Annotated in this window: 209 protein-coding genes, 1 tRNA gene, 1 other RNA gene and 3 pseudogenes (2 of these 214 running past the window's edge); 94 read left to right on the forward strand and 120 right to left on the reverse strand. The window is 56.5% G+C overall.

Annotated elements, in window-relative coordinates; all coding sequences use genetic code 11:
* Positions 1-543: the start of a DUF2778 domain-containing protein gene (locus tag EKM04_RS14790; RefSeq protein WP_174153493.1), read on the reverse strand. Its footprint begins 726 nt before the window's first position; the window shows 543 of its 1,269 coding nt (coding positions 1-543); it begins with the start codon at positions 541-543; its stop codon lies off the left edge, out of view.
* Positions 544-980: 437 nt separating this feature from the next.
* Between EKM04_RS14790 and pncA the strand changes: the two genes are divergently transcribed.
* Positions 981-1,607 (forward strand): bifunctional nicotinamidase/pyrazinamidase, encoded by a 627-nt coding sequence (gene pncA / locus EKM04_RS14795; RefSeq protein ID WP_183895511.1) that lies wholly within the window; start codon positions 981-983, stop codon positions 1,605-1,607.
* A 156-nt stretch (positions 1,608-1,763) separates the two neighbouring features.
* Here pncA and EKM04_RS14800 read toward each other — a convergent pair whose 3' ends face one another.
* Positions 1,764-2,015 carry a DUF2164 domain-containing protein gene (locus EKM04_RS14800; protein WP_183895509.1) on the reverse strand — a complete coding sequence of 84 codons (252 nt, stop codon included), beginning with the start codon at positions 2,013-2,015 and terminating at the stop codon, positions 1,764-1,766.
* Positions 2,016-2,144: 129 nt separating this feature from the next.
* Between EKM04_RS14800 and EKM04_RS14805 the strand changes: the two genes are divergently transcribed.
* Both EKM04_RS14805 and EKM04_RS14810 read left to right on the forward strand, forming a co-directional pair.
* Positions 2,145-2,867: an AzlC family ABC transporter permease gene (locus tag EKM04_RS14805; RefSeq protein WP_183895507.1), complete on the forward strand. Its 723-nt coding sequence runs from the start codon at positions 2,145-2,147 to the stop codon at positions 2,865-2,867.
* Positions 2,864-3,178, forward strand: coding sequence for an AzlD family protein (locus EKM04_RS14810; RefSeq protein ID WP_183895506.1), 315 nt, complete (start codon positions 2,864-2,866; stop codon positions 3,176-3,178). The genes EKM04_RS14805 and EKM04_RS14810 overlap by 4 nt, the downstream gene beginning before the upstream one ends.
* Here the strand turns inward: EKM04_RS14810 and EKM04_RS14815 are convergent.
* The 4 genes from EKM04_RS14815 to EKM04_RS14830 all read right to left on the reverse strand — a co-directional run bounded on the left by EKM04_RS14815 (position 3,168) and on the right by EKM04_RS14830 (position 6,950).
* Positions 3,168-5,003 carry an aminopeptidase P family protein gene (locus tag EKM04_RS14815; protein ID WP_183895505.1) on the reverse strand — a complete coding sequence of 612 codons (1,836 nt, stop codon included), beginning with the start codon at positions 5,001-5,003 and terminating at the stop codon, positions 3,168-3,170. The two genes, EKM04_RS14810 and EKM04_RS14815, sit on opposite strands and share 11 nt — an antisense overlap.
* 88 nt (positions 5,004-5,091) lie before the next feature.
* Complete coding sequence (locus tag EKM04_RS14820; RefSeq protein ID WP_174153499.1) at positions 5,092-5,970, reverse strand: 50S ribosomal protein L11 methyltransferase; 879 nt, start codon at positions 5,968-5,970, stop codon at positions 5,092-5,094.
* A 95-nt stretch (positions 5,971-6,065) separates the two neighbouring features.
* Positions 6,066-6,665, reverse strand: coding sequence for an SCO family protein (locus EKM04_RS14825; RefSeq protein ID WP_183895504.1), 600 nt, complete (start codon positions 6,663-6,665; stop codon positions 6,066-6,068).
* A gap of 126 nt (positions 6,666-6,791) precedes the next feature.
* On the reverse strand, positions 6,792-6,950 hold the full coding sequence (locus tag EKM04_RS14830; protein ID WP_183895503.1) for a hypothetical protein: 159 nt from the start codon (positions 6,948-6,950) through the stop codon (positions 6,792-6,794).
* 226 nt (positions 6,951-7,176) lie between these two features.
* Between EKM04_RS14830 and EKM04_RS14835 the strand changes: the two genes are divergently transcribed.
* A complete protein-coding gene (locus EKM04_RS14835; protein WP_174153501.1) occupies positions 7,177-7,644 on the forward strand; it encodes a chemotaxis protein CheW in 468 nt (155 codons plus the stop codon).
* Positions 7,645-7,763: 119 nt separating this feature from the next.
* On the opposite strand, the gene EKM04_RS14840 is transcribed toward EKM04_RS14835, so the two are convergent.
* Together EKM04_RS14840 and EKM04_RS14845 are read right to left on the reverse strand one after the other, a co-directional pair.
* The gene (locus tag EKM04_RS14840) at positions 7,764-8,249 is read right to left on the reverse strand and encodes a CreA family protein (protein WP_183895502.1); all 486 of its coding nucleotides are present in this window, start codon (positions 8,247-8,249) and stop codon (positions 7,764-7,766) included.
* 66 nt (positions 8,250-8,315) lie between these two features.
* The gene (locus EKM04_RS14845) at positions 8,316-8,906 is read right to left on the reverse strand and encodes a 3'-5' exonuclease (protein ID WP_174153503.1); all 591 of its coding nucleotides are present in this window, start codon (positions 8,904-8,906) and stop codon (positions 8,316-8,318) included.
* A 136-nt stretch (positions 8,907-9,042) separates the two neighbouring features.
* Between EKM04_RS14845 and EKM04_RS14850 the strand changes: the two genes are divergently transcribed.
* Positions 9,043-9,957, forward strand: a complete 915-nt coding sequence (locus tag EKM04_RS14850; protein WP_183895501.1) for a DMT family transporter — start codon at positions 9,043-9,045, stop codon at positions 9,955-9,957.
* 112 nt (positions 9,958-10,069) lie between these two features.
* Positions 10,070-11,014: a bile acid:sodium symporter family protein gene (locus EKM04_RS14855; protein ID WP_183895499.1), complete on the forward strand. Its 945-nt coding sequence runs from the start codon at positions 10,070-10,072 to the stop codon at positions 11,012-11,014.
* 86 nt (positions 11,015-11,100) lie between these two features.
* On the opposite strand, the gene ligA is transcribed toward EKM04_RS14855, so the two are convergent.
* Positions 11,101-13,275, reverse strand: coding sequence for an NAD-dependent DNA ligase LigA (ligA, locus tag EKM04_RS14860; protein ID WP_183895497.1), 2,175 nt, complete (start codon positions 13,273-13,275; stop codon positions 11,101-11,103).
* 114 nt (positions 13,276-13,389) lie between these two features.
* Here ligA and EKM04_RS14865 point away from each other — a divergent pair, with 114 nt between their 5' ends.
* The gene (locus tag EKM04_RS14865; RefSeq protein WP_183895495.1) at positions 13,390-14,004 is read left to right on the forward strand and encodes a LysE family translocator; all 615 of its coding nucleotides are present in this window, start codon (positions 13,390-13,392) and stop codon (positions 14,002-14,004) included.
* On the opposite strand, the gene recN is transcribed toward EKM04_RS14865, so the two are convergent.
* The 7 genes from recN to EKM04_RS14900 form a co-directional block, all read right to left on the reverse strand.
* Positions 14,001-15,674, reverse strand: coding sequence for a DNA repair protein RecN (recN, locus tag EKM04_RS14870; RefSeq protein WP_183895493.1), 1,674 nt, complete (start codon positions 15,672-15,674; stop codon positions 14,001-14,003). The genes EKM04_RS14865 and recN overlap by 4 nt on opposite strands.
* A gap of 16 nt (positions 15,675-15,690) precedes the next feature.
* Complete coding sequence (locus tag EKM04_RS14875; protein WP_174153509.1) at positions 15,691-16,557, reverse strand: outer membrane protein assembly factor BamD; 867 nt, start codon at positions 16,555-16,557, stop codon at positions 15,691-15,693.
* Between the two features lie 234 nt (positions 16,558-16,791).
* The gene (gene lpxC, locus EKM04_RS14880; protein ID WP_174153510.1) at positions 16,792-17,751 is read right to left on the reverse strand and encodes a UDP-3-O-acyl-N-acetylglucosamine deacetylase; all 960 of its coding nucleotides are present in this window, start codon (positions 17,749-17,751) and stop codon (positions 16,792-16,794) included.
* Between the two features lie 266 nt (positions 17,752-18,017).
* The gene (gene ftsZ, locus EKM04_RS14885; protein WP_174153511.1) at positions 18,018-19,760 is read right to left on the reverse strand and encodes a cell division protein FtsZ; all 1,743 of its coding nucleotides are present in this window, start codon (positions 19,758-19,760) and stop codon (positions 18,018-18,020) included.
* Between the two features lie 91 nt (positions 19,761-19,851).
* Complete coding sequence (gene ftsA / locus EKM04_RS14890; RefSeq protein WP_174153512.1) at positions 19,852-21,183, reverse strand: cell division protein FtsA; 1,332 nt, start codon at positions 21,181-21,183, stop codon at positions 19,852-19,854.
* Positions 21,180-22,109 (reverse strand): cell division protein FtsQ/DivIB, encoded by a 930-nt coding sequence (locus tag EKM04_RS14895; RefSeq protein ID WP_174153513.1) that lies wholly within the window; start codon positions 22,107-22,109, stop codon positions 21,180-21,182. The genes ftsA and EKM04_RS14895 overlap by 4 nt, the downstream gene beginning before the upstream one ends.
* Positions 22,097-23,023 carry a D-alanine--D-alanine ligase gene (locus EKM04_RS14900; RefSeq protein ID WP_183895491.1) on the reverse strand — a complete coding sequence of 309 codons (927 nt, stop codon included), beginning with the start codon at positions 23,021-23,023 and terminating at the stop codon, positions 22,097-22,099. The genes EKM04_RS14895 and EKM04_RS14900 overlap by 13 nt, the downstream gene beginning before the upstream one ends.
* 684 nt (positions 23,024-23,707) lie before the next feature.
* Here EKM04_RS14900 and EKM04_RS14905 point away from each other — a divergent pair.
* Positions 23,708-25,012, forward strand: coding sequence for an MFS transporter (locus tag EKM04_RS14905; protein WP_183895489.1), 1,305 nt, complete (start codon positions 23,708-23,710; stop codon positions 25,010-25,012).
* An 87-nt stretch (positions 25,013-25,099) separates the two neighbouring features.
* On the opposite strand, the gene EKM04_RS14910 is transcribed toward EKM04_RS14905, so the two are convergent.
* The 19 genes from EKM04_RS14910 to EKM04_RS15000 form a co-directional block, all read right to left on the reverse strand.
* Positions 25,100-27,091 (reverse strand): glycosyltransferase family 2 protein, encoded by a 1,992-nt coding sequence (locus EKM04_RS14910; RefSeq protein WP_183895487.1) that lies wholly within the window; start codon positions 27,089-27,091, stop codon positions 25,100-25,102.
* A 261-nt stretch (positions 27,092-27,352) separates the two neighbouring features.
* On the reverse strand, positions 27,353-28,318 hold the full coding sequence (murB, locus tag EKM04_RS14915) for a UDP-N-acetylmuramate dehydrogenase (RefSeq protein ID WP_183895485.1): 966 nt from the start codon (positions 28,316-28,318) through the stop codon (positions 27,353-27,355).
* Complete coding sequence (murC, locus tag EKM04_RS14920; protein WP_183895483.1) at positions 28,315-29,730, reverse strand: UDP-N-acetylmuramate--L-alanine ligase; 1,416 nt, start codon at positions 29,728-29,730, stop codon at positions 28,315-28,317. The genes murB and murC overlap by 4 nt, the downstream gene beginning before the upstream one ends.
* Positions 29,727-30,866, reverse strand: coding sequence for an undecaprenyldiphospho-muramoylpentapeptide beta-N-acetylglucosaminyltransferase (gene murG, locus EKM04_RS14925; protein WP_183895481.1), 1,140 nt, complete (start codon positions 30,864-30,866; stop codon positions 29,727-29,729). The genes murC and murG overlap by 4 nt, the downstream gene beginning before the upstream one ends.
* A 4-nt stretch (positions 30,867-30,870) precedes the next feature.
* The gene (gene ftsW, locus EKM04_RS14930; RefSeq protein WP_174153521.1) at positions 30,871-32,025 is read right to left on the reverse strand and encodes a putative lipid II flippase FtsW; all 1,155 of its coding nucleotides are present in this window, start codon (positions 32,023-32,025) and stop codon (positions 30,871-30,873) included.
* A gap of 4 nt (positions 32,026-32,029) precedes the next feature.
* Positions 32,030-33,439: a UDP-N-acetylmuramoyl-L-alanine--D-glutamate ligase gene (gene murD / locus EKM04_RS14935; RefSeq protein WP_183895479.1), complete on the reverse strand. Its 1,410-nt coding sequence runs from the start codon at positions 33,437-33,439 to the stop codon at positions 32,030-32,032.
* 4 nt (positions 33,440-33,443) lie between these two features.
* On the reverse strand, positions 33,444-34,544 hold the full coding sequence (gene mraY, locus EKM04_RS14940) for a phospho-N-acetylmuramoyl-pentapeptide-transferase (protein WP_183895477.1): 1,101 nt from the start codon (positions 34,542-34,544) through the stop codon (positions 33,444-33,446).
* A 122-nt stretch (positions 34,545-34,666) separates the two neighbouring features.
* Complete coding sequence (locus EKM04_RS14945; RefSeq protein ID WP_183895475.1) at positions 34,667-36,100, reverse strand: UDP-N-acetylmuramoylalanyl-D-glutamyl-2,6-diaminopimelate--D-alanyl-D-alanine ligase; 1,434 nt, start codon at positions 36,098-36,100, stop codon at positions 34,667-34,669.
* Complete coding sequence (locus tag EKM04_RS14950; protein WP_183895473.1) at positions 36,097-37,557, reverse strand: UDP-N-acetylmuramoyl-L-alanyl-D-glutamate--2,6-diaminopimelate ligase; 1,461 nt, start codon at positions 37,555-37,557, stop codon at positions 36,097-36,099. Before EKM04_RS14950 ends, EKM04_RS14945 begins: the two co-directional genes overlap by 4 nt.
* Before the next feature lie 58 nt (positions 37,558-37,615).
* Positions 37,616-39,355, reverse strand: coding sequence for a peptidoglycan D,D-transpeptidase FtsI family protein (locus tag EKM04_RS14955; RefSeq protein ID WP_183895471.1), 1,740 nt, complete (start codon positions 39,353-39,355; stop codon positions 37,616-37,618).
* Positions 39,355-39,909 (reverse strand): cell division protein FtsL, encoded by a 555-nt coding sequence (ftsL, locus tag EKM04_RS14960; protein ID WP_183895469.1) that lies wholly within the window; start codon positions 39,907-39,909, stop codon positions 39,355-39,357. The genes EKM04_RS14955 and ftsL overlap by 1 nt, the downstream gene beginning before the upstream one ends.
* A gap of 1 nt (position 39,910) precedes the next feature.
* Entirely contained in the window at positions 39,911-40,936 is a 1,026-nt protein-coding gene (rsmH, locus tag EKM04_RS14965) for a 16S rRNA (cytosine(1402)-N(4))-methyltransferase RsmH (RefSeq protein ID WP_183895467.1), read from the reverse strand.
* A 14-nt stretch (positions 40,937-40,950) separates the two neighbouring features.
* Positions 40,951-41,391 carry a division/cell wall cluster transcriptional repressor MraZ gene (gene mraZ, locus EKM04_RS14970; RefSeq protein WP_183895465.1) on the reverse strand — a complete coding sequence of 147 codons (441 nt, stop codon included), beginning with the start codon at positions 41,389-41,391 and terminating at the stop codon, positions 40,951-40,953.
* 398 nt (positions 41,392-41,789) lie between these two features.
* Positions 41,790-42,192, reverse strand: an RNA gene (gene rnpB, locus EKM04_RS14975) — RNase P RNA component class A.
* Positions 42,193-42,251: 59 nt separating this feature from the next.
* On the reverse strand, positions 42,252-43,445 hold the full coding sequence (locus tag EKM04_RS14980; RefSeq protein ID WP_183895463.1) for an NAD(P)/FAD-dependent oxidoreductase: 1,194 nt from the start codon (positions 43,443-43,445) through the stop codon (positions 42,252-42,254).
* A gap of 112 nt (positions 43,446-43,557) precedes the next feature.
* A complete protein-coding gene (locus EKM04_RS14985; protein ID WP_183895461.1) occupies positions 43,558-44,745 on the reverse strand; it encodes an FAD-dependent oxidoreductase in 1,188 nt (395 codons plus the stop codon).
* A gap of 84 nt (positions 44,746-44,829) precedes the next feature.
* Positions 44,830-45,366, reverse strand: a complete 537-nt coding sequence (locus tag EKM04_RS14990) for a lytic transglycosylase domain-containing protein (protein WP_183895459.1) — start codon at positions 45,364-45,366, stop codon at positions 44,830-44,832.
* Between the two features lie 245 nt (positions 45,367-45,611).
* On the reverse strand, positions 45,612-46,379 hold the full coding sequence (locus tag EKM04_RS14995) for an N-acetylmuramoyl-L-alanine amidase (protein ID WP_183895458.1): 768 nt from the start codon (positions 46,377-46,379) through the stop codon (positions 45,612-45,614).
* On the reverse strand, positions 46,376-47,116 hold the full coding sequence (locus tag EKM04_RS15000) for a J domain-containing protein (RefSeq protein ID WP_183895689.1): 741 nt from the start codon (positions 47,114-47,116) through the stop codon (positions 46,376-46,378). The genes EKM04_RS14995 and EKM04_RS15000 overlap by 4 nt, the downstream gene beginning before the upstream one ends.
* Before the next feature lie 311 nt (positions 47,117-47,427).
* On the opposite strand from EKM04_RS15000, the gene EKM04_RS15005 reads away from it, so the two are divergent.
* The 7 genes from EKM04_RS15005 (at position 47,428) to EKM04_RS15035 (ending at position 55,076) form a co-directional block, all read left to right on the forward strand.
* Positions 47,428-48,639 carry a pyrophosphate--fructose-6-phosphate 1-phosphotransferase gene (locus EKM04_RS15005; RefSeq protein ID WP_183895457.1) on the forward strand — a complete coding sequence of 404 codons (1,212 nt, stop codon included), beginning with the start codon at positions 47,428-47,430 and terminating at the stop codon, positions 48,637-48,639.
* A gap of 170 nt (positions 48,640-48,809) precedes the next feature.
* Positions 48,810-49,445: a LysE family translocator gene (locus tag EKM04_RS15010; protein ID WP_183895456.1), complete on the forward strand. Its 636-nt coding sequence runs from the start codon at positions 48,810-48,812 to the stop codon at positions 49,443-49,445.
* Between the two features lie 123 nt (positions 49,446-49,568).
* A complete protein-coding gene (locus tag EKM04_RS15015) occupies positions 49,569-50,603 on the forward strand; it encodes a lytic transglycosylase domain-containing protein (protein WP_183895455.1) in 1,035 nt (344 codons plus the stop codon).
* Positions 50,604-50,816: 213 nt separating this feature from the next.
* Positions 50,817-52,067, forward strand: coding sequence for a BtaA family protein (locus EKM04_RS15020; RefSeq protein ID WP_183895454.1), 1,251 nt, complete (start codon positions 50,817-50,819; stop codon positions 52,065-52,067).
* Positions 52,064-52,741 (forward strand): class I SAM-dependent methyltransferase, encoded by a 678-nt coding sequence (locus EKM04_RS15025; RefSeq protein ID WP_183895453.1) that lies wholly within the window; start codon positions 52,064-52,066, stop codon positions 52,739-52,741. The genes EKM04_RS15020 and EKM04_RS15025 overlap by 4 nt, the downstream gene beginning before the upstream one ends.
* A 147-nt stretch (positions 52,742-52,888) precedes the next feature.
* Positions 52,889-53,680 (forward strand): glycoside hydrolase family 25 protein, encoded by a 792-nt coding sequence (locus EKM04_RS15030; protein WP_174153538.1) that lies wholly within the window; start codon positions 52,889-52,891, stop codon positions 53,678-53,680.
* 169 nt (positions 53,681-53,849) lie between these two features.
* Positions 53,850-55,076, forward strand: coding sequence for a lytic murein transglycosylase (locus tag EKM04_RS15035; protein ID WP_183895452.1), 1,227 nt, complete (start codon positions 53,850-53,852; stop codon positions 55,074-55,076).
* Between the two features lie 430 nt (positions 55,077-55,506).
* On the opposite strand, the gene metF is transcribed toward EKM04_RS15035, so the two are convergent.
* The 3 genes from metF to soxR form a co-directional block, all read right to left on the reverse strand.
* Positions 55,507-56,403, reverse strand: a complete 897-nt coding sequence (metF, locus tag EKM04_RS15040) for a methylenetetrahydrofolate reductase [NAD(P)H] (protein WP_174153540.1) — start codon at positions 56,401-56,403, stop codon at positions 55,507-55,509.
* 1 nt (position 56,404) lies between these two features.
* Positions 56,405-57,418, reverse strand: coding sequence for an ArsR/SmtB family transcription factor (locus tag EKM04_RS15045; protein WP_183895451.1), 1,014 nt, complete (start codon positions 57,416-57,418; stop codon positions 56,405-56,407).
* 149 nt (positions 57,419-57,567) lie between these two features.
* Positions 57,568-58,017: a redox-sensitive transcriptional activator SoxR gene (soxR, locus tag EKM04_RS15050; RefSeq protein WP_183895450.1), complete on the reverse strand. Its 450-nt coding sequence runs from the start codon at positions 58,015-58,017 to the stop codon at positions 57,568-57,570.
* Positions 58,018-58,114: 97 nt separating this feature from the next.
* Here soxR and EKM04_RS15055 point away from each other — a divergent pair, with 97 nt between their 5' ends.
* Positions 58,115-58,579 (forward strand): VOC family protein, encoded by a 465-nt coding sequence (locus EKM04_RS15055; protein ID WP_183895446.1) that lies wholly within the window; start codon positions 58,115-58,117, stop codon positions 58,577-58,579.
* 86 nt (positions 58,580-58,665) lie between these two features.
* Here the strand turns inward: EKM04_RS15055 and EKM04_RS15060 are convergent, their stop codons facing one another.
* Both EKM04_RS15060 and ettA read right to left on the reverse strand, forming a co-directional pair.
* Positions 58,666-60,999: a methyl-accepting chemotaxis protein gene (locus EKM04_RS15060; RefSeq protein ID WP_183895444.1), complete on the reverse strand. Its 2,334-nt coding sequence runs from the start codon at positions 60,997-60,999 to the stop codon at positions 58,666-58,668.
* A 187-nt stretch (positions 61,000-61,186) separates the two neighbouring features.
* A complete protein-coding gene (gene ettA / locus EKM04_RS15065) occupies positions 61,187-62,836 on the reverse strand; it encodes an energy-dependent translational throttle protein EttA (RefSeq protein ID WP_183895443.1) in 1,650 nt (549 codons plus the stop codon).
* Positions 62,837-62,955: 119 nt separating this feature from the next.
* Between ettA and EKM04_RS15070 the strand changes: the two genes are divergently transcribed.
* The 4 genes from EKM04_RS15070 (at position 62,956) to EKM04_RS15085 (ending at position 67,680) form a co-directional block, all read left to right on the forward strand.
* Positions 62,956-63,897 carry an alpha/beta fold hydrolase gene (locus EKM04_RS15070; RefSeq protein ID WP_183895441.1) on the forward strand — a complete coding sequence of 314 codons (942 nt, stop codon included), beginning with the start codon at positions 62,956-62,958 and terminating at the stop codon, positions 63,895-63,897.
* A 93-nt stretch (positions 63,898-63,990) separates the two neighbouring features.
* Positions 63,991-65,196, forward strand: a complete 1,206-nt coding sequence (caiB, locus tag EKM04_RS15075) for a succinate--glutarate CoA-transferase (RefSeq protein WP_183895438.1) — start codon at positions 63,991-63,993, stop codon at positions 65,194-65,196.
* Positions 65,193-66,845: a thiamine pyrophosphate-binding protein gene (locus EKM04_RS15080; protein ID WP_183895434.1), complete on the forward strand. Its 1,653-nt coding sequence runs from the start codon at positions 65,193-65,195 to the stop codon at positions 66,843-66,845. The genes caiB and EKM04_RS15080 overlap by 4 nt, the downstream gene beginning before the upstream one ends.
* A 61-nt stretch (positions 66,846-66,906) precedes the next feature.
* Entirely contained in the window at positions 66,907-67,680 is a 774-nt protein-coding gene (locus EKM04_RS15085; RefSeq protein ID WP_183895431.1) for a HugZ family pyridoxamine 5'-phosphate oxidase, read from the forward strand.
* Between the two features lie 195 nt (positions 67,681-67,875).
* Here the strand turns inward: EKM04_RS15085 and EKM04_RS15090 are convergent, their stop codons facing one another.
* The 3 genes from EKM04_RS15090 to EKM04_RS15100 form a co-directional block, all read right to left on the reverse strand.
* Positions 67,876-68,217: a RidA family protein gene (locus EKM04_RS15090; protein WP_183895429.1), complete on the reverse strand. Its 342-nt coding sequence runs from the start codon at positions 68,215-68,217 to the stop codon at positions 67,876-67,878.
* Between the two features lie 42 nt (positions 68,218-68,259).
* The gene (locus EKM04_RS15095) at positions 68,260-68,598 is read right to left on the reverse strand and encodes a protein tyrosine phosphatase family protein (RefSeq protein ID WP_183895426.1); all 339 of its coding nucleotides are present in this window, start codon (positions 68,596-68,598) and stop codon (positions 68,260-68,262) included.
* 125 nt (positions 68,599-68,723) lie between these two features.
* The gene (locus EKM04_RS15100; protein WP_183895423.1) at positions 68,724-69,554 is read right to left on the reverse strand and encodes an aldose 1-epimerase family protein; all 831 of its coding nucleotides are present in this window, start codon (positions 69,552-69,554) and stop codon (positions 68,724-68,726) included.
* Positions 69,555-69,732: 178 nt separating this feature from the next.
* On the opposite strand from EKM04_RS15100, the gene EKM04_RS15105 reads away from it, so the two are divergent.
* Entirely contained in the window at positions 69,733-71,100 is a 1,368-nt protein-coding gene (locus tag EKM04_RS15105) for a L,D-transpeptidase (RefSeq protein WP_183895687.1), read from the forward strand.
* A gap of 57 nt (positions 71,101-71,157) precedes the next feature.
* On the opposite strand, the gene EKM04_RS15110 is transcribed toward EKM04_RS15105, so the two are convergent.
* The 12 genes from EKM04_RS15110 to EKM04_RS15165 all read right to left on the reverse strand — a co-directional run bounded on the left by EKM04_RS15110 (position 71,158) and on the right by EKM04_RS15165 (position 85,728).
* Entirely contained in the window at positions 71,158-72,387 is a 1,230-nt protein-coding gene (locus EKM04_RS15110; protein WP_183895421.1) for an MFS transporter, read from the reverse strand.
* 47 nt (positions 72,388-72,434) lie between these two features.
* Complete coding sequence (locus tag EKM04_RS15115; protein ID WP_183895419.1) at positions 72,435-73,073, reverse strand: TetR/AcrR family transcriptional regulator; 639 nt, start codon at positions 73,071-73,073, stop codon at positions 72,435-72,437.
* A 65-nt stretch (positions 73,074-73,138) separates the two neighbouring features.
* Positions 73,139-73,852: a ParA family protein gene (locus EKM04_RS15120; RefSeq protein WP_183895417.1), complete on the reverse strand. Its 714-nt coding sequence runs from the start codon at positions 73,850-73,852 to the stop codon at positions 73,139-73,141.
* A 165-nt stretch (positions 73,853-74,017) separates the two neighbouring features.
* Positions 74,018-75,859: a glycosyltransferase family 2 protein gene (locus EKM04_RS15125; protein WP_183895415.1), complete on the reverse strand. Its 1,842-nt coding sequence runs from the start codon at positions 75,857-75,859 to the stop codon at positions 74,018-74,020.
* A gap of 34 nt (positions 75,860-75,893) precedes the next feature.
* Positions 75,894-77,114 (reverse strand): DUF1501 domain-containing protein, encoded by a 1,221-nt coding sequence (locus tag EKM04_RS15130; RefSeq protein WP_183895413.1) that lies wholly within the window; start codon positions 77,112-77,114, stop codon positions 75,894-75,896.
* Between the two features lie 18 nt (positions 77,115-77,132).
* Positions 77,133-79,067 (reverse strand): DUF1800 domain-containing protein, encoded by a 1,935-nt coding sequence (locus tag EKM04_RS15135; RefSeq protein ID WP_268842302.1) that lies wholly within the window; start codon positions 79,065-79,067, stop codon positions 77,133-77,135.
* Positions 78,973-79,290 carry a hypothetical protein gene (locus EKM04_RS15140; RefSeq protein ID WP_183895409.1) on the reverse strand — a complete coding sequence of 106 codons (318 nt, stop codon included), beginning with the start codon at positions 79,288-79,290 and terminating at the stop codon, positions 78,973-78,975. Before EKM04_RS15140 ends, EKM04_RS15135 begins: the two co-directional genes overlap by 95 nt.
* A 30-nt stretch (positions 79,291-79,320) precedes the next feature.
* The gene (locus EKM04_RS15145) at positions 79,321-80,466 is read right to left on the reverse strand and encodes an iron-containing alcohol dehydrogenase (RefSeq protein ID WP_183895406.1); all 1,146 of its coding nucleotides are present in this window, start codon (positions 80,464-80,466) and stop codon (positions 79,321-79,323) included.
* A complete protein-coding gene (locus EKM04_RS15150; protein WP_183895404.1) occupies positions 80,463-81,851 on the reverse strand; it encodes an aldehyde dehydrogenase family protein in 1,389 nt (462 codons plus the stop codon). Before EKM04_RS15150 ends, EKM04_RS15145 begins: the two co-directional genes overlap by 4 nt.
* Before the next feature lie 18 nt (positions 81,852-81,869).
* Entirely contained in the window at positions 81,870-83,237 is a 1,368-nt protein-coding gene (locus EKM04_RS15155) for a glutamine synthetase family protein (protein WP_183895402.1), read from the reverse strand.
* Positions 83,238-83,293: 56 nt separating this feature from the next.
* The gene (locus EKM04_RS15160) at positions 83,294-84,808 is read right to left on the reverse strand and encodes an amino acid permease (RefSeq protein WP_183895400.1); all 1,515 of its coding nucleotides are present in this window, start codon (positions 84,806-84,808) and stop codon (positions 83,294-83,296) included.
* Positions 84,809-84,966: 158 nt separating this feature from the next.
* Entirely contained in the window at positions 84,967-85,728 is a 762-nt protein-coding gene (locus tag EKM04_RS15165; protein WP_183895398.1) for an N-formylglutamate amidohydrolase, read from the reverse strand.
* Positions 85,729-85,904: 176 nt separating this feature from the next.
* Between EKM04_RS15165 and EKM04_RS15170 the strand changes: the two genes are divergently transcribed.
* From EKM04_RS15170 to EKM04_RS15195, 6 genes are all read left to right on the forward strand, one after another.
* On the forward strand, positions 85,905-86,789 hold the full coding sequence (locus EKM04_RS15170) for a MurR/RpiR family transcriptional regulator (RefSeq protein ID WP_174153564.1): 885 nt from the start codon (positions 85,905-85,907) through the stop codon (positions 86,787-86,789).
* A gap of 208 nt (positions 86,790-86,997) precedes the next feature.
* A complete protein-coding gene (locus tag EKM04_RS15175) occupies positions 86,998-88,104 on the forward strand; it encodes an ABC transporter substrate-binding protein (RefSeq protein ID WP_183895396.1) in 1,107 nt (368 codons plus the stop codon).
* Between the two features lie 96 nt (positions 88,105-88,200).
* Positions 88,201-89,091, forward strand: coding sequence for an ABC transporter permease (locus tag EKM04_RS15180; protein WP_183895394.1), 891 nt, complete (start codon positions 88,201-88,203; stop codon positions 89,089-89,091).
* Positions 89,088-89,870, forward strand: a complete 783-nt coding sequence (locus EKM04_RS15185; RefSeq protein ID WP_183895392.1) for an ABC transporter permease — start codon at positions 89,088-89,090, stop codon at positions 89,868-89,870. Before EKM04_RS15180 ends, EKM04_RS15185 begins: the two co-directional genes overlap by 4 nt.
* 11 nt (positions 89,871-89,881) lie before the next feature.
* The gene (locus EKM04_RS15190; RefSeq protein WP_183895390.1) at positions 89,882-90,940 is read left to right on the forward strand and encodes an ABC transporter ATP-binding protein; all 1,059 of its coding nucleotides are present in this window, start codon (positions 89,882-89,884) and stop codon (positions 90,938-90,940) included.
* Between the two features lie 56 nt (positions 90,941-90,996).
* Positions 90,997-92,040: a zinc-dependent alcohol dehydrogenase family protein gene (locus EKM04_RS15195; protein WP_183895388.1), complete on the forward strand. Its 1,044-nt coding sequence runs from the start codon at positions 90,997-90,999 to the stop codon at positions 92,038-92,040.
* 73 nt (positions 92,041-92,113) lie between these two features.
* On the opposite strand, the gene EKM04_RS15200 is transcribed toward EKM04_RS15195, so the two are convergent.
* Both EKM04_RS15200 and metH read right to left on the reverse strand, forming a co-directional pair.
* A complete protein-coding gene (locus tag EKM04_RS15200; protein ID WP_174153570.1) occupies positions 92,114-92,563 on the reverse strand; it encodes a hypothetical protein in 450 nt (149 codons plus the stop codon).
* Positions 92,564-92,614: 51 nt separating this feature from the next.
* Complete coding sequence (gene metH / locus EKM04_RS15205; RefSeq protein WP_183895386.1) at positions 92,615-96,391, reverse strand: methionine synthase; 3,777 nt, start codon at positions 96,389-96,391, stop codon at positions 92,615-92,617.
* 169 nt (positions 96,392-96,560) lie between these two features.
* Between metH and EKM04_RS15210 the strand changes: the two genes are divergently transcribed.
* On the forward strand, positions 96,561-97,820 hold the full coding sequence (locus EKM04_RS15210; RefSeq protein ID WP_183895383.1) for an AGE family epimerase/isomerase: 1,260 nt from the start codon (positions 96,561-96,563) through the stop codon (positions 97,818-97,820).
* Between the two features lie 183 nt (positions 97,821-98,003).
* On the opposite strand, the gene EKM04_RS15215 is transcribed toward EKM04_RS15210, so the two are convergent.
* From EKM04_RS15215 to EKM04_RS15225, 3 genes are all read right to left on the reverse strand, one after another.
* Positions 98,004-98,528: a dual specificity protein phosphatase family protein gene (locus tag EKM04_RS15215; protein WP_234900309.1), complete on the reverse strand. Its 525-nt coding sequence runs from the start codon at positions 98,526-98,528 to the stop codon at positions 98,004-98,006.
* Between the two features lie 263 nt (positions 98,529-98,791).
* On the reverse strand, positions 98,792-99,244 hold the full coding sequence (locus tag EKM04_RS15220; RefSeq protein ID WP_183895381.1) for a hypothetical protein: 453 nt from the start codon (positions 99,242-99,244) through the stop codon (positions 98,792-98,794).
* Positions 99,245-99,428: 184 nt separating this feature from the next.
* Positions 99,429-100,496: a hypothetical protein gene (locus tag EKM04_RS15225; RefSeq protein WP_183895379.1), complete on the reverse strand. Its 1,068-nt coding sequence runs from the start codon at positions 100,494-100,496 to the stop codon at positions 99,429-99,431.
* 751 nt (positions 100,497-101,247) lie between these two features.
* Here EKM04_RS15225 and EKM04_RS15230 point away from each other — a divergent pair.
* The 6 genes and pseudogenes from EKM04_RS15230 to EKM04_RS15255 form a co-directional block, all read left to right on the forward strand.
* Positions 101,248-101,387 (forward strand): annotated as a pseudogene (locus EKM04_RS15230) (IS3 family transposase); the annotation flags it as partial.
* A gap of 208 nt (positions 101,388-101,595) precedes the next feature.
* Positions 101,596-102,333: a phosphoribosyltransferase-like protein gene (locus EKM04_RS15235; RefSeq protein WP_183895377.1), complete on the forward strand. Its 738-nt coding sequence runs from the start codon at positions 101,596-101,598 to the stop codon at positions 102,331-102,333.
* Positions 102,334-102,430: 97 nt separating this feature from the next.
* Positions 102,431-102,799 carry a hypothetical protein gene (locus EKM04_RS15240; protein ID WP_252094077.1) on the forward strand — a complete coding sequence of 123 codons (369 nt, stop codon included), beginning with the start codon at positions 102,431-102,433 and terminating at the stop codon, positions 102,797-102,799.
* A 237-nt stretch (positions 102,800-103,036) separates the two neighbouring features.
* Positions 103,037-104,083 (forward strand): reverse transcriptase family protein, encoded by a 1,047-nt coding sequence (locus tag EKM04_RS15245; protein ID WP_183895375.1) that lies wholly within the window; start codon positions 103,037-103,039, stop codon positions 104,081-104,083.
* A 324-nt stretch (positions 104,084-104,407) separates the two neighbouring features.
* Positions 104,408-105,166, forward strand: coding sequence for a hypothetical protein (locus EKM04_RS15250; protein ID WP_183895373.1), 759 nt, complete (start codon positions 104,408-104,410; stop codon positions 105,164-105,166).
* Between the two features lie 149 nt (positions 105,167-105,315).
* On the forward strand, positions 105,316-105,585 hold the full coding sequence (locus EKM04_RS15255; RefSeq protein ID WP_183895371.1) for a hypothetical protein: 270 nt from the start codon (positions 105,316-105,318) through the stop codon (positions 105,583-105,585).
* A gap of 40 nt (positions 105,586-105,625) precedes the next feature.
* Here EKM04_RS15255 and EKM04_RS15260 read toward each other — a convergent pair whose 3' ends face one another.
* Complete coding sequence (locus EKM04_RS15260; RefSeq protein ID WP_183895369.1) at positions 105,626-106,414, reverse strand: hypothetical protein; 789 nt, start codon at positions 106,412-106,414, stop codon at positions 105,626-105,628.
* Positions 106,415-106,615: 201 nt separating this feature from the next.
* Between EKM04_RS15260 and EKM04_RS15265 the strand changes: the two genes are divergently transcribed.
* Positions 106,616-106,816, forward strand: coding sequence for a hypothetical protein (locus EKM04_RS15265; protein WP_183895367.1), 201 nt, complete (start codon positions 106,616-106,618; stop codon positions 106,814-106,816).
* A gap of 64 nt (positions 106,817-106,880) precedes the next feature.
* Here the strand turns inward: EKM04_RS15265 and EKM04_RS15270 are convergent, their stop codons facing one another.
* The 4 genes from EKM04_RS15270 to EKM04_RS15285 all read right to left on the reverse strand — a co-directional run bounded on the left by EKM04_RS15270 (position 106,881) and on the right by EKM04_RS15285 (position 110,083).
* The gene (locus tag EKM04_RS15270; RefSeq protein ID WP_210290062.1) at positions 106,881-107,201 is read right to left on the reverse strand and encodes a hypothetical protein; all 321 of its coding nucleotides are present in this window, start codon (positions 107,199-107,201) and stop codon (positions 106,881-106,883) included.
* 214 nt (positions 107,202-107,415) lie between these two features.
* Positions 107,416-109,026 carry a hypothetical protein gene (locus tag EKM04_RS15275; protein WP_210290061.1) on the reverse strand — a complete coding sequence of 537 codons (1,611 nt, stop codon included), beginning with the start codon at positions 109,024-109,026 and terminating at the stop codon, positions 107,416-107,418.
* Between the two features lie 419 nt (positions 109,027-109,445).
* A complete protein-coding gene (locus tag EKM04_RS15280; RefSeq protein WP_183895363.1) occupies positions 109,446-109,730 on the reverse strand; it encodes a hypothetical protein in 285 nt (94 codons plus the stop codon).
* Complete coding sequence (locus tag EKM04_RS15285; protein ID WP_210290060.1) at positions 109,727-110,083, reverse strand: hypothetical protein; 357 nt, start codon at positions 110,081-110,083, stop codon at positions 109,727-109,729. Before EKM04_RS15285 ends, EKM04_RS15280 begins: the two co-directional genes overlap by 4 nt.
* Positions 110,084-111,131: 1,048 nt before the next feature.
* On the opposite strand from EKM04_RS15285, the gene EKM04_RS15290 reads away from it, so the two are divergent.
* Together EKM04_RS15290 and EKM04_RS15295 are read left to right on the forward strand one after the other, a co-directional pair.
* Positions 111,132-111,368: a hypothetical protein gene (locus EKM04_RS15290; RefSeq protein ID WP_183895359.1), complete on the forward strand. Its 237-nt coding sequence runs from the start codon at positions 111,132-111,134 to the stop codon at positions 111,366-111,368.
* Positions 111,369-111,522: 154 nt separating this feature from the next.
* Complete coding sequence (locus EKM04_RS15295; protein ID WP_183895357.1) at positions 111,523-111,801, forward strand: hypothetical protein; 279 nt, start codon at positions 111,523-111,525, stop codon at positions 111,799-111,801.
* Positions 111,802-111,804: 3 nt separating this feature from the next.
* Here EKM04_RS15295 and EKM04_RS15300 read toward each other — a convergent pair whose 3' ends face one another.
* The 3 genes from EKM04_RS15300 to EKM04_RS15310 form a co-directional block, all read right to left on the reverse strand.
* Entirely contained in the window at positions 111,805-112,842 is a 1,038-nt protein-coding gene (locus tag EKM04_RS15300; RefSeq protein WP_183895355.1) for a site-specific integrase, read from the reverse strand.
* Positions 112,843-112,912: 70 nt separating this feature from the next.
* Complete coding sequence (locus tag EKM04_RS15305; protein WP_183895353.1) at positions 112,913-113,482, reverse strand: hypothetical protein; 570 nt, start codon at positions 113,480-113,482, stop codon at positions 112,913-112,915.
* Positions 113,483-113,591: 109 nt separating this feature from the next.
* Positions 113,592-113,667 (reverse strand) — tRNA-Ile (locus tag EKM04_RS15310).
* Between the two features lie 185 nt (positions 113,668-113,852).
* Between EKM04_RS15310 and EKM04_RS15315 the strand changes: the two genes are divergently transcribed.
* Positions 113,853-114,590, forward strand: a complete 738-nt coding sequence (locus EKM04_RS15315) for an SIMPL domain-containing protein (RefSeq protein WP_183895351.1) — start codon at positions 113,853-113,855, stop codon at positions 114,588-114,590.
* Between the two features lie 132 nt (positions 114,591-114,722).
* Here the strand turns inward: EKM04_RS15315 and EKM04_RS15320 are convergent, their stop codons facing one another.
* On the reverse strand, positions 114,723-115,058 hold the full coding sequence (locus tag EKM04_RS15320) for a hypothetical protein (RefSeq protein ID WP_183895349.1): 336 nt from the start codon (positions 115,056-115,058) through the stop codon (positions 114,723-114,725).
* A gap of 138 nt (positions 115,059-115,196) precedes the next feature.
* On the reverse strand, positions 115,197-115,619 hold the full coding sequence (locus tag EKM04_RS15325) for a secondary thiamine-phosphate synthase enzyme YjbQ (RefSeq protein ID WP_183895347.1): 423 nt from the start codon (positions 115,617-115,619) through the stop codon (positions 115,197-115,199).
* Between the two features lie 277 nt (positions 115,620-115,896).
* Here EKM04_RS15325 and EKM04_RS15330 point away from each other — a divergent pair, with 277 nt between their 5' ends.
* Positions 115,897-118,449 (forward strand): HWE histidine kinase domain-containing protein, encoded by a 2,553-nt coding sequence (locus EKM04_RS15330; RefSeq protein WP_183895345.1) that lies wholly within the window; start codon positions 115,897-115,899, stop codon positions 118,447-118,449.
* A gap of 71 nt (positions 118,450-118,520) precedes the next feature.
* Here EKM04_RS15330 and EKM04_RS15335 read toward each other — a convergent pair whose 3' ends face one another.
* The 3 genes from EKM04_RS15335 to dnaG form a co-directional block, all read right to left on the reverse strand.
* A complete protein-coding gene (locus EKM04_RS15335) occupies positions 118,521-119,552 on the reverse strand; it encodes a DUF930 domain-containing protein (RefSeq protein WP_183895326.1) in 1,032 nt (343 codons plus the stop codon).
* A 65-nt stretch (positions 119,553-119,617) separates the two neighbouring features.
* Complete coding sequence (rpoD, locus tag EKM04_RS15340; protein ID WP_174153580.1) at positions 119,618-121,672, reverse strand: RNA polymerase sigma factor RpoD; 2,055 nt, start codon at positions 121,670-121,672, stop codon at positions 119,618-119,620.
* Positions 121,673-122,064: 392 nt separating this feature from the next.
* On the reverse strand, positions 122,065-124,044 hold the full coding sequence (gene dnaG / locus EKM04_RS15345) for a DNA primase (protein WP_183895324.1): 1,980 nt from the start codon (positions 124,042-124,044) through the stop codon (positions 122,065-122,067).
* A 112-nt stretch (positions 124,045-124,156) separates the two neighbouring features.
* Here dnaG and EKM04_RS22950 point away from each other — a divergent pair, with 112 nt between their 5' ends.
* The gene (locus EKM04_RS22950) at positions 124,157-124,285 is read left to right on the forward strand and encodes a hypothetical protein (RefSeq protein ID WP_268842301.1); all 129 of its coding nucleotides are present in this window, start codon (positions 124,157-124,159) and stop codon (positions 124,283-124,285) included.
* A 51-nt stretch (positions 124,286-124,336) separates the two neighbouring features.
* On the opposite strand, the gene EKM04_RS15350 is transcribed toward EKM04_RS22950, so the two are convergent.
* Positions 124,337-124,789 carry a GatB/YqeY domain-containing protein gene (locus tag EKM04_RS15350; RefSeq protein WP_183895322.1) on the reverse strand — a complete coding sequence of 151 codons (453 nt, stop codon included), beginning with the start codon at positions 124,787-124,789 and terminating at the stop codon, positions 124,337-124,339.
* A gap of 324 nt (positions 124,790-125,113) precedes the next feature.
* Here EKM04_RS15350 and carA point away from each other — a divergent pair, with 324 nt between their 5' ends.
* Positions 125,114-126,319: a glutamine-hydrolyzing carbamoyl-phosphate synthase small subunit gene (gene carA / locus EKM04_RS15355; RefSeq protein WP_183895320.1), complete on the forward strand. Its 1,206-nt coding sequence runs from the start codon at positions 125,114-125,116 to the stop codon at positions 126,317-126,319.
* A 632-nt stretch (positions 126,320-126,951) separates the two neighbouring features.
* Here carA and EKM04_RS15360 read toward each other — a convergent pair.
* The 3 genes from EKM04_RS15360 to EKM04_RS15370 form a co-directional block, all read right to left on the reverse strand.
* On the reverse strand, positions 126,952-127,158 hold the full coding sequence (locus EKM04_RS15360; protein ID WP_174153584.1) for a hypothetical protein: 207 nt from the start codon (positions 127,156-127,158) through the stop codon (positions 126,952-126,954).
* Positions 127,159-127,662: 504 nt separating this feature from the next.
* Positions 127,663-127,869, reverse strand: a complete 207-nt coding sequence (locus EKM04_RS15365; RefSeq protein WP_174153585.1) for a hypothetical protein — start codon at positions 127,867-127,869, stop codon at positions 127,663-127,665.
* 115 nt (positions 127,870-127,984) lie between these two features.
* Complete coding sequence (locus EKM04_RS15370; RefSeq protein WP_183895318.1) at positions 127,985-129,382, reverse strand: MATE family efflux transporter; 1,398 nt, start codon at positions 129,380-129,382, stop codon at positions 127,985-127,987.
* 318 nt (positions 129,383-129,700) lie between these two features.
* Here EKM04_RS15370 and mcpU point away from each other — a divergent pair, with 318 nt between their 5' ends.
* Entirely contained in the window at positions 129,701-131,791 is a 2,091-nt protein-coding gene (gene mcpU, locus EKM04_RS15375; RefSeq protein WP_183895684.1) for a methyl-accepting chemotaxis protein McpU, read from the forward strand.
* 139 nt (positions 131,792-131,930) lie between these two features.
* On the forward strand, positions 131,931-132,410 hold the full coding sequence (locus EKM04_RS15380) for a DUF2938 domain-containing protein (protein WP_183895682.1): 480 nt from the start codon (positions 131,931-131,933) through the stop codon (positions 132,408-132,410).
* Between the two features lie 4 nt (positions 132,411-132,414).
* On the opposite strand, the gene ypfJ is transcribed toward EKM04_RS15380, so the two are convergent.
* Together ypfJ and EKM04_RS15390 are read right to left on the reverse strand one after the other, a co-directional pair.
* Positions 132,415-133,308: a KPN_02809 family neutral zinc metallopeptidase gene (gene ypfJ, locus EKM04_RS15385; RefSeq protein ID WP_174153587.1), complete on the reverse strand. Its 894-nt coding sequence runs from the start codon at positions 133,306-133,308 to the stop codon at positions 132,415-132,417.
* Between the two features lie 59 nt (positions 133,309-133,367).
* Complete coding sequence (locus tag EKM04_RS15390; RefSeq protein WP_183895317.1) at positions 133,368-134,036, reverse strand: glutathione S-transferase family protein; 669 nt, start codon at positions 134,034-134,036, stop codon at positions 133,368-133,370.
* Positions 134,037-134,295: 259 nt separating this feature from the next.
* Between EKM04_RS15390 and carB the strand changes: the two genes are divergently transcribed.
* Positions 134,296-137,784 (forward strand): carbamoyl-phosphate synthase large subunit, encoded by a 3,489-nt coding sequence (gene carB, locus EKM04_RS15395; RefSeq protein ID WP_183895315.1) that lies wholly within the window; start codon positions 134,296-134,298, stop codon positions 137,782-137,784.
* Between the two features lie 68 nt (positions 137,785-137,852).
* Here carB and EKM04_RS15400 read toward each other — a convergent pair whose 3' ends face one another.
* Positions 137,853-138,734: an aldo/keto reductase family oxidoreductase gene (locus tag EKM04_RS15400; RefSeq protein WP_183895313.1), complete on the reverse strand. Its 882-nt coding sequence runs from the start codon at positions 138,732-138,734 to the stop codon at positions 137,853-137,855.
* A gap of 94 nt (positions 138,735-138,828) precedes the next feature.
* Here EKM04_RS15400 and EKM04_RS23170 point away from each other — a divergent pair, with 94 nt between their 5' ends.
* Complete coding sequence (locus tag EKM04_RS23170) at positions 138,829-139,200, forward strand: helix-turn-helix domain-containing protein (RefSeq protein WP_412762964.1); 372 nt, start codon at positions 138,829-138,831, stop codon at positions 139,198-139,200.
* Between the two features lie 46 nt (positions 139,201-139,246).
* Positions 139,247-140,050, forward strand: a pseudogene (locus tag EKM04_RS15410) (LysR substrate-binding domain-containing protein); the annotation flags it as partial.
* Here the strand turns inward: EKM04_RS15410 and EKM04_RS15415 are convergent.
* Positions 140,031-141,521 (reverse strand): UdgX family uracil-DNA binding protein, encoded by a 1,491-nt coding sequence (locus EKM04_RS15415; protein ID WP_183895311.1) that lies wholly within the window; start codon positions 141,519-141,521, stop codon positions 140,031-140,033. The pseudogene EKM04_RS15410 and the gene EKM04_RS15415 overlap by 20 nt on opposite strands.
* Positions 141,521-142,753 (reverse strand): putative DNA modification/repair radical SAM protein, encoded by a 1,233-nt coding sequence (locus EKM04_RS15420; protein ID WP_183895309.1) that lies wholly within the window; start codon positions 142,751-142,753, stop codon positions 141,521-141,523. Before EKM04_RS15420 ends, EKM04_RS15415 begins: the two co-directional genes overlap by 1 nt.
* A gap of 222 nt (positions 142,754-142,975) precedes the next feature.
* On the opposite strand from EKM04_RS15420, the gene greA reads away from it, so the two are divergent.
* Together greA and EKM04_RS15430 are read left to right on the forward strand one after the other, a co-directional pair.
* Complete coding sequence (greA, locus tag EKM04_RS15425) at positions 142,976-143,452, forward strand: transcription elongation factor GreA (RefSeq protein WP_174154076.1); 477 nt, start codon at positions 142,976-142,978, stop codon at positions 143,450-143,452.
* Positions 143,453-143,482: 30 nt separating this feature from the next.
* Positions 143,483-144,541, forward strand: a complete 1,059-nt coding sequence (locus EKM04_RS15430; protein WP_183895307.1) for a glycosyltransferase family 4 protein — start codon at positions 143,483-143,485, stop codon at positions 144,539-144,541.
* Here EKM04_RS15430 and EKM04_RS15435 read toward each other — a convergent pair.
* Genes EKM04_RS15435 through EKM04_RS15450 form a run of 4 tightly spaced genes read right to left on the reverse strand, consistent with a single transcriptional unit; the run spans position 144,525 to position 148,180 of the window.
* Positions 144,525-145,547, reverse strand: a complete 1,023-nt coding sequence (locus tag EKM04_RS15435) for a glycosyltransferase (protein ID WP_183895305.1) — start codon at positions 145,545-145,547, stop codon at positions 144,525-144,527. The two genes, EKM04_RS15430 and EKM04_RS15435, sit on opposite strands and share 17 nt — an antisense overlap.
* On the reverse strand, positions 145,544-146,572 hold the full coding sequence (locus tag EKM04_RS15440; protein WP_183895303.1) for a glycosyltransferase: 1,029 nt from the start codon (positions 146,570-146,572) through the stop codon (positions 145,544-145,546). The genes EKM04_RS15435 and EKM04_RS15440 overlap by 4 nt, the downstream gene beginning before the upstream one ends.
* On the reverse strand, positions 146,569-147,393 hold the full coding sequence (locus EKM04_RS15445) for a glycosyltransferase family 2 protein (RefSeq protein WP_183895680.1): 825 nt from the start codon (positions 147,391-147,393) through the stop codon (positions 146,569-146,571). Before EKM04_RS15445 ends, EKM04_RS15440 begins: the two co-directional genes overlap by 4 nt.
* A complete protein-coding gene (locus EKM04_RS15450; RefSeq protein ID WP_183895301.1) occupies positions 147,386-148,180 on the reverse strand; it encodes an FkbM family methyltransferase in 795 nt (264 codons plus the stop codon). The genes EKM04_RS15445 and EKM04_RS15450 overlap by 8 nt, the downstream gene beginning before the upstream one ends.
* A 312-nt stretch (positions 148,181-148,492) precedes the next feature.
* Between EKM04_RS15450 and EKM04_RS15455 the strand changes: the two genes are divergently transcribed.
* On the forward strand, positions 148,493-149,449 hold the full coding sequence (locus tag EKM04_RS15455) for a glycosyltransferase family 2 protein (protein ID WP_183895678.1): 957 nt from the start codon (positions 148,493-148,495) through the stop codon (positions 149,447-149,449).
* Positions 149,450-149,459: 10 nt separating this feature from the next.
* Here the strand turns inward: EKM04_RS15455 and EKM04_RS15460 are convergent, their stop codons facing one another.
* The gene (locus EKM04_RS15460; RefSeq protein ID WP_174153604.1) at positions 149,460-149,927 is read right to left on the reverse strand and encodes an Lrp/AsnC family transcriptional regulator; all 468 of its coding nucleotides are present in this window, start codon (positions 149,925-149,927) and stop codon (positions 149,460-149,462) included.
* Positions 149,928-150,171: 244 nt separating this feature from the next.
* On the opposite strand from EKM04_RS15460, the gene trxB reads away from it, so the two are divergent.
* The 4 genes from trxB to EKM04_RS15480 all read left to right on the forward strand — a co-directional run bounded on the left by trxB (position 150,172) and on the right by EKM04_RS15480 (position 154,102).
* Positions 150,172-151,146 (forward strand): thioredoxin-disulfide reductase, encoded by a 975-nt coding sequence (gene trxB, locus EKM04_RS15465; protein WP_174153605.1) that lies wholly within the window; start codon positions 150,172-150,174, stop codon positions 151,144-151,146.
* 22 nt (positions 151,147-151,168) lie between these two features.
* Positions 151,169-152,065, forward strand: a complete 897-nt coding sequence (locus EKM04_RS15470) for a LysR family transcriptional regulator VtlR (protein ID WP_045228700.1) — start codon at positions 151,169-151,171, stop codon at positions 152,063-152,065.
* A gap of 586 nt (positions 152,066-152,651) precedes the next feature.
* Positions 152,652-152,942, forward strand: coding sequence for an ArsR/SmtB family transcription factor (locus tag EKM04_RS15475; protein ID WP_174153606.1), 291 nt, complete (start codon positions 152,652-152,654; stop codon positions 152,940-152,942).
* 47 nt (positions 152,943-152,989) lie between these two features.
* Positions 152,990-154,102 carry an alkene reductase gene (locus EKM04_RS15480; RefSeq protein WP_183895299.1) on the forward strand — a complete coding sequence of 371 codons (1,113 nt, stop codon included), beginning with the start codon at positions 152,990-152,992 and terminating at the stop codon, positions 154,100-154,102.
* A gap of 64 nt (positions 154,103-154,166) precedes the next feature.
* On the opposite strand, the gene EKM04_RS15485 is transcribed toward EKM04_RS15480, so the two are convergent.
* Positions 154,167-154,415: a DUF2188 domain-containing protein gene (locus EKM04_RS15485; RefSeq protein ID WP_183895298.1), complete on the reverse strand. Its 249-nt coding sequence runs from the start codon at positions 154,413-154,415 to the stop codon at positions 154,167-154,169.
* A gap of 184 nt (positions 154,416-154,599) precedes the next feature.
* Between EKM04_RS15485 and EKM04_RS15490 the strand changes: the two genes are divergently transcribed.
* On the forward strand, positions 154,600-155,715 hold the full coding sequence (locus tag EKM04_RS15490; RefSeq protein ID WP_183895296.1) for a calcium:cation antiporter: 1,116 nt from the start codon (positions 154,600-154,602) through the stop codon (positions 155,713-155,715).
* Positions 155,716-155,766: 51 nt separating this feature from the next.
* Here the strand turns inward: EKM04_RS15490 and EKM04_RS15495 are convergent, their stop codons facing one another.
* A complete protein-coding gene (locus tag EKM04_RS15495) occupies positions 155,767-156,969 on the reverse strand; it encodes a pyridoxal phosphate-dependent aminotransferase (RefSeq protein ID WP_183895294.1) in 1,203 nt (400 codons plus the stop codon).
* Positions 156,970-157,174: 205 nt separating this feature from the next.
* Here EKM04_RS15495 and EKM04_RS15500 point away from each other — a divergent pair, with 205 nt between their 5' ends.
* The 4 genes from EKM04_RS15500 to EKM04_RS15515 all read left to right on the forward strand — a co-directional run bounded on the left by EKM04_RS15500 (position 157,175) and on the right by EKM04_RS15515 (position 160,229).
* The gene (locus tag EKM04_RS15500; protein WP_183895292.1) at positions 157,175-158,074 is read left to right on the forward strand and encodes an EAL domain-containing protein; all 900 of its coding nucleotides are present in this window, start codon (positions 157,175-157,177) and stop codon (positions 158,072-158,074) included.
* A gap of 171 nt (positions 158,075-158,245) precedes the next feature.
* Complete coding sequence (locus tag EKM04_RS15505; protein WP_183895290.1) at positions 158,246-158,554, forward strand: hypothetical protein; 309 nt, start codon at positions 158,246-158,248, stop codon at positions 158,552-158,554.
* A 121-nt stretch (positions 158,555-158,675) separates the two neighbouring features.
* Entirely contained in the window at positions 158,676-159,578 is a 903-nt protein-coding gene (locus EKM04_RS15510; protein ID WP_183895288.1) for a DMT family transporter, read from the forward strand.
* A 435-nt stretch (positions 159,579-160,013) separates the two neighbouring features.
* On the forward strand, positions 160,014-160,229 hold the full coding sequence (locus EKM04_RS15515) for a cold-shock protein (protein WP_042617292.1): 216 nt from the start codon (positions 160,014-160,016) through the stop codon (positions 160,227-160,229).
* Positions 160,230-160,350: 121 nt separating this feature from the next.
* Here EKM04_RS15515 and EKM04_RS15520 read toward each other — a convergent pair whose 3' ends face one another.
* Positions 160,351-161,043, reverse strand: coding sequence for an MBL fold metallo-hydrolase (locus tag EKM04_RS15520; protein WP_183895286.1), 693 nt, complete (start codon positions 161,041-161,043; stop codon positions 160,351-160,353).
* A gap of 196 nt (positions 161,044-161,239) precedes the next feature.
* Between EKM04_RS15520 and EKM04_RS15525 the strand changes: the two genes are divergently transcribed.
* The 4 genes from EKM04_RS15525 (at position 161,240) to EKM04_RS15540 (ending at position 164,770) form a co-directional block, all read left to right on the forward strand.
* Complete coding sequence (locus EKM04_RS15525; RefSeq protein WP_183895284.1) at positions 161,240-161,839, forward strand: DUF1236 domain-containing protein; 600 nt, start codon at positions 161,240-161,242, stop codon at positions 161,837-161,839.
* 289 nt (positions 161,840-162,128) lie between these two features.
* Positions 162,129-162,641 (forward strand): MarR family winged helix-turn-helix transcriptional regulator, encoded by a 513-nt coding sequence (locus EKM04_RS15530; RefSeq protein ID WP_183895676.1) that lies wholly within the window; start codon positions 162,129-162,131, stop codon positions 162,639-162,641.
* 2 nt (positions 162,642-162,643) lie between these two features.
* Positions 162,644-163,357 (forward strand): response regulator, encoded by a 714-nt coding sequence (locus EKM04_RS15535; RefSeq protein WP_174153616.1) that lies wholly within the window; start codon positions 162,644-162,646, stop codon positions 163,355-163,357.
* A gap of 33 nt (positions 163,358-163,390) precedes the next feature.
* Positions 163,391-164,770: an ATP-binding protein gene (locus EKM04_RS15540; RefSeq protein ID WP_174153617.1), complete on the forward strand. Its 1,380-nt coding sequence runs from the start codon at positions 163,391-163,393 to the stop codon at positions 164,768-164,770.
* A gap of 20 nt (positions 164,771-164,790) precedes the next feature.
* On the opposite strand, the gene EKM04_RS15545 is transcribed toward EKM04_RS15540, so the two are convergent.
* From EKM04_RS15545 to EKM04_RS15560, 4 genes are all read right to left on the reverse strand, one after another.
* Positions 164,791-165,132 carry a tRNA-binding protein gene (locus tag EKM04_RS15545; protein ID WP_174153618.1) on the reverse strand — a complete coding sequence of 114 codons (342 nt, stop codon included), beginning with the start codon at positions 165,130-165,132 and terminating at the stop codon, positions 164,791-164,793.
* Positions 165,129-165,947 (reverse strand): pyrroline-5-carboxylate reductase, encoded by an 819-nt coding sequence (gene proC / locus EKM04_RS15550; RefSeq protein ID WP_183895282.1) that lies wholly within the window; start codon positions 165,945-165,947, stop codon positions 165,129-165,131. Before proC ends, EKM04_RS15545 begins: the two co-directional genes overlap by 4 nt.
* Before the next feature lie 4 nt (positions 165,948-165,951).
* Positions 165,952-166,452, reverse strand: a complete 501-nt coding sequence (locus EKM04_RS15555) for a type III secretion system chaperone family protein (RefSeq protein ID WP_174153620.1) — start codon at positions 166,450-166,452, stop codon at positions 165,952-165,954.
* A 450-nt stretch (positions 166,453-166,902) separates the two neighbouring features.
* A complete protein-coding gene (locus EKM04_RS15560) occupies positions 166,903-167,166 on the reverse strand; it encodes an accessory factor UbiK family protein (RefSeq protein ID WP_183895280.1) in 264 nt (87 codons plus the stop codon).
* Positions 167,167-167,473: 307 nt separating this feature from the next.
* Here EKM04_RS15560 and lgt point away from each other — a divergent pair, with 307 nt between their 5' ends.
* From lgt to EKM04_RS15590, 6 genes are all read left to right on the forward strand, one after another.
* Positions 167,474-168,283 carry a prolipoprotein diacylglyceryl transferase gene (gene lgt / locus EKM04_RS15565; protein ID WP_183895674.1) on the forward strand — a complete coding sequence of 270 codons (810 nt, stop codon included), beginning with the start codon at positions 167,474-167,476 and terminating at the stop codon, positions 168,281-168,283.
* Positions 168,284-168,298: 15 nt separating this feature from the next.
* Positions 168,299-169,399: a class I SAM-dependent methyltransferase gene (locus tag EKM04_RS15570; protein ID WP_183895278.1), complete on the forward strand. Its 1,101-nt coding sequence runs from the start codon at positions 168,299-168,301 to the stop codon at positions 169,397-169,399.
* Between the two features lie 148 nt (positions 169,400-169,547).
* Positions 169,548-170,342 carry a peptidoglycan editing factor PgeF gene (pgeF, locus tag EKM04_RS15575; RefSeq protein WP_183895276.1) on the forward strand — a complete coding sequence of 265 codons (795 nt, stop codon included), beginning with the start codon at positions 169,548-169,550 and terminating at the stop codon, positions 170,340-170,342.
* Between the two features lie 2 nt (positions 170,343-170,344).
* Positions 170,345-171,496: a M24 family metallopeptidase gene (locus tag EKM04_RS15580; RefSeq protein WP_183895274.1), complete on the forward strand. Its 1,152-nt coding sequence runs from the start codon at positions 170,345-170,347 to the stop codon at positions 171,494-171,496.
* A gap of 84 nt (positions 171,497-171,580) precedes the next feature.
* Positions 171,581-172,285, forward strand: a complete 705-nt coding sequence (locus EKM04_RS15585; RefSeq protein WP_183895272.1) for a hypothetical protein — start codon at positions 171,581-171,583, stop codon at positions 172,283-172,285.
* 242 nt (positions 172,286-172,527) lie between these two features.
* A complete protein-coding gene (locus EKM04_RS15590; protein WP_174153626.1) occupies positions 172,528-173,460 on the forward strand; it encodes a ribose-phosphate pyrophosphokinase in 933 nt (310 codons plus the stop codon).
* Between the two features lie 121 nt (positions 173,461-173,581).
* Here the strand turns inward: EKM04_RS15590 and exaC are convergent, their stop codons facing one another.
* The 3 genes from exaC to EKM04_RS15605 form a co-directional block, all read right to left on the reverse strand.
* On the reverse strand, positions 173,582-175,099 hold the full coding sequence (gene exaC, locus EKM04_RS15595; protein WP_183895270.1) for an acetaldehyde dehydrogenase ExaC: 1,518 nt from the start codon (positions 175,097-175,099) through the stop codon (positions 173,582-173,584).
* Between the two features lie 149 nt (positions 175,100-175,248).
* Complete coding sequence (locus EKM04_RS15600) at positions 175,249-176,208, reverse strand: helix-turn-helix domain-containing protein (RefSeq protein WP_183895268.1); 960 nt, start codon at positions 176,206-176,208, stop codon at positions 175,249-175,251.
* Positions 176,209-176,292: 84 nt separating this feature from the next.
* A complete protein-coding gene (locus tag EKM04_RS15605) occupies positions 176,293-178,365 on the reverse strand; it encodes a bifunctional diguanylate cyclase/phosphodiesterase (protein ID WP_183895266.1) in 2,073 nt (690 codons plus the stop codon).
* 310 nt (positions 178,366-178,675) lie between these two features.
* On the opposite strand from EKM04_RS15605, the gene EKM04_RS15610 reads away from it, so the two are divergent.
* From EKM04_RS15610 to EKM04_RS15645, 8 genes are all read left to right on the forward strand, one after another.
* On the forward strand, positions 178,676-179,305 hold the full coding sequence (locus tag EKM04_RS15610; RefSeq protein ID WP_174153630.1) for a 50S ribosomal protein L25/general stress protein Ctc: 630 nt from the start codon (positions 178,676-178,678) through the stop codon (positions 179,303-179,305).
* A 308-nt stretch (positions 179,306-179,613) separates the two neighbouring features.
* Positions 179,614-182,004, forward strand: a complete 2,391-nt coding sequence (locus tag EKM04_RS15615) for a putative bifunctional diguanylate cyclase/phosphodiesterase (protein ID WP_183895264.1) — start codon at positions 179,614-179,616, stop codon at positions 182,002-182,004.
* Between the two features lie 18 nt (positions 182,005-182,022).
* A complete protein-coding gene (locus EKM04_RS15620) occupies positions 182,023-182,739 on the forward strand; it encodes a substrate-binding periplasmic protein (RefSeq protein WP_183895262.1) in 717 nt (238 codons plus the stop codon).
* Between the two features lie 89 nt (positions 182,740-182,828).
* Entirely contained in the window at positions 182,829-183,548 is a 720-nt protein-coding gene (pth, locus tag EKM04_RS15625; protein ID WP_183895260.1) for an aminoacyl-tRNA hydrolase, read from the forward strand.
* Positions 183,549-183,664: 116 nt separating this feature from the next.
* On the forward strand, positions 183,665-184,273 hold the full coding sequence (locus EKM04_RS15630) for an exopolysaccharide biosynthesis protein (protein ID WP_183895258.1): 609 nt from the start codon (positions 183,665-183,667) through the stop codon (positions 184,271-184,273).
* Positions 184,274-184,390: 117 nt separating this feature from the next.
* Positions 184,391-185,494, forward strand: a complete 1,104-nt coding sequence (ychF, locus tag EKM04_RS15635) for a redox-regulated ATPase YchF (RefSeq protein WP_174153635.1) — start codon at positions 184,391-184,393, stop codon at positions 185,492-185,494.
* A 154-nt stretch (positions 185,495-185,648) separates the two neighbouring features.
* Positions 185,649-186,107: a MaoC family dehydratase gene (locus EKM04_RS15640; RefSeq protein ID WP_183895256.1), complete on the forward strand. Its 459-nt coding sequence runs from the start codon at positions 185,649-185,651 to the stop codon at positions 186,105-186,107.
* Positions 186,104-186,571, forward strand: a complete 468-nt coding sequence (locus EKM04_RS15645; RefSeq protein WP_183895254.1) for a hotdog family protein — start codon at positions 186,104-186,106, stop codon at positions 186,569-186,571. The genes EKM04_RS15640 and EKM04_RS15645 overlap by 4 nt, the downstream gene beginning before the upstream one ends.
* On the opposite strand, the gene EKM04_RS15650 is transcribed toward EKM04_RS15645, so the two are convergent.
* The 5 genes from EKM04_RS15650 to petA form a co-directional block, all read right to left on the reverse strand.
* Positions 186,568-187,293: a membrane-anchored protein gene (locus tag EKM04_RS15650; protein WP_234910917.1), complete on the reverse strand. Its 726-nt coding sequence runs from the start codon at positions 187,291-187,293 to the stop codon at positions 186,568-186,570. The genes EKM04_RS15645 and EKM04_RS15650 overlap by 4 nt on opposite strands.
* A gap of 93 nt (positions 187,294-187,386) precedes the next feature.
* Positions 187,387-187,929: an adenine phosphoribosyltransferase gene (locus tag EKM04_RS15655; protein WP_174153638.1), complete on the reverse strand. Its 543-nt coding sequence runs from the start codon at positions 187,927-187,929 to the stop codon at positions 187,387-187,389.
* Between the two features lie 195 nt (positions 187,930-188,124).
* Entirely contained in the window at positions 188,125-189,012 is an 888-nt protein-coding gene (locus EKM04_RS15660) for a cytochrome c1 (RefSeq protein ID WP_183895252.1), read from the reverse strand.
* Positions 189,013-189,032: 20 nt separating this feature from the next.
* Positions 189,033-190,316: a cytochrome b gene (locus tag EKM04_RS15665; protein ID WP_174153641.1), complete on the reverse strand. Its 1,284-nt coding sequence runs from the start codon at positions 190,314-190,316 to the stop codon at positions 189,033-189,035.
* A gap of 13 nt (positions 190,317-190,329) precedes the next feature.
* The gene (gene petA, locus EKM04_RS15670; RefSeq protein ID WP_252094079.1) at positions 190,330-190,908 is read right to left on the reverse strand and encodes a ubiquinol-cytochrome c reductase iron-sulfur subunit; all 579 of its coding nucleotides are present in this window, start codon (positions 190,906-190,908) and stop codon (positions 190,330-190,332) included.
* A gap of 304 nt (positions 190,909-191,212) precedes the next feature.
* Here petA and EKM04_RS15675 point away from each other — a divergent pair, with 304 nt between their 5' ends.
* Complete coding sequence (locus EKM04_RS15675; protein WP_183895248.1) at positions 191,213-192,148, forward strand: endonuclease/exonuclease/phosphatase family protein; 936 nt, start codon at positions 191,213-191,215, stop codon at positions 192,146-192,148.
* A gap of 27 nt (positions 192,149-192,175) precedes the next feature.
* On the opposite strand, the gene EKM04_RS15680 is transcribed toward EKM04_RS15675, so the two are convergent.
* The 3 genes and pseudogenes from EKM04_RS15680 to EKM04_RS15695 all read right to left on the reverse strand — a co-directional run bounded on the left by EKM04_RS15680 (position 192,176) and on the right by EKM04_RS15695 (position 197,255).
* Positions 192,176-194,050, reverse strand: coding sequence for an ABC transporter ATP-binding protein (locus EKM04_RS15680; protein WP_183895246.1), 1,875 nt, complete (start codon positions 194,048-194,050; stop codon positions 192,176-192,178).
* 128 nt (positions 194,051-194,178) lie between these two features.
* Positions 194,179-195,132: pseudogene (locus EKM04_RS15685) on the reverse strand (IS110 family RNA-guided transposase).
* Between the two features lie 266 nt (positions 195,133-195,398).
* Positions 195,399-197,255 (reverse strand): ABC transporter ATP-binding protein, encoded by a 1,857-nt coding sequence (locus EKM04_RS15695; protein WP_183895240.1) that lies wholly within the window; start codon positions 197,253-197,255, stop codon positions 195,399-195,401.
* Positions 197,256-197,660: 405 nt separating this feature from the next.
* On the opposite strand from EKM04_RS15695, the gene EKM04_RS15700 reads away from it, so the two are divergent.
* Together EKM04_RS15700 and EKM04_RS15705 are read left to right on the forward strand one after the other, a co-directional pair.
* Positions 197,661-198,122, forward strand: coding sequence for a tRNA (cytidine(34)-2'-O)-methyltransferase (locus EKM04_RS15700; protein WP_183895238.1), 462 nt, complete (start codon positions 197,661-197,663; stop codon positions 198,120-198,122).
* Positions 198,123-198,315: 193 nt separating this feature from the next.
* A complete protein-coding gene (locus EKM04_RS15705; RefSeq protein WP_183895236.1) occupies positions 198,316-199,968 on the forward strand; it encodes a Na/Pi cotransporter family protein in 1,653 nt (550 codons plus the stop codon).
* A gap of 21 nt (positions 199,969-199,989) precedes the next feature.
* Here EKM04_RS15705 and EKM04_RS15710 read toward each other — a convergent pair whose 3' ends face one another.
* Positions 199,990-200,268, reverse strand: coding sequence for a hypothetical protein (locus EKM04_RS15710; RefSeq protein WP_183895234.1), 279 nt, complete (start codon positions 200,266-200,268; stop codon positions 199,990-199,992).
* A gap of 123 nt (positions 200,269-200,391) precedes the next feature.
* Between EKM04_RS15710 and hemF the strand changes: the two genes are divergently transcribed.
* The 3 genes from hemF (at position 200,392) to EKM04_RS15725 (ending at position 202,319) form a co-directional block, all read left to right on the forward strand.
* Positions 200,392-201,303, forward strand: coding sequence for an oxygen-dependent coproporphyrinogen oxidase (hemF, locus tag EKM04_RS15715; protein ID WP_183895232.1), 912 nt, complete (start codon positions 200,392-200,394; stop codon positions 201,301-201,303).
* A 120-nt stretch (positions 201,304-201,423) separates the two neighbouring features.
* A complete protein-coding gene (locus EKM04_RS15720; protein WP_183895230.1) occupies positions 201,424-201,696 on the forward strand; it encodes a hypothetical protein in 273 nt (90 codons plus the stop codon).
* A gap of 170 nt (positions 201,697-201,866) precedes the next feature.
* Positions 201,867-202,319 carry a hypothetical protein gene (locus tag EKM04_RS15725; protein ID WP_174153651.1) on the forward strand — a complete coding sequence of 151 codons (453 nt, stop codon included), beginning with the start codon at positions 201,867-201,869 and terminating at the stop codon, positions 202,317-202,319.
* A gap of 15 nt (positions 202,320-202,334) precedes the next feature.
* Here EKM04_RS15725 and EKM04_RS15730 read toward each other — a convergent pair whose 3' ends face one another.
* From EKM04_RS15730 to EKM04_RS15740, 3 genes are read right to left on the reverse strand one after another with little or no spacing between them, the layout of a single operon-like run.
* The gene (locus EKM04_RS15730; RefSeq protein WP_183895228.1) at positions 202,335-203,597 is read right to left on the reverse strand and encodes a CCA tRNA nucleotidyltransferase; all 1,263 of its coding nucleotides are present in this window, start codon (positions 203,595-203,597) and stop codon (positions 202,335-202,337) included.
* Entirely contained in the window at positions 203,594-204,232 is a 639-nt protein-coding gene (locus tag EKM04_RS15735; RefSeq protein ID WP_183895226.1) for an NUDIX hydrolase, read from the reverse strand. Before EKM04_RS15735 ends, EKM04_RS15730 begins: the two co-directional genes overlap by 4 nt.
* Positions 204,229-204,852, reverse strand: a complete 624-nt coding sequence (locus EKM04_RS15740; RefSeq protein ID WP_183895224.1) for a DUF1285 domain-containing protein — start codon at positions 204,850-204,852, stop codon at positions 204,229-204,231. Before EKM04_RS15740 ends, EKM04_RS15735 begins: the two co-directional genes overlap by 4 nt.
* Positions 204,853-205,032: 180 nt before the next feature.
* Between EKM04_RS15740 and EKM04_RS15745 the strand changes: the two genes are divergently transcribed.
* The 5 genes from EKM04_RS15745 to EKM04_RS15765 are packed head-to-tail and all read left to right on the forward strand — an operon-like array spanning position 205,033 to position 212,304.
* A complete protein-coding gene (locus tag EKM04_RS15745) occupies positions 205,033-206,043 on the forward strand; it encodes an AAA family ATPase (RefSeq protein WP_183895222.1) in 1,011 nt (336 codons plus the stop codon).
* Between the two features lie 25 nt (positions 206,044-206,068).
* The gene (locus tag EKM04_RS15750) at positions 206,069-206,989 is read left to right on the forward strand and encodes a DUF58 domain-containing protein (RefSeq protein ID WP_174153656.1); all 921 of its coding nucleotides are present in this window, start codon (positions 206,069-206,071) and stop codon (positions 206,987-206,989) included.
* A complete protein-coding gene (locus EKM04_RS15755) occupies positions 206,986-209,799 on the forward strand; it encodes a DUF4159 domain-containing protein (RefSeq protein ID WP_183895220.1) in 2,814 nt (937 codons plus the stop codon). Before EKM04_RS15750 ends, EKM04_RS15755 begins: the two co-directional genes overlap by 4 nt.
* 1 nt (position 209,800) lies before the next feature.
* Complete coding sequence (locus EKM04_RS15760; protein ID WP_183895218.1) at positions 209,801-211,882, forward strand: hypothetical protein; 2,082 nt, start codon at positions 209,801-209,803, stop codon at positions 211,880-211,882.
* A complete protein-coding gene (locus tag EKM04_RS15765) occupies positions 211,882-212,304 on the forward strand; it encodes a GNAT family N-acetyltransferase (protein ID WP_183895216.1) in 423 nt (140 codons plus the stop codon). Before EKM04_RS15760 ends, EKM04_RS15765 begins: the two co-directional genes overlap by 1 nt.
* Positions 212,305-212,405: 101 nt before the next feature.
* Here the strand turns inward: EKM04_RS15765 and EKM04_RS15770 are convergent, their stop codons facing one another.
* Positions 212,406-212,963 carry a GNAT family N-acetyltransferase gene (locus tag EKM04_RS15770; protein WP_183895213.1) on the reverse strand — a complete coding sequence of 186 codons (558 nt, stop codon included), beginning with the start codon at positions 212,961-212,963 and terminating at the stop codon, positions 212,406-212,408.
* A 295-nt stretch (positions 212,964-213,258) separates the two neighbouring features.
* Here EKM04_RS15770 and EKM04_RS15775 point away from each other — a divergent pair, with 295 nt between their 5' ends.
* On the forward strand, positions 213,259-214,251 hold the full coding sequence (locus tag EKM04_RS15775) for a glutathione S-transferase family protein (protein ID WP_183895210.1): 993 nt from the start codon (positions 213,259-213,261) through the stop codon (positions 214,249-214,251).
* 1 nt (position 214,252) lies between these two features.
* Here the strand turns inward: EKM04_RS15775 and EKM04_RS15780 are convergent, their stop codons facing one another.
* A complete protein-coding gene (locus tag EKM04_RS15780; protein WP_183895670.1) occupies positions 214,253-214,651 on the reverse strand; it encodes an NUDIX domain-containing protein in 399 nt (132 codons plus the stop codon).
* Between the two features lie 228 nt (positions 214,652-214,879).
* Here EKM04_RS15780 and EKM04_RS15785 point away from each other — a divergent pair, with 228 nt between their 5' ends.
* Positions 214,880-215,845, forward strand: a complete 966-nt coding sequence (locus EKM04_RS15785) for a metallophosphoesterase family protein (RefSeq protein ID WP_174154083.1) — start codon at positions 214,880-214,882, stop codon at positions 215,843-215,845.
* Between the two features lie 106 nt (positions 215,846-215,951).
* On the opposite strand, the gene leuA is transcribed toward EKM04_RS15785, so the two are convergent.
* The gene (gene leuA / locus EKM04_RS15790) at positions 215,952-217,667 is read right to left on the reverse strand and encodes a 2-isopropylmalate synthase (RefSeq protein ID WP_183895208.1); all 1,716 of its coding nucleotides are present in this window, start codon (positions 217,665-217,667) and stop codon (positions 215,952-215,954) included.
* A gap of 302 nt (positions 217,668-217,969) precedes the next feature.
* Positions 217,970-219,181: a benzoate/H(+) symporter BenE family transporter gene (locus tag EKM04_RS15795; protein ID WP_268842299.1), complete on the reverse strand. Its 1,212-nt coding sequence runs from the start codon at positions 219,179-219,181 to the stop codon at positions 217,970-217,972.
* 192 nt (positions 219,182-219,373) lie between these two features.
* On the opposite strand from EKM04_RS15795, the gene EKM04_RS15800 reads away from it, so the two are divergent.
* A complete protein-coding gene (locus EKM04_RS15800) occupies positions 219,374-220,048 on the forward strand; it encodes a spermidine synthase (protein WP_183895204.1) in 675 nt (224 codons plus the stop codon).
* Positions 220,049-220,054: 6 nt separating this feature from the next.
* Here the strand turns inward: EKM04_RS15800 and EKM04_RS15805 are convergent, their stop codons facing one another.
* Entirely contained in the window at positions 220,055-220,432 is a 378-nt protein-coding gene (locus EKM04_RS15805; protein ID WP_183895203.1) for a winged helix-turn-helix transcriptional regulator, read from the reverse strand.
* 97 nt (positions 220,433-220,529) lie between these two features.
* Here EKM04_RS15805 and EKM04_RS15810 point away from each other — a divergent pair, with 97 nt between their 5' ends.
* Together EKM04_RS15810 and EKM04_RS15815 are read left to right on the forward strand one after the other, a co-directional pair.
* Positions 220,530-221,591 carry an SDR family oxidoreductase gene (locus EKM04_RS15810; protein WP_183895201.1) on the forward strand — a complete coding sequence of 354 codons (1,062 nt, stop codon included), beginning with the start codon at positions 220,530-220,532 and terminating at the stop codon, positions 221,589-221,591.
* Between the two features lie 176 nt (positions 221,592-221,767).
* On the forward strand, positions 221,768-223,333 hold the full coding sequence (locus tag EKM04_RS15815; protein WP_183895199.1) for a B12-binding domain-containing radical SAM protein: 1,566 nt from the start codon (positions 221,768-221,770) through the stop codon (positions 223,331-223,333).
* Between the two features lie 55 nt (positions 223,334-223,388).
* Here EKM04_RS15815 and EKM04_RS15820 read toward each other — a convergent pair whose 3' ends face one another.
* The gene (locus EKM04_RS15820; protein WP_174153668.1) at positions 223,389-223,970 is read right to left on the reverse strand and encodes an ATP-dependent Clp protease proteolytic subunit; all 582 of its coding nucleotides are present in this window, start codon (positions 223,968-223,970) and stop codon (positions 223,389-223,391) included.
* Positions 223,971-224,190: 220 nt separating this feature from the next.
* Between EKM04_RS15820 and EKM04_RS15825 the strand changes: the two genes are divergently transcribed.
* Both EKM04_RS15825 and EKM04_RS15830 read left to right on the forward strand, forming a co-directional pair.
* The gene (locus EKM04_RS15825; protein WP_183895197.1) at positions 224,191-224,781 is read left to right on the forward strand and encodes a HupE/UreJ family protein; all 591 of its coding nucleotides are present in this window, start codon (positions 224,191-224,193) and stop codon (positions 224,779-224,781) included.
* Between the two features lie 110 nt (positions 224,782-224,891).
* The gene (locus EKM04_RS15830; RefSeq protein WP_183895195.1) at positions 224,892-225,656 is read left to right on the forward strand and encodes a DUF2076 domain-containing protein; all 765 of its coding nucleotides are present in this window, start codon (positions 224,892-224,894) and stop codon (positions 225,654-225,656) included.
* A gap of 16 nt (positions 225,657-225,672) precedes the next feature.
* On the opposite strand, the gene queF is transcribed toward EKM04_RS15830, so the two are convergent.
* The 5 genes from queF to EKM04_RS15855 form a co-directional block, all read right to left on the reverse strand.
* A complete protein-coding gene (gene queF / locus EKM04_RS15835) occupies positions 225,673-226,137 on the reverse strand; it encodes a preQ(1) synthase (RefSeq protein WP_174153671.1) in 465 nt (154 codons plus the stop codon).
* A gap of 3 nt (positions 226,138-226,140) precedes the next feature.
* Complete coding sequence (locus EKM04_RS15840; protein ID WP_183895193.1) at positions 226,141-227,058, reverse strand: cation diffusion facilitator family transporter; 918 nt, start codon at positions 227,056-227,058, stop codon at positions 226,141-226,143.
* 149 nt (positions 227,059-227,207) lie between these two features.
* Positions 227,208-228,017, reverse strand: a complete 810-nt coding sequence (gene lepB / locus EKM04_RS15845) for a signal peptidase I (RefSeq protein ID WP_183895191.1) — start codon at positions 228,015-228,017, stop codon at positions 227,208-227,210.
* A 103-nt stretch (positions 228,018-228,120) separates the two neighbouring features.
* Positions 228,121-228,831 (reverse strand): TIGR02117 family protein, encoded by a 711-nt coding sequence (locus EKM04_RS15850; RefSeq protein ID WP_183895668.1) that lies wholly within the window; start codon positions 228,829-228,831, stop codon positions 228,121-228,123.
* Positions 228,832-228,891: 60 nt separating this feature from the next.
* Positions 228,892-230,686, reverse strand: partial view of an anthranilate synthase gene (locus tag EKM04_RS15855; protein ID WP_183895189.1) — the 3' portion only. It continues 395 nt past the right edge of the window; only the last 1,795 of its 2,190 coding nucleotides appear in the window; its start codon lies off the right edge, out of view; it ends in the stop codon at positions 228,892-228,894.

A 230,686-nucleotide genomic window follows, 5' to 3' on the forward strand; every position in this document is an offset into this window, starting at 1 on the left:
CTTGCCCAGCGCGACTTCGAATGCCGGGTGTTCCTTCGCCTGCGTTTCCAGCATGGCAAGTTCCGGATTATCCGTTTCGCGGCCAAGTGCCGAATCAACGATGGCGGCTGGGCGAAGTGCAGCCAAGGCCTGTATTGTCGCCTGGCCCTTTGCATTGATGGCGGCTGCGGCACCGAAACGGTCTGCAAACGCCTTGGCACCAATGTGATGCTCGGCTGCAAGACGGGTGCCTTTGAGACTGCTCTGTCCATGATCGGACAGGCGAGAGAATTTGCGAATGTGAACGTTGCGCTCAGCACTATCGAACACGCCGTGTTCCAGGCCGTCCAGATGCGACACCAGCCTTACGTCGAAGGGCTGCGTGCCATGCGACGCTTGTGCCATGCCATGAAGCGAAGCGAATGCCGTCATGGCGCAGACACTTGCGACGACCCCCCCGCTGATCAGAGCGGGAAGCCCACGCAGGCCGGACGCCTTGCGTTTCTTGGTGAGGGAAGCGCGGCCGACGCGCGTCTCATTATAGGCCACGACTGATGACGCCATGATACTCGTTACTCGAACCGTTTACGCAAAACCGGGACATTCCGGCGACAGTGTGTATGCCCAAAAAGCTGTGCGCGATGCGCGACGGCTTTGGTGCGGACAGGTTCGAAGCATGCCGAATTATGGTAACCAAAGTCTTTACAAGTCCCCTGAAAACGCAGTTCTTTGAAGCTTGCATGCTTTTCTCGCACTCTCTGCCGCCAATTGGCCACGCCAAGACGACGCGGAGACTGGTTAAGAGACTGGCGAGACATTTCGATCTGGATATACGTGATTCCCCACCGACACCTGCTCCCCTAAATGCCGACTTGGCCGAAAATTAGCTACAAATACGGCGGGTTTGCGGCAGACCCGGCGCCCGGTCATGGACGTATGGATTTCCACTTGATACCAGCCCCCTAGCTTGGCATCCTTGTTATATCACGTAGGAGAGAAAAATGAAGGCGCTGCTGCTGGTCGACATACAGAACGGGTTCTGCCCCGGAGGACATCTCGCTGTGGCGGATGGAGACAAGATCGTCCCGATTGCCAATGCTCTGATCGACAATGGCGGCTACGACCTCATCGTTGCCTCGCAGGATTGGCACCCCGCAAATCACGGCAGCTTTGCCTCCCAGCACCCCGGCAAACACCCTTTCGAGATGGGTGAACTCTCTGGAAAACCGCAGGTGTTGTGGCCTGACCATTGCGTACAGGAAACGTCAGATGCCGAGTTTCATCCGGACCTGAACACGGACACCTTCGATTACATTCAGCAAAAAGGTGAAAATCCGGCCGTCGATAGCTACTCGGCGTTTCGCGATAACGACCAGTTCGCCACGACAGGTCTTTCTGAATATCTGGAGCGGCAGGGTGTCACTGTGCTCGACGTTTGCGGGCTGGCGACGGACTATTGCGTCAGCTTCTCGGCCCTGGATGCTGTGGAGATGCTACCGGACGTCAAGGTTCGCTTCATCGAAGACGCCAGCCGCGGCATCGACCCTGAAGGAATCAGAAAAGCCATTGCTACGATGCGAGCAAAGGGCGTCTCCATCGTCAACAGCAGCGATCTTCTCAACGACTGAGTTGTATTCCGCAGAATTTTGCCGGACGTTTTGCCGCCAGCCTCCACAATCGGTTCGGCGCGTCGTTGGAGAAATGCGGCAGTAAGCATTGACCATATCCTTAAGGTTACCCCGCAACGACAAGCGGTCTTGCGACCGCAACAATTACGGGATCGGTCAGCGGCTTGGGACCGACCGTTCAAGCAGATCAATATCGGACGCCGCATACTCCATACGCTGTAAAACAGCCTCATGAGCGTCACGTAGGCCTTTGTTGTAGAAGACAGGGCCAATGACATCTGCGAGATGGTCCACCAGCATATCGACCTGAAGGGCGCCGATATCGACATCCAGCTCGTCATTAAGAAAACCGCGAAGGGCTGTGACCATGTCTGCCTTTTGCTGCTTTTCCAGTTTCAGGTCTTTCATCACCACTCCCTCGGTTGCACGGAACCTAGTCGATCGTTCAATCAAATCAATCCAATCTATTCCAGCAATTCGTTTGTCAGATGCCGTCTGCAACGATAGGAGCAGGATAGATTTCGGAGTATCTAACATATGTCAGATTTGACCTTTCGGTCCGGCCTCAAACTTGGCCTGCCGGTTGCCCTCGCCGTATTGCCCTTCGGCGCCCTGTTCGGCGCCGTGGCAATTGATAACGGCATGACCATTTTTGAGGCGACGTTGATGAGCGGCCTCATTTACGCAGGCGCGAGCCAACTTGTGGGCATCGAGCTGTTCAATCAGAACCTGCCCGCATGGCTGGTTGTTCTGTCGATCTTCGCCGTGAATTTTCGCCATGTGCTTTATTCCGCCGCCATGGTGCGCATCGTACCGGAATGGTCGTTCGCCAAGAAAGCATTTGGCTTCTTTTTCCTGGTAGATCCGCAGTTCGCTGAGGCCGTTCGCCTGAAGGAAAAGACAGGAAGCGTCAGCTACGCCTGTTACATAGGCTATGCCGCCATCGTCTATGTGCTGTGGATGATCTCCACCGTTCTCGGCGCATCGCTGGGCAATCTGATCGGTGATCCGAAGGCAGCGGGCTTCGATGTGCTGTTGCCCATCTACTTCATGGGCATGGTTTTAGGATTTCGCAAACGCGCCAGCTTCTACCCGGTCATGCTGGCCAGTGCCGTTGGCGCAATCGCCGCTTTCCATTTCGTCGGCTCTCCATGGCATGTCAGCATCGGCGCCATGGCTGGCATTCTCGTTGCTGTCATTTTTCCGCCCGCTCGCAGCGATGATGAACCGGCCCTGTCGAATGAGGAGGCAGTGCGATGAACGCGTTTTTCGATGCTCAAACCCTGTTCATTATTTTCGCAGGCGCAATCGCCACCTACATCACGCGTGTGGGCGGATATGTGCTGATGACGCGCATGAAGACCATCCCTCCCCGCGTCGAAGCTGGTCTCAACGCCGTGCCCGTGGCCGTTCTCACCACGCTCGTCGCACCCGCCTTTTTTGAAGGCGGATACGAGGTAAAGTTGGCGATGATTTTTGCGCTCATCGTGGGCCTGCGTTTTCCCGGCCTGATCATGCTGGGATCAGGCTGGGCACTCGCGGTGGCGATGCGCCACTTTTCTATCGCGTGAGCGTCTCTGTCGCGGCGGTCAGCCATTGCTGCACCTCAGCGTCGGAAATGAGCGGCATCAGCTTTTCGCGAACCTGCGCATGGTAGGCGTTCAACCAATCGAGTTCCTCATCGGTCAGGAGCGAGACGATGATAAGGCGGCGGTCGACAGGGCACCAGGTCAGTGTTTCGAAGGACAGCATCGGCAGCTCGCCACCCTCGACGGCCTGCGCCTCCCGCGTCCAGACAAGGTTCTCGATACGAATACCGAATGCACCGGGTCGGTAATAGCCCGGCTCGTTCGACAGGATCATGCCTGGAAGAATTTCCTGCTGCGAAACGCGGGAAATACGCTGTGGTCCCTCATGGACGGACAGATAGGAGCCAACGCCATGACCTGTACCGTGGGCGTAATCCGCACCGGCTTTCCAAAGCGCGATGCGCGCCAGGGGATCGAGATCACAGCCGCGCGTGCCAACGGGAAAACGCGCGACGCTGATGGCGATGAAGCCCTTGAGCACCAGCGTAAAGAACCGCTTCTGCTCTTCCGGCACGTTGCCGATGGCGACCGTGCGGGTGATATCGGTCGTGCCGTTGATATATTGCGCGCCGGAATCGACCAGAAACATCTCACCGTCATTCAAGGCCCGGTCGCTATCGGTGGTAACGCGGTAATGCATGATAGCGGCGTTTTCGCCCGCACCTGAAATCGTATCGAAGGAAATGTCCTTGAGCGGGTTCTGCAGCGTCTGACCAACCCTCGCCCGTATGGCCTCAAGTGCTGTTACCGCCTTGATTTCCGTCAGCGTGCCGGGCTGTTGCTGATCCAGCCACGCAAGAAACTCCACCATGGCAGCGCCGTCCTGTATGTGCGCTGCAGCCGAACCGGCGATTTCCGCCTCGTTCTTGCAGGCCCGTGGCAGCTTGACAGGATCGACCGCCTCCACGACCTGCCCACCGGCTTCGGTGATGGACAGCGTCAGCGCGACGGGCGTCACATCCACATCAGTCAGAATACGTCCGGCCGCACTGGCAATGGCATGCAGCCGTGCCTCGATATCGCCAGGTGGCAACAGCGTCGCCAGTGGCGCGAGATAGGCCTTGGCGTCCTCACCAACCTTGCGTTCATCCATAAAAAGATCGGCACTGCCATCGGCATAAATGATGGCGCGGGCCAAAGGATGCGGTGTATGCGGCACATCGTTGCCGCGAATGTTGAATGTCCAGGCGATGGAGGACGGGTCCGTCATCAGAACAGCGTGGGCTTTGCGCGCCGCGACAATCTCACCGATGGTCGTGACCTTCATCTGCGCCGGAATACCTGTTACGGCGTCGGGCTGAATGGTAACCGGCTCCAGCGGCTCGGCCGGGCGATCAGTCCATAGCGAATCCAGCGGATTTTCCGCGAGAAGCACGACCGAACCGCCCTTGTCCGCCAGCGCCTTTTCAAAACGCTTCACTTCGGCGCCGGTATGCAGCCAGGGGTCGATACCCAGACGAAAGCCTTCGGGAGCATTGTCCGCAAGCCATTTTGAAGGCGGTGCGCCCACCAGATCGCCGCCCCGGAAAGCTGCGGGATCGACCTGGGAAACGAGCTGCGTCGTATAGCGGCCATCGACAAAGACGATGGCTTCGAACCGCGTTACGAGTACGACACCCGCAGAGCCGGTAAAGCCTGTCAGCCATGCCAGACGCTCAGCCGATTCAGGCACATATTCGCCCTGATATTCATCGGCCCGTGGCACCAGAAAGCCATCGATTTCGAGCGCGTCGAAGGTCGCCCGCAGGGCGTCTACGCGGGCCTTGCCGAATTGCGGTGTGGATTTGTTTTCGAATGACTGGAACATGAGCTGCTTTCCGAATGCCTGATTTCGCATCGGACCTTATCGCGTCACACTTGCCAACGTCCAGACGAAAGGCGTGTCTTTACAACACTCAGTCCTTACGCAGGTGGATCGTGACCCAGCCATTGCGCCACAACGTGCGGACGTGGCTGAGATGCATGCCATTATAGGCAGACAGCACCTTCCAGCGCTGCGATGCGAGAATGCCTGATAGAATGACCGTACCGCCCGGCGCCAAATGCGTGACCAGTTGCGGCGCCATTTTGATCAGCGGTCGCGCCAGGATATTGGCGATGATGAGATCAAACGGTCCGTGCTTGCGAAAGGCATCCGAGTGGAAACCGGGGGCTGTTTCCAGCGACATTCCCGAGACGATGCCGTTCAGCCGTGCATTTTCCTTCGCCACCTTGATGGCGATGGGGTCGATATCCGTCGCAAGCACAGGCACCGGCCGCATCTTGGCAACGGCGATGGCGAGAACACCACTGCCCGTGCCGAGATCCAAAGCATTGCGAACGGTCCTCGCCCGCAAGACCTGCTCGATCATCTCCAGGCAACCGGCCGTCGTGCCGTGGTGCCCTGTGCCGAAGGCTTGGCCCGCTTCGATTTCGATGGCCAGATCGTTGATGCGGACCTTGTCGCGGTCATGCGAGCCGTGGACAAGGAATCGCCCTGCCCGCACCGGCGTCAGGCCTTCCAGCGATTTGGCGATCCAATCCTCATCTGGAATGACTTCGCGCATGAGTGTCAGATGTGGAAATGCAGACGCCAGCGCCTCGGTCACACGGTCGCGAACCTCGTCCTCATCATTTTCATAGAGATAGACCGAGGTTTCCCAAATGTCGCGCTTCTCATCCACCTCGGTGTTGGCGATGGCTATATCTTCTTCACCAAAGACCTCAGACAGCAAATCGAGAACATCGCCCGATTGAACTTCGGTGGTGGACACATAAAGACGGATTTCGCTCACGGCTGAGACTTTCTAAGCAAATGTTTCAGCTGTCAGCCTTTGCCATAAAAGCGGCAGCAGTCCAATGGACCGCAGGTGCGATTATCAATCAAAGATCAGGTCTTGGTGAGATTTTGCAGCTTCTTGATAGCGACGTCGGAGTTTTCACCATAGGCGATGGTGCCTGCGAAGCGTCCCTTCGCGTCCAGCAGTATAACCGATGCGGTATGATCCATGGTGTAATCGCCGCTCGGGTCCTTGTCATCCACAGGGACCTTCTTGGCATAGATGCGGTAACCCTTCAGCGTTTCGGCAATCTTTTCCGGCGTACCGGTAATACCGATGATGCGTTTGGAAACATTGGGAACATACTGGTTGAGAATTTCGGGCGTATCCCGCTCAGGGTCGACGGATACGAAATAGGCCTGCATCTTGTCGCCTGCCGGGTCAACCTTTTCCATCCAGCCATTCAGTTCGAACAGCGTGGTCGGGCAGACTTCGGGGCAATGGGTAAAGCCGAAGAACAAAGCCGTCGGCTTGCCCTGAAAGGCTTTCTCCGTAATCGGTTGGCCGTTCTGTGCAACCAGCTGGAAGGGAACGCCGTAGACTTCCTCGACCATCTGCTCGCGGCCCTTGGTCAGTTCCATTGTCAGCCAGCCCATGACACCGATCAGAACGACGACAGCACCCCAAAGCGCAATACGAATATTTTTCATGCCATTCCCCGATCAGCAATGAGCCAGCTTTCCTGACATGCTTCTAGACCAGCACCATAAAGGTCTGCAATTCAGGAAATGTCACATTGCGCTCACCGCGCTGTTTTGTCTCAAATGCCGAGGCACTCAAAGGCACCAGGCGATCCCGCTTTGAACGGCAGACAGGAATATATCCGTTCCATGGCGCATCCATCCCTGAAACGTCAAGACAGCCAGAAGCAATGCTGCGCCGGTAGCAACCGCGAAACCAAGCATTTTGAACTGAGACGCGAGTACAGATTTCATGCTTTGTCTATACCGCCAAACAAGCCCGCGTGGAACCGTAAATAACGCACGTCTCCTGGCTCTTTACAGCAGTCCGTTAGGGAAAGTTTAAATTGTTTTCGGGCATGATGCTCGTCAGCGGTCCGCCATAGGCGCAAGACATGATGTCACCGGACGATTTTCCGACACCGCATTACCACCGAAATAGAAACGGCCAGCCAGAGAGCCGTGAGGAAAAGTTCAGACCATGTCAAACGCCATCAAGCAATCCGGCGCATATCTTGAAATCGTTTCCTTCCATCTCGGCGATCAGGAATTCTGCATCGATATCATGGTGATTCGCGAAATTCGCGGCTGGGCACCGGTGACACCGATGCCGCACACGCCACCTTATGTTCTGGGCCTCATCAACCTTCGCGGCGCGGTTATTCCGGTCATCGACATGGCGTGCCGCCTGGGCATGAAGATGACGGAACCATCCGAGCGCTCCGCCATCATCGTCACGGATATCGGCGGCAAGCTGGTCGGCCTTCTGGTCGAACAGGTCTCCGACATGATGACCATCAAATCCGAAGACCTTCAGCCCGCGCCTGAAATCATCCCGGAAGACCAGCGCAATTTCTGCCACGGCATCGTGGCGCTGGAAAAGAGCATGGTCTGCTTCCTCAACCTCGACACCGTCATCGCCGACGAGCTTTCGCGCGAAGCCGCTTGAGGCCAAAGATACACGAAGAACGCAAACGGCGAGCATCACAGCTCGCCGTTTTTGTTTTCAACGCTCTCTCATCGGTCATACCGGGCGTGAGCCGTTACCCTGCTGCGTTGCCGGAAACCTTACGGCTTTCCATTCTTCCATGTTACCGCCTGCCCATAGAGCGGCACGGTCGAAATCGCCATCTTGGCGGAACCGTCGGTCAATTCGCGGGTGTGCACGAGGTATATCAGCGTGTCGTTCGGCTTGTCGTAAATGCGGTTGACGACCATCTTCTTCCAGACCAGAGACATACCCTGCCGGAAGACTTCCTCGCCCTTTGTGCCAAGATCGATGTCGCCCACTTCCACGGGGCCGGTCTGGCTGCATGAAATGGCGTTGTTGGATGGATCTTCGAACCAGTTGCCGTTCTTCAGCCGGTCGATCACACCCCGATCGAAATAGGTCACGTGGCAAGTCACACCCTTGACCTCGGGGTCGGCAATCGCCTCGACGACAATGTCGTTGCCTGTCCAATCGACACCAACTTTTCCCACCACCTGTGCAACAGCGCCGACAGGCAGAAGAACGAGGCCCGCAGCCACAATGGAACGAAACGCTTTAGCCATTACCCTAACCCCTTTGATGCACTGACATAGAGATAGGTCTGCGACGGCGGACAACAAGGCGTGATATCAGCGTTTTCTCATAGTACAGGGTGCATAGCCAGTGGCATGAAGCCGCCCGGTCACCATACCGATCTTTTCCGGTATATGGTGGATATGTTCGACGGCAAGCTCTTTGGCCGCCGCGATCGATGCAGCCGCACAGACGACGGCATCTTCTGCGGCATTGTGGTGTACGAAACGCAGTTGCAGATGGTGGGCAATGATGTTGAGTTTGTGCGACGGCAACGACGGCCAGACGCGCTGTGACATCTTCACGCTGCAGAAATAGGAGAGCTGCGGGTAGCTCTGGCGATATTTGTCGAAACTTGCCCGCATCACGCTGAAATCGAAGGCTGCATTATGGGCAATCATCGTCGCATCGCGGAGATCATCGGCGAACTCGTCCATCACCTCGGGAAACTCCGGCGCGTCTTCCACATCCCGAGGCTTTATGCCGTGAATGGCGACGTTGAACGGCGAAAACCGCATGTCCTTCGGACGGATCAACCGCTCCTCCACCCGCACGATTCGTCCGTTTTCGATCCATGCCAGACCGACAGAGCATGCGCTGCCGCGCTCCTCATTGGCGGTTTCGAAATCGATGGCGATGGTTTTCAAAGGTGATCCTCGGTTGTTCTTTGCACGGCATAAAGCAAACGATCGCGAAAATGAACCGCCCCGCAGGAACCGGGTGGTACCGCGTATGTCAGCGGATTAAACAAGAGCCAGAATCAACGACGAGGGTATATCAAACATGGTCGTGCAGAAACAGATGAACGCGACCGAATGGGCGTTGCTGGTTGCCCTGTCGATCCTGTGGGGTGGATCGTTCTTCTTCGTCGGCATCGCCGTGAAAGAACTGCCACCAGTGACCATCGTTACACTGCGCGTCTCCATCGCTGCGCTGGCCTTGCTCACCGTCTGCGGCATCATGGGCTACCGAATGCCCAGAGCCCCAGGGGTACTGGGCGCCTTCTTCGGCATGGGGCTGCTGAACAACATCATTCCCTTCTGCCTTATCGTCTGGGGCCAGACCCATATCGCCAGCGGCGTCGCCTCCATTTTCAACGCCACCACGCCGCTCTTTACCGTCATCGTCGCACATATGCTGACGAGCGACGAAAAGCTGACCATCAACAAGCTGGCAGGCATCATCATCGGCTTTGCCGGCGTCGCCACCATGGTCGGCCCGGCTGTCCTCACAGGCGAAAGCTCCAGCCTATGGGGGCAACTCGCCATTCTGGGCGCGGCGATTTCCTATGCTTTCGCAGGCATTTTCGGGCGACGCTTCAAGACCATGGGCGTGCCACCGCTGGTTACCGCGACGGGCCAGATTTCCGCGTCCACCATCATGCTCACCCCTCTGGCGCTCATCATCGACCAGCCATGGACCCTCGCCATGCCAAGCGGCGAGGCATTGGCCGCACTCTTGGGTATAGCCCTTCTCTCCACCGCGCTCGCCTACCTCATCTTCTTCCGCATTCTCTCATCAGCCGGCGCCACCAACCTGGCCCTGGTGACATTCCTCATCCCCGTCAGCGCCATTCTGCTGGGCTCCCTGGTGCTGGGCGAACAGCTGGAAACAAAACACCTCATCGGCATGGCGATGATTGCCGGTGGGTTGGCGGCGATCGATGGGAGGGTGTTGCGCGGCAAACATGCCAGCTAAGGATTACGCTGCCTGGATTCGCGTGATGCTGGTCAGATGACGTGCGTCATGACCTTGACAGTCAGGATCGTGCCTTTAGACGTCCCCGTGAACAAGGCGGAGGGAAACGAACGTGAAGACATTGGCGCTGGTATCATCATTTGTTGGCAAAACATTTGCCGCTTGGGTTGTCCTGTTTGCGTTCCTCGGCTTTTTCTTCCCTGAAACGTTTAAGCAAATCGGCCCCTGGATCGTTACGCTCTTGTCCATCATCATGTTCGGCATGGGCCTTACTCTGTCGCTGGATGACTTCCGGGAGGTCGTCAAGCGTCCGTTCGACGTGACAATTGGCGTTATGGGGCAATTTCTGATCATGCCGCTGCTTGCAGTACTTCTGACACGCCTTATCCCCATGCCACCCGAAGTCGCTGCTGGCGTAATCCTGGTTGGCTGCTGCCCAGGTGGCACGTCCTCCAATGTCATGACCTATCTTTCCAAAGGCGACGTCGCGCTTTCTGTTGCCTGTACCTCGGTAACAACCCTCGCCGCGCCCATCATCACGCCATTTCTGGTGTGGATGTTTGCCAGCCAGTATCTGCCAGTGGATGGCTGGGCCATGTTCATGAGCATCATCAAGGTCGTACTCGTGCCACTCGCACTCGGTGCAGCCCTTCAGAAGCTCCTGCCAACCTTCGTCAAGGCTGCAGTCCCAGCCTTGCCACTGGTGAGCGTCATCGGCATCGTGCTGATCGTGTCCGCTGTGGTTGGCGGGTCCAAGGCGGCAATCGTGCAATCCGGGCTGATGATCTTCGCTGTCGTCATCCTTCACAACGGACTTGGTTATCTGCTCGGATTTTTTGCAGCAAAAGCCTGTGGTTTGACCCTTGCAAAGCGCAAGGCCATCGCCATTGAGGTCGGCATGCAGAATTCCGGACTTGGAGCCGCTCTCGCAACGGCATACTTCTCACCGCTTGCAGCAGTACCAAGCGCCATTTTTAGTGTTTGGCACAATATCTCGGGTGCGCTGCTGGCCAATTGGTTTGCCGGGCGTTCAGACGATGTAAAGGCTGATGGTTGAAGCAACAGGCCGGAGCCTGCTCAGCTGAAATGAAGCAGACAGCCCAGACAAACGAGCGCTGCTGCGCCTGAACGCGCGCGAACGCCCTACCCTGCGATCAGCGCCAGCCACTCATCCTCATCCATCGTCTGCACGCCGAGCTCGCGGGCCTTGTCCAGCTTGGAGCCTGCACCCGGACCGGCTACCACGTAGTCGGTCTTCTTGGAGACGGAGCCTGCCACCTTTGCACCCAGGCTTTCGGCGCGGGCCTTTGCCTCGTCACGGGTGAATTTCTCGAGCGAGCCGGTGAAGACGACCGTCTTGCCCGCCACGGGGCTTCCCTCCGTTGTCGGCTTTTCGGCTTCCTTCGGGCGAAGCTCCTTCATCAGTCTGTCGATGACATCGAGATTGCGCGGCTCCTTGTAGAATTCCACGACGGCGCGGGCCACGACTTCGCCGATACCGTCAATGCTGTTGAGCTCGGCCCACGCATCGCCCGTCAGATCAGCAGCAGCTTTCATGGCCTCCTCGAAATACGCGTAGGTGCCATAGGTGCGCGCCAGAAGCTTTCCCGTCGTTTCCCCAACATGGCGAATACCGAGCGCAAAAATCAGCCGGTGGAGATCGATCTCGCGGCGCGCATCGATCGCGTCGAAGAGCTTCTTCACGCTGGTTTTGCCAAAGCCGTCTATGTTTTCCAGCTTGGTGAGATGCGAGTCTTCCTGCCGCTTTTTGAGGGTGAAGATATCTGGCGCGGTCTTGATCGCCAGCGCCGGGTCTTCGCTCTCGAAAAAGAAATCGATCTGCTTGGTGCCAAGCCCTTCGATATCGAAGGCATTGCGCGAAACGAAATGCTTGAGGTGCTCCTTCGCCTGTGCCGAGCAGGCAAACCCGCCCGTGCAGCGAGTGACAGAATCGAGTTTGCCGGTTTTCTCATTGCGTTCGCGCACCGCGTGACTGCCACAAACCGGGCATTGCTTCGGAAATTCATAACGCCTTGAACCGGCCTCGCGCTTTTCCACCAGAACATCAAGCACCTGCGGAATAACATCGCCCGCACGCTGCACAATCACCGTATCGCCCACGCGGATATCGTGATCCTCGGGGCGAATGCGTTCGCCATTGTTGCCGATGCCCTCGATGTAATCGGCATTGTGCAGCGTCGCATTTGTCACCACAACGCCGCCCACGGTAATGGGCGTCAGCCGAGCGACCGGTGTCAGCGCGCCGGTGCGACCCACCTGTATCTCGATCTTTTCGACTGTCGTAAAAGCCTGTTCTGCCGGAAACTTATGCGCGGTTGCCCAGCGCGGGCTGCGAGAGCGAAAGCCAAGGCGCTCCTGCAAATCCAGACGGTCCACCTTGTAGACGACGCCATCGATATCATAATCGAGATCGGGTCGGGCGATGCCGATTTCCTGATAATGTTCAATCAGTTGCTGGCCGGACGTGAATCGCTTCATGAAGGGATTGACCGGAAAGCCCCATTCCCTGAACTTTTGCACGATACCGAACTGGGTGTCGGCAAGACGTGTGGGCTGACCGCCATCGGACACCTCGCCCAAGGCATAGGCAAAGAAGCGCAGCTTGCGTTTTGCCGTCACAGTCGCATCCAGCTGCCGCAGCGAGCCGGACGCGGTGTTGCGCGGGTTGACATAGGTCTGCTTCCCCTCAGCTTCCATCTGCGCGTTCAGGGCCAGAAAATCGCTCTTGGCCATATAGACCTCGCCGCGCACCTCCACCACGTCAGGCACGCCCTTCGGCAATGTGTTGGGGATTTCGGTGATGGTCATGATATTGGCCGTCACGTTCTCACCGGTGGTGCCATCGCCACGGGTCGCGGCGGTCTTCAACTTGCCGCCCTCGTAACGGATCGACATGGAGAGGCCGTCGATCTTCGGTTCCGCGGTGAAGGCAATCGAATCGTCCGGCGGGTTGCCCAGGAAGCGATAGACCGAGGCCACGAAATCCTGGACGTCTTCATCGGAAAACGCGTTACCAAGCGACAGCATGGGGCGCGCATGAACGATGGGCGCGAAGGTGGGCAGCGGCGCGAAGCCCACTTTCCTGGATGGGCTGTCGGCTCGCACAAGATCGGGGAATGCCGCCTCGATCGCGTCATTGCGGCGCTTCAGCGCATCATATTCGGCGTCAGAGATCTCCGGCGCATCATTGCCGTGGTAGAGTGCGTCATGCCGCTCAAGCTCTGCCGCCAGAAAGGCAAGCTCGGCAGAAGCCTCGAGCTCGGACAGTTTTTCCACCGGGGTTTGATCTTCGGACATCGGGCAGGCCTCTTGCGTGAACAGAATTCGTTTTTAACGAAGGTGGGCCACTTTTCAACATCCTGCTTTCCGGTACTCTGAAAATCGGGACTGAATCACAAAGGGAATATCCGCATGGACTTCATGACGTTGGTCGCCTTTGCCGCTGCCTTCCTCGTTTTCGCCGCCAGTCCCGGGCCCGACAATATGACTATCGTGGCGCGCACCATCACTCATGGCGCGGCATCCGGCCTTGCCTATGGCGCGGGCACCGTCGCGGGCATCCTGATTTTCCTGACCCTCGCCGCCTTCGGCCTATCCATCCTGGCTGCAGAAATGGGAACATTGATGACCGTCCTCCGCTCCGCAGGTGCGGCGTACCTGATCTGGATGGGCATCAGATTATGGACGGCAGAACCGGTTGTGTCTGATCTTCACTCTGTCAAAACACGCGGCAGCTTGTTGTCGATCTTCGCGACCGGCATGGCGCTCAATCTCGGCAATCCAAAAATGCCGTTGTTTTATGTGGCGCTGCTGCCAAATGTCGTCGGAGCATCGCTGACGGTCGATCATCTCGCCGTATTGGCCAGCGTCATTCTCTGCGTCGAGGCCATCGTCATCGGTGGCCATGTGGCATTGGCCGTGCGTGCTCGCAGCTTGCTGCGCTCGCCTAAAATCGTGCGGCAGGTCAATCGGACAGCGGGCGGGGTCATGATCGGTTCGGGCGTGGCGGTGGCAGTGAGCCGCTAATCCTTAGCCGCCAGCAAACGCGCGGCCGCCGCCCTCGCCTCATCCGTCACGGAAGCACCGGCCAGCATGCGGGCAATTTCTTCGGTGCGGTGTTCGGGCTGCATGGTCGCAACGCGGGTGGCAATGCGGTCGGTGCCATCGCCGGATGGTCCCTTGGAGATCAGCAAATGTGTGGCTGCGCGCGCGGCCACCTGCGGCGCGTGGGTGACGGACAGAACCTGCACGGTTTTCGACAGGCGTTTCAATCGCTGGCCGATGGCATCTGCCACCGCACCACCGACGCCCGTGTCGATTTCATCGAAGACCAGCGTCGGGGCAGACCCGCGATCTGCCAACGCCACTTTCAATGCCAGCAGGAAGCGCGAAAGTTCACCGCCAGACGCCACTTTCATGATGGGTCCGGGGCGTGTGCCGGGGTTCGTCTGTACGTGGAACTCCACGACATCGATGCCCTCAGCCGTTCCGGAAGATGCATCGCTGGTGACTTCCACGGTGAAGCGCGCACGCTCCAGCTTCAACGCGGGCAGCTCGGCCATGACGGCTTCGGAAAGTGCCGACGCCGCATGATGTCGTTTGTCCGACAATGATTGAGCGGCCCGATCGAAATCGGTTTTCACGACGGCCAGATGCTTTTCAAGCTGGGCCAGCTTTTCCTCGCCCGCATCCAGATCGGCGAGATCAGCCACCATGCGTTCGGCCAAGGCCGGAAGTTCGGTCACAGGCACGGAATATTTGCGGGCGGCGGCGCGCAGACCAAACAGGCGCTCCTCGACGCGCTCCAGCTCACGCGGATCGAATTCGGTGCGGCGCAATGCCGATTCGACTTCCATCTGCGCGTTGGAAAGGTTGTCCAGTGCGGCATCCAGCAGTTGAACGGTTTCTTCCAGCAGGCCCGGTGCTTCATGGCTCTTGCGCTCCAGTCGCCGCATCATGGATGCGATGACGGGCACAGGCGAAGCATTGCCGTTCAGAAAATCGCTCGCCTCGGCGATATCGCCTGCGATGCGCTCCGACTTCTGCATGACGGCGCGGCGTTCGGCCAATTCGTCCTCTTCGCCATCCGTTGGTGCCAGTATTTCGAGCTCCTCGACCGAGGCACGCAGATAATCCGCCTCGCGGGCGGCGGCCTCCACCTTGGCGCGGTGAGCCTTCAGGCCACGCTCGGCATCTTTCCAGGTGCGGTAAAGCCCCTGTACCGACACGACGTCCTCGCTCAATCCGGCAAAGGCATCCAGAAGCGTTCGGTGCGCATTGGTGTCCACCAAGGCGCGGTCGTCGTGCTGACCGTGGATTTCGACCATGTGCTGGCCAAGCTGGCGCATCAGTTGGACGGAAACAGCCTGATCGTTGACATAGGCCTTGGTGCGCCCATCAGCGGACTGGACACGACGGAAAATCAGATCACCGTCATCATCGAGACCGTTGTCCCGCATCATCAGACGGGCGGGATGCTCCATGCCCACTTCGAAGGTGGCCGTGACCTGGCCCTTGTCTTCGCCATGGCGCACAAGACCGCCATCGCCGCGCCCGCCAAGGGCAAGCGACAGACTGTCGAGAAGAATGGATTTGCCCGCGCCCGTTTCGCCGGTCAGCACGGAAAGGCCGGCCTCGAACCCAAGGTCGAGCCGTTCGATCAGAACGATGTCGCGGATCGATAGCTGGACCAACATGAATTATGCTCTGCTCTCAGGCACCCACAAGCTTCTTGCCGGCGCGGGAAATCCACGATTCCTTGTTTTCGCGTGGCTCAAGTCCCTGCCCCTTCAACAGCTTGTAGGAATCGTCATACCACTGGCTGTCGGGGTAGTTGTTGCCAAGAACGGCAGCAGCCGTCTGCGCCTCGTCCGTCAGGCCCATTGCATAATAGGCTTCGGCGATGCGTGCCAGCGCTTCTTCGATCTGGTTGGTGTTCTGGTACTGTTCGATAACGATACGGAACCGGGAAACCGCAGCGAGGTATTCCTTGCGCTCCAGGTAATAACGGCCAACCTGCATTTCACGGCCTGCGAGCTGGTCACGCGCGAAACGGATTTTCGCCTGGGCGTCGGGCACATATTCCGATGTCGGATAATCGTTGACGACCTTGTTCATCGCATCGATGGTGCGCTGCGCGGCGCGCTGGTCCTGTGTTACGTCCGCTATCTGCTTGGAATAGGCAAGACCAATCATATACTGAACGTAGGCGGCATCCTTGGCGCGCGGGTACTGCTTGAGAAAGCGCGAACCCGATGCGATAGCCACTTCGTTCTTGCTCTGGCGCGTCGCGATGAACGTGTTCATCACCAGGGCCTTCTGGCCCCACTCCGTAAATGGATACTGCTTGTCGATGGCGGAGAACTTGCGACCGGCCTCGGTCATGTTGCCAGCATTCATGTTGGCGAGACCCTGCTTGTAGAGCACGTCTGGTGGATCGGTCTCGACACCAAGCTTGGTGATGTCGATATCGGGATCGGATTGGCAAGCCGTTACCAGCGTTCCGGCGCCGATCAGCATCAGCGAAACGAGCACTCCCCGCACCGTTCCATTCATCGCACCAGACACTACACGCTTCATTCGTCAGTTCCCACTTCCTGCGTCACAACAGAACATCGGCTTTCCAGTGGCGTTTCTAGCCATAAAAGCGTCCGCAGGGCAACGCAATGATGACGCAATAACGCATTTTTATGGCACGAGGTCACGCAACTGGTGATTATCTTTACCGTAAAGCCGTCATTTTATTTTGCTTATCAACGTCCAATACAAAAAAGCCGCCCTGATGGACGGCTCTTTGAAAGATGATGGAAGAAATTACGCAGACCACGGTGCAAAGACAGGCTGCTGAACGGCGACGAATTCACGGACACGCACAACAGGCTGACGCACAGCGGGTGCCTCGACAATCTCGTAGGCCGACGGATCGCTCAACAAAGCCTTAAGCGCATTGGCGTTGACCTTGTGGCCACCGCGATAGGACCGATAGCAGCCGATGAACTGCGCACCTGCGAGGGCCAGATCGCCAACCGCATCCAGCGTCTTGTGACGGACAAATTCGTCCTTCTCGTAACGTAGACCTTCCATGTTGATAACAGTGTTGTCATCAGAAATGACCACCGAGTTTTCCAGCGACGAACCCAGCGCGTAACCGGCGGCCCAAAGGCGTTCGACGTCGCGCATGAAACCAAAGGTACGGGCACGGGAAAGTTCGTTCTTGAACGTTTCAGGCGTCAAATCACCCTTCCACACCTGGCGGCCGATCAATGGCGTATCGAAATCGATTTCGACTTCAAAACGGGTGCCGTCATAGGGCCGGAACTCCGCCCATGATGCACCAGCCTCGATGCGCACAGGCTTGGTCACGCGGATGTAAGGACGCTTAACGCCAAGGCTCTTGATACCGGCTGATTCGATGGCGTCGATGAAAGGTGCAGAGCTACCATCCATGATCGGAATTTCAGGGCCATCGACTTCAACGATCAGATTGTCGATACCCATGGCGTAGATACCAGCCATGATGTGCTCGACTGTCGAGACGGACTGCGTGGCCGAGCGGCCGATGACGGTGCAGAGATCGGTGTTACCCACGTTGGACGAAACGGCCTTGATTTCAACTGTGCTGCCATTTTCATACTGACGGCTGAAGACGATGCCCGTACCCGCTTCCGCTGGCAGAAACGTGACGGACGCAGGATTACCGGAATGAACGCCAATGCCTTCAAGCTGAACAGAATTGGCGATAGTTGTCTGGAAACCGAGCAGTCCGATGGTCATGCTATTCAAGTCCTTACGTGTGGATCTGCCTTTCACACAGGCATGATCCCAATTCAACCGAGACAAATAAGCGTCGTTTTATGTCCTCGTCTGCCGTCATACTTAAACCCAGTACCTTGCCATCTCAAATCACTGTTGATTTCGTTTTGTAACAGACCCAAAACATTGAAATTGCTATCAAACCGGCACCATTCTCCGTCGCTTTAAAACAACGATACCCGGGCCTTTCGAGCCCGGGTATCGGTTGGATGCAGAATCACATTGGATCAGTTCGACTGGCGGCGAAGGAAAGCCGGGATTTCGAGCTGATCGTCATCGTGCTGGCTGGCAGACGACGGTGTCTGACGGCCATGATCGTCCAGATTGCCACGGCGCGGTGCGTAGAGGCTGGCTTCCTGAGACAGCGGGCGACGCTGCTGAGTGGCCATGCTTGGCGCGTCCATCATGTCGGATGGAACGGCCTCTTCCTCTTCGCGGCGACCGAGCGAGTTGGTGATGCGCTTCAAAAGACCCATTGGGCCACGCTCTTCCGGAACAGCAGAGGCCGGGTGGGCGCGGTGATCCATCTCGGCTTTGACGACCGGAGGGAAATCCTCGACCTTTGGCATGCGGACCGGCTCAGGCGCACGGGCGACTGGCGCTGGCTCATGGTAAACTGGAGCCGGCGCCTGCATGCGCGGAGCAGGTGCTGCGACCTGTTCTGGAGCATGGTAGGCAGGTGCGGTGTGCACCGGTGCTGCGGGGCGAGCAGCAACCGGTGCTTCCGCTGGAGCAGCTGCGAACAACTTGCTCTGAGGACGGAATTCGGCTTCTGCCTGTGCCTGACGAAGCCGCTGTTCAGCAGCCGCCAGGGCCAGTTCCCGGTCCATCTCGGCTTCGCGAATGGTCTGGGCAATAGGATCGACGTTCGTCTTTGGTGCCTGCATGACTGGGGCAGGCTGAACTGCGGCCGGAGCAGAAGCAACGGCCGCGGAAGGACGGATAAGTGGCTTTGCAGCGGCAGCCTGGCGAAGCTCTTCGGCGTTGCGTTCCATCTGGCCAGGGATGCGGTCGATCCCGGTGGCAACGACGGATACGCGGATGAGGCCTTCCAGCGCTTCGTCGAATGTCGCGCCCAGGATGATGTTTGCGTCCGGATCGACTTCTTCGCGAATGCGGGTCGCCGCTTCGTCGACTTCGAACAGCGTCATGTCGCGACCACCGGTAATGGAGATCAGCAAACCTTGCGCGCCCTTCATCGATGTTTCGTCGAGCAGCGGGTTGGCAATCGCCGCTTCCGCAGCCTGCATGGCACGGCCCTGACCGGAAGCCTCACCTGTACCCATCATCGCACGGCCCATTTCGCGCATGACTGAGCGAACGTCGGCGAAGTCGAGGTTGATGAGACCTTCCTTCACCATAAGATCGGTAATGCAGGCAACGCCGGAGTAGAGAACCTGGTCAGCCATTGCGAAGGCATCGGCAAAGGTCGTCTTGTCGTTGGCAATACGGAAAAGGTTCTGGTTTGGAATGACGATCAGCGTATCGACGGACTTCTGCAGTTCCTCGATGCCCTGTTCGGCCAGACGCATACGGCGACCGCCTTCGAAGTGGAAAGGCTTGGTAACGACACCAACCGTCAGAATGCCCTTGTTGCGGGCAGCCTGCGCGACGACGGGAGCAGCACCGGTACCGGTACCACCACCCATGCCGGCAGTGACGAAGCACATGTGCGTGCCGTTCAGGTGGTCGATGATTTCATCGATGCACTCTTCGGCAGCAGCGCGGCCGACTTCCGGCTGCGAACCGGCGCCCAGACCTTCGGTGACGTTGACGCCGAGCTGAATGACCCGGTCGGCCTTGGTCATCGTCAGAGCCTGCGCATCCGTGTTGGCAACGACGAAGTCGACGCCCTGGAGGCCAGCCGTGATCATGTTGTTGACAGCGTTACCGCCGCCACCGCCGACGCCGAAAACGGTGATGCGCGGCTTCAGCTCGGTGATGTCTGGCTTTTGCAGCTGTATCGTCATTTTAACATTCCTTCTTTCTCTGGCCGCATCGCCCCGCAGGCCAATTCTTAATCAACTTCACTCGGTCCCCTGCCCGATGGGCAGACAGAGGTCAGAAACTTTCTTTCAGCCATTGCCCTACGCGGGCGATCCGGCCACTACCTGTTCCGAACGGCGAGAACATTCCGTTCTGCGCCGCATGGATTTCGATGTCCGCGATTTGCGGATAAATCATCAGCCCGCAGGCTGTGGAAAAGGCCGGGCCTTTGGCCGCGACCGGCAGGCCGGACACGCCCATGGGGCGGCCGATGCGAACGTTGCGGGCAAGAATGCGCCGCGCCGTTTCCGGCAGGCCGGTCAACTGACTGGCACCTCCGGTCAGAACCACGCGCTTACCAACAATCGGGGAGAAACCCGACTTCTGGATGCGGTCGCGGATCAATTCCAATGTCTCTTCAATGCGCGCCCGCACGATACGGCTGACGAGGGCACGCGATACCTGCGAAGGCTGGTCACGATCGTCTTCGCCAATCGGTGGCACAGCGATCATGTCGCGGTCGTCAGAACCGTTGGCCAGCGCCGAACCGTGCACGACCTTCAGGCGCTCCGCATCTTCGATACGGGTCGAAAGACCCCGCGCAAGATCGGTGGTGACGTGGTGTCCACCAAGACCGATGGCATCGGTGTGAACCAGACGGCCCTCGGCAAAAACCGAAATCGTCGTCGTGCCGCCGCCCATGTCGATGGCAGCGCAACCCAGTTCGACTTCGTCATCCACCAGGGCTGCAAGGCCGCTGGCGTAAGGTGTCGCAACAATGCCTTCGACCGAAAGGTGAGCCCGGTTGATGCACAGTTCGAGGTTCTTCAGAGCCGTTCGCTCGGCGGTCACGACATGCATGTCCACGCCCAGCAGATCGCCATACATGGAGAGCGGATCGCGAATGCCGCGTTCGCCATCCAGCGAGTAGCCGGTTGGTAGGGAATGCAGAATGGCGCGGTCCTGACGCAGAGACTGTTGGCTGGCCGCAATCAGAACCTTGCGAAGATCGCCCGATTCCACTTCCTGACCACCCAGATCGATGCTGGCGGTATAGATGTCGCTGGCCAGACGGCCCGCCGAAACGTTGACGATCAAGCTGTCGACGGTCAGACCCGCCATGCGCTCGGCTGCATCGACGGCCAGACGAATGACGCCTTCCAGCGCGTCCAGATCGGCAATCACGCCGGACTTTACGCCGCGTGAACGCTGATGACCGATACCGATGACGTCAACCTTGTGGGTGCGACCCGGCAGCACTTCGGTTTCCTCACGAGGCGTGAGACGACCGATCATGCACACGACCTTGGTCGAACCGATATCGAGCACAGAGACGACATGGCTGCGCTTGGAAGACAGAGGCTTCAAACGCGGGAGACCGAAATGGGCAGAACCGAAAAAGCTCATGTGTTCTTCTCCGCCAACTTGAGCGCCTTGGAGCGAGCTTCGACAGCCTTCACACGACGCTCGGCTGCACCTTCGGTCAATTGCACAGTCGTGCGGTCCGAAAGGCGCAAATCAACCGCGGCCACATCGCGGGAAAGAACCTTGTCTTCCATATCCATGCGTGACAGCAATTGCAGCGCCTTGGGCACATTTTCTTCCGGCAGCTTGACAACGATGCCGTTGTCCAGATGCAGATCCCAGCGGCGACCGGCAACGCGAACATAGGCACGAACGCGGTTGCGGATCTCCGGCCAGTCGGCCAGTTCGTCAACAAAACCCGCCGCGCCGGTTTCAGCATCGCGTCCGACAAACAACGGCAGACCCGCATATTTGTTGTCACGCAGGGGCGCGATGACGCTGCCGCTTTTTTCGATCAGCGAAAGCTCGGTGCCATGCTGCCAGATGCCGAAAGCTTCGCGCTCCCTGAGGCGAACTTCGATGGTCTTGGGATAGATCTTGCGAACATCCACGTCTTCGACCCAAGGCAGTTCGGTCAGCTTCTTGCGCGCAGCATTTACATCAAGCGCGATCAACGACGTTGCACCATCAAGACCCAAAAGCTGGAACACTTCGATTTCAGATGTCTGGATGTTTCCGGAAACCTTAACGTCCTCGATCGCAAAACCAGCCGCAGATGTCGTCGCCTGGGTGACAAGGTTCGTGTGGCCACCAAGCGACATTCCGTAAAGACCGACGCATGAAAAGAATGCAGCTGTTGCCAGCGTGCCTGTATGGGCAGGAACATGAACGCGTCCGGTTACCAGCGAAACGCCGAAACGGAACACCTTTCGCAGCGGGCGCGGCAGAACCATCCGATCATCGACTGACGCCGAAGCGGACTGTTCGCGCTTTTTAACGGACGTTTTTTTGCCTGTTATCGCGAACACGAAGCATCCTCCACCATCCAGCGGACAAACTCACCAAAGGATTGTCCTGCATAAGCTGCCATTTCGGGCACGAGGGAGGTCGGCGTCATGCCCGGCTGAGTGTTTATCTCAAGCCAGATCAATTCACCTTCTTCTGAGAAACGGTCGTCGTAGCGGAAGTCCGAACGGCTCACGCCACGGCAGCCAATCACCTGATGCGCCATGACCGCCAATGATTGGATTTTTTGGTAAATTTTTGGTGAAATTTCCGCAGGAATGACATGCTTTGAGCCACCTTTTGCGTATTTCGCGTCGTAATCGTAAAATCCGTGACCCAACGGTATCACTTCGGTAACGGCCAAAGCCTCACCGTTCATGACACCGCATGTGAACTCGCGACCATGGATGTAGCGCTCGACCATCACGGAATCGCCGTAACGCCATTCACTAGAACCCAGGATTTGCGGCGGGTGCGACTGATCTTCCTTGACCATCACAACGCCAAAGCTCGAACCTTCGCTGACCGGCTTGACGACGTAAGGTGGCGCAAGCGGGTGCTCGTTGCCGATATCGAAGCGGTTCAGAACCTTCTCGACGGCGACAGGAATACCAGCTGCGGCAGCGACCTTCTTGGCTTGCGATTTGTTCATCGCCAGCGAAGACGCCAGAACGCCGGAGTGTGTGTAGGGAATTTCAAGATATTCGAGAACGCCTTGAATGGTGCCGTCTTCGCCATAGGGACCATGGAGCGCGTTAAACGCGACGTCGGGGCGCAGCGCAGACAGCGTTGCGGCGACATTCCGGTCCACGTCGACGCGTGTGACCCGAAAGCCCTCGCCTTCCAGAGCTGTGGCGCAAGCCTCTCCCGACGAGAGGCTGACCGGCCGCTCGGAAGAAAACCCACCCAAAAGAACAGCTACGTGTTTGCCGCTCATGAAAACCTCTGACACCAAAATCACCTGAACGAGATACGCCAACCATCAATCAGTTCGCGCGATTCTCTCGTCCGCTCCGTTGCCAATCACTAAGCGCCATTAAGGTTAATGAAGTGTTTACTTTCGTTAACCGAAGACGCCGATGATATGATTTTTGTTAAAGAATCACTTCAGGCCGGGATTCCTTCCTTGGAATCAGAGAGTTGCGGCCAATGCAAGATTCAGAATTCCAACGGCAGGAAATAAAAACGTTGTGTGGACAGGAGGCCGCAACGGCAAAAGCAAGATCGATTCGTTAAGATTCGCCACCTTTCCCCAGCCGTTTTTGGTCATCACCGATGCCGCCGCGGTCTGTAATCTCATTACAGGACGCTGGAAGAGCGGAGATGCCCAGGATCATTTTGGTGATGAATGTCACGCGAACGGACTCCGTCTTTAAAATCGCATGGTCCGAGAACCGCGACGGAAACGGTCCCATTCCAGCCAAGCATCCCGATTTTCCATGAGCACCAAAAGCGACCGAACCACGTTAAACACATCACAGAACGTTGCTCTGACATCGATTTTTCGTTGGGTTTTTTCCAGAATGTTGCGTTTTAACCGTTTCAAAAGATCGAAAATTACGTTAACGCAGCCTTACCCCGGTAAAGGGTCATAAGTGTTACTTAACAATGGAAAAATCTCATGTCTGACGCGATATTCAAAGTATCGCCGACAGCTGACACGCCGAACGATGTAAAGACAAATTCGCCTGCACGAGTTCTCACTGCCAGCGTGGTCGGCACGACCATCGAATTCTTCGACTTTTACGTTTATGCGACCGCAGCTGTGCTCGTGTTTCCGACGTTGTTCTTCCCTAACAACGACCCGATGACAGCTCTGCTCGCATCTTTCGCAACCTTCTCCATCGCCTTCTTCGCCCGCCCGCTGGGTGCCGTCGTCTTCGGTCACTATGGTGACCGCGTTGGCCGCAAAACCACTTTGGTGGCTGCGCTTTTGACGATGGGGGTGTCAACCGTCATCATCGGCCTCCTGCCGTCTTACGAAACCGCTGGTGTTCTGGCGCCTTTGCTGCTTGCGCTATGCCGCTTTGGTCAGGGCTTCGGCTTGGGTGGCGAATGGGGTGGTGCAGTTCTTCTGGCCACGGAAAACGCGCCTCCCGGTAAGCGCAGCTGGTACGGCATGTTCCCGCAGCTCGGTGCTCCACTCGGTCTTTTCCTGTCGTCCGGCGTCTTCTGGATTTTGCTGCACGTCATGTCGCAGGAACAGCTGCTCAGCTGGGGCTGGCGCATTCCTTTCGTCGCCTCCATCATCCTGATCGCGGTCGGCCTGTGGGTTCGCCTGTCGATCACGGAAACCCCTGCCTTTCAGAAGGCCATCGACAAGGAGGAGCGTGTCGCCGTTCCCGTGGCCGAACTCTTCCGCCATCACAAGCGCAGCCTTTTGCTCGGCACGTTCGTGGCGCTGGCAACCTTCGTGCTGTTCTACATCGGTACCGCCTACCTGTTGTCCTACAACGTCAAGGTTCTGAAGATTCCGTTCCTCGATGCGCTGGAAGTGCAACTCGTGAGCTCGGTCGTTTTCGGTATCTTCATCCCGATCGCGGGAAAACTCGCCGAGCGCTTCGGCCGTCGCGAAGTTCTGATCGCCACCACGGTCCTGATCGGTGCCTTTTCCTTCCTTCTTCCTGGCCTGATGACCGGTGGTGAAGCTTCGATCTTCGTCTTTGCCGCTCTCGCAATGGCACTGATGGGCATGACCTACGGCCTGATCGGCACGGCGCTCGCAGCACCCTTCCCCACGACGGTACGCTATACGGGTTCGTCCATCACCTTCAACATGGCGGGTATCTTCGGTGCATCACTCGCGCCTTACATCGCCACGTCACTGCAGGTAACATACGGCATGGCCTATGTCGGCTATTACCTCTGCTTCGCAGCGGTTGTAACGCTCGCCTGCATCTTGCTGTCGCGCAAGGACGAAGTCTGATCCGGCGGTGTTGGCGGCATGACCGACGCCGCCAACACCAACAAAATTGCAGACGATCCTTCGAAGCGTTTGAACGGACCCTACACCCTACGCTTCGCCAAGCACTTTGGCAGCCGCCGGTATTTCCGCACCGGCCAAACGTAAGACGGGCCTCGCCGTTGCAGGAGGGAGAGGAAGGTATCGCTTGTCACGAAAATGATCAGCCTTTTCCGAACCGCCTCCGAGAGCAAGCAACGCCATGATCGGAGCGGCTGCAAAGGTGACAAGAGGGTAAATCAACGCGGCAATCGAGATCGCGATATCGCTCCATTGGATGAACTGTCCCACGTATATGATCAGCCCGACCACAGGCAACAGCGACATCGCCAACGCAAGTTCCGTGGAAGCGCCACTCAGCGCTGACCACACCGTTTGACGTGACAAAAATTTGGGCGTTCTGCGCCATTCGATTTTCCGCCCGACAGCCGCGTAGACGGACGCAGAGCTCCACACGAATCTCAATGCAAGCGCCGCAAGTTCAGCAGCGAGCATGTTACTGAGTTTATGGCAGCCGCATATCCGGTATTCGGCAACGGACCGGAGGACACCATTTGCGAGGATAAGGCCCATGAAAAAAATGGCCTGAGACGGTATCTGAACACTCGGTAACATGCCTTGCCAGACAAGGACGGGATACGCGGCGGCAAAGACGACATTTCCGACAAGTCCAACAGGTATGATCAAAGCCACCAGAGAGCGGACGACCTCATAGCACTTTCCCCACGCCTTGAGGTTTGGCGAGCCGCCAAGCCACACTGGCAAAAGAAGTCTCCAGTGACGACGGAGCTGTTGCACAGGCCCGTATGTCCAGCGGAAACGCTGCTTTTTCCAGTCTGCAAAATTGTCCGGCATCAGGCCGCGGCCATAGGTATAGGGCAGAAATAGACCGTCATAGCCTGCCGCCCGGATTCTGATGGCAATCTCGGAATCCTCCGTCTGGCACCATTCTGCCCATCGCCCCGCCTCTTCAATGGCGCTCTTGCGAAATACACACATTGTTCCGATCGTGAAGGATGCCTGCATTTCGCTCGCACCGGCATATTCCAGACGGTTCGGAACCATATATTCCCAATAACAGGCGCGGTTGAAAACGTTTGCCTCGTTGCTGCGGTAATCATGCGAGGTCTGTACGAAACCAAAACGCGGTTCATCGAAAAACGGTACGAGATCAGAGAGAAATCCCGGCTCGCAGAGATAGTCTGAGTCTACCAGAGCAATCAGTTCTGCGCTCGGATCCGTATGATCGAGGCATAGGTTGAGAGCCCCGGCCTTTGCGCCCGTCAAGCCTTCGACGTGAAAGAAACGAAAGCGCTTTTCGCCGATCGCGTCGTTAAGCGTTTCGCAATAGGCCTCAACCGGTTTCCACAGCGACCCATCGACGGTGTTGTTATCGCAGACCAAGACCTCGAAATTGTCGTAGTCCAATCTCGCAATGCTTTTAAGGGTTTCGATAACGATATGAGCGGGTTCTGCGTGAACGGGCACATGGATGGAGACCCGCCGCTGGCTCTGGCCGGCAGGATGCGGCGCGACAGGCCGCGACCATTGTTTCCGCACCAGAAGCCCGAATGTGCCGAGCTGGACGTAAATTACGAAAGCAATTCGGAAGATGGATATCACACCAAGCAAGACGATTGCCAGAAGCAAAAACGAGGGATAGCCGTTGGTGTTCAACCATTTATACGCCCAAACAGAACCCGATATGGTCGATAGCGGTCCGGCAATCACGAAGGATAGCCCTGCCGCGCTCAGACGGGGTAGGAACACCGCCAGAAACAGCGAAATGATCACCACAATCGACACTGCCGGCACGAGGTCGCTGATCGGCACCGCGAGAGACGAGAGCGCTGCAGCCGCAATGGCTATACCGTGAACCTGAAGAACATCGTAGCGCGACGCCCATCGCACCCGGTAGACATCCGTTGTCGTGACGACGGTCCAAAGGCCACAGAAAAATGCAAACCAGCATGAGAAAACAAACAACGCTTGCGAGAGGCCAGCACTGTGCGCTTGCCAATATTCGATGAAATATGAGCTCATAAGAAAATCCAAATATAAATTGGCTTAAATAATGAAATTACTTAAAGTAGTATTTATTTTTAATGTATCCTATGATTGCATTTATGCAAGAGTGCACTTCCAAAAAAATCAGTCGGATGTGCAAGGAAGACGCCTGATCCGGAATCAAACACACAGAAAAGCCCGCGAAGTCAGTGGCTTCGCGGGCTTTGTACTGTCTCAGAGAAATCGGCACCCGACGTCACATACGCCGATAAAAGCGCGATCACTTGCCTGATATCATTATGCTCCGAAAAACGGCTCCACCTCACGGCCTGGCATGAACAGCCCGAGCCGCTTGATTTCCCATTCCAGGCGGATGCCCGCATGTTCGAAAACGCGCTTGCGCACGGCTTCTCCCAGATATTCCAAATCGTAGCCTGTCGCGTGGCCCGTGTTGATCATGAAATTGCAGTGCAGCGACGACATCTGTGCACCGCCGATGACCATACCGCGCCCGCCAGCCTCATCGATGAGGCTCCAGGCCGAATGTCCCTCCGGATTCTTGAACGTCGAGCCACCGGTCTGTTCGCGGATCGGCTGAACCGTCTCGCGGTGAAGGCGCACCGCATCCATATCGGCGCGGATTTTTGCTCGATCCTCCGGATACCCCTCGAACAAGGCACCGGTGAAGATCAGATCCTTCGACGCTTCCGAATGGCGGTAGCTGTAACCCATGTCGGCATTGGACAGCACATGACTGTTGCCCTTGCGGTCAACGGCGTAGACCTCCACCACGCGCTCGCGTGTCTCGCCACCATTGGCACCAGCATTCATACGCAGCGCCCCACCGATGGAGCCAGGAATGCCATAGTAAAAATGGAAACCGCCGATACCGTTATCCATCGCCATGGCGGAGATGTGTTTATCGGGGCAGATCGCACCGGCTTTGATGCGGTTTTCGCCCGCAAGTTCCACCTGACCAAATCCCTTGGCGGACAGGCGCACGACGACCCCCGGAATGCCACCATCACGGACCAGCAGGTTGGAACCGACGCCGACGACCGTCAGCGGTACATCTTCCGGCAGAAGCTTTAGAAAAGCAATGAGATCGTCTGTATCGTGGGGCTGAAACATCAGTTCCGCCAGACCACCCGCCCTGAACCACGTCACGCGGTCCATCGGACTATCCGGCGTCAAACGTCCTCTGAGTTCATTCACTCCGTCGCCGAGTCGTCCCAGCAACTTTACCCCATCCACCTGTCTCATGCAGACTTTCCTGAAATGCTATCCAATTCTGAGGGCAGCGCCGCCGCCCATTGCGTGATGTTGCCAGCCCCCAGAAGAACCACGAAATCACCCGGTTTCGCAATCGCTGCGACAGTCTTGGCAAGATCGTCGCGGGAGGAGAGATGGCGAGCATCGCGATGGCCAGCAGCCCTGGTGGCTGAAACAAGCGTCTCGGAGTTCACACCCTCGATTGCATCTTCACCCGCCGCATAGACCGGAGCAAGAAGAATTGTGTCCGCGTCGTTGAAACAATGTGCAAAATCTTCAAACAGGCTGGAAAGACGCGAGTAACGGTGAGGCTGGTGGACAGCAATGATCCGGCCGCCGCAAGCCTCACGCGCTGCCTTCAGTACCGCTTTGATCTCGACCGGGTGGTGGCCGTAATCATCAAACACCTGCACGCCGTTGGATTCGCCCGTCAGCGTGAAGCGACGCTTGACGCCACCGAAAGACGCAAGCCCCTTCTTGATGTCTTCGACGGAAATGCCAAGGCGGTTGGCAACTGCAATCGCCGCCGTAGCATTCGACACGTTGTGGCGACCCGGCATGGGCAAAACGAGATCGGTAAATGTGAAGATCTTGCCCGTGCGACGACGACGGATTTCCACGTCGAAAATCGACTTGGTCCCGTCGATCCGAACATTGGAGAAGCGCACGTCGGCCTGCGGGTTTTCGCCGTAAGTGATGACCTTGCGATCCTCAATCTTGCCCACCAGCGTCTGCACTTCAGGATGGTCGATGCACAGCACGCCGAAACCGTAGAACGGCACATTTTCCACAAACTGGCGGAAGGCCGCGCGCACGGCATCGAAGTTGCCGTAATGGTCCAGATGCTCGGGGTCGATATTGGTGATAACGGCGACATCGGCAGGCAGTTTCAGGAAGGTGCCATCCGATTCGTCGGCCTCCACCACCATCCACTCGCCCTCACCCATGCGCGCATTGGTGCCGTAAGCATTGATGATGCCGCCATTGATGACGGTGGGATCGAGATTGCCGGCTTCCAGCAACGTCGCGACCATGGAGGTTGTCGTCGTCTTGCCATGTGTGCCGCCAATGGCGATCGCATTGCGGAAACGCATCAACTCGGCCAGCATTTCGGCACGGCGAACGATCGGCAGGTGCTTTTCACGCGCTGCGACCAGTTCAGGGTTATTTTTCTTGATGGCCGTCGAAACGACCACGACTTCCGCTTCCCCCAGGCTTTCCGCCGTATGGCCGATGAAAACGTCTATGCCCTTCTCGCGCAGACGCTGCACATTGGCGCTGTCTGCCTGATCGGAGCCCTGTACGCGATGGCCGAGGTTGTGAAGCACTTCGGCAATGCCGCTCATGCCGATGCCGCCAATTCCGATGAAATGGACAAGACCGATCGCTTTCGGCATCTTCATAGATGCACTCCTTCTTTATTTTTTAATTTGAATTCTTGAACGGATTTCCCCGTCGCAATCGCCTCGACCAGATCGGCGAGACGCTGGGCGGCATCCGGCTTGCCGGTCGCTTTCGCAGCCGCCGCCGTTTGCGCCAGACGATCGGGATCGTTCATGGCATCGCTGAGCAGCGATGAAAGCTTTTGCGGAGACAGATCGGATTGCTTGATGACGCTGGCGCCACCCGCTGCCGAAAGGGCTGCGGCATTGGCGGCCTGGTCGTGATCCAGCGCATGCGGGTAAGGCACCAGCACGGATGGACGCCCGATGACGGACAGTTCCGAGACTGTCGAAGCACCCGAACGGCTGATGACGAGATCGGCTTCTGCGATCCGCTCTGCCATGTCGCCGAAGAAGGGGGAGACATCCGCGTTGACTCCAAGCTTCTTGTAGGATGCGATCACGCTTTCCTTGTCTTCGGGCCGCGCCTGCTGTGTCACGGACATACGGGCACGCATCTCGTTGGGCATGAGGCAGATCGCAGCCGGAACCGCGCCGGAAAAAAACTGGGCGCCCTGGCTTCCGCCAAAGACGACAAGCTGAAAAGCCTCGCCCGCATGGGAAGGCGTGTAAGCGACCTCGGCAGCAGCCAGAACTGCGGGGCGAACCGGATTTCCTGTCGCCACGGTCTTTTCGGCATATTCCCCTTGAGTCTCCGGCAGAAAGCCCCCGGCGATTGCTTTCACACGTTTGGCAAGCGCCTTGTTGGCGCGACCCATAACGGCATTTTGCTCGTGGATCAGCGACGGCACACCAAGTCCCGTGGAGGCCAGAAGCGGCGGCACGGTGGGATAACCGCCGAAACCCACCACGGCCACCGGCTTCAGCCTGGTGACGAGACGGCGCGCGGCCCGCAGGCCAGTCCACAGTTTCAGCAAGGCTTTGGCCACGGCAACGGGGTTCTTCGAGCCGATGGTCGCCGATGGCACAACGTGGATTTCGTCCGCCGGAAATGTGCCCGCATAACGTTCCGCGCGGCTGTCGGTCACCAGATGCACGGCATAACCGCGTGCCTTCAACTCGTATGCCAGCGCCTCTGCCGGAAACACATGGCCGCCGGTTCCCCCGGCGGCAAGCAGAACGATGCCTTTGCTCATATTTTTACTCCGCAGGAAGGCCTGCATTGACCCGGAAGAAACTGCGTTCCTGCGCACGTTTTTCAGGGCGGTGGCGGGTGAGCGCCAGCAGGAAACCGGCTGTCACGCAAATCGCCATCATGGAAGAACCGCCATAGGAAATCAGCGGCAGCGTCATGCCCTTGGCAGGCATGAGTTCCAGATTAACGCCGATATTGATCATCGACTGCATGCCAATCTGTAGCACAAGACCAGCAACGGCAAAGCGGACGAAATCATCCTTTTCCTTGAACGCATGGCTCAGGCCTCGCAGCACGATAAAGGCGAAGATCGCCACCAGCAGCATGCAAAACAGAATGCCGAACTCTTCCGCCGCAACGGAGAAGATAAAGTCGGTGTGGCTGTCGGGGATGATGCGCTTGACGATGCCTTCGCCCGGACCCTGGCCAAACCAGTTGCCGCGAATGATGGCTTCGCGAGCGGTATCCACCTGAAACGTGTCGCCCTCGCCCGTCCAGAAACGGTCGATACGGCCGGCAACGTGAGGCAGCATCAGATAAGCGGTGACGATGCCGCCGACACCAAGGCCGCCCAGCATGATGATCCAGAACCAGGGAATACCGGCCATGAAGAACATGCCACCCCACACGACAGACGTGAGAATGGTCTGGCCAAAGTCAGGCTGTGCAATGAGAAGAGCGGCCACGATGCCGAAGGTGATGATGGCGAACAGATTACCTGGAATTTCAGGGTGACGCGCACGTTCGGCAAAAAGCCAGGCGCAGACGATCACAAAGGCTGGCTTCATGAATTCGGAGGGCTGAATGGAGAAGCTGCCGATCGAAATCCAACGGCGCGCGCCCTTCACCTCGATCCCGAAGAACAGCGCAAAGATCATCATCAATAACGCGACGATGAGCATGATGACGGCGACACGTCGCACTTGGCGCGGCGATAGGAAAGACAGGCCCAGCATGATTGCCACCGATGGCACCATGAACATGGCCTGCCGCTCCACGAAGAAGAAGCTGTTGAGGCCGATACGCTCGGCCACGGCAGGCGATGCCGCGAAAGACAGCATCAGTCCAATGCCCATCAGCGCGATGAACGCCGTCAGAAAGAAACGGTCGATGGTCCAGAACCATTCCGCGACCGGTCCCCGGTCTATACGGCTTACCATTTCTTCAGACTCCCTTTTTCAAACCAACCAGCATCGTCACACCATCCAGTGCTGCGACATGGCTGACGAACGAATCACCACGAGTTTCAAAATTCTTGTACTGATCGAAGCTTGCGCAAGCCGGTGATAACATCACGACATTGCCATCGCGACCATCCGCCTGCGCATCTGCTGCTGCATGCTCGATCGCCTTTTCGAGAGTACCAGCGATTTCATAGGGTACGCTGTCACCCAATGTCGCAGCAAATTCAGCAGCTGCCTCGCCGATAAGATATGCCTTTGCAACGTGAGAGAACAGCGGCGAAAGACTGGTGATGCCGCCCGCCTTCGGCAGACCGCCTGCAATCCAGTAGATGCGGTCGTAGCTGGACAGGGCAGGTGCCGCCGCATCCGCATTGGTCGCCTTACTGTCATTGACGAAGGTGACGTTGCCACGGCGGCCAACAGGCTGCATCCGGTGCTTGAGACCGGGGAAGGATTTGAGCCCCGCCGTCACCTCATCCGCAGAAACGCCAACCGCAAGGCAAGCGGCGATCGCTGCTGCCGCGTTTTGTGCATTGTGGCTACCGCGCAATGTAGAGATGCCATCAAGATCGGCCAACAGCGAAGCCGTACCGCCTTGCGCCTTCATGATGCGACTACCCTCGGCATAAAGACCGTCGGCGACGACGCTGCGTTTGGAAATGCGCGCTACCGTAACACCAGCCCGTTCGATGCGGTCTGCGATCAGTGTGCAGTAGCTGTCATCAACACCAATGATCGCCGTATCGCTGCCTGCAACCAGCCGCTCCTTGATATCGGCATAATGCTGCATCGTGCCGTGCCGGTCGAGATGGTCGGGCGTCAGGTTGAGCAGAATGCCTGCAGTCGGGTTCAGCGTCGGTGCCAGATCGATCTGGTAGGACGAGCATTCGACCACATAAAAACGCTGCGCCTTCGGCGGATCGAGGCTGAGGATCGCCGTGCCGATGTTGCCACCCAATTGCGTGTCACGACCAGATTCTGTCAGGATATGCGCAATCAGCGCCGTCGTCGTAGACTTGCCATTGGTGCCGGTGATGGCAATAAATGGGCAATCCGGGGCATGCGCCCGGCGTTCGCGCACGAAAAGTTCGATGTCGCCGATCACATCCACGCCAGCCGCGCGGGCCAGATCGACCGACCAATGTGGCTTTGGATGCGTGAGCGGCACACCGGGCGCCAGAACGAACGCGGCAAGCTTCGACCAGTCCAGTGTGCGAAGATCAGCGGTATGGATGCCCTCGGCTTGCGCTTTGGCAACGCTATCGGGATTATCGTCGAATGCCGTAACCTCGGCACCTCCTGCCACCAGCGCGCGAGCGGTCACGAGCCCAGAGCCACCCAGACCAAAAAGGGCAACATATTGTCCGGCAAATGAGGTGACAGGGATCATTCGATTATCTCAGCTTCAACGTGGCAAGGCCGAGCATCGCAAGACCAACGGAGATGATCCAGAAGCGGATGACGACCTGGCTTTCCGTCCAGCCCTTCTTTTCGAAATGGTGGTGGATCGGTGCCATCAGGAACACGCGTCTGCCGGTGCGCTTGAACCAGAACACCTGAATGATGACGGATAGCGTTTCCATGACGAACAGACCGCCGACGATGATCATGACGATCTCATGCTTGACGGCAACGGCGATGGAGCCAATCAGACCGCCAAGTGCCAGCGAACCGGTGTCACCCATGAAAATAGCGGCAGGCGGCGCATTGAACCAGAGGAAGCCAAGCCCGCCACCAATGACGGCACCGACGATGACGGCAAGCTCGCCCGTTCCAGGTACAAAATTGATCTGAAGATAGTTAGCGAAAATCGCGTTGCCCACGAGATAGGAAATAACACCGAAGGTCGCAGCCGCAATCATGACCGGCACGATGGCAAGACCGTCGAGACCATCCGTCAGATTGACCGCATTGCCTGCACCAACGATGACGAAGGCACCGAACAGCACGAAGAAATAGCCGATATTGACAACAAATTCCTTGAAGAACGGAAAGGCAATCGAGCTTCCAAGCGTCCCGCCATGCGGCGCGGTGGCGAGTGCCACTTCCATCATGAAGAACACGGCGATAGCCGCAATCAGAAATTCGATGCCGAGACGCGCCTTACCGGAAAAGCCCTTGTCGCTCTGCTTGGTAACCTTGAGATAGTCATCGTAAAAACCAATGGCTCCAAAGCCGAGCGTTACCATCAGAACCGAGACAACATAGACGTTGGAGAGATCGCCCCACAGAAGCGAGCCGCCGAGAATGCCTGCAAGGATCATCAAACCGCCCATGGTGGGCGTTCCAGCCTTCTTGAAATGGGTCTGCGGCCCATCGGCGCGTATCGGCTGTCCCTTGCCCTGCCGGATGCGCAGAGAATTGATGATGGCGGGACCAAACAGAAAGACGATGAGGGCAGAGGTAAACAACGCCGCACCGGCCCGGAACGTGATGTACCGGAACAGGTTGAAGATTTGGACGTGGTCCGACAGTTCAACGAGCCAGATCAGCATGTTTGCCCTTTCAAAAGGCCGCTTGGAGAGGCGGGCAGATGAAATGTACCCACGCAGCTCCACGTTTTTGTTTCAGCACCGGATAACCCAAGACCACTTTCGATACTTGGGTTGTCGCTGCTCTAGATTTGGCGTTCCGTCTCGGGGAATGCCGGATACTTGTCAAGAAGAGCCGTAACGATCTTGCCGAAACCGATGCCTAGTGACGATTTTATCATCACCACATCGCCCGGCTGGACCCACTTCAGAACGAATTCATTCAATTCGGCAGTGGTGGGGAACCATGCGACATTGACGCTTTCGGGCAAAGCGTCACGCAACGCAGCCATCGACTCACCCGCAAGCCACACATGCTCGATACCGGCCGACAACAGCGGGCCTGATAGTTCCTCGTGCACCTCGGTTGCGAACTCGCCCATCTCCAGCATATCGCCCAAAACGGCGACGCGTCGTCCATCCCCTTTCACCTCGGCGGTAGCCAGAAGGGCGATGGCGGCACGCATGGAGGCCGGGTTGGCGTTATAGCTCTCATCAATCAACAGGAACGAGCCGTCGCCAACAGAAAGTCGGTGGCGTTGGCCCCTGCCCTTCACCGCCTCCAACGTTCCAAGCGCGGAAAACGCCTTGTCGATATCCGCGCCCAGAACGGCGACCGTACCGATGGCGGCCATGGCGTTTTCGGCAATATGACGACCGGCTACACCGATGTGCAACTCGCTGGTCTCGCCATTGATGATGGCCCAAATGGTGGACCCGTTTGGTGTGCTTTCGAAATCGGCCAGACGGAAATCAGCCTTGGCATGCTGGCCAAACGTCAGCACGTGCTCGATGCCAGCGTCGAATGCCGCCCGTTCCAGCTGCTCGAACTGCGCATTGTCACGGTTAAGGATGACGGCCCCGCCGGGCAGAACGCCGTCGAAAATCTCGGCCTTGGCGGCAGCAATGTCTTCCAGACTGTTGAAATTACCCAGATGTGCCGCAGCAATGGTGGTGATAATAGCCAGATGCGGCTTGACCTGCTTCACCAGCGGGCTGATCTCGCCAGCATGGTTCATACCCACCTCAAAAATACCGAACTCGGAATCGGCAGGCATGCGGGCCAGCGTCAGCGGCACACCCCAGTGGTTGTTGAAGGAAGAGACAGCTGCATGAACACGGCCCGATGGGGCCAGCACCTGCCGCAGCATTTCCTTGGTCGTCGTCTTGCCGACGGAACCGGTGATGGCAACGATACGGGCCGATGTCCGCTCGCGTGCTGCAATACCCAGCTTGACCAGAGCGGCCAGAACATCTTCCACGACGATCATCGGAACGGTCAGTCGGCCCAGCGCGGGAAGTTTCGATTCCGAGACCACCAGAAGACCGGCACCATTGGCAACGGCAAAGCTAGCGTAGTCATGACCATCCACCCGGTCGCCCTTGATAGCGAAGAAGGCCTCACCTTCCTGCACCGAGCGACTATCGATGGAGATGCCCGTGATGCCTTGCGGCAGGTTGCCAACCGGACGGCCTGCCATCACGGCGACCATATCCGGGACTGTCCATAACCAGTTCAAATCTTCAGTCCTTCCAGCGCAGTTCGCACCTGTTCATGGTCCGAAAACGGCAGCGTGACGCTACCAACAATCTGACCTTCCTCATGCCCCTTGCCCGCGACGATCAACGTATCGCCACTGCCCAGCAACGATACGGCATGGCTGATAGCCTCAGCCCTATCTGCAATTTCAAGCGCACCCGTCGCCGCCGCCATGATTTCGGCGCGGATGGTTTGCGGCTCTTCAGAGCGCGGATTATCATCCGTGACGATGACGATGTCGGAAAGCCGGGTCGCGACCTCGCCCATGATCGGCCGCTTGCCCTTGTCCCGGTCTCCACCGCAACCGAACACGGTAATAATGCGACCGGATGTGAACGGGCGCACCGATGTCAGCACATTTTCCAGCGCGTCTGGCTTATGGGCATAATCCACATAGGCCAACGCACCGTTCTTCGTCTGGCCGATCAGTTCGAGGCGACCGGCGGCACCCACCAGCTTTTCCAGGGCCTTCAGCGCCACAGAGGGCTCAACGCCGGTGGAGATTGCAAGTCCTGCGGCCACCAGCGCATTGGCCACCTGAAAATCGCCTGCCAGCGGAATATCGACCTCGTAAATTTTGCCCTGGTGATGCACCTCGATCATCTGCTTGTGGCGGAAATGCTCGACGCGCTTCAACGCCAGATAATCACCTTTGCGACCGACGGTACGCACATCATGACCGGCGTCCATTGCAGCTTTTACAGCGCTTTCCGACCATGCATCGTCAGAGAAAATGACGGCAGGCGAACCCTTCGGTAACAACGTATCGAACAGCCGCATCTTGGCGGCCATGTAGTCTTCAATCGTCGGATGATAATCCATATGATCACGACCGAGATTGGTAAATCCGGCGGCCTTCAGCTTCACGCCATCGAGACGGCGCTGGTCGAGGCCATGGCTGGACGCTTCCATCGCCGCATGGGTGACACCTTCGAAAGCAAGGTCTGCCAGCAGTGCATGCAGGGAAACCGGATCCGGTGTCGTCAGCGAACCATAGTCTTCGCGGCCCGGCGCGATCACACCCGTCGTGCCGATCTGTGCCGCAGCATGACCCGCAAAAGTCCAGATCTGGCGGATGAAAGACGCGACCGAGGTTTTGCCCGCCGTGCCGGTTACGGCGATCATCGTCTCTGGCTGCGTGCGATAGAAGCGGGCAGCGGAAAGAGAGAGATAAAGTCGTGGGTCGGAGACAACGAGAACCGGCACATCGGCATCGATAGCATGGCTGGAAACGACGGCGATAGCGCCGTTCGCCACTGCGTCCTGCACATAGGTGCCGCCATCCGCCTTTGTCCCGGCAACCGCCACGAACAGAGAACCCGGCTGCGCCTTGCGGCTATCAGCCGTAATGCCGGTGATATCCAGCGCTCCGGCATCCGTCCGCAGCAATTCATTCAGTTCCGGGAACTCGGTCCCGGAGAGATCTCGCAAATTCATCGATGTGCCCGTCTTGTCCCCCCGGCGCGATTCGCCGGTTCGTCATAAGCTGTACCAATCAATAAGACACCAGCAAGGCCGAACCGTCCTTGCCGAACTTGGGTTTGACGCCGAGAATAGCGGCCGAGCGCGAGATGATGTCGTGCACCATCGGTGCGGCAGACGTACCAGCCAGTGCGGCACCGTTGCCCTTGTCCGTCTTCGGTTCGTCGATGAAGGACAGAACCACATATTCAGGCTTGTCCATCGGGAATGCTGAGAGGAAGGCGTTGAAGTTCTTGTCGTGAACGTAGCGACCATTGACGACCTTGTCCGCTGTGCCCGTCTTGCCGCCCACATTGAAGCCCTCGACACGCGCATTGCGGCCGGAACCATTGACGCCGTTCCATTCGAACAGGAAGCGCATGTCCTTGCTCGCGCCCGGCTGCAAGACCTGCTTGGCAACCTGATCGGCCTGCGCCACTGTGCGCGGCAGGAACGTTGGCTCGATCAGCTTGCCGCCATTGACCAGCGCTGCACCGGCAATCGCCGTCTGCAAAGGCGTCGTCGACACGCCGTGACCGAAGGAAATGGTCACCGAGTTGATCTTCTTCCAAACGCGCGGCTGGGACGGCATGGCGATTTCCGGTAGTTCTGTCTGCATCTTGGTCAAAAGACCAAGCCGCGTCAGAAACTCCTTGTGACCCTCGATGCCAACGGTATCGGCAATCTTTGCAGTACCGATATTGGACGAATACTGAAAGATCTCAGGGACGGACAGGATACGGCCCTTGCCGTGGAAATCCTTGATGGTGAAGCCACCGATGCGGATCGGCGCGCGCGCATCGAACGTATCGTTGATGTGCACCTTGCCGGAATCCAGACCCATGGCGATGGTGAAGGACTTGAAGGTCGACCCCATCTCGAACGTGCCGTTCGACATGCGGTTCAGCCAGCCTTCTTTGGCACCTTCGGCCGGGTTGTTCGGATCATAATCCGGCAGCGATGCCATGGCGAGAATTTCGCCCGTGTGAACGTTGATCACGACGGCGCCAGCGCCGATTGCCTGAAACTTCTTGATGGCGTCGGCAACCACTTCACGCACGATGGCCTGAACGCGCAGATCAATCGAAAGCTTGACCGGCTCGAGGGGCTGATCGGACGTCATGCCGAGCGCCGTCAGATCGGCAAGACCCTGATTGTCCAGATAGCGCTCCATGCCCGCAACGCCGCGGTTGTCGATATTGACGTGACCGACAACATGCGCAGCGGTGTGACCGCCGGGATAGAAACGGCGCTTCTCAGGGCGGAAACCAATGCCGGGAATGCCAAGCGCCAGAATCTGACTCTGTTGCTTTGGAGTCAACTGGCGTCGCAGCCACTGGAAGCGGGATTCGGATTTCAGTTTCTGATACGTACCGCGCGTATCAAGATCAGGCAGAACGGTCTGCAGTTTTTCGACAGCTTCATCGACATCCACGATGCGGTGCGGCTCTGCAAACAGCGAGACGGTCCGAATGTCGGTCGCCAGCACCTCACCGTTGCGGTCCAGAAGGTCTGGACGCGAAGCCATCAACCGGTCTGCGGGGGCAATGCTGGAAACGGTTTCTGGCTGTGTCATGCCATATTGAATGAGGCGTCCACCGACAACGCCATAGAACACGACAAAACCGACAACCAGCAAACCAACCCGGGTCTTGGCCTGCGTGGCGCGTCGCTTGCGCGCACCCTCGAAGGCCGCATGGTCGGCAAAACCAGTGGTGCTTGCGGAAAAATGAGCCCTGCTTTTCAGAACCATGACGCGAGACAGAAAAGACATCAGTCCACCGATCCAGTTATCGTTTCATCCATATCGCCAGCCTCATCACCCGCCTCAGCACGTACCGCTGGCATCGGCTGCGCAGGCCGCGCCGCGCGCGCGCGCGGTTGCGGTGCGGGTGCGCCACCAGTGGCCACAATCTGTCCGGCAGGTTTGGATTTGGGCTTTGCACCGCCGAGTGTTGCGCCGGGCCTGGAACCATTCATAGCAGCGGCGATCACATCCTCCACGCTCATGCCCTGTGGCTCCGGTGGCTGCGGTAGTTGCGAACGCAGCATCGGCAATTCCTTCGGCTGCGAAAGCTGTGTCGGCTGTGTCGGTGCCAGCGCGAGATCGTCCTGATAAGCATTGACCAAGCGGTGCAGACGGTTCGGCTGCGTCAGCAGCGCCCAGTCGGCGCGCAGAAGATCGATGGTGTCTTTCTCCAGCTTGATTTCCGTCTCCAGCTTTCGCACGGATTCCAATTTCACATCGGCCTGATGCTTGATCGTGTAGGTCACGACAGCAGCAGACACCATCACACCCATCAGAATGAAATCGAGAGTACGCAGCATATCAGCCTCCCATCTTTTCGAGACTTGTGAGATTGGGAAGCTCGAAAATCGACATGTCGGCTGGCCGCACCGGCGCCGTTGTGCGCATGCCAGCGCGCAGTTTGGCAGACCGGGCCCGCGGATTGATATCCGCCTCCTCGTCACTGGCCGCGATCATCGGTTTGCCCAAGGCATCGAAGATCGCTGATTTGGCAGCCAGCATAGGCATGTGGCGCGAGCCTGCTGCACGGTCGGAACGGTCAGCGAAATACTTCTTGACGATACGGTCTTCCAGCGAATGGAATGTGACCACGACGAGCCGACCGCCGGGCTTCAAAGCCCGTTCTGCAGCAAACAGAGCCTGCGCCAGTTCACCGAGCTCATCATTGACGAACACGCGCAGTGCCTGAAAAACGCGCGTTGCAGGGTGGATCTTGTCTTTGGCTTTCCGCGGGGTGACGATTTCGATCAGCCCAGCCAGATCACGCGTCGTACGAAATGGCTCGTCTGCACGCTTCTTTTCGATGGCGCGCGCGATGCGGCCCGACTGCTTTTCCTCGCCCAGAAAACCGAAGATGCGAATGAGATCGCCGACCTTGCAGCGGTTGACGACATCTGCCGCCGAAACGCCCGAAGACGACATACGCATGTCGAGCGGCCCGTTTCTTTGAAAGGAGAAACCGCGTTCGGCCTCATCGATCTGCATGGAGGAAACACCGATATCCAGCACGATACCATCAAGGCCTTCGGCTGGCGCATGCGCTGCAAGATTGGAAAACTGGGACTGGATCAGCGACAGACGACCGCCGCTGGCGCCAACCATGGCTTGCCCATCAGCAATCGCGTTGGGATCACGGTCAAGCGCGATGACATGCGCGCCCTGATCGAGAATGGCCTGAGTGTAGCCGCCAGCACCGAATGTGCCGTCCAGAATGACTTTTCCGGGCGCTGGCTCCAGCGCCTTGAGAACGTCACGGAGAAGGACCGGAATGTGGCGAACCGGTCCGCCGCTGGCTTCAGAAGAGTGTTCGCCAGAATTCGCCGCCATTCGGTGTCCCCGTCCTATACGGGGCGAGCAGCCGTAAAACCGCGCCCCGTTCTTGCCGCCTTCTGCGCCTCGTAAAACGCATCCGGTTGCCACAACTGAAAATGATCCGCTCGACCGACAAAGGTAACCTCGGTCGTTATGTTGGCGAATTCCCGAATGAAATCCGTTACCATCAACCGCCCTTCCGCATCGAGCTTCATGAAAACGCCGCCGCCGTGAACCAGCAGCGACATTGCGTTCGCTTCCGGCGAGAAAGCATCCATGGACGCGATCTGCCGTTCGTATCGCTCCAGCAAGTCCGGACCGCCGACGCTGATGGCCGGAAATGCGAAATCCTGGAGACAATAAAGCTCCTGAATGCTGCGCTCCGTCAGCACCGAACGAAACATTGACGGAACCGAGACGCGCCCCTTGGCGTCGATCCTGTTCGTCACGTTCGATAAAAAGCGACCCATCGCAAAACTCGCCAAAACCACCCGATGCAAAGCAGATAGCCGCATCAACAGGCAACACCTTTACGCATGACAAATCGCTGACCGGCAGGACGTAATGCCCATCGGACCCTTGCAGGCCTCTCCGTTTCAGAGATTGCGGGTCAAAAACACGACCCCTTGTGGTGTGCATTTGGGATACCATGGGACACTTTGGGCGTCAATGGGAGAAGCCAGTGGGATACCGGCTTCGGATCGCATATTCATATCCCGTTAAGTTTAACGAATGGTTTACCGTGTTCATTCAAGCACTTGCGCCACGACAATAAAAAATCGCCTCTAAAATCTTATTTGATTAGCAATAACATGCACTTACGCACACTGCGCTATCGCGCGGCGTAAGGACCATTTATAAAAAGGAATTTGCCAGTTGGCCTGTAAGCCGGGTTCTGTATGGCTCCGGTTTGACCCGGAACGTGGCAGCCATTCATCTAGGACGACATTTACACGCCGCCTCTCGCAACCCACCCGGATGACTCGCCCAAAAACCGGCTGTAGGTCCGCTTTCGCTTGACCCCACGTCATCCCTATTCGGTCTTGCTCCCGGTGGGGTTTACCATGCCACCCCTGTTACCAGCGGCGCGGTGGGCTCTTACCCCACCCTTTCACCCTTACCACCTGAAAGGTGGCGGTCTACTCTCTGCGGCACTTTCCCTAGGGTCGCCCCCGCCGGACGTTATCCGGCACCGTGTTTTCGTGGAGCCCGGACTTTCCTCACCCTACCGTCTTTCGACATTGATAAAGCGCGGCTGCCCGGCCAACTGGCAGGGGCTCCATAGACGGGTTCAGTCATGAAAGCCAACAGAAAATCGGCGGATGGGTAATTAGGCCGAGAAAACCGGCGTGAAATCAGCTCCGTAACCCTCATCGGCAAGAATGCCTTCGGAGAGGAGCTGCGCTCCTAACCGCCCGATTTCATCGGAACTTTTGGCAGCGGCACCGCATCCACCGGTCAGCACCGCGATGCGCGCAGAGGCGGTAAAACCAATGGCTGGAAATCCAGTCGGCGTATAGGACGTCACACAGGCCGCCATGGACACACGCGACGTGTCGATCGACGGGATCAGACTATCGATGATCTCGACGAAATCGTCGCGGACGTTCGCGTTCCCGCCTGAACGGAACCAGTCGCGAATATCCTGATCCGTCTGCAGCGGAACATCCACCGGCTCCCCTCCGATTTTCAGGTAAAACCTGCCATCGGGATAACGCACGGGTGGCAACAGATAGATGTGTTTGCGTGGGTCAGCGGGCTCGTAGATGAGTGACGGCATGCCCGTGTAAAGATTGAGTTCCTCATCGGGGACTTCGAAGAAAGCCACGGTTCTGGCATAGACCGTCATATGAAGCGCTTGCGGCAACAGACCTTGCGCAATGGAAAATCCGCCAGCGGCAACCAGAACCTTCTCCGCCTCGTAGACTTGACCTGATGCTGTCGTCACGATCGCTACGCCATTCTCGTCCTGTACTCTGACAGCGATGTCATCGATCCGCGTCACGCCACGCTTTTCAGCCGAAACGATCTGCGCTCGGACGAGTTCGCGTGGATTGACGTAACCGGCGTTGCTCGCCTCCAACACCCCCTCACAACTGTGCTCGAAAGAGAAATAGGGAAAGCGCTTGGCCAATGCCTCGTCGTCCAACACCTCCGTGGCAACGCCGAGTGTGTCTGCCGCCGCACAGACATTCTCGATATAGGGAAAGCCCGTACCACGCGCCTTGCCGACGATGAGGCAACCGACCTCGCCGTAAAACGTAACACCGCTCTCACGCTCGATCTCGCCGTATCGGGCAATGGAACGATTGGCCATTCGTGCCCAATCGGCATTGCTGTCGATGGTACGGGTGATTCGCGCAGCATCGTAGTGGCTGGCGAAAACACCGGTGTGATGTTTGATATCAGCAGGCTCACCTGGCCCGATCAGAGCGACGCCATCCGTCTTCCCCGCCAGGTGCCGCGCAGCCGCTACCCCCATCATCCCCGCACCAACGACGATATATTTGAACTGTGCTGCCATCATCGCGCTCGCCGATTTTCAGAGTCTATAACAAAGAGGTGTAGCAGTTTGCGGAATCGATGCCAGAGGCTTGGGTTTGATAATGGAGGTGGCAGATGGCATCGGGTGTGGCTTAGGCAAAAACCGGCGCCACACTCCTTGCGAAATCCACCTCTTCCAACTGCCCATCCAGCAACAGGACCGCACCCAGCCGTCCGATCTCGTCGGAGGACTTGGCCGCAACGAAATTACCGCCCGTCAATACGGCGATATTGGAGGACTGCGTGTAGCCGATATAGGGGTAGCCAGTGCGAGTGATGGAGGCGACGCAGGACCCTGACGTGACCGGGCAACCGGTAAGCTCCGGCATCAACTCGACGGCACGTTTGACCAGAAAATCGACCTCGCTTGCTGTCCCATCGGAGTGAAACCACCGCACGGCCTCACTGAGCGTTTCCAGCCGGCCCTTCTCGCTCTCACCACCGATCTTAAGATAGAGCTTGCCATCGGGGTAGCGCACCGGCGGCAAGATGTAGACGATATCTTCGGCATTTTCCGCCAAGACGATGGTTGAAGGCATGCTCGCAAAAGCGCGTTGCTTGTCCGCATCCAGTTCAAAAAATGCAATCGTTCGCCCGGTCGCGGCCATATCCACGTTGACGGGCAGGAGATCAGCCATGTTGGTAAACCCGCCCGCAGCCACGATCACCTTCTCGGCTGTGTAGCGTTGCCCCTCAGCCGTCATCACCTCGACACCGAATGCGGTATCACTGACACGCACCGCCGTTTCACGAATAAGCGTCGCACCCCGACACTCAGCAATCTTGATCTGCGCTTTGACCAATGCGCGCGGATTGACGTAGCCTGCATTGCGTGGCTCAAACCAGCCTTGATGATCACCAGGCAAATGGAACATCGGGAAACGGGCACCCATTTGCGAGGCTGCGAAGGTCTCAACCTCAAGCCCCAGCCTGCCTTGCGCGGACAAGGCGCTGGCGACATAGTCGCCGCCCAGCCCTTTGCCGTTTCCGGCAAACAGGCATCCTGCCTCGTGATAAAATGGAATGCCGCTTTCCGCTTCGATCTGCGCATAGCGCCCGATGGAGCGCTTCGCCAATTCGGCCCACACGGGGTCGCCATCGAAACCACGCGTGATTCGCGCTTCGTCGTAATGGCTGGAAAATACGCCGAGGTGAGTTTTGCGATCCGCAGGTTCGGCAGGCCCGATCAGGGCCACACCATCACCCACGGCCGAAAGGTGTCGCGCCGCAGCGGCACCCATCATGCCGGCGCCGATAACGATAAACCTGAAATCCGCCATCATCGTCTCCCGCTCGCTTCAAGCGCTGACTAGCAAAGTTCAGCGATTTTCAAAAGCTGCAATCCAAGAGTGACTCGAAAGGCATCAACTTTGCAGCAGCGCCTGCACCTTGCCGCAATAGCGCTTCGAGACCGGGTTCATACGCGTGGCCGCATGTCCGGCATTGTAACGCAGAATCGTGCTGCAAACCTGTCCGCCACCGAGCTGATGGGCTGTGGCGAGATATTGCATGCCCCAGCGAATGTTGGTTTCGGGATCATAGAGCGCTTGCGTCGTGCCGCGATAGCCCATCATCCGTGCCGTCGCTGGTTTGATCTGCATCAGCCCCACCTCACCGGCACTGCCGCGCGCCTTCGGGTTGAACTTGCTCTCGACGGACACAATCGCATGCGCCAGATTGGTCGGCACACCATAACGTTTGGCGTATTTCACGATCAGGTCGGAGTACTCGTTTTGCAGTTTCGACGGAAGCGTTCTTTCGGGAATGGGATAGCCGGGCTTGCGGATATAGGTTTCCAACGGCACGGTCGTGATTTTCACCTGATCGTTGGCAACAACAGGGCAACTCTGCGCGGCAAGCAGCACAAGGCAAGCCGAGACAGCAATATATGCTCTTCTCATTGGTATAAAACGTCTCCGGGCACGAAGACTGCGATGTGCGGCGAAAAGGATCAGCCGCTCGGAAAGTTCATCAGAACAATCCTTCGCACGTCTTCATCATTGATACTCACGATCACCGTTTCACATTGAAGCAGATCGCTGGTTTGTGAGACGTATTAAGTGGCCCAATAAGGATATACTGTGGCAAGGCGCAACAAAGGCCCGCTTTCAACTCTTTTTCTGGAACAGATTTTCAATAAAAGCGCTCAGACGCCACGAAATTTCGGCAATGCGGCAATCAGCCGGTGCAGCGTGTCGATAGTTGAAAAATCGGCAATGCCATCGACCAGCGATGGCCTGAAGTGGCGCTGGAAAGCGGCAATGACGCCCTCGGTCTTCTCACAGTAATCACCCGTGATTTCAACAGCGTATCCATAGAGCGACAGCATTGATTGCAGGGCTTCCACGGGTTGCCCGCTATCGCCGCGCTGGAAAAACCTTCCGCCACCGATGGGTGCGGATGGAACCCAGTGACCGACCCCCTGTTGCGACAGGATGTCCCATGGAAATTTTTCGCCCGGATCGATTTTCCTCACAGGTGCGATATCGGAGTGACCGAGCACCCGTTCCGGCGCGATGGACCATCTGGCGCCGCAATCTCGACACAATTCGATCACCGCATCGATCTGTGCTTTCGGAAAGTCAGGAAGACCCGCCGGGTGCCCTGCATTGGCAATCTCGATGCCTATAGAGCGTGAGTTGATATCCGCCAGCCCACCCCAGGAGCTTTTGCCCGCATGCCAAGCACGACGTCGTTCCGGCACAAGCTGCATGATGCGACCGTCTTCAAAGACGAAATAGTGGCTGGAAACCTGGCTTTCGGCATTGCACAGCCATGACAATGCGCTGTCTGCGGTTCCCATTCCCGTGTAATGGAGAATAATCATGTCAGGGCCGTCGACATCGACCCGTTCGCCGTGGTTGGGCGAAGGCACGACGCTGGCACCCGCATAATCCGCAGGGAAATCAATCATGCGACGCGGCGTTCTTTCTCGATGGCCGCATAGGCGGCGTTGAGTGCAGCCATGCGCTCATTCGCAGCGGCGTGCAATTCCATGGGAACGCCGCGCGCAATGAGTTTGTCGGGGTGGTGTTCAGCCACAAGCGAGCGATAACGCTTGCGAATATCGAGAAAATCGTCTGCAGGCGAAACACCAAGCACACGGTAAGGATCCCGTCCCTCCATGTGAACATGTCGTGCCATGATTGTCTCGAAACGATCTTCGGTGATTCGGAAGATGTCCGCGATGCGGCCGAGGAACGCCAATTCCCGCTCGTGGATCAGACCATCAGCCTTGGCGATGTGGAAAAGGCCATCGATAACGCTTTCCAGCATCTCGCAATTCTGCTCTCCGGAACCGCAAAGTCCGGACAGACGCTCGGCATAGGCCTCATAACCGGCCACATCCTGCCGCGCGAGGTTATAAAGTCGCGCAACGTTCTTGGCTTCTTCTTCGGGAAAATCGAATATCTGCCTGAAGGCCTGAACCTCCGCATCATTGACCATACCGTCGGCCTTGGCCATCTTGGCCGACAGGGCAATGATTGCCACCGAGAACGACACCTGACGGCGCGTTTCCGGATCGCCTTCGAACACGGTTCTGACCGCTTCGATAACGCGGCCCAGCACATTGCCCGCCGCATCGCCTATTGCGCCAAGCAGTCGTTCCCACAGCGATGAAAGTTGCAAACAGGCGAAATCATACATCATGGCTTTAAGCATACGGCCCCGCTTGCTGATTGCAATATACATAAAGGTCGCATGGCATTAACTTTTCTTCATCTTGCGATGAGGTTTGGCGGGGTCGTTTCCGTCGCGACGCCACTGGTTTTCCACAGCCTGGAAGCAGTACGAAGTTGGTACGAGCAATTGAAACGATTAGATCAGCCAACTCGTTCAATCGCTTTGAAGATTGGTGCGAAATGCCCGATTTTCTTGAGAAATTCACTTTACATGCTCGTTTCGCTGCCGCATCCATTTGCCCTACGACATCTTTGGAATGAACACGAAGGAGTGCCACGATGGCCAAACAGAAAGTTGCAATGTTGACCGCAGGCGGTCTTGCACCATGCCTCTCCTCTGCCGTGGGTGGCCTGATCGAACGCTACAGCGACATCGCGCCTGACATTGACATCGTTGCCTATCGCTCCGGTTATCAAGGCGTTCTGTTGGGCGACAGCGTTCAAATTACCAAGGATATGCGCGAGAAAGCGCACCTTTTGCACCGCTACGGCGGCTCGCCGATTGGCAACAGCCGTGTGAAGCTGACCAATGCCGCAGACTGCGCCAAGCGCGGGCTCGTCAAGGAAGGTGAAAACCCTTTGGCCGTGGCGGCAGACCGTCTGGCAAAGGATGGCGTCACCATTTTGCACACCATTGGCGGTGATGACACCAACACGACGGCTGCGGACCTTGCGGCCTACCTCGGCGCCAATGGCTATAACCTCACCGTTGTCGGCCTTCCCAAAACCGTCGATAACGACGTCGTGCCTATCAAGCAGTCGCTGGGCGCGTGGACTGCAGCGGAAGTTGGCGCAAACTTCTTCGACAATGTCAGCAACGAACAAAGTGCAGCGCCCAAGACCTTCGTCATTCACGAAGTCATGGGGCGCCACTGCGGCTGGCTGACGGCGGCAACGGCGCGGGCCTATATCCAAAAGACCACTGGCAATGAATATGTCGATGGCCTGTTGATGGGACCACAGCTAAAGAGCATCGATGGTCTGTATCTGCCGGAAATGGCCTTCGATATCCAGGCCGAGGCAGAGCGCCTGAAGAAGACGATGGAAAAGACGGGCTTCGTCACGCTCTTCGTCTCTGAAGGTGCAGGCCTTGATTCGATCGTTGCCGAGCGCGAAGCATCCGGCGAAACCGTCAAGCGTGATGCTTTCGGTCACGTCAAGATCGACACCATCAATGTTGGCGGGTGGTTCCAGAAGCAGTTCGCCAGCCTGATCGGCGCGGAACGCACAATGGTGCAAAAGTCGGGCTATTACGCGCGCTCCGCCCCCGCCAATGGCCAGGACCTGCGGCTCATCCAGGGCATGGTTGATCTGGCCGTGGAAAGCGCACTCAACAAGGTTTCGGGCGTTACCGGCCATGACGAAGACCAAGGCGGCAAGCTGCGCACCATCGAATTTCCGCGCATCAAGGGCGGCAAGCACTTCGACCTATCGACACCGTGGTTTGGCGAGGTCATGAACCACATTGGCCAGCCCTACAAAGCGGCATAGAGCATAAAAGCGCCTCTTTACGCCGCATGATGCTGTGAACCGCAAACTGTGGCGTAAACACACCGCTCTCGACGTTATGAACCTATCACCCCAGAAATGCGTTTCGGTTTCTGGGGTGATACTGTAGGTTACAAAGAAATGACGTGCAGGGAGGGCTAGGAGGAAAGCATATGTCCGCACAAGTCTGGCTGGTGTTCTGCTCGGCCTGCGCTATCCTTTTCGCACTGCCCTCACCCGTGTCCTTCAAAGTCGCGAGCTATACCGCCATACGCGGCAAGCGCGCCATGGTCGCAGCTCTCACTGGCGCGACACTTGGCATCGTCACAACGGTTACCGCCGCCTCCATTATCGTCGTCGGCGCAGAACTCTTGCCCTCCACGCTTGTGGACATCGCACGCTGGGCCGGCACGGCTTGGCTGATGCTGTTTACCCTGTGGACGATTGCGACACCCGCCGCGCGCGAAGCCAATGCCGACAACGATAACCTGCGCGGAAAATCCTTCGGCACCATCTTTTCGGATTGCTTCGTGATGGCAGCTTTGCGTTTGCGTTATTTCGGCTTCTTCGTCGCTTTCCTCATGCAGTTTTTGAACGGCACCCGCGACGTCGTTGAAATGGTCACGCAAATGCAGTCGGTCCTTCTCTTGATTGCGCTCGTATGCCTTGGCCTGCAGGCGGCTTTCGCACGCTTTACGATCACGTCTGTGCGGAGAATGTCGGCTAGCAAAAAAGCAAAGAATTCAAAGCGAAAGAGCTTCATCGCTGGCCGCGCCGTGACCGCCGGATACCGCCGTATCGCTGCATAAGACATTGCTGTTAAGTCGCCGCTTGCCCGAAACCTTACGATAGGTTAATGATCGCCGGATAGGGACTGCCTGCTTCGCTGGAAACGGGGGTATCGAGCGACAGGCGCACTCAAGGGCGGCAGCATGAAATTTTCAGGCAGTTTTGGTCGAAGATCGGCGCTTCTTATGTCGTCCACAGTGGGCCTTGCGCTGTCACTGGCAGGATGCACAAGCGTCGAATATTCGGCCAAGGGCGATCCATCGCACCCGAAGATAGCCTCGGTTACGGCCACATCGGCAGACACAACCACCACCCAGATGGCAAGTGTGACACCTGCAACGGCAGCAGCCGGAGCGACGACGGAAACCGCGGCAGTTGCCACACAAGTCGCTTCCACGGCAACGACCTTACCAACATCAACCGCCCTCAAGGGTGGCCGCGTTGCACTTCCCCCCGCATCCGAAATTGCAGCCGCTGCTGCCATAGACACGCAGTTGCAGCCACAGGCGGCTACTCAGGTCGCTCTTGCAGCACCGGCCGCCACGACACCGGCGGCAGCAGCCTTGGCTCACCAGACGGCGAGTGCCGCGCTTCCGCAGGTCGTTGCGCTCAAGGGAAGCTTTCCGCCAGCACCCGGCGCGCCCGGAACCCCATCAGCGGCAGCCATTCCGCTGACCGAAGAAATGATGAAGCAGCAGAGTGTCATCCCGGTTCCAAAGCCGCAGGGTGCGATGCTTGCCTATGCGTCTGCGCCGCAAAATGCAGCTCTTGCCGCCATCAGCACACGGGAAGCCATCACGCCTTCACTGGATGCGCCATCGATGGTTGGCCGTCAGAAGCTTAGCGGCCTCATCACCAAATACGCCACCATGTACAACGTGCCAGAAGATCTCGTTCACCGCGTCGTGATGCGTGAGAGCCGCTACAATCCAAATGCGGTCAACGGCGGCCATTTCGGCCTTATGCAGATCAAGCACGCCACGGCACGCTCGATGGGCTTCGACGGCCCCGCCTCAGGCCTCTTCGACGCCGAGACCAACCTGAAATACGCCGTGAAATATCTCAGTGGTGCATGGCTGGTGGCCGACAACGATCGTGATAACGCCGTCCGTCTTTACGCCCGCGGCTACTATTACGACGCCAAGCGCAAGGGCATGCTGCACGTTTTGCGCAAGTAGCCTGGCGACACAACCCTCTACCCTCATTGGCTCGAGAACAGTTAAGATCAAGTCCTTGATCGACCTGGCCGTCAAAGACATGCGGACGTATCGCTGCTGGATACAGCCCCCATGCCAATCTAACGGCGACATAAACACCTGACCACCGCCTCGTCATCAAACTGTTGCGTCTCGCGGTTAAACGCCTCTCAACCGAATGAGAGGTGGAATCAGATGACCAGTGTCGCGCCGAAAACCGGTTTCAGCAAAAACGTGAAACTGAAGACAGCGCTGCTCCAACACAAGGCTCTGTCCATCAGCGGCCTGTCGGAGCGCCTGTTCGGTGTTTTGTTTTCCGGTCTGGTCTACCCGCAAATCTGGGAAGACCCTGAGGTCGATATGCAGGCGATGGAGCTGCGCGATGGCCACAGCATCGTCACCATCGGTTCAGGCGGCTGTAACGTCCTTGCCTACCTGTCGCGCAATCCATCTCGCATCGATGTGGTGGATCTCAATCCGCACCACATCGCCCTCAACAAGTTGAAGCTCGCAGCGTTCCGCCACCTGCCGAATCATGGCGACGTCGTGCGCCAGTTCGGTCACGCCAACGTGCGCTCCAACAGCGAAGGCTACGATCGTTTCATTGCCCCAAACCTCGACCCGCAGACACGCGCCTATTGGTCGAAACGCAAGATGACCGGCCGCCGTCGGATTTCTGTGTTCAACGGCAACATCTATCGCACCGGCTTGCTCGGCCGCTTCATTGGCATAGGTCACGTTCTGGCCCGCCTGCACGGTGTGAAGCTTCAGGACATGGCCAATGCCCGTTCGATGGATGAGCAACGTCAGTTCTTCAACGAGAAAGTCGCGCCGCTCTTCGACAAGCCGATGATCCGCTGGCTGACGAAGCGCAAGAGCTCGCTCTTCGGCCTCGGCATTCCACCACGCCAATACGATGAGCTCGCCAGCCTTTCGGACGGCAACACGATTGCTCCGGTTCTTCGCCAGCGTCTTGAAAAGCTCGCCTGTGATTTCCCGCTGAAAGACAATTACTTCGCCTGGCAGGCCTTTGTGCGCCGTTATCCGCAAGCGCAGGAGGGCAACCTTCCCGATTATCTGCGCACCGATTACTATCCCGCCATCCGCAGAAATGCCGCACGCGTTTCCGTACACCACGCCACCTTTACAGAACTGCTGACCTCCAAACCGGCATCTTCTGTCGACCGCTACGTTCTTCTGGACGCGCAGGACTGGATGACGGACACGCAGATCAATGAACTCTGGTCGCAGATCAGCCGTACGGCGGGGCCAGACGCCCGCGTCATTTTCCGCACGGCTGCCGAAAAGAGCGTCATCGAAGGCCGCCTGTCACCCGATATCCGCGCCCAATGGTCCTATCTCGCCGAGCGCTCGCAGGAACTCAACGCGCGTGACCGCTCCGCCATTTATGGTGGCTTCCATATCTATCAGAGGGCGCAGGCATGAAAAGCATCGGTGACAATGTCAGCCTTCGTGATGTCAACCACGCCAACCTGATGGACAAGATGTATCGCAACCAGCGACACATCTATGATCTGACGCGCAAATATTATCTGCTGGGCCGCGACACCACCATCGACAAACTCGATATCCCGCAAGGCGGCAGCTTGCTGGAAATCGGCTGTGGCACCGGCCGCAATCTTCTTCGAGCATCCAAACTTTTCCCGACTGCAAAGATTTACGGCCTTGATATCTCGGCGGAAATGCTGACGACGGCTGCCGAAACCTTCGCCGGGAGGCAGGAAAGGCCTGTGTTGCGCGTCTCAGATGCCACGACCTTCAGGCTCAGCGAATTTGCTCGCAACGATGGTTTTGACCGAATCATGATTTCCTATGCCGTATCGATGATACCGGAATGGGAAAAGGCAGTGGAACGCGCGCTGGCGTCACTTGCGCCCGGTGGTTCCCTGCACATCGTGGATTTCGGGCAACAGGAAGGCCTGCCACGCCCGTTCCGGACTTTGCTACAGGCCTGGTTGACCAAGTTTCACGTCACGCCCCGTGCCAATATGCGATATGTGCTGGAAGCTTTCGCCGGCAGCGCCAACGTTGCGTTGGAATTCCAGCCGATTGCGCGAGGATACGCGTGGCGCGCTGTCATGACCTTGCCAGAGGCCTGAAAACAGCTGCGGTCAACGGTAAAGCATTGAATTTCCCGTCATCCGTCTTGCCATAACGGCTTGTTTACCCTGTTATGGTAAACAGGAGATTACGGCGCCTCTCCGGGGCGACCGGCGCGGACTTTCATTCGTTTCACTGGGATCATCATGCAGCGGCTACTTCCGGCTCTTTTCGTGTCCATCCTCCTGTTGAGCGGCTGCACCTCCACCAGTTATGATTTCCTCGAAACCGCTTCCGTCGGCAAGCCGCGCTTCAAGGATAATGATCCACAGGATTTCGGCGCGCGCTCACCCCACAAGCATGAGGTACACGGTATCGACGTGTCCAAGTGGAATGGGGATATCGACTGGGCAACCGTGCGCAAATCCGGCGTCTCCTTTGCCTTCATCAAGGCAACCGAAGGTACGGACCGTGTCGATGCACGCTTCGACGAATATTGGCGCGAAGCGTCAGCCGCAGGCGTGGCGCACGCGCCCTACCACTTCTATTATTTCTGCGCGACGGCGGATGCCCAGGCAGACTGGTTCATTCGCACCGTGCCCAAAGAGGCGATGAAACTTCCGCCGGTCCTGGACGTCGAATGGAACCCCGCCTCCCCAACCTGCAAGACACGGCCTTCACCAGAGGTGGTCCGTGCCGAGATACAGCAGTTCCTCACCCGCATCGAACGCCACTACGGCAAGCGCCCGATCATCTATACCAGTGTTGATTTCCACCGCGACAATCTGGTCGGCCAGTTCAAGAACTACCCGTTCTGGGTCCGCTCCGTGGCCGCTCACCCCGCCCAGATCTACAGCGACCGCCAATGGGCGTTCTGGCAATATACCGGCACCGGCGTCATTCCCGGCATCAGCACGCCGACAGATATCAATGTCTTCGCCGGCTCGGAAAAGAACTGGCGCACATGGGTGGCATCTGCGAACCAGCCGCGCGGCTAACCCATCGATTTCAACTTGATTTCTGCGGTAATTCCAGCAGATGTGCTGTCGACCGAAGACATGGCGTTGGAAACATCACGTCTGTTGGTGCTTTTCCATCGTCTTGCCCACGCTTCCGCCACAAAGCTTGGCGAACGCATGGTTTAAATCGCACATTTGAGGAATTCTGATGTCCAGCTTTTCGCCACGCAGCCTCGCACTCGCTGCCACCTTTTTTACCTTGTCCTGCGGCTCGGCGCTCGCCATCACTCCCGTGGCGTCTCCGGATGACCCGAAACAGGTGGCCTGCGGCGGTGATCTCAACACCTTCCTACAAGGCGTAAAGACAGAAGCCGTGGGCAAGGGCGTTCCAGCAGAAGCCGTGGACAAGGCGCTGGCTGGCGCGCAGATCGACCAGAAGGTTCTGTCGCGTGACCGCGCTCAGGGCGTGTTCCGCCAGACCTTCCTTGAATTTTCCCAGCGCACTGTCAGCCAGGGCCGCCTCGACATGGGCCGCAAGAAGATTCAGGAGCACTCCGCAGCCTTCAAGCGTGCCGAAGACGAGTATGGCGTGCCTGCAGGTGTGATTGCAGCCTTTTGGGCCATGGAAACGGACTTTGGCGCGGTTCAGGGCGATTTCAACACCCGCAACGCGCTGGTCACGCTGTCGCATGATTGCCGCCGCCCGGAGCTATTCCGCCCGCAACTGATTGCGCTTACCGAAATGGTTCAGCACGGCGATCTCGATCCGGCCACCAACACGGGTGCCTGGGCTGGTGAAATCGGCCAAGTGCAGATGCTGCCCAAGGATATCATCGCATTCGGCGTGGATGGTGATGGCGATGGTCACGTCAACGTCAAGGCGAGCAGCCCGGACGCTATTTTGACGGCTGCCAAATTCATCCAGCATCTTGGCTTCAAGAAGGGCGAGCCCTGGATTCAGGAAGTGTCCGTACCGGAGAACCTGCCTTGGGAAAAATCCGGCCTCGGCGGTACGCTGACAGCAAGCGAATGGTTCAATCTCGGTGTTGCGCCAAAGGATGGCAACAAGAACTTCGGCGCCCTGCCCGCAGCCCTTATCCTGCCACAGGGTCGCAAAGGCCCGGCCTTCATAACCTACCCCAACTTCAACATATACTTGGAATGGAATCAGTCCTTCATCTACACCACCTCGGCCGCCTATTTCGCGACCCGCTTCATGGGCGCACCGGTTTATGCCAAGGGCAATCCTGAGCCCGGCCTTGACGATACCGCGATGAAGGAACTTCAGACCAAGCTCGATGCCAAGACCCATGACGTCGGCAAGATCGATGGCATCCTCGGATCGGGTACACGCATCGCCGTACAGCGTGAACAGCAGCGCCTCGGCCTACCCGCCGATGGATGGCCAACCCGCGCGCTTCTGGATGCTCTTTAAAAACTTTGTATCCGATTCTGACGGATTGCGATGGACGGCTGTGGCATTAACCACGGCCGTTTACTTTTTTTGCAGTTTGCACTGAGTTTTTCAGACCGTAATATAAGTTGTTTTTCAACGCATTGGCTGCAAAGCCTCAGAAATCATTGCCGTTTTCGTGTGCGACGCAATATAGATTTCGCTTTTCAAGAGACACAAAAGGGTCATAATGATTACTGTCAACGTAAAGGAGGCAGAGCATGGGACTTACAAATTCTCTTAATGCCTTAGCAGTGGGTGTGGCGTTCGCGTTTGTTGGAGTGATGTTGTTCATCTGACACGCACCTTGGAGTTATCGGCCACATCAAGCAGTTGATTACAAATTGCCATTAAAAAAACGCAGGTTTTTCGAAACCTGCGTTTTGTTCGTTCTGAAGATGTAACGCCGACTTTACGCTGCGGATTTCCGCATTGGACGATAGCCGACGTTCTCCAGAACCGCGTTCACCAGCGGCGCACGGTTCATGGTGTAGAGGTGGAATTCATTCAGGCCACGCCGTTGTAGATCGAGGATCTGTTCGGCAGCAACATCTGCCGCCACCCTAGCGCGGCCGATCGCATCATCATCGTAACCGGCAAAACGATCGTCCAGAAACGCGGGAACGCTGGTTCCGCAACGACCGGCAAATCGCTTCAACTGCGTCAGGTTCTGGATCGGCATGATACCGGGAACCACGGGAATGCTGATACCGGCTTTGGTCACACGCTCCATGTAACGCTCGAAAATATCATTGTCGAAAAAGAACTGTGTGAGCGCCCGCGTTGCGCCATTGTCGGCCTTGCGTTTCAGCATGTCGATATCGACAGAATCGCTTTCGCTTTCCGGGTGCTTTTCGGGATAGGCCGACACGGAAATCTCGAAATCACCGAGCTCACGCAAGCCCCGTACGAGGGCGGCGGCATTTTCGTACCCGTCCGGGTGTGGCTTGTAAGCCGTGCCTGGACCGGTGGCAGGGTCGCCGCGCAGTGCCACGAAACGCTTGACGCCGATCGCTCGGAGTTCTTCCACCACATCGTGGACCTCCTGCTTGCTGGCATCAACGCATGTCAGATGCGAGGCTGTGGGCAAACCAGCCACCGATATCATGCGATCGACAGCCACCAGTGTCGGTGCCTTCGTCGTGCCACCTGCACCGTAGGTGACGGATACAAAGTCAGGATTCCAGCGGGAAAGCTCCTCGACCGTCTCCCATAGCTGCACGTCCATGTCCGCATTCTTCGGCGGGAAGAACTCGAAGGACAGTTTGAAATTTTCAGTCACGTGGCGGTCTGCCTCAGTCTTCGTCATGTCATGCCCTCCCGGCGGAAAAAAGCGGTGCATTCATCGGCTCCTCGCCGGCCATCAGCAGGCGTGGATCGCGTGCGACCCAGATTGTAACGTCGAGTGACTGGGCAGAGGCATTGCCGGAATGCAGATCAACCGCTTTCTCGGGCGAAAGCCCTGCCTTTTTCAGCCATTCTTCCATGGTTTGATGCGAAAAACCGAGGCGAACATGTGCGTGTTCTTCTCGCAGATATTCGAGTTTGTGGGGCGCCAGATCAATAATCACGAGCCGGCCATTGGGGCGCAACATGCGCGCGGCCTCAGTCAGCGCCATTTCAGGATGGTCCAGGAAGTGCAACACTTGGTGAACCACGACGAGATCGAAATCCTGGCTTTCCAGCGGCAGGTTCAGAATATCGCCGTGGCGCACGGAAGCGTTCGCAACACCAGCCTTGTCGAGATTGGAGCGAGCAACAGCCAGCATATCGCGGCTGGCATCGATGCCAATGGCGCGGCGGTAGATACCGCTACACAACTGAAGAATGCGACCCGTGCCGGTGCCAAGGTCCAGCATGGAATCCACCGGGGTGGTCCCGATGAGTTTCAGAAGCGCAGTTTCCACCGCATCATCACTCACATGCAAACGGCGCAGTTCATCCCAGGCAGACGCATTGCGGCTGAAATAGTCCTGCGCACGCTCCGCCCTCACCCGCTTGACGGAAGACAGGCGCTCAAAGTCGCGCTGGAGGACCGCATCATTGGGAGATGCGACAGAAAGAACCTGTTTAACCATGCCAGCAGCCTTGCCGTCCTGCTTCAAACGGAAGTAAGCCCAGGCACCTTCCTGATAGCGGTCAATCAGATCTTCTTCGGCCAGCAGCTTCAAATGGCGCGAAATACGCGGTTGTGATTGACCGAGTATTTCAGTCAGGTCGGTGACCGTCAGGTCGCCCGCCGACAAAAGCGCAAGCAGCCGAAAGCGTGTCGGCTCGCCTGCCGCTTTCAGTAGCCCTACCAGATTATCAAGCCCCAGAGCCAATACACAAACCTCAATTCAATCAACATATAAAGATATGTTTATACGTTTAGTCGAGATATGCAAGATGGGGAGCGAGCCGCACCTCAGAAAATCTCAATAGATGCCTATGCCACGTTTTTTGAGATATCCTAGGATGGCGCTTCGAACCATCACTCGAGCAAGACGGCGCCGCGTCCCTTACCCGCAAGGATGTCACCGGGATTGCGCAAGGGACAGTCCTTTACGGACAGACAGCCGCAGCCGATGCACCCTTCAAGATCGTCCCTCAATTGCGTCAGCATATCGATACGCTCTTGCAGTTCTGAGCGCCATGCGACGGCCAGACCTTTCCAATCTTCTGCATTCGGCGTTCGCCCATTCGGCAGTGCCGATAAGGCTTGGCGAATATCCGCAAGCGGTATGCCAGCCTGCTGGGCAATTTTAATCACGGCCACACGCCGTAACACCTCGCGTGGATAACGCCTTTGGTTGCCGGCATTGCGAGACGCCGATAGCAGCCCTTTCGCCTCGTAGAAATGAAGGGTCGAAACCGCAATGCCACAGCGCTTGGCCACCTCGCCGACCGATAGTTCCCGATGAACATCCAGTTTCACAACCATGCCTCTTGACCTCAACCATTGTTGAGGTCGTATGAACCCTATCATGGCCTCAATCAAGCGTCTGACAGTCAAGCCAGCGCGATAAAAGGAGATGAACATGATCGCCGTCAACGGTCTCTACGAGACGCATCTGACCGTGTCGGATCTCGAACGCTCGATCGATTTCTACCGCGATGTCGTCGGCCTGGAGCTCGCGCATACCATACCAGACCGAGACGTCACCTTCTTCTGGATCGGCGGGCTCGAGACATCCATGCTGGGCCTCTGGTCGATCCGCAGCTCACCCCTGCAGATGAGGCTCCACGTCGCATTCCGGACGACACTGGATCAGGTGATAGAAGCCCCCGCCTACTTGCGCTCGAAGCGAGTCGTTCCGCGAAGTGGCGCAGGCGTCGAGATCCATGAGCCCAGCGTCTTCCCCTGGATGCCATCCGCCAACGTCTATTTTGACGATCCTGACGGCCACCAGTTGGAATATATCACGATGCTGCCGGGCAAACCTCGGCCAGACATTCCTGGGATGATGACGCTTTCGGAATGGGACGGACTCGCGAAAGGCTAAAGGTACCGCATTCCATCGAAGATCTGAGCCTTACATAGAAAAAGAGGCGGACATCGCCGCCTCTTTCAAGTTCTCGTATCTTGAACTCAGAACTCTTCCCAGTCCGACTTTACCGCCAGTGCGGCATTGCCATGGCTCATCGGAACGCTGCGACGCGCAGGGCCGGCTGCCGGGCGCGCGGGCTGAGGGACTGTGCGTGCCACGGAGGCCTGTCTGCGACCATCCTGCTGACCCAGCTGGAAGTTAGAAAGAAGGTCGTTCAGATTGGCACTTTCCTGCGCAAGCGAGGCACCGGCGGCATTCATCTCTTCCACCATCGCGGCGTTCTGTTGCGTTGCCTGATCCATATGGTTGACCGCTGTGTTCACTTCGGCAAGCCCGACGGACTGCTCTTGAGCCGCTGTAGCGATTGCTTCCATATGAACATTGACCGTCTGCACCAGCTCCGCAATCTCGCCAAGCCCGGCGCCCGTGTCGCTGACCAGACGCACGCCCTCGCCCACCGCCACTGCGGAATTGCCAATCAGTTCCTTGATCTCCTTGGCCGCCTTTGCAGACCGCTGCGCCAACTCACGCACCTCTTGCGCGACGACAGCGAACCCCTTACCCGCTTCGCCGGCCCGCGCCGCTTCAACACCGGCATTCAGCGCCAAAAGGTTGGTCTGGAAGGCGATCTCGTCAATGACGCCGATGATCTGACCGATCTGCTTGGATGAGTCTTCGATCTTCTCCATCGCGGCAACAGCATTGCGAACCACATCGCCGGAATTGCTGGCCTTTTCCTTGGCGGTCCGCACCACGCCACGGGCTTCGGCCGAGCGCTTCGAAGTCGAGGTGACATTGGCGGTAATCTGTTCGAGGGCCGCAGCCGTCTCTTCGAGAGACGCTGCCTGCTGCTCCGTGCGCTTGGCCAGATCGTCAGACGCGGATGATATTTCGTGCGAACCGCTGGTGACTGTCGATACGGACCGGCCGACGCTAGCAAGCGTTTCACGCAACTGGCGCACCGAGCTGTTGAAGTCGACACGCAATGTTTCGAATTGCGATGTCAGCGGTTCGTTCAACTCACAGAGAAGATCGCCGGACGCAAGACGCTTCATGCTGGCGGCGAAGGTGCTGGTTGCCTGAACCAGACGTGCCTCGGTTTCGGCTTCTGCCGCCCGCTGCATCGTCTCACGCTCTTCTTCCGAGCGCTTGCGGTTGACCTCGGCCTCTTCCTCGAGCTGTTTGTTGCGAATGGCCGCCTCGCGAAACACTTCCACGGAGCTGGCCATACCTCCGATTTCGTCCCGACGGTTGGAACCGGGGATCGTGACGTCCAGATTTCCAGCGGCCAGCGAACCCATGCACGCAGTCAAACGGGAGATCGGCCGGACAACGCGACCCATCACGATGTACATGCCGGCCGCAGCGATTGCCAACGTCATGGCAAGCATGCTGCCGTAGATGATCAGGGAAACAAGGGCTGCATCTCTCTGGGCCGTCGCCTGAGAGGTCAACTCATCCATCGCGAGCGATGCCACCGCGGCAACGGTGCCGAGCGCTGCGGTAATTTTCTCGCGCCATTCATCGATGCCGACAGGACTGACTTGCCCGTCGCGCATTTTGCTGACGATATCGGCCCGCCACTTGGAAAGGTCGCCGGAGAAGTAGCCGGTTTCAGCCGTAGCAACAGCATTTTTCAGCGCAGGCGATGTGCCCGGATGATCGACAAGCACCTTGACTGAGCTCCATGCCATGGCCATCGCGGCATCGCTGCCAGCAAGCTTCAAGGTCTCTTCGTTGTTGAACGGTCGTTTGCCAGCGATAGGAACATTCATGACAACAGCAGAGGTACCGCCGTTGGAGCGTGCAGCCCAGGCAAATGCGCGCGTCTGAACCAGTCCGACCATCGTCGGATCCGCGGTCCGAATACCGCTTTCAACGACGACAGACGCCTTTTCAAGCCCTGCCAGAAACTCCGTGCCGAGATCAAAGGACTGAGTGGCAACATCCTTTGGACGAGCGTCAGGCTCAACAGTCAGAGCCGTATCGATTTTCTGGCGCTGGGCCAAAACGCGGTCGTAGATCGCCTTAGTGTTGGCGAAAGCCGCGACGACCTCTGCGGAACCGACGCTGCCCATCGCAGCCGCAGCCGCGGCCATTGCCGTATCGACCTTGGCGCGCGCCGTCTTTACACTTTCGATCGTCGCCGTTGCGGCAGAGCGCGGCAGCTGCAAGGCTGTGCCGGTGTCGCCACGTTCACTTCGGAAAGCCAGAAGTGTGCTGAACAGGGCCTTGTCGACACTCGTCAGGTCGGCAGCCGTCGTTTGGGATTGATAAAGAGAATAAGCGTTGAAAGTCGATTTACCAACAATACCGGCCAGCGCAACACTGACGACGACGAAAGCACCCGTCAAAGCATTTCTAATAGATAACATGTCAGCCCCACCAAACAATGAATGGTCAAATATCTGACATGTCTCCCTTAAAAAAACGGTAAATCGCTCGAAAACATTCCGCAATGATTTTATTTTGTAACAGTTTTTGCGATTTTACTTCGGAGCCTAAACATAAAAAAAGAGAGAAACGATCCGTCCCTCTCCTTCAATGTTTTATATAGTTCGATCAGCGGGTCAAACGCTTGTAAGCTTGGCTGCCGGGGTTGAGTGCATCGGCACCCAAACGGCGGACCTTGTCCTGTTCGTAATCTTCGAAGTTGCCTTCGAACCATTCCACATGCCCGTCGCCCTCGAAGGCGAGGATGTGGGTGGCAAGGCGGTCCAGGAACATTCTATCATGGCTGATGATGATGGCGCAGCCAGCGAAGTTTTCGAGCGCCGTTTCCAGCGCACCGAGCGTTTCCGTGTCAAGGTCGTTGGTCGGTTCGTCGAGGAGGAGAACGTTGCCTCCCGCCTTGAGCATCTTGGCAAGGTGCACGCGGTTGCGCTGACCACCGGAGAGGTTGCCGACCTTCTGCTGCTGGTCGCCCCCCTTGAAGTTGAAGGCGCCACAGTAAGCGCGTGAGTTCATGTCGAACTTGCCAAGCTTGATGACTTCAGCACCGCCGGAAATCTCTTCCCAGACCGTCTTGGAGCCATCCAGCGCATCGCGGCTCTGGTCGACATAACCAAGCTGAACGGTGTCGCCAATGCGGACCGAACCCGCATCCGGCTTTTCCTGGCCGGTGATCATCTTGAACAGTGTCGTCTTACCGGCACCGTTGGGGCCGATGATGCCGACAATACCGCCTGGTGGCAGCTTGATCGACAGGTCTTTGATCAGCGTGCGGCCTTCAAAACCCTTGGTGATGCCTTCCATCTCGATGACGACATTGCCGAGACGCTCGCTGACCGGAATGATGATCTGCGCGTCGCCGGGACGCTGCTTGTCGGCGGCATCCACCAGCTGCTCGTAGGACTTGATACGGGCCTTCGACTTTGCCTGACGGGCCTTCGGGCTGGATGCGATCCACTCCTGCTCGCGCGAGATCGCCTTCTGGCGGCCTGCGTCTTCGCGCGCTTCCTGCTGCATACGCTTGGCCTTCGCCGTCAGGTAAGCAGAGTAGTTGCCTTCGTAAGGAATGCCGCGACCACGGTCGAGCTCGAGAATCCAGCCGGTGACGTTGTCCAGGAAGTATCTGTCGTGGGTAATCATCATCACGGCGCCGGGATAGTCGCGCAGATGCTTTTCCAGCCAGGCGATCGTTTCGGCGTCAAGGTGGTTGGTCGGTTCGTCGAGGAGAAGCAGGTCCGGCTTGGACAAAAGCAGACGGCAAAGCGCGATACGGCGGCGCTCACCACCGGAAAGCGTAGACACGTCGCTGTCCTTGGGCGGGCAGCGCAGGGCTTCCATGGCCATTTCGACCTGCTGTTCCAGATCCCACAGGTTCTGGCTGTCGATGATGTCCTGAAGCTTGGCGCCCTCATCCGCAGTTTCGTCGGAATAGTTCATCATCAGTTCGTTGTAACGCTCGAGCACGGCCGTCTTGTCGGCTACGCCAACCATGACGTTTTCGAACGCGGTCTTGGTCTCGTCCAGATGTGGTTCCTGCTCGAGGTAGCCAACGGTCGCGCCTTCGGCCAACCACGCCTCACCGGTGAATTCCTTGTCCTGACCGGCGATAATGCGCAGCACGGTGGACTTACCCGCGCCGTTGGGGCCGAGAATACCAATCTTGGCATCCGGGTAGAACGACAGATTGACGTTCTCTAGGATCTTCTTGGCGCCGTAAGCCTTGTTCAGCCCCGACATGTGGTAGATGAATTGACGTGCCATTGTAGCGAATGCTCCGCGTCAGATTTGAAAATTCGAATGGGAAATTTGCCGCTATGTAAGTTAAATAGGGCCAAGGGGCAACCTCTTGCCCAACAATAAGCATAGCTGCGGAGAGATGAATGGACGAGACTGCATTCAGTGAAATCAATCGGCTGGCAAGTCCAACAGGCGCATCGCTCGCCTATCGCTACGAACCCGCAGAGGGTCAACCTGTCGGCGTACTCATGATCTGTCACGGCCTCGTCGATCATGCCGGGCGTTATCGCCATTTCGCCCGCGTCATGGCGCAGCAGGGTTTTGAAGTTTATGCCAACGACCATCGCGGCCACGGACGCACCAAGGCAGATGATGCGCCATTGGGACGGTTCGCCTGGAAGGACGGCGTGAGCAAGGTCATCGCCGACGTGATGGCCATGCGCATGCTCGTCTCGGAACGTCATCCTGGCCTGCCCATCATCCTGCTCGGTCATTCCATGGGCGGCCTCATCGCGCTGAACACCGCTGTCAGCCACCCGGACGCCTTCGATGGTCTCTCCATCTGGAACTCCAACCTCAACCCCGGCATCATGGGGCATCTGGCACAGGTCGTTCTGCGTATTGAGAAAATGCTGAAAGGCTCGGACGTCCCCAGCGCCATCCTGCCCAAAGCCACCTTCCGCATCTGGAACAACAAGATGCCGGAAAAGCGCACGTCGGCAGATTGGCTCAGCCATGATAAGGCAGCGGTCGATGCCTATGTCAGCGACACGCTATGCCAGTTCGAAGCGAGTGTCTCGCTGTGGCAGGATGTGTTCGAAATGTCCTATCGCGGCCCCAAACTCATCTCCCGCCTCCCCAAAGACCTGCCGATCCTGCTGGTCAGCGGCGATCAGGATGCTGCCACCAATGACGGCAAGGAAATTGTCTGGCTGGGACGGCAATTCCGGGCGGCAGGCTTCACCGACGTCGAAGACAAAATTTACGCCGGCATGCGCCACGAGACGCTCAATGAAATCGGCTGGGAGGTTCCAGCTTCGGATTTTGCTGCCTGGGCCAGGAATGTCGCCGCCGACAATCGTTGATTTCACTGCTGAAACGGAATGACGCCATGAGATTATTTCACATGCATGCAGAAGTCTGCCCGTCTATAAACTTCTGAAATATGTGGGACAGACATGGCAGAACCTTGCGATAAGAAACAACCGCCCTTGAAGGGCATTCGTGTGATCGAACTCGCCCGCGTTCTGGCAGGCCCATGGGCCGGTCAGATGCTGGCGGATATGGGTGCTGACGTCATCAAGGTCGAAAGCCCTGATGGTGGAGACGATACGCGCGCCTGGGGGCCTCCCTTCGTGGAAAGCAAGGATGGCGACACTCTTTCCGCGGCCTATTATCATTCCACCAATCGCGGCAAACGCTCCATCACGGTCGATCTGAAAACCGACGAGGGACGCGAGACGGTGCGTCGGTTGGTGAAGACCGCGGATGTCGTGATCGAAAACTTCAAGCGCGGCGGGCTGGAGAAATACGGGCTGGATTATCAGTCGCTTCGGGCTTTGAACTCCAAGCTCATATATTGCTCCATCACCGGTTTTGGTCAGACCGGGCCTTATGCGGATTTCGCCGGTTACGATTACATCGTCCAAGGCATGTCCGGCTTCATGTCGATCACCGGAGAGCCGGATGGCCAGCCGATGAAGGCGGGCGTTGCCGTTGCCGATATCTTCACCGGCATTTACTCCGTCACCGCCATTCAGGCAGCGCTTATCCACGCGATGCGCACCGGCCAAGGGCAGCATATCGACATGGCGCTGCTGGATGTCCAATCCGCCGTGCTGGCCAACCAGAACATGAACTATCTCATTTCCGGAAAGCCTCCCGTGCGGCTGGGCAATGCGCATCCCAACATCTCGCCTTACGAGGTGGTGCCAACGGCAGACGGCTTCCTGATTCTCGCCATCGGCAATGACGGACAATTCCGTCGCCTGTGCAAAATCCTAGGAATCGATGCGATCGCGGACGATGAGCGCTACGCGACCAACAAGGCGCGCGTGGCCCATAAGGTCGAGGTCCGCCAGATCGTTTCCACCGAAACGCTGAAATGGACGAAGCGTGATTTGCTGACGGCCTGTGAAGCCAACGCCGTACCTGCCGGGCCGATCAACTCCATAGAGGAAATGTTCGCCGACCCACAGGTTCAGGCGCGCGGTCTGCGCGTCGATCTGGACGCCGCCGATGGGACCGTCATCCCGGGCGTGCGCACGCCCATCATTCTCTCGGAAACACCTCTGCGTTACGAACGTCCAAGCCCGCGCCTGGGAGAACATCAGGTCGAAGTCATGGCTGAGCTGGACGACATCGAAAGGAACCTGGCACCATGAAAAGAACCGGCGGACAATTGATTGTCGAAGCCCTGAAGGCCAACGGCGTTTCACGCGTTTCCTGCGTACCGGGCGAAAGCTATCTGGCGGTGCTGGATGCGCTTTATGAAAGTGGCATCGAAACCGTCATCTGCCGTCAGGAAGGCGGCGCGGCGATGATGGCAGATACCTGGGGACGGCTGACCGGCGAACCCGGCATCTGCATGGTGACGCGCGGCCCCGGTGCCACCAACGCATCTGCCGGTCTGCACATCGCGATGCAGGATTCCATTCCAATGATCCTCTTCATCGGTCAGGTTCAGCGCGATGCGCGCGAACGCGAGGCCTTCCAGGAGGTCGAATACCGCCGTGCGTTCACCGAATTCGCCAAATGGGTGGGCGAGATCGATGACGCGCGCCGCATCCCGGAATTCGTCACCCGTGCCTTTGCCATTGCCACCTCCGGTCGCCCTGGCCCGGTGGTGCTGAGTCTGCCGGAAGACATGCTGGTCGATCTGGTCGACGCGCCGCAAGCCAAGCCCTACATGCGGGTGGAAAGCCATCCCGGCCCGAAGCAGATGGCAAAATTCGCAGAGCTTCTGAGCAGTGCCAAGCGTCCTATGGTCATCGTCGGCGGTACGCGCTGGACGGAAGACAGCGTGGCGAAATTCAAAACATTCGCCGAAAGCTTCAAGTTGCCCGTCGGCTGCTCCTTCCGCCGTCAGGCGCTGTTCGATCACCTGAGCCCATCCTATGCAGGTGATGTCGGCATCGGCGTCAACCCGGCGCTTTCGAAAGAGATCAAGGAGGCCGACCTCATCGTGTTGCTCGGCAGCCGCATGTCAGAGATGCCGTCTTCCGGCTATACTCTGCTCGATATTCCCTACCCCTCGCAAACGCTCGTCCATATCTTCCCGGACGCACAAGAACTTGGCCGCATGTATCGCCCGGATCTTGCCATCTGCGCCTCCACCAGCGATTTCGTGGATGCGCTGGACAGCATTGAGACCCCGCAGAACCCCGTCTGGGCAGACCGCACGGCTGCCATGCATCAAGCCTATCTGACGTGGTCGACACCGCCAAAAACGGGCCCCGGTTTGGTGCAGATGGGGCCGATCATGGACTGGATCGAAGCCAATACGCCTGTTGACACCGTGTTCACCAATGGCGCGGGCAACTACGCCACATGGCTGCATCGCTTCCACCGTTTCCAGCGCTTCAACACACAGTCGGCGCCCACCTCCGGCTCCATGGGCTACGGCCTGCCCGCCGCAGTGGCCGCCAAGCACCTGTTCCCGGAACGGGAAGTCGTTTGTTTCGCGGGTGATGGCTGCTTCATGATGCACGGACAGGAATTCATCACCGCCGTGCGCTATGGCCTGCCGATCATCACGGTGCTGGTCAACAACGGCACCTATGGCACGATCCGCATGCATCAGGAACGCGAGTATCCCGGTCGCGTCAGTGGCACCGATCTCGTCAACCCGGATTTCGTCGCCTTCGCCAAGGCCTATGGCGGGCATGGCGAACTGGTCGAAAAAACCGAAGACTTCGGCCCCGCCTATGAGCGCGCACGCGCGAGCGGCAAGCCTTCGATCATCGAGGTGAAGCTTGACCCGGAGGCCATCACCCCTGCCCGAACGCTGACGCAAATTCGTGAGCGTAGCTGATATCAGCCGCTGGAAATGACACTGCCATGATGTAAACCGTCTTCAACGGACGGAGATCATCATGGCAGATCAGGCAGAAGCAGCAATCACCCCACGCGGCGCAAAAATCGAACCATCATCAGGTGCGCCATTCGAGGCTGTCAGAGCGGCGCGCGACGTGCTGCACACCTGCCGCATTGCAGGCCTTGCCACACTCGACCCGCAAAGCGGCTACCCCTACAATACCGCCACCAATATCGCCATCGAGCCGGATGGAACGCCAGTCTTTTTCGCAGCCCGCCTTGCGCTGCACGCCCGCAACATCGAAGCTGATGCGCGCATCTCGGTCGTTCTGGCTGGTTTCACCAAGGGTGACGCGCTAACGCTGCCAAGACTGACGCTGGTGGGGAAAGCCGGATTGATGGCTGCCGAAGACGTGCCGCTTGCCAAAGCGCGTTACATTGCCCGCTACCCGAAAGCCAAGCTCTACCTGTCCCTGCCCGACACCCAACTTTACCGAGTCAACACCGAGGGCGTGCAGATCAATGGCGGCCCCGCCCGCAATGCCAGCAACATCACCCCTGTAGATCTCCGCACCGATCTATCCGGCGCAGAAGAACTCATGGCAGCAGCGGATACCGAGATCGCCCGCCTCAACGCCATCAAAGGCGAAGCATCCCGGCTTGCGACCCGCGCAGGCAAGAAATCCGGCGCGTGGAAAATCACGTCGATCGATCCAGATGGCCTCAACCTGTCCTCAACCGTCGACCTTGCCCGCCTATGGTTCGATGAGCGCGTGATGAATATGAATCAACTTGGCAAGGCGTTGAATCACGTCGCGAGGCAGAACTCTTAATCCATTAAAAACGAAGGATTTAAAGTATCCTCTCCGTCATCCTCCGGCTTGTCCCGAGGATCTAACCACAGTGCTAAAATTGGGAGTTTGCAGATGCTCGGGACAAGCCCGAGCATGACGAAGGTGCGCGCTATCTGCACACAAACAAAAAAGCCGGCCCCAAGGACCGGCTTTCCCGAAACACTATCAAACCACTTAAATCGCAGCAGTGACGATAAATTCGACCTTGTAATCCGGCGTTGCCAACGGTGCGCCGCTGGTGGCGCGGGCGGGTGGGTTTGCAGGGTCGATCCAGCCTTCCCAGACGGCGTTCATTTCGCCGAAGGTGGACATGTCGGAGAGGTAGATGATCGTCTGGAGGATCTTGGACTTGTCGGAGCCGGCAAGAGCCAGCAGACGGTCGACTTCGGCGAGAGCGGACTTGCTCTGTTCGGTCACGGATGTGCCTTCACCGACCTGACCGGCGAGGTAGACAGTGTTGCCGTGAACGACGGCACCGCTCATACGCTTGCCGGGTTCGATACGCTTGATGCTCATGCTGAAAACTCCTGTTGGTCGTCTTGTATAGATGGCTGAAACTCAGCCACGGATATGATGTGTCTTTTCGTAGATTGCAGTCGAACGCGCACCGGAACGGCAAAATCCAAGCATCGGGCGCTGAAACTCATCCAGCGCATCGACCATGCCGGTCACAGCATCGGCATCCACGCCGAAGCGTCCCACTGGCACATGCGCGATGGCAATGCCCAGTTCTTGTGCCCGTTCGGCAATATCGGCAAAAATGGGCTGGCCGTCTTCTTCACCATCCGGACGATGGCAGACGATAGACTTGAAACCGAGCGCCTTGACCTCGTCGAGATCGGCTACGCTGATCTGACCGGTTACGGAATATTCGTCGTCGATACGCCTGATATCCATTCTCATGTCCTCCGATGACGACGGCAATCCGGTCTTTCTAAAGCCGTGCCGCTCCAAATTTCGCACCCGGTGTAAGGGGTTAAATCCTGTGCGTCAATGATATGGCTTTCCAATTGAAAGGCGATCTAGAGAATGGAAAACCGCAAACCGTAAGAGCGGCTTTCACCGGGTTTCAGCATGTTGAACTCTCCTGCAGCCTCCAGCTCGTCGCGATCCACCCAACGATGCGAAACGGGCTCTATTCCCATGACATGAGCCGGGTCACTCTGGTTGCGCCACATCTGAAGATAGGGCAGTGTGTCGGTGCGGAATGAGACTTTGAGCGTCCGCCCACCGATGGCTGCGATCGGCCCCAGCGTCATGTCCGCCCATCCCTCTCTACCCTCACCCGCCGGCACGCAGAAAACGCCACCCGGCTCTTCCCCGAAGCGCCATCCAAAGCCGCCGCCGTCAAACATCGCGCCTGATAGTTTTACGCCGTCATCGAACAGTCTTGCGCCGACATTCATGTGATACATCTGGAAAACAGGCCGTTCATTGTCACCTGTGTTGGTCACGATATCGTTGAGGCTAATCTCACCACTTGCACCATCGATGCGCCACTCGCGTTCCAAAAGCGCTGTCCCACCATCTGCAAGTCTCACGGGAACCCTTGCCGTTGCCTGTGCATTACCGTCAGAGACCACCCAACTGACAACCTCGGCGGGGTGAGACGAGAACGAGCCGTGCAAAGGATATTTTCCGCCCTTCACCATCGGCTCAGGATGACGAATATGGTCAGGGCCGCAGGTGAACATAAATCCTTCGAGAGAATGGTCGATCCTGGGATCATCATCGTTGGGAATGGCCCTGCCCGGAGCAATATCGACATCGTCCACAATGCAGGAGCCGATATCGAAAACGGACGTCTCATCTAGAAGTATCGTGGGGGATTTTCCGGCTTGCAGCGCGCGCATGGACTGTTCCTTCACTCACTCAACGACATGGCGATCACACAAAAGCGATCACTGCGTCGTGAAATTAAGATTGCGTTAACTTCGAATTCACCTTTTTCACAATAGGGTCAAGATTAACGTGTGTGTATTGGGGATGAACCCAAGGGATCGCAGAATCGTGAAACTTTTAATTAACACAATGTTCTCTCTCGCTCTTGCGGCGACCCCTCTGGTGGCGCCCCATCAGGCCCTTGCCCAGCAACCCATGCTGGTCTCTCCCGATGGCCACGTCCTTGAGTTCATGCCTGACCGTGGCGATATTGTGATCAGCCGCGATAGTATCGGCCGCACGGTTTACTATGACCGCTACGGAAATCTGGTTGCCACCGAAATGCCCAATGGCGCCGCATCTCGTCGTGAACCCATGCGTCAGGATCCGTATTACCCGCAGCAGGACGACAACTATTACCCGCCAGCCCCGGGCCAGATGCGTGAGCCACAACCGCAATACGGCTCGCAGGGTAATCCAAACGTCAGGGACTTCAGGGAATATCGTGGAGACGGTACCGATCCCGACGTTTACACCGGCTCCGTATCGCGGCCTGGGCAGGTCGAAAGCGGTCCTCTGGGTGAGCCCGTTCCCGGCGAAACCAGTACAGCCATGGTCCCGCAGCCAGACCACCTCGTCGAGCGCAACCAGCCGGTAACGGCACCGGTTAATCGCTCTCGTCAGGAAATCGTCGCACTTCAGGTGTTTTTGGACCGCGAGGGCATTTCTCCCGGCGTGATCGACGGAAAGATGGGTGACAACGTCAACAAGGCCATCGCCGCCTGGCAGGATATGACAGGCGACCGCCTGGATCCGAACAACACGGATGATATTCTGGAGCGCCTGCGCAATACCGGCGGTCTCGCTATCGTGGATTATACAATTACCGCCGCCGATGCCGCTGGCCCCTATGTGGCGTCCATTCCCGATGACTACGCGGAAAAGGCACAGCTTCCAGCCATGGCCTACACCTCCACGTCCGAAGCGCTGGCTGAGCGTTTCCACATGGATGAGACCTACTTGAAGGAGCTCAACCCCGGCATCGACTTCACCGTACCTGGTACGATCATAAAGGTCGTCAGCCCCGGCGATACAAAGAAGGGTCAGGTCGCCCGCATCGTGGCCCATAAGGGCATCAAACAGGTCTTCGCCTATGACGAAGGCGGTGTGTTGATTGCCGCCTACCCGGCAACCATCGGTTCTTCGGATACGCCTTCGCCGTCCGGCACGCATACGGTCGAGCGTATCGCTCTCAATCCAGGATACACCTACAATCCGAAGATCAACTTCCAGCAGGGCCAGAATAGCCAGATCCTGCAGATACCACCCGGCCCCAACGGCCCCGTTGGTACAGTGTGGATCGCGCTGTCGAAACCCACATACGGTATTCATGGTACACCGGAACCCTCCAAGATCGGCAAGACCAACAGTCACGGCTGTATCCGCCTGACCAACTGGGATGCAACGGAACTGGCAAAAATGGTCAGACCCGGCGTGGTCGTAGAGTTTGCCGAGTAAGATCCATTTTAAAAGTCTGAATGCCCGGCTCAAATGCCGGGCATTTTTTTGATCCTATTACCCCAGACGTGGCGGTACTTTGTTGTTCCGGCCTTCCGTCAGGAAGAACGCGAACGCCGTGGCGGGCATGGCAAAACCAAGCCAAGATGCGGCTGTCCAGTGTCCATGTGCATAGGCCCATCCGCCCAAAGCGGAACCGGCAGCGCCACCCATGAAGAACGTCGCCATGAAAATGCCGTTGAGGCGGCTGCGAAATTCTGCACCCAGCGTGAAGATGGCGCGCTGTCCAAGCACGAGATTGGTCGTCACCGCAAAATCAAGCACGATGGCCGCTAAAACCAGAAGCGCTAACGAAAGGTGAGAGCCCTCAGGCGCCAGGTGCGTGATGAGAAACGAGGCCATGCCAGCCAGCAGGGCACAAAAGGTTGCCGCCCATGTCCAGCCACGGTCCGCCCAGCGCCCGGCAATCGGGGCTGCAACGGCACCGGCAGCACCGGCCAGCGCAAACAGCGCGATCTCGCTCTGTGACAAGCGGAAGGCTGGGCCGATCAGATAGAGCGGTGTAACTGTCCAGAACAGGCTGAAGGCTGAAAACATTCCCGCCTGATAGATCGCCCTACGTTGTAAAATCGGCGTATTCGCAGCAAGCTTCCCCATGGAGGCAAGAAGCACGCGGTATGGAAGCTTTGCATCCGGCATCCGGCGCGGCAGCAAGCGATAGAGTACCAGCGACAGAACAGCCATGACGCTAGCGGACATCAGGAAAACACCGCGCCATGACACAAACTCGGATAGCACGCTGGAAACAGGCCGCGCCAGCATGATGCCGACCATCAGCCCGCTCATAATGCTCCCGACCACGCGTCCGCGTATCGCATCAGGGGTCATATGAGCGGCCAGAGGCACGATCATCTGCACCGCAACAGAGCTGACGCCAACCAGAAATACAGCTGTCAGAAACTGCACCGCATGTGGTGCGAGGGCCGCTGCAATCAACGCGGCCACCGCCATAAGGACAGTGGTGACGATCAGCTTCCGGTTCTCGATGAGGTCGCCCAGCGGCACAACAAACAGCAAACCCAATCCATAGCCGATCTGGGTCAGCGTTACGATCAACCCCGTTGCAGCGGAAGACAGGCCAAGCTCTGCCCCAATGGGGCCGGCCAGCGGCTGGGCATAGTAGATATTCGCCGCGATCAGCCCACAGGCACTCGCCAATAGAAAAATCATGGCGGAAGAGATCGTTTCTTCCCGTGCGGGCGTGGCGCCAAGCACTCTAGATGTCATTACACGTCTCCAAATTAGGAAATAATCATTTCCAAAATACACAAAACTCAGTCGAAAACCGTCATGGCGATATCGACCACCGAACTCAGCTCGGCCTTCGCCAGCCCGGTCTTGCCGACCACCCGCATACCGTAGACGATGCACAGCGCCGTCTTTGCCAGCGCCGCCGCGTCTTTGGCCGTCGATACCGAACCATCCGCCTGCCCCTCACGCACAAGGCGGATGAGTGTTTTCTCGCGTGCGTCTACGGCACCACGCACGACGCGCGCCGTATCCGCATCAAGCGAGGCCAGATCAGCGGCGGCACCGACGACGAGACAACCCTGCCCGCCTGACATCCCAATGCAGGCATCCGCATAGAAATTCATACCTGCTTCGAGCTTTTCCCGGCCGGTCTTGCCAGTCTGAACCGCGACCTCAAAACGTTGAGACTGAACCGATCTATAGCGCTCTAACGCAGCGATGTAGATGTCCCGCTTATCCTTGAAGGCCTTGTAAAGACTGCCCTGTGTCAATTCCATCGCTTCGCTCAGATCACCCACTGACGTCGCGTGAAAGCCACGTTCCGAGAACACGCGGATGGCTTTGTCGATGGCCAGATCAACATCGAATTCGCGCGGGCGACCGCGTTGGCGCAAAGGGTATGAAACAGTATTTGCCATACGGGCAATATAGGAAATGATCATTTCCAAATCAAGAAGAATTTTGCACCCGGCTTTGCTGCCTGCCGGGCGCATAAAACTTGCCTAATTCAGGCGGCTCTGCGGTTGAAGAATTTTAGATCGCGGTCTGAGCGAATAACGCGTGTCGGCATCAGACGCAGAACCTCGGTGGCGAAACTGCGCACATTCTCCAGCGCCTTATCGACATTGCTGACCTTGCGACAGTCCAGCGAGTCCAGTGTGCCACCACAGTCGAAAACATCGCGAAAGGCTGCGCGCTCGGCAATCGGCGTATTGAGAACGCGAACGTTCTTTTCGGCCAGAAGCGCCTTCACCACCAGCATGGAGCGGGTGCTGATCATGGCATTGACGCGGGTCAACACGACGGAATGCTCTACCTTGACGCCCATCTTGCGATCCAGAAACTCGATATGCTCAATCACTTCGGCGGCACCACGCGCATCCATGGCAGAGCCCTGAACGGGGATCAGAACATGGTCGGAGATACCCAGCGCCATGGTGAGAAGCGGATTTTTGGTACCGGGCAGATCGATGATGAAACAATCCGTATTGGATTTGTTCTCGCGGATATGGGTCTCCAGCGACGCCGTTGTGACATTGGAGATGATAGACAGGTTGCGCATCGGCCCCGACATGTCCGACCAGCGCGAAATCCACAATTGCGGATCGGCATCCAGCACAGTAACCCGGTGACCCATGCGGGCGAGTTCGGTGGCAAGCAGCAGAACGGCCGTGGTCTTGCCGGCGCCGCCCTTGGTGTTTGCAAATGTGATGACTGGCATGAGGCCCCCCGGAATTTAGAGCCTGATTTCATCGCTCTTTAAAGCACCGCGACAATCATGGTGCTTTACACACTCTTAACCAACATGGTTAACAAATCGAAAACATGGCAATTCAAACCTGCGCATGAGGTGCCTTCGAAGCATTGCTTCAAAGCCTTTTGCCAATCAGGCAGGGCTCCTCCGCATGCTGGAAACTGAAAGCGTGGTGAAGGCGGACCCCGATCTTGCCAACAACAAAGCCGAGGCGATGAAAGCGGGGAGATAAAATGTTGCCAGGAAAAGCATCGAAATTATTGATTGTATTTCAGCTGTCTGCAATCCTAAGAACAGGGCAAGACAGGCACTCGCCACAGCCCAGATCGTCAAAATCGCGTCCCGAATACGGCGCCAGCGCAGGTGTTGGCCAGGGTGGGTTCTGCTCTCGCTCAGCCCTTTCGTGCCCCAGCTGACATCGCTGATATTGGCAAAGGCGTAGCTCGTCAGGTAGAGGCTGAAGGCAGGTGCGAGCAGAAGCTGGAAGGGCATCCATCTGTGCCAATAGGATACTATTGATCGGTCCAGCCGAATGAGTGCCGCACTGACCACAAGCACCACGATTCCTAAGAGTGTGACGGCTACCGGCGCAGTCGCGACGGCCACGAAATTGCCGAACGCCGAGACGGCAAGCAGCACATAAAGCCACGCACCCTTCCATTTACCAAACATTCCACCCTCGGCAAGGCCTTGACGCATGGATGCGAGCATCCACGCCCAGCAGAGGAAGAAAGCTGCTCCCGCAGCAAATTCAAGCGCTGGGATGTCGGCGTTGCCTGCAAACTGGCCGGCGACATTGCGGGCGCCCCTTGCGAAGAAGAAGATGCTCATACCTGGCAACACCAGCAGCAACAAGGTCTGGTACATGCCGAACAAAATCGAGAGAACAATCGAGAATTTGCGCCCCCAGCCGAAGACCGAAGACGATAATATATCTGGCAGGCGAGAAGTTGCGGTAAGGCGTGCGGCGACCGTGCTGTTGATCCAGCGGCGTCGCTGCCGTAGCAGTTCATCAAGGGTGGTGCACGGGTCGGTTTTCACAACGGCCGCCGGCATATAATGGATCGCGGCGCCCGTCGCCTCCACTATGGCGAGACCGAGAACGCGATCTTCGGCAAGATAGAGATTGCGCCTCAGCAAGCCGTCATCCTCCGTCGCGCCAAGATAGATGTCGAGGGGATCGGCTGCTGCTCCAGGAGATTGCCGCAGAGCGGACCAGCGCAACATGCAGCACTGCCCTGGCACCACCTCAATATAATCGAGCGCATGACCGATCGGCCAATCCGTTGCCTTGCTCCAGAGGAAATCATTGTGCTGCCAGTTGAGGAGAAGGCTGCTATCGGTTTTTGAGGGCGTCAGAATATGCGTGGCCGCCGCCGCACATTGTGGATGCCTCGACATGTGCTCCAGCAGGGCGCCCATGCATGGGTCGTCCGGAATGGACCCTGCATCGATCTGGACAATAAAATCGGGATCAGCCAATGGCGCAATCGTTCTGAAAAACCAGGCATGGCTATCCAGCTTGCCGCGATTGAGCGGCTTTTTGCACAGCAAAAGACGAATGCGCATGCCATTCCAAGGCATGGCGTGCTGACCCAGCCTGACGAGTAGATCATTGACCGATAAAGACATAGCCGAAATGAGCAACGGCTGTTCATTGCCTTGGAGCGTCCATTGCTGCGCAGAGCCGAAGCACAGATGCTCTAGCAAAGCGGCGGTACTCGGATCAAGGGTCCGGACGCCATCCAGCATAATACAGATGACAAGGCTTGGGGTTTGCGATTGCCTTCGGCGCTTCAGATCAAGCTGGTTTCTGATGAGACCGGACAAGGTCTGTACCAGAGCTTCCGCAGGTTCATTGTAAAGTGTCAGGCAGGCAAGGATCGTGGGGTTTGGCTTGAGGAAAGCGGCAAGCTCTTGCGAGTCCTTGGGCGAGCAAGGCCGCGCTTCATGTGCTTGAAGATGCAAATTCATTATCAAAATCCCGAGTGATTATCGAAAGGCGCGATCACAATTTTATCTGGAACGGCGAGAACCCGGCCTTCACCATGGGATTTTCTGTCATCCCCCAAAATTTTTGGATGATGGCCGAATAGATCTGCCGGAAATCGACGCCAAAACCGAGATTGCCTTCCTCATCAAGCCTCGATAGATCGCTCCTTGCGCCGTAAACCCCGCCTGCCAGTCCTCCACCCGCAAGCAAGACAGGCCCACTGGTGCCGTGATCGGTACCGCCAGAGGCATTTTCTTCCGGGCGCCTGCCGAATTCCGACTGGACGACGATGAGGGTGTCATCCCAGACACCGATATCAATGAGGCCTTGACGCAGATTGAGAACAGTGGACTGGACTGTGCCAAGCAGTTGCTCATGCTGGCCGCGCAGATTTGCATGCATGTCGAAACCGGAAATACTGAGTTTGTACATCGGCGTTTCGACGCCGCTTTCGATCAGCCACAGGAGAAGCGAAACCTGCGCATCAAGTGGCCCAAGATAATTATCTTTTATGAACCACGCGTCGAACCGGTTCTGCCCCTTCAACCGTGCCTGAACGCGTTCGGCGATGGCCTCCTTATCCCGAAGCAGATGTTGCAGATGCGCAAGTGCGCGATGCCCATCCACATCAAGCTTGGGGTTGACCATGCGTGCGCTGTCTTGGAGGAAGGCCTTGCTATCCGTCATCGAAAGGACTTGGAGATTTTCACCCTTAAGCAAATCCTGATCGCCGGAAAGGATGATCCCATCGGCATCCATAACTGGCAGAAGAGCGCGATTTGCCGTCAAAACACGCCCGATCCAGCCGCTTTCGCTGGTGCGCTGGACCTGCCCGTCGGCTGAAGCCCATATCGCGGCGGACCCGAAATGAGAGAGGTTAGGATGCGGGTAACCGACATCCTGAATGATGGCAAGTTCGCCCCTTTCGAACAAGTTGGCGATACCACGAAAGGCGGGATTGAAGCCGACATCATCGTTCAGCCGCAAAACATCATCGCGCGCAATCCCGACGGTAGGACGATAATGCTGATAGAGCGGATCGGCATAGGGTATCAGCGTGTTAAGGGCATCGTTGCCGCCGAACAGTTCCAGAAGAACAAGCCGCTTGCTTTTCGGGGCGGTTTTATCCGGTCCGTTCAGGGCAGCTTTCGCCCAGCCTGGAGCTGAGAATAGGGCCATCGTCCCGGAAATAAGCGCGAGCGTTTCCCGCCGCGAAACACGGTCAAATCTTGTCATCGTCAATATTCCGATTGGTTACTTGAGATTATAGGCGGGGTCGGTCGTGAACATCCGCGCCCGATCCTCGAAAGAGGACGAGGGATTATCCGCATCGCCGTAGATCGCAGATGCCGACATTAGGAACATGCGCAGATCGCCGCTACTTCTGGGCTCTGGACGTAAGGTCAGGAGCGCGCTTGCATCGGCTTCGAAATCGCGCGCGGTGGGAACGTTGCGTGGCGTGTCTTCGCGTTGCAACCTGCCCGTGCCATATTCGATAATCGAATTATGCGGTGCCGAGAGATCGTCCATGACAGCCTGTTGGGGGTCCTTCTGATCGATGGGAAACGACAGTCCGACATCGCAATAGAACATGCCCTTCGGAACGTCCGCCGAGCAGTCGGTCTGCCCGCTCAGATCCCAGGATGCCTGCGCAGGCGAAAACCTGCGTCCGTCCACGGCGACCCAATTCACGAAAAGGCGGGTATCGGGATTTTTCGCGTTCAGACGTATGGTGATTGTCTCGATCTTTTCCGGCAGCAAGTCTCTGGCCACCGAAAATGTTTCCCACATGGGCTTCAAGCCACCTGGTTCGCTGGAGGCTTTTTCCAGGTAGGTATTGGTACCGTGAACCGCGATTGTTTCGGCGACCTTGCGCCCATTGACGTCGATGACAATAGGGGCTGCCGTGTCGAGCTGTTCCGACGAAAAACGAACGAAAAGATCGCGCGATTGAGAGGCAGGTTGCCAGCGCGCATCGTCATAAGCATCCCAAAGGCGTCTGACGATTCTGGCTCGTTCCTCGACCGACTTCATCGTCAGCCACTCCGTGCCACCGCGCCAACCCGCGACCGAAGGTGCCATGAAGGGGCTTTGCCCAAGCTGGCTCAGATAATCGAGTATGACCCCATGGTCTGGAAGCCGAAGCCCGAGGGTGCGCATGAAGCCGACGATAAGCTCAATGGGAGACTTGACCAGCCCTGCCCTGTTACGTTGTGACCAGAAACTGTCGCTCAAGAGAAGCGCGCGCAGAAAAGGCTTCATCTCGAAATCATTGTCCCGCAGCACAGTTGCCAGCCGGTCCACCTCCCGCTCGTCGACATCCAGCGAAACGAACTCTGTGTAGAATTTCGACGCGATGAAACGTGAGACCTGCGGCTGCGCGAGGACGATATCGACGAGTTGATCGATATCGTCATCAGAGCCCGCCGGAATTACGACACCAAGCACAGTCTTGGCATCCCGATCGGTGTTCCTATTATCAAGACTGTAGCGCCAGCCACGGGTACGATCCACACCGTGACCAGCAAGGACCTTGGCAACCTGCTTTATGTCGCTCTCGGAATAATGTCCGATCCCGAGCGTGAACAGTTCCAGCAGTTCCCGGGCAAGGTTCTCGTTGGGAGACGATCGGGTGTTGTGAATATTGTCGAGGCTGGTCAGCATCATCGGATCGCGTAGCATCGCCTTCGTCAGGCGGCGAAAATTCATCGCGTCCGAACCACGAAACAGCATGACCTGGTCGTAGAATGGCGCGCTGATGCGGCCGGGATCGAAACGTGACACGAAGTGATTGTGCCAGAAAAGCGCAAGCTTTTCCGCAAAAGGTTGCTCCGTCTCAATCATCTCCGCGATCCACCAGGCCTGAAGCTGTTTGATCTCCGAAACGCGATAGAGAATAGTGTCGCGACTTTCCCATCCCGGCGCCCAGTAATCTGGCCTCGCTAATCTTACAAAGGGCGGCGGCGCGTCCCGTTGAGGGTTGGGAAGTCCGTCCAGCAGCTTGTCGACCGCCTGTTCGCGACTGAGGATGGAAAAATCGGCGGCGTCCTGAACCGACATGCCGAAACTCGTTCGGTCCAGCAAGTGTCTCGTTTCAGCAAGGGACAGAGCATGAGCCTGCACCGCCGACAATAAAAATAAACACAGCACAGCGCACGGCCTCAAGCCGGTCGTTTGCAAGGAAACCATGAGGAAATTCCAATAATAACAACGCGCCGAAAGCATCGGCTGATAAAATAAATTTAAAAAAATAGAATAAAATATTGCCTCTATGGTTGTATATAATAAGTAATACAATCAAATATGTCAAGTGGTCATGATCGTTCGGAAGGACAGACCAACCAAATGCAGTGAAGCAAAGGTAAATACGAAAGCGCTGCACGCCAACGGTCACGGTTGTCGCGCAGCGCATTTCTGCTGTTTTTCAAGTCCGTTGAAAGGCTTAGAAGCAATCCTCAAACAGCGCCTTGGTGTTTTCAGCCGTCATTTCCACCGGATTGCCGCCGCAGCTTGGATCCTTGATGGCCTCTGCCGTCAACTCATCGATACGATCGGGCGTGATGCCAAGGGCGGTCAGATTTTCCGGCACGCCCAGCTCTCGGCGGAGCTTCAGTACGTAATCATAAAAACCATCGAAGCCACCCTCGATGCCGAGATAGGCCGCCGCACGGGCTATTTTTTCCTCGATAGCCGGGCGGTTGAAGCGCAGGACGGCTGGCATGACGACCGCGTTGGTCATGCCGTGATGGGTGTTGTAAACCGCCCCGATGGGGTGCGAGAGCGCGTGAATGGCGCCAAGCCCCTTCTGGAAGGCCACGGCACCCATGGCAGCGGCGGCCATCATGTTGGAGCGGGCTTCGATATCCGTGCCGTCCTTATGTGCGCGCGGCAGGAATTCCTTGACGAGACGCATGCCCTCAAGCGCGATACCGGCGCTCATCGGGTGATAGAAAGGCGAGGAATAGGCTTCCAGGCAATGGGCAAAGGCATCCATGCCGGTGCCGACGGTGATGGCCTTTGGCATGCCGACTGTCAGTTCCGGATCGCAGATCACGACGCCCGGCAGGAATTTCGGGTGGAAGATGATCTTCTTCACATGCGTTTTGGAATTGGTGATGACGCTGGCGCGTCCCACTTCCGAACCGGTACCTGCTGTGGTCGGTACGGCAACGATGGGCGCGATGCCATCATTGTTTGCGCGGGTCCACCAGTCGCCGATATCCTCGAAATCCCAGATAGGGCGTGTCTGGCCCGCCATGAAGGCGACCGCCTTGCCCAGATCAAGGCCGGAGCCGCCGCCGAACGCGACGACGCCATCATGGCCGCCATCCTTGAACGCCTTCACGCCGGCTTCGAGGTTGATCTCATTGGGGTTGGGGTCCACCTCGGCAAAGATGGCACGGCCAAGGCCCGCCTCTTCCAGAATATCCAGCGCGTGGGCCGTGATCGCCATGCTGGCGAGGCCTCGATCGGTGACGAGCAGCGGCTTTTTGATGCCAAGCGTCTTGCAGGCATCGGCCAGTTCCTTGATGCGCCCGCGTCCCATCTTGATCGGGGTCGGGTAGCTCCAGTTTGCGACGATGTTCATTTCGTGACTTTCTTCAGATGGTAGGATTTTGGGCGGGTCAGGTTCTGGAAACCGATGACCGACAGCGAGCCACCACGGCCCGTGTCCTTCACGCCGGTCCAGCACAGCGCAGGGTCGAGATAATCCGCACGGTTCATAAAGACGGTGCCAGTTTCGATCTCACGACCGATGCGCCCTGCCCGCTCAGCATCCTGCGTCCATAACGATGCGGTGAGGCCATATTTGCTGTCATTCATCAGTTGAATGGCTTCGTCGTCGTTCTTCACCTTCATGATACCGACGGCAGGGCCGAAGGTTTCTTCGGTCATGAATTCCATGGAATGATCCACATTGACGAGGATCTGCGGCGCGACATAGGCGCTTTCGCCATCGTCGGCTGCAAACAGCTTGGGATCGACCAGCGCCTTGGCACCCTTGGAGACGGCATCCGCTACCTGCTGGCGCACAACCTTGGCGAAGCGCTTGTTGGCCATCGGCCCCAGCGTCGTTTCCTCAAGCAGCGGATTGCCGAGCTTGTAGTTGGACACCCAGGCAACGGACTTTTCAACGAAAGCATCAAACAGCATCTCGTTGACATAGATACGCTCGATGCCGCAGCAGCACTGCCCGGAATTGAAGGTCGCGCCGTCCATCAGCGTATCGACCGCCGCATCCAGATCGGCATCTTCCATGACATAGCCGGGGTCCTTACCGCCAAGCTCCAGCCCAAGGCCGGTGAAGGTGCCCGCAGCGGCACGCTCGATGGCACGACCACCTTCAACGGAGCCGGTGAAGTTGACGAAGTTGAACAGGCTTTCAGAAATCAGCGCCGATGTGGTCTGGTGGTCGAGGAAGAGGTTGATGAACACATCCTCCGGCACGCCCGCTTCAACAAAGGCCCGCACCATGCGCTCACCCACAAGAAGCGTCTGCGCGGCGTGTTTGATGACGACCGTGTTGCCCGCCATAAGGGCAGGAGCAATCGTGTTGATCGCCGTCATATAGGGGTAGTTCCACGGCGCAATGACGAAGACGACGCCATGCGCTTCGCGCTCGATGCGGCGCTCGAAATTGCCACTTTCCTCAATGACGAGCGGTGCCAGCGCGTCGGCTGCAATGGAGGCGACGTAGTTGGAGCGCTCGTTAAAGCCCTTGAACTCACCGCCATAGCGCACCGGGCGGCCCATCATATGGGCCAGTTCCGGCACGACGTCGCCAACCATCTCGTTCAGCCGGGCCACGCCTTTCAGCACCAGTTGAACGCGATCTTCCAGCGGGCGACGCGCCCAGGATTTTTGCGCAGCGCGCACTTTCAATACGGCGGTCCGCGCCGCATCCAGCGACATCGCCTCGCGCTCGGCATAGACCGAACCGTCGATCGGCGAGATATTCTGGATCATGACCATAGTTTTTTCCTACTTTGTTTATGCCCGTTCAAACCCGCGTGCGACTTCCCAGTCGGTGACGCGGCGGTCGTATTCTTCCTGCTCCCACTTTGCGGCACGAACATAGTGATCGATCACATCATCGCCGAAAGCGCCGCGCAGCATTTTCGAACCGTTGAGGTGGTCGGTCGCATCGCGAAGCGTTTTGGGGACTTCGCGAATGTCCTTGCCGCCATAGGCATCGCCTTCAAACTGTGGCTCAAGTTCCAGCTTATTTTCAATGCCGTCAATACCTGCCGCAAGCAAGGCCGCCATGGCCAGATGCGGATTGATATCCGACCCGCCAATTCGGCACTCAATGCGGATGCCCTTGCTATCGGCACCGCACAGCCGGTAACCCGCCGTGCGGTTGTCCATGCTCCACACGGCCTTGGTCGGCGCGAATGTGCCCGCCATGTAACGCTTGTAGGAGTTGATATAGGGCGCGAGGAAGTAGGTCGTCTCGCTGGCATGAGCCAGCAGCCCCGCCACGTAATGGCGCATCATATCCGACATGCCGTACTCGCCTTGCTTGTCGAGGAAAACAGGCGTCTTGCCATCCAGGCTCCAAAGCGACTGGTGGATATGCGAGGAGCTACCAGCCGCGTCATAATTCCACTTGGCCAGGAAGGTCACAGCCTTGCCCTTAGACCAGGCGATTTCCTTGCAGGCGTTTTTGATGATCGCGTGGCGGTCTGCCATGGTCAGCGCATCGGCGTAGCGGACATTGAGCTCCACCTGACCGGCAGAGGCCTCACCCTTGGTGTTTTCGATCGGGATCCCAGCGGCTTGCAGATTGTTTCTGATGGCGCGCATCACCTCTTCTTCCTTGGTGGTCTGGAAGATGTGGTAATCCTCATTATAGGGGCTGACGAGGTTGAGATCGCGGTAGCCACTGGCGCGGGCAGTCTCGAAACTTTGGTCGAACAGGAAGAACTCCAGCTCGGTGGCCATGAAGGCCTTGAGGCCCATGGCCTCCAGACGCGCGACCTGCTTTTTCAACAGCGCGCGCGGCGAGTGTGCAACTTCGGCATGGGTATGATGGTCGTAGGCATCGCACAAAACAAGCGCCGTACCTTCAAGCCACGGCACGCGGTGGAGCGTCGAGAGGTCTGGCTTTAAAGTATAATCGCCGTAACCTTTTTCCCAACTGGTGGATTTGTAGCCGGGAACAGTTTCCATTTCCATATCGGTCGCCAGCAGATAATTGCAGCTGTGCGTTTCCTCATAGGCGCTTTCGACAAAAAATTCCGCCTGAAAACGTTTGCCCATCAGACGACCCTGCATATCCACGAGGCATGCCAGAACCGTGTCTATGCGCCCTTCAGCGACATCCTTTTTAAGCGCGTCGAATGTGTAGGTCGTCATGATGTTTCCCTTTGATTCAATGGGGCGACCGTTGCCGGTCGCCCTTTGGAGTTGGTTCAAGCCTTCGAAGCCGCCGCGTTGAGTGCGGCCTGCTTGTGCTCCAGCGCGAATTCCTCTTCCGGTGACAGGATGAGGCGGTGACGGCCGACCAGCGCGAAATAGGCGATCGCAACCGCAAACCACAACGCTACCCAGATGACGCCCTTGGTAAAGTTCGGGTCCTGCACCTGATAGAGCAAGGTTATGACGGCAATGATGATGGTCAGGATAGCGCCGGGAATGCCGAGTGGCGAACGGAAGGGCCGCTCGATGTCCGGCAGATTACGGCGCAGCATGATGAACGAGATCGCCTGCATGATATAGGAGAACATCGCGCCGAACACAGCCATGTTGAGCAGCACGCTGCCGATGATGCTGCCGCCTTCCGTCGCACCCAGCGCGAACCAGATGATCATCATGACGCTGAGGCCCACGATGGCACCCGCGAGCATCGCGACATGCGGTGTCTTGAACTTCGGATGCGTGACGGACAGCACGGTGGGGAAATAACCCGCCCGCGACAGCGAATAGATCTGGCGGCCCTGCGCATAGAGGATTGTGTGGAAGCTGGCGATGAGGCCAGTAAGAGCCACAAAGCCCAGGAGAACCACGCCACCATCACCATAGACGGCCTTGAAGCCGTCCAGCAACGGCTCGAGCGAGGATCCGAGATGGAATGCCCCGATACCGGGAAGCGAGGGATTGAGCAGCACAATCATGAAGGCCGAAATCATCAGCGTGATGATGCCGAGAATGATGCCCTTGGGCATATCGCGCTTGGGATCGACCGACTCTTCGGCGGCCAGCGGCAGTTGCTCGATGGCGAGGAACAGCCAGACGGCAAACGGCAGCGTGGCAAGAACGCCGGAGAATCCGAACGGGAAGAACGAGCCGTTGCCTTCGGGCAGTTCGACCGCAGCACCATCCGGCCCGACGCCGATGTTCAACGCCCAGCGAGAGAAGTCCATGTTGGGGATGGCGCTGACCCAGAAGAAGACGAGAACGGCAAGCGAAATCAGTGTGATCACCAGCGTTACCTTGAACGACAGTTCAAGTCCGAAGACGTTGAGGCATAAGAAGATCACATAGAACAGCACCCAAAGGAGTGGTGAATAGACCGGATCGAGCCCTAGAATGGAGTTCACGTAAGCCGTGATGAAGGTAACGATGACGGCGGGCGTGAGAACATATTCGACGTTCTCACAAAGGCCAGTGATGAAGCCGCCCCATGGGCCTATTGCTGTTCTCGCGAAGGAGTAGGCAGCGCCTGTGTGCGGCAAGGCCGGGCTCATTTCCGCGATGGAGAATGTCAGCCCGAGATACATGACGGCGATGATCATGCCTGCAACCAGCATGCCGCCCCACCCGCCGGTGGCAAAGCCGAAATTCCAGCCGGAAAAATGGCCTGAGATCACCGCGCCGACGCCCAGCGCCCAGAGCGACCAGACGCCCGCATATCGCGAGAGCCCTCTTTTTTCGAAGTAGGATGCGTCCGCTTTTTTATAGCTGACGCCTGATGATGAATTGTCCATGCCGTTCTCTCCTGATCAAGAAAAACAGGCTGTCAGCCAGAATGGCCGATTTTGCCCCAGTCTCGGCGCGGCGGTAAAATCCGGCCACGCCATGCACATCTGCTGTTCCCACATTGCACCAAGGACCTTTCCGGCCTTCTTTGGATATGCAACGGCACTTATGGGCTGTGAGCGGCGATTGCCTTCGTCAAAAGTCCACTCAGAAAATCGGCAGCAGCCCGCTGCCCCTCCTCGTTCTGGATCAGGTCATTTCTGACCTCGATCATGACGTTCAAAAGCCCAATTGGCAGCGCGTGAAGCCGTAGCGTATGCGTCACGCCATCTTCCGGCCCGTAAGGCTGGTTGCGCTCGATCCGGAATTTTCCGTTCTCCACATGGTCCAGCATCGCATCGACCAACCGTGTATCGGCATCGTGCAGAAGACCTATTTCCACCTCGCGGCGCTTGCCGTGATAGACCGGCGTAAAACTGTGCATCGTCACCAGAACCATGTTGTCCCGCGCAGCAACAAGCTCCCTGACGCGATCGTGAAACGGAATGTAAAGCGATGCCGTGCGAACAGAACGTTCTGCTTCGCTGAGATTCGCGTTGCCCGGAATGTCGTAAATCTCGCTGGTGACAGGCATTGCCGAAGGCGACTCCGGCGGGCGATTGCAGTCATAGATCAGCCGGGAATAGTTCTGGTAGATGACGGTGGCATCAAGACTTCTCGACAAGAGACGTGAGACGGCGAGCGCGCCGGGGTCCCACGCGATGTGGCTTGTTCGCACCTCTTCGCTAAGACCCAGCGTGCCGAAACGGGCGGGTAGCGTATGGGAAGCGTGTTCGCAGACCAGCAGCACCCTGCCTTTGCCGAGCGGATTTTCCACGACGACAGGCTTGGCCTCGTCGTTTGTGAAAAACTGTGCTTGCACCGTCATGGTGTACCCCGTTACCGCATCACTGTCCCCCGACAGCTAGAAAAGAATTCTTCACGTACGCCAAAGTGTCAAATGTTTTTTGAAATTTTCTCTTCATTTTTTTGATTGACTCCGCTCCCTCCCCGTATCTTAATCAGCCCTAACAGACCGACAAAAAGATCGGCTAGGGGAAAAATTTGCACAGTTCGGCCGCGACCGTTTCGGACGTTATCCAGGCTCATTACGAGAGCCTGACGCGTGCCGAAAAGCGTCTTGCGGAAAGTCTTCTCGGGAACTACCCGATCTCGGGGCTGGGAAGCATCACGATCGTTGCCGAAAATGCAGGCGTCTCGACGCCCACCGTTGCGCGCATGGTGCAGAAGCTGGGTTTCAAGGGCTATCCCGAGTTTCAGGCGCGGCTGCATCAGGAGCTGGAAGCAACAATTTCCAACCCTATCGCCAAGCATGACCGCTGGGCCAGCAACGCGCCGGGCCTGCATATTCTCAACCGCTTCGCCGATGCCATCACCGGTAATCTGCGCGACACGCTCAGCGATCTCGACACTGCATCCTTCGACAATGCGGCAACCCTTCTGGCCGACAGAAAACGCAGCATCTACTTCGTCGGCGGGCGCATCACCGGGGCGGTTGCCGAATATTTCTTCACTCACATGCAGGTCATCCGGCCCAAGACGTCGCTGATGTCGTCCAACTCCAGCTCATGGCCGCAATATATGCTGAACATGAATGCCGGTGACGTGCTGGTGATCTTCGACATCAGGCGTTACGAGCAGGACATGGTGACGCTGGCGCAGGTGGCGCACGACAACAATGTTCGCATTCTGCTGTTCACCGACCAGTGGACGTCCCCCGTCTCGCGCTTTGCCGAACATACGTTTCGGGTGCGCATCGAAGCGCCATCCGCATGGGACAGCTCGGTGGTGACGCTGTTTGTCGTGGAGGCGCTGATCGAGGCGGTGCAGAACAATGGCTGGGACGAGACCCGCCAGCGGATGAATTCGCTGGAAGGCCTGTTCGAGCAGACACGCCTTTTTCGAAAGCCGGGTAAAGAGGAGACCTGAACAAAGCGCGATTAAAGCAGAATGGCGCAACACGAATTTTTTATGTCGTTTCTCAAATATCATGGCGACGAATGGGCGTAATGATGGCAAGAAAACGGCAGGGACCATGATGAGGGCGGGATGCCGCCTGAAAAATCCGTCACATAACATTCATGCAACCCACGTAGAGCGTCGTCAGACGCATCGGACACACAGAGGAGAACCAACCGTGATCTCGCACAGCCGCCGCCTGCTATCGCTCACCACAGCAATGGTCATCGCATCAACTGCGATTGCCGCTGCAGCGCCCAGCGAAGAACTCATCGCAGCCGCCAAGAAGGAAGGCATGCTAACGACCATCGCCCTGCCCCACGACTGGTGCGGTTACGGCGACGTCATCGCTTCTTTCAAGGCCAAATATCCTGAAATTCAGGTCAACGAGCTGAACCCTGATGCCGGCTCTGCGGATGAAGTCGAGGCCATCAAGGCCAACAAGGACAACAAGGGGCCACAGGCGCCCGACGTGATTGACGTTGGTCTTGCATTCGGTCCTCAGGCCAAGAAGGAAGGTCTTCTCCAGCCGTACAAGGTTTCCACATGGGACGAAATTCCTGACAATGTGAAGGATGCCGAGGGCTACTGGTATGGCGACTATTACGGCGTCATGTCGATGTTCGTGAACAAGGATCTCGTTACCAACACGCCAAAGGATTGGGCCGACCTTCTGAAGCCTGAATATTCCGGCCAGGTCGCTCTTGCTGGCGATCCACGCGCCTCCAACCAGGCTATTCTCGGCGTTCTCGCGGCTGGTCTTGCCAGCGGTGCAAAGGACGGCAAGGCCGCTGGCGAAGCCGGACTGAAGTATTTTGGCGAGCTGAACAAGGCTGGCAACTTCGTGCCGGTTATCGGCAAGGCTGGCACCGTGGCACAAGGCGCGACACCGATCGTCATTGCATGGGACTACAACGCGCTGTCATGGGCCAAGACTTTGAATGGCAACCCACCGACTGAAGTCGTTGTACCATCATCGGGCGTTCTGGCTGGCGTTTACGTGCAGGGTATCTCTGCCTACGCACCGCATCCAAACGCCGCGAAGTTGTGGATGGAACACCTCTACTCCGACGAAGGTCAGCTCGGCTGGTTGAAGGGCTATTGCCACCCGATCCGCTTCAATGCTCTTGCCAAGGCCAACAAGATCCCGAAGGACCTGCTGGACGCCCTGCCACCAGCAGCAGCCTATGAAAAGGCTATCTTCCCGACACTGGAAGACGTGGATGCCAACAAGGCTGCCGTCACCGGCGGCTGGGACAAGGTCGTTGGCGCAAACGTGAAGTAAGCCTCAAAAGAAAAGCCGCCCCGGTCTTTGCAGATGCCGGGGCGGACCATCTAAAAATGAAAAGACCGCGATGATTGCGGCGTTCGGGAACGGGATATGACATCAAACATCAATGGCGCGCCACCGCGACCAGCAGTCGGGCGACGCCTGAAGCTGGAGTGGCTGGGTGTTCTGCCATTTGCCATTTTCATTCTGCTTTTTTTGATCATGCCGACGATGAAGATCGTCCTTGGCGCTTTTCAGACGCCCGAGGGCAGCTTCACCCTTGAAAACATCGCGGGCCTTTTCACCGCGTCCATTCTTTCCGCCTACTGGATTTCCATCAAGATCAGCGTCGCATCCGCGGCCCTGGGCTGTCTGATTGGCTTTGGCGTTGCAACAGCCGTTGTTCTGGGCGGCTTGCCGCAACAAGTCCGCTCTCCACTTTTGACGTTTTCCGGCGTCGCCTCGCAATTTGCAGGCGTGCCACTGGCATTTGCCTTCATCGCCACACTCGGACCCGTCGGTCTCGTCACCGTATTTTTGAAAACCCAGCTGGGCCTCGATCTGCGACTGCTGGGCTTCAACATCCTGTCCTTCTGGGGCCTGACGATTACCTATCTGTTTTTCCAGATACCGCTGATGATCCTCATCATCACACCGGCGCTGGATGGTCTGAAGCGCGAATGGCGCGAGGCGGCGGAAATTCTCGGCGCGAGCGGCTTCCAGTACTGGCGCCTGGTGGCGTTTCCCATTCTGCTGCCCTCCATTCTCGGCACGTTTTCGCTGCTGTTTGCCAATGCCTTCGGTGCCGTCGCAACAGCCATTGCACTCACGGGCTCCTCGCTCAACATCGTGCCGATCCTGCTGTTTGCGCAAATCCGCGGTGACGTGCTGGGCAATCCCCACCTCGGTTATGCGCTCGCCTTCGGAATGATCCTCGTGACCTGCATCGCCAATACGCTCTATATCTGGATGCGCACGCGCAGCGAGAGGTGGCTGAAATGAAGCGGATTTTCGCCTGGGGCGCATTGCTGTTCGGCCTGCTCTATTTTGCCCTGCCGCTGATCGGCATGACCAACTTCTCGCTGAAAATGCGGCGTGGCGAGTATTCCTTAGATGCCTATGGCAGGGTGCTGAGCGATCCAAGATTTCAGGAGACGTTCACCTTCTCGATCATGATGGCGCTGTGCACGATCATTTTTGGCGTCCTGCTCGTGGTACCGACGGCATACTGGGTGCGCCTGAAACTTCCCGCACTTCGCCCCGTCATCGAATTTATCACCCTGCTGCCGCTGGTCATTCCGGCGATCGTCATCGTGTTCGGGTACATCAGGCTCTACAACACCTCAAGTTGGCTGCCGCTGACGGGGACGACATCAGGCACCAACCTGTTGTTGATGTTCGGTTATACGACGCTGGCCCTGCCCTATATGTACCGCGCTGTCGATACCGGGCTTCGCACCATCGACATCAAAACGCTGACCGAAGCCGCACAGAGCCTCGGCGCCGGATGGGCGACGATTCTCGCCCGCATCATCCTGCCAAATGTTCTGGTGGCTGTGCTGTCGGGTGCGTTCCTGACCTTCGCCATCGTCATCGGCGAATTCACGATGGCGGCGCTTTTGAACCGCCCGGCCTTTGGTCCATACATGCAATTGCTGGGTGCCAACCGCGCCTATGAGCCTGCTGCCCTCGCCGTCATTTCCTTCGGCATCACCTGGGGCTGCCTGGGCCTTATTCAACTCGTCTCGCGCTATCAAAAAGGCGCGCCTCCCAAGGCCTGAGGACTTATTTTATGAGCTTTTTGACACTCCATAACATCAGAAAATCCTTTGGTTCGGTTCAGGTCGTCCATGATTTCAACATGACGATTGAACAGGGAGAATTCGTTTCCTTCCTCGGACCATCGGGCTGCGGCAAGACCACCATTTTGCGCATGATCGCCGGGTTCGAGACGCCAAGCGATGGCGCAATCGTCATCAACGGCAAGGACCAGACGACACTCAAACCCAATCAGCGCAATATCGGGATGGTGTTTCAGGCTTATGCGCTGTTTCCCAACATGAACGTCTATGAAAACGTTGCCTTCGGTCTCAAGATCGCGGGAAAGCCGAAGGCTGAAATCGATGCGCGGGTAAAGGAAATGCTTGCGCTGATCCATCTTGACCATCTGGCGGATCGCTATCCCTACCAGATGTCCGGTGGGCAACAGCAGCGCGTGGCGCTGGCGCGCGCTCTGGCGCCCAAGCCGCAGGTTCTGCTATTGGACGAGCCCTTGTCTGCGCTCGATGCCAAAATCCGCGTCTCGCTGCGTGAGGAAATCCGCCAGATCCAGCGCAAGCTTGGCATCACCACCATTTTCGTGACACACGATCAGGAGGAAGCGCTGACCATTTCCGACCGCATCGTGGTCATGAATGCCGGACGCGCAGACCAGATCGGTTCGCCGTTCGAGATCTACAACAAGCCAGCGACCCGGTTCGTCGCGTCATTTGTGGGCACACTGAACCTTATCGATACCACCGTGGTAGATACGTCCACCAGCACGATCCGCATGGGCGACCAGCAGGTTTCGCTGAAGAAGCCATTGAACAAGGCCAATGGCGAACAGGTGACGGTGGCGCTGCGCCCCGAGGCGGGTTCACTGGGTGAAGCAAGCTCCGGCGATGTTGCCATATCGGGCGTTGTGACCTCCAGCCACTTTCTGGGCTCGGTCATCCGCACCCGCATGGATGTGGGCGGCGCAACGCTCTCCTTCGATATGTTCAATGACCCCGGAAAGACCCCGCCAGCGGTGGGCGAGCGCATCACGCTGAAATTCGCATCAGAAGATTTGATGATTGTAGCAGACTGACGCACTGTTTCTGACTGAGAGATCGGGCTACAGCAAGCCATCTCAGGAGAAAATTCATGCGCGCATTGTTCTACGAAGCCTTCGGCGAGGCACCCATGATCGCCAACCTGCCGGACCCGGGCCCGATGCCCGGCGGCGTGGTGATATCGGTCAAAGCAACCGGCCTTTGCCGCAGCGACTGGCACGGCTGGATGGGCCATGACACAGACATCCGCCTTCCGCATGTACCCGGCCACGAATTTGCGGGCGTCATTTCTGCGGTCGGCAAAAATGTGATGCGCTTCAAGGTAGGTGACCGCGTCACCGTGCCCTTCGTGTCCGGCTGTGGCCATTGCCAGGAGTGCCGTTCCGGCAACAGCCAAGTCTGCGAAACGCAGTTTCAGCCAGGCTTTACCCATTGGGGTTCCTACGCCGAATATGTCGCCATTGACTACGCCGACCAGAACCTCGTCCACATGCCCGATGAGATGGGCTTCGATACGGCGGCCAGCCTCGGTTGCCGCTTCGCCACTTCGTTCCGCGCCGTGGTTGATCAGGGCCGCCTAAAGGGCGGTGAGTGGCTGGCGGTGCATGGCTGCGGCGGCGTGGGTCTCTCCGCCATCATGATCGGCGCCGGGCTCGGTGCTCAGGTCGTCGCCATCGATATTGCCGAGGACAAGCTGGCACTGGCGAAAGAGCTGGGCGCAACCGCCACGATCAACAGCCGCGACGTCGCCGATGTCAGCGAAGCCGTGCGTGATATCACCGGCGGCGGCGCACATGTCTCCGTCGACGCGCTGGGCCATCCACAAACATGCTGCAATTCCATCACCAACCTGCGCCGTCGCGGACGCCATGTGCAGGTTGGTTTGATGCTGGCTGATCATTCCATGCCGCAAATCCCCATGGCGCGGGTGATTGCGCACGAACTGGAAATATATGGCAGCCATGGCATGCAGGCCTGGCGGTATGACGACATGTTGGCGATGATCAATACCGGCAAGCTTTCGCCAGAGAAGCTGATCGGACGGCATATTACTTTGTCGGATGCAGTGATGGCACTGCCCGCCATGGATAGCTTCAAGGAAAATGGAATTAGCATTATCGACCGGTTTGAATAAATGGGGATCGGGCATCGGTGGGTCTGGCGACCCGCCCTCTGTCCTGCCGGATATCCCTCCGCTCTCGACGACCTCAAGCCACGGCCATGGTCGCCAAAATCGTCATCAGCGCGGAAACCCGATTTATCTTGGTGGTTGCGTAAGAAGCAACGCCGCCCCTGCCACGGAAAAGCCGTGCCCCGAGATAGAGAACCGTGTGGGCGACGAAGAAAAAAACGAGCGGGCCGAGGAACAGCGCGCCGACACCGACACCCCATCGATTGCTGCTTTCCGCGCCGGTTACGAAATGGGCACTCAAGATCGTGAGTGTGGCAAAGACCAACACGAGAGAAGACAGTTGCTGCACGATGATCTCCATCAAAGGACGTCGCTCAAAATGACAACCTACAAATACATTCAAATAATCTAATATAACGTAAAAGCTTTGTCGACAATTCTGTCTTCTGGCCAAAACACGCGGATGCGAGATGTCCGAGATGGCAAAAAGCGCGGAAGGATCCGCGCTTTTCTTGTTAAAAATCAAGACACAGCGTCTCATTTTGGAATCAACCAGACAACGACCTGAATCGGATTGTCAGGCGGCCGTTTCAACCTCTTTTTCTGCTTCGACCGGCACATAATTCAGCACCGGCCCCAGCCACCGCTCAACCTCGTTGATAGCCATGCCCTTGCGCTTCGCATAGTCCTCGACCTGATCACGCTCTACCTTCGCGACGCCGAAATAATAGCTTTCGGGGTGGCCGATATAGATACCGGAGACGGAGGAGCCGGGCCACATGGCGTAGCTCTCGGTCAGCACCACGCCCGTCTCTTCCGTCGCATCCAGGAGGCGGAACAGGGTTTCCTTTTCGGTGTGGTCTGGCTGGGCCGGATAGCCGGGTGCCGGGCGAATGCCGTCATAGGCTTCACCGATCAGATCGTCTGGACCGAAGCTTTCGTGTGTCGCATAACCCCAATATTCCTTGCGGACTCGCTCATGCATCCGTTCGGCAAACGCTTCTGCAAAACGGTCGGCAAGCGCCTTGACGAGGATGGAGGAGTAGTCGTCATTGGCGCGTTCGAAGCGCTCGGCAATCGCCACTTCTTCGATACCAGCCGTGACCACGAATCCGCCGACATAATCGGTGGTGCCAGTCTCCTGCGGCATGACGAAGTCCGACAGCGCTACATTCGGACGACCATCACGCTTGGACAGTTGCTGGCGAAGGGTGAAGAAGGTGGCCAGTTCCTTAGCGCGGGTCTCATCGGTGAACAGGCGGATATCGTCACCGACCGCATTGGCGGGCCAGAAGCCGATAACGGCGCGTGGGCGGAACCACTTTTCGTCAATGATCTTCTTGAGCATAGCCTGAGCATCGGCAAACAGCTGACGCGCCGCCTCGCCCTGCTTATCGTCTTGCAGAATGGCGGGGTAGCGACCCTTCATCTCCCATGTCTGGAAGAACGGCGTCCAGTCGATATATTTGGCAAGCTCTTCCAGATCATAGTCTTCAAACGTCTGGGTGCCCAAAAACTTTGGCTTGACCGGCTGATAGGCCGTCCAGTCCACTTTCTGAGAATTTGCCCGTGCGCGAGCCAATGGCAGACGCAGCTTTTCCCGCTCATTGCGGGCATGCGCTTCCGACACCTTGGCGTATTCAGCCCTGATACCATCGATATAGGCTGGCTTCTGATCGTCCGACAGCAAAGCAGACACGACACCGACCGCGCGAGACGCATCGGTAACGTAGATGACCTGTCCCTTTTCGTAGCGCGGATGGATCTTGACCGCGGTATGCACGCGGCTGGTCGTGGCACCGCCGATGAGCAGTGGAATGTTGAAGCCCTGACGCTCCATCTCAGCCGCGACATGCACCATTTCGTCCAGCGACGGGGTGATAAGGCCGGAGAGGCCGATGACATCCACGTCTTCAGCAATCGCCGTTTCCAAAATCTTGGTGGCTGGCACCATCACGCCGAGGTCGATGATCTCGTAATTGTTGCAGGCCAGTACGACGCCGACAATGTTCTTGCCGATATCATGCACATCGCCCTTCACGGTCGCCATCAGCACCTTGCCTGCGGCCTTGCGCTGATCGCCGCCATTGAGCCGCTTTTCCTCTTCCATGTAGGGCAGAAGCACGGCGACTGCCTGCTTCATGACACGCGCGGATTTGACCACCTGCGGCAGGAACATCTTGCCTGAGCCAAACAGATCGCCCACCACATTCATACCCGCCATCAGCGGTCCTTCGATGACATGCAACGGACGCTCAGCCTGCTGACGCGCTTCTTCCGTATCGGCGTCGATATACTCGGTGACGCCGTTGACCAGCGCGTGCGACAGACGCTTTTCAACCGACCATTCACGCCAAGTCAGATCCTGCACCTTGGCTTCGCGACCCGGACCGCCCCGGAATTTTTCCGCCACTTCCAGCAACCGCTCGGTGCCATCGGGACGCCGGTTCAGCACCACGTCTTCGCAGGCTTGCCGCAGTTCCGGGTCAATGCTTTCATAAACGGCGAGCTGCCCCGCATTGACGATACCCATGTCCATGCCTGCCTGAATGGCATGGTAGAGGAACACGGCGTGCATGGCCTCTCTCACCGGCTCATTGCCACGGAAGGAGAAGGACAGGTTGGAAACACCGCCGGAAATATGGACCAGCGGCATGGTTTCGCGAATGGTGCGCGTGGCGTTGATGAAATCGACGCCGTAATTATTATGCTCCTCGATACCCGTTGCGACAGCAAAGACGTTGGGGTCGAAGATGATGTCCTCAGGCAGAATGCCGGCCTGTTCAGTCAAAATCTTGTAGGCCCGAGTGCAGATTTCCACCTTGCGCTCGTAGGTATCGGCTTGGCCAACCTCGTCGAACGCCATGACGACGACGGCAGCGCCGTAATGGTGCACAAGACGCGCCTGCTCCAGAAACTTTTCCTCGCCTTCCTTCAGCGAGATGGAGTTGACGATGGACTTGCCCTGAACGCATTTCAGGCCCGCCTCAATGATCTCCCACTTGGAGCTGTCGATCATGACAGGCACGCGGGCGATATCAGGCTCGGCGGCGATGAGGTTCAGAAACTCGACCATGGCCTTCTGGCTGTCGATCAGGCCTTCATCCATGTTGATGTCGATGATCTGCGCGCCGTTTTCCACCTGATCGCGAGCAACGGCGAGCGCTGCCGTATAGTCGCCAGCGGTGATGAGCTTGCGGAACTTGGCGGAGCCGGTGACGTTTGTACGCTCGCCCACGTTGACGAAGGGAATGTCCTTCGTCAACACGAACGGCTCGAGACCGGACAAAGACATGAAGGACCTGTGATCCGGCACCTTGCGCGGGTCAAAACCCTTTACGGCTTCAGCAATCGCGCGGATATGATCCGGCGTGGAGCCACAGCAGCCGCCCACCACATTGACCAATCCTTCACGCGCAAATTCCGCCACCTGCGCAGCCATCATCTCTGGCGTTTCGTCGTATTGACCGAATTCGTTCGGCAGACCAGCATTCGGGTAGGCGCAGATAAAGGTATCGGCAACCTCGGACAGTTCCTGCAAATGCGGACGCATGGCGCTGGCACCCAGAGCGCAGTTCAGGCCGATGGTGAACGGGTTGGAATGACGCACGGAATTCCAGAAGGCAGACGGCGTCTGGCCCGACAGCGTGCGGCCGGACAAGTCGGTAATCGTACCCGAGATCATCACCGGCAGATGAATGCCCTTGGCGGCGAAGCGTTCTTCGCAGGCGAATATGGCGGCCTTGGCATTCAGCGTATCGAAAATGGTCTCGATGAGAATGAGGTCGGCACCGCCATCGATCAGGCCGTCGATCTGCTCGCCATAGGCACTGCGCAGATCATCGAAACTGACGGCGCGGTAACCGGGATTGTTGACATCGGGAGACATGGAGGCCGTGCGGTTGGTCGGCCCGATGGCACCGGCCACGAAACGGCGGCGGCCATCCTCCCGCTCCGCCCGCTGTGCAGCACGGCGCACGATGAACGCGCCTTCGCGGTTCATGTCATAAACGGCGCCTTCCATCTCGTAATCCGCCTGCGCGATGCGCGTGGAAGAAAACGTATTGGTCTCGAGAATATCCGCGCCAGCCATGGCATAGCGATAATGGATGTCCTCGATCGCGTCCGGTTGGGAGAGAATCAGGAGGTCGTTATTGCCCTGCTGATGACACGCGCAGCCAAGGAAGCGATCACCGCGGAAATGGGTTTCATCGAAACCCAGCCCCTGGATCTGCGTACCCATTGCGCCATCGAGAATGAGAATTCGTTCCTGTGCCGCCTGACGGATAGCTCTCAGAATTTCTGCGCCGTCACGCTTGTTGCCCCCTGTGGGTCCAAAAAGATCGTCCAACATCGGCACACTCCTCATTAGCGCAGGTGATTTGCAAGATCGTAAGTCACATAAAGATATCTTTATGTCAATATATCGTTGAGTTTCAGCATCTACTGCAAAGGTACGAAATTTTCGTTATGGATGACACCGTTACGTCCCAAAGATATAGAGAATCGCACAAGCGTAACATATGGAGGACGAGATGACCGAGGCGAACCACGGGAAAACGAACTGGAGCAACCTGCCCTGGCACCGGCAATGGCTGGCAAAGCAGGCGGAAGATTTGTTCGACTTCTTTCAGTATCGCGCCATCAATCCCAAGGGCGGCTTCTTCGATCTTGACCGCCAGGGCTCGGCCTTGCAACCAGAAAACCCGGTTCGCGGCATCCACATGTCGGCGCGCATGGTGCACTGCTTCTCCATCGGCCACCTTCTGGGTCGCCCCGGCTGCGGCGATGTCATCGATCACGGCATGACCTATCTGTGGAACAACCATCGCGATGCAGAGCATGGTGGCTACTTCTGGCAGGTGGATGAGAACGGTCCCGTCGACGCCCGCAAGCAGGGTTACGGACATGCCTTCGTGCTGCTTGCAGCGTCTTCCGCCAAGACCGTTGGACACCCGCTGGCCGACCAGATGCTGGCAGACATTACCAACGTTCTCGAAACCAAATTCTGGGAAGAAAAGCACGGCGCGATCAACGAAGAATTCAATCGCGATTGGTCTCCCATCGAAAACTATCGCGGTCAAAACTCCAACATGCACCTGACCGAGGCGCTGATGGCGGCCTTCGAGGCCACAGGCGACACCGCCTATCTGACCAAAGCCGAGCGTATTGCCGACCTCGTCATTCGTCGTGCGGCCGGCGCGCTGGATTTTCGCGTTCCCGAACATTTCGACGAGAACTGGGTGCTGGACAAGGATTATCGTGGCAACGAGATGTTCCGCCCCTCCGGCTCCACGCCCGGCCATTGGCTGGAATGGGCACGCTTGATGCTCCAACTCTGGGTGTTGGGCGGGCGCAAGCATGAGTGGATGCCGATGGCGGCGAAATCACTCTTCGTACAATCCATGTCGCTGGGATGGGATCGGGAAAAAGGCGGCTTCTTCTACACGCTGGATTGGGACAACACGCCCGCCAAGCGCGAAAAGCTGTGGTGGCCGATGTGCGAGGCCGCCGGTGCAGCCCACTTCCTCAACGAACACCTGCCCGCCGACGAGTTCTACGAAGACAGCTATCGCCGCGTCTGGAGCACCATCGCCAACAGCTTCCTCGACCACCAGAACGGTGGCTGGCACGAGGAACTGACGGAAAACCTGATCCCCGCCAACACCATCTTCCCAGGCAAGGGTGACATTTATCACGCGCTGCAAGCCTGCCTCATTCCGCTGTTTCCAGCGGATGGAAGCTTGACGAAAGTGATTTCGGATAAGGGCGGACGTTTTTAACGAGCGCGGGGCAAGTGACGAAAGCTCGGTTCTTCCGGCAATCCGCATATCTTGCGCGATACAATCAGCCCAAAATCTTTGGGCTGAAGGAAGCTTTCAATCGCCCGCGGAACCAGGAAAGACGCTCTTGCTGTTACGAAAACTCACACGCGATATCTCAGCGCGGTGTAACGGAGGAATGTGTCAGAACCCCAGCGTCTCTTCGAAGTTATCCCACGACTGATACATTTCGTAACGACCAACGCCCTTGATCGGCACGTGCCCATAATACGGGGAAAGCTGGAATTCTGCCGCTTGTTCGCTCTTATGGGCAACGGCACCGACATAGATCGCGGAGGCAAGGCCGGTCCGGTTGGCGCCGTGTTCACAATGGATGAGTAAGGGCTTTGGCGCGTTCTTCATGATACGCGCCAATTCCTCTGCGCGGGCTTGCGGCAGCTCTTTGGAGGAGCTGAGCGGGAAATCAATCATCTGGACATTGTTGGCCCCGGCAGCGTTCTTTTCCTGCGCGTACCAATCATCGCGGTCTTCATCGCGTAAATTGATGATGGTCTTTATACCGAACTGTTGGGCGTATTGAGCGACATCAGCACCGGAAGGCTGCGCGGATCTGTAAAGCTCGCCAGGCAATACTTCGTGGAAATTTCCCGTCAGCTGGTTGATGCCCATATGGGCGCCAACCGAAGCTGGCACAGCGATGAGAGCCAACACACCAATTTTCAAAATACGTAAAATCAAAGTCGAACCTTTTGGAACAATTCATCAATTACCGTTCAAATGGCATCCCGTCCCAGCCGACACAATGACCCGAAAGTTGCATTCCCGCCATCTCGCCCCCCTCAATCGAGGAAGAGACATGCCCAAGCCGTTGCAAAACCTTTTATGTTAGCGGGTAAAACATTCTGCAAAAAATGAGTTCAAAAAGACGTGAGATTTGTCCGATTGTCGCTATGGTTAAGTGTTCGGAAACATCAGTCGAATTCGGCCGAGTTGATCGTCACCCGCCATTCGAGGTCTCTGCCATCGACGTTTTCATTGTTGCGGAGACGAAACGGGCGGCAAGCGGCATAGGTCTCATGGGGTTCCAGACGCCGCTCGCTGATCTGGTAGGGATCAAATGAAACCGACGCACGGAACGCTGCCTCGAACCCTTCCAGCGTGTAGGTCAGACGGCGTACGGCAACGCCGTTTGTGTTTTGAAAGCTGACCCGAATGGGCGCAGAGGCTTCCGTGCAGGTCGGATCGAAAGACGCGGTTGCAACGATGGCGTTCAGTCGTTCACCAGAGCGCCACCAGTCGAAAACCACCCAGGAAACCGTCGATGCCCAGACGATGGCAAGACCGACCACGACAGGCTTGATATGCCGGGGAAAGCCGATCAGGAAAAGCAGCAAAGCTGCCGTGAGGACGATGCCGATAATCATCTGCGTAACGCACCTGAAGTCGCGGCTGCTGATTGTCTGATCATACTACCTCCCTGATCGATTTGCGTCTCGCCCCACCGATGTGGCGGTCTGCACGTCGTGTCAAGTTACACACGGTGTTTGCAAAGCACCAAAGCCTGAAACACCGGCCGGCACTCCGCAGGCAACACCTTTACGTGATGGCTCAGCGTGATGGATCGGACGGACTGCGGATGGCCTCAATGATCGCGTAGCCTAAGGCGACCATAACCAGCAAGGTCGTGCCGTTGAGCGGGAGAGGCAGCATGATCTGAGTGATCGCGAATTCTCCGCCGAGCATCAGTACAATCTGCACAAAAACAAGCACCAGCATCGTCGTCACAGGAAACGTGACGCCTTTGCGTGTGAAGAAGCGATAATAACCGAACACGAAAACGGGAATGAGGAGAGCAGTCATGGCAAGAACGTAAATCCTCAACCAGGAGGCATTCGCCACAGCATCTGGTGAGAGAAAGACAAGCGGGATCAATAGATAACCACCAGCACTCGCCGCCAGAAAGGGTGGCCATATGACAATGTTCATGACATGGGCGGCACTGTTCACTTTGTCAGAAAGATGCCGTCGATCGATGCTCTGCATCACTGTGCGGATGGCAAATATGATCATCGCGACAGCGATAGCCATCACGAGGACAGCTCCGAACACATGCGAGCCACCGGCGGCGCCCACCCTCAGGAGCTCAAACCACGAAGAAAACTGAGCAGGCAAACCAATCAACGCGGGCAAAAGCCAGACAATCCAGAACCCAGCAAGAAGGCTTGGGAGAGCGACCAGTCTCGACATGAACAAAAGAACCGCAACGCCGCCAACCAGGGATGCGACGATGATCGCCAGACCAAGCGCACTGTCGTCAGCCAGAAATCCCATTGTTGCTACCGATTGCGCAATGCCATAGGCCTGCGACGCGGCAATGAGCAAAGCGACCAGATTTTCAAGAATGACGATAGCGGCGCTGTCCTCCAGACGCGGAACAAGAATTCTACCAAGCTGTCCCAGCGCAAACGCGGTCAGGATTGGCCCCGCTCCAAGCGCGAGGACGGAAAGTTGCGAAGGAACGCCATTTCTCAGTTGCGTTTCCATGAACGCAGGATCAAGCCCGGGTAGTGCGATATTCCAGCCAATCATCGCAACGGCGGAAATCAAGATCACCTGTGCGATCATGCCGACTGCATTGCCTTGCTTGGACCCGGAATCGTAAACCGTAAAACTCATCACCAACCCCTAGTTATGCACAGTGACCATAACGCAACGCAGCGTGGTGTCACCTATTTCTTGATGTGCTTTATCGAAGAGAGGCTCCATGGATTAGAAACAAGTTTTACAACTCATGACGGCGACCCTACAGCCCTATTGAAGCATGAAGGGTCGACGCGCTCGCGGGATTGAACCTCTTGCGCTATTCACCGCGAACCGAAACCTGTGCAAGACAAGTCCAGCCTGATGTGGCGTGAACGTATGTGGTGGGCCCGGAGAGAAGAGGCGGACACACCGGCGTAAGCCTAGATTGGAAACGAAAACAAGACCTTGTCGTGCTTTTGGATACGTTTTCGAGCTTAGTCCTGTGTACGGGAACCGGGAGAAATGTCAACATTCCATACCGCATCAATACTCAGTGAGGCTAGGAGACGGGAGAGATTTGTATTTCTTCATAAGCACCACAAAGGCCCTGAAAAAATCTTTTCATACCACACCGGTGGTGTCGAGTGTACTAATTTTGTGGACCGATTTTTGGCTTCTCTCGGGTGAAGATGTCAACATTGAACTGAACAGCCCCCAGTTTGCCGGAGACACCACTCGTAAGAAGTAGGGTCTATGACAAGGAAAATGACAAACAAGCTTTCTCCTGAAGTCCGCGCCGTTCGAATGGTGGCCGAGCATGAAGCGGAGCATCATCCTTCGCGACGGTCGGCTGTGTCTTCTATAGCCGCCAAGATCAGCTACTCGGCAGGGCTTCGGTTACGTCGAGGCCGTGGAGTTCGCCACGCTTAAATGGGTAGATTGGTTCAGCAACCGCCGCCTTTTGGAGCCTATCGCCAACATACCGTCAGCCGAGGCCGAAGAACGATATAAGCCCTGCTGGACGCACCAGCCATGGCAGCATAACTTAAACCAAACGGTCTCCGAGAAAACCGGGTCTGTTCAAAATGCAGTGAATAAAGAAGTTTAAGCGCCTTACAGTCCAGAGATGATAATGGTCAGCAGCGCTAAGTGAACGAATCTCCAAAAATATCGACAATCTCAGATTGATTTCCTGACGTTATCTCGTCTAAATCCATCAATTACTGTTTTGGAATTCTTGAGCGTAATCGGCATGGTTCTGTTTTTGAAAAAGGAAGAGATTGAGAGTTGGCTTTTTGAACTCATCCTCCGACGGGATATTTTAGGATACTACGAAGCCGAAGTGCGTGAGTTGGCTGGCTTATGCAAAAACCAGTCGGAATTTTCGTTGCTCAAACACATCCTTGAGAAAGTTGTCATTGTCAACGAAACCCAACTTCAATCAGCTATAGAACGTATGGCAGAAGGAATTAAGTCGCAGCTTAAGGAAGACCAAAAAGCTGCCATTGTTGCAATGGCATGGGACGATAGCCCCGACAGTTCTCAACAATTGCTACAAAGATTGAAAGTCCAATTTCACAGTTGGAAAAATATTAAGTTCTTCAATAGAGTTCCATCATATGTAAAGCCGTCAGTTATGAAAGAATTTTCTACTTTCATATTGATTGACGATTTTACAGGAACTGGCAGCACTGTTTTGTCGAGAATGAACTATGTAATGAAAGCCGGAGCAGGATCAGGAATAAATCTTGATGGTAGAATTAATTTACTTTTCGGCATCAATGAAGCGCTGATTAATATAAAAAACTCGTACACTAACTTAACTTGCGTTTACAGTCTGCCCAAGGGATTGAGTGGACACTTTTCTGGTGAACAGTTGACCGACAATATTAGCCATATGAAGCGTCTCGAAGAAGAACTGGCTGCGAGCATTGATGGCAATCAACTACCAAGTCTGGGGTATGGGGGTGCCGAAGCGCTTTTTGCATAAGACACGCCAACGCTCCAAACTCGAATTTTCCGATCCTCTGGTGGCCTCAAGATGCAAAATTGGAAGAACGGTCACCCATATTTAGGAGAGCAGGATTTTGAGTAATTTACGTCTCACTCCAGTCGATCTGATGCTGTTGCGAGAATGCCTCTCGAAATTTGAAGGACTTTCAATAGGAAGCATTACATCGACCTTGGGCGTCTCGATAAAAGATGCTGTCGAATCTTTCCGGCGGTTGAGCCAGCTAGAACTTCTAAGCCAAAGAGAGGGCATCATCGCTTTAACTGAAAACGGAAGAGAGTGGGTCAACGCAAATCAGCGACTCTTTGCGTTCAACGGGGATAAATCGTGGAGGTCCATCCCAGATGAATATAGGGGGAACCAAATTTCCGCATTCAGCCCGTATGTTCCGCGATTATCAAAAATTCCTCGGTCTTTTTTTGATGCAAGCAAGGGATCAAAATGATAGGGCTGCCTAAGGAATGGTTGTCATTAGCGCAAAGAAGTGGATTCGCTTCTGCGGTTGAGGTTCGCGATAGCCTATCGACTACTCGATTTTTAGAGTGTTCTAAAAAGTCGAGTAGTCGAAATGCGCTCTCCGAGCGCATCGGCACGATTGTCGCAGAAACTCGAATTTTCTTAGAAAATCCGAGTTCTGCGTCACTCCTGCCGCAGCGATGCCTTGCATCGAAATGATTACGTAATGGCAACCATTCCTTACCAGCGCGAGCACCTTTCCAGATGGAAAGCGTATCTTTCCGATATCGGGGTCCGAGATGATCTCAAGGCAATCTACCTTTTCCACGTAAAAAAAAGCCTTGAAAAAGGCGTGCCGCCTATTTTCGAGCACGAACAACTAGCGCTCTTGCTCGGTATTGACGTCGCGCATTTGATGAGAATGCTATTCGGTCAAAAAAGTTTTTATCGCGAATTCAGTCTGAAAAAGAGATCAGGGGGCTACCGTACCATACGCGCGCCTCTTCCTACCCTTTTAGAATGCCAAAGATGGATAAATTCCAATATACTATCGGCTGTGCAACTGGCTCAGCCCGCAATGGGATTTCGTGAGAGGCATTCGATAGTTGATAATGCGCGAATTCATTGTGGTAGGGAGGAGCTTTACAAAATTGACCTGAAAGACTTTTTTCCTTCGATTGGCTTCAGGCGCGTAATGGGCGCTTTCGTTTCTTTGAACTACCCAAAGCATGTCGCGTTTTTTCTAAGTACAATATGCACAGTTGATGATGAATTACCCCAAGGAGCCGCGACGAGTCCCACACTTAGCAACATAATATGTAATAGGCTCGATATGAGATTGCGCGCAATTTGCAGAAAAAGAAAATTGCGATACACGCGATATGCCGACGACATAACTATCTCAGGAAACAAAATAACCGACGAATTGAAGTGGATTGTTCACAAAATCGTCGAAGATGAAGGGTTTGTCATCAATCGGGAAAAGATCAGGCATGTTTTCGCTGGCGAAAAGAAAATTGTTACGGGGCTAGATATAACGTCTGGCGTGGTCCGTATTCCAAGACAATATCGCCGTGAAGTTATGAAAGACGTATACTTCGTTTGGTCTTCCGGCCTGTCCAATCATATGGCGAAGAATAGAGCATTTGAGCCAAACTATATCGCTCAACTCGCCGGGCGACTTCAATTTTGGAAACATGTTGAACCCGAAAATCCGCAAATGTTAAAATGTTTGAAACGATTTAAAAGCGTAATGCTGTCGTATCAGAAATAACAGTTTTGCTTTTGCTTGCGACAAACTATCCGATTATTGGAATTTTATGACGCTTGGATTTTGAGCAAAACGCTAAAATTGGGGTTAATCTTTCGATTTCTGCTCTGATTCCGAACGTGGGTCCGACTGGAACTGGATTTTTCCAGCTCTGATCACGATGGAGGTTGGTTTCGCCACCGGGATTTTGAATGGCAATCGGGACGCAAAAATCCGTTTGCGCTGTGAAGACGATCCCTCTGGGCCAGATGATACAGATGAATTTACGATGTGATTTCTTGCCGCCCACAAATTTCCTTGAGACGATGAATCTCAAGGAGATTTACAATGCAGCACCAGCCGTTTACCCCCGCGCAAAAAGAGAAAATCAAAAAGCGGGAAGAACGCCGCCGACGTGAGAGACGGCAGCGCGAGGCCGAATATCGCCGCCGCATCGAACGCTTGCGCCGCCAGATCGATGCGGCTCGAAAACGCCGCCAGCGGATGCTCCTGCTTTTCCTGCTGGCCGTGCTCGCTATGCAGGAATCTTTTCTGGCGGCATTCATGCGCTCCCACACATACCAGCCCGATCCAGAGCCGACAGGGTGGACGCCTGACCCTGCGAGCGACTATGCACCACGCTCCGGCCATGATGACCATTGCGACGGCTACAGCTACAAGCAATGGACGCGGATGACCGCCGAACGCGGTATCCAGATGAGCCGCAAGGCCGAGCTAAAGTCGGAGTGGATGGCTGATCCAGAGCGCGAGCTTTTCCCAACCAGATACAAAGATTGGAGCTATCGTCCATTTCTTGGTGAGATCATGAACGACCTTTCCGAGCAGCGCTATCAGTCGGATGCGCTGGAAGGGCTCAAGCTTCTATCCCCGTCCGAGACACACAAATATCTGGATGAAATCTATGCGATCAATCCGCTCAATCTTTTGCACTGCCGTGCGGAATTGAGCGCCGACATCGTGAGAAATTTCCAAAGCCGCTCAGTTTTGTGGGATGAGCAGAAAAGGCGAGAAGCCGAACAGGCAAAACGTGACAAGGAATTATCGCGGAAGAATGATGGCGACAAAGGAATTCCAGAGCCAAAGTGAAGGAGTTCTCGGAAAAGTAATTTTCAACAAAAGGATTCGAATAAAATTCCAATTATGTTGACATAAGTCCGATTTATCGATTTAAAATACCAGTTGACGAGAAATTTATTCTATGATTGTCTCCGCATCATCAACAACAGGAGACGCTCATGCTTAGTAATGATCGCGGTATAAAGTTCGATTGGAATGAGACGTTTTGCGAAATAACTGTGTCGGAGGATTTGGGATACATCCTTGAGGTGCGGCAATGGTGGGAAGGCAGGTACGGATACGTGATCGACAAGGTGCATCCCTCCGACAGTAGCGTGGACGACATCACAATCGGCCAGTGGCACGCACCTACGGAAACAGAAGCGCGGAGAGAAGCGGAAAAAGCGTTCTTGCGACATATTGATGGTGGCCTATCGCTCGTGCAGTAAGCCACGATAATCGATCCGCTGCCAGAGATGGCAGCGGGCGTTACGACCGGTCTTTCTTCTTAAAATTGGGTTTCAAAATCTGCTTCGGCGCTGGTGACAGTTCCGGCTCGGAATGATCGGCAACAGGCGAAAGCATTGAGCGCAGACGGTCACGTTCGATACCAGCTTTGAAGGCCACATCTTGTGCTTCGCGGACTTTCCGCTCGGCTTCGTGACGCTGATGTTCGGCTTCCAGTTGCCGTCGCTCGGCTTCCTGTGCGGCAACCCGCCAACGGTCAACTTCACTGAAAAACTCTGCGCGAACCTTCTCGACAACTGACGACGTTCGTAGACGGTCCCAGATGGCACGTAGGCGACCGGCCCAACCGGAATATCGTTCGGCATCCGCCAGTATCGCTTTTGCCTGTTCCTGTTCCTGCCGAACGCGATCCTGCGCAGCCATCGCGGCGGCGGTTGCCTTCCGTGCCGCATCCGTCTCTCTTGCAGCGTCGGCAGCGATCTTGGCCGCTTCCGCTTTGGTATGACTTATGTACGTCTCGCCATCCGCCTTAACTTTACGTGCTCGCTGGACGACCTGTTGCAGAGCTGTTGCCTGTACTTGTTCGCGCTGCCACTCGCCCCGTGTCAGACGGCGGCGCTGAGGACCGAGGCGTGTCAACCCACAAGGAATTGCAACCGCTTCATGATAGCTGTCCTGCCATTGCCTCATGGCGGCCTTGTAGGCGGCGTCAGCCCTCTTTGAGAGGGCTTTTTTGTCTTCGTCATCCTTGCCGACGTCCATGGCGTCACGCTTTGCAGTGACGCCCGGATGATATTTAAGCGCCGACATCCCCGGTTCCCCGGTCGGTACGACATATGCATGAATGTGAAAGTATTCCTCATCTTCATGCCTGATGACGGATTTAAGGTGATCCCCATATTGAGAACGAAGCCAAGCAACTGTTCGCCTTTCCCATTCCTCCGCTTCTTTTAGTTTCGCGGGATCAGCACGAATTTCGGCCATGGTCGCCGGGAAGGAAGCGACAACTGTATGGAGAGTTTTTTTGTCGCGAGCTACCTTGCGAACGTGACCGCCTTTTACGGCAATAGTGGCCACGGCTGCGGCACTGTCATGGATTTCCTGCGCGGCCCCGACATCGACCCCGTACACCACCACGGGCGGTGCGGGATTTTCGACATGGACGCAGGCTTCCGGTTTGCGACCGGCCTCAGCAAAGACAAAGTCGGTTGAACGCCCCTTAGCGTCGGCTTTGCGTGCGTAAGATTCGAGATGGATAAATTGGTATCCCATGCATTCATCGCACCTTACGGCTGCTCAACTCTTTGGTCAGCAGCTTTTCCAGCTGCAACCAATCTCCGTTGAGGTCTGCTACAAGTTCGTACTTGAATTCACATGAGCGGCCTTCCATATCCCAGAGCCATTGCGCGACCGGCCCGTACTGGGGATTCGTACGCAGATCGCGCCATCCAGCGTCAGAAGGTTTTGTCCAGTTTCTCGCCAACTCAGGATCACCGGAGCGCACCGCATCATGTAATGCAGATAAGACGGCCATCCGGCTCACATCCAAGTCAACAACGGTCGCAATTCTTCGCGAGATATCTTTGTTTTGTTTCATCGCTTTGCTCAAAAAAGTAGGAAATTACTCCTTTAATCATGAGAGCAAAAACCATGGGCGCAAAGCGTGTTTGGGAACGGAATCAAATCAGTAGTGACCGACTACTGATTGCAAGCAACCATCGGCTCTTCGAGGAGGCCTTCAGCCGGACCACGTCATGGAGACAACGCCGTTGAGGGTCTGCCGACTACCCCCTTTATGGCCGGGGATGCCATCATGCTGCCGCGAGCCAATCGGTTTCGGACACCCCGAAAAGGTCAGCCCAGATGGCGTCATTTTCGTCCTCACAGGACGTACCGGCGACTGGCAATCGAGCCACGTCGGATGCCATGGCGCTCCTCAGCAATTGTGCTGGCGATGCCGTCGACAAAGGAAATTCACGGTCAATGAATTCCTTGCCGACCTCATAGCTACCCGCTGGTAGCGTCGTCAGCCGGTCCTCAGCGGCCTTTCGGCTCTGTTGCTGGAGTACGGTTGCGTCCGTGGCGATCTTCTCAATCCGTTCTCGGGCATTTGGTGCATCCAAAATCGAGCGGATTAATATTTCTGGATCAGGTATCTGATCCTCGAAAATCGTTTCGTGAGGTTCTTGGTACGGTATTGAATTGAGCCGCGAGACAGTTGAGCTACATGTGTGAACTATATAGCAAGCGGCTTTCGCCGCTTCCCATATATCGACGGAAGTCATATCTGCGCCGGACTGTACGGCTTCCAGAGCCACGCGGGCGACTTCCAGCGCTTCTTCAGGTGATGGCGCATTGGCGGCATTCCACCATTCCCGCGCCTCTCGCTGCCACTCGCAAATGTGATACCCGTCCTCTTCGGACAGCGTTCGCGCATCGTAATTTTGCACCATGATCATCGGCTCTGCCCATGGCGAGTGTCGCCACTGTGGGAGCGTCAGGCCGATTACGATGTTTTTGACAGGTCCACCATTAAGGCCCTGCGGAGGCGTTTCCTTCAGGTCTAAACTCGCTGACGTGGACGCATCGCTGCGTTCATCCTCATCTTTGTCAGCCGCAATTTCTTCGTCTTGATCCTCGTCATCTTCCACCTGACTACCGCGCCTGCCTTTTTTGACGCGCATCAATTCGCTATCGCCGCCCTCACGGCGGACGCGGACGATCTTCTCGCGCCGGGCCTTAAGGCCTCTCATCCACTTCATAAAGTCGCCGAGTGGCTGGCAGATTTTCAACCTCTCCGTTTGCCGGTAGAGCCATACAAGTTCTTCTCCCGATGCCTTTTCTGTGTCAGCGGGCTTGGAACAGTATTTGACGATCTCTTCCACCTTCTCAATCGTGCCATTATCTTTCCACTCCGCGCCGATGAATTTATGCGTACCACGCAGGAAATCCGTCCAATCCTCAATCACCCGCGTCGGCCAATACAAGACGTTCGCGTGGAGATGATACAGGACTGTCTCACCCCCATACCGCTCTGAAAGGTCAGATTGCCGCCCCTGCTTTTTGGCCTCATCATCTCTCTCGGCAGCAGTTGAACGCGTGAATTCAATGCCGCGAAACAGCACCTTGATCCCTTGCTCCTTGCAGACTTCGTCTGCCCATTTTGAAATTTTCCGTGACAATCGCTGAATAGGTCCTCGCAGGTCTTTGAACGCGGGGATAAGTTCATTGCAGGTCATCACAGCATAACGAAAATAATGGGCGTTACGATTTTCTATCATGAACAACTTTAGGCCGTTCACCAGCGGCCTCCTGTCGCGAGCGGCGACGAGCGGAAGAAACCGCACGGCGCGGTACCTCCGATGGTTCTCAACAATATTCGTCACGGCAGAAATACATGTTATGCCGCCGCTGAGGATCACTTCCTCGCCAGCATCCTGGAGTGCTTGCGCGATACGGTCGTTCTGAGCTGCGAGCACTTTCGAGGCAGTCGCGCGTTTGGCCCACCTGGCTGGATCAATCGACCATCCGCAATTGCCTTTTAAAACTGCATTATGGGTTTTCGAACCGCGTGCCGTCTTCGCGGCAGCAGCAAGAGCGCGTGTCGCAATTCCGCCAACTGGCGGCTTCGAAATAATGTCAACATTACTTTTTGGAAAATCGTCTGGCTGCTGTTGTTCGGCTGGGCTATTTGCCAGCCCGGCGCTCACTTAATTGTCAATGGGAGCTTTACAACAAACATGAAATCGTTCATCTTTTTCAAACAGTGTTTAAGAAGACGCCGGAGGGTTCCAGCCCTGTGAAGGCGTCTTTTTAATGGTCAGGGGAAAAACAATCGGCGTCAACCGACCAAATTAGCAATAGCGCAAAAGGTGACGCGACATCCGATCCGGTTCAAATGCTCTTCCTCGGTCTCTGTCCAATTCCAGTTATCATCGTGTGACCGCATGATCTCGTCATCATCGTGGGTTTCCGAAACCCATTGAATAAACTGATCTTCGTCGCCGCAATCAATGATGTGGGCAGTTGATTTTTGGTCGTACTCGACAATGGCAAGTACGCGATCTATGCGCGGTAATTGGCCAGCCAACCACTGCCCAGCTTTAGAGGAACCGAAGTAGTTCATCGGGACGACCTCTTCACCTTGTGAAGGTCACGCAGTTCGGCGGTGCACTCCTCCAACGCGTTTTTGAACCGCCGCGCATTGGCAAGTTCGTCATTGATCCCCTTGAACACATCTCCAATGTCAAAGCGCGGCCCCGCCCATCCTACCTTGGCGGCATTGAGTTGATCGGTTCCGAAAGATTTTGCTACCGAGATCAGCAAGCCCGCTCGATCAAGGCATTGCCCGCATTCGGCATTGAGGCGTTCGCCTGTCTTTTTCAGGTCGTTCAAGCGGATGTCGAGTTCATTTCCTTGCATGTCGATCTCCCGAATATCCAAAACCTTGGAGATTATGGTCCATGTCGTTCCTTTCAAGTTGTTGGCATAGCTTCGCCCCTCCGTTGGAACGGAAGCCAAAATTATGATGCTGGTTGGGAGTGGGAGCGCACGAATGCGCTCCCTGACTCTGCGTTTGCAGAGAAAGGCCACTGCCGATGACAGAAGCGGGACATCCCTACGTTTGTAGGGAAAGAAGAGCCGCCTATTCGGCGGTAAAGTACGACCTATTCAGGGCCGCATGCCTTCAGAGCCACCTCTTCGGCGGTAGAAGTCAGTTCGTTCAAATCCGCGCGCCATGTGGACTGGAGCGAGCAGGACAGCCGATCAACCCAGCCGAATAAAAGCCCGAAAACTTAAATTCCAATCCCCTATAGGGTGACAAAATCCAAGGTGTTCGGCTGTCCTGAAACCAAGATGGCTCACTTGCGGGGAAGGCGCAAGATGTAATCGGACGAATTTTTCGCTCAAAAAAGCAAAATGCAAAGTGCAACTTGCTCTATTGGACTAAAATAGAATCATATTCCCCAATATTCGCGAAAGTACGATTTGGATAGAAATTATTGTTTCCGCATCCTTAGACCACATAGAAGGAAATGATATTTCCACAAGTGCCAGTGAAAATAATTCTGCCACCTCGCAATTCGGCGCATCTCAGAGCGAGAAATAGGGCCAGATCGTCAAAAAATCGGCAGGGGTAGCCTCGTTCTATTCCACGACGATTTTTCCTTTTCCTTCGGATCGAGCCGCGTGTCTCGATCCGCTCCGCAGGCGGACCGGGGAAAAAATAGTCGCGGAACCTTCTCGCTCAGTGACTGCCAGCGCGGCGGCTCTTATGCCCTGCGGGCACCGCCATGCCCATTCTGGCCAAGGCGGAAGAAGAGCCTATGCCGCCGCGCTGACAGTCAACCCCTGCCTGCCGCCGTTATCGTGGCGAATGTTCCCTTTCCAAAATGGATAAAATCCGAGCGATCTGATTAACGAACGCTACCCCATCCGCGACATCATTCCCGACCAAAGGATTCTCAAGAATCCCGTTTTCTGCTATACATTTCTCAATAAAATCAACCAGAAAGTGGAGATTTCAATGCGCCAGACGATCACCAGAATTCGCGGCTTGACGGTTAACGTCATCATCGAAGAGGTCCACCATCACCATGAAAAAGGCGGCCTGATCTGCTACATCGCAGCGATTTACATTCAGGCTCACGGAAGCGCGCAAAAGAAGTTGATCCGCAAATCTCGCTTGCCCGGAGCGGCTGCGGAATTGAGAAAGGAAATCCAGCGGGACGGTATTCGCGCGTTCGACAGGCTGATGGCTTGACCTACTCTGATCGGTTCCTAAATATGTCGTATCGGTCAGCAGAGCCATGGACTGATACTTTCTCTGCAAACGCAGTGATGCGGCTCATATCCAGCGCAATCGATTGTCGGTCGCGTGCCGTTATCTAAATGCAAGCGGAAGCAGAGGAAAAACTATGATTCATCTTATTTGCCAGAACAGCGGAAACGTTTGGGTTTCCGCAGAAACGGTTCAAGCAGCCGTCGAGAAGATCGGTGAGATCGGCGCATCCGAGTACGACTATTTAGACGTGTCAGAGTACGACCGGCGTAACTTTGTTGATGGTGATCACCGGTGGTATTTTAGCACCTATCGGTCACGCGACGAGTTCGCCATCAATGATGCCGACGAACTTTCAGAGGCCGGTGAATTCGCTGGATATATTGCACTGGTGGAGCTTGAGAGGCTGGAATAGTTGTTATTTAGCCTGACGCCGCCATTCGATGAAGGGTGAGAAATCTACACCACGCGGAACCGGAATCGACATTATTTTTTGAACCTCCTCCGGTTCCAGTACCTTAAAGCCGTACCTTGCCCCAACGGAAGATGCTGCGTGACCACATTGCTTGTCTGCGAGGCTATCGCCGACGTTAATGCGGAACCATGATTTTGCGTTATGCCTCAGCGAATGGTATACTTGACGTTGAGTTTCATGAATTCCGAGTGCAATCATCCAGTTTCCCATTTGCTTCTGGGCAGCGTCCGCAGGGTCTTTTGCTGTATGGTAATGAGGGAAAACAAACCCACCCAAGCCACGCTGTTTCTTTGCAAAATCTATGAAACCGCAATCACGAAGCAACGGATGGATAGCAACAACGCGCACAGCCGTCTTCGTCTTGAGGGGCCTTGCAATCTCTTTGCCATCGATAATCAAAGGACGACGTAGATCGAAAACCTCGTTCCCTTCAATGGTCACAATATCAGAGGATTGCAGGTAGACGATTTCGGAAAGCCGCATCCCTGTCAAAAAACCAACAAGAGGCAACCAAGCTTTGTGCGGCTTTCGCATGATCTTAGGACTGACGCTGTCTGCCAGCCATGTATTCAAGGATGTCGGAGGCAAACCTTCCCGATCAATGGCAGGGACTGCAGCTACAGGCATTGTCACGCTGAACGACCGGATGTCGCGAATTCCTGAGACACCAGCAGTCGCCTTCTCCCAAATAAGCTTTACTTGGGTCACATGCTCTTTAACTGTCGTCTGTGACAGGCGTTTAATCCGCTTTTCGTCAGGCAACTTGTCATTTTTCTCGCCCATCTGCTTAAGATTCATATTGGCAAAAATTGTATACTTCGTGCGATTTGTAGGAACTTTTGCCAAGACTGTTGCAAAGTCCTGCAAATGTATAGGCAGATAATAGCTGAGAGGATGATCCCCTACCACATCAAGGAATGCCGCGAACGTGTTTTCAAGCCGCTCCTCATAGCGCACTCCGTCGTTGTTCCCCTTATCCAACGCGTCTTTTCGAGCATCAAGGATTATGCGACCTGCGACGCTTAGTTTAGTTGATGAAGTAACCGTTCTCTCATCCTGATATTCGAGAGGTTGAGGCTGGTGCTGCTGAATAGGTTGAATTTGAGGAGATTGAACCTGCCCCCCCCAAGGAACCGAGCGTGCGGACTACAGATTGAAACGTGTCACGCTCAGCCTCCCATGCCACGGAATCCCTTGAAAGGGCGTCCGCTATCGTCTGGAGTCTTTGCTTAAAATCTTTCAGAGAAGCCTTTTGCGCTGCCAGTTCCTTTGCTTCGCGCCGGTACACTTTGGCAGCTTCAAAATCGCCTTCAGCTTCGAATTCTTCGGCCTGCTGAATTCTGCTTGTGACTCTCAAGCCAAGAGGAAAATGGCGGCGATGCAGTTCCTGAAGCTCGGCATTTAACGCTTTGAGGCTATGAGCAAGGGTTTCTCTGGTCATGGTCGGATCGTCCATCATTCTCATGGCCGCACCCGAAAGAATAATTGCTCTTTTTCGTGCCGCAGCGGCAGGAAGTGGCCCCAAATTCACACGGATTGGCGATTTTCCAAATTGAAATTCGACGCTAACGGGAATCCGTTGCTGATATGTGAATCCGTTTTCGCGTTTCCATAAATACAATTCAAGCCTCTCGATCTGGCTTGAAATGTGTACGTAGCGGTGTATTTCGCCGTGTACGTTGGAAAAATCGGCTTAAAATTTTCGTTTGAAATCAGATACTTGCGTATAATGGTGGGCCCGGAGAGACTCGAACTCCCAACCAAGCGGTTATGAGCCGCCGGCTCTAACCATTGAGCTACAGGCCCTTCCGATAGCGTTAGCCGCCTCGGAGCGCGTGGTTGCAATGGTTCAACCTCGCGCGGAGTTGGCTTTAACGCAATTTTTTGGACGCGACAAGCCGTTGTCTTAACGCGTGTGTCATCTGTGCCGTATTAGACCCATAATCTCCTGCGACATCGACAGTCAGAGACGCTAAAAAAGAGGAACCTCAATGACATCGAAACTATCTTGTTCGTTGGTGCTATCAGCATTTACGGCTCTTGTCGCCGTGCCCATGGCTGCGTCTGCGCAGGACAATACCAAGCGGGAACCTGTGATCAGTGTGTCAGGTGAAGGCGACGCGGCGGTAGCACCTGATATGGCGATCCTGTCTTTCAGCGTCGTGAAGCAGGCGGAGACGGCAGCAGCGGCCCTCAAGGACAACAGTTCCGCCATGCAAGAGGTTCAGGCGGCCTTGAAATCCGCCGGTATCGCCGAAAGAGATTTGCAAACATCCAACTTCTCGGTCCAGCCCCTCTACAAACAGTTCGAGCCGAAGGACGGCGTCTATGTCGCTCCTGAAATCACTGGTTATCAGGTCAACAACGGCCTGACAGTGCGTGTCAGGGACATCTCCAAGCTCGGCGAAATTCTGGATCGTTCCGTCACGCTTGGGATCAATCAGGGCGGAGATATCACCTTTACCAACGACAAGCCTGAAACGACGGTGACAGAAGCCCGCAAAGCCGCCGTGGCGGATGCTGTGGCGAAGGCGAAAACACTTGCCGAAGCGGCGGGTGTCAAACTCGGCCGGGTGTTGGAGATGACCGAAAACGCACAACGCCCAATGCCGATGCCTCAGACCATGATGCGCGCAGCCGCTATGGAGAAATCCGACAGCGTTCCGGTCGCAGCAGGCGAAAACACCTACAAGGTCACCGTGAACGTGACATTTTCTCTGGACCAGTAATCCAAAACGAGGCGCAAGCTGCGCCTCGTTTCGAAATCATTCGCATAGCAAAATCCCCTCGCCATTTTTCGTGACGAGGGGATTTGAATGTCGAGACGGTCTAGGTGTGTCGCTACGGTCTAGGTGTGTCGTTCAGCGGCGAATGACCGGGCAGCCCCGAACATTGGCGAAGACGACGCGATCACGGCCCCGGCGGTCGAAACCGGCGACCACGACGCGGCGTGGAGACACGTCAACCACAGTGGCACGGCGCAGGCCCATGCGGCTTGCCTTTTCTTCGGCCAACCAAGGAGCGCAACGATCACGGCCACGATCCGGACGACCCCAGCCATGACCGCCGTGACGCTGGCCATCCTGAACATAAAGACCGTAACGAACATCCTGTGCAGATGCGGTGGATGCCGTTGCGGAAAGGCTGCTGATGGCGATAAGGACCGCAACGCCTGCTTTTGCGAATGTGCTGATCATTGTCTTACTCCGTTTCTAAATCTTCGCCGGGATGCGAGGTGACCCGATCGACCGATATGACATTAGTCGGCTGCGTGTGAACGGTTTCAGAACCGCCCATTCAGCATCCGTTCATGGCTCAAAACGCAAGCGGCTGCATTAACCGGAAAGGTGCATGACGATCTGGCGCACATGCGGTTGGTTACGATGTTCAAAGAGATAAATGCCTTGCCATGTGCCCAGTAGCAGCTTTCCGTCGGCCACCGGAATGCCCAGAGAAACCTGCGTCAGTGCCGACTTGATGTGTGCCGGCATATCGTCCGGCCCTTCCATCGTGTGCGAGACCCACGCCATGGAAGGATCGTTGGTGGGCGGCACTATCCGCGCAAAGAATTGCAACAAATCGTGCTTTACATCGGGATCGGCATTTTCCTGGATCAGAAGGGAGCAAGAGGTGTGGCGCACAAAAAGTGTCAGGAGCCCCTCCTGCATCCCATCGGCTTTGACGAAAGCTGCCGCGTTGCGGGTGAACTCATAGAGACCCTGGCCGCGTGAGGAGATCGAGAGAATTTTCTGAGACAAAGGTCTTTTCGCTTTCAAATTGGAACGAAACGGCTAGCAAATCGTTCTGATTTTTCAGGCCTAAATGTGACGTGCATCCACGCGAGCCGACGGCTGGGGAGATCTGCACGGAAGGAAACGCGTTTTCAATGGACGAATATACCGGTTTACGAAAATACTCTTTCGCCTGCCAAATTTCGACTATATTTTGTGAGACAAAGTCCTTAACGACATCACATTTGTTGCAGAATACCGACAATAAGTGCCCTATTCTATCTCGCTACCGAAAGACCACTTCATGACGTCGCAAGTCCAGCAGGTTGATCTTACCAACTGCGACATAGAGCCTATTCACATACCGGGATCTATCCAACCGCATGGTTGTCTGATCGCTTGCGACAGTGCCATGCGCACCATCACCCGTCACTCGGTCAATTGTCATGATATGTTTGGCTTTACTGGTCAGATGATCGGCAAGCCGATTGAAGAGTTTTTGGGTAGCGATGTCGTTCATGACCTGAGAAACGCACTCACGGTTACCGCCAACAGCAGCCGCCCGGCCATGTTGCCAAATGTCAAGCTTGCCTGCGGCAGGTCTTTTGATATTGCCATTCATCGCTATAAGGCTGTGACCATCGTTGAACTGGAACCTGCCAGCAATGAGGCGCAGCCGCTGCACACTGCCCAACTGATGATCGACCGCATCCGCGAAGCGGATAGCGTCGAGAGCCTGATTTCCCGCACCACACGATTGATAAAGGCGATGCTGGGTTACGACCGCGTTATGGTCTACCGCTTCGAACAGGATGGCGCGGGAAAAGTTATTTCAGAGGCCAAACAATCCGATCTTGAGAGCTTTCTTGGCCAGTATTTCCCGGCCAGCGATATTCCAAAGCAAGCACGTGCGCTCTACCTGAAAAACACGTTGCGGATCATCTCGGATTCACGCGGTGAACGGGTGGCGGTTGAACCGACGCTCGACCATTCTGGAGAACCGCTGGATTTGTCTTACTCACACCTGCGCAGCGTTTCGCCCATCCATTGCGAATATCTGCGCAATATGGGTGTGTCGGCATCCATGTCGATTTCCATTATCAATGACGGCGAATTGTGGGGGCTGATCGCCTGCCATCATTATTCGCCGCGCATACTACCCATGCCTATTCGCATTGCCGCAGAGATGTTCGGAGAGTTCTTCTCGCTGCACCTACAGGCTTTGAAACAGAAGAAAAAGCTGGCGACTGCGCATGACGCCCATGCATCGCTCGACAAATTTCTCAGGCTGGCTGCACACCACAACAATATAGAAGAGCTTCTGGTTGAGAACCTGCCGGATTTCAGCAGGTTGATGCCCTGCGACGGCGTTGGCGTGTGGATGAACGAACGCTGGTATACGTTCGGCACGGTTCCACCGCCAGCGCTTGCTCCCCAGCTCGGTCGTCTGGCCAGTTCCGTTTCCGAGGGGCGCGTATGGGCGACGCATGCACTGTCAAACCAGCTGCCTGAAGCGGAATATCTGGGCGGCGAAATCGCCGGCATGCTGGCGGTACCCTTGTCTCAGGTTAAAAACGATTACCTGATGTTCTTTCGTAAGGAACTTGTTCAGACTTTGAACTGGGGCGGCAATCCCGACAAATCCTATGAGACTGGCCCTCTGGGTGATCGACTGACGCCGCGCAAGAGCTTTGCGCTGTGGAAAGAAACCGTACACCAGCAGTCTCAGCCATGGACAGAAGAAGACCGGCAGATCGCAGAGGCCGCGCGCGTGGCGCTTGTGGAGGTGGCCTTCCGCCATAGCGAGTTGATGGCCGGCGAACGGGCGCAGGCGGAAGTGCGTCAGCGCATGTTGAACGAAGAGCTCAACCACCGCGTCAAGAACGTTCTGGCCATCATCAAGTCTCTGGTCGGGAACCCGACTCAGGAAGGCCGCACGCTGGAGGAATATGTTTCTGCCCTGAAAGGCCGCATTCAGGCTCTATCCTTTGCGCATGATCAGGTCGTTCGTGGCGAAGGCGGCGGTCAGTTGCGCGATCTGCTGGATGCTGAACTATCACCGCACAGGTCTCCAGCTAGCGAGATCGAGACAACAGGGCCAAGCGTTCTGCTGGATTCCCGTGCATTCTCGGTCATGGCACTTGTTCTGCACGAATTGGCAACCAATGCTGCGAAGTACGGCGCGCTCGGCCAGGCTGGCGGTCGGCTTCGCATTGCCTGGGAGTTGAACGATGTAGGCGACTGCGTGATTTCCTGGCGCGAGACGGTGCAAGGAACCGTGACACCACCAACGAGGACAGGCTTTGGATCTGCCCTCATCAGCCGAAGCGTGCCCTATGATCTGGGTGGGAAAAGCAAAGTAACCTATCAGCCGCACGGTATTGAAGCCGAAATCGTGCTGCCTGCCCGTCACGCGACGCCCGGCCAGCCACAAATCAATCTGGAACTATCGAGCAACGCCTCGGACCCTTACACACCTTATGCCGCGGAGGAACCATTGCGAGTATTTCTCGTTGAAGATCAAATGCTGATCGCCATGGATGTCGAATATATGCTGGAAGCGCGCGGCATCACCGATATCGAAACCGCCACGTCTTCGGCCATGGCGCTGGATAAGTTGAAGAGCTTGACGCCAGACGTCGCCATTCTCGACATCAACCTCGGCACCGATACATCGCTACCGGTTGCCTACGAGTTGCTGCGCCGCGAGATCCCTTTCATGTTCGCCACGGGTTATGCTGATGGAATCATGATCCCAAGCGAATTCGCGCATGTGCCGGTGATCCGAAAGCCTTACGACGAAGTTTCGCTTATGGGCTCGATCGGCAAACTGGTTGGCAGGCAGGTCCTCGCCTAACGGATATTGCGTTTAATTGCCGTCAATGGGTCGCAGTGAATAGGATTTACTGCGACCTGCTTGAGCGAGAGCTACTGGACCACCAGCTTCAATCGCTTGACATCCTCAGGCGTTAGTCTGGCGCCAATGTCATATCGAAATTCCGTCACAACGTAGTTTTCGATATCCACCTTGCATTGGTAGTTGATTGGGAACCACTGCGCACCGACATTGAACGCGCCCTTGGCGTTTAAGACGTTGTCGACGATCATTCGCTCTACGTCCTGTTGACCATCAGGCGGTTGACCCTGTCTTGCCGCAGTCACCTGCGCAACAACTTCCGCGAAACAAAGCTGCCTCACCCGCTGACGAGGCGGAAGATTTCCAAAAATTTGACGCATCATCGGGCCAGGGCGTTTTGCGCCGGCCAATATCTTCTTGGCAGGCTTAAGGTTGGGATCCCCTTCACCATCCGGCTTTGCTGTCGCAGATTGCTCCTGTGCAGGCTTTGGCTCGGGTTTGGGAACCTGTGATACAACAGCAGCCGGATCGGGCTGTTTGGGCGCATCCCCAGAGAGTATCTCACTTTGCTCGGCGTTAGTCTGTGCATCAGGAGCTTCCGGCCGCTCGTTCGTCTCAACAGGTTCAGCAGACGCGGGCGTTGTAGGCTGTGTCTCCGCCTGTTTTTCGGGTGCCTTCTGGTCTTGGCCGCCTGCCTCCTCTTCGCCCTGCTCGTCGCGCTCATCCATCTGCGTCGGGCTAGGACGGACAGGCACGCCAGACATGACAGATGGCGGCGGCTCAGGTTCAGGCGCGGGTACCGGTGGTGGCTCTTTCGGCTTTTCTTGCGCAGGCGGAGGAGGCTCTTCGGCTTTTTTTTCTTCCGGCTTTGGGGGCGGCTCAGGCTTGGGTGGCTCGACCATCTCCACGCTGACGGTTTCGGGCTCCGCCGGTGCCGGAGAATATCCAGAGGATAAGAGATAGGTGGCGCCAAGCAGAACATGCAGCATGAGTGAAACCGGAATTGTCCAGCTCTCCTGCCGCCATTTGTTCTTGCCCGTCTTTTCCATCCAGTCGATACGCCCGTTGACCGCCTCAGAGATAATCGTTTTGGAGGCCAGCATCATCCCCAAAAAGAAAAACCCGGCCAGAAAACTGACCGGGCTTAATGTCTTCCACTAACAAAAACTCAACTATCGAGGAACGAGCGCAGTTTGCGCGAACGGCTCGGGTGCTTGAGCTTACGCAGGGCCTTGGCCTCAATCTGACGAATACGTTCGCGCGTGACCGAGAACTGCTGTCCGACCTCTTCCAGTGTGTGGTCCGTGTTCATGCCGATGCCAAAGCGCATGCGCAGGACGCGTTCTTCGCGTGGCGTCAGCGAGGCCAGCACCCGCGTTGTGGTTTCGCGCAGGTTGGCCTGGATGGCGGCATCGATTGGCAGAAGGGCATTCTTGTCCTCGATGAAGTCGCCCAGATGCGAATCTTCCTCGTCACCGACAGGCGTTTCGAGCGAAATCGGCTCCTTGGCGATTTTCAATACCTTACGCACTTTTTCAAGCGGCATCGCAAGCTTCTCAGCCAGTTCTTCCGGCGTCGGTTCGCGACCGATTTCATGCAGCATCTGGCGCGATGTACGAACGATCTTATTGATCGTCTCGATCATGTGCACCGGAATACGGATCGTGCGGGCCTGGTCGGCGATCGAACGGGTGATGGCCTGTCTGATCCACCATGTCGCATAGGTCGAGAACTTGTAACCACGACGGTACTCGAATTTGTCCACGGCCTTCATCAGACCGATGTTGCCTTCCTGAATGAGATCGAGGAATTGCAAACCACGGTTGGTGTATTTCTTCGCAATCGAAATCACCAGACGCAGGTTGGCCTCGACCATCTCCTTCTTGGCGATCCGCGCTTCGCGCTCGCCCTTCTGGACCATGGAAACGATGCGGCGGAATTCGGCAATGGAAATGCCGGTTTCCTGAGCGAGGTTCTGGATTTCCAGACGGATGTCGCGGATCGTGTTGTTTTCTTCGCGTGCGAATTCCTTCCAGCCCTTGGCAGCCAGATTGGCGATCGACTTCATCCAGTTCGGATCCAGTTCCGCACCGTGATACTGCTCCAGAAAGCCATCACGCTTCACGCCGTAGGATTCGGCAAGGCGCAGAAGACGACCTTCGTTTTGCATAAGGCGTTTGGAAATGTCGTAAAGCTGCTCGACAAGGCTATCGACGCGGTTCTGGTTCAGAGACAGCGACTTAACCGCTGTGATCAACTGGTCTTTCAGTTCCTTGTAACGACGCTCCTGGCCAGTGGACAGCGTGCCGGTGCACGCCAGGCGCGCCTCGACCTGCTGGTCCTGAAGCTTGCGCAGCTTCTTGTAGGTGTCGGCAATCGTATCCAGCGTTTCCATGACCTGCGGGCGCAGTTCGGCTTCCATCGCAGCAAGAGAAAGATTGGACTCGTCGTCATCCTCTTCTTCCTCTTCGTGTGGAAGGCCTTCGCCGCCGACATTCGTCACATCATCATCGCCACCGGGATTGCGCAGACGACGGACTTTTTCTTTCTCTTCAGCAGCCTTGCGGTCCGCTTCGATCTTCTCCGGGCTCTGGAACTGAGGAGCAGCCTTGGCTTCCGGGCCAGAATAGGTGGTTTCGAGATCAATGATCTCGCGCAGAAGCGTCGTACCCTCATTCAATTCATCGCGCCAGATGATCAGCGCCTGGAACGTCAAAGGACTTTCGCACAGGCCAGAGATCATGGTCTCGCGGCCAGCCTCAATGCGCTTGGCAATCGCGATTTCGCCCTCGCGCGACAAAAGCTCAACGGAACCCATCTCGCGCAGATACATCCGCACCGGGTCATCGGTGCGATCCGTCGGCTCCTTCTTCTTGGCAGTCGCAAGCGCGGTGCCGCTGGAAGGCGCAAGTTCGCCACCCTCGGACTCTTCTGCCTCGGCGTCGGCATCTTCGGCTTCTGCGGGCGCCTCTTCGGCGTCCTCGTCTTCAACGACGTTGATGCCCATTTCACTGAGCATTGCCATGATATCTTCGATGCGGTCAGGGTCGACCTGATCCGACGGCAGCACCTCGTTCAGCTCATCCATAGTGACGTAGCCGCGTTTTTTCGCGGCCTTGATCATCTTTTTGACCGCGTCATCCGAAAGATCGAGAAGCGGCCCATCCGTCGCGCTGTCGCGTTCGTTTTCAGCTTCTTCGTTTTCTTTGACTTTGGTTGCCATCTATCTCGTCGCTTTCCCTGACGCTAACATCCGCTCCACCGCAAAACCGATCGCCTTGAAAGGCATCCGGCTCTGGCCGCGAATCACCGTCAAACACCTAACGGAATGATCTTTAATTGCCGTTTAAACACGGCCACCACAGGCGGAACCTCAAGACAGTGCATCCGGAAATGCTTTTCCATGCAGTTTCGATCCGCCAAAGGCCCATTCCACCTTACTTTTCCTGAAATGGTGATTCCCGCTATTTCCCGTCACGTCAAGCCTTTATGGCCCGACCGAGGGTTAAAAGCTAAAAAACGCCACTGTCTCCGCGACATTTCACGGACCTCACCAACTTAACCCCTATTTAGGTCTATCTGTGCAAAAGACAAGCCTCAAACAGCGCAAAACGCCTAACCGTGGCCATAGGCCGGACCCTTGACCCTGCCGGACATGACCCCAAAACCATCGATGATTGCTTCCTGATTCTCCATCCGTCCAATCTCCAGCTGAACCTCCGAAAGCGCGCGCATCAATTGAACCATGCGCTCGCCATCACCCGCTTCCGTTGCCTCGGCAATCTCGCGCTCAAGCTCGATCTTTTGCCAGCGCAACGCCTTGGTGCGCTTGTGCAAAGAGAGCGACTGCGTATACCCCTCGCGCGCGTCTTCGGGCGCCGCCTGCTCGGTCGCGGTCCAAAGCCGGGCATTGCGCACCTGCTGGTTCATGGCTTTCAACAAAACATCGAAGCCCTGCAACTCCAGTCGCGCAACCAGACCATCGCGTGAAAGCTCGGCACCGTTTTCTGCTGCATAGGTCAACACCTGAGACCACAGCCGTTGCAGGTCGCGGCTTTCATAGTCGATGGCGGCGATCTCGTCATATTCTTCCAGCAGCAGTTGCGGATGGTTGACGATGGTCAGCGCCAACACACTCTCGCGCAAGGCTGGTGCAGCGAGATACCCCTTCACAAGCCCGGATTGGCTGAGCCGGTCGGATATGCTGCCAGCGCCCGTCGTGCTTCCCCGCGCAGGTGTTCTTTGACCGCTGCGGTTGCCGTTGCCCTCGCCGCGCCTGAAGTTGCGATTGGGCCCGCTGCTGCGCTGGAATTGCGGCTGAAAAAACGTATTCAGCCGATCACGCATGTCCTGCTGGTAAAAGCGGCGCACACTTTCGTCACCGATAACAGACACGATTTGCCGAAGGCGATTTTCCAGTTCCGCCCGTTTTTCCGGCGTGTCGAACGTTACCGATGCCGTCTCGCGGCTCCATATCATCGCGGCCAGCGGCTTGGCCTCGGCGAGTACGCGGTCGAACGGCGCCCTGCCCTCATGGCGCACAAGATCATCAGGGTCTTTGCCATCCGGAAGCAGCGCAAAGCTGACGGAACGACCCGGTCTGATGTGCGGCAATGCCAGATCGGCGGCGCGGCTTGCGGCACGAATACCGGCACCATCGCCATCGAAACAGAGAACAGGCTGCGGCGACATCTTCCACAACAACTCGAGCTGGTTATCCGTCAGCGCCGTGCCAAGCGGCGCCACCGCGTTCTCGACACCTGCCTGATAAAGAGCGATGACGTCCATGTAACCTTCAACGGCAATGACAGTGCCCGAAGATTGTGTCGCGCGACGCGCACGTGCGAAGTTGTAGAGGACGTTGCCTTTGTGAAAAAGCTCCGTCTCATTGGAGTTGAGATACTTGGCCATCGCATCCGCCGCCATAGCGCGGCCACCGAAGGCAATCACCTTCTCGCGTGACGACAGGATTGGGAACATGATGCGGTCACGAAAACGGTCATAGGACACAGGGACATTTTCATGCACCACAAGACCGCAGGCCTCCATCTGTTCTTTGGCGATCCCTTTGGAGGCGAGATGTTCTTTCAGCGCATTGCGGCTATCGGGCGCAAACCCCAGCCGGAAGGTCTCGATCGTGCGCCCGCTCAAACCGCGATCACGAAGATAGGCGCGCGCGCGCGCGCCGGCAGAAGTCTGCAACTGATCCTGGAAGAACAGCGTCGCCATTTCCATGACGTCCTGCAAGGTTGCCCGTTCGCGCTCGCGCTTTTCCGCCTGCACGTCCGGCTGCGGCATGGAAACGCCCGCCATATCTGCGATCTGTTGCACCGCTTCTGGAAAACCCATGCCATCCAGATCGGTCAGGAAGCGGAAATGGTCACCGGACACGCCGCAGCCGAAACAATGATACCGCCCCTTGCGGTCCTCACAATGAAAGCTGGGGCTCTTTTCACCATGGAACGGGCAGCAGGCCCAATAGTCACCCTTGGAGGCGTTGCTCTTCTTCCTGTCCCAGGTCACACGTCTGCCGATAACATCGGAGATGTTCACTCGGTCACGTATCTCGTCGAGAAATGAGTTTGAAAAGCGCATCGTTACCTGGGATCAGTGCCTGTTTTCGGCCGGTCTTTCATATAAGCGCAGCACGCCCTGATTACCAAGGGAAGAAACGCGTGATTCCCGTTATTCACAGGCATCGACAGCGATGCCCGCGTTCTATTTTGCGCTTATCGGCATGATGCCGAGCGTTCGCGTGATGCTGGATGGTTTGAGCGATATCCCCCTAGGATCGCCCAACCCGCGCTTTTACCCCCAAGCGCATCTCAACGCATGAAAAGGCAGGGCATCCACATATGCCCTGCCTTTATCATTTGCGGGCTCGCGTTTACTTCAACAGTTCCTTGATCAGGCCCGACGCCTTGCCGAAATCGATCTGGCCAGGATAACGTTCTTTCAGGACGGCCATCACCTTGCCCATGTCGCGCAGGCCTGACGCGTCTGTCTCGGCGATAACGCCTTCGAGAATGGCGCGAACCTTCTCCTGCGGAATCTCTTCCGGCATGAAGCCCTTGATGATGATGATTTCCTCGCGCTCGTGCTCGGCCAGTTCGGCTCGACCGGCCTGATCGTAAATGCTGGCAGATTCTTCGCGCTGCTTGATCATCTTAGCCAGAATCTGCAGAATCTCCTCATCCGACACCGGGTCCTTGCCGACGCCGCGATTGGCGATATCACGGTCCTTGACGGCTGCCTGCACCAACCGGATCGTCGAGAGGCGGCGTGGCTCGCGGGCTTTCATGGCATCTTTCAAAGCGGCGGCGAAGGTATCCCGGATCATGTTTTTCTCCTTGGGAAAGGCCCTGTCTGTCGGCATGGATCGGTCAGGCATTTCCGTCATTATTTTGGGCGTGACATAAACGAGCAACCGGGGATCGGCAAATCATTTACATAAGCGTCTGAATCAAATGGGTTTTAAATCCAGCTAATCCACAGGCCCGCGGTTGACCCCTTGCGCCCCTTTCGTTATTTTCCGGCACCTGCACAGGATTTTAACGAAGGTTACGACGCGAAGGCTTTCGCGCGCCCTTATCCGCGAAAAAAGATGACCACTTTACCCCCGCTTTTCAAGAGGCGGGCCGAAGTGGCAGAAACGGGAAACGAGATGACCGAGACAGCACCCTGGACCACCCGCAAACCCACCGCCATGCTCGTTCTGGCCGATGGCACCGTGATCGAGGGCACCGGCATCGGCGCAACCGGCAAGGTGCAGGCGGAAGTCTGCTTCAACACGGCGCTGACAGGTTATCAGGAAATCCTGACCGACCCGTCCTATCTGGGCCAGATCGTCACCTTCACCTTCCCGCATATCGGCAATATCGGTGCCAATGACGAAGATATCGAAGACCTGACACCCGCCGCACGGCGCGGTGCGGTCGGCGTGATCTTCAAGGCCGACATCACCGAACCATCCAACTTCCGCGCCGCCAAGCACCTTGATACCTGGCTGAAAGCGCGCGGTATCATCGGTCTTTGTGGCATCGACACGCGTGCGCTGACAGCCTGGATCCGCGAAAATGGAGCGCCGAACGCCGTCATCGCCCATGACCCGAACGGCGTTTTCGATATCGACGCGCTGAAGGCGGAAGCCAAGGCATGGACCGGTCTTGAAGGTCTTGATCTTGCTATCGAAGCCACATCAGGCCAATCCTCAGTTTGGAACGAGACGTCGTGGGTCTGGAACGAAGGCTACGGCACACTGGGCGAGGCTGACGCCAAGTACCATGTCGTGTGCGTGGATTTTGGCGTGAAGCGCAACATTCTGCGCCTCTTTGCAGGTCTTGATTGCAAGGTAACGATCGTTCCTGCGCAAACGTCTGCCGAAGATATTATGGCGCTGAAGCCAGATGGTGTTTTCCTCTCCAACGGTCCAGGAGATCCGGCGGCGACCGGCGTCTACGCCGTTCCGGTCATCCAGAACCTGATCAAGACAGACCTGCCTGTGTTCGGCATCTGCCTTGGTCACCAGATGCTCGGGCTCGCCGTTGGTGGCAAGACCGAAAAGATGCATCAGGGCCACCATGGCGCAAACCATCCGGTCAAGGACTTTACCACCGGCAAGGTGGAAATCGTCTCCATGAACCACGGATTTGCAGTCGATGCCAAGTCTCTGCCTGATGGCATCGAAGAGACTCACACATCTCTGTTCGACGGAACAAATTGCGGTCTGCGCATCACGGGCAAGCCGGTGTTTTCCGTCCAGCACCACCCGGAAGCTTCCCCTGGCCCGCAGGACAGCCACTATCTGTTCCGCCGCTTCGTGAACCTGCTGCGTGAGAAGAAGGGTGAACCGGCTCTCGCAGAGCGCTGATACGAATCGGAAAACTGTTCAGCAATCTTCGGCCCGCGTTCAGCGGGCCGTTTGACTCATAGCGTCGGAAACAAGAAAATACTGATCACGCCGATACCGCGACCAGGAGAATGCCATCATAAACGCATCGATATCATCGGGAGGGGCAGCACCGACCAAACTATGGCCAACTGCGAATTTTATCCCGTAACGGTTGGTTCGGGCATTTCGAGGCGAAGATCGCCACGGTGGGCACGCGGCAAAAATCCGCGGCGTGCAATATTGAGGAAACGATACCGGTAAAAAGACGTGTGCCTGCAATGATCTCACAGGACACCATCGTGGGAATGTTCCGACGATCGATGAAACGTGGATCTAGCGAGATTTTTTCGAGCGGGATAAAGTTTCCGGATCAGCAACAACATCCACAGCCAAAGCTTCGAGACTGAATCGACGTGGCAAACATCAAAGCATGGCGCATTGAACGAATACCACCATGCTTTGACACTCTTGCACCGTTTGTAGGGCTCTAAGCGGAGCACGGCAGGGGGTGCCACTTTCTATCAACACCCCCTGTTTCCACCGCGTGGATCACCGCTCGAATTTTGGGTCGTGTTCCACACTGATAAGTCCATGAACGGTCTTGATCGGTATCAGGGATTCGGCCCACGGCCGGAAGTCGACCGCTCCACAGTCGCAGCAAGCTGAAACTCCAGTTTGCCGTCTTTTTCGACACGGCGGATATCTGTCGGTCCGACCGAGACAGGGCGCTCGTCGGCAGCAATCACGGTGGCGATCTGTGCGGCGCTTTGCTGCACGTGAAGAGCACCATCAAAGTCCTGAATAGCATCTGCAATCATTTTAATATTCCTTTTTGATTTAACACTCAAATCCGCCGGGAAAATAGAAATGGCCAACGGATGAAAAAAGGTTGCAATATTTATTTTTACTCGTCAAGATTGATTATTACATTTTAAATAGCAACATAAAGATAATATATTTCTAAAGTTGCGTTTATGATCGCGTAAATTTCGTGACGGAAACCAGGATACGGATCCGATTGAAGTTCGTGTGTCCTCAGGGGATGTTAAATAATACGACGACCTGCTCGGCGTCAGGAACAGCCTTTGCGGGTGGGAGAATGCGCCACGTGGTATGCATTGCGGCGCCAGACATCACAGCATGGCGCGAAAAAATAAATGCCGCCATGCTTTACACTCTTGCACCGTTTGTAGGGCTCTAAGCGGAAGCATGACAGGTGGTGCCACCTTCTATCAACACCACCTGTTTCTACGGCGTGGACCACTGCCCTAGCTTTAGGTTGTGATCCCCACCGAGAAGTCCGTATGCAGTCTCAACCAGGATTAACTACCTGGAGCAGGGTTGGAGGGCGACGGCTCCGCTGTCGCAGCAAGCTGAAACTCCAGTTTGCCGTCTTTTTCTATGCGGCGGATATCTGTCAGCCCAACCGAAACAGGGCGCTCGTCGGCAGCAGTCATGGTGGCGATCTGTGCAGCGCTTTGCTGCACGTGAAGAGCACCATCAAAGTCCTGAATAGCATCTGCAATCATTTTAATATTCCTTTTTGATTTAACACTCAAATCCGCCGGGAAAATAGAAATGGCCAACGGATGAAAAAAGGTTGCAATATTTATTTTTACTCGTCAAGATTGAAAAGATAAAATCTTAGATAGGCGCTTGCATTTCACGCTTCACCATCAGGTAAAAACGTGTGGTGAGGAGAATGGCTGCGGTCGAAAGACCGAATACGAAACCGAACCAGACACCCGGCCCGCCGAAGCCGAGTGGAAACGCGGCGACCCAGGCCAGTGCCAGACCAATGGGCCAATAGGAAATCAGCGCCAGGATCATTGGTACGCGCGCATCCTTCAGGCCCCGCAGCAGACCGGCCGCAACCGCTTGCATGCCATCCACCAGCTGAAACACACCGGCGATGATGACCAATGTGCTGGCATAGGCGAGAACGTCGGGCGCACCCGGCAAACTCGGATCGAGGAACCAACTGGCCAGATATTGAGGAGCGAGCGCAAAGAAGAGACCACCCGACGCTGCGATGAGGCACGCCACGCCATAGACGGTTACCGCCGCACGCACGAGGTTTGGATAATCGCTCTGCCCATGTGCCACCCCCACCCGCACGGTGGCGGCCTGAGAAAGGCCGAGCGGAATCATGAAGGCAATGGATGCCAGTTGCAACGCAATGCCGTGAGCGGCCAGTTCCAGGGTGCCGATCTGGCCCATGAGAATGGACGCTGCCGAAAACAGCGTGACTTCCGCAAGGATGGTGACACTGATGGGCAAGCCGAGACGGATAACCTCCCATAAAGCGTGAAAATCCGGCTTCCAGAACCGCACGAAAAGCTCATAGCGCCGGGTTTCCTCCCGTGTCTGGATATAGACGACGATGAAAAGCAGGCTGAAGGCGTTAACGATGATGGCGGCAAAAGCGGCGCCCAGCATTCCCAACGCAGGAAATCCGAAATGGCCAAGAACCAGAGCGTAGGCCAGGAACCCGTTGATGACCAACATGGCAATGGTGGCATACAAAATGATGCCAGCGCGTCCTATGGCACTCACGAGGCCGCGCATAACATAAAACAGAAGCGCTGGCAGAAGACCAAACTGCGCGATGGCCAGATACTGTCCTGTCTGCGCCGAGACTGCCGGATTCTGACCAAGCGCCAAGAGGATGCTTTCAGCCTTGAGGAATAGTGGCAGGGTCAGTAACCAGTACACCGTCGCCACCCACATTCCCATGCGCAGAGCACGTCGCGCGGTTGTGGCATCACCCTGCCCATAGGCGTTGGCCACCATCGGCACCACAGCGACGGAGAAGCCGGAGCCGAAAATGAAAACGACGAAATAAAATTGGCCGGCAAGAACCATGGCAGCCAGTTTTTCAGCGCCCAGCTGGCCGACGATGATCATATCAGTGGTATGAATTCCAAGCTGCGCCAACTGTGCCCCAATCAACGGAATTCCCAGCGCAAGCGTGGCTCGCAAATGCGCGCCCCAAGACTGCAATGGGACGGGATTTTTTTCGACCGCAACCGACGAAGACATGACATCACCTCAAAAACAAAAGCCGCTTCTCTAACGCGAGACAAGCGGCTCGACGTCTGGTTATGTCATTTGCAGCGAAGGCGCAAGCACAGGATATTGACAGTATAACCATGCCCTAAAATTAATTTATTTTCGACAAAACAATGCTTTAAGAAATTCTTTGTGTCCTCATGTTTAAGGCTTGCAAACTTTGTTTACGCTTGCCCGATAAAGGTTCCACCGAAATAAAAAATATTTGGGTGCATGAGGCACGCCGTGATCGCCATAGGCATGTTCGCATCAAAACCCGGCAGGGCCGGTCTTTCCAAGGTTCAGAAATTGCCCAAAAAATCCAATTTGATGACGCGGATCGTCGTGGCGGCGTCCTGCGTTGTTGTCGCCGCCTTCGCAGGTTTTTCGGTTTACATCGACGGCCTCCAGCGCGACGCAGCCAACAATTTCGTCGAAGACAAGATCAACGCCGCCGGTAAGCAGTCCGCCCAGAGCATCGCCAACTGGCTGAACGGTCGCGTGATGATGACGGAAATGGTTGGCGCGGCAATGACCAAGGCGACCACACAGGAACGGCTAGACCTTCTGTTGCAAAACGACATTCTGGCACGCGAGTTCAAATCCGCCTATTTCGGAGATGAAGCGGGCGCTTATAACAATTTTCCTGCCCAAAAGATGCGCGACGGCTACGATGCGCGACAGCGCCCTTGGTATCAGGCCGCTGTCAAAGCAAACTCGACAGTGTTGACCGAACCCTATGTCGATGCCAGCACAGGCAAGCTCGTCGTCAGCGCGGCCGTTCCGGTCAAACGTGACGGCAAGCTGGTCGGCGTAGCTGCAAGCGACTTCCTGCTGACGACACTGGTTTCCATGATCAGCTCTATCGATGCAGGCAATGAAGGCTATGCGTTTCTGGTCAACAAGGATGGCAAGATCCTGATTCACCCGGACGTATCGCTGATCAACAAGACGCTGACCGATCTCTTCCCTGTCGCGACGCCTAAGATTTCCCAGGCCGTTTCGCAAACCGAAATCGGCGGTGCAGACAAGATCACGAGCTTCCTTCCCGTTCCTGGTCTTCCAAACGTTGAATGGTCTGTTGGTCTTGTGATCGACAGCAAGACGGCATTCGCATCCATAACGCAGTTCCGGATCGCAGCGGTGATCGCCACAGGTCTCGCGGTTGCCGGTATGATTGCTTTCCTCGCATTCCTCGTAAACAGCCTTGTGATCAGACCCGTAACGCAGATGACTGCCGCGATGGATGAGCTCGCTGCCGGCAACCTTGACGCGACCATCCCTGGCCAGGAGCGTACGGACCAGATCGGTTCCATGGCGGCAGCTGTCTCCGTGTTCCGCACCAATGCGCAAGAGCGCCTGCGTCTGGAAGGTGACGCAGAGCAGACCCGCAATCTCTCGGAACACGAGCGCGGCGAGCGCGAGAGGACTGCCGCGAGGGACACGGCCGATATCCAGTTCGCCGTCAGCGCATTGGCGGAAGGCCTCGCCCATCTTTCGGATGGCCACATGGATTACCGTATCAATACGCCGTTCGTGGCGCATATCGACCGGCTGCGTGAAGATTTCAACGGCTCGATCAGCAAGCTGAATGGCGCGCTTGTCACCGTTGGCCAGAACGCCCGCGCCATCGACGCCGGTGCCAGCGAAATCCGCCAGTCGGCCGACGATTTGGCCAAGCGGACCGAACAGCAGGCAGCCTCGGTGGAACAAACCGCCGCGGCACTCGAAGAAATCACCACGACCGTCAAGGACTCTGCCAAACGCGCGGAAGAAGTCGGACGTCTGGTGGAACGTGCCCGTACCAATGCCGAACAATCCGGCGTGGTCGTTGGCGATGCTGTAAAAGCGATGGAAGGCATCGAGCAGTCTTCTTCCGGCATCTCCAAGATCATCGGCGTCATCGACGAGATCGCCTTCCAGACCAATCTGTTGGCTCTGAACGCTGGTGTTGAAGCAGCGCGGGCCGGCGAAGCGGGTAAGGGCTTTGCGGTCGTTGCACAGGAAGTGCGCGAACTGGCCCAGCGTTCTGCAAACGCTGCCAAGGAGATCAAGACGTTGATCAGCGCATCGACGACCCAGGTCGAAGCCGGTGTTTCGCTGGTCGGCAACGCTGGCAAGGCGCTTGAAACAATCGTGGCCGAAGTGCAGGAAATCAACCAGCATATCAACGCCATCGTGCTTGCCTCGCGGGAGCAGTCCACCGGTTTGCAGGAAATCAATACGGCCATCAATACCATTGACCAGGGCACGCAGCAAAATGCCGCCATGGTTGAGGAACAGACCGCTGCAAGCCATGGCCTTGCCTCCGAAGCAGCGGCATTGAACGATCTGCTGGCACAGTTCAAACTGGCAAACAGCCAGCAAAACGCCCGTACTGGCTACAGTCGCGCGGCCTGATCAGTACTTCCTGTTGAGCAAAGAGAGGCGTGACCTGTTATCGGTCACGCCTCTTTTGTTTATCCACCCCACCTTGTGCAGATCGACGAAAACCGACAGATTTGCGAGGAAGATCGTGAGTCGCCGGGGGAGCTCGATGCTGTGGGAGATCATATGGCGTGGCACGATGATGGGCATCGGTGGCACCATGTTCATGGATATCTGGGCGATCATCCTGCATCGCATGTTCCGGCAGCCTGCACCGAATTGGGGTCCGGTTGGCAGGTGGTTCTGGCATCTGCCCAACGGCAAAGTCTTCCACGACAGTATCGCGACCGCGATCCCCTATGAGCACGAAACCGCGCTTGGCTGGGCATCCCATTATGCCGTCGGCATTCTCTATGGGGTCATTCTCGCGATGATCGTACCCAGTGGCTGGTTTGCGAAACCATCGTTCCTGCTGCCGTGGATCGTCGGCATCTTGACGGTCGGCGCTGGCTGGTTTCTGCTTCAGCCCGGCCTTGGCATCGGTTGGGCGGCGTCCAAGACGCCCAACCCGACCAAAGTGCGCGCTCTGAACCTCATTGCGCACACCGTATTCGCGCTGGGAATGTATGTAACCGCCTTGATTTTGGCCTGAGATATCAGATCTCTGCAGAGAACGTATCGCAATCTTCGATACGACCTTTGTCGAAGCCACGGCGGAACCACTCGGCGCGCTGGGCGGATGTCCCGTGATTGAAACTGTCAGGCACGACATAGCCCTGCGACTGCTTCTGAAGCGTATCGTCGCCAATCTGGTGTGCGGCGTTCAGAGCCTCTTCCAGATCACCCGTTTCCAGAAGACCCTTCTGCTGGGTGGATTTGCCCCAGATACCAGCGTAACAATCCGCCTGCAACTCAACGCGCACCGACATCTTGTTGGCATCGGTTTCACTCATGCCCTGTCGCTGACGGTTGAACTCGGGCAAGACGCCGGTCAGGTTCTGGATGTGGTGACCAACCTCATGCGCGATCACGTAGGCCTGGGCGAAGTCGCCGGATGCACCGAAGCGCTGATCGAGTTCGCGGAAGAAATTGGTATCCAGATAGACCTTGCGGTCCTGCGGGCAATAGAATGGGCCGCTGGCCGAAGATGCGGTTCCGCAACCCGAGCGCACCTGGCCTGCGAACAGAACCAGAGTGGGCTTTTCATAGGTTTCGTTCGACGCGGCGAAAATCTTACCCCAGGTATCTTCCGTCTCAGCTAGGACGGTTCTGACAAAGGCGGTGGTATCGTCGCTGGACTGACCCTGAGGCCGCGTTCCGGTGCTCTGCTGGCTACCGCTATCAGTGGAAACGTCGCCCCCAGACAGAAGCGTCAAGGGGTTGATGCCAAGCGCCCAGCTGATCAGCAGAATGACGACAAGGCCGCCAATACCGATGCCGCCGCCCCGACCGCCACCGGTCGGCAGGCGGAAACCACCGCCACCGCTACCCGCTGACATGCCACGTCTATCTTCAATATTGTCGGATTGTCGCCGCCCGCGCCACTGCATGCCAGTCTCCCCATGAATGCGACGCTATAACGCAAACGAGAGCAATCCGTTCCCCGACATCAACTTTGCGAGAACACATAGGCCCCGCCCTTTTTCAGCGCGCGCTGGTAAGCGGGCCGTGCGCGGATGGTTTCGAGGAAGCGCCGGATCCCCGGCTGATCGGCCGCACCCGCTGCACGGCTCATGGCTGCTTCCACCGGAAAGCTCATGGCTATATCGGCACCCGTCAACTCGCCTCCGGCAAAAAAACCGTCCCTGGCGAGCTCCGCTTCCCAATAGGCCGTATGGTCTGCCAGTTGCGGATCGACGAGTTTGCTGGAAACGCCTTTCGAAATCAGCTGCGCCACGGGCCGCAGGAAGAACGGAACCTGGCTGGGTATGCGCGAGAACAAGAGCTTCAACAACAACAACGGCATGGCTGATCCCTCGGCATAGTGCAGCCAGTAGACGTAGCGTCTGTAGTCGTCCCCGCCCTTCTCGGGTCTGAAGGCGCCCTTTCCATAGGTATCAATCAGATATTCGATGATGGCCCCGCTTTCCGCGTATATCTTGCCGCCATCTTCGATAACAGGAGATTTGCCGAGTGGATGCACCGCTTTGAGGCTCCTGGGCGCGCGCATGTCGGGCCCTCGGGCGTAGGTTTTGACGTCATAGTCAAGACCGAGCTCCTCAAGCAGCCAGAGAATGCGGTGTGCGCGGGAATTTTCGAGGTAATGGACGGTGATCATGGTGCCCTGTTCTATTGTTTTAGAAACCAACGTAATTCATTCAAATAACTCTACGTTTTTACAAGCGGAAAGGATCATCCCGCAACGCATGTATAGAGAGGACTAATTTTCCTGTCAGAAACCGAAGATTCAGGGTTCCGTTCGCCAAAACATTTGCCTATAAGCCGCTTCTAGCCTGAAAACATCTGAATTGCGCGCCCGACCGGTGATGATTCATCGTGGCCGGTTTTTTGCGCAACAAAAAAGCGGAACGAGAGCTATGCCGAAGCGCGAAGATATCAAGTCCATCCTTATCATCGGCGCGGGTCCGATTGTCATCGGTCAGGCATGCGAGTTCGACTATTCCGGCACACAGGCCTGTAAAGCGCTGAAGGAGGAAGGCTACCGCGTCATCCTCGTCAACTCCAATCCTGCAACGATCATGACCGACCCTGGCCTGGCGGATGCGACCTACATCGAGCCGATCACACCGGAAGTCGTTGCCAAGATCATCGCCAAGGAGCGCCCGGACGCGCTGCTGCCAACCATGGGCGGCCAGACAGCGCTGAACACTGCGCTCTCGCTCAAGCGCATGGGTGTGCTGGACCGCTACAATGTCGAAATGATCGGCGCAAAACCCGAAGCCATCGACATGGCTGAAGACCGTGCCTTGTTCCGCGAAGCGATGAAGCGCATCAATCTGGAAACGCCTAAGTCGATGTTGGCCAACGCCACCGACATCAAGGACGCCGACCGCAAGACGCATGACGCTGCACGCGCAGAGCTGAAAGCAAGGCTTTCCGGCCCGGATTTGGACAAAGCGCTCGACAACCTCGAAAACCAGTGGAACCTCGGCGAGACCGACCGCAAACAGCGCTACATCAGCCACGCTCTTGCCGTCGCCGCGCAGGCGATCGACGTCGTCGGTCTGCCCGCCATCATCCGCCCGTCCTTCACCATGGGTGGTACCGGCGGCGGCATTGCCTATAACCGCTCGGAATTCTTCGAAATCATCGGCGGCGGTCTTGATGCCTCGCCCACCACCGAAGTGCTGATCGAAGAATCGGTTCTCGGCTGGAAGGAGTATGAGATGGAAGTGGTCCGCGACAAGGCGGACAACTGCATCATCATCTGCTCCATCGAAAACATCGACCCGATGGGCGTCCACACCGGCGACTCGATTACCGTCGCCCCTGCCCTGACGCTGACCGACAAAGAATACCAGATGATGCGCAACGCATCGATCGCGGTCCTGCGCGAGATCGGCGTGGAAACCGGCGGCTCGAACGTGCAGTTCGCGGTCAACCCGAAGGATGGCCGTCTGGTCGTCATCGAGATGAACCCCCGCGTGTCTCGCTCGTCCGCGCTCGCCTCCAAGGCCACCGGCTTCCCGATTGCCAAGGTCGCGGCGAAGCTTGCTGTCGGCTACACGCTGGACGAACTTGACAACGACATCACGGGCGGTGCAACGCCTGCGTCCTTCGAACCGTCCATCGACTATGTCGTGACCAAGATCCCGCGCTTCGCCTTCGAGAAATTCCCGGGCGCGTCGCCGATCCTGACCACTGCCATGAAGTCGGTCGGTGAGGTCATGGCGATTGGCCGTACCTTTGCCGAATCCATGCAGAAGGCGCTGCGCGGTCTGGAAACCGGCCTCACCGGTCTCGATGAAATCGAAATCCCCGGCTATGAAGAAGGCGAAGGCTCCAAGAACGCCATCCGCGCCGCGATCGGCACGCCGACGCCAGACCGTCTGCGCATGGTTGCCCAGGCGCTGCGCATGGGCATGTCCGAAGCTGAAGTGCATGAAAACTCAAAGATCGATCCATGGTTTATCGCCCAGTTCAAGGCGATCGTGGACATGGAAGCCCGCGTGCGCGAGCACGGCCTGCCAACGGACGCTGAAAACCTGCGCTCGCTGAAAGCCATGGGCTTCTCCGACGCCCGCCTTGCAAGCCTCACCAAGAAGCGCCCCAAGGAAGTCGCCGAGCTTCGCAACAGCCTCAACGTGCGCCCGGTTTTCAAGCGCATCGACACCTGCGCTGCCGAATTCGCCTCGCCGACAGCCTATATGTACTCCACCTACGAGACGCCATTCGTCGGCCAGCTACGCTCCGAAGCGCAGGTATCCGACCGCAAGAAGGTCGTCATCCTCGGCGGTGGCCCGAACCGTATCGGCCAGGGCATCGAGTTCGATTATTGCTGCTGCCATGCCGCCTTCGCATTGAAGGATGCGGGCTTCGAAGCCATCATGATCAACTGCAACCCAGAGACCGTGTCCACCGATTACGACACCTCCGACCGGCTCTATTTCGAGCCGCTGACGGCTGAAGACGTAATCGAAATCATGCGGGCCGAGCAGGAAAAGGGCGAACTGGTCGGTGTCATCGTTCAGTTTGGTGGTCAGACACCGCTAAAGCTCGCCGAAGCGCTGGAGAAGAACGGCATCCCGATCCTTGGCACAGCGCCGGATATGATCGACCTTGCCGAAGACCGCGATCGCTTCCAGAAGTTGCTGATGAAGCTCGATCTGAACCAGCCGAACAACGGTATCGCCTACTCGGTCGAGCAGGCCCGCCTCGTCGCATCCGAAATCGGCTTCCCGCTGGTCGTACGCCCGTCCTACGTTCTGGGTGGTCGCGCCATGCAGATCATTCATTCGGAAGGCCAGCTCCAGACCTATCTTCTCGATACGGTTCCCGGCCTCGTGCCCGAAGATATCAAGCAGCGCTACCCCAACGACAAGACCGGCCAGATCAACACGCTCTTGGGCAAAAACCCGCTGCTGTTCGATAGCTACCTGTCCAACGCCGTCGAAGTGGACGTGGACGCACTATGCGATGGCGAAAACGTTTTTGTTTCCGGCATCATGGAGCACATCGAAGAAGCCGGTATTCACTCTGGCGACAGCGCCTGCTCGCTGCCATCGCGCTCCCTGTCTAAAGATGTATTGGACGAGTTGGAACGCCAGACGACGGCTATGGCCAAGGCGCTCAATGTCGGCGGGCTGATGAACGTGCAATATGCCATCAAGGACGGCAAAATCTACGTCCTGGAAGTCAACCCGCGTGCTTCGCGCACCGTGCCTTTCGTGGCAAAGACCATCGGCGCGCCGATTGCCAAGATCGCAGCCCGCATCATGACGGGTGAGAAGCTGGACGTGGCGATCGCGGCTTATGGCGAAAAGCCAGACCCGCGCAACCTCCAGCACATTGCCGTCAAGGAAGCCGTCTTCCCGTTTGCTCGCTTCCCTGGTGTCGATATTCTGCTCGGACCTGAAATGCGCTCAACCGGCGAAGTCATGGGCCTCGATACCGATTTCGCTCTGGCCTTCGCCAAAGCGCAGCTGGGTGCGAGCGTCGATCTGCCACGTTCCGGTGCAGTGTTCGTTTCCGTTCGTGACAACGACAAGGAACGGGTCCTGCCCGCCATCCGTCATCTGGTTGAAATCGGCTTCAGGGTTCTTGCGACCGGTGGCACGCAGCGCTTTCTGGCCGAACAGGGCATCAATGCCGAGAAGATCAACAAGGTTCAGGAAGGCCGCCCGCACATCGAAGACGCCATCCGTAACCGTCAGGTTCAGCTGGTCATCAACACCACCGACAGCAACAAGGCGATCTCCGATAGTAAATCCCTGCGCCGCGCAACGCTGATGCAGAAAGTGCCGTATTACACGACGATATCAGGTGCAGAATCTGCCGCACTCGCCATCAAGGCATTGAAGGCAGGCAACCTGGATGTACGGCCTCTGCAAAGCTACTTCGCGTAAGCATGGAAATCTCCACGATACCAAAGGGCGCGTCAATGACGCGCCCTTTTCCTTTTCAATTTGGACACTCAGTGCGCGGCATTTGTAGCCGCCACATCATTAAGCTCCGACATGACATCATCCGACAGAACGAGATCGGCTGCTGCGAGATTTTCGTGCAAATGCGCGACCGACGACGTTCCAGGGATGAGCAGGATGTTGGGCGCTCGGCGCAAAAGCCAGGCAAGAGCAACCTGCATCGGCGTTGCCTCCAAACGCTTTGCAACGTCCGACAGGGCCGATGACTGAAGCGGACTGAAGCCGCCCAGCGGAAAGAACGGGACATAGGCAATACCGTCCTTCGCCAAGCTGTCGATCAAGGCGTCATCCTGCCGATGCGCCAGATTGTACATGTTCTGAACGCAGACAATCTCAGCGATCCCCCGCCCCTCGGCGACCTGAGCAGGCGTGACGTTGCTAAGGCCGATGTGGCGAACCAGACCCTGCTGCTGCAACTCTACGAGTGGCGTCAGCAACGGTTCTATGGAACCTTCTGCCGGTCCATGGACATCGAACATGACACGGAGGTTGACGACATCGATGACGTCAAGGCCGAGGTTACGAAGATTGTCGTGGACGGCATTCGTCAACTCTTCAGGCGAAGAAGCGATGGTCCAGGATTTGTCTTCTCCACGCTTGGCACCGATCTTCGTGACGATGACGAGATCGTCCTGATAGGGATGAAGTGCCTGGCGGATCAACCGGTTGGTGATGTGCGGTCCGTAGAAATCGGAGGTATCGATGTGGTTGACACCCGCTTCCACGGCAGCGCGTAGAACCGCAAGAGCGCTTTCACGATCTTTCGGTGGGCCAAACACACCGGGCCCTGCAAGTTGCATGGCGCCGTAGCCCAGACGTTTGACCGTGAAATCTCCGAATTTGAACGCTCCGGCTTTATCGATGGTGATCATGCTTTTTCTCCTGATGGTCTAACGGCAGGATAGCTGCTGTCGCAGTTCAAGATAATGGGGTACGGTGAGGACGGACTGTGCGGGATCACGGACAATGAAAATTAATCTGGACGATCCCAAGATTTTTGTCGCGGTGGCACGTGCAGGCGGTTTCCGCGAAGCGGCGCGGATCGCAAGCAGCAGCCCTTCAGGGATGAGCGACGCCGTTCGCCGGTTGGAGGCCGAACTCGGTGTGCGCCTCTTAGAGTGTTTCCTTGTTGAATGGAAACAGTTCTGTTGGTTCAAACGGGATCGACTGCTTGTCCGGAGGGCGCGTGGCGCAGCCTTAGCATACGGCCAAGCCGTCCGGGCAGGCAGATGGCCCGTTTCAACCAACCCGGAGGGCCGGGCATCTTTCCGCCAGGACAAAGGCGATCGGCTCGACCGTACCTTAGGGTATGCCCTTCGCCAATCGCCTTTGTCCTGACGAAAATCTGCTCCGGCAGAACGTTTCCATTTAACAAGGAAACGCTCTAAACCGCACGACCCGCAGTGTCTCGACGACGGAGGCCGGACGGGGTCTGCTTGCACGACTGACGCCGGCCTTGAACGAGGTGGAAGCAGCGCTTGATGTTGTCAATGGCTTTCGCGACAAGCCCGCCGGTACGCTGAGGCTCAATGTGCCAGTCAGCGCTGCAAGGCTGGTGCTGCCAGACATCGTCTCACCGTTTCTCGCAGCCTATCCAGATATTCACCTCGAAGTCATCACCGATGAAAGCTTCGTCGATATTCTGGCGGTAGGCTGCGATGCAGGTATCCGTTATGATGAGCGTCTCCAGCAGGATATGATCGCAGTGCCCATCGGGCCACGCACCCAGCGTCTCGCAACCGCCGCCTCCCCGTCTTATCTCAGACAGTTCGGCCGACCCGAACATCCCCGGGAGCTCCTCAGCCACGCCTGCATCCGCGGTCGCTTCGCCAGTGGCTCCATCCCGCCATGGGAATTCGAGCGCGATGGCGAGGTCATCCTGATCGAGCCCAACGGGCCATTGACCGTACGCATCGGTGGCGCGACGGACCTTGGCGTCGACGCTGCGGTGGCCGGTACCGGCATCATCACGCTTTTCGAAGACTGGCTGCGCCCCCATTTCGACAGCGATACGCTTGAGCCAGTGTTGGAACCCTGGTGGCAGCGCTTTTCCGGACCATTTCTCTACTATCCCGGCCGACGCTTGGTGCCTGCTCCTCTGCGAGCCTTCATCGATTTCGTCAAAGCCGCCAATGAACGCAACGTATCACCCGCCTCAAGGCGAGGGTCTAGCCGACAGACGACATAGTCGTGCCTCTGTTCCTGACGACGTCCATCAACCTGCGGATGGACTGCATGTCTTCGCGATATCGCTGAAACTCTTGCGCCTTCTTTTGTTCATCGGGAATGCGCAACAGATAAGACGGATGGACCGTGACGAACAACGTCCTGCCGCCCTCCATCGGCATCGGCCTGCCGCGAAGGTCGGATAGCTTTTCACGCAATTCGGTCAAGGCAAAGACAGCCGTAGCCCCCATGGCAACGATGAGCTTGGGCTGGACCAGATCGATCTCCCGTGTCAGCCACCAGCGACAGCGCTGCACCTCGCCCGCATCCGGGCGCTGGTGAATCCGCTTTTTCCCACGTGCCTCATATTTAAAATGTTTGACGGCGTTGGTGACATAGAGTGACTGGCGGTCGATGCCGGTTTCTTCCAACACCTGATCGAACACCTTTCCCGCAGGTCCAACGAACGGGCGTCCGGCCAAGTCCTCAAAGTCGCCCGGCTGCTCTCCGACGATCATAACCTCGGCATCGCCAGGCCCTTCGCCGAACACCGTTTGCGTCGCCTTGCAATGCAGCGAACATAGCGTGCAGCCTTGTGCTTCGTGCTTCAATCCTTCCAGCGTCTCGGCATCCGGCAGGACGGGAGCCGGTTTGCTGTCTGCGGCCGCCTGAAGACGATGGTGAAACAGTTGTGGCACAGTCGCAGCCTTTGCTCCCATTTCCAGGACACGCCGCTCGGCGTTCAAGATGAGATCCGGAATAAGCTCCGCTTCGGGAAGGTTTTTCCAGTATTTCTTCGGCATTTCCGCCGTCATCGCCTTGATCTTCAGCCGCGCCGGATTGAAAATATTGGCATAATAGGTGCGCCATAGCTCATCCGTTTCGTCGGAAAGATCGGGCTGTTGCGCGGCAAATCTTGATGTTTCCAATGTCTCGCCGTCCCAACGTGCGGAACCCTTAGGCGTCAGGATCATCCAATCCATGTCGGTAAAGCGCCGCTGGAAGAATGACGCCTTGCGTTCGACGATGAAATGGTCGGGCTCGAACCACGCCATGAAACGCCTCCTCCCGACAACACCAGGTGACAAAGGCACTTCCTTGAAGCGCACGAAGGCCGTCATCTTGTGGCTGTCACGACGAACAGATTTCTCCATCTTTCGTGCTTCCACCACATCGGGGTCAGACTTGAATTCCAGCAAGGCCCTGTCCTGACACAAACGCCAGAGAAGGCGGTAGAGCAGCGCAAAGCGGGTCGGATCGCTGTGGCAGATGATGGTTTGCGCCAACGGCATGAAGGCCGCAGGCACATTCACGCTGCTAGCACCGTCGATCTGTGGAACACGATCTCCCTCTTCGAACCCGAAAAGACCAGCCTCCTCGCCTTGAAACCGCCATTCGATCTCATGCGGGGCAATATTGGCAGACAGGAAGTTCCGCGCAGCATCCCGCCACTCGGTAAAATCTCCCCGCCCCTCCAGTGACACCCTGAACATTACAGCAAAGACAATTGTTCGGGCTGCGGTGCAAACATGGCACGCAGATCAGGGCGCTCCGTCAACTTGCCCGGCGTCCATCCGCCTGCAACCACAAAGGCCTTCACCTTTTTCAACGACACTCCGAAGCGCGCGATATCTTCCAGTCGCAACTGCCGGAAACGGCGCGACGACAGAATGGATTTGACCGTCTTGGTACCAAAACCCGGCACCCGCAACAGCATTTCCCGGTCAGCTGAGTTCACATCGACAGGAAATTGTTGCCGGTTCGCCAGCGCCCAGGCAAGCTTTGGATCAATATCGAGATCCAGCATGCCATCCTTCTGGGTGGACGCGATTTCATCAATATCGAAGCCATAGAATCGATAGAGCCAATCGGCCTGATACAGCCGGTGTTCCCGCATCAAAGGCGGCTTGATCAAGGGCAGATTTTTTGACGAATCAGGAATGGGACTGAACGCCGAATAATAGACGCGTCGTAACCCGTAGCTCCCATACAGACGCGCACTCGTGGATAGAATCGTCGTATCGTTGGCACCATCGGCTCCGACAATCATCTGGGTACTCTGGCCGGCAGGCGCAAATTTCCTCACCCGCTTCGTTTGCAACGTCGGTTCGCCCGCCTCTTCGATCTTAAGGCGAATATCTGCCATGGATTTGCGGATATTGATTGGCTGCTTTTCTGGCGCAAACTGCCCGATACCACTATCTGTTGGCAGCTCGATATTGATTGACAGACGGTCGGCATAAAGGCCCGCTTCTTCCACGAGACGCGCCGACGCCTCGGGAATGGATTTGAGATGGATATAGCCCCGGAAGCCGTGCGTCACCCTTAACTCTCTCGCCACACGAACCAGTTCTTCCATTGTGTGGTCAGACGAACGAATGATGCCGGAGGACAGAAACAGCCCCTCGATATAATTGCGCCGGTAAAACTCCAAGGTCAGCCACACCACCTCTTCCACCGTGAAACGCGCCCGCTCCACATTGCTGGAGGAACGGTTGATGCAATAGGCACAGTCGTAAATGCAGAAGTTGGTGAGCAATATTTTCAGCAGCGAGATGCAGCGGCCATCCGGTGCATAGGCATGACAGATACCAGAGCCCTCAGTCGATCCCAACCCTCCCGACGCGGACGAGTTACGCTTCGTCGTGCCGCTCGAGGCACAGGACGCATCATACTTAGCGGCGTCGGATAGAACTGCCAAACGGTCTTTTATTGACTTTTTCATACATATGTTCACTATATGTTCTTGATATCTGAGTCAATGTTGAAATATGATATGTCGGTGAATTTACGAGAGGTTAAAACCTTCAAATGTGCTGGCCTTTCACTCCCGTCTTCTGATATAGTATGGGAAATTGTGATTTTGACATGGTTCCGTGGTTTTGCTCCGGAACCTGTTTCTTTTTGTGTCTGCGGGTATCGCAGCTTGAATGCGAAGGAAGAAAAAATGGTAGAAAAAGTACCAATGACTCAGGGTGGTTTCGTCAAGTTGCAGGAAGAATTGCGCTTTCGTCAGCAGGAAGAGCGTCCCCGTATTATCGAGGCTATTGCTGAGGCACGTGCCCATGGCGACCTGTCCGAAAACGCAGAATATCACGCTGCCAAGGAAGCACAGAGCCACAATGAAGGCCGTGTTGCGGAACTTGAAGACCTGACGGCACGCGCCGAGGTTATCGACCTGTCGAAAATGTCCGGCACGACCGTGAAGTTTGGTGCGACCATTAAGCTTGTGGATGAAGATTCCAACGAACAGAAGACCTATCAGATCGTCGGCGATCAAGAAGCAGACGTCAAACAGGGCCGCATTTCCATTTCCTCCCCGATCGCCCGTGCGCTGATCGGCAAGGAAGTTGGCGACAGCATCGAGGTGAATGCACCCGGCGGTTCGCGCGGCTACGAAATCCTCTCCATCAACTGGGGCTGATCAAAGCTCTTTCTCAACGAGATCCCGATTTTGCCCCATGTCGACTTGGCTGACGCCCGGGTGCTTGCTCCGAATTTTAAGCGCAGGCTCTCCGGCGTAACATCCACCATTATCCAGCTTGTGCCTGTGCAAAACAGGAAAGGGCAAAAAGTGGTAGCCATCGGCCCAGGCCTGCCGAACAGCCTGCCACATATTCGCTTTCGCGATTTATGGCAGCTTTGGCAAAGGGGTCCGGATCAAAGGCCACGCATCTGGCACGCGCGGCGAAATATCGAGATGCTCCCAGGCATTATCATGCGCGATATCTTGCGCATGAAGGTGAAGCTGGTTTTCACGTCTGCATCTCAACGCAAGCACAGCGGCTGGACGAAATTCCTGGTGTCACGCATGGATGCGGTGATCGCGACGAGCAACAAGACAGCTTCGTATCTCGACGTTCCCTGCACCGTGGTGACGCATGGTATCGACACCGAACGCTTCTCGCCGCCGGTCGACAAAGCAGTGGCAAAACAAGCTCTTGGCCTCGATAGCACCCCAAAATATATCGGCTGCTTCGGCAGGGTGCGTCACCAAAAGGGGACTGATCTTTTCGTTGATGCGATGATTCAAATCCTGCCGCAAACGCCGGCTTGGTCAGCGATCATCGCCGGGCGCGCAACCGGACCACATGTGGAGTTTGAAAACGGTCTGAAAGAGAAAATCCGCGCCGCAGGCCTCTCAGACCGGATTTTGTTCGTTGGAGAACACACCGATATCAATGAATGGTATCGCGCCCTCGACCTCTTTATCGCGCCCCAACGTTGGGAGGGTTTTGGCCTGACACCGCTGGAAGCCATGGCGACAGGCGTGCCGGTCATTGCAACCGATGTGGGTGCCTTTCCAGAACTCATTACGCCTGAAACAGGCGAGGTCATCGCGAGAGACCAGCTGGACGTGATGATCACAACTGCATCGCGCTGGTTGAATAACGACACCAAATTGACGAAAGCGTCCATCGCTGCGCGTCAACATGTGAGCGAACACTTCACGATCGACGGTGAAGCCGAACGGATCGGACATCTTTATGATACGGTCAGGGCTTCCGCTTGAAGAGCTCGATATAAGACGAAGCCACAGCCTCCTCTGAAAACTGGTTCATCAACGTTTCGTAGCCGCCGTCGACAACCTGCTGCGACAGCACCTTGTCATTCAAAAGATTGCTGATGGCTGACGCAAAACTCGTTTCGTCATCGATTTCCGCTAGCAGGCCGTTTCGACCATCTTGCATGAACCAAAGTGGCCCCTCGGATTTGGAGGACACAACCGGCTTTTTCTGCGCCCAAGCCTCTAGAATAACGTTACCCAGCGGCTCGTGGCTGGAGGGCATGACGAAGACGTCGGCGGCTGACACATAGGGGCGCGTGTCATCTTGCCAGCCAAGAAAGCGAACGCGCTGACGCATACCGCGCGCATCGATCTGTGCTTCCAGACGTTCCCGCTCCTCGCCATCGCCGGCCAGCCAAAGATACACACCCGGCAAGGCAGCGACCGCATCGATCAGCGTGTGAAATCCCTTGCGTTTCACGAAGCGCCCCATGCTCATCACCACTGGTGCTCCGTCAGGCGTATCGAGAGCGGCGCGCGACACCGGCGCGATGACCTGCGTGTCGGTGAAATTGGAGATGATTTCCACGCCGCGTGTCCACCCTAATGCCCGAACATGGTCGCCAATGCCGGGCGTATTGCAGACAAGGATGTCCGAATTTTTGAAGTAATCCAGCTTGGGTGGGTAGTCGCCGAGGCGAGAAAGCTTGATGCATCCTTTATAGTTGGGCATCAATTCGCTGGCCCGCGGTGCCCACGCCATGAGCGCATCCGGTTTGGACGTCTGCGCCATGGCACGAACTTTGATGGGAAGGAGGATCCGATCCAATGAGAGATTACGGAAATTACTTTGCGTAATACGCGCCACCGTCTCGATATCTTTGCGCCAGACCCGATTTTTGCGAATGACGCAGCTCTGCTCAACTCCGCGTTTTGCCAACGCATTGACGAGATGGACGAAGAAGCGTTCCGCTCCACCATCTTTACCGAAATGAAAATGGCAGACTTTCACTTGTTTGCCGCCTTTTCAAACAGTTGCATGTAGGAGGCGGTAATCGCCTGCTTGGAGAAGCGGCTGCGTGTTGTTGCATATCCACCCTCGATAAGCGTGTCACGAAGGTCCGGGTCATCCCGGAGCCGAGTGATGGCAACGCGCAGACCCTCTTCATCGCCACAATCCACCATCAAGGCATCGACTTGGTCCGTCATGACGAAAGACGGACCTTCGGCACGAAACGCCACCGTCGGCTTGCCCGCCCCCCATCCTTCAAAACAGACGTTCCCGAGCGGCTCGTGCAAAGATGTAATCGCGAAAACATCTGCCGCATTGAGATAGGCGTAGGCGTCGGTCTTCCAACCCGGCAACTTGATACGCTCATGCAAACCAAGCTCGTCAACCAGTTTGACCAGTTCCTCGCGCTCTGGCCCGTCTCCCAAAAGCCAGAGATAGGCACCGTCTATTTCTTTGATCGCGCGGATGAGATGCGCGAAGCCCTTGCGCTTGACGAAACGTCCCATGGCAACGACGACGAAAGCGTTCTGTGGCGTATCAAGCGCACTCCGGGCGATCGGCGGAACGGGTGTCGCATTGCTGAAATTGGGAACAACCTCGATACGGCGTGTCCAGCCCATGCGTTTCACGCGATCGGCCATATCAGGCGTGATGCAAACAAGAACTTCGGAGTTCCGGTAGTAATCCAGATGCTCAGGGTAATCCCCAAGCCGGGAGATCCGAAGGGCTGTTTTGACGTTCGGCATGAAGCGGCTGGCCCGCAATTGCCACGTCATGATCACATCGGGCTTGAACTCTTTGAGGATGCGCTTGAGACGCCATGACAGAAGAAACCGCGAAAGCGAAATGCGTCTGAAGACACCTTCGTAAACAATGGCAGTCTTTTCGATTGCCGTCTTCCAACTCCGGTCGGGGCGGATCAAAACACGCTGTTCCACTCCCTTTTCGCCTAAGGCATCGACGAGATTCACAAAAAAGCGTTCTGCACCTCCGTCTTTTCCGAAATGAATGTGCAGGACTTTCATTTTGTATTCCTCCTGCGCTCCATGTCATCGACATTGGGCCGTCGCTTCAGCGCATGACGCTGATAAATCTTTGCCTGCGTCAAAAACGCATAGATAGCGCCCGTTGTCGCTTCAATGAAGCCAGGAACTCCGCAGCGCCAAAGACCATTGTGGAAATATAGGCGCAGGAAATAGAACAAAGGCGAGAATATCAAATCTAGAAGATGCGCGTCACGCCCTTCATCCAGCTTCTGGTCGGCCTTTAACGTCGAATATTTATTTTCTTTCAGAACCTGCTCATCGAGGATGAGAGGGCGGTAGTGCAGCAAACTTCCCTTTTCGGCTTCCTTCACGTCACCATCTGGTACAATACCCTCATGCACCCTCTGAGTAAGATCGTAGGAACCTCTGCCTCTTCGTATCAGCCGCAGGTTTTTTCGTTCGCGCACATATTCGGGTGTGTAGCCGTAGCCGATAAGATAAGGCCTTCGGGCAACGCGCCAGCCCACAATCGTATCAGGCGCAGATAAGAGTTCCGGCAATGCGGTTCGCAAGGTGACATCCAGCCGTTCGTCCGCATCGATGTTGAAGCACCAGGGCTGCGTGCACTGATTCAAGGCAAATTGCTTTTGCCCGGCGTACCCCCGCCAAGGCTCGAATATGAACCGGATCGGCCAGCCTTTGTCGATGTACGATTGTACAAGTGCCTGAGTACCATCCGTGGACCCAGAATCTACAATCACAATTTCCGCGCATTGCTCAAGGCTCTCGATGCAGTTGCCGAGATAAGCCTCTTCATTCAGGCAGATGATGAAGGCGGAGAGATCGAGTTTTTCATGCATCGCGGGCAACAATGGATTGAAGATAAACCGTTTTTCTGTCCCGTGCGACGACGGAATAATCACAATCTTGTTTCAGATGAAGCAATAAAGCGTCGATCTGCTCCTGTCCAACGATGTGAGGATGAAGCTCTACGATGATATGGCGAATATTTTTAAGAGACGGCAGAGCGAGCAAATCGATCTCTGCGCCCTCGACATCCATGACGAGAACGTCCGGATCGATTTCGTCAAGAACAGCATGAAACGCGACACTTTTAACCACCGTTTTGCGGTCGTTGCGCTGCCTGTCGTAGACACTCGAGGAAATCACGTTATCACTTTGATAGAAGACCACGTCCTGGCCATCCGTCGTGACAGCCCGCATTGTCAGTGTTGGCGTCAATGCATTGAGCGCATGGTTCTTTCGAATGATGGCTTCCAAAGATGCATTCGCCTCGTAGCAGAATACGTTCTCTTCACCCACGATCCGTGCAGCCAGCAAGCTGATAAAGCCGATGCCAGTACCAATCTCCAGCACGCGCATCCCCGGCTTCAAAAAAGTCAGCAGAAGGTTTCGCTCGGTGTCTTCGTATTTGTCCCGAAGCAGTTCCTGTCGGACATTTTCGGGTATCACACCTTTTTCAATGACAATCTCCAGGCCTTCAACGGTTATGGATTTTGCATTGACCAATTCGAGGAAACGCCTCTTGGCAGAGCGTAAGATTTTCTTCACTAAGACACCTAGAACGTGAGTATCATGCCGGGAGGCCCAATTGTCCCGTAAATCTGCGACATCAATTACCCGCACTAGGCGACCAAGCAAAGGTTTTGTTACGTAAAATTCTGCTTTTGTGCTACGCGCTGCTAAAAAGTGACCTAAATTCGGTGAAGAACACTCTCAAGCGGAACCTTCGAGCCTCATCGGCCGAATCTCTTTTGCAAAAATGCTGGACAGCGCGATTTAACACAACGTCATCAAGAATTCGACCGGACACAACATTTGGTTTACAGGCGAAACAGCGGCTAGCAAAATGCGCTGTTCGCTTTTTCCTTCCGAGATCATCGAATGCCATACCTTCCAAAACTTACGGAAATTCCGTCGCGAAGCTTTATCGACACGTTGAAAACGACATACGAAACCTGGCGAATTGCTGCGAGAGAAAAAAGATCTCGTCAAAAGGTGCCGATGGATTTGGCAAAGCAAAGCACCCGTCTGAGTGACAGTGGCTGTGATGTCGTCGTCATATGCCACAACGACATGCAATTGATTTCTAAGTTCCTCGATCATTACAGGTCGCTCGGCGTATCTCGCTTCATCGTTGTGGATGACGCGTCCACCGATGGCACGCGGGAATTCCTGCTGGACCAACCCGATGTCGACCTCTGGACATCGCCAATCCGCTACTCTCAAGCGAGGCGCGGGCGACAATGGCGTGAGCAACTATTCGACATTTACGGCAAAGACAAATGGTATGTAAACGTCGATTCCGATGAGTTTCTGATCTTCGCAGACAGCGAGACCCGCTCGATTTCCGATTTGATAAAAGCATTGGAAGCTGCGGGCGACAAACGTCTGGCTGCGCCAATGCTGGATATGTACAGCGATCTTACGGTTGGCGATGACAACCCTGACGCCCGCCCTTGGCAGATTTCGAACCTTTTGGATGTGGAGGGCTACGATCTGACAATCGGGAAGCGTGGCGTCAGCATCAAGGGCGGCCCGCGAAAACGCAGGTTCGGCGAAGAAAACGAATTGATGAAATACCCCGTCATTTATTGGGACGAGAGCTGCTATTTCGGTAGCAGTCCTCACAGGCCTCTCCCATATGGCCGAAACTTTCCGAAAACCTGGGGTGTGCTGTTACACTTCAAGTTTTTCGTCGATTATAAAGACAAGATTGCGGAAGCCGTTCGCGAAAAACAGCACTTCGGCGGCTCGGCGCACTATGTGAAGCTGCTGGAGGAAATCGAGCAGAAGGGTGCCATTGACCTTTATGATGAAAGCGTCTCGATCAAATTCACCGGCTCCAAACAACTCGTCGATCTCGGTTTCATAACGCCGATAGACTGGAAGTAGGTTAAAGCGCCTACACTTGAACGAGGCCGACACGCTTCACCTGGCGAATGGTGAGCATCGTACGCACCGTATCCACATGCTCATCGGCAGTCAGCACTTCGATGACAAAGTCCTGGAACTGGGTGAGGTTTTCGGCCACGCAGTGGAGCAGGAAATCGCTGTCACCGGAGACCATCCAGGCTTGACGAACCAGTGGCCAATGCTCGGTCACGGCAGCAAAGCCCTTGAGGTTGGTTTCAGATTGCCGCTTCAGGCCCACCATGCAGAAGGCCACGAGATCGAAGCCGAGCTTGGGCGCATTCAGCATGGCGTGGTAGCCTTCGATGATACCAGCCTCCTCCAGCTTGCGGACCCGTCGCAGACAAGGAGGAGCGGAAATCCCGACGCGGTCTGCAAGGTCGACATTCGTCATGCGTCCATCGAGCTGTAATTCACGCAGTATTTTTAGATCGATGGCATCAAGTTCAACGCTTGCCACTATGCTCTTCCTTAAGTCATCTGGACTGCTTCCTTCTACTCTTCGCGACGGGATTCGCAATAATCCTTCAACACCGCGACACAAAATTGCGTGTTCGAGGCCCTATGCCCTGTTGGTAACGCACGGCTGCCCTTGAATATCTGCACTGGACCCTCTTAAATACCACCCATTGAAGGGGTGGGCCGTGGTTGAGCTATCACATCGGCTCCCAACTCCCACTTCCCTGTTTTGAAAGGAACGTTTCATGTCCGCCCGTCACGCAAAGGTCCTCATCATCGGCTCCGGTCCTGCAGGTTATACGGCCGCGATTTATGCCGCACGCGCCATGCTGAATCCGGTCCTGATTGCCGGTATGGAACAGGGTGGCCAGTTGATGATCACCACCGACGTGGAAAATTATCCAGGTTATGCGGATCCGATCCAGGGTCCGTTTCTGATGGACCAGATGTTGAAGCAGGCAACGCATGTGGGTGCCGAGATCGTCAATGACCTCGTCACCGAGGTCGAGACGACCCGTCGTCCGTTTACGGTGAAAACCGATTCCGGCGCCGTTTGGACAGCCGACACACTGATCATTTCCACCGGTGCCAAGGCCAAGTGGCTCGGCATCGAAAGCGAACAGCAATTTCAGGGATTCGGCGTTTCCGCTTGCGCCACCTGCGACGGTTTCTTCTATCGCAACAGGGACGTGATCGTGGTCGGCGGTGGCAACTCGGCCGTGGAAGAGGCACTCTATCTCTCCAACATCGCCAAGACAGTGACGGTCGTTCACCGTCGCGACAGCTTCCGATCCGAGAAAATCCTACAGGAGCGCATTTTCGCGAAGGAAAACGTCAACATCATCTGGAACAGTGAAATCGCCGAAATTATTGGCACACCTGCCAAGCCGCCAATGCCACCATCGGTTACGGGCGCTCGTATTCGCAACACGAAAACCGGAGAGATGACCGAAATGCCGGTTCACGGCGTCTTCGTGGCCATCGGTCATGCGCCTGCGGTCGAACTCTTCAAGGACAAGCTGAAACTGAAGCCGAACGGCTATATGTGGACGGCACCGGATTCTACAGCCACCAACGTCGATGGCATATTTGCAGCTGGTGACGTGACCGATGATACCTACCGGCAGGCGATTACGGCCGCTGGCATGGGCTGCATGGCCGCTCTTGAGGCGGAAAGATTTCTCGCAGCGCAAGCTCCGCTTGCGGTTGCCGCTGAATAGGAAGGGTACGACCCGCATGCCTATGCCATTGGACTGGGACAAACTGCGCATATTTCATGCGGCAGCCGAAGCAGGCTCGTTTACACACGCCGCAGACAAGCTGCATCTGTCCCAGTCGGCCATCAGCCGGCAAGTGAGTGCGCTGGAGCAGGATGTCGGCGTCAAGCTGTTTCACCGTCACGCACGCGGGCTTATCCTGACCGAACAAGGCGAATTGCTCTATAGAACCGCGCATGATGTTCTGCTGAAGCTAGAAACCGTCAAGATGCAGTTGACGGAGACGACGGAAAAGCCCAGTGGCAAGCTGCGTGTCACCACCACCGTTGGCCTTGGCCAAGGATGGCTGACGGACAAGGTGCAGGAGTTTCTTCAGCTTTACCCAGAGATGTCGATCCAGCTCATCCTCGACAATGAGGAACTGGATGTAAACATGCGCCACGCCGACTGTGCCATTCGTCTGCGCCAACCGCAGCAATCGGATCTCATTCAGCGCAAGCTGTTTACCGTGCATATGCATGTCTACGCTGCCCCCTCCTATATCAACCGCTATGGAGAGCCGCAGTCGATCGAGGACCTCGATACCCACAAGATCATTTCCTTCGGCGAACCGGCGCCCAACTACCTTCTGGACGTCAACTGGCTGGAAAATGCCGGTCGCTCTTCCGACAACACACGCATTGCGCATTTGCAAATAAACAGCCAGACATCGATCAAACGGGCCTGCCTGCTGGGAATTGGTATTGCCTGCCTACCGGACTATATCGTCGGACGTGATCCTGGCCTCATCCAGCTTTCTCTACCCGCAGATATTCCATCGTTCGACACCTATTTCTGCTACCCGGACGAACTCAAGAACGCCGCGAAACTGAAAGTTTTCCGGGATTTCGTCGTCGCAAAAGCCCGCAACTGGAATTTCTGATTTCTGCGAGAATCAGAAATAAGCTTAAAACCGTTTGAAATCATGACATTATTAGAACCGCCTTTTGCAGAAAGCAGCAGGTTCACGTCATCGATTTGCGAAATAAATATGACAGCGAATGAGAGTGATGCGCGGGACGCAGGGCTGTCGTGCACAAAAAAGAGTTGAATGCTGCCCAAAAAAGCAACATATCGCACACAGCTGATGCACACGGCGGCTTTTCCTCCCAGTTCCGCCGCGTCAGCTGTTCCCCTCTGGAGGTTATTTAACCTTCACACTTATAAGGGCCCTGGAGCAATCCGGTGGCCCTCTTTTTTTACCCGCAACAATTTTCTGCCAAACAAGCCATTTACGACATGAATAGCCCTTGTTGTCGGCACCTTTGCTTTCCATATTGAAGTCAGCTGTTGCAGATGCTTTTGGTGTCGGGCAGCTGTTCCCCTCTGGAGGTTTTAACCTTCAAACTGTCAGGCCGCGGAGAAATCCAGCGGCCTTTTTTTTGCCCAGCAAAATTAAAAGAAGCACGACCCTTGATATCGAGTTTTGTCGATATAAATATCGGTACGGATAGATACACGGAAACGAGATGAACCACGAAGACGCGTTGAAAGCCATTGCACATCCCATGCGGCTGAAGTTCCTTGAATGGTTGAAAGAGCCAGAACGGCATTTCAACCAGGCACATCCTTTCACAATGGGGGTGTGCGCTCACCAGTTTGAGATCAGTGGCCTGTCCCAATCGACGGTATCCTCCCACCTCGCAGCCTTGCAGGCAGCAGGATTGATACGGTCGCGCAAGGTAGGGCAATGGAACCTCTATGAGCGCGATGAGGAAAACATCGAGACGTTTCTGACCTATCTGAACCAGAAGCTTTAGGTGCCGTTCAGGCACTCTCTACCAACCAGAAGAGAAAGCACGATCCCATGACAAAACTGTTCGAGCCTGCACAGGCAGGCGATATCGCACTTGCAAACCGTGTCGTAATGGCCCCACTGACGCGTAACCGTTCACCAGGTGCCATTCCCAACAATCTGAACGCGACCTATTACGAACAGCGCGCAGGTGCCGGCTTGATCGTAACAGAGGGAACGCCGGTTTCGCAGCAGGGGCAGGGTTACGCAGACGTGCCCGGTCTCTACAAGCAGGAAGCAGTCGAGGGCTGGAAACAGGTCACCGACGTGGTACACAAGGCTGGCGGCAAAATCGTTGCTCAAATCTGGCATGTGGGCCGCATTTCCCACACATCGCTTCAGCCCCATGGTGGCCAGCCGGTTGCTCCGTCTCCGATAAAAGCCAAATCGAAGACCTACATTATCAATGATGACGGTACCGGCGGTTTTGCAGATACGTCCGAACCAAGGGAAATCGGCCTGAATGAGATTCCGCTCATTCTCGATGATTTTCGCACCGGCGCACGCGCAGCGCTCGATGCTGGCTTCGATGGCGTCGAAATCCATGCGGCCAATGGTTATCTCATCGACCAGTTCCTGAAGTCAGGCACCAATCAGCGCACAGACCAGTATGGCGGCTCAATCGAGAACCGTGCACGCTTCCTGCTCGAAGTGGTCGACACGGTTGCCAAGGAAATCGGCGCTGGCCGCACCGGCATTCGTCTGTCGCCGGTCACGCCTGCCAACGACATTTCCGAAGACAACCCGCAGCCGCTGTTCGAATATGTGGTCAAGGAACTGGGAAGCCGTGGTCTCGCCTTCATCCACGTGATCGAAGGTGCGACCGGTGGTCCGCGTGACTTCAAACAGGGCGACAAGCCGTTCGACTATGCCGCGCTGAAGGCCGCCTACACCCATGCAGGTGGCAAGGGTCTCTGGATTGCCAACAATGGTTACGACCGCGAAAGCGCTATCGCTGCGACTGAAAGCGGGAAGGCAGACGCCATCGCGTTCGGAAAGGCCTTCATCGCCAATCCGGACCTCGTCAAGCGCCTGAAAGACGACGCTCCACTGAACGAGCCGAACCAGCAGACATTCTATGGTGGTGGCGCCGAAGGTTACACCGACTACCCTGCCCTCGGCTGAACTGACAACCAGCGCTGCGTCCTTCATCTGAGGGCGCGGCGCTTCTTTTGTTTGCCGCTGTCCGTCAGGGCAAGGTATCAACCACTTCGGCTTCCGGCCTGTCACCGCCCTGGCTGTGTTCGACATGCCAGCGTCCGCGCTCATCCTGATAGTAGATTTCCTCGTCCTCGCCGCCAACCTGCTGCTCTGCAGCCGCGATGCGGGCGGCTTCCACGGCATCCGCATGCGTGTGAAATGCTTCGGAATAGGCCCCGTTCATCCGGTAAGCCCAGCCGCCGTCGTGCTCGACAACTTCATATATAACTTTGGTCATGTACACCTCCTCCAGATAGATTGAAGGCCAGTGGCAACCTTTGCCGCAACCGTGCATTGAAGGACCAGAGTACGGCTTTGTTGCCATGTCCTTCAACCACTATCCTACCAAAATGCCAAATGTGCAAACCCTGCCTATTACGGCGCATCGCCCACCAATCAGATAGTCATACGGAAGGGCAACCATGTCAGTCGCCAAAACGCTGAAACGAGAGCGCATGCTGCTTGCGGCAGTCCCCTGCGCAGTTGCCGCCTATTTTGCCGAACATGTTTTTCTGGATGGCAGCAAAGCACTGTCCTTCCTGATTGCGGCCGCCCTCATCGCGGTCATCATCCTCGTGTCCATGCGGGTAGCACACCATGCGGAAATCCTTGCCGCCAAAGTTGGGGACCCCTATGGGACGATGATCCTGACACTGTCGGCCGTGGCCGTCGAGGTTTTGATCCTCGCCATTATCATGAGCGAATCCTCGTCACCCACCTTGGTGCGCGATACCATTTATTCAGCCGTCATGATCGATATAAACGGTATTCTGGGGATTGCCGCCTTGCTTGGCGGGCTTCGCCACGGAGAACAGCCTTACAATGATGATTCCGCTCGCACCTATGTCGTCATGATCCTGACCGCCATGGGCATTTCGATGATCGTGCCGGAATTCATACCAGAGGCGAAATGGCATTATTATTCCATTTTCACCATCGGTGCGATGATTGCGCTTTATGGCATGTTCCTCAAGATGCAGGTGGGTCCGCACAGCTATTTCTTCAGCTACAGCTATCCACGCAGCGAACGCAAGAAATCGGCGAAGGACGTGCAGAAGGCCCAAGCGGAACAGGATGAAGAGGGACCGGCCTCCTACTCCATTGCCATCATCCTCATCGGCGTGGTGCTGATCGGCGTTCTCGCGGAATTCATGTCCGCCTTCCTCAGCCACGGACTGGAAGGCAGTGGAGCGCCGCCTGCTTTGATGGCTGTCGTTGTCGCCACGATTTCGGCGGCTCCCGAAATCATGACCGCAATGCGCTCTGCCCTGCGCAACCGCATGCAGTCGGTCGTCAACATCGCCATGGGTGCATCGCTTTCAACCGTCATTCTGACAGTCCCTGTCATGGAAGGCATCGCACTCTATACGGGTCAGCCCTTCGTCATGGCGATGACGCCAGTACAAACGGTCATGGTCTTCATTACCCTGTTTGCGGCCGCCATCAATCTTAATGACGGTGAGACGAATGCCATTGAAGGCATGACCCATTTCATCCTGTTTGCCGCATTTCTGATGCTGCTGTTTCTCGGGCTATGAAACAAAAAAGCCCGACATCGCTGCCGGGCTTTCTGCTCATTCGATCAATGCTTAACGGCAGTTTGCGCAGAAGCGCTGGATGCGGTTGCACGCTTCTTCAAGCAGCTTTTCAGATGTCGCATAGGATATGCGGAAGTTCGGGCCGAGGCCGAAGGCCGTGCCATGAACCACTGCCACGCCTTCCGTTTCCAGAAGCTCGGTCACGAAGTCCTCATCCGTCTCGATGACCTTGCCCGAAGGCGCGGTCTTGCCAATCAGGCCAGCGCAGGAAGGGTAGACGTAGAATGCGCCTTCCGGCATCGGGCATGTGATGCCCTTGGCCTGGTTCAGCATCGAAACAACCAGATCACGGCGGCCTTCGAAGATTTTCTTGTTGGCCGGGATGAAGTCCTGCGTACCGTTCAGCGCCTCGACGGCTGCCCATTGCGCAATGGATGTTGCACCGGATGTCTGCTGGCCCTGGATCATGTCCATGGCCTTGATGAGCGCCAGCGGGCCAGCGGCGTAACCAATACGCCAGCCAGTCATCGCATAAGCTTTGGACACTCCGTTCATCGTCAGCGTGCGGTCATAGAGCGACGGCTCAACTTCCACCGGCGTGACGAACTTGAAGTCGCCATAGGTCAGGTGCTCATACATGTCATCGGTCAGAACCCAGACATGCGGGTGATTGAGCAGCACGTCCGTTAGCGCCTTCAACTCGTCGTGGCTGTAGGCAGCACCGGAAGGGTTGGACGGGGAGTTGAACAGGAACCACTTGGTCTTCGGCGTGATAGCCTTCTCCAACTCTTCCGCCGTCAGCTTGAAATTGCCTTCCAGAGTGGTGTGAACGAAAACCGGCGTGCCGCCGCAGATCGACACCATTTCCGGATAGCTGACCCAGTAAGGTGTCGGAATAACAACTTCGTCGCCAGGGTTAAGCGTCGCCATGAAAGCATTGAAAAGAATCTGCTTTCCACCCGTGCCGACAATCGTCTGCTCGGGCTTGTAATCCAGACCGTTTTCGCGCTTGAACTTTTCGGCAATCGCCTTGCGCAACTCGGGAATGCCCGAAACAGGCGTGTATTTCGTTTTGCCAGCGTTGATCGCGGCGATGGCGGCTTCCTTGATGTTGTCGGGCGTATCGAAATCCGGCTCGCCTGCGCCAAGGCCGATCACATCGCGACCCTGCGCCTGCAACTCGCGGGCTTTCTGGGAAACGGCGATGGTGGCGGAGGGCTTTACGCGGGAGAGAATGTCGGCAAGGAAGGCCATTTTGATCGGTCCTGTTGAAATTGACATTGGCAGAAGCTTGCGACTGTCGCCTTCTGCGCGAAGTGGTATGTCGAAAGACGTACCGGGTTTCAAGGGCACATGCCATGAAAACATTACCATCAGCGTACTTTAAATATCGCTTAACTAGCCCGTAACGCTTTGTATGCTATGGTGCGCCGTAGACGTGTTTTCCCGGGTAAACGCCGTGGCCCAAAAAAGCATTTTTTCAAATCTTATGCACGAAGCCGATGGCTCCTGGTCCACGACCTATGGCGGATTCACCCTGAAATCCGCGCTCCAGCCCATCTTCCGCCGCCTTTCCAGTGGCCGGCTCGACATCGATTCCTTCGAAGGTCTGGTGCGGCCCTATCAAGGCGCTGAACTCATCCCGCCTGCACAGTTGTTTCGCCAGGTTCATGGTGACGACATCGAGGCAATCGACAGCATTCTGCGCACCATCCATATTCTCAACACCGGTGCGCTGGAGCGCTCACGCGCACGGATTTTCGTCAACTTCCATCCTGGCCTGTTTCGCACACCGGGCAAGATGCGCCAGGAAGTCGAGCGGATGCGCCTGTCCGCGCATGAAGCGGGCATGACCCCGGACCGTATTGTCTGCGAGATTGCCGAGAAGAATGCCGATACCACGCTCGTCTCGGACTTTGCCGACCATATGCGTGCCATGGGCTTTCGTGTTGCGATAGCCGATTTCGGCGCAGGCGATTCCGACATTGCGCGGGTGAAGCTGATGAAGCCCGATTATGTCAAGTTCGAAGCTGCATGGGCACGGCAGTTCATGCGCAATTCCGCGGGCGCGGCCCTTCTGCGGCACATCGTCAAACAATTCGCCATGGACAATATCGAACCGATCTTCGAAGCCTTGGAGGACCAACAGGAAATAGAGCTTTGCATCGATCTGGGTGTCGCTTTGATGCAAGGCTATGCTCTGGCAAGACCCGAGCTTGCACCAACGAGTTTCAATCAGCGTTTTCCAGAGGTTTTCGGGCCGTCGCGCCCACAGCCACACAGCGTTCCCCTGACCGGTACGGGATACAAACCACCAGGACCAAAACCCGGCCGCACCTTTGGAAAACGTGGAATTTGAGGACGTTAACACGCTGTTAACCGATGCCTTGATATCGCCTCAATAAATGCGCCGAACTGTCTGATTTCGGTCCACTTGGCGTCCATTTCCAAAGGTCTTTTAAGCATGTCGCGCAGCACTGTGCCACTCTCTTTCAATTTCGGCATGCCACACTCTCAAAGGACCGGGACAATGTTTCTCAATGATCGGAATTTGGCGGCCCGGCTGAGAACGCAGCGCACCCTTTTTTCGTTGTGGATGGCACTGGCGGCGCTCATGGTCATTGTCACCATGGCCGCAGGATTGGCAACCACGGCGCATGCCGCAGACATCGACTATATCCAGACGTCGGCCATAGCATCCGCCCCGATTTCAAAGGCATCCGACCGCATCTTCGTGATCGGACTGATGGTGGCAGGTTTCGTCACCATGGCCGTTGGCGGTATCGTTCTGACCCTAAACAGCATCCGCGAAACATCCGGGCGCCACAGACGCCACTGAAACGGCGCTGCATTCCCGCGTTCTTGTTCTTGTCGCGTTTAGCTGATACAGCCACCCAAAATCTGCACATCGATGTTTTAAGAAGACACGCAGCCGCGTGATCTTTGCTTTTGGTGGTTCCATGACACGCATTCAAGCCAACCTCGTCCTCTTGCTCGCCGCAGCGATCTGGGGTGGCGGCTTCGTTGCGCAATCGACCGCCATGGCCAGCATCGGGCCTTTCTGGTTCGTTGGACTTCGCTTCGCCATCGCGGCTCTCGCCGTTCTTCCCTTTGCGATGATGGAGAGCCGCCGGATGGAATCGCGGCCCAGCTTTGCTGAAACAAAGACATTCATGCTTGTCGGCGTCGCCCTATTTTTGGGCGCCATTACCCAGCAGATCGGCTTGCTGACCACGACCGTCACCAATTCCAGCTTTTTGACCGCGCTCTACGTCATCTTCGTCCCGGTCATCGCCGTGGTCGTCTACCGTCGCAATCCCCATTGGATCGTTTGGCCGGGCGCGCTGATGATGTTGTGCGGAATCTTCCTGCTCTCGGGGGGCGGCATGACCCGGCTGACCACAGGCGACACGCTGAGCATCATCTGCGCGGTTTTCTGGGCCATCCAGATTACGCTAGCCGGACGCTTCGTCATGCAGAGCAATCGTCCGCTTGCCCTCTCATGCACACAGTTTGCCGTCTGCGCCATCCTTAGCATGGTGATCGGGATCTTTATCGAACCCATCAACTACGCGGCCGTCGAGGCATCGATCCGAGAAATCCTCTATGTCGGGCTTGTCTCGTCAGGCCTTGCCTTCGTGCTTCAGGTTATCGGGCAGCGCTACACGACTGCACCGCAGGCGGCCATTTTTCTGTCGTCGGAAGCCTTGTTCGGCGCGTTGTTTGCTACGATTTTTCTGAATGAAACAATCCCGGCGATCGGATATATCGGCTGCGCCATCATTTTTGTTGCTATACTTCTGGTCGAACTGGTGCCTGAAGTTTTCAAGCGGCGGGACAACCGTGTTGTCGCTGAAACTTGAGCGGTCTCCGCCATTCGTCCTGAGATAAAATTCACCGCCCTCACGCGAAAATAAACGTCAAATCCGACGACCAGCAATATTTTCGTTTCCCAAGATAGAACGCACGAGAAAAATTCTGCCAGCGCCGTCGTCAGCCGTTTTAACCGCCGCTGTGAGGCTTCCTCGCCGCTGAAAACTTTTGCTTGCCAATTTTAAATAAACACAGCAATCTGTTGGGGTTCGGGCAAGTTGCGAGCATGGGAAGGCCTATAAAATAATTGCTTCGGGGACATAAAACTCCGAGCGGCGGGGACAAAAATAACGTTGATCAGAACGTCAAAAAGCTTTCCACGCAGGGTCCATTTTCTCAACAAAACTGCCTGTCGCACGCCCTCACGGGCAAAACTGTAATGCTGCCTGGAGCTGAACACGGGCGGAGCGAAAAGGACCTGATGCATGGCCGAGACTGGCACCGTTAAATTCTTCAATACCGACAAGGGCTTCGGCTTCATCAAGCCAGACAATGGTGGCGCCGATATTTTTGTTCATATCTCTGCCGTACAGGCTTCCGGCCTGTCCGCACTCTCAGAAAACCAGAAAGTGAGCTTCGACACTGAACCGGATCGTCGTGGCAAGGGACCAAAGGCAGTCAATCTGCAGATTGACGGCTAACCCTGACGGCATTCTTTTCTCGTTGAAGCCCGGCAGGAATGCCGGGTTTTTTTATGCGGCAGCCTACAGATAGCTAGCACGTTTCCATTTAACAAGGAAACGCGCTAAGCCTGAGAGCCGCTCATGCGGGCTTGGTTTTCTCTTCCCGCCCAGCCCCTTTCTCACCCGCGTAAATTCCCTGCAAATAGGGGTTGGTCCTGCGCTCTTGGCCAATCCGCCCGCCTGGACCATGGCCACAGATAAAGCCAACGTCATCGCCCAGAGGCAGAACCTTGTCGCGTATGGAGGCTAGAAGCTGCTCGTGGTTGCCACCGGGAAGGTCTGTGCGGCCGATCGACCCTGAGAACAGGACATCACCCACATGCGCGAAGGACTGCTCGCGATTATAATAGATCACATGGCCTGGCGCATGACCGGGGCAATGCAGAACCTCGAAATGGTGCTCGCCGAATGAGACGACATCGCCATCATTCAGCCACCTGTCTGGAAGGACGTTCCGCAGGCCGGAAATTCCATAGGTCTGCGCCTGGACTTCGATACGCTCGAGAAGCGGTCTGTCATCTTCGTGCGGACCTATGATCGGCAGCGAGAGCTTCTCCTTCAAGTCCTTGGCACCCCCGGCGTGATCGAGATGACCATGCGTCAGCCAAATTTCTTTCAGCATCACACCGTTTTCGGTCACCGTCTGGATGATGACATCCACATCGCCGCCGGGATCGACGATCACGCCTTCCTTGGTGTCTTCGTCGAAGAGGATCGTGCAGTTCTGCTGAAATGGCGTTACGGGAATAATGCCTGCCTGTAACTTACCCATGATTTCATCCTTTTCTTCGAAAACAACGCGCTTTCTATAAACGGACAAACGCCACGGCACAATCGAACTCGCATGTCTGTGGTCGTTGGCAAACGAGCGAATGGCGCCATCCAAAGCATAACTTTAGTAATCACGGAAATGGGAACAGACCTGTAACTCGTGCGTTCATGCCCCAGTCTTCAAAGGAGTGAGACAGATGAACAACAAGTTTAAAGTCATGATCGCCGGTGGTGCGTTTGCGCTGCTGGCCGGATATGCGAATGCGGCCATGGTCGCCACCACCGCATCAGACGTTTCCGTACGGTCCGGTCCAGGCGAAGACTATCCTGAAGTGGGTCTTGCAACACGAGGCAGTGAGGCTGTGCTCGATGGCTGCATGGACGGCAGCGAGTGGTGCCGGATCGAAGTCAACGGCGTGCGCGGTTGGGCCAACGCCGACTATCTGAACGTCATGTACGAGGGCGCACCCGTCATCCTGCGCGAGCGTCGCTCGGAGGTTAACGTCCCCGTCGTGACCTATCAGAAAACATCGGACGTTCAGGCTGAGCCAAACCCAGGTGATCCAAACCTTGGTCGCGTCGGAGAAGTTGATCCGCCAGAGCAGGTCATGACCTATATCGACGCCCACCCCGGTGAAGTCGTCACTATCGACGGTGACGTCGCCATTGGTGGCATGGTCCCGGCAGATGCGCGCCTGACCAATATTCCGGACTACGAATATCGTTATGTTCGCGTCAACGATCGCGCCGTTCTGGTCGAGCCGAGCACGCGCCGGATCGTTTACGTTTACGAATAATCTTCGTCGCCAGCACAAACCGGAAGAGCGCGGTCACACCGCGCTCTTTTTGCGTTCATGAAAATTCGGATGCACAATTGCGTTGATATGGCTTCATCAGCATATTATCGAACGCAACAGAAAATGATTGCAAGCATCCTCCCTGCGACATTGTTTTTGGGCTAGTGTCCGCCGTCTCGATCTTACCAGTGCCTCGTAAGTGTGATGTGAGGGCCGGTGAACGGGTCTCAGCGCTCGTGGTGCGAAAGCTTGGTTGCAGTAAAAAGGAACGACAGTGCCTGCCCAATCGATGAAAAAGACTGCCGGTAAACAAAACCCAGCTCTGCCGCATGTCGATGACAGCAAGATCGACTTCGATACGATCGAGGCTTTCTTTTTCGCCTATCGCGATTTCGTGTCCGACCCGGATGTCATCCTGTCCAAACTGGACTACGGCAGAGCCCATCACCGCGTCGTCTATTTCGTGTGCCGCAACCCGGGCATGACCGTCGCCGACCTTCTGGACACCTTGCAGATCACCAAGCAGAGCTTGGCCCGTGTCCTAAAGCAGTTGATCGATGACGGGTATATTCGCCAGATGGCAGGCCCGGAAGATCGTCGGCAGCGCAGGCTCTACCCGACACTGACGGGGCGTGAACTGGCGCTGGCTCTGAGCGACCCGCAATCTCGGCGTATTGATCGTGCCCTGCAAGGAATGCAGCCGGAGGCACGCGCATTCGTGAGAGAATTCCTGGCAAGGATGCGTGATCCCCTAACGGACAGGCAAGCTGCAAACGACCAGACAACGGAGGCAAAGGAGTAATCATGCAAAATGGCACGACGAAGCAGCCACTGGCCGAAGATGACGCCCCTCACCTTCTGATCGTTGATGATGACGCCCGCATCCGCGCCCTTCTCCAACGCTTTCTCGGCGAAAAGGGCTATCGCATCACAGCCGCTGCAGATGCAGCCGAAGCCCGCCGCAAAATGGAGGGCATCCGTTTTGATCTTCTCATTCTCGATGTCATGATGCCCGGCGAAAATGGTCTGTCGCTGACCCGGTCCCTCAACGAAAACAAGTCCGTGCCGGTCATTCTGCTCACCGCACGCTCGGAAGCCGATTCCCGTATCGCAGGCCTCGAGGCCGGTGCGGATGATTATCTGGCCAAGCCTTTCGATCCCCGTGAGTTGGTGCTTCGCATCAACAACATCCTTCGACGCAACGCATCTCCCGATGCCCCGAAGGTGGAGCAGATCATCTTCGGACCCTACAATTTCTCCGTACCGCGCAAGGAGTTGCGACGCGGGGCTGAGATCATTCGCCTGACGGACCGCGAACAGGACATCATGATGCTGTTTGCCTTGCGTGCGGGCGAGACCATTCCTCGTCACGAACTGGTGGATGCAGACGCTGATGTGGGGGAGCGCACGATTGACGTGCAGATCAACCGCCTTCGTCGAAAGATAGAGGAAGACCCTGCCAACCCGGTTTACTTGCAGACCGTGCGCGGTATTGGCTACCGCCTCAGCGTCGATTAAGCAGACGCCTCCCACAATCGCACAGGCGGAACAATGGCAAACCTCAAGCTCATAACTGCTTTGAGAAACACGGCACCCTTCCGTGCGTGGCGCTTCTTCACGCGCTGGCTTCGTCACTGGCTGCCCACAGGCCTTTATACCCGCTCCTTGCTCATCATCATCCTGCCCATGGTCTTGCTTCAGGTCGTGGTTGCTGCGGTGTTCATGGAGCGTCACTGGCAACTTGTGACAGAACGGCTGTCTGCCGCTGTGACCCGAGACATCGCTGCCATCATCGAACTCATTCAGACAGACCCGGAGGAAGACGATTACCAGCGTGTTATCCGCATTGCACGCGAACGGCTGGATCTCAGCGTTTATATCGAACCCAAGTCTGCCTTGCCCGAACCCCGCCCTCAGCCTTTTTTCTCCATTCTCGACACCATCCTGGCCGATCAGATCCGTGAGCAAATCGGCAGACCATTCTGGCTGGATACGTTCGGGAACGGGGCGCTCGTCGAAATTCGTATTCAGCTCGACAACAAGACGTTGCGCGTCTTTACACGTCGCAGCCAGGCATATGCTTCAAACACCCATATCTTCCTCGTCTGGATGGGCGGTGCGTCACTGGTGCTGCTTGGAATATCCATTCTATTTCTGCGCGGGCAGATCAGGCCTATTCTGGCGCTGGCCAAAGCCGCTGAAAGCTTTGGTCGAGGTCAGAAAATCACGGCCTACTCACCCAGAGGCGCAGATGAGGTGCGCCGTGCCGGCCTCGCCTTCATCCTGATGCGGGAGCGGATAGAGCGGCAGATGGAGCAGCGCACCGCGATGTTGAACGGCGTCAGCCACGATCTTCGCACGATCCTCACCCGCTTTAAGCTTCAGCTCGCTCTGGCCAGCGACAATCCCGATCTGGAAGGCCTCGACAAAGACGTGGACGACATGCAGTCCATGCTGGAGGCATACCTTGCCTTTGCGCGCGATGACACGGAGGAAAGTGTCGGCACACTCGAGCTCAGGCCTCTGCTCGACAAGATGAGCACCGACTTCCAGATGCAGGGAAAAACCCTTCGTTACGACTTGCGCGGGGTTGAAGAACTTCACGTCAGACCTGGTGCCTATTCCCGGTTGATCGGTAATCTGGTAGCCAATGCGGCACGTTACGCCAACACGCTGGACATCGAGGTTCGAAAGGCGCCCAAATCGATTACGCTGATTTTCGATGATGATGGACCGGGCGTGCCCCCGGAGGCGCGGGAGGACGTGTTCAAGCCATTTTACCGACTGGACGAAGCCCGCAACCTCAACGCATCCGGCACCGGGCTCGGACTTTCCATCGTCCGCGATATCGCGCGCAGCCATGGCGGCGACGTGACGCTTGACGATAGCCCGTTGGGCGGTTTGCGCGTGATGGTAAAAATTCCAGCCTAACCGTCAGAACGGCACGCGGTTCAACACATCTTCTGGCCGTTGGGAACGGCCTGCTCGACGCTGGCGAGAACGATGTCGCCGTTCTTGTCGGCAAAACCGAGTGTCAGAACTTCGGAACGGAAGGGACCGATCTGTCGCGGTGGAAAGTTGACGACGCCCAGAACCTGGCGTCCGACGAGGTTGTCCAGCGTGTAGTGGACGGTAATCTGCGCAGATGATTTCTTGACGCCGATCTCGGATCCGAAATCGATTTTGAGCTTGAAAGCAGGCTTGCGCGCTTCGGGAAAAGGCTCGGCTTCTATGATCGTGCCGACGCGGATATCGATCTTCTCGAAATCCGCGTAGCTGATGTCCCCGCTCATAGTGCCAACTCTTTAGCACGCTTGCATGCCTCGGCAATCGCCTTGTCAAACAAGGGTTGCATGCCGTCATCTGCCATTAAAACCGATAGGGCCGCAGCGGTCGTACCACCGGGCGATGTCACGTTCTTGCGCAGGCGCGAAGCCTCTTCGGGGGACTGGTGAAGCAATTCGCCAGCCCCCGCGACGGTTTCCCGTGCAAGACGCATGGCGAGGTCCGCCGGCAGGCCGAGTTTGCGACCTGCCTCTGCCATGCACTCCACGAGATAAAAAACATAGGCCGGACCACTGCCAGAAACCGCGGTCACCGCGTCGATATCGCCTTCGGTCTCGACCCACTCCACAGGACCGCTGACTTTGAGCAATGTCTCGACAATAGCACGCTGCGGTTCGGTGACGGATGTGTTGGCATATGCCCCTGTCACGCCACGGCCAACCATGGCGGGCGTATTCGGCATGGCGCGGATGGACGCGTTTTTGCCGAGATGGGCTTCAATGCCTGCAAGCGTCGTACCGGCTGCGATCGACACGACCACGGTTTGCGGGCCGACAAGCGACCGCAAGGATGGCAAAACAACATCCATCAACTGCGGTTTGATAGCGAGAAACAGAACCCCGGCGCTGAGACCCTCAGGCGCTTCGGTCAGATGCGTCGCACCGGCTTCGGCGATAACGCTCTTCATTGCATCCGATGGGCCGGGATCGATGACAAAAATCGAGGAACCCGTCACGCCCTTCTTCAGCCAGCCAGAAAGAAGCGCGCCACCCATGTTGCCAGCGCCGATGAGAACGAGCGGACCGGATGCAAGCGATATCATGCGATCACGCTTCCCCGACGGTTTCGAAAAGCGCAGCTTCCATCGCCGCCTTGGCTTCCATGCCCGACCATACAACGAACTGGAACGCCTGGAAATATTGCTCGCAGGCTTCGAGCGCGCTGGAGAGAAGCACCTCGACCTGCTGGTTCGTCGGCTCTGCACCGCCTGCCAAAAGCAGTGATTGACGGAAAATGACGACATCTTCCTGGCGCCACAAGTCGAAATGTCCCATTAGCGTTTGCCCGTTAACATGCGCGAGCAGACGAATGACTTCGTTGACGCGGTGGTCGGCAATCTTGATGTCGAACGCGCAGGCCAGATGCAGCGCCTCATATTGCTCCATCCACGAGAAAGACACATGATAATCAGCCCAACGGCCCTCGACCGTCATGGCAATCTCATCCTCGCCGGAGCGCTCAAACGACCAGTCGTTGGACGCGGCAACAAACTCGATCATATCGACCGGATTGGTATGACGCTCGACTTCAAATTCCACTAGGCTCATGCGGCACCTTCTCAGCCGGAAATGAATGTTTTGTCTCGCACGCAAAGGCACAAAAACGCACACGCAAATGCCGGGTTACAATACTTATCGATGATGCCCGACACTGTCAGAATTACGCAGTAAACATGTCTGAAGCTTACGGAGTTCGTTTCGAATCATCATTGAAAATCAGTGTATAACGAGCGAGTCCCCGCGCCACCCCCACAGAACCGCTTTTGCAATCAGAACTGTGTATATCTCCTGTTACGAAACCTCAGTTGTGAGTCATAACTGACTCTGCCAATTGTGTTTTTTGGGTGTTTCCACAGACGTTAAAAAAAGTGAATGAAATCGCTTGCTTGCGCCTGTCGAATCCCCACTCCGGCCCAAACTGCTTCGAAACGAGACAAAAACGAGAAATGCCGGACCTTTGGGAAGGCCCGGCATCAGAATCAGCGTCGGTTAAATTGCTCAGGAAGCGGTCGTGGAGGACTTCGCTTCGAGCGCCTCTATCCGTGCCCGCAAGGCGTCGTTTTCATCGCGAGCCTGAATGGCCATGTCTCGCACGGCTTCGAACTCCTCGCGCTTGACCAAATCCAGGCTGTTCAGCCAACGCTCGGCTTGCGCGTGAAAAGCGGATTCGACCTCTTTGCGCATACCCTGAGCTGCGCCCGCTGCGTCCGTCATCAGCTTTGCAAATTCATCAAAAATGCGGTTGGTTCCGGTCGTCGTCATGGTTCTGTATCCTCGTCAGGTTCTGGAAAGGTCAGTTACTGTTCCGGGTCATGCATCTCAGGTAGGCACTCCCCTGTCGCCTTGCAAGCGAAATAAGGTTGGCGTCCAGCGGAGAGGCCCTAAAACGCGGCCTTGATTGTGCCTAAGAATCGCCTTGACCATACCTGTTTCAGTCGCCATTTTCGCGCCCGGGAAAAGTATGAAAGAGGTATGCGGCTGTTAACCAGACCACTCTAGAGTTCTTTGACTTCAGCTCAATGACAATGGAATAAACGAATTGTTTGCACCCCTGGCCCAGTTCTCGATCATGCCGTTTCCCGATATCGATCCTGTGGCCATCCACATTGGGCCGCTTCCCATTCACTGGTACGGGATTGCCTATGTCATCGGCATCATGCTGGGCTGGTACTATGCACGCCAGCTGAGCCTGTCAGATCGTTTATGGCCCCACGACACGTCGCCGGTGACGCCCGTACATCTTGATGATTTCATCGTCTGGGCAGCCGCCGGTATCGTTCTGGGCGGACGCATAGGCTACATTCTGTTTTACGATATGGGCGCCATTATCGATAATCCGATCAGGGCCCTGCAAATCTGGAACGGTGGCATGTCCTTCCACGGCGGACTGATCGGCACGACCGTCGCCATGGTGCTGTTTGCAAGGCGCAATGGTATTCCCGTCTGGAGCATGTTCGACATCATCGCAGCGGTCGCACCAATCGGCCTTTTCTTCGGCCGGATCGCCAACTTCATCAATGGTGAGTTGTGGGGCCGTCTGACCGATGTTCCCTGGGCAGTTGTCTTCCCCACCGGCGGCCCCTTCCCCCGCCATCCAAGCCAACTTTACGAAGCGGGCCTGGAAGGCATTATTCTCCTCATTGTCCTCGCCATCCTGATTTATGGCTTCAAGGCGTTGAAGAGCCCCGGCACGATTACAGGTGTTTTCGTTTGCGGTTATGCGCTGTCTCGTATCTTCGTGGAGTTTTTCCGAGAGCCGGATGCGCAGATCGGCTATCTCGCCGGGAACTGGCTGACGATGGGTATGGTTCTTTCAACACCCATGTTCCTTCTGGGCGTCTGGGCAGTTTTACGGGCGCGCAGCGCCTCGCCAGCATAGGGGCCGGGTAACACGATGCCGACACCGCTCGCACGCCGCATCAAATCCCTCATCCGCCTCAACGGTCCGATGAGCGTAACCGATTTCTTCGCACTTTGTCTGGCCGACCCGGAGCACGGCTATTACAAGACACGTCAACCCTTCGGCCACACGGGCGATTTCGTAACCGCGCCCGAGATAAGTCAGCTATTCGGGGAAATGCTCGGCGTCTTCATCGTTCACGCATGGCAGCGGCACGGCACGCTGGCCCCTGTGCGACTGGTGGAGATTGGTCCGGGACGCGGCACCATGATGGCCGATATGTTGCGCGTCATTCAGCGTATCGCGCCACCGCTGTATGAAAGCATGAGTGTGCATCTGGTGGAAACCAGTCCGCGACTGACGGAAACGCAGCAACACACACTTGCCATTCACGGAGACAAGATTGCCTGGCACGAGAGCTTCGATGACGTGCCGCCTGGCTTCTTGCTGATTGCCACCAACGAATTGTTCGACGCCATCCCCATCCGTCAGTTCGTAAAAACGCCGCAGGGCTTTCGCGAACGTGTGGTGGCGATGGATGCCGACGACGAACTCATCTTCACAGCCGGATTGGCCAGCATCGATCCCGGCCTTCTGCCGCCTCTACCCGAACGTCAGCCGGTTGGCACGATTTTCGAATATTCGCCGGCCCGTGAAGCTGTGATGGCAGCCATTGCCCAGCGGTTGAAAAGCCAGGGTGGCGTGGCATTGATCATCGACTACGGCTACATCGTTTCGGGTTATGGCAATACGTTGCAGGCGCTGCGCATGCATGAGTACGATCCCGTCCTGGCCAATCCCGGCGAAGCCGATCTGACCAGCCACGTCGATTTCGAAAGCCTTATGAAAACCACCGAGCAGTATGGCGCGCACGTGAATGGCTGCCTGCCGCAAGGAGACTTCCTGTACGGCCTGGGCTTGCGCGAACGCGCAGAAGCGTTGGCCGCAAAGGCTGAACCGGATCAGGCAACGGATATCGCCGAGGCTGTCAACCGGCTGGCGGGCGAAGGTGCAGGCAAGATGGGCGAACTCTTCAAGGTGCTTGCCGTGTCCGGCTCGCCTGTTCATCTGCTGCCGTTCCGCCCGCTGGATTGACAGGGTCACCGGCCTTGGGCCAACATCGGGATAATTCGAAGCAGTCGAATCTGCCGTCTGCACCCCACAAGAGGTGCGCTTTACCGGAAACACTCGCTCGCGGATACTCGCCTCAAAATCAGCGACATCGCCAAGGATTGATACTGTCATGCAGGACGAAACGTTGCCGCGTCCCCTTCAAAGCCCCCTGCTCGCCGGATCTGCGGGCAAGTCGATCCGCCATGGTTTTTTCACCCGTCATGGCGGTGTCTCTGAAGGCATTTATCGTGGCCTGAATGTCGGGCTGGGATCTCATGACGTGCGCCAATCCGTGTTGGAAAACAGAAAACGTGTTGCACAATGGTTCGGACGTCCCGTCGAAAAACTCGCAACCGTCCACCAGATGCATTCGCCCGATGTGGTCGTGGTCGATCACACCTATGAGGGTGAGCGCCCGGAGGCCGATGCCATGGTCACGGCAACACCCGGCATTGCGCTGGGCGTCTTGAGTGCCGATTGCGGACCAATCCTGTTTGCCGACCCGAACGCCCGCATCGTCGGCGCAGCACATGCGGGGTGGAAAGGCGCCGTCTCGGGCGTTCTGGAAAACACCATTGATGCAATGATAGGCCTTGGTGCCCAGCGTGACCGGATCGTCGCCAGCCTTGGTCCATCGATTAGCCGCGAGAATTACGAGGTAGGGCCCGAGCGTGTCGAAAGCCTCAAAGAGATGAACCCAGCATACTCCGCCTATTTCTCGCCCTCACCCAATCCAGACCACGCTTTTTTTGACCTCAAGCAACTGACGATAGACCGGCTCACCGCTGCAGGCGTGACGGCGGAAAATCTCGATATATGTACATATCCGGATGATGCCAGCTTCTATTCCTATCGCCGCACGACACACCGCGGCGAGCCGGATTACGGACGGCAGATTTCGGCAATCGCAATTCTGGAGAACTGATTATGGCCTTGCACTTCGACGCTGCTGAATTTGAGGCACGCCGCGCCCGCCTGACCGAAAAGATGGTTGAAGAAAAGCTCGATGCCATTCTGCTGTTTGCGCAGGAAAGCATGTATTGGCTGACCGGCTACGACACCTTCGGCTATTGCTTTTTTCAGACATTGGTCGTCAAGGCTGATGGCACGATGACGCTTCTGACCCGGTCCGCTGATCTGCGCCAGGCACGTCAGACGTCGAACATCGAAAACATCGTCATCTGGGTGGACCGCCTCAATGCCGACCCGACGCTCGACCTCAAAAACCTGCTAAGCGACATGGATTTGCTCGGCTGCCGCGTCGGTATAGAATTCGACACTCACGGGATGACGGGGCGCGTCGCGCGCCTTCTCGATAACCAGCTTGCCAGCTTCGCTCAGGTCATCGATGCATCGGCCGTCGTCAGCGGCCTCAGGCTCGTCAAAAGCCTTGCCGAAGTCGCCTATGCGAAACGCGCTGGAGAACTGGCGGATGACGCACTGGATGCAGCTCTTAAGATTGTCGCGGCAGGTGCAGACGAGGCGGATATTCTCGCTGCCATGCAAGGTGCCGTCTTTGCCGGAGGTGGTGACTATCCCGCCAATGAATTCATCATCGGCTCTGGCCCGGATGCCCTTCTTTGCCGCTACAAGGCCGGTCGCCGCAAACTGGATGCAAAAGACCAATTGACGCTGGAATGGGCAGGCGTCAGCGCGCACTACCATGCGGCCATGATGCGCACGGTTCTCATCGGCGAGCCGGAGTTTCGCCACAAGGAACTCTACAACGCCTGCGTTGAAAACATCCACGCCATCGAGGAGGTCCTGCGCCCTGGCAATACGTTCGGAGACGTGTTCGATGTCCATGCCCGCATCATGGACGAACGCGGACTGACACGACACCGACTCAATGCCTGCGGTTATTCGCTGGGTGCCCGTTTCTCGCCATCGTGGATGGAGCACCAGATGTTCTATGCGGGCAACACGCAGGAAATTTTGCCCAACATGACACTGTTCGTCCACATGATCATCATGGACAGCGATTCAGGTGTCGCCATGACGCTGGGACAAACCTACCTCACCACCGAAGCCGCACCGGAATCACTCTCCCGCCACAGCCTGGATTTGTTGACGGCCTAATCTCGATTTGACTCGCATCAAGATCGAACCGTACATTGCCGTCAATCAGGGAGCGACGGAGCATTTCATGAGGGGACATCTGGCATGCGGCGGCTAGGGTTGGTAATCGCAATTCCAAGCCTCGCGCTCGTTCTATCTGCCTGCAACACGACGGATGCACTGACCCCGCAAGTGGATGTCGGCCAAAGCAACGTGCAGTCAACACCCGTCAACCAAGGCGACCTTGACCAGATGGCAGCGGCGGCAGACCGGTCTCCATCTGGTGTGTCCTCGCAGGTTCCAGCTTACGCACCGCAAAACAACCGCGAGGCACAGGCACAGGCATTGTCCAGCGGCGCACAATATGGTGAGCCGGTGGCTGCAAAACAGCCCGCGCAGGCACAACCGCAACCCCAGACAACCGCCCTGCCCTCTGGCTCGTCGGCCGGCACCATTCGCTTCCTGCCTATTATCGGAGCTCCGATCCAGGCCGTAACACCGCTATCTCGACAGCTCGGTGCTGAAGCACGCGCAAAGGGGCTGACGATCCGCCCGTCGTCCGATACCTCGGCTGAAAATATCCTGAAGGGTTATTTATCAGCCTTTGCAGATGGATCGAACATCACCATCGTCTATGTCTGGGATATACTGGATGCCAACGGCGCGCGCCTTCACCGACTGCAGGGACAGGAAACGGTGCCGGCCAGAGGCAGCGACCCTTGGGCAGCGGTAACCGATGCGGCAATGCAAAAGATCGCCGCCAAAACACTGAATGACTATCAGTCCTGGAAACAGTCTAATCGCGGATAAACAACCTGAACTGGTGGGAAGACCTCTGGAGCGAGGTTAAGTCACAAAGTTTTCATGAAAATTAGGGGTAACACCCTCTGACCTCTTGCATTCACGGGCAACCCCGCTATTAAGGCGCCCATGGCAAAACGGCGTGTCCGGAACCCTTCGGGTCGGGTATTCCTCACAGTTGAACGACGCGCAGACCCCAGAGAAACCGTCTCTGTTGATCTTAAGCGGTGGCATCAAAACAGGCGGCAACAATGAAGGTTTTCGCAGGCAATTCGAACCGGCATCTGGCCGAAGCGATCTGCAAGTATCTGAATGTCCCTCTCGGAAATGCCACTGTAAAGCGGTTTGCGGACCAGGAAATATTCGTTGAAATCAGCGAAAACGTGCGCGGTGAGGATGTTTTCCTCGTGCAGTCCACATCTTTCCCGGCAAACGACCACCTGATGGAACTGCTGATCATGATCGACGCGATGCGTCGTTCCTCAGCAAAGCGCATTACAGCCGTTCTTCCCTATTTCGGCTACGCCCGCCAGGATCGCAAAGCTGGTCCTCGCACACCCATTTCGGCCAAGCTCGTCGCCAATCTGATCACCGAAGCCGGTGCTGACCGCGTTCTGACGCTCGACCTGCATGCGGGCCAGATCCAGGGCTTCTTCGATATTCCAACCGACAATCTTTTTGCCGCACCCATTCTGGCGCGCGACGTAAAGGAACACTACGACACCAAGAATGTCATGGTCGTTTCACCCGACGTAGGCGGGGTGGTTCGCGCCCGCTCTTTGGCAAAACGTCTCGACTGTCTGCTGGCCATCGTCGACAAACGCCGCGACCGACCCGGTGAATCCGAAGTCATGAACGTGATCGGCGACGTGACCGGTAAAGACTGCCTGCTGATGGACGACATCGTCGATTCCGGCGGCACACTCTGCAATGCCGCTGAAGCGCTTCTCAAGAATGGTGCGACCAGCGTCACGGCCTATATTACCCACGGCGTTCTTTCTGGTGGCGCTGTTGCCCGCGTCGCGTCGTCCAAACTGCGCGAACTTGTGATCACGGACAGCATTCAGCCAACGACTGCCGTGCAGTCTGCACCCAATATCCGCGTCATTACGACAGCCACGCTCCTTGGCGAAGCCATCAACCGCACGGCGATGGAACAGTCAGTTTCAGGCCTTTTCGACTAAATATTCTATTTAAATCCGATGCAGAATAAAAAAGCCAGAACGCAAGCTCTGGCTTTTTTGTTGTGTTTTTTGCACCGGATTACCGAAAGCCCCTTAAGGACGTCCGGCAGTTGCGCACTGCTTAGAAGAAACCGAGCTTGTTCGGGCTGTATGACACAAGCAGGTTCTTCGTCTGCTGATAATGGTCGAGCATCATCTTGTGCGTTTCACGCCCGATACCCGACTGCTTATAGCCACCGAACGCGGCACCGGCAGGATAGGCATGGTAGCAATTCGTCCAGACGCGACCGGCTTCGATTCCCCGCCCTGCACGATAGGCAAGGTTTGTGTCACGGCTCCACACACCGGCACCAAGGCCGTAGACGGTATCATTGGCAATTTCGATCGCCTCTTCCACCGTCTTGAAAGTGGTGACTGACACGACCGGACCGAAGATTTCCTCCTGGAAAACCCGCATCTTGTTGGTGCCTTCAAACACCGTCGGCTGGATGTAGAAACCATCCTTCAGATTGCCGGAAAGCGATTTCTTGTCGCCGCCGGTCAGCACTTTCGCACCTTCTTTTTTGCCGATTTCCAGGTAACTCATGATCTTGTCGAACTGCTCCTGTGAGGCCTGAGCCCCGATCATGGTTGCAGAGTTCAGTGGATCGTCCTGGCTGATGGCCTCAACGCGTTTGATCGCCTTTTCCATGAAGCGATCATAGATCGACTCATGCACCAGCGCGCGGGATGGGCACGTGCAGACCTCTCCCTGGTTCAGCGCAAACATCGCAAAGCCTTCAAGCGCCTTGTCGAGAAACGCGTCATCCTCGTTCATCACATCCGCAAAGAAGATGTTTGGCGACTTGCCGCCAAGTTCAAGCGTAATGTTCGTCACGTTATCGGCCGCATAACGCATGATCTCCTTGCCGACCGAGGTGGACCCGGTAAAGGCGATCTTGGCGATGCGGCTGCTTTGCGCCAACGGTTTGCCAGCTTCCACGCCCAAACCATTGACGATATTGACGACGCCCGCCGGCAAGATATCTCCAATCAGTTCCATTACGAGAAGAATGGAGGCCGGTGTCTGCTCGGCAGGCTTCAGCACCACGCAGTTACCGGCAGCCAGCGCTGGCGCCAGTTTCCATGTCGCCATCAGGATCGGGAAATTCCATGGAATGATCTGGCCGACGACGCCCAGGGGCTCATGAAAATGGTATGCCACCGTATCGTTGTCGATTTGGCCAATCGAGCCTTCCTGTGCACGAATGCACCCAGCGAAATAGCGGAAATGATCGATCGCAAGCGGGATGTCCGCATTGGTCGTTTCACGCAAAGGCTTGCCGTTGTCCCAGGTTTCGGCGCGGGCAATCAGATCAAGATTGTCTTCTATACGCTGGGCGATTTTCAGCAGCATGTTGGAACGTTCGGTTGCGCTTGTCCTGCCCCAAGCGGCGCGTGCCTTGTGGGCAGCATCGAGAGCGAATTCGATATCGCTGGCATCCGAGCGGGGCACTTCGCACATCTTCTGGCCTGTTATGGGCGACAGGTTATCCATATAGCGGCCGGACTTCGGCTCCACCCACTCACCGCCGATGTAATTACCGTATTTCTGTTTGAACGGTGCTTCACCAGCTTTCTGCTGGACTTGAATGTTCATGACTTCATCCTCCCTGATGACGGGCGATCCTCGTCGGACCGCGTGGCAGGAAGGTGAGCGCAGAATTCGACGATTGATAGGGCGCGACTTGAATACCGCAGTGCACAGTGTTTCACATCTGCGACAGCACAATCTGTGAATGCAGTTGGTTAGTGAACCGAAAGCTTCTTCATCTTGCGGTAAAGCGTTGCCCGGCTGATTCCCAGCAGAGATGCAGCCTTGGTAATATTGCCATCGGCACGGGACAGGACCCTGCGAAGTGCCGCCCGTTCGGCATCGGCAAGCTCCGCGCCCTTGTCGTAACGCTCCTCCCGCAGCGCATCTGAAGCCGGAATGCCTGCGGCCAGATGGGCATCGTCCAGCCGAAGAGCCTGCCTTGCAGCCCGGGTCGCGCCCAAAATGATGTCGTCCTGATCAACCGCCAAAAGCGACAGCGCCGCAGAGTGACCGGATGGCACCAACAGGATACGCGCACCGGGGAAAGCCCGTCGGAACAGGTTACCCTCGATACGCTGTGCGGAATCACGCACCGCCTGCGTGAGCATCGAAAACGTCAGATCATCAACGTCATCGCGGCAGGTTGAAATATCCAGCGCGCCGGTAACCTGGCCCAGATGATCGCGAATAGGAGCCGTCGTGCAGCAAAGATTGATGTTGGCCGAGAAGAAATGCTGGTCGCGGTAGACGGTCACGCAACGCTCGTCGGCCAGTGCCGTGCCAATGCCGTTGGTGCCGACACTTGCCTCACTCCAGACGGCTCCCGACCAAAGACCCAATCGTCGAAAATCTTGATCGTCGGTTGCCGCCCCCCGGCGCTCAAGCGCAACACCGTCTGCATCCGTCAAAAGCAGGCAGCATCCCGCTTTGCCGACACTCAGAAAAATTCGGTCCAATTCGTCAGCACTTTCCGCAATCAAACCCGCGGAAATTTCGCGCGCCAGGCGAAAATCGGCATCGGCGAGAAAAGCCGGCTCACTGCTTGTCTCGGGTGCGAGGTGATGCATGGTCATGCACCTGCGCCATGACGCAATGATGGGGGAACTTGCCGCAGCCGAGGGCTGGCTGGCGGTGTGGTACACATGGTCCGCATGGGCCGTACTGTTGGACATCGTCTCCTCCCGAGATTTGTCGGAATGGTGCGCCTGATGTCGCGCGCTTACAATAAAAAAAAGCGTTATTTGCGCATATGCCGCTCAGCTTGCCAGCGGCAACGCTTCATGATCCAGCTCAACGTTTTCTTCGGGCTCGATGTTCACGATATCATCGATCGTGGCCGCGGGTCCGGGACGTCCGAAATAGAAGCCCTGCACGTGCTTGCATCCTTCGCGACGTAAAAATTCCATATGTTCCATCGTTTCCACACCTTCCGCCAGAACTGGAATATTGAGACTGTTGGCGAGAATAAGGGTCGAGCGAACGATGGCTTGGGATTGAAGATTGGTTGCCAGTCCCTCCACGAAGCCCCGGTCGATCTTGATCTTATCAAAGGGAAAGCTCTGAAGCGTCGAGAGTGACGAATAACCCGTACCGTAATCATCCATGGCAATGCGCACGCCCAGATCCTTGAGACTACGGATCGTCATCAGCGCGCGGCGATGATCGACCAAGATACCGCTTTCGGTGATTTCCAACTCCAGTCTGCGTGGCTCCAGACCACTGTCCTGCAGGCTGCGTTTTACCTTCTGGACAAAATCGGAATCCAAAAGCTGCGAAGGCGCAACATTGATGGCGATGTCGAGAGGGTTCCTCCAGGTCACTGCCTGGAAGCAGGCTTCGCGAAGAACCCATTCTCCCATTTCGATGATGAAGCCTGTCTGCTCGGCAATCGGAATGAACTCTGCCGGCGAGATCAATCCACGCAGCGGGTGGTTCCATCGCAGCAAGGCCTCGAAGCCGACGACCTTTCCAGTTGTCGTATCGTTCTGCTGCTGAAAATAGAGCTCGAATTCGCCTCTGGTGAGCCCCGAACGCATGCTGATCGCAAGCGCGTTGCGCGCACGAGATGCATCATCCATGGATTTGTCATAGAAGTAGATGGTCCCGCTTACGTCGCTTTTGGCGCGATACATGGCGACATCGGCTTGCGAGATAAGGGCGTCGGCATTGTTAATGCCGGAACCGCCAACAGCAATGCCAATGCTGGCACCCACCGATAAGACCGTCTCCCCCCATTCGACTGGCTTGACCATCTCGCCCAGCAGCCGCTTGGCAAACTCGAGCACCGTGGACTTGGAATAATACCGATGCAGAACCGCGACAAATTCGTCACCGCCCACACGGGCGACGAATTCGCCTGGCAGCAAAACACTCGTCATTCGATCCGCCAAGGCACGCAGCACCGCATCTCCGGCACTATGTCCGTGAACGTCGTTGATTTCCTTGAAGCGATTGAGGTCAAACGACAGAAGCGCAATGCGCGCCGTTGGGTCGGCGCTACGCGTCAAAAGACCGTGCAAATGTTCGTTAAAGGCGGCACGGTTGGGAATGCCTGTCAGCGCATCATGCAGGGACAGATGACGATATCGCGCAACGGCCTGCAAGCTGCTTTCGGAATCGATGACATAGGTTGAAAAAGCGACGGCCATGAGGACGAATGTGATCATTACGGCACCGGCGGCCATGACACTCGACGGCACAACCGTAAAGGGTATGGTCGCTGAAGGGTCGAAAACGATGGAAATTGCAGCCATCCCCGTGAAGTGGGTGGAGCCGATCGCCAGAACCAAAGATGTCATGCCGCCATATTTGCAAAGCCAACTCACCGGCCGGACGATCCTGCTGGTGGCCAGCATCCCAAAAAAAGCACCCAGAACCATTGACCACATAACGTAGACCTGGTCCCAGACAACCGCACCCTGCACCATATAGGCAGCCATGCCGGTATAATGCATGCAGGCGATTCCAAGTCCGACGATCAGTCCGCCCGCTTCCACTAAGGCGGTTTTCCCGCCATAGGTCGCCACAGCAAAACCGCCCATCGTCGTTGCGATGGCGATCATCAGCGACAAGCCTGTCAATCCCGGTAAAAACCCCACGGTGCCAGAGGTTTGAAAACCCAGCATGGCAACGAAATGCGTCGTCCAGATCGTGGCTCCACCGATCGTGCCGGTCAAAAACAACCAGTTGACACGCTGGATCGCAGCCGATTGTCGCGCCCGCATGAAAAGGCGTATCGTCAACAGCGAACCCAGCACACAGATGGTGACAGCGGTCATTGTAAAACGAATGTCATGGTCCACGGCAAGGCAGCTCAGAATTTGGTACATCGGTGTCACGCATCAGTTGAACTGCGCGCGAATGTACATGGTCCAGGTTTTTAGCACGTTTACCGACGTGACTAAGCGTTGATTAAAATTCGCGCTCGGCGACGCCTTGGGCAAAATCCTCATGTAACGTCCAGGAGCCTTTGCGCAGGGTGCGATCCCACTTGCCTTTAACGCCTCTTTATACTATAGCGCCCGCATCCGTGTAGACACCCTTGGAGGCAACGCGGGCGAGAGCGCTTTTCAAAAGCCATCTCCAGTTCGATCCGGCACGCCAGAACGAACTCTCCAGACAACCTAAAAGGATTATGCCATGAGCAAAGAATCTTATGAGCTCAAGGCCGAAGCGCGCGAACGAGTTGGTAAGGGGTCCTCTCGTGAACTACGTCGCAACGGTTTGATTCCTGCTGTCATCTATGGTGACAAGCAAGCCCCAATTTCTATCGCGATCTCGACCAATGAAGTCACCAAGCGCGTTCAGGCCGGCGGTTTCATGACCACCGTTGCAACGCTCGACGTTGATGGCAAGAAGTACAAGGTCCTGCCAAAGGATTACCAGCGCGACCCGGTCCGCGATTTCATGGTGCACGTGGACTTTCTGCGCGTATCGAACAAATCGCAGGTTACGGTTGAAATCCCGGTTCACTTCATTAACGAAGACAAGTCCGAGATCAAGACCGGTGGCGTTCTGAACATCGTTCGTCACACCATCGAAGCCAACGTTCAGGCAAGCGACATCCCAGACTCGATCACCGTCGATCTGGAAGGCCTCAAGATCGGCGACAGCGTTCATATTTCGCAGATCAAGCTGCCGAAGAACGTCGTTCCAACGATTACAGACCGCGACTTCACCGTCGCTACCATCGTGCCACCAGTTGTCGCGATTGTGGACGAAGTCGAAGAAACAGTCGAAACACCTGTGGAAGAAGACAAGTCCGAGTAATTCGGACGAAGCACGTGTCAGTGCACCTTTACATGCCTCGCATCGCAAGATGCGGGGCATTTTTTATGGGCGTTGCTCCCCCAACAAGAACAACAAAATGCAGCTGTTTTTTTAGCAACGATTAATCATGCCCGGAAACGATAAGTCAAAACTTTAGGTTTAGGACTTCAGTATTCGCACGTTGGGAGCATCTGTCGGCTCTGCTAGATTTGAAGCTCGTATGTATTTAGAGATGGGACCTTTTTTCGCTGAGCCTGGGAAACCAACGCAGCAAGTCTTTGCAAGGGTAAAGGACGGTAGCACAGCATATGACGCATTCCGTAGAAAGTCGCTTTATCGCGATCGTTTCCGGCGCACTTTTCGTGCTGGTCGCCCCGCTTTTCACACTCCTGCTGATGCTTTCTCACCACGAAATGGTTACCAATCAAAGTGACCGCCTTGAAATTCTTCTGTCCGCCAACACCCAGGCGTTGGGCCGCCCATTGTGGGATATGGACGACGAAAGCATCAACCAGATAACCGGGACGCTCGTGACGGACCCAGCCGTCTATATGGTCAAGGTGCGTGATACCTTCGGCCAACTGGATATCACGCAGACAACCGGCTCTCACATGTCCACCGACACGTCATCCATCAGCCGCGACATCACTTACAAGAACCTGGATGGCGAAACGAAAGTCGGGACCATCACCATCTTTTTTCAGAATGTCGGCATTCTGACCACATTGAGCAACATCGAGCTGGCCGCTATCTCCATCTTCATCCTCGCCATCCTTGCCATTTTCGCCGCCGCGATCATCGGCAACCGGCTGATGGTCATGAAGCCGCTTCTACGACTGACAGCTGCGATAGAAGCGACGCGCAGGCTAGGTTCGCGCCACCACGTCGACTGGCGCTCGACCGATGAGATGGGACGGCTGGCGAAAAGCTTCAACGAGATGCAGATTGAGCTGGAGCGAGAAGAACAGGAAATCAAGAACGCCCATCGGCGCACCAGCGAGATTTACAATCGCACACCGGCCATGCTGTTTTCGCTTGATCCGGCTGACCGGATTGCAGCCGTCAGCGATTACTGGGTCGAAGCGACCGGACACAAGCGCGAGGACGTTTTAGGCCGTGATTTTGTCGATCTGATCATGCCGGAGGATCGGGCGCGCTTCGTTCTGCGCAAACACAATGATGCAACGACGGACGGCATGTCGGGCACCGCCGAATTTACGGTGCGCTTTCAATGCGGCGATGGTCGTCTCATGGATGTCCTCATTGCGGAAAAGGAGTTGCGCCTCAACGATGGTCACCATCGCTCCGAGGGTTTGAGCGTCATGACCGACGTGACGGAACTGCGCCGCTCCGAACAGCGCAATCGGTTGCAAGCCATCTCCGACCACCTGACAGGGCTTTTCAACCGTCAGGGTTTTGAAGCAATACTCGACACCAAGATTTTAGAGGCCGATCAGAACGGTATGGAACTGGCCTGCCTCTTTATTGATCTCGACCGCTTCAAGGTCATCAACGACAATCTCGGCCACGCAGCTGGAGATGCCGTTCTCAGGGAGTTTGTGGAACGGTTGTCGCCCTTGCTCACCCCGCTGGACAGCGCATCGCGCCTGGGCGGCGACGAGTTCGCTATTCTTCTGACGGGCCCGATGACGGAAACACGAGCGACAAAAATCTGCGACGAGATTTGCGCCATGTTCGACACGCCCTTCGATGCCGCAGGTAACAATGTACGCCTCAGCGCCAGCATCGGCCTTGCCTTGTATCCAACGCATGCGAAAACCGCGTCCGAGTTGCTTCAGAACTCCGACATGGCCATGTACAGCAAGAAACGCGCAGGCAAGAATGGCGCGCAGATGTTCGATTCTGCAATGATGAACAGAGCTCGCGAACGTGCCGAAATCGAACAGGATATCGAGCAGGCGCTGGAGGAAAACTGGCTGGAGGCACATTTCCAGCCGATCCAGAAACTGTCCAATGGCGCCACACTTGGTTTCGAAGCGTTGATGCGCCTCAACCATCCGCAAAAGGGAATTTTGTCGCCGGCAGCCATCATCAGCGCTGCGGAAGAAAACGGCACCATCGGCCGCATCGGCAATGTCATTCTGGAGCATTCCATTCGCAATCTGGCCAAGCTTTCGCGGCTTCCCGGACTGGAAGACGCCTACGTCGCGGTGAATTTTTCCGCCTTGCAGTTCGAACCAGGCCTTCCCACGCGCATCGCCGGCCTGTTGTACCGCCATGATATCGTACCCAGCAGGATGGTGGTCGAGATTACCGAGGCCGTGCTTATGCACAACGACCCCCAAATTCACGCCGTCCTCAACGCCATCAGGCAATTGGGATGCCGTATCGCGCTGGACGATTTCGGCACTGGCTATTCGTCGCTCAGCTACCTCAGCCGCTTCCCCGTCGACATCGTCAAGATCGACCAATCCTTCACGCGTTCAATCCATGATGGTACAAGTGAAATCAGCCAGAGGAGCCGTATGCTGGTCGAAGGCATCAGCGCTATCTCCCACAAAATGAACTGCGTGGTGATCGCCGAGGGTATCGAAACAAAAGAGCAGGAAGCCATGCTCAAGGACATTGGCGTGGATTGCGGCCAAGGTTATCTCTTTGCAAAGCCGCAGGCCATCAGCGTTTATGTTGCTGCCTATGAGAAACACAATACAGATCGGAATGCGAAGGTCGGGACGTAAACTCATCGAGAGGCGATCATGCGACGGATAACGGGACTATTGCTGGCTTTTTTGATAGCCCTTCCACTGAATGCCGCCCAACTCCACGTATCGACCGAGGAATACCCGCCCTACAACATCCGTGGCAGCGATGGCATGCCAACGGGCGTCTACATGGACCAGTTGAAAATCATCTTCGAGCGCGCGGGTATCGACTATGATGCAAAAATCCTGCCCTGGGCACGCGCCGTCGCACTTGCTGAAACGACACCAGCCTATTGTGTCGTAGCCGCTGCACGCACACCAGAACGTGAAACAAAATTCAAGTGGGTATCACCCATCCACACGGATAGAAACGTCCTGGTCGCACGACGTAGTGCACATCTTGACGTAAAAAATATTGAGGATGCGAAACGGTATTCGGTCGGCACCCAAAGGAACGACTACACCGAAACACTCCTGAAATCGATGAAGTTCCCGCGAATCGAACTGAGTGCAGATTTCGAAACGACCCATGCGAGACTAAAGGCGGGTCGCATCGATATGATGCCGATGTCTGAAAGCGCGCTCAACACGTTGTCGGGAGAAGATTTGGTAGAGGTCGCCGTTCTTGCCCACCAGTCGCTGGGCATGGCCTGCAACCCATCCATACCCGACAGCCTGATCAACCAGATGCAAAGCATCCTGAACGGGATGATCGCTGACGGAACACAGCGCAAGATCTACGAGAAATATGGCCTTGTCATTCGTAACTAGCATGGCTCGATTAAGACAAAATCGTTGACACCCGTCGCTTTTTTAGGTGGTGAAGGTCAACGTGAAATCGAACCCAGGCGAACACCTTCATGATCATCCTTGTAGGCCTTGGCAATCCCGGCACGCAATATGCGTTCAACCGCCACAATATTGGCTTCATGGTTGTCGATGCGCTGCAACGAACGCCATCCTTTTCACCTTGGTCAAAAAAGTTCAAGGCAGCGATATCCGAAGGAGAGATCGCTGGCGAAAAAGTGCTGTTGATGAAGCCGCAGACATTTATGAACCTGTCAGGCGAAGCCGTGGGCGAGGCCATGCGCTTCTACAAGGTGAAAATCTCGGACATCATCGCCATTCACGATGAGCTTGATCTGGTCGCGGGCCGAGCGCGGATCAAGGTGGGCGGAGGCCACGGTGGTCACAATGGGCTCAAATCGATCGACGCCCATTGTGGCAAGGACTACCGGCGCCTGCGACTGGGCATCGGCCACCCCGGTGATAAGGAGCGGGTCAACGGCCACGTGCTGGGCGACTTCGCCAAATCCGACAAGGTGTGGCTAGACCCTTTGATCGACGCCATCGCTGACAATGCCGAGATGCTCGTGAAAGGCGAGGATTCGCAATTGATGAACAAGCTTGCGCTCGCTGTCGGCGTGAAGACCGAGGAGAAGAAAGAAGCCTCAGCCGCAAAACCCGCCGCCAAATCCCACATTCACCAAGCCCGCAATTCCGCTCAACCGAAGAAGCTGCCGAAAACCGGACCCATGGCCGAGATGCTGAAGCGCATGTTCGCGCCGAAAAAGGATTAGCAACAAGCCAACCGCGCATCGTGCGACTTGAAACCTGCAAAGCCATCACCATCTCTCCTCCATGAAGACAATAGCCTCCTTTATTCGCGCCCTTCCGCATGAATAACGACCCGCCAATGGAGACCATGGCGGCGGCCTTGCGACGACTGCCGGATGGGTTGCCCGAAAAGATCACGCTGGAGGGCCTGCTCGACAAACTTGGTGATCAGGCGATTGCTTTTGTGCTGGTCGTGTTTGCCATCCCTGCCATCGTCCCAACGCCCGGCATTCCAGCAGGTATGATCTTTGGAACAGCGCTTGCCATTTTGTCGCTCCAGATCATTTTCGGTGCGCGGCGCCTCGTACTGCCGCGCTTTCTAGGTCGCCTGTCCGTATCTCGTGCCATTATTCAGATGACAGCGGACAAAGCCGCACCGCGTCTTGCCAAGCTTGAGGCGTTGCTCCGCCCCCGCGGCCATGTGCTGTCCAGATATATGGGACAGGTTTCCATCGGCATCGTCATTTTTCTGATGGCTGTTCTTATCGCACTGCCCATTCCTTTCGGCAACATGCTTCCCGGACTAGCCGTGCTGGTCATCGCTCTTGGGCTGGCGCAACGCGACGACATGGCGGTGCTGACCGGGCTCCTGCTCGCCATCCTCTCCGTCTTGACCAGCGGCGCCATCATCTACGGCGGCTGGGCGTTGGTTTCTGGATGGTTGGGCTTTGGCCAACCGGCCGTATAAACGCGCTTTTGCAGCGAATCCTTAGGGTTTTCAGCATCAAGGCTTGACCTCGCCCTGCCCTTTCCGCAAAAGGCTGACGAATGGAATTCTTGAGAAAACAAAAGACAGGTTCAAGCCATGGGCTTTAAATGCGGTATCGTCGGTCTGCCAAACGTCGGCAAGTCCACACTCTTCAATGCGCTGACGAAGACGGCGGCGGCCCAGGCTGCGAACTATCCCTTCTGTACGATTGAGCCGAACACCGGCGAAGTTGCCGTGCCCGACCCGCGCATGAAGGTACTGGCCGACATTGCCGGATCCAAGGAAATCATCCCGACCCGTATTTCCTTCGTGGATATCGCCGGTCTGGTGCGTGGCGCGTCCAAGGGCGAAGGTCTGGGCAACAAGTTTCTTGCCAACATTCGTGAAGTCGATGCCGTTGTTCATGTTCTGCGTTGCTTCGAAGACGATGACATCACTCATGTCGAAGGGCGCATCAACCCTGTCGGCGATGCTGACACCATCGAAACCGAGCTGATGCTCGCCGATCTCGAGAGCCTTGAGCGCCGCGTTGAGCAGACCCGCAAGCGCGCATCTTCAAAAGACAAGGACTCGCTAGCGCAACTGCCGGTCATGGAAGCGGTCATCAAGCTTCTGAACGATGGCAAGCCCGCTCGCCTGCTGCTAAAAACGCTAGCCAACGACGAGATCGAAGTCCTGAAGGGTCTCAACCTTTTGACCTCGCACCCGGTGCTTTACGTGTGCAACGTGGCGGAAGCCGACGCTGTCGATGGCAACGAACACACCAAGGCCGTCGCCGAGATGGCGAAGGCTCAGGGTGCGGAATGCGTCATCATTTCCGCCGCCATCGAGTCCGAAGTCGCGCAACTGCCTGAGGAAGAATCCAAGGAGTTCCTCTCCGCTCTCGGCCTGGAAGAAGCGGGTCTCGACCGCCTCATTCGTGCAGGTTATCAGTTGCTTGACCTCATCACCTACTTCACCGTCGGCCCCAAGGAAACACGCGCCTGGACCATCGTGCGCGGCACCAAGGCGCCGGGCGCTGCCGGCGTGATCCACACGGACTTCGAACGCGGCTTCATCCGCGCCTTCACCATAGCCTATGACGACTATGTGGCCTGCAGAGGCGAAGTCGGCGCCAAGGAAGCTGGCAAGGGTCGGGATGAAGGCAAGGAATATGTCGTGCATGATGGCGACGTGATCCATTTCCGTTTCAACACCTAAAGCCAAGTCATACGCGAAAACCGGCCCGCGCCTCGTCGCGGGCCTTTTGTCTTCAGGCTGCCCATTTTCGACGTTCCCAACTTCACTTTTTACCTTTACGTAAAAGATAGAGTGACGCTAAGATCATCCATGCCAGCGAAGGAGGAGTTCGCCAGTGACATACAGCTTCGAGGATTTCACGCCAGGGAGACGTTTCCCGCTGGGGCTTAAAACCGTCAGCGCAGACGAGATCATCGAGTTCGCATCCGAATTCGATCCCCAGCCCATGCACCTTTCCGAAGAAGCTGGAAAAGCCAGTATTCTGGGCGGATTGGCTGCGTCCGGATGGCACACATGCGCCATGATGATGCGCATGGCGGTGGACAGCTACATAAATCAGGCGCCGTCACAGGCCGGGCTGGGGGTCGATTTTGTCGATTGGAAGAAGCCGGTTCTCGCGGGCGATACGCTGAGCGGCACATCGACAGTGGTCGAACAGCGGATATCAGCATCACGGCCGGGTCTGGGGATCATCAAGCTGCATCACGAATTGCAAAACCAGCGTGGGGAAACTGTGTTCATCGCCGAGTTGAATGTCATGTTTGCAACGTTAAGCGAATGGGTGTCGTCATGAAATTTGTTGACCTCTACCCCATCGACGTCAGGCTTCAACTCGGCACCGTTCATTTCTCGGCTGAATCCATCATCAGCTACGCCGAAAAATTCGATCCGCAGCCCTTCCATCTCAGTGGAGATACTGCAAAAAATTCTGTGTTTGAAGGTCTCTGCGCATCCGGGTGGCAGACGAGTGCATCGTGGATGAAATGCTTTCTGGCCTATTGGGCAAAAGAAGTTACTCGGCTGACATCAGAAGGTGCGGTACCGCCAAAACTGGGCCCCTCACCCGGCTTTCGCAATCTCAAATGGCTGCATCCAGTCTATGCCGGTGACGACGTAACCTATTTCGCGACGATGCTCGCATCACGCCCCCTTGCCTCCCGTCCGGGTCTCCGTATGAATACGACCTTCAATGAAGGGGTTAATCAGCACGGAAAGCCGGTCGTGACGTTTGAGAGCAATGTCCTGGAATTCGATTAAACCCCATCCGGGACATCTTCACTTTGCCAAAGCGTCAACCCTGTTGCGGCTGCTACGGCAGGATCGGCTGTATAAACCGGCAACCCCGCCTGCTGCATCTGCTTCAAGGCGTCAAGATCAGGACCGCTGTGCTTGCGGTGCAGGTTCTCGCCATTATAGATGTGGCCAGTCGATGCCGGATTGATACCTGAGATAACGACACGCTCCGCGCCACTGTGAAGCGCCAGCATGACGGCAATGACGCCATTCGAATATTTCGATTCCGGGGTGATTTCAAAATTCAGCTTTCCCGTCACGGCACGCACCAAAGCGACGCGGCTTAACCGATCGACCATCGTCAGCTTATCGTAGCCGAAGCCGATGCGTCGTAGCCCTTGTTTCAACCGCTCCAAATCATGCCGCCACAAAAGCATGCAGAGGTGGCCCGTTCTTTCACCCTTCAGCAGACGCCGGACTTCCTTCGCATTCGTTGAGTTACCCTCGATCTGATGGAACATGATCAAGGTGATGTCAGGCTTGGTCACACCCCAGTTCTTCGCGACGATCTGCGATGCGTTGACGGAGATGAGCATGTAGGACTCATCAAAGTCGAAAGGCTTGGCGGAGTTGGGGGCAGAGCCGACAACAACGACCCTACGTCCCTTTATGCTGGCGTCGCTCCAAGGCTTCGGTCGCACCACGACGAATTTCAAGTATCGAAACAGCCATGTCTTAAAATCCATGAGCTTCTGCAAAGGGAGGACCTCTATCATGCGCATCGAAGGAAAAGCCTCACGGGACGGAGGCACATTCTGCCAATCTGGAAACCACCGGACCTAGTGCCCGGAAAACTCCACGAGTGTGCGCACCTCCACGCCCAAATCTTCCAGCTTCTTGCGGCCTCCCAAATCCGGCAGGTCGATCACAAAACATGCGGATACGATATCCGCACCCATCTGGCGCAAAAGTTTAACAGCACCTTCGGCCGTACCGCCGGTTGCGATCAGATCGTCCACGAGAATGACCTTCTCGCCCGGCTGGACGGCGTCCACATGCATTTCCATCTCGTCGACGCCATATTCGAGGCTGTAGGCAACCCGCACCGTGGTGTGCGGAAGCTTGCCCTTCTTGCGGATCGGCACGAAACCGGCAGAAAGCTGGTGCGCGACTGCACCGCCTAAGATGAAACCGCGTGCTTCCATGCCCGCAATCTTGTCGATCTTCGTCCCCGCATAGGGCTGAACCAATTCATCAACAGCACGGCGGAACGCACGGGGATTGCCGAGAAGCGTGGTGATATCCCGAAAAATGATCCCCGGCTTTGGATAGTCGTTGATGGAGCGGATGGCAGCGGCGAGCTCCGAAGCGATGACGGTCATTGAATTTCCGATGGTTCTTGATGGATCTGGTTTCGCGGGACCTTATCAATTCAACGACGACAGACAAACACAAAATAGCGACGTGTCCAAAAGCACCATCAATCATCTCACCCTTTCCACAACTCTGCGCGCCAAAACAGAAAGCCCTCCCGGATAAACCGAGAGGGCTGACGCTGAAAGCAACGATGAAGGAGATCAGTGCTCTTTTCTGGAGTACACGGACTTCTTGGTCAGGTAGATCAGGACCGTGAAGATAAAGAGAAACACCATGACCATGAAACCGGTGCGTTTGCGCTCTTCGAGATGTGGCTCTGCCGCCCACATCAGGAATGCGGAGACGTCCTGCGAATACTGGTCCAGCGTCTGCGGGGTACCGTCGTCGTAGGTCACCTGATCATTGCTGATCGGTGGTGCCATCTTGAGTGCGATAGCGCTGCCGAAATACGGATTGAAATGCGTTCCTTCCGCCACTTCGATGCCCTCAGGCGCGTTCTGATAGCCGGTCAGAAGAGCATGAATATAGTCCGGTCCACCTTCCTGATAGCCGCCAACAAACGGAATCATGTCGAAGATGAACTGCGGAAAACCGCGCTCCACACCGCGTGCCTTCGCAAGCAGCGACATGTCGGGCGGCGCAGCGCCACCGTTGGACGCGGCTGCCGCTTCCTTGTTCGGGTAAGGCGATGGGAAATGGTCGGATGGGACGGCTTTGCGCGTGAACATCTCGCCATCGGCATTCGGGCCATCCTGCACTTCATATTCGGCAGCAAAGGCTTTGACCTGACCCTCCGAGTAGCCAAGACCTTCCAGCGTGCGGAAGGACACGAGGTTCATGGAGTGGCAGGCGGAACAGACTTCCTTGTAGACTTTTAATCCACGCTGAAGCTGGGCTTTGTCGTACGTTCCGAAAGGACCGGCAAAGGACCAGTCTTCCTCATGCGGCTTGAGGATCGGGAAATGCCCGCCCGCAATCGCATGTTCGGTCTGTGCCTTCAGATCATGGCTTTCTTCTGCGGCAGTAACCGCAGAGGAAAAACCACCCATGGCAGCGATAAGCGCGATGCTCGTTACAAACTTTCTCATTGTAATCGTCCCTCTCGCACTCATATTTTCACCGCAGCCGCAGGAGCGGCGGCAGACTTGCCGTTCTTTTCGAGAACAGCTTCGGTGATCGAATTGGGAATACGCCTCGGCGTCTCGAACAGGCCGAGAAGCGGCATGATGATGAGGAAGAAGCCGAAGTAGTAAACCGTGCCGATTTGCGAAAGGGTGACATACGTACCTTCTGCAGGGCGCGAACCCAACCAGCCGAGCATGATGGAATTCACCACGAAGACCCAGAAGAACATCTTGTACCAAGGACGGTAGACGGCCGAGCGAACCTTCGACGTATCCAGCCAAGGCAGGAAGAACAAGACGACGATGGCACCAAACATCACCAGGACGCCACCGAGCTTGGAATCGATCGGGCCGACGTTGAACGTGATGGCACGCAGCATGGCGTAGAACGGCAGGAAGTACCATTCCGGAACGATATGCGCCGGTGTCTTCAGGGCATCCGCCATGATGTAGTTATCAGGATGGCCGAGGAAGTTGGGCATGTAGAAGACGAAGTATGCATAAACCAGCAGGAAGACGGAAATTCCGAGCGCATCTTTCAACGTCGCATAGGGCGTGAACGGAACGGTGTCCGTCTTCGTCTTCACTTCAACACCCGTTGGGTTGGTCTGGCCCGTCACGTGCAGTGCCCAGATATGAAGAATGACGACACCAACGATCATGAAGGGCAGAAGGTAGTGAAGCGCGAAGAAGCGGTTCAGGGTCGGCTGGTCGACGGCAAAGCCGCCGAGCAGGAACTGCTGAATCCACTCGCCCACACCTGGAAACGCCGTGAAAAAGCCGGTGATGACGGTTGCACCCCAGAAAGACATCTGGCCCCAGGGCAGAACGTAACCCATGAAACCGGTCGCCATCATCAAAAGGAAGATGATGCAGCCGAGGATCCAGAGAATTTCACGCGGAGCCTTGTAGGAGCCGTAATAGAGGCCACGGGCAATGTGCAGATAAACAGCGACGAAGAAGAACGACGCACCGTTGGCATGCATATAGCGCAGCAGCCAGCCATGGTTCACGTCACGCATGATCTTTTCGACGGAATTGAAAGCCACCGTCGTTTCAGCGGCATAATGCATGGCCAGCACGACGCCGGTCAGAATTTGCACGATCAACATGACGGCAAGCATGGCGCCAAAGGTGTAGGCATAGTTCAGGTTGCGCGGCACCGGATAGGCTATGAAGCTGTCATAGACCATACGTGGCAGAGGCAGGCGGGAATCGACCCATCTTTCGATACCGGTCGAGGGCTGGTAACTGGAATGACCACTCATTTCAAATGTCCCCTTATCCGATCTTGATCACGGTATCGGATGTAAATGCGAAGGTCGGAATATGCAGGTTTTCCGGCGCCGGACCTTTGCGTATTCGGCCCGCCGTATCGTAGTGCGAGCCATGGCAGGGACAGAACCAGCCGCCGAAATCGCCCGCCTGACCCAGGGGAACACAACCCAGATGGGTGCAGGACCCAACCATGACGATCCAGTTTTCCTTACCCTTGCCCGCAGAACGGTCGATATCGGTCGCCTGGGCTGCGGCATCGAGATTGGCATTGCGCGCGACGGGATCCTTCAGATCGGCCAACGGAACGGCGTTGGCTTCTTCCAGCTCTTTGGGCGTACGGTTGCGAATAAAGATCGGCTTGCCGCGCCACTTCACGGTCAGCGACATGCCCGGCTCAACGCTTGCCACATTCACTTCGATCGATGCGAGCGCCAGGGTGGATGCGTCGGGGCGCATCTGATCGATGAACGGCCAGACGGCAGCACCTGCGCCGACCACACCGGCCATACCGGTCACCAGATAAAGAAAGTCGCGACGGGTGGGCTCACCTGTCGCGTCATGATCATTTACGTGCTCACTCACCGCTACACCATCCTCTGCGCTGATTTCGTTGAAAGTCGCATGAGTCCTCCAGCTCTGTTTTGATCCAGGACAAACTCGATCCCCCGTGTCCCGGTCAGTGCGCGACATTAAATCGCGCCTATTCTGCTTGATCGCAAAATATGGCGGACCTTGGCAAGAGGAAAGCACACAAAGCTGCCGTAATTCTGCCTTGTGGAGCATTTTTCTCCGCCTTTTCCGATGCTGCTGTCCATCCTGCAACATTGTGCAGGCAAATGACCCGTGATAATCAGAATCAGAGAGAGCCGGTAAACGAGGTTTTGATTTGAAAGCTAGGCTCACCTGTGTCGCCGCCTCTGCGCTTGTGCTGGCGCTCAGCGTGATCAGCATTCGTTATATCTCTGATTTTTGGCTTTTGGCCTTCGTCAACAGTTTCCAACTTCATATCGCGGTGTTGGCGGCACTTTTTGCGTTAATGTGCCTCGTTGTCCTACGCTCCCGCATCTTCATCATGCTATTGGCATGGGCTTTCGTGCTCAGCGCACACGCCCTTTACATGCATCGGGAATTCGTTACCCAAGCTTATGCACCGCAAGGCGCCAAACCGTTCCGGCTGTTGTCGTTCAATGTCCTGATGGAAAACGGGCGCAACGCCGAATCAATTGCCGATACGATCGTGGCATCGAAAGCTGATGTTGCCTATGTGATGGAGGCAGCGGCGTTGACGAGCGTTTTGCCCCGCCTTAGCCAAACCTATCCTCACCGCCTTGGCTGCGGCCAGGGCGTCCAATCCTGCGATCTTCTGATCCTGTCGAAACGCCCGCTTGAGAATGCCCGCATCGGAAGTCTGAGCTATGTCAGCCGCGAACGCTTCGCTATGGCCACGATAAACCTTGACGGGCAGGAGCTGACACTCGCCGCCGCCCACCTGGCCAAGCCATATTTCGATGAATATCACCGCAATGAGCTCAGTCGCATCCGATCGGCGATTTCATCCGTTTCAGGCCCTTTGATTCTCGGCGGTGATTTCAATTCGGCCAGCATCGCGCCTGATATGGGAGATTTTTTGCTGGCAACCGACCTGAAAAAAGCCCAGTGGGAACCAGCCACATGGCCCACCGGGGCCGGGCAATTCGGCATCGCCATCGACCATATCTTTGCCAGGCAACCAGCGACATTGATGAAACTGGACCGTTTGCCAGATAGCCTCGGTTCCAATCACTACGGGCTGGTGGCCGACTTCGCGATTGCCACGCCTTAGAGCGTTTCCTTGTTAAATGGAAATGCTCTAAGCCGGAAGCGCTGCGTCGTTATCCGATAAAAATCCGCCCGACTGTCGCGTCCAAAGTTCCGAATAAAGTCCCCCACTGGTCACGAGTTCTCTGTGAGTGCCCTCCTCCACGATCCGCCCGGCATCCATCACGATCAAGCGGTCGAGCGCAGCGATGGTGGAAAGGCGGTGGGCGATGGCCAGAACCGTCTTGCCGCGCATCAATTCATCCAGATTGCTCTGGATGGCGGCCTCCACCTCGGAATCGAGCGCCGAGGTCGCTTCATCCAGCACCAAGATGGGCGCGTCTTTCAACATCACGCGGGCGATCGCAATGCGTTGACGCTGGCCGCCGGAGAGTTTCACACCGCGCTCCCCCACATGCGCATCCAACCCTTTTCGACCGCGCTGGTCCTCGAGACGTTCAATGAAGTCATCGGCCTTGGCGCGCCTGATCGCCGCAAGCAATTGCTCCTCGGTGGCATCCATGCGTCCAAACATGATGTTATCGCGAATGGAGCGGTGCAGCAGCGAGGTATCCTGCGTGACCATGCCAATATGAGCGCGAAGCGTTTCCTGACTGACTTTGGCAATATCCTGCCCATCGATGAGGATACGGCCCTTCTCGACATCATAGAAACGTAGCAGCAGATTGACGAGCGTGGATTTGCCCGCGCCAGAGCGGCCCACAATGCCGACCTTTTCACCGGGCGCGATATCGAGGCTGATATGATCGATGACACCCTTGCTGCGCCCGTAGTGAAAGCTGACATTGTCGTAGCGCACGCCGGGCTTGGCTACGATCAGTGGGGGTGCGTCAGCCACATCGACGAGATCGACAGGTTTGGAAATCAGTTCTGCGGCATTCTGCACGGTGCCAAAATTGCGCATGATGCCGTTGAACTGAGTCATCAGGCGGCCCAACAGGAAATTCAGGCGGAGAACCAGCGCCAGCGTAAATGCAACGGCGCCGGAGCTGATCCGGCCGGAAAGCCAGAGATCGATACACAATGCCGCCATTGATGTAATCATGATGCCGGACAGCAGTGCCATCGAGGTCCGCACGCCGGTGATGAATCGCGTGAACATCATGGTCTTGCTTTGAAACGTATCGAAACCATCGCGCATGTAGCGATCATTGGCATCGTCGCGTCCAAACAGACGCAGCGTCTGGATGTTGCTATAGGCGTCGACCATACGGCCAGACAACATGGAAGCAGCTTCAGCCGTCTCTTTTGAGTGCTTCCGGATACGCGGCACGAAGTAACGCGCCAGCATGGAAAATATCCCAACCCAGACGATGACCACAACAGCCAGACGCCAATCGAGCCCCCCGATCAAAAACAGCATCGACACCGAGTAAATGCCGACGAACCAGACGCTCTCCATCAGCGACGTCACGAGATCGCCTGCGGCCTGCCCGCCCGACCAGACCTTGGTGACGATACGGCCGGAAAAATCATTCTGGAAGAAGGTCAGGGACTGCCGCGCCACATGCATGTAGGACTGCCAGCGCACGAGATTGTAGAAGCCGGGCGTGATGACCTGCTGATCGACCAGCGCCGTCGCCATGGTGACGATGAACCGCACGACGGCGATCAGAAACAGCATACCGATCAGCTCGTAACCGTGCCCGGCAATCAGCCCGGCCCAGCCCTCGCCCGGCTTGACGGTCGCCAGAATATCCACCAGCCGCCCGACGAACCAGAACAGCGCCGCCTCGATAGCCGCCGTCAGCCCGCCTAGAATCAGCATGGCGAAGAACGGCGTTTTGGCTTGCCTGAGATAAAACCAGATGAACGCAAGGGTATTTTCCGGCGGACGCAGATCGTCCCTGCGGGCAAAGGGCTCGATCCAGGTTTCGAAATAGCGAAAAATACGGGTGATGATCATGCTTCGGGTATAGGCGGATTCCAGAGGGGCGCAAAGAAGATGGTGGATTATATTTTGGTAATGCAACCAGACAAAAAATAGGCAGGAAACATTCCCGCCTATTTGCTTAATGTAAAAAAGCAACGGTGTTATGGGTCAAGCACCGTTGCTCGATAATCCCGCATTCTTGCATTGAGGATTATGATCATCCTGCGCATGACCGCGACGAGAGCAACCTTTCCGGGTTTGCCTTTGGCTTTCAGTCGGTCAAATATGGCTTTCATGTTGGGGTCGAAGCGTATGGCCGGTAGTGCTGCAATGTAAAGCGCATCCCTTACCGGTTTTCTCCCGCCTGCGATCATCCGTTTTCCACGCATCAGTCCGCTGTCGCGATTCATCGGTGCGACGCCGACGAGCTTTGCGATTTGCCCTTTGTCCAACAGTCCGAGTTCAGGAAGCCCGGCGATCAGGACACATGCGGTGCGCATTCCGATGCCCTTGAGCGAGGTGAGAACTTGCGCCTTGTCGGCAAGATCTTTGTCCGACCTTAGGCAGGCTTCCATGGCGTCGACTACCGACTGGCGCTGTTGCAGCAGGAATGCCAACGTTTCCTCGATCCATGCCCTGGTTCTGCTTTCGCCTCGATTATGCAGCTTCTCTCGCCGGTTCTTTTCCTGCACGATCATGTGCGATACCTGCTTGTAACGCGAAACCAGATCGACCAGCGCTATTTGAGCTGGCGAAGATGGAGTGAGAACTTGCGTTTCCGTGCGCTTGGCGTAGTCCGCCAGAACGAAGGCGTCGATCCTGTCTGTCTTGGAAAGCTGGCCGCAGGCACGTGCAAATTGTCTGATCTGTTTGGCATTCACCCTTGCCACCGGCAGATGAGCAGCCAGCAGGGCATCCACGACGGGGCGCTAGTACCCGCCAGTCGGTTCCAAAACCAGACGGGCGACGTTATCCAGTTGAGCAACAAAGGCAAGAAACCGGGCAATGCCGCAGACATCGTTGGAAAAGCTTGCCGAATTGTTCTCGGGAAGCACGCAGATGTCGAACGAGGATTTCGATATGTCGATGCCGATAAAACGGTTAGTATAGGACATGAGGCAAGTCTCCCTTATACGCGAGCGCGAAGCTCTCTCAACGGTTCGACGAAACCTCGAAATGCGCAAAGGGTTCTGCTTTTTTACGAACGAAAGTTCAGGCCCGCAAGGATCAACCGCTTTGCGCAGTCATCGCGGTGTTGCAACCACCCAATGACAAACGAGGCCGGTGCATCATAACAAATGCACCGGCCTTGTAATGTATAAGCCTGCATTCTTTCGAATACAGGCCCTCCGTCTTCCTGCCACGATCACGAGAGTCTGTTTTATTCTCCGGCCACCTTCATATCCTGCTCCTCATCCGCAATGAATCCGCCCGACTGGCGCAGCCACAGATCAGCGTAAATACCGCCCTTCTCCACCAACTCTCCATGCGTGCCGGCCTCAACGATCTTGCCCATGTCGAGGACAATCAGACGGTCCATCTCCGTTAGCGTGGAAAGTCGGTGTGCGATCGCGATGACGGTCTTGCCCTCCATAAGCGCGAACAGATTTTCCTGAATCGCGGCCTCGACCTCGGAGTCCAAGGCAGACGTTGCCTCATCAAGGATCAGGATCGGAGCGTTTTTCAGGAATACACGGGCGATTGAGATACGTTGACGTTGGCCGCCGGACAGCTTGACGCCGCGCTCGCCGACCTGTGCATCCAGCCCGATACCGCCATGCATGTCCACCAATGTTTCAATGAAGTCCCAGGCATTGGCACGCTTTGCCGCTGCAATGATCTCTTCATCTGTCGCACCGGGGTGCCCATAAGCGATGTTATCGCGGATGGTGCGGTGGAGCAGCGAGGTATCCTGCGTCACCACGCCGATCAGCGAGCGCAGGCTATCCTGCGAGACGGTCGAGATATCCTGTCCGTCGATGCGAATTTTTCCGGATTCGAGATCGTAAAACCGCAGCAAAAGGTTCATCAGCGTCGTCTTGCCCGCACCCGAACGGCCGACAAGTCCGATTTTTTCGCCCGGCCTGATATGCAATGACAGGCCTTCGATGACACCCTTGTTCCTGCCGTAGTAGAAACGGATGTCGTCGAAATGTATCTCACCCTTGGGCGCGGACAGTGCTGGCGCATTGGGCTCGTCAAGGATGTCATGCGGCTTGGTCATCATGCTCATCCCGTCATAGACCGTACCGATATTTTCAAACAGCGACGTAACTTCCCACATGATCCACTGCGACATGCCGTTGACACGCATTGAGAGACCGATGGCGACAGCCAGTGCACCGACCGTGACCGAGCCGGTCAGCCAGAAATAAAGGCCAAGCGACGCTGTAGAGAAGATGACCACCACGTTGTTGATATCGATGGCGATGTTGAACGCGGAAATCTTGCGCATCTGTCGGTGAACGGTGTCCAGAAACACATTCATACCTTCACGTGCATAGACTTCTTCGCGGCCCGCATGAGAAAACAGCTTGATGGTGGCGATGTTGGTATAGCTGTCCACGATGCGACCCGTCATCAAGGAGCGCGCATCCGCCTGCTCGCTGGCGAGGCGCCCGAGCTTCGGCACGAAATAGGTCAGAATCGCGATATAGATTGAAAGCCAGACAAGAAGCGGAATGACCAGCCGCCAGTCGGCTGCAGCTACCATGAACAGCATCGAGAACACGAAGCTGATGGCATAGACGAAAACGTCGATGATTTTCAGGGCCACTTCACGAATGGAGAGCGCCGTCTGCATGACCTTGGTGGAAACGCGACCGGCGAATTCGTTGGCAAAGAAGGTCATGGAATGGCGCAACAGGAAGCGGTGCATATGCCAGCGGGCGATCATGCCGAAGTTTCCAGCCAGCGTCTGGTGCATCGTCATCGTGTGGAGCGCGCCCATCAACGGCAAAGCCACCAGCAGGATTGCCGCCATCATGATCAGACGCCAGCCCTCGTCGTGCAGAAACGTTTCCCGGTTGGCAGACGACAGCCAATCAACGATATTGCCGAGGAACTGATAGAGCATCACTTCCGCAACCGCGATTCCCATCGACATCAGACCAAGCAGCAGCAACCAGGGGGCGGCGGGTTTGACATAGTGCCACATGAACGGCAACAGCCTGTCGGGCGGCACGACAGGCGTGGCTGCAGGGAATGGGTCGAGACGTTTTTCAAACCAGCCGAACATGGCCAAGCTCCGGATATAATGATCCCGAGAGAGAAGCATGCGGGCAGAAAACGCCTACGGCCACCACGGGAATAAGATGGATATGGCCGCGACAGCCACATGACGAATTGAGATGGAAAAGCGGGTCAACCGCAAAAACACCTAAGCCTGCAGGACCGTTACAAGGGCCGGGAGGCGATATCGAACAAGCATATTCATCTGAACCTCCGAAGCTGGTGTTAAAGACGCGTTCTTGTAGCTCGAAAAGTCAGCATTGACCAGCACCAAACCATTTTTGCCGCCGCAACGAAAATCGTAAAACGCGAGTGTATCCGCAAAACAACAGCCCAAGGTTTATGCCGTTCGCTTGTTCTAGCATTGACAGTCGTGATAGACCCCGTCAGCAACGTCGCGAAAGACATGACCATGCCCGATATCAGGATTGCGCTCTACCAACCCGACATCCCCGGAAACACGGGAACAATTCTCCGGCTGGCGGCCTGCCTGGGCATCGGTGTCGATATCATTGAGCCCGCTGGCTTCGATATTTCCGACCGCAATCTGAAGCGAGCGGGAATGGACTATCTCACCACGGCGTCACTGACCCGCCACGTGAATTGGGAGCGCTTTGAGGAATGGCGCACATCCACTGGCCGCAGATTGCTCCTTGCCTCGACCAAGGCAGCACTGCCCTATACCGACATAACCTACCGCGATGACGACGTTCTGCTTTTTGGCCGCGAGAGCGCTGGTGTACCGGATCATGTCCACGAAAAAGCCGATGAGCGACTGATCATTCCCATGAGGGAGGGACAACGCTCCATCAACGTCGCCATGTCTGCCGCGATGATGGCAGGCGAGGCTTTGAGACAAACCGCCTGGCGCTAGATCCATCGCCATTTCACGCCAAAATGTCGCAATCAGCCCTGTACGAAGGGGTGTTTCGATCTTATATTTATTAGCCAACTAAAGATTCCTACCTCCGAAAACTTTCCGCGCAGCATGTCGTCCGAAAGCTAGATCGGTTTCGGGCAAGGCAAGGCGTTCACGATCAAGACTGACGGAAGGAGGGTGAACACGCATGCAATCCACCATCATCATCGTCAACTTGCTGGGCGCTGTCGCGCTCCTGCTTTTTGGTCTTGCGCAAGTCAAGGACGGCGTCACGCGGGCATTCGGCGTCAAGCTCAGAACTGTGTTGGCAACAGGCACGAAAAGCGGCTCCCGCTCTCTGCTGTCTGGTTTTCTCGCAACCATTGCGCTGCAGAGCTCCACCGCCACCGCACTGACTGTCGCGTCTTTCGCAGAGCGCGATCTCATACGTCCGCGCATGGCGCAGGTGGTGCTTCTCGGCGCCAATATTGGAACTGCCGTCACCGCCTGGATTTTTGCAACCGGCGTCGCCTGGTTGTCGCCTATGCTCATTCTCACGGGTCTGATCATCCGCAAAGGTGCGTCCAGTGGCCGGCAAGGTGGCGGGACGGCCCTGGTGGGCGTCGGCCTGATGTTGCTGTCGTTACATCTGTTGAGTGCCGCAACAGAACCCATGCGGGATTCGCCCGCGCTCGGCGCGTTTATCGGGCTGCTGGATGAAGCATGGCCTGTGGCACTTCTTTTGTCGGCAGCCTTGGCCTTCGTTTCCTCCTCCAGCCTTGCCGTCGTGGTGCTGATCCTGTCGCTCGCCTCTGCCGGCATTCTTTCAACAGGGCTGATCATCGTCCTCATTCTCGGTGCCAATCTCGGCGGCGCGATCCCGCCGGTCGTTACAACGCTTTCAGCGCCGGCTGCGGCTCGCCGTATCACCATTGGCAATCTGGTCGTGCGCACGGTAGGCTGCCTCATCGCTTTGCCCTTGGCGGGCTTTGGTGCTGCGGTGCTTCAACAGTTGCCCCTGGCACCAGACATGCTACCTGTGGACGCCCACCTGATCTTCAATCTGGTGCTGACCGCCCTGGCATGGCCGTTTTCAGGTCTCCTGTCCGACCTGATGGCAAAGATTGTGCCGGAAGACACCAAATCTGAAGAAGGCCAACGCTTTCTTGACGCCAGCGCGCTGGATACGCCGGTCGTCGCCCTTGCCAATGCGACACGCGAAGTCCTCGTCGTGGGCGACACAATAGAGCGAATGTTGATCCGCGCCGAAAACGCGTTCAAACACAACGACCTGGCGCCGCTTGCGGAAATTGCAGCGCTGGAAAAGCGGGTCGATACGTTGCAGCAGGACGTAAAAATCTACCTCTCGCAGCTCGGCCGCAAGGGACTGGATGAAAACGACGCGAACCGCTCCATAACGATCATCGATTACGCCATTAACCTCGAACATATCGGCGATATCGTTGAGAAAGGTCTCTGCGAACAGATCCGCAAGAAAATTGTCAACGGCTTCAAGTTTTCGGACGAGGGCTATGACGAACTGAAGACACTGTTCGACATGACCATCCAGAACCTGCGCGCCGGCCAGAGTATTTTCGTGACCGGCGATTTCGATCTCGCCCGCCGTCTTATGGAAATCAAGGATGACATCCGGCGGCTGGAAAAGCGCTCGTCCAGCCGGCACATCGAACGCTTGCGTGACGGATTGCCCCAGAGTGTGCAAACCAGTTCGCTACATCTGGACATGCTGCGCGACCTCAAGCGCGTTAATGCCCACATCGTTTCTGTGGCGCATCCTATTCTGGACCAAGGCGGCGTCTTGGGCGAAAGCCGCTTGCGCGCCGTGGACAATCGACCCTAAAGCGCGTGAAAGGACCCGTTTCTAATCAGCTGAAGGGAGGCGACGCATCGTGAACTCTATGCGGTCACCTTCCAGCGGCCGCCAGCTTTCCACTTCCGTCCAATAGGCCGCCTTGGGATATTCATCGAACCATTCCCTCGCCTTGGCACGCGCCTCGTCCCGAGCAAGACAAAAGGTCTGGCGCACGAACATGCCCTGCCGGTCGTTTTTCCGCCCACCGGCAGCGCCGCGATCCTGCCGATGAGCGTCCAGCCTGCGCTTCAAGCCGCCTAGCGGCGGTGGCCCGGTAAATTTCGCCATGACATTCACCTCTCTGTTTCAAAATGTAGTGTTTAGAGTTCGACTTGGCGAGTCCAATTTGTATCCACGCTGCGTGGCTGATAAACCGGGCGAGACAAAACGATTCGACGCGAGGAGATCGATATGGAACGGCCGGTTTTGCCAAAGGGCTTGCCTGACGACATCGAGGACAAGAAGGCGCAGGCCAAGGCTTGGTTCGAAAGTCTGCGTGATACCATTGTTTCAGCGCTCGAAGACCTCGAAAATGACGTGCAGGGACCTCTTGCCGATCAAGCGCCCGGCCGTTTCGTTCAGAAGGAATGGCAGCGCGACAATGGCGAAGGCGGCGGCGGCAAGATGTCGATGATGGAGGGCCGCGTTTTCGAAAAAGTCGGCGTCCATACCTCCACCGTTTATGGCGAGTTCTCGCAGGAGTTCCGCAAGCAGATACCCGGTGCCGAAGAAGACCCCCGCTTCTGGGCATCTGGCATTTCGCTGATCGCACACCCTGTCAATCCGAACGTTCCCGCAGTGCACATGAACACGCGCATGGTCGTAACCTCGAGCCATTGGTTTGGTGGCGGGGCGGATCTGACACCGGTTCTCAACCGACGCCGCACGCAGGAAGACAATGATAGCCAGATCTTCCACCGTGTCTTCGAAATCACGTGTAACAGGCACAAAGTGGCCGATTATCCGCGCTACAAGCAATGGTGCGACGAATATTTCCATCTCCAGCATCGCAACGAGCCGCGCGGCATCGGCGGCATCTTCTTCGATTGGCTACACCCGGATGAAGAGAAAGGCGACTGGAACGACAATTTTGCCTTCGTGCAGGATATCGGCCGCGCCTTCAATCTGGTCTACCCCAAAATTGTGCGCAGCAACTTCAATCAGCCTTGGACCGAAAAAGACCGTGACGAGCAACTGATTCGCCGTGGTCGCTATGTCGAGTTCAATCTTCTCTACGACCGGGGCACGATTTTCGGTCTGAAGACAGGCGGGAATGTGGACTCGATCCTCTCATCACTCCCCCCTGTGGTGCGCTGGCCCTAGAAATCACGAAAAGTTTCACGTTCGTTAATGCATTTGGGCAGGATTTGGAAAATTAGCACTTATGCAGAAAAGAACACGGTGGTAATCTCCATGATGTCGATGACTGGAGGAGATATCATCATGATTATTTCAAACAGCATGCCCAGCTCTGACGTTGGCAAAAGTCAATCTCAGGCCCTGCCCACCCCCGAATTGATCAACCGTCTCGCCTCCGAAATGCGGGCGGTGGGGGATCGCGATCTGCCACTCTCCTTTTACGCCGAACAGGTCAAACGGAGACTGGCGAACGAGGCAGCAGCCAACACAAATAGTGGCAGGGTCAAACTAACCCGTGCACCAGCCGCCGCCACATCGTCCGTTTTTCATTGCTGGGCGCTTCCGGAAGCGGTGTGATAAGAAGTCGAATATCTATCTAACTCGCAGTTTATACGTAAGTGCAGAGCCTTTCGTCCAAAAGGCTCTGCACAGCAATGTTAAATGTGAAGGCTGGGCCTCAATTGCACATACAATATTGCTGAAAATAGATAGGATGAGGGATCGATCTCTCTTCGGTACGGTTTTGGATGAAAACTAAAGTATTGTTACTAGGTTCACTTTTCCTCGCAGTATGTGTGTCTGTTTTAATTGTTTTCGCCTATGTGTTGGGCAGTATGGTGAACAACACAAAAATGTCTCGTTCCACGCCATCCAAGTCAGATATTTTAAACCTTATTGAGGACGAGAGCGCGAGACATTCGTTCGCTTCGTTACGTCTTCAAAGCGCTCAGGATGAGGGGTTTATGGACAGCCTAATAGAATCGAATTGGTGTGGCGCATCCACAGCAATCACTGACAGTCTGTTCACCAGCAATGGTTTCAAAAAAATCTCGGCTGAAGAGTTCTACCTTAAAATGTCAGCTTCACCAAAGCAGGAATTCGATCTTTATGGTTGGCGCTCCTATCGGCATGGCGAGATGGGCGTCGGAATCAAAAATCGTTCGGACTGTATAAAATTGTTCGTCATCGAGATGCCGTAGCAAAGCACCTTTGCGTCAACTCGCTGTCCCGACAACAGCCTTTAGCTTGCCTATCAAAACTGACCGGTCGAGCGAGAAGTTGAAATCGATCCATTTTTCTTCAAGCTCGTTCAAAATCTGTCCCACCTTCGGCCCCGGTGCGATACCGGCAGCCAGCACATCGGCGCCTGTCAGAGGGAAATTCGGGCGCTCGAACTTTTGCGCACGCGCAAGCAGCGCAGACAATCTCGCGATCTTCTGCATGGCGGCTTCACCCGCCGAGACGTCCGCTCGCGCTGATGACAGCGCCAGTTGCAGCCGCAAGATCATGCCTTCGACACCTTGCCGATAAAGCAGTCGGTCAAACGCTGCGTCCGTGATAGCCGGGTCGATTGTTGGGGCAAAGGCCCATTGCTTCAGGCGTTTGGCGTCTGCATTCGACATGCGCAGCCGTGATGTCATCGAGGCAATCCGTTCCACTTCCGGCGGAACGATGGCGGCAAGACGCACCATCGCATCCGGTGCCCAGCCCAGCGCCTGCTCTGCCGCGACCAATCCATGAATAGCGTCGATGCCCCATTTTTCTGTTTCGGGCAGAACCTGGCTCGAAACACCGGATTGCCGCATCCACAACAGCGCCCGGGATGGATCGGTGGCGCTGAGCAGTTTCCTCATTTCGCTCCATACACGCTCGGCCGAAAGCGTCGAAATCTTGTCCTTGGCCCGTGCACTTGCCCTCAGCCCGTCCGCATCTGGACGACCCGAACCATAATAGGCAAAGAAGCGGAAGAAGCGGAGAATACGCAGATAATCCTCCGTAATCCGCCGGTCGGCATCGCCAATGAAGCGAACATTTCGTTTTTCGATATCCGGCAGACCACCAATCAGGTCGATCACTTTACCCGATGCATCGGCGTAAAGCGCATTGATGGTGAGGTCGCGTCTTTCTGCATCTTCCGTCCAGTCGGTACCGAAAGCGACCTGTGCATGGCGGCCATCGGTTTCCACGTCGCGACGAAGCGTGGTGACTTCAAAGCCCTCTCCATCGAGAACCAGCGTCACCGTGCCATGTTCGACACCTGTCGGCACCGCCTTGATGCCTGCGTCCTTGGCTCGCTCTGTCACATCCTGCGGCGACAGCGTCGTTGCCATGTCGATATCGCCGACGGGCATTTGCATCAGCGCGTTGCGCACGGCGCCGCCCACAATTCGCGTTTCGCCGCCATCGGCATTCAAAAGCGCCAAGATCCGCTGAAGATTTGGTTTGGAAAACCACTCCTGTCCGGCAATGCTGCTCATGAATAGAACCTCTCGTAAATGCTGCGCACGATGCCCGCCGTAATGCCCCAGATGTAGCGCTTGCCATAGGGCATTTCGTAGAAAAACCGCTCCCTCCCCTGAAAGATGCGGCTGCCGCGCGTGTGGTTGTCGGGATTCATGAGAAAAGACAGCGGCACCTCGAACACATCGTCCACCTCGGTCGGGTTGAGCGTGAGTTCGAAGCCGGGCCGGACCGTTGCGAGGACCGGCTTGATGCGGAACCCTGTCCCGGAAATATAATCCGGCAGCCGACCCACGGTCTCGACAAACGAACGAGATAAGCCGATTTCCTCTTCGGTTTCGCGAAGAGCGGCATCTTCAGCCGATCGGTCTTCCTGATCGACTCCGCCGCCAGGAAACGAAATCTGGCCCGAATGCTTGCGGAGCGTTGCGGTTCTCTGCGTAAAAATGACCCGTGCGTCGTCCCCGTAATCCACCACCGGCACCAGAACGGCGGCGTCCTTCAAACGGATGCCTTCGCCCACCAGTCGAACGCCGGGATTGAGAACATGATCGCCGTTATCAGGATCCTCCCGCTCCGCCACACCCTCGCCTTCCGAAAGGATACGACGCCGAAAATCAGCGGCGGAAAATTCCATGATATCTGAGATCATCTTGACAGCGCATCCAGTTCGTCAGCGGGCATGATGGGAAAAACCTTCCCACCGGAGCGAACAGAAAACATCGCTTTACCTTCGGTTTCAATGACTTCCCCCCGTTCCACCAGATCGTACATGACCGCGCGCGACACCAGCGCCTCCAGTCGCCCACGCACCAGAAGATAGGGCTTCAACTCTTTGTTTTTACCGGCGATCTCGAAACGTAACGGGTGATCTGGTCCAGCCTCCACCATATCACCGACATTCGTGCGGAATGTGAGAAGTGGAACGCCATCTTTTTCACCCGCGTTCATCTCCACGGCGATGAACGGTGCATCCACCACGCGGATCCCGACTTTTTCCACAGGCGTTACGAGGTAGGTCTTGCCGTCCTCGTCCTTGCGTAAAACGGTGGAAAACAAACGCACCAACGGCGCGCGTCCAATAGGCGTGCCCATATAGAACCACGTCCCGTCCGCCCGGATTTCCATATCCAGATCGCCGCAAAAAGGCGGATTCCAGCGCTCTACAGGGGCAGGACCGCGGCTTTTGTCGCCCGTCTGTTCGGCTGCGTGGGAAATCATCGCGGCCAGCCCTGCCGCGTCCATTGGCGAATTTATCGTTTCAAGCGCCATATTAGAGCCCTGCTTTGTCACCTATTGACGTCGTCATTATAGGTAACGAGATAGTCATTCGAAGGATGCTTGTCAGCGGGCAGTATGGCAATAAGCTATAGGCAGCGCGAAATCCGTCCTGTATGCGATTGAGTTGCCGTTACAAAGCGATGGCCGCGGCTGAAGTTTGAGGAGAGCGATATGGGCATGATGAACACCAGCGAAACCCTCGACGAAAAGGCGATTATCGCTGCGGCCGAAAAGGCGCTGTCGGATATTGCGGCCATAAGGGCGGAAGTTTCCAAGGTTATCTTCGGTCAGGAGAAAGTGGTACAGAACACGCTTCTCGCCATTCTCTCCGGCGGTCATACACTGCTTGTGGGCGTGCCGGGGTTGGCCAAGACAAAGCTGGTCACCACGCTCGGCACGGTCCTCGGCCTTGATGCAAACCGTATTCAATTTACGCCGGATCTGATGCCATCGGATATTCTCGGCTCCGAAGTGATGGACCAGGACGAAAGCGGTCGCCGCTCGTTCCGCTTCATCAAGGGACCGATTTTCGGCCAACTGCTCATGGCTGATGAAATCAACCGTGCCAGCCCTCGCACACAGTCTGCGCTGCTGCAGGCCATGCAGGAATATCACATTACCGTCGCGGGCCAGCGCTTCGATCTTCCCAAGCCGTTTCACGTCCTCGCCACCCAGAATCCGCTGGAGCAAGAGGGCACCTATCCGCTGCCGGAAGCCCAACTCGACCGCTTCCTGCTTCAGGTCGATGTCGATTATCCTGATCTGGCCGCAGAACGTCAGATCCTGCTCGATACAACTGGCACGGCATCAGGCGAAGCCCGCCGCGTCATCGAGGCGGATCGACTAGTCGAGATCCAAACGCTCATTCGCCAGATGCCGGTCAGCGACAAGGTCGTTGACGCCATCCTTGCATTGGTGCGCTCGGCACGCCCCGGCCACGGCAACGCTTTGACGGATAAGAATGTGGCATGGGGCCCCGGCCCGCGCGCTGGTCAGTCGCTGATGCTGACTGCACGTGCGCGCGCGCTTTACGAAGGCCGCCTCGCACCGTCACTGGACGATATCTATGCACTGGCAGAGCCCGTTCTGGAACACCGCATGGCGCTGACTTTTGCGGCACGGGCAGAAGGCATGTCGGTACGCGATGTGATCGCCGGCCTCGTGGAACAGGCGAAAAACTGACCATCCGGTCACATAAGGAGTGCACGTGGCATCCATCGGCCAGATCGTAGAGCAGACGCACGGCAGTGACGTGCTTGCCCGTGCCCGACAACGCGCGGCCTTGGTTCCCGATTGCATGGTGGAGGCCAAGCGCATCGCCAATACCGTGACCGCCGGATGGCATGGCCGTCGCAAACGCGGCATCGGCGAAAACTTCTGGCAGTTCCGTCCCTATGCGGATGGCGAAAGCCTGTCTCGTATCGACTGGCGGCGCTCCGCCCGCGACGACCATACCTATGTCCGCGATCGGGAATGGGAAGCAGCGCACACCATCTGGCTCTGGGCTGATCTCTCGCCATCGATGATGTTCAAATCGACGCTTGGTTCCGTTTCCAAGGAAAGCCGTGCGCTTGTGCTGATGCTGGCGCTGGCGGAAATCCTGGCCCGGTCCGGCGAGCGTATCGGTTGCCCCGGCATTATGGAGCCAGTGTCGGCACGCAATGCCGCCGAGCGCCTTGCAACCGCCATCATGCACGCGCCTGCGACCACCGGCGTGCCCGACACTGCGATGATCCGTGGCTCCAGCGATCTTGTGGTGATCGGTGACTTTCTGGACGATGCGACAACCATCATGGAGCGCCTCTCGCCACTGGCCCGGCGCGGCATGCGAGGCCATGTGGTAGAAATTGCCGACCCTGCCGAAGAGGTCTTTCCATACAGTGGTCGCACCGAATTTTCCGACCCCGAAACCGGCGAGAAGCTGACATCCGGCCGCGCCGAAACCATTCGCGACGACTACACCCGCGCCTATCTCGCACGACGTGACGCGTTGTCGTCCTCACTTCGTCGTCTGGGCTGGAATTTCGTGTTCCACCGCACCGACCATCTCGCATCCGAAGCACTCGTAGCCATGCACATGTATCTGTCCGGCGCGCCGTCTACCGGCAAAAACGGAGGAAGGACATGAGCGCCCTGCCCTTCGTTTTTACCAGTCCCTTTATTCTCGTCGGCCTTCTGGCGCTCCCTGCCATCTGGTGGCTGTTGCGGTTGACACCGCCACGCCCGCAGGCGGAAGTCTTTCCGCCGCTGCGCATTCTCGCAACGGTGTTGAAGCGCGAGGAAACGCCCTCCAAAAGTCCTTGGTGGCTAACGCTTTTGCGCATGCTGCTTGCCGCTGCGGTTATTCTCGCGCTGGCCGACCCTGTCGTCAATCCACGGAACAACACACTGGCAGGCGACGGCCCGCTGGTGTTGATCGTGGACAATGGCTGGGCGGCGGCACCGGATTGGGACCGCCGCGTGCGGACCGCGCAGGCCCTGATCGGGGATGCAGAGCGAGCCGAACGCCCCGTCTCCATAACCTTCACAGCAGACCGGGACCATGATGCAGAACCGGGCACAACGGCTATCGCACTGGAAAAACTGGCTGCCGCCAAACCGCAACCCCTGGTGCCGGACCGCGTTCGCGCCGCCCAGGCCGTCAGCGAAGCCATGAATGGCGCAGCCGCAGGGACTTTGGCCTATATCACCGATGGCGTTGCAACCCCCGGCGACCAGACGGCGCTGAGCAGCCTTGCCGCCATGCAAGCCTCAGAATTTCGTGTGGTCGAGGGCGATGGCCAGGCCATAACTGCCATCACAGGCGCGGACAATGGCGCCGAAACCATGACCGTTTCTCTCTCCCGTCTCGATACAAGAAGTCCTGCCAGCCTCACGATCAACGCACAGGATAGTCAAGGCCGCATCCTCGCCAGCAACAGTGCAACCTTCGCCCCCGGTGCGGCGGAAACCACCGCTGTTTTGAGCGCGCCCTTTGAACTGCGAAACGACTTTGCCCGCCTCTCCGTTGACCGGCTGGCGACCGCAGGCTCGGTACATCTATTGGATGACGGGTTCCGACGTCGCCGTGTGGCGCTGCTGGCCGGCGAAACTGGCAACGATTTTCAGCCACTGCTCCAGCCGTTGTTTTATATCAGCCGTGCGCTTCAGCCCTATGTTGATCTGGTGCCGCAGCGACAGGCCGACCTCGCCGTTGCGATTCCTGAGCTTCTTCAATCCAATCCGTCTGTCATCGTCATGGCCGATATTGGTCGCCTTCCGCAGGAAACCTACGCGCCCATCCAGCGGTGGCTGTCGCGCGGCGGCACACTCATCCGTTTTGCAGGACCGCGCCTTGCCGCCGCCCCTGCCGATGACCCGCTGGTACCCGTGACATTGCGTCAGGGCGAACGCGCGCTCGGCGGTGCCCTGTCATGGGCAGAGCCTCAACCGCTCGCTGATTTCCCGAGTTTCGGCCCCTTTGCCGGCATGCCCAGAGCAGATGGCATCCAAATCAAGCGACAGGTTTTGGCCGAGCCGACACCCGATCTTGCTGAACGCACATGGGCAAGCCTTGCCGATGGCACACCACTGGTCACCACCCGCAATGTCGACGCAGGTCGCATTGTCCTGTTCCACGTCAGCGCAGAAGCCAGTTGGTCGGATTTGCCGATCTCCGGTCACTTCGTAGAAATGTTGCGCCGGATCGTTCAGCTTTCGCAAGTCGGTGGCTCGTCAGCATCTGCCAGTGCACCGGCCGCAGCTTTGTCGCCCTACCGCCTGCTGACGGCGACAGGTTCGCTGTCGCCAGACATCGGCGCCGCCCGCCCGCTGGAGACAAAACCCGGCCAACCACCGCGCGCCAGCTTCGACAATCCACCCGGTCTTTACGGCACGGAATCCGGTTTCGTCGCGCTTAACCTGTTGCCTCCGAATGCGACGCTCCGCCCGATCGACACTGCGCTGGCGGGGACGGCTATCACAAGGGAAGGTCTCGTTGGCGAGGCCGCGAGATCGCTCCGTCCTGCCCTGTTCATTGCGGCCCTTTTGATGCTCTTTGCCGATACGCTCATCATTCTCTTCATGAATGGCGTGTTTTCGCGCCTGCCACAGGGCCGTTCATTCGCTGCGGGGATACTACTCGCCTTTGCGGCAGGCCTGACGGTCGTCTCACCCCATACAGCCCGTGCTGACGATCCCAAGCCAGGTGACGAAGCTATTTTCGAGCGTCTGGATACGACACATCTTGCCTATGTCCGCACCGGTGAGGACGATGTCGACCGCGTCTCTGAGCAGGGGTTGCAGGGGCTGACCGAATTCCTGACATGGCGCACCACGCTGGAGCCAGGCCAGCCGGTGGGGCTGGATATCTCCAAGGACGAGCTATCCTTCTACCCGATCATCTACTGGCCGATCTCGGCAACTGCGCCGATGCCGTCGACTGCTGCCATCTCCCGTATTGACGCTTACATGCGCGCAGGCGGGACAGTGCTGTTCGATACACGCGACCAGTTCTCGTCTGCCGACAACATGGGCGGCACCAGCGCCAGTGGTCAACGTCTTCAGGAAATCCTCGCCAATGTCGATATTCCACCACTCGAACCCGTGCCGAAGGATCATGTCCTCACGCGCTCCTTTTATCTGCTGAACAATTTTCCCGGCCGCTATGCGGGCAGTCCGCTTTGGGTGGAATCTCGACAGGATGCCGCAAAGACGACCTCCGGCATTTCATCGTCCGGCGATGGCGTATCGCCCATCATCATCACCGGAAATGATTTAGCAGGCGCATGGGCAATCGATGCCAATGGAGCACCGGTGCTGCCAACCGTGCCACCCGATGAGGTGCAGCGCGAGCATGCCTTCCGCACCGGCGTCAACATCATGATGTATATGCTGACTGGAAACTACAAAGCCGATCAGGTGCATGTGCCCGACATCCTCCAGCGGTTGGGGCAATAGCATGACACTGACCTTCGCTCCCTTCCTGCCGTGGATCGCGATTGGCATTCTCGCTGCCGCCGCTTTCGTGCTTGCCATCATCGGTCTTTGGCGCGGTGTGCGCGGCGCATGGTTGCGCGGTTTGGCACTGGCTGCCCTCTTGCTGGCGATCTGCAATCCGCTTCTGACGAATGAGGAACGCGATCCGCTTTCCACCATTGTTCCTGTGATCATCGACCGCTCGCAGAGCCAGGATGTACAGCAACGCCCGGCGCAGACCGATCAGGCATTGGCGACATTGAAGGAGCGCCTCGCCCGCTTCCCACGCATCGAACCACGGATCGTGGACGTCGAGAACGACGCAAACAGCGATGCCCCGGCCACCAATCTGTTCTCATCGCTGGCAGCAGCCGTGTCGGACGTTTCGCCATCACGTGTCGGCGGGGCCATCTTTCTCAGCGATGGTCAGATCCACGACATTCCGAACGTCACGACCAATATCGAGCAGACACTGGGCTTCAAGGCCCCCATACACGGCCTGATCACCGGTCGTGCGGATGAGTTCGACCGGCGCATCGAAGTGGTCCGCGCACCGCGCTTCGGCATTGTCAACGAGCAACAGGAATTGACACTACGCGTCTTCGATGATGGCCGCTCTCAGGGCGGTCAGGCGGAAGTCACCGTGAAGATAAACGGCGAGGAGATCGCAAAGCTCGACGCCACGCCCGGCCAGCCGCTTCCCTTCAGCTTCAAGGTTCCACGCGGCGGCAACAACGTCATGGAATTTTCCGTGGCAGAACTCTCAGGTGAAGTCACCGCCAGCAACAATCGCGCTGTCCACGTCATCGAAGGCATTCGTCAAAACCTGCGTGTCCTCCTCGTGTCCGGCGAACCCCACGCCGGGGAGCGTGCATGGCGCAATCTGCTGAAATCCGACACGTCCGTGGATCTTGTGCATTTTACCATTCTACGCCCGCCCGAAAAGCAGGATGGTACACCGATCAACGAGCTGTCACTGATCGCTTTCCCGACGCGTGAGTTGTTCGTGGACAAGATCGAGGACTTCGATCTCATTATCTTTGATCGTTACCAGCATCGCGGCGTGCTGCCGATCCTGTATTACGATTACATCGCCCAATATGTTGAAAAAGGTGGCGCGCTGCTGATTGCCGCAGGTCCCGAGCATGCGGGGCAGGACTCGATTGCCATGACGCCGCTCGCATCCGTTCTGCCTGCACAGCCGACGGGCGAGATGCATCAGGCAGCCTTTTATCCGCGACTGTCGGAAGCGGGCAAGAAGCACCCGGTCACGCGCGGCCTTGAAGGCTCAGGCGAAGAGCCACCGCGTTGGGGCCGTTGGTTCCGAACTGTCGGTGTTGAGCAACCGCAGGGCCAGACCGTGATGCTGGGCGACGGACAGGACCCGCTTCTTGTTCTGAACCGTCAGGGCGAAGGTCGTGTCGCAATGCTGCTCTCCGATCAGGGCTGGCTCTGGGCGCGTGGCTTTGAAGGGGGTGGTCCGCATGCGGGCCTCTACCGACGCATCGCCCATTGGCTGATGAAGGAGCCCGAGCTTGAAGAGGAGGCACTGACAGCCCGGGCCAATGGTCGTACACTGGACATCACGCGACAGACCATTGGCGACAACCCCGGTGATGCGATCGTCAAGTTTCCGACTGGTAGAACCGAAACGATGGCGTTCACGCAAACGGAGCCGGGTCTTTACAAAATCGAACGCCGCATGGACGAGACCGGCCTCTACGAAATCACCAATGGCGATTTCACCACCCTGGTGCATGTCGGTGCGGTCGATGCACCCGAATTCAAGGCCATGATCTCCACCACGGAACCATTGAAGCCTGTCGTCGACGCGACCAAGGGGAGCATTCATCGTGTCGTCAATGACGACGGCCGCGTCGTTCTGCCCGACATCCTACCTGTACGCGGCGATGTGCGGGTGGCGGATAATGACCGGATGCTGATTCGTCTGACGGATGAGACAGTCCTGAAGGGTGTCAACACGCTGCCGCTCTTTGCCGGGTTCGCAGGTCTGGCCGCACTGCTCATGGCGTTTTCGGCGCTCTGGTGGCGTGAAGGCCGATAATGGAACCCATTATCACCATCAGCACCGCTACGGAAAAGGATAGCGAAGCAGCGATATTTGCGGCACTGAAAGCCTACAACCTTGATCGTTTCGGCCCCAGCGACTGGCAGGAACTCACCATCTCATTGAGGGACGAAGACGGCAAAGTCACCGGCGGCCTTTGTGGCCACACCGCCCGAGGCTGGCTCTACACCAGTCTGCTGTTCATACCGGAAGACATCCGCAGCCAAGGTCTTGGTACCAGACTGCTCGCGATGGCCGAGGACGAAGCCCGCAAACGCGGCTGCAAAGGCGCCTATATCGATACGATGAGCCCGGATGCGCTGGCCGTGTATCAAAAATGCGGTTATGAAATCTTTGGCCAGATCGAGGATTTCAGTGACACTGTTTCGCTGAGTTATTTGAAGAAATCATTTTTCTGATCACGCTCAAACTTGCCTGTCCAAGGCTCACGACGCAGAATAAAAGCTGCCGCAAGTGACGGCTGCTTCTTATGCATTCACTCGACGTTAGGACAAAGCCATCAGCCCGTTGCAAGAAGAAGCGCGGGAAAAACCGGATCCATGACGGTCGTTTCTTGGCAATTCCGCCACGCGATCTTGCCTTTTAGCCGCTGATGCGCATCGGCAGCCAACGGCACGACAAGGACCCGGTTCAGATCCACCGGACCGGGGAAATCCAGCGCGCCATAAGCCACCTTCTCGAAACCGAGCGGCATGTAGTATGGCGGATCGCCTATGAGGATGACGCCTTCCGAGCCCTTGCGCTTGGCGGCGGCAATCGCGATCCTGACAAGCTCGCGCCCGATGCCGAGGTTCTTGTGAGAAGGCCGCACGGCGAGAGGCCCGAGCATGTGCCCTTTGACGCCGCCCGCCAGAACTGGTGTCATGCGAACAGACGCAATCGTCTCTCCGTCATCGGCGCAGATATAGGAAATGGAACGGTCGTGTGGTCCTTGCTCACGGATCCGCGCCGCAGCGCGTGTATGCCGGCCAGGGCCAAAAGCTTCAGCGTTGATAAGTTCGATGATGGCGTCATGAGACGCGTCTTCGGTGAGGTAGACCAGTTCGTGCTTGGACATGAAGGGACCGGAACGTTGAAATACGGACATGACGATGTGACGGCTGCGCCGGTTAAGGCGTTTGGAGCGTCAGCGTCGTCGGAGCATCCGTGTTGCGGTCATAAATCAGAATTCCCTCAGATTTGTGATCAAGGCGGATATCAGGAATATTTCCGTCCGTCCAGAACAAATCCTTCATACATGTCATTGACGCCTTGATTGCACAATACGAAACGCACTGTTCACTGCCTTTTGGGGTTCGCCTGGGAGGGTCCATGTCCTACAGTGCGATTTAACAGTTAAAGGAGTGATGCGGATGGGTATGTTGGTGGAAGGTGTCTGGAAAGACGTCTGGTATGACACGAAGGAAACCAAGGGCCACTTCAAACGCAGCGCCTCGCAATTCCGCAACTGGGTAACCTCAGATGGTGAGCCTGGCCCTTCCGGCAAGGGCGGTTTCAAGGCTGAGAAAGACCGCTATCATCTGTATGTATCCCTCGCCTGCCCCTGGGCGCACCGCACGCTGATCTTCCGCAAATTGAAAAAGCTCGAGGACCTTATTTCCATCTCTGTAGTCGATCCGCTGATGCTGGAAAACGGCTGGGAATTCAAGGCGGATGACGCACGCACCCCCGGCGCGACGGAAGACCATCTTTTCGGCTTTTCCGCGATGTGGCAGGTCTACACGAAAGCGGACCCACATTATTCCGGCCGTGTCACGGTGCCGGTGCTCTGGGACAAGCAAAAAGACACGATCGTCTCGAATGAATCGGCTGATATCATCCGCATGTTCAACAGCGCCTTCGACGCTCTGACAGGATCCCAGGCCGAATACTATCCCGAACCACTTCGCGCCGAGATCGATATGTTGAATGAACGCATCTATGACACCGTCAACAACGGCGTCTACAAGGCAGGCTTTGCGACCACCCAAGAAGCTTACGAGGAAAGCGCAACCAAGATCTTTGAAACGCTGGACGTTTTAGAAGATCAACTGAACAACAAACGCTTCCTGCTGAGCGCGCAACAGACGGAGGCTGACTGGCGGCTGTTCACAACACTGGTGCGGTTCGATCCGGTCTATGTCGGTCATTTCAAATGCAACATCCGCCGCATCCATGACTACCCCAACCTGACAGGCTATCTACGCGATCTCTACCAGACACCCGGCGTGCCCGAGACGGTTGATATCCGACACATCAAAGACCATTATTACCGCAGCCACAAAACCATCAACCCCACCGGTATTGTGCCCATAGGCCCGGAGCTTGATCTGGACAGAGCGCATGACCGACAACGGCTGGGGTAAGCTACCACCAATGATCCGGTGCACCGTTTCCCGTCAGTTCCGCGAGGCGCCTGCGGGTGGCGGGCGTCGTACCCGCTGGTAACGCATCCAGCGGAAAAAATCCGCTTTCGCTGATTTCGCGGTCTGGCACCTTTGCGGCGGTCTGGGCCACCTCAAGGCGATAAAACAGCACATGGTCGCGGTTGCTTGTGCGATTGTTGAAATAGACGTGGACAAGTTGCGGCGTGGATGTCGCGACGAGGTTGCCCTCCTCGCGGATTTCCTTGTGCAATGCCTGGAGCGAGGTCTCGCCGCGCTCGACGCCGCCGCCGGGTAGATGCCAGCCTGGAATGTACGTGTGCCGCACCAGAAACAGTCGGCCCTGCGCATCAAAACAGGCACCACGAACGCCAAGCGTCATTCCCCGACTTAAAAAGAAGTACGTGTGCAACAGGCGTTTGGCGATATTTCGAAGAAACTGCCGGAACCCTTCGCGCCGCCCAAGGTTTTCGTTCACGTTTCAACTCTCCGTCAACTGGTAGAGGATAAACCAGATACTGCTTCACACGTCGACGTTCAGCGCTCATCCCTTTGAAATATCGAGATTTCGCATTGTACGCGCCAACATGGATAGATTATGTCTGAACGCATGTTCAAACTCGCTCATATTTCCGACATCCATCTCGGACCGCTGCCCAAACTCACTTTCCGTGAACTTGCGTCAAAGCGTATCCTTGGCTTTGTGAACTGGCGTCTCAACCGCCGCAAGCACCTTTTCAGCGATACGCTGGAAAAGGTCGTGGACGATATGGAAAGCAAAGCGCCTGATCACATCGCAATCACCGGCGATATGGTCAACTTGGCGACCGGCATCGAAATCCGCGCAGCAGCCGATTGGCTCGAGGAAATCGGCGACCCGCTGAAGGTGTCCGTGGTGCCAGGCAATCATGATGCCTACGTCCCAGGCGCACATGACAAGGCCATGGCCGCTTGGTACCCGTTCGTTCGCGGTGATGGCGATGCAGAACATTGGGATGAAGATCGAAAGATATTCCCTTACATGCGTGTGCGTGGCCCCGTCGCCATGATCGGCTGTTCGACATCGATCGCCACCCCGCCCTTTTCGGCTACGGGATATTTCGGCCGCAGACAGGCTCGCGCGACGGCGGAGTTGTTGCGCCAGGCGGGCGAGCAAGGCCTGTTCCGGGTGGTGATGATCCACCACCCACCCATCCGCGGCGCGGCATCCACCCACAAACGGATGATCGGCATTCGACGCTTTGCCGCAGCCATAGGCACAGGCGGTGCAGAACTCGTGCTTCACGGCCACACGCATCTCAACACCGTCTACTGGCTGACCACGCATCGGGGACGCGAGCACACACCGGTGGTCGGCATCGCATCCACAAGCCAGGGCCCCGGTGGCAAGAAGCCCCGGTCGGCGTATAATTTGTTTCACATCGATGGCGGCCCCGGCACATGGAACGTAACGTGCGAACGCTTTGGCCTTAATGAAAGAGGCACCGGGGTGGAGCTTGAGGATGTGCGTGTTTTCTACACCAACGGTCGCCCTCTCGGCTTCAGCAACCCCGTGGAGCAAGGTGACGAGGAATAGGACGGGCGGATTTTTTTTCAAAACCAACGGATCTGGTTCAACGCCGTCATGCTCAAGATGCATCTGAGCATGACGGTTCACTTCCGGAGTGCTTTCGCTCTCGGTTCTAACGCTTTGCAGCCCGCTCATTCAACACGCGGTTGGCAGCAGAAACAATAGCCTCGAGCGAAGCAGCAACAATGTTGGTGTTGACGCCCGCACCGAAGAGCTTTCCGCCGGGATGCTCCATCTCGACATAGGCAATGGCCGACGCGTTGGAGCCGTGTTGCAGCGAATGTTCGGAATAATCGTTCACCGACAGGTCGATGCCGAGGTAGGTGGAGAGCGCGTTGATAAAGCCATCGATGGGGCCCGTGCCCTTGCCTTCGATACGTTTGATCTCACCATTGTCGGTAATCTCGGCGGCAACCACGCGCACGCCCTTATAGTCCCCCGCCGGATAGGTGTGGTGATCCACGAACTTGATGCGGGCATTCGGCTGCGTGACATATTGCTCGATGAAACGCTCATATATGCGCTTGGCGGGCAACTCTACGCCCTCCTCATCGGTGATGCGCTGAATTTCCTCACGGAACTCCATCTGCAGATTGCGCGGCAGGTTGATGCCGTAATCCTGTTGCAAAATATAGGCGATGCCGCCCTTGCCGGACTGCGAGTTGATGCGGATGATTGCCTCATAGGAACGGCCAACGTCCTTAGGATCGATCGGCAGGTAAGGCACTTCCCACACCGGATGGTTGGCAACCTTGATCGCCTTCATGCCCTTGTTGATCGCATCCTGGTGCGAGCCGGAAAACGCCGTATAGACCAGCTCTCCCACATAAGGGTGGCGCTCCGGGATCGTCATCTCGTTGGAATATTCGTAGACCGATTTGATATGCTCGATATCGCGGCAATTGAGTTCGGGATCGACGCCCTGCGTGTACATATTCAGTGCCAGCGTAACCACGTCCACGTTGCCGGTGCGCTCGCCGTTGCCGAACAGCGTGCCTTCAACGCGGTCTGCACCTGCCATCAGGCCCAGTTCCGTAGCGGCGATGCCCGTACCACGGTCATTGTGCGGGTGCAGCGAAATGATGACATTTTCGCGGTTATCGATGTTGCGGCACATCCATTCGATTTGGTCGGCATAAATGTTTGGTGTCGCCATTTCCACAGTGGATGGCAGGTTCAGGATCAGCTTGTTCTCGGCCGTCGGCTTCACCACTTCAACGACAGCGTTGCAGATCTCCAAAGCCACCTCCAGCTCCGTTCCGGTAAAGCTTTCCGGCGAGTACTCGAAGCGATAACCGCCACCGGCCTTGGCCGCCATATCGGTGATCATCTTGGCGGCATCGACGGCAATCTGCTTGATACCCTGGACATCCTTGGCAAACACCACGCGGCGCTGCAACTCCGACGTGGAATTGTAGAAATGGATGATGGGGTTCTTGGCACCTTCCAGCGATTCAAACGTGCGGGTGATCAATTCCGGGCGGCACTGAACCAGCACCTGCAACGAAACATCTTCCGGCACACCGCCCTGTTCCACACACCAGCGGGCAAAATCGAAATCCGTTTGCGAAGCGGAGGGGAAACCGATTTCGATTTCCTTGAAGCCCATCTCCAGAAGCAGCTTGAACATGCGCGCCTTGCGGTCATGCCCCATGGGGTTGACCAGCGACTGGTTACCATCGCGCAAGTCCACCGAACACCAGATCGGTGCCTTGTCGATGGTCTTGGAGGGCCATGTGCGGTCCTTGATGTCGATGACCGGGTACGGGCGATACTTCACATTCGCGTCCGGCATGCCCTTGGAAATCCGAGAGGTCTTGGCGTCCATAATCTTGCTCCTTCCACGCATCGCGGGCTGAAAAGCCTCGGCTTCGATGCGCGCCCAAACGGGCCTTAAATCCAGTATGAAATGAGATTTCGAGTTGAGGAGCATTCGTGCCAGCGGACTTTCGGCCGCCGGGCGCTCCTCACTGGACCCGGCAACCGCGTGTAAGGTCGAGGCTAAGAAGCGAGAGTACACCGCATACGGAAGGCTTCACAGAAATCTGCGCGCTCATGCCGAAAATGGTTGCGATGCCGTTGGTCATACGAATCTTATAGGGGGCGGAATATTCAGTTGCAAGCGCATCTTTATTTTTTCGCGCGTTTCACGAAACGGGTCAGAGCCATCATCAACCCACCGCCCAGCAATCCCCAGAAGGCGCCGGAAATGCCGCCGAAGGACAAGCCCGATGCGGTGATGAGGAAGGTGATCGCGGCGGCTTCGCGGGTTTCAGGCTCCTTGAAGGCGGCAACGGCGGAGCCGGAGAAGGCCCCGACAAGGGCAAGCCCGGCAACCGCCTGAATGAGGATGGGCGGGGCCAATGCCACGAACGCGGTGACGACGCCCGCTAGAAGACCCAGAATGACGTAACCGACGCCACCGATCAGGGAGGCCCAATAGCGCCGTTTCGGATCGGCATGGGCGTCCTCACCCGCGCACATGGCCGCCGTTATGGCTGCAAGGTTGACGGCATGCCCACCAAACGGCGCTGACAGTAGCGAGAAAAAACCCGTAACGGCGAAGAGTTGCCCCGGCTTGGGGTCGTAATGATTAACCTTCAAGACCGCGATGCCCGGAATATTCTGGGAGGCCATGGTGACGATAAACAGCGGCAACGCAATCGACACCAACGCCTGAAGGTTGAACACCGGCATGACGAATTCCATCGGCGGCGTCAAAGATTGGACCACATTGTCGAGAGCGCCAGACGGTATCTCGACACCAAAAATCATCACCAGCACGAAAGCAACCAGTGCTGCCGGAACCGCCCAGAGCCGCTTGAACGCGCCAACCACGATCCATGCCAGAATGATCGGCAGACCAAGGGCTGCGTTGAAGCCGATGGCTTTGACGGGTGCAAAACACAGGCCGATGATGACGCCAGAGAGCATGGCATTGGCCAAGGGTGCGGGAATGGATGCGACCGCCTTGCCCAGTGGGCGAAAGAGGCCTGCAACGATGATTAGGGCAGCGCAAAGGATAAACGCCCCGACAGCGGCTGGAAATCCGCCTCCGATCACGCCTGTCGTCGCCAGAAGTGCTGCCCCCGGTGTGGACCATGCGATACTCACTGGCAGGCGGGTTATGGAGGACAGCACAATGGCGCAAATGCCCATCGACACCGAAAGCGCCATCAAACCGGACGCCGCCTCGAAGTCCGTCGCGCCGACGCCTTTCAGCCCCTGAAGGACAACGGCGAAGGAACTGGCGAAGCCAACGAAAGCGGTCAGGCACCCCATAAAAAGGGCTTGAACGGAAAAGTCTTTCAGCATGACGGAACTCTGGAGATTGATTATCAAAACGATCCCTACCCCAGATCAAAAAACAACCGCGCTGGCAAGGCGATGCCGCGCCGTTCGGTTACGCATCCAGGAACACGAAGGCAGGACCGTTCTATCTGATGCTGAGGACCACAGGTTTGACCGTACCATGTTGTTCTGACCATCAAGCGCATGTTAGGACGCCTGCAAACGAGACGATGAGAACCACCGATGCTTCCTTGGATAGAACTCGACCGCGCGGCCATTCCCGGTGATGGCACCGAACTGCGCCTTAAACAGCGCGGCCAGGAATTTTCCATCATGCTCGGGTCAAACGAACTGATGAACAGCCGTCTCAGCGGATCCGAAGAGGCTTTGGCGACATTGTCCTGCGAGCGCATTGCGGGTCGTCCCAACCAGAGTATCCTGATTGGCGGGCTGGGCATGGGCTTTACCCTGCGTGCAGCGCTGGGTGTGTTGCCACTCGATGCGCGCGTCACCGTGGCCGAACTGGTACCAGCCGTTGTCGAATGGGGGCGTGGGCCGATGGCGGATCTGCACAAGGGCACGTTGGATGATGCCCGCGTCGATATCCATGTCGGTGATGTCGGCGTGCTCATCCGCTCGAAAAAAGCTGCCTATGACGCCATTCTGCTGGATGTGGACAACGGTCCCGATGGCCTGTCGCGCCCCTCCAACGACAGCCTCTATGATAGCGAGGGTCTCCAGTCCGCCAGGGCCGCCTTGAGACCGAAAGGCTTGCTGGCAGTGTGGTCGTCAGGGCCGGACGCTGCGTTTACGCGCCGCCTGCGTCAGGCGGGTTTCGCGACAGATGCGATGAGTGTTCGCGCCAATGGCAAGCGCGGCGGTGCGCGTCATACGCTCTGGCTGGCCGGCAAAGCCTGACAGCTTTCAGCGTCGGGAGGTCGAGCGATCTCCCAATGCGTCCAGCGCATCAGCATTATCCCTGCCCCAGGCATAGAGCATTTCGACCGGTTCGACAAAACGGTTGCCAAGTGGGGTCAGGCGATATTCGACGGCGGGCGGTCTCGTCTCAAAGACATGGCGAGACACCAGCCCAGTGCGCTCCATTTCCTTCAACGTCTGCGTCAGCATTTTCTTGGATATGCCCGGCAGGCTTCTCTCCAGCACGCCTGTGCGCGCCGTACCCTCGTGAAGGGTGTGCAGCGTATGGAGAATCATGCTCGTCCATTTGGTAGAAAAGAGTTCCAGCACGCGTCTGGGCGCACAGTCCTCACGCCATTCTGCTTCGTGGCTTCCCGGCTTCATCGTGGTCACCTCTTGGTATCCATGTCCCCAACCAGTGCCGTCTACACGCAGCTACAAAGAAAGCCTAGTTATGTCTCAACAAAAAAGGAGAGAGATGATGGTGAAAAAGGCATTGGTTGTCGGTGCAAGCGGGATTGTCGGCAGCGCAACCGCAAATCTTTTGCTGAGCGAGGGCTGGACAGTCTACGGTCTTTCACGCCGCCCCACCGATCAGAACGGCGTTATTCCGGTTGCTGCCGATTTGCAGAACGCGGCCGATACGGCAAAGGCGCTCAACGATGTGCGGCCGGACGCCGTCTTCATCACCACATGGGCACGGCAGGACAGCGAAGCCGAAAACATTCGCGTCAATTCCGCCATGGTGCGCAATCTGCTGGATGGCTTGAGCCCAGGCAAATCAACGCGTCACGTGGCGCTGGTCACTGGCCTGAAGCACTATCTCGGACCATTCGAGGCCTATGGAAAAGGCACTCTGCCACAGACGCCGTTCCGCGAGGAACAGGGCCGTCTCGATGTGGAAAACTTCTACTATGCGCAGGAAGACGAAGTCTTTGCCGCAGCAGAGCGCGACGGCTTTTCGTGGAGTGTGCATCGTCCCCACACCGTGATCGGGCAAGCCGTGGGCAACGCAATGAATATGGGCACGACACTGGCGGTCTATGCAACCTTGTGCAAAGAAACCGGCCGCCCCTTCCGCTTCCCCGGCTCGGCTGCGCAATGGAACAGTCTGACGGACATGACGGATGCCAATCTTCTGGCCAAGCAATTGCTATGGGCGGCAGAAACGCCAGAAGCGAGGAACGAGGCATTCAACGTCGTCAACGGCGATGTTTTCCGCTGGAGCTGGATGTGGGGGCGTATCGCCGACTGGTTTGGCATTGAACCAGCGCCTTTCGATGGCACGGTCATGCCTCTTGAAGAGCAGATGAAAGATGATGCAAAGATCTGGAACGAGATTGCCCTGCGCGAAAATCTGGCCGAACCCGACCTCAGCCGCCTGGCATCACCATGGCACACGGATGCCGATCTCGGTCGTCCCATCGAGGTCGTGACCGATATAGGCAAGAGCCGCCGTTTGGGTTTCAAGGAATATCAACCGACAGACGATGCGTTTTTCGCTCTGTTCAAATCCTTGCGGGAAAGCCGTCTCATTCCTTGAGCTAAGGTCAATCCACATCGAACCCAACCGCATTGGCCTCGCCAATGCGGTTTTTTGTTTGACGCTGAGTCGACACCGCGACATAAACGCCCGGTAGAAAACTTTATTTATGGTTGCAAATAAGGTGTGGCCGCTGAACCAGTGGTGCCGGCGGACGAGCACTGAAGGGAACCGTCATGCGTATACTCTTCGTCAATCCACCCTACATCTCTCTCACCTCCCGTGGTGTTGGCCATCAGATCCCATTCGGCCTTCTTTGCGTCGCCGGACCTTTGATCGATGCCGGACATGAGTGCCGCCTGGTCGACGCGGAACGCCACCATATGACCGCAGATGAGATCGAAGAAGCCATAGTCGATTTCGCGCCGGATATGGTGATGACAGGGCACGCTGGCTCGACCCCTGCACATCCCGCCTGCATTCTCGTTCTCGATGCTGCCAAGCGCGCCTGTCCGCAAGCTTTGACGGTCTATGGCGGCGTCTACCCCACCTATCATGCGGCAGCCATCATGACGGGCGAACCGTCGGTGGACATCATCATCAAGGGTGAAGGCGAAGCGACCACCTTGGCGCTGGTGCAGGCACTCTCGGACGGCGTGTCACCCAGTACCGTTCCAGGCATTGTCTACCGGCAAGAAGGCGCTCATGTCGAAACCAGACCTGCCGCCACAATCAAGGACCTTAACGACTGGCGGATCGGTTGGGAGCTGATCGAAAACTGGGACCTCTATCAATGCTTTGGCATTGGTCGCGCAGCCATTGTCCAGTTTTCGCGTGGCTGTCCTCACCGCTGCAACTATTGCGGCCAATACCAGTTCTGGAGCCGCTGGCGGTATCGATCCCCCAAAGCGGTCGCCGCCGAAATCGCCTGGCTGCATCGCACCCACGGCATTTGCTTTGTAGACCTCGCCGATGAAAACCCGACATCCTCGAAACGGCTGTGGCGCGAATTCCTGGAGGCGCTGGTCGAAGAGAATGTTCCGGTGAGGCTGTTTGCAACGATCCGCGCGACCGACATCGTCCGCGATGCCGATCTCCTGCCGTTGATGAAGAAAGCGGGCATGATCTGTGTGCTGATGGGCATCGAGACCACGGATCCGACAACGCTTGCAGCCATCCGTAAGGGCTCAACCACAAGGGAAGACCAACAGGCGGTCGCGCTTCTGCGGCAACATGGCATTCTATCGATGCTCGGCCACATCGTCGGCTTCGAAGAAGAAAGGTTGGCTGATTACCTGCGTGCCTTGCGCCAGATCAGCCTCTACGACCCGGATTTACTGAATGCCATGTATCTGACGCCGCACAGCTGGTCCGACTGGACGGCGGAGAACGGCGAGCGCCGTGTCATCGAAACCGACCGCAGCAAGTGGGATTACCGGCACCAGTTGCTGTCGTCACGCCACCTGTCACCGGCCATGATCTTTGCGATGGTCAAATTGCTGGAGGTGGCCGTTCACTGTCGTCCGCGCGCGCTGTTGCGCATTCTGTTTCACCGCGATCGGGAGCTGCGCAGACATATGCGCTGGAGCTTCCGTTTCAGCTTCAGGGTATGGAGGGCGGAAATTGCAGAGTTCATTCGCCAGCCACCACCGAAGACGGGCCGGATGACGCTGGCCGAGTGGTTTGGCAAGGCGCAGGTCGCGCCCAAGCACGCTGAAGGTGCCAATGACACACATCGCGGGACCCTGGTTATCGAGACAACGGCAGCAGACATGAAGCAGGTAGGTGCATCGCAAAAATAAAAAACCCGCGCTGGCTCGAGACCGACGCGGGCTTGGAAATTCGACTGCTGAACTCTCAGAGTTCCGACTGGCTCTCAACGATACGACCAACCAGGCCGTATTCCTTGGCCTCTTCGCCACCCAGCCAGTAATCGCGATCGATATCCTTGGCGATCTTTTCTTCCGTCTGGCCGGTTGCCTTGGAGAAGATCGTGATCAGGCGCTTGTTCATCTTGATGATTTCGCGGGCCTGGATTTCGATATCGGATGCCATCCCACGCGTGCCGCCGGATGGTTGGTGAAGCAGGAAGCGGGTGTTTGGCAGGCAAAGACGACGCTCTTTAGGAACGCTCACATAGATCAGAGCGCCGGCAGACGCAACCCAGCCTGTGCCGATGATGTAGACCTTCGGCTTGATGAACTTGATCATGTCGTGAATGCTATCGCCGGATTCGACGTGACCGCCGGGCGAATTCACGTAAACGCGAATATCTTCGTCGCTAGCTGCGGCAAGAGCGACGAGCTGCGTGCAAACCTTCTGCGCTAATTCCTGCGTGATGCCGCCATAGATGAAGATCGAACGCGACTTGAAAAGATTCGCTTCCGTTTCCTTGCCGATCGGCAGTTCCTTGCTCTTGTCGTCTTCGTCTTCGTTCATGTGGCGGTCTCCAACGTATTTCATTACCTACCGGACATAGTGTGATTTGTTTCGTAAAACAATGAGCGAAAAAGACAAGGCGCCGAACTGCTTAATAAACAGGGCACCGTCAAATGACGCATGGACAGGCACTTTGTTACTGCGATATCGTTCGTTGTGGGGTTTTGTCCGGCGACCCAAGCGCCTCTTGCTCCATCTGTAAAATATTCGAGAGGGAACGATGTTCAAAAGACTTTCACTCACTGCCGCAACGCTTGGCCTTACTGCATTGCCGGCCTTTGCCCATCTCAATCCGGAAGAGCACGGATCCTTCATGGCCGGTCTTTCCCACCCGCTTTTTGGTGCCGATCATATTCTGGTCATGGTCGCCGTAGGCATCTGGGCATCGCAAATCGCCATATCGAAGGGTAAGGACGCAGCACTTCTCATTATCCCCGCTGCTTTCGTCGGCACCATGGCCATTGGCTTCCTGCTGGCGCTGGGTGGCATCCATCTGCCATTCGTCGAACCGGCTATTCTAGCCTCCGTCATTGCACTGGGCCTTTTGGTAGCCATGGCAACACGCGTCCCGATCAGCGTTGCAGCTGGGATTGTCGGCGTATTTGCCCTGTTCCATGGTCACGCACATGGTGGCGAATTGGGAAGCGCGGGCGCATTTCAATTCGGAGTCGGCTTCGTCATTGCAACAGCATTCCTTCACCTCGCAGGCGTTGCGCTGGGACTGGCCATTGCCAAACTCGGCGCGGTTGCCACCCGCGTCGTCGGCGGCATGACGGTTCTGGCGGGACTTTCGCTCGTTTTTGGCGGTTGAGCCCGAGAACTCCATCCTTACAAAAATGTAAGGATGGATCAGCTTTTAAAAGCCGAAATTGAACCCTAACTCCTTGGTGTGCGTTTCGCGACATGCCAAGGAGGCTACCAATGTCACCAGAAGAAACCCAACTGCTCAAATCCCTGTTCGACAGGGTCAAATCCGCGTCCTCCACTCCACGCGACACGGAAGCCGAAGCGCTGATCAATCAAGCCGTTCGGGACCAGCCCGCCTCCCCCTATTATCTTGCTCAAGCCGTCATCGTGCAGGAAAAGGGATTGGAGGCTGCGGCAGCGCATATTTGCGAGCTGGAAGACCGCATCCATCAGCTGGAAAGCGGCAACGCTGCACCGCAGCAGGCACAGCAGGGCGGTTTCCTCAGCTCGATTTTCGGTGGTAACCAGCAACAGGCAACGGCACCTCTCCCTAGCGCCTCTCCGAGCTATCGCAACGATACATCTGGACAGACACAGGGGCCATGGGGGCGAAACAAAAACGATGCCCCCCAGCCGACTGGACCCTGGAGCGGCCAACAGCCATCCGCATTCGGTCGCCCCAGCGGTGGCGGCGGCTTCCTCCAGGGTGCCCTGGGTGCCGCAGCCGGTGTGGCTGGCGGCATGCTGCTTGCCAATTCGCTGAGTGGTATTTTTTCCAACCATGTCGCATCGACAGGCTGGGGTTCCGCCGTGGGGGGAGCCGGAGCTGGCGCGGCTCCGGTCGAAGAAACCGTGATCAATAACTACTATGGCGATGACGACAAGCCACAGCAGGATGTGGCCAGCAATGAAGACGACACTGGCGCACAACAGGTGGATTACGACAACGGGAGCGACGATACGGACTTCGATTCAGGCGACGGCGGCTCGTTCGTGTAACGGCTGAAGGTTCGGGTCAGCCGCGACCGCGATAGGTCGCGACGCCCTGCTCCGGCAGCCAAACGCCGTCCGGTGGCGCACCCGTCTGCCAGAACACATCGATGGGAATGCCACCGCGTGGGTACCAATAGGCACCGATGCGGAGCCAATTCGGCTGCAAAAGATCGACCAGTCGCTTGGCTATATAGACCGAGCAGTCTTCATGGAAGGCACCGTGGTTTCGGAAAGCGTGCAGAAACAGCTTTAGCGATTTGGATTCAACGAGAAACTCACCCGGAATGTAATCGATGACGATATGGGCGAAATCCGGCTGTCCGGTCATCGGGCATAAAGACGTGAATTCCGGCGCGGTGAAGCGCACGACATAATCCGTTCCGGCATTGCCGTTCGGCACTTTTTCCAGAACGGCCTTTTCAGGACTTTCAGGGGAAGCGACTTGCGCACCCAGTTGCGACAGGCCGGATACATCCGTGACTGACATGGTTCAAACTCCTAGCTCTTGAAACTCTACCCGAACGCCATGCGCCTGTTCGCTCTCAGGCTCCACATGAATGGCCAGCACAGCACCTGGCACCGCTTCCTTTATGGCATCTTCCAGCCGGTCGCAAATATCATGTGCCGCGCCGACAGACATGGCAGATGGCACGACGACATGAAAATCGATGAAGGCAACCGCCCCTGCCCTGCGGGTTTTCAGATCGTGCACACCCAGCAGGCCAGCAGAATTCTCCGCAATCGCCCTCTTGATGACCTCATCTTCTTCCGGCTCCACCGCCCGGTCCATGAGACCGCCAAGTGAATGCATGATGACCTTGGAACCCTGAAACAGGATGTTGATGGCGACGACGAGGGCAAGAACCGGATCGAGAATGGCGTAACCCGTTGCAATCGCCAGTACGAGACCAATCAGGACACCGCCGGATGTGACGACATCCGACATGATATGGTGACCATCTGCCAGAAGCGCGGGTGAGGAATGTTTCTTGCCGACACGGATCAACACCGTAGCCCAGATACCGTTGAGAATGGCGGCAAAGGCATTGATGGCAAGGCCCAGCGCCGGGGCATCCGGCAAATGCGGGGCCATCAAGCCACCCCACGCCTCTTTCACGATCAGGAGGGCGGCTACGACGATCAGCACCCCCTCGACCACAGCCGACAGATATTCCGCCTTGTGGTGGCCGAACTGATGATCGTCATCGGCAGGCTTTTGCGCGTAGCGAATGACGAAATAGGCGATGAAGGCCGCAACGACATTGACCGTGGATTCGAGGCCATCAGACAGCAGCGCCACCGAACCGGTGACCCACCATGCCAGAAGCTTGAGGCACAGCACCGTAATGGAAAACGGGATGCCCCAAAACGCCAGTTTCCTGACGAGCGTGTTCCCCTGTTCGTTCATGACCTAACCCCGTGCGGATGCGAATGAATTGCAGAAATGGACCCCAAAACGCATGAACCGCGCGCACGGAGGTGTCCGTGCGCGCGGTTCATTTATGCGGCTTCTATGATTGAAAGTGACAGCTAGGTCAAGGGTTTGCGGCGGTCAATTTACCGCAGCGGCACACCAACACGGTCCACACTCTTGGATACGAGCACGACAATGGCAACGCCTTCGATATCTTTTGCAGCAACCATCCCGTCTTCGTTCAGTTGCTCGGGATACCGGCTGTCAACGGAATTGCCGCGATTGTCGCCAAGGACAAAGTAACGATCGTACGGAAGAGTGACTGGACCAAAGTCTTGAACGATTCCAGAGGTATTTCCATCCTGCAACGCGATCTCATAGGTCGCTCCCTCCGGCGTTGTTTCCCGGACGAGATTCAATGGACCCCACTCACTGTCAATCCCTTTGTTTTCACTTTTTTGTGTAAACTCCAACCCATTCACGAAGACCGCGCCATCGCGCATCTCTATTGTTTCTCCCGGAAGACCAATAAGCCTTGTCAGCGCAGACGTGACAGACGCCCCTCCAAACCGAGCCTTATGCACTATGAGATCGCCGCGTTTCAGCGGTTTGAAATCAACCGTCTGAATGCCTAGTGTTTCCTGCACGTAAACCGTTGGGTTCATTGACGACGATGGAACACGTACAGGCTTGATGCCGCAAAGATCCCGCCTCATTCGCGTTTCGTCACAATCACTTGGTAGTTGCTTTGCAAGACCCGCGATGGCTTGATCCGTCATTTTTTGTTTCAGAGCCTGATCAGAGGAAAACAGTCCTGCCTGTGCAAGCCATAACGGATAGATCGGAAGAAGAAGCGTCTTCGCTCCAGCCTCACGCTCATCAGCCCAAAGGGGCTGGATGCCGACAGCGAGCAACGTTGCCAACACTTGGAACTGCAATAGGATTTTACGCAAGCTCCTCATATCCCCGTTAAATTATTTCCGCTCACCGACATAAGACGATGAGAAAATTGACGCTACCAAATGCAATTTGTCAATTTCAAGAATGCGCGATGTTTCAGGGAGCTGGCGCAATGACTGAGAATGTTTCCGCGCCGTTGTGAAGCCGCAGCGACGTGGTGAGAAGCGGCGGCAGCGGCGTCCACCATCCGGTTTGCAGACCTGCGTATCGCAACGCCGCCGCCGTCCATGTGTTGCAGCCGAGCAAGGCATTGAAATATCCCTTCGCTTCGAAAAAGGCGTCGTCCCTGCCGTAAGATTGTCCGGGCAGCGGGATTGGCTTTTTCTGCGAATAGGTGAAGCTGCCGACGATGAAATCGATCAGCTTCCGATATTCATCAACCGAAAGATCAAGCGACGTGACACTTGCATCTGTCACAGGAATATCCCCTGCAAGTGCGACATGCATGACCGAATTGTCGAGTGTCAGACCTTTGAACAAAGGCAGCGGCTTCAGATCGGCCCATGTCGGCGTCTGCGTGTAGAAAGCTCGCCCACCCCAGCCGAAGACCAAGTATCGAACGCGGGGATCATCGATTTCCAGGTGTCCATCGCGCAGAAACCCGAACTGCGTCAGCAGTTCTGCGTCCAAAGGCAAGGCGATATCGGTGTGGATGGGATTGCTGAGGATCAGGACCCGGCGGGACGTGCCCTCCGCATTTGTCGAATGGTCGCCGATGATGGGCCGAGGCAACACGGTGCCGGCGACGATGCCAGTCAGGATCAGCGCCGTGGCGATGCAAAGATATTTGAAGACTTTCAACAGCATCATCCACGTGGTCTGGAAAACAGCGGCATCTTGTAACGCCGCTGTCAGTCTTTACGCACGTTAGGCCGCTTTGGTTTTCGCCTTGCGCACCAGATGCGTCACCACGTTTTCGATCATCCGCATGCCAGCATCGCCACCCAGTGTCATGATCGATTCCGGGTGGAACTGTACGGCAGCTATGGGATCCTTGGAATGTTCGATGCCCATGATCGTGCCATCTTCACTTTCTGCGGTGATGATGAAATCACGGTGGAGCGTTGCCGGGTCAGCGAAGATCGAGTGGTAACGACCAACGGTGACGTCTTTGCCCAGTCCAGAGAAGACGAGGCCCGGTTCCAGCACGCGGATGCGCGATGGCTTGCCGTGCATCGGGATGGCGAGATGGCGAAGCTCGCCGCCATATGCTTCCGCCAACGCCTGCAACCCAAGGCACACACCGAAGATCGGCAAATCACGCGAACGTGCAGCCTTGATCGTTGCCTTGCAATCGAAGTCGCTGGGATTGCCAGGCCCCGGAGACAGAACCACGAGATCCGGCTGCAAACGGTCGAAGACTTCGGCCGCGACTGGCGAACGCACGGTCGAAACCGTGGCACCGGTCTGGCGGAAATAGTTGGCGAGCGTGTGCACGAAACTGTCTTCGTGATCGACCAGCAGGATTTTCAACCCGGTACCGACCTTGGCGGAAGCCCGCTGCGTTGCCGCAGAGTTCTGCCCTTTCGCATCGCGGATAGCTGCAATCATGGCAGATGCCTTCAGTTCGGTTTCGGCTTCTTCTTCCTGCGGGTTGGAATCATTGAGCAACGTCGCCCCTGCCCGCACTTCCGCAATACCGTCCTTGATGCGAATGGTGCGCAACGTCATTCCAGTGTTCATATCGCCGTTGAAGCCAACCATACCAATGGCACCGCCATACCAGACGCGAGAGCTCTTCTCATGAGCCTCGATGAAGCGCATGGCCCACAGCTTCGGCGCGCCTGTCACGGTCACCGCCCACGCGTGTGACAGGAAGCCGTCAAACGCATCCATGTCGTCACGCAGGCGGCCTTCGATGTGGTCCACCGTGTGGATGAGGCGCGAATACATCTCGATCTGGCGACGACCGATGACTTTGACCGAGCCGGGTTCGCATACGCGGCTCTTGTCGTTACGGTCCACATCCGAACACATGGTGAGCTCAGATTCGTCCTTCTTGGAATTCAGCAGTTTGAGGATCTGCTCGCTATCGGCGATCGGGTCTTCACCCCGCTTGATGGTGCCGGAAATCGGGCACGTCTCGATGCGGCGACCGGAGACACGCACAAACATTTCCGGCGATGCACCCACCAGATATTCCTGATGACCGAGGTTGATGAAGAACGAATATGGAGATGGATTGATGGCTTTCAGGCGGCGCGAAATGGCCGATGGATTGCTGTCGCAACGCTCCATGAACTTCTGGCCAGGCACGACCTCAAACAGATCGCCGCGCCGGAAGCTTTCTTTCGCTTTCGTCACCAGCTGCGAATATTCGCCAGGGTGATGATCCCCGCGCGGGGGGATGCTGTCTGTCTTCACGAAGGGTTCCGGCGCGATATCCTGCGACTTGCCATGTGTTGTGATGCCATTTTTCTCGAAGTCATAACGGTCGATCCAGGCCTTTGCCTGATGGTGATCGACGACAAGGATTTCGTCCGGCAGAAACAGAACCATGTCGCGCTGGTCTTCCGGGCGCTCCAACGAGAGCTTGATGGCGTCGAACTGGAAGGCCAGGTCGTACCCGAAAGCACCGAACAAACCGATGGCCGCATCCGCGCTGGAGTAGAAGAGATCAACGATTGCCCGCAGGGCCGTAAACACGGTCGGGATTTTCGAG

Source organism: Rhizobium skierniewicense Ch11 (genome assembly GCF_023757665.1).
Lineage (GTDB): Bacteria > Pseudomonadota > Alphaproteobacteria > Rhizobiales > Rhizobiaceae > Agrobacterium > Agrobacterium skierniewicense.

Coding starts and splice junctions, on each gene's coding strand:
- mraY (WP_183895477.1), bottom strand. CDS start 34,544: ATGCTGATCTGGCTCGTTGAACTGTCGGACCACGTCCAAATCTTCAAC.
- EKM04_RS15510 (WP_183895288.1), top strand. CDS start 158,676: ATGACACGCATTCAAGCCAACCTCGTCCTCTTGCTCGCCGCAGCGATC.
- murC (WP_183895483.1), bottom strand. CDS start 29,730: ATGAAGATGCCGAAAGCGATCGGTCTTGTCCATTTCATCGGAATTGGC.
- ettA (WP_183895443.1), bottom strand. CDS start 62,836: ATGGCACGTCAATTCATCTACCACATGTCGGGGCTGAACAAGGCTTAC.
- EKM04_RS15645 (WP_183895254.1), top strand. CDS start 186,104: ATGAAATTTGTTGACCTCTACCCCATCGACGTCAGGCTTCAACTCGGC.
- murD (WP_183895479.1), bottom strand. CDS start 33,439: ATGATCCCTGTCACCTCATTTGCCGGACAATATGTTGCCCTTTTTGGT.
- dnaG (WP_183895324.1), bottom strand. CDS start 124,044: ATGCGCTTTTCAAACTCATTTCTCGACGAGATACGTGACCGAGTGAAC.
- EKM04_RS15070 (WP_183895441.1), top strand. CDS start 62,956: ATGGACGAGACTGCATTCAGTGAAATCAATCGGCTGGCAAGTCCAACA.
- EKM04_RS15725 (WP_174153651.1), top strand. CDS start 201,867: ATGAAAACTAAAGTATTGTTACTAGGTTCACTTTTCCTCGCAGTATGT.
- EKM04_RS15620 (WP_183895262.1), top strand. CDS start 182,023: ATGCGACGGATAACGGGACTATTGCTGGCTTTTTTGATAGCCCTTCCA.
- EKM04_RS15260 (WP_183895369.1), bottom strand. CDS start 106,414: ATGTCGGCGCTTAAATATCATCCGGGCGTCACTGCAAAGCGTGACGCC.
- EKM04_RS15150 (WP_183895404.1), bottom strand. CDS start 81,851: ATGGTCATGATCCAGAATATCTCGCCGATCGACGGTTCGGTCTATGCC.
- EKM04_RS15830 (WP_183895195.1), top strand. CDS start 224,892: ATGTCACCAGAAGAAACCCAACTGCTCAAATCCCTGTTCGACAGGGTC.
- EKM04_RS15030 (WP_174153538.1), top strand. CDS start 52,889: ATGCAGCGGCTACTTCCGGCTCTTTTCGTGTCCATCCTCCTGTTGAGC.
- EKM04_RS15145 (WP_183895406.1), bottom strand. CDS start 80,466: ATGAACATCGTCGCAAACTGGAGCTACCCGACCCCGATCAAGATGGGA.
- EKM04_RS15095 (WP_183895426.1), bottom strand. CDS start 68,598: ATGGATATCAGGCGTATCGACGACGAATATTCCGTAACCGGTCAGATC.
- EKM04_RS15745 (WP_183895222.1), top strand. CDS start 205,033: ATGGGCATGATGAACACCAGCGAAACCCTCGACGAAAAGGCGATTATC.
- EKM04_RS15225 (WP_183895379.1), bottom strand. CDS start 100,496: ATGAGTTTTACGGTTTACGATTCCGGGTCCAAGCAAGGCAATGCAGTC.
- murG (WP_183895481.1), bottom strand. CDS start 30,866: ATGAGCAAAGGCATCGTTCTGCTTGCCGCCGGGGGAACCGGCGGCCAT.
- EKM04_RS15110 (WP_183895421.1), bottom strand. CDS start 72,387: ATGACATCTAGAGTGCTTGGCGCCACGCCCGCACGGGAAGAAACGATC.
- EKM04_RS15570 (WP_183895278.1), top strand. CDS start 168,299: ATGCCGACACCGCTCGCACGCCGCATCAAATCCCTCATCCGCCTCAAC.
- EKM04_RS15220 (WP_183895381.1), bottom strand. CDS start 99,244: ATGATTATCGGCATCGTCCTCACGGCAGCTTTGCTGCTTTTCCTGATC.
- EKM04_RS15495 (WP_183895294.1), bottom strand. CDS start 156,969: ATGGCCTTCCTTGCCGACATTCTCTCCCGCGTAAAGCCCTCCGCCACC.
- caiB (WP_183895438.1), top strand. CDS start 63,991: ATGGCAGAACCTTGCGATAAGAAACAACCGCCCTTGAAGGGCATTCGT.
- carB (WP_183895315.1), top strand. CDS start 134,296: ATGCCGAAGCGCGAAGATATCAAGTCCATCCTTATCATCGGCGCGGGT.
- EKM04_RS15610 (WP_174153630.1), top strand. CDS start 178,676: ATGAGCAAAGAATCTTATGAGCTCAAGGCCGAAGCGCGCGAACGAGTT.
- EKM04_RS15195 (WP_183895388.1), top strand. CDS start 90,997: ATGCGCGCATTGTTCTACGAAGCCTTCGGCGAGGCACCCATGATCGCC.
- EKM04_RS14800 (WP_183895509.1), bottom strand. CDS start 2,015: ATGAAAGACCTGAAACTGGAAAAGCAGCAAAAGGCAGACATGGTCACA.
- ftsA (WP_174153512.1), bottom strand. CDS start 21,183: ATGAGCTTTTTCGGTTCTGCCCATTTCGGTCTCCCGCGTTTGAAGCCT.
- EKM04_RS15480 (WP_183895299.1), top strand. CDS start 152,990: ATGACAAAACTGTTCGAGCCTGCACAGGCAGGCGATATCGCACTTGCA.
- soxR (WP_183895450.1), bottom strand. CDS start 58,017: ATGGTTGTGAAACTGGATGTTCATCGGGAACTATCGGTCGGCGAGGTG.
- EKM04_RS14910 (WP_183895487.1), bottom strand. CDS start 27,091: ATGAGCTCATATTTCATCGAATATTGGCAAGCGCACAGTGCTGGCCTC.
- EKM04_RS15780 (WP_183895670.1), bottom strand. CDS start 214,651: ATGACGCTTGGCGTTCGTGGTGCCTGTTTTGATGCGCAGGGCCGACTG.
- EKM04_RS15350 (WP_183895322.1), bottom strand. CDS start 124,789: ATGATCCGGGATACCTTCGCCGCCGCTTTGAAAGATGCCATGAAAGCC.
- EKM04_RS15445 (WP_183895680.1), bottom strand. CDS start 147,393: ATGCATGAAAAACTCGATCTCTCCGCCTTCATCATCTGCCTGAATGAA.
- EKM04_RS15485 (WP_183895298.1), bottom strand. CDS start 154,415: ATGACCAAAGTTATATATGAAGTTGTCGAGCACGACGGCGGCTGGGCT.
- EKM04_RS15015 (WP_183895455.1), top strand. CDS start 49,569: ATGAAATTTTCAGGCAGTTTTGGTCGAAGATCGGCGCTTCTTATGTCG.
- EKM04_RS15840 (WP_183895193.1), bottom strand. CDS start 227,058: ATGAACGAACAGGGGAACACGCTCGTCAGGAAACTGGCGTTTTGGGGC.
- EKM04_RS15125 (WP_183895415.1), bottom strand. CDS start 75,859: ATGAATTTGCATCTTCAAGCACATGAAGCGCGGCCTTGCTCGCCCAAG.
- EKM04_RS15665 (WP_174153641.1), bottom strand. CDS start 190,316: ATGAGTGGTCATTCCAGTTACCAGCCCTCGACCGGTATCGAAAGATGG.
- EKM04_RS14815 (WP_183895505.1), bottom strand. CDS start 5,003: ATGTTCCAGTCATTCGAAAACAAATCCACACCGCAATTCGGCAAGGCC.
- EKM04_RS15735 (WP_183895226.1), bottom strand. CDS start 204,232: ATGATCTCAGATATCATGGAATTTTCCGCCGCTGATTTTCGGCGTCGT.
- EKM04_RS15815 (WP_183895199.1), top strand. CDS start 221,768: ATGCGTATACTCTTCGTCAATCCACCCTACATCTCTCTCACCTCCCGT.
- EKM04_RS15280 (WP_183895363.1), bottom strand. CDS start 109,730: ATGAACTACTTCGGTTCCTCTAAAGCTGGGCAGTGGTTGGCTGGCCAA.
- EKM04_RS15210 (WP_183895383.1), top strand. CDS start 96,561: ATGGAGGACGAGATGACCGAGGCGAACCACGGGAAAACGAACTGGAGC.
- EKM04_RS15545 (WP_174153618.1), bottom strand. CDS start 165,132: ATGAGCGGGGACATCAGCTACGCGGATTTCGAGAAGATCGATATCCGC.
- EKM04_RS14830 (WP_183895503.1), bottom strand. CDS start 6,950: ATGAAATCTGTACTCGCGTCTCAGTTCAAAATGCTTGGTTTCGCGGTT.
- EKM04_RS15130 (WP_183895413.1), bottom strand. CDS start 77,114: ATGACAAGATTTGACCGTGTTTCGCGGCGGGAAACGCTCGCGCTTATT.
- EKM04_RS15035 (WP_183895452.1), top strand. CDS start 53,850: ATGTCCAGCTTTTCGCCACGCAGCCTCGCACTCGCTGCCACCTTTTTT.
- metH (WP_183895386.1), bottom strand. CDS start 96,391: ATGTTGGACGATCTTTTTGGACCCACAGGGGGCAACAAGCGTGACGGC.
- EKM04_RS14995 (WP_183895458.1), bottom strand. CDS start 46,379: ATGATTGATTTCCCTGCGGATTATGCGGGTGCCAGCGTCGTGCCTTCG.
- EKM04_RS14875 (WP_174153509.1), bottom strand. CDS start 16,557: ATGAAGCGTGTAGTGTCTGGTGCGATGAATGGAACGGTGCGGGGAGTG.
- EKM04_RS15490 (WP_183895296.1), top strand. CDS start 154,600: ATGTCAGTCGCCAAAACGCTGAAACGAGAGCGCATGCTGCTTGCGGCA.
- ftsL (WP_183895469.1), bottom strand. CDS start 39,909: ATGCTGCGTACTCTCGATTTCATTCTGATGGGTGTGATGGTGTCTGCT.
- EKM04_RS15530 (WP_183895676.1), top strand. CDS start 162,129: ATGAAAAAGACTGCCGGTAAACAAAACCCAGCTCTGCCGCATGTCGAT.
- EKM04_RS15630 (WP_183895258.1), top strand. CDS start 183,665: ATGGAGACCATGGCGGCGGCCTTGCGACGACTGCCGGATGGGTTGCCC.
- EKM04_RS15235 (WP_183895377.1), top strand. CDS start 101,596: ATGGTTCTGTTTTTGAAAAAGGAAGAGATTGAGAGTTGGCTTTTTGAA.
- EKM04_RS14990 (WP_183895459.1), bottom strand. CDS start 45,366: ATGAGAAGAGCATATATTGCTGTCTCGGCTTGCCTTGTGCTGCTTGCC.
- EKM04_RS14865 (WP_183895495.1), top strand. CDS start 13,390: ATGGACTTCATGACGTTGGTCGCCTTTGCCGCTGCCTTCCTCGTTTTC.
- greA (WP_174154076.1), top strand. CDS start 142,976: ATGGTAGAAAAAGTACCAATGACTCAGGGTGGTTTCGTCAAGTTGCAG.
- EKM04_RS15525 (WP_183895284.1), top strand. CDS start 161,240: ATGAACAACAAGTTTAAAGTCATGATCGCCGGTGGTGCGTTTGCGCTG.
- EKM04_RS15060 (WP_183895444.1), bottom strand. CDS start 60,999: ATGTTATCTATTAGAAATGCTTTGACGGGTGCTTTCGTCGTCGTCAGT.
- EKM04_RS15600 (WP_183895268.1), bottom strand. CDS start 176,208: ATGTCCAACAGTACGGCCCATGCGGACCATGTGTACCACACCGCCAGC.
- EKM04_RS15370 (WP_183895318.1), bottom strand. CDS start 129,382: ATGTCTTCGTCGGTTGCGGTCGAAAAAAATCCCGTCCCATTGCAGTCT.
- EKM04_RS15540 (WP_174153617.1), top strand. CDS start 163,391: ATGGCAAACCTCAAGCTCATAACTGCTTTGAGAAACACGGCACCCTTC.
- EKM04_RS15160 (WP_183895400.1), bottom strand. CDS start 84,808: ATGGACAATTCATCATCAGGCGTCAGCTATAAAAAAGCGGACGCATCC.
- EKM04_RS15415 (WP_183895311.1), bottom strand. CDS start 141,521: ATGTTCAGGGTGTCACTGGAGGGGCGGGGAGATTTTACCGAGTGGCGG.
- EKM04_RS15585 (WP_183895272.1), top strand. CDS start 171,581: ATGCGGCGGCTAGGGTTGGTAATCGCAATTCCAAGCCTCGCGCTCGTT.
- murB (WP_183895485.1), bottom strand. CDS start 28,318: ATGAGACAGGTGGATGGGGTAAAGTTGCTGGGACGACTCGGCGACGGA.
- EKM04_RS14900 (WP_183895491.1), bottom strand. CDS start 23,023: ATGAGCGGCAAACACGTAGCTGTTCTTTTGGGTGGGTTTTCTTCCGAG.
- mraZ (WP_183895465.1), bottom strand. CDS start 41,391: ATGGGTCGCTTTTTATCGAACGTGACGAACAGGATCGACGCCAAGGGG.
- EKM04_RS15775 (WP_183895210.1), top strand. CDS start 213,259: ATGGGTATGTTGGTGGAAGGTGTCTGGAAAGACGTCTGGTATGACACG.
- EKM04_RS15740 (WP_183895224.1), bottom strand. CDS start 204,852: ATGGCGCTTGAAACGATAAATTCGCCAATGGACGCGGCAGGGCTGGCC.
- EKM04_RS15520 (WP_183895286.1), bottom strand. CDS start 161,043: ATGGGTAAGTTACAGGCAGGCATTATTCCCGTAACGCCATTTCAGCAG.
- EKM04_RS15555 (WP_174153620.1), bottom strand. CDS start 166,452: ATGAGCCTAGTGGAATTTGAAGTCGAGCGTCATACCAATCCGGTCGAT.
- EKM04_RS15605 (WP_183895266.1), bottom strand. CDS start 178,365: ATGTACCAAATTCTGAGCTGCCTTGCCGTGGACCATGACATTCGTTTT.
- ychF (WP_174153635.1), top strand. CDS start 184,391: ATGGGCTTTAAATGCGGTATCGTCGGTCTGCCAAACGTCGGCAAGTCC.
- EKM04_RS15255 (WP_183895371.1), top strand. CDS start 105,316: ATGCTTAGTAATGATCGCGGTATAAAGTTCGATTGGAATGAGACGTTT.
- EKM04_RS15120 (WP_183895417.1), bottom strand. CDS start 73,852: ATGCCAGTCATCACATTTGCAAACACCAAGGGCGGCGCCGGCAAGACC.
- exaC (WP_183895270.1), bottom strand. CDS start 175,099: ATGAACATTCAAGTCCAGCAGAAAGCTGGTGAAGCACCGTTCAAACAG.
- EKM04_RS15320 (WP_183895349.1), bottom strand. CDS start 115,058: ATGATCAGCACATTCGCAAAAGCAGGCGTTGCGGTCCTTATCGCCATC.
- EKM04_RS15705 (WP_183895236.1), top strand. CDS start 198,316: ATGCAATCCACCATCATCATCGTCAACTTGCTGGGCGCTGTCGCGCTC.
- hemF (WP_183895232.1), top strand. CDS start 200,392: ATGGAACGGCCGGTTTTGCCAAAGGGCTTGCCTGACGACATCGAGGAC.
- lgt (WP_183895674.1), top strand. CDS start 167,474: ATGCCGTTTCCCGATATCGATCCTGTGGCCATCCACATTGGGCCGCTT.
- EKM04_RS15505 (WP_183895290.1), top strand. CDS start 158,246: ATGTTTCTCAATGATCGGAATTTGGCGGCCCGGCTGAGAACGCAGCGC.
- EKM04_RS15440 (WP_183895303.1), bottom strand. CDS start 146,572: ATGAAAGTCCTGCACATTCATTTCGGAAAAGACGGAGGTGCAGAACGC.
- EKM04_RS15290 (WP_183895359.1), top strand. CDS start 111,132: ATGCGCCAGACGATCACCAGAATTCGCGGCTTGACGGTTAACGTCATC.
- pth (WP_183895260.1), top strand. CDS start 182,829: ATGATCATCCTTGTAGGCCTTGGCAATCCCGGCACGCAATATGCGTTC.
- EKM04_RS15805 (WP_183895203.1), bottom strand. CDS start 220,432: ATGAAGCCGGGAAGCCACGAAGCAGAATGGCGTGAGGACTGTGCGCCC.
- EKM04_RS15820 (WP_174153668.1), bottom strand. CDS start 223,970: ATGAACGAAGACGAAGACGACAAGAGCAAGGAACTGCCGATCGGCAAG.
- EKM04_RS15245 (WP_183895375.1), top strand. CDS start 103,037: ATGGCAACCATTCCTTACCAGCGCGAGCACCTTTCCAGATGGAAAGCG.
- EKM04_RS14905 (WP_183895489.1), top strand. CDS start 23,708: ATGTCTGACGCGATATTCAAAGTATCGCCGACAGCTGACACGCCGAAC.
- EKM04_RS15765 (WP_183895216.1), top strand. CDS start 211,882: ATGGAACCCATTATCACCATCAGCACCGCTACGGAAAAGGATAGCGAA.
- EKM04_RS15810 (WP_183895201.1), top strand. CDS start 220,530: ATGGTGAAAAAGGCATTGGTTGTCGGTGCAAGCGGGATTGTCGGCAGC.
- EKM04_RS14850 (WP_183895501.1), top strand. CDS start 9,043: ATGGTCGTGCAGAAACAGATGAACGCGACCGAATGGGCGTTGCTGGTT.
- EKM04_RS15155 (WP_183895402.1), bottom strand. CDS start 83,237: ATGACGACCTACACATTCGACGCGCTTAAAAAGGATGTCGCTGAAGGG.
- EKM04_RS15100 (WP_183895423.1), bottom strand. CDS start 69,554: ATGCGCGCGCTGCAAGCCGGAAAATCCCCCACGATACTTCTAGATGAG.
- EKM04_RS15115 (WP_183895419.1), bottom strand. CDS start 73,073: ATGATCATTTCCTATATTGCCCGTATGGCAAATACTGTTTCATACCCT.
- EKM04_RS14955 (WP_183895471.1), bottom strand. CDS start 39,355: ATGTCTTTTCTGTCTCGCGTCATGGTTCTGAAAAGCAGGGCTCATTTT.
- trxB (WP_174153605.1), top strand. CDS start 150,172: ATGTCCGCCCGTCACGCAAAGGTCCTCATCATCGGCTCCGGTCCTGCA.
- EKM04_RS14980 (WP_183895463.1), bottom strand. CDS start 43,445: ATGGCAGCACAGTTCAAATATATCGTCGTTGGTGCGGGGATGATGGGG.
- EKM04_RS15475 (WP_174153606.1), top strand. CDS start 152,652: ATGAACCACGAAGACGCGTTGAAAGCCATTGCACATCCCATGCGGCTG.
- EKM04_RS15265 (WP_183895367.1), top strand. CDS start 106,616: ATGGAGAGTTTTTTTGTCGCGAGCTACCTTGCGAACGTGACCGCCTTT.
- EKM04_RS15005 (WP_183895457.1), top strand. CDS start 47,428: ATGGCCAAACAGAAAGTTGCAATGTTGACCGCAGGCGGTCTTGCACCA.
- EKM04_RS15400 (WP_183895313.1), bottom strand. CDS start 138,734: ATGATCACCATCGATAAAGCCGGAGCGTTCAAATTCGGAGATTTCACG.
- EKM04_RS15140 (WP_183895409.1), bottom strand. CDS start 79,290: ATGCGCTGCGCGACAACCGTGACCGTTGGCGTGCAGCGCTTTCGTATT.
- EKM04_RS15295 (WP_183895357.1), top strand. CDS start 111,523: ATGATTCATCTTATTTGCCAGAACAGCGGAAACGTTTGGGTTTCCGCA.
- ligA (WP_183895497.1), bottom strand. CDS start 13,275: ATGTCCGAAGATCAAACCCCGGTGGAAAAACTGTCCGAGCTCGAGGCT.
- EKM04_RS15000 (WP_183895689.1), bottom strand. CDS start 47,116: ATGATGTATGATTTCGCCTGTTTGCAACTTTCATCGCTGTGGGAACGA.
- EKM04_RS14950 (WP_183895473.1), bottom strand. CDS start 37,557: ATGAATTTGCGAGATCTCTCCGGGACCGAGTTCCCGGAACTGAATGAA.
- EKM04_RS14835 (WP_174153501.1), top strand. CDS start 7,177: ATGTCAAACGCCATCAAGCAATCCGGCGCATATCTTGAAATCGTTTCC.
- EKM04_RS22950 (WP_268842301.1), top strand. CDS start 124,157: ATGCCCGCGTTCTATTTTGCGCTTATCGGCATGATGCCGAGCGTTCGC.
- EKM04_RS15390 (WP_183895317.1), bottom strand. CDS start 134,036: ATGATCACCGTCCATTACCTCGAAAATTCCCGCGCACACCGCATTCTC.
- recN (WP_183895493.1), bottom strand. CDS start 15,674: ATGTTGGTCCAGCTATCGATCCGCGACATCGTTCTGATCGAACGGCTC.
- EKM04_RS15515 (WP_042617292.1), top strand. CDS start 160,014: ATGGCCGAGACTGGCACCGTTAAATTCTTCAATACCGACAAGGGCTTC.
- EKM04_RS15535 (WP_174153616.1), top strand. CDS start 162,644: ATGCAAAATGGCACGACGAAGCAGCCACTGGCCGAAGATGACGCCCCT.
- EKM04_RS14985 (WP_183895461.1), bottom strand. CDS start 44,745: ATGGCGGATTTCAGGTTTATCGTTATCGGCGCCGGCATGATGGGTGCC.
- EKM04_RS15470 (WP_045228700.1), top strand. CDS start 151,169: ATGCCATTGGACTGGGACAAACTGCGCATATTTCATGCGGCAGCCGAA.
- metF (WP_174153540.1), bottom strand. CDS start 56,403: ATGACGAAGACTGAGGCAGACCGCCACGTGACTGAAAATTTCAAACTG.
- EKM04_RS14805 (WP_183895507.1), top strand. CDS start 2,145: ATGTCAGATTTGACCTTTCGGTCCGGCCTCAAACTTGGCCTGCCGGTT.
- EKM04_RS15085 (WP_183895431.1), top strand. CDS start 66,907: ATGGCAGATCAGGCAGAAGCAGCAATCACCCCACGCGGCGCAAAAATC.
- EKM04_RS15720 (WP_183895230.1), top strand. CDS start 201,424: ATGATTATTTCAAACAGCATGCCCAGCTCTGACGTTGGCAAAAGTCAA.
- EKM04_RS15165 (WP_183895398.1), bottom strand. CDS start 85,728: ATGACGGTGCAAGCACAGTTTTTCACAAACGACGAGGCCAAGCCTGTC.
- EKM04_RS15650 (WP_234910917.1), bottom strand. CDS start 187,293: ATGGATTTTAAGACATGGCTGTTTCGATACTTGAAATTCGTCGTGGTG.
- EKM04_RS15330 (WP_183895345.1), top strand. CDS start 115,897: ATGACGTCGCAAGTCCAGCAGGTTGATCTTACCAACTGCGACATAGAG.
- pgeF (WP_183895276.1), top strand. CDS start 169,548: ATGCAGGACGAAACGTTGCCGCGTCCCCTTCAAAGCCCCCTGCTCGCC.
- proC (WP_183895282.1), bottom strand. CDS start 165,947: ATGATATCGCTTGCATCCGGTCCGCTCGTTCTCATCGGCGCTGGCAAC.
- EKM04_RS15105 (WP_183895687.1), top strand. CDS start 69,733: ATGTTCTCTCTCGCTCTTGCGGCGACCCCTCTGGTGGCGCCCCATCAG.
- EKM04_RS15090 (WP_183895429.1), bottom strand. CDS start 68,217: ATGAGCATCAAGCGTATCGAACCCGGCAAGCGTATGAGCGGTGCCGTC.
- EKM04_RS15270 (WP_210290062.1), bottom strand. CDS start 107,201: ATGAAACAAAACAAAGATATCTCGCGAAGAATTGCGACCGTTGTTGAC.
- EKM04_RS14840 (WP_183895502.1), bottom strand. CDS start 8,249: ATGGCTAAAGCGTTTCGTTCCATTGTGGCTGCGGGCCTCGTTCTTCTG.
- EKM04_RS15825 (WP_183895197.1), top strand. CDS start 224,191: ATGTTCAAAAGACTTTCACTCACTGCCGCAACGCTTGGCCTTACTGCA.
- EKM04_RS15785 (WP_174154083.1), top strand. CDS start 214,880: ATGTTCAAACTCGCTCATATTTCCGACATCCATCTCGGACCGCTGCCC.
- EKM04_RS15755 (WP_183895220.1), top strand. CDS start 206,986: ATGAGCGCCCTGCCCTTCGTTTTTACCAGTCCCTTTATTCTCGTCGGC.
- EKM04_RS15335 (WP_183895326.1), bottom strand. CDS start 119,552: ATGCTGGCCTCCAAAACGATTATCTCTGAGGCGGTCAACGGGCGTATC.
- EKM04_RS15080 (WP_183895434.1), top strand. CDS start 65,193: ATGAAAAGAACCGGCGGACAATTGATTGTCGAAGCCCTGAAGGCCAAC.
- carA (WP_183895320.1), top strand. CDS start 125,114: ATGACCGAGACAGCACCCTGGACCACCCGCAAACCCACCGCCATGCTC.
- EKM04_RS15025 (WP_183895453.1), top strand. CDS start 52,064: ATGAAAAGCATCGGTGACAATGTCAGCCTTCGTGATGTCAACCACGCC.
- rsmH (WP_183895467.1), bottom strand. CDS start 40,936: ATGGCGGCGAATTCTGGCGAACACTCTTCTGAAGCCAGCGGCGGACCG.
- EKM04_RS15360 (WP_174153584.1), bottom strand. CDS start 127,158: ATGATTGCAGATGCTATTCAGGACTTTGATGGTGCTCTTCACGTGCAG.
- EKM04_RS15615 (WP_183895264.1), top strand. CDS start 179,614: ATGACGCATTCCGTAGAAAGTCGCTTTATCGCGATCGTTTCCGGCGCA.
- EKM04_RS15315 (WP_183895351.1), top strand. CDS start 113,853: ATGACATCGAAACTATCTTGTTCGTTGGTGCTATCAGCATTTACGGCT.
- EKM04_RS15135 (WP_268842302.1), bottom strand. CDS start 79,067: ATGGTTTCCTTGCAAACGACCGGCTTGAGGCCGTGCGCTGTGCTGTGT.
- EKM04_RS15800 (WP_183895204.1), top strand. CDS start 219,374: ATGCTTCCTTGGATAGAACTCGACCGCGCGGCCATTCCCGGTGATGGC.
- EKM04_RS15850 (WP_183895668.1), bottom strand. CDS start 228,831: ATGCTGTTGAAAGTCTTCAAATATCTTTGCATCGCCACGGCGCTGATC.
- EKM04_RS15250 (WP_183895373.1), top strand. CDS start 104,408: ATGCAGCACCAGCCGTTTACCCCCGCGCAAAAAGAGAAAATCAAAAAG.
- EKM04_RS15185 (WP_183895392.1), top strand. CDS start 89,088: ATGAAGCGGATTTTCGCCTGGGGCGCATTGCTGTTCGGCCTGCTCTAT.
- EKM04_RS15760 (WP_183895218.1), top strand. CDS start 209,801: ATGACACTGACCTTCGCTCCCTTCCTGCCGTGGATCGCGATTGGCATT.
- ftsZ (WP_174153511.1), bottom strand. CDS start 19,760: ATGACGATACAGCTGCAAAAGCCAGACATCACCGAGCTGAAGCCGCGC.
- lpxC (WP_174153510.1), bottom strand. CDS start 17,751: ATGACCATCGGACTGCTCGGTTTCCAGACAACTATCGCCAATTCTGTT.
- EKM04_RS15710 (WP_183895234.1), bottom strand. CDS start 200,268: ATGGCGAAATTTACCGGGCCACCGCCGCTAGGCGGCTTGAAGCGCAGG.
- queF (WP_174153671.1), bottom strand. CDS start 226,137: ATGTCAGTCACGGATGTATCCGGCCTGTCGCAACTGGGTGCGCAAGTC.
- EKM04_RS15590 (WP_174153626.1), top strand. CDS start 172,528: ATGAAGGTTTTCGCAGGCAATTCGAACCGGCATCTGGCCGAAGCGATC.
- EKM04_RS15730 (WP_183895228.1), bottom strand. CDS start 203,597: ATGAGCAGCATTGCCGGACAGGAGTGGTTTTCCAAACCAAATCTTCAG.
- EKM04_RS15680 (WP_183895246.1), bottom strand. CDS start 194,050: ATGATCATCACCCGTATTTTTCGCTATTTCGAAACCTGGATCGAGCCC.
- EKM04_RS15770 (WP_183895213.1), bottom strand. CDS start 212,963: ATGTCCAAGCACGAACTGGTCTACCTCACCGAAGACGCGTCTCATGAC.
- EKM04_RS15180 (WP_183895394.1), top strand. CDS start 88,201: ATGACATCAAACATCAATGGCGCGCCACCGCGACCAGCAGTCGGGCGA.
- ftsW (WP_174153521.1), bottom strand. CDS start 32,025: ATGGTAAGCCGTATAGACCGGGGACCGGTCGCGGAATGGTTCTGGACC.
- EKM04_RS15365 (WP_174153585.1), bottom strand. CDS start 127,869: ATGATTGCAGATGCTATTCAGGACTTTGATGGTGCTCTTCACGTGCAG.
- EKM04_RS15660 (WP_183895252.1), bottom strand. CDS start 189,012: ATGAGAAAGTTTGTAACGAGCATCGCGCTTATCGCTGCCATGGGTGGT.
- EKM04_RS15420 (WP_183895309.1), bottom strand. CDS start 142,753: ATGAAAAAGTCAATAAAAGACCGTTTGGCAGTTCTATCCGACGCCGCT.
- rpoD (WP_174153580.1), bottom strand. CDS start 121,672: ATGGCAACCAAAGTCAAAGAAAACGAAGAAGCTGAAAACGAACGCGAC.
- leuA (WP_183895208.1), bottom strand. CDS start 217,667: ATGGACGCCAAGACCTCTCGGATTTCCAAGGGCATGCCGGACGCGAAT.
- EKM04_RS14825 (WP_183895504.1), bottom strand. CDS start 6,665: ATGAAAAATATTCGTATTGCGCTTTGGGGTGCTGTCGTCGTTCTGATC.
- EKM04_RS15700 (WP_183895238.1), top strand. CDS start 197,661: ATGCCCGATATCAGGATTGCGCTCTACCAACCCGACATCCCCGGAAAC.
- EKM04_RS15695 (WP_183895240.1), bottom strand. CDS start 197,255: ATGTTCGGCTGGTTTGAAAAACGTCTCGACCCATTCCCTGCAGCCACG.
- ypfJ (WP_174153587.1), bottom strand. CDS start 133,308: ATGCAGTGGCGCGGGCGGCGACAATCCGACAATATTGAAGATAGACGT.
- pncA (WP_183895511.1), top strand. CDS start 981: ATGAAGGCGCTGCTGCTGGTCGACATACAGAACGGGTTCTGCCCCGGA.
- EKM04_RS15560 (WP_183895280.1), bottom strand. CDS start 167,166: ATGACGACGACCGGAACCAACCGCATTTTTGATGAATTTGCAAAGCTG.
- EKM04_RS23170 (WP_412762964.1), top strand. CDS start 138,829: ATGAAAATTAATCTGGACGATCCCAAGATTTTTGTCGCGGTGGCACGT.
- EKM04_RS15055 (WP_183895446.1), top strand. CDS start 58,115: ATGATCGCCGTCAACGGTCTCTACGAGACGCATCTGACCGTGTCGGAT.
- EKM04_RS15655 (WP_174153638.1), bottom strand. CDS start 187,929: ATGACCGTCATCGCTTCGGAGCTCGCCGCTGCCATCCGCTCCATCAAC.
- EKM04_RS14810 (WP_183895506.1), top strand. CDS start 2,864: ATGAACGCGTTTTTCGATGCTCAAACCCTGTTCATTATTTTCGCAGGC.
- EKM04_RS15190 (WP_183895390.1), top strand. CDS start 89,882: ATGAGCTTTTTGACACTCCATAACATCAGAAAATCCTTTGGTTCGGTT.
- EKM04_RS15010 (WP_183895456.1), top strand. CDS start 48,810: ATGTCCGCACAAGTCTGGCTGGTGTTCTGCTCGGCCTGCGCTATCCTT.
- EKM04_RS15580 (WP_183895274.1), top strand. CDS start 170,345: ATGGCCTTGCACTTCGACGCTGCTGAATTTGAGGCACGCCGCGCCCGC.
- EKM04_RS15020 (WP_183895454.1), top strand. CDS start 50,817: ATGACCAGTGTCGCGCCGAAAACCGGTTTCAGCAAAAACGTGAAACTG.